The organism is Microbispora sp. H10830 (assembly GCF_014161375.1).
Lineage (GTDB): Bacteria > Actinomycetota > Actinomycetes > Streptosporangiales > Streptosporangiaceae > Microbispora > Microbispora catharanthi.
Genome location: NZ_JABBWX010000008.1, coordinates 227,563 through 395,308 on the forward strand (window position 1 = coordinate 227,563; position 167,746 = coordinate 395,308).

Consider the following 167,746-nt stretch of genomic DNA (forward strand, 5'->3'; position numbering starts at 1 on the left):
AGGGCGTGGTGAGCCTGGAGGTCCAGGGGCAGTTCGCCGGCATGGGTCACAGCGGGGCCACCCTACTCGACGCCGTCATGGACGCTCTCGCCGACAGCATGGGCCTGCCCGCCCCCCGGTGACACGCCTCCGGAGACGCGGCTCCGGAGACGCGGCTCCGGCCGGTCGGCGCCCCTCACCGGCCGGACCCCGGATCTGCCCGTTCAGGCCGTTTCCGCCTCGATTCTGTTGATCCACCGCGCGCAGTTCTTGCAGGCTCGCCGCGACTCCCAGTGCGGCGTATTCACGGCCGGCTTGCCGGTCTGCCTTTTTATGACGGTGCCACCGGAGTTGTATGTCTCCGAATGGAAGACCAGAGAGTTCTTCGGAATTTGGGACGCCGAGGTGAAATTGGACTTGTGCAGGTATTCGTTCATCACGTTGACCTCGCCGCACACATCCGTCGGCCACTGGGCGACGGGACCGCTCCCGCCGAGCAGCTCATACATGACGGGGTGCAGCGTGGGGGTGAGGCGATTCGCCGTGCCGCTCTGGCCGACGTAGACGTCTTCCGTCTCCAGGTCGACAAGCCCGGTGACCACCGTCCCCGAGGTGTGGGCATGTCGCTTGCGGTACTCGACGGCCACCGCCGCGGCTTTCTGCTTGAGCCGCTCCCGGCGCGCCTTCCGCTCCTGCTCCTCACGGGCCCGATCCAGCGCGGCCTGTTCCTGCAGGTAGTAGAGCCAGGCACTGTAGAGGGGTCCCTTCAACTGATCGACGAGGGTGGTCCTGACCTTGTCGGGGTCGTTCGCCCACTCCAGAGCGTTCAGCTTCTCTGCCAGGAGTCCGACTTCGTCCATGGACGGCCGGGAGTTCCGGATGGACATCTTGCCGTGTATGCCTTTGACCTCCAGCTTCCGCGCACGGGCCCACTCCCTGAGCTTCTGGGGGTCGCTCGCCGCCGGAACCCATGTCGCCGCTTCCGGGGGTTTCGGTTCGGTCATTCTTCGCCTCTCTCCAGAATCGCCGGTGATCTCTCCGCGGCCGGACAGGTGAACTGTACGTCCGGCCAGAAGGAAAGAAAACAGCGAAAATTGGGGCTCCAACTCCTGCCACCCATTGATTCCTCAACGAAATCCGAGAAACAGCCGGCACATAATGAGTCTTCCTTATTCCGACTCGAAGGATTAAAGGACGAGGACGGCCACACGACCACGAAGGCGAAATATTATGATTACTACCTCAATGGCACGTTCACGCGCGTGTTCCGCAGGTGGTGAGAGCGCCGGACCACCGCGCCGTCCCTACCCGGGCGGTACCCGCATGGAATTCCGATCAGACGCGAAGCGACGAGAAAGACCGATCCCGCCGGGACGCCGGGACGCCGGTTCATGGCACCCTTCAGGGATGAGTACGGAGACGATCAGCGCAGCGGCGGCGGGGACCTGGCGGCTCGGCGACCTCACGGTCAACCGGATGGGGTTCGGCGCGATGCGCCTGACGGGCAGCGCCGCCTTCGACCTCGGCACGCCGAGCGACCGCGAACGGTCGATCGCGGTGCTGCGGCGCGCCGTCGACCTCGGCGTGAACCACATCGACACGGCGGCGTTCTACTTCTCGCGGCTGCGCTCGGCCAACGAGCTGATCAACCGGGCGCTCGCGCCATACCCAGACGACCTGGTCATCGCGACCAAGGTGGGCCCGGGACGGGACCCGTCCGGCGAGTGGCTGCCGCTCGCCCGGCCCGACCAGCTGCGCGGCCAGGTCGAGGAGAACCTGCGCCAGCTCGGCCGTGACCACCTCGACCTGGTCTACCTGCGCCAGGCGGGGCTCGACTCGATCGCCGAACACTTCGGCGCGCTCGCCGAGCTGCGCGAGGCCGGTCTCATCCGGCACCTCGGGATCTCCAACGTCCGGCCGGAGCATCTCGCGCAGGCCCAGGCGATCGCGCCGGTGGTGAGCGTGCAGAACCGGTACGGCGTCGGCGCCACACGCAGCCGAGGGCTCCTGCGCACCTGCGGCGAGCAGGCAATCGCCTTCGTGCCGTTCTTCGCGATCGCCGGCGAGGGCCGCGAGTCGGGGGCGAGCGGCACGGACCAGGACGAGGTGCGCGCCGTGGCCCGCGCGTACGGAGCGACCCCCGCGCAGGTGCGGCTGGCCTGGACGCTCCAGCTGGGGCCGCATGTGCTGGCCATCCCGGGCACCGGCAACCCCGATCACCTGACCGAGAACGTCGCCGCCGCCGCGCTGCGCCTCACGGACGAGGAGTTGGCCCGCCTGGACGCGCTCTCCGACGCCGGCTGACCGGGGACTCACGGGAAGGCCGCCGGCTTCCTGGGGGAGCCGGCGGCCCCGGTCGTGCGGCGGTCACTGGTCGCTCTCGGCCTCCGCCTTGGCCGACTGCGTGTCCTCGCCCTTGCCCACCCTGGCCAGCGCCTCACGAAGCTGCTCGGCGGTCATCTTGGAGCTGCCCTCGACGCCCGCCTCATGGCCCTGACGGTGCGGGTCGTGGAGTTCCCGGTCCTCACTCATGACCCGTCCCCTCCTGCGTACCGGCATCAGAGCCGCTGGTCCCCGCGGACGCGCCGCCCACACGGCCACCGGTCGGAGTTGACGCGATTTTTCCGCGGCGGACGAGAAGATCAGCCGTTGCTTTGCAGAACGCCACGAGCGACGTCCGGAGATTCGGTCGAGAGGTAAATCCTCCGCACCGCCCTTTTCCCGGTCCCCGCGAGGTCGATGTTCACGGGGGGGTCGAGTTCGATGCGGACGTTGACTGTGCTCGCCACCGAGCACGCCATCGCATGGGGATCCCCCGCGACGGCACGAGGCCCACGTCCCTTGATCGTCTGCAGGACCGGGGACACGGAACGGACCGAATCCCGCGGGACCGCGAGCTCGCCCAGAAATCCCGTACGCAGGATCAGCTGCGAGGACGAGATGAGATGCGGATGGCGGGCGGTCGCCGCCGCCGCTCCCAGGGCGGCGAGCACCAGCAGCGTCTCGAACAACGCGTGCACCGCCTTGAATTCGGGCGGAATCATGCCGGAGACGAGGACGGCCGTGACGATTTCCACCACGACCAGGACGATGACGACCAGCCGCAACTCCGACGAGTGCGGCAGTCGCACTCCGCCGGGTGCGCCGGGAACGGGGCGTCGCGTCATCCAACCGGCGAGTGATCCCAGCAGAATTCCCGTAATGCGCGCTGCCGACGGTCTCCGCTTCACATAACCCTCGGACACACCCGGCACAGTCGAATTCCTTCCGACGACGCGGACAATTCACTGATCAGGGTACGATTCCATTTCCGGAATAGCCTCAAGCGGGGTTTTTGTCACTCCCTGAAATCGTCACGCGTCGATAGCGGACCGGCGGAGGTACGCGTTCAGGCGGCGGCCGAGGCGCTGTCCGGGGGCCTCCACGAGGCGGTACGCCACGTGACCGAGCGCCAGCAGGACGAGGAAGAACACCGGGAGGTTCGGGACGACCCGCAGCAGGAGGGGATGCAGCAGATACAGGGAGAAGCTGATCACCCCGAGGTGGGCGAGCCACCGGGGGAACGGCCGGTGCCGCAGCCGGAACGCGAGCGCGAAGAAGCCCGCCGCCAGCAGGACCGCCGCGGCCCAGGCGGGCTCGTCGGCCACCAGGACGCCGCAGACGAGGACCGTCAGCAGGGCGGCGACGGCCCGGACCGGCCGGAGCGTGCCCTGCTCGGCACGCCACACGGCGGTCCCGGCGAACATCACGGCCGCGATGACCAGGCCCTGCCCTGCTCCGATCCGACTGCCGAGGATCACCAGTGCCAGGCCGAGCAGGCCGCCGATCACCGCGGCCGCCGTCCTGAGGCGCCCGTTCGCGGTCACGGTCACGACGATGACCAGGACCACCGCGGCGCCCATGAGCGCGGCGACCACGTCCGCGCCGCCGTTGATCGTCGCGCCCGGCATGAGCAGCCCGAGCGGCACGGCCGCCACCGCGAGGACCACGGCGATCGGCGCCGACCTGTGCGCCTGCCGTACGGCGAACAGCCCCGCCGTCATCAGGTAGAACGCCATCTCGTAGGAGAGCGTCCACATCACGTTGATCACCGAGGGGACGCCGAGGAGTTCCTGCAGCATCGTGAGGTTCGCCAGCGCGACGAGCGGCGGCGGCCGGCGGTCGAGGTCCGGCGACGTCGCGAACACCCCGGCGTACGCGAGGAGCAGCGCGAGGGCGAGCGCGGCGAGCAGCAGCGGGAGGAGCCGGAAGGCACGGCCGGTCCAGAAGGCCCGCAGGTCGCCCCGCCGCTCCAGTGAGGCCGGGATGATGTACCCGCTGACCAGGAAGAACACGAAGACGCCCCACGTGCCGACGTCGACCCTGCGGTCGACCTCCGCCCAGACGGCCGGGAGGAAGGTCCAGGCCGAGTGGTGCAGCGCCACGGCCGGAGCGGCGATCCCGCGTAAGGCGTCCAACCATGCCAGCCGGGTGCGGTTTGCTGCCATTCAGGTGACTTTAGGCGAAAGATGCGGGTTCAACATCACCGCACCTTCCGTCACACCGCCTTGCGGACGCTGAAGTCGTCGAAGGAGACGGTGACCGTGCCGCCACCGGCCTCGGGCACGCGCGCGACGATCCCCGCCTGGCTGTGCGGCCCGGCCGGCAGGACCTGGGGGTCGACGACGTCGTGAACCTGCTCGCCGTCGATCCAGAACGTGAGACGGGAGCCCCGGCAGGCGGCCTGGAGACGCACCGCCCGTCCTGCCTCCGGGGGCGTCACCGTCACCGGCGGTGCGACGTCCAGACGGCTCCCCCGGTCGTTCCTGACCACCCGCGCCGTGCCGTCGAGGCCGAGCAGGAACGCGTACCCCGTCGGCGTGTCCTCGTCCCACCGGCACAGCAACCCGAAGCCGCCCTGCCCCGCCGACCCCGCGCGCGGGTCGGCCGTCACGCCGACCAGCACGTCACGCCCCTCGGCCGCCGCTGTCTTGGCCGGTACGGGCGACAGCGCTGGGTTGTACGGATCGGTGTGGTCGGCGCGGATCGTGTAGACCCCCCGGTCGATCTCGTATCCCCGCGTCGTGCGCCGGTCCCCCACCGCGTCGGGAACGAAGTCGTAGCCGTCCCAGTCGCCTCGGTCGCCGAAGTCGTCGCTGTAGAGGGGGGCGCCGCCCTCCGGGACTTCGCCGCCACCCGGTCCGTTCAGCAGGAGGACCCCGCCCGCGACAGCCGCCGCCGTCACACCCGCCGCGAGTCCCGCGATCCACCCCCGCCGCAGGCCGGAGGCGCGCGGCCGCCCCGCCGCACCTGCGGTCGTCGGAACCTCGTCCGCCGGTCCTGTGGTGGGCGGCGCGTCGTCGGGGACCGTCATGGGGAGCCCGGCGGCGGACGCGTCGCCTCCTGTCAGCGCGTGCAGCAGGCCGGCGGTGGTGGGCCGGGCCGTGGGATCCTTCGCCAGGCAGGCCTCCAGGAGCGGGCGGAGATCGGCGGGCACTCCGGACAGGTCGGGCTCGCGGGTCGAGATGGCCATCAGCACGGCCGGGACGCTCGGGCCGGCGAAGGCCAGCCGTCCCGTGGCGGCGTACGCCATCGTGACGGCCCAGCTGAAGACGTCGGAGGCGGGGCCGGGTTCGGCGCCGGCGAGCTGTTCCGGAGCGATGAAGGCCGGCGTGCCCGCCATGCCGGCCCCGCTGACGGTGTGGTCGTCCGCGCGGGCGATGCCGAAGTCGATGACCACCGGACCCTCGGGCCCGAGGATCACGTTGCCGGGTTTGAAGTCGCGGTGCACGATCCCGGCGCGGTGGATCGCGGCGAGGGACGTCAGCGTGGCCACGGCGAGGCGGTGGAGCCCGCTGCCCGTCCGTGGGCCGTCCTCGGCCACCGCCGCGGCCAGGGAGGGCCCCGGGATGTACTCGCTGACGATGTACGGCCGGCCGTGGTGGGATCCGGCGTCGAGCACGCGGGCCGTACAGAAGGGGGCGAGCCTGCGGGCCGTCTCCGCCTCACGGAGGAACCGGCGGCGGGCGCCGGCGTCCATCGCGGCCCTGGTGTGCAGCACCTTGACCGCGACCAGACCGCCCGCCCCGTCCTCTCCGAGGCGGACGGCGCCCTGCCCGAGGTAGACGGTGCCCTGGCCGCCCTCGCCGAGCACACCGGTCATCCGGTGGCCGCCGATCTCGCGAGGGTCACCGGGATCGAGGGGGCGCGCAGGCACGGCCGATCCCGTCACGAGCGGCGGTCGCGACCGGCCGGCTCCGACCTTTCCCGCATTCGTCGCGCTCCCCTGCGATGCCGAAGGTCCTCACCAGAACATGCCGGATCCTGCCATATCTGGAGATCACCCGAAGGCGAATCACGACGGCCGGCCGGCCGCTCAACCAGTGCGGAAGGACAGGCCGTGCTCCTCCATCGCCTGCCGCAGCACCGACATCGCCTTCGGGCCCATGCCGTGCAGCGCGAGCAGCTCGGCCTCGGTCGCCCGCGTGAGCTGTTCGAGACGCGTGTAGCCCGCGCCGGCCAGTGCCCGCGTCGCCGGGTTACCGATCTTGGGCAGGTTCGTCTCCATCAGGTCCTCTCCTCGGTGAACTCGCGGCCGGGCCCGTCCTGCCGGGGGCGTACGTCACAATTCGGCAGGCCCGCCAGTACGGCGGCGAGCTGCCGGGCGTTGACCTGCGCGTAGTCGCGGTAGCAGTTGTTCAGCAACACGTGGGTCGTGGACGCCTGGCCGCCGAGTTCGCGCAGCCTCGGCGCCCACCGCTCCAGCTCCTCGAGGGAGTAGCGGTAGCCGAAGCGCTCGTGGATGTCGTGACTGGTCCACTTGTCGCTGTGCCCGTGGAACCGCACGACCTCCAGGTCGGACGTGACCGCGACGACCGGCGGAATCGAGTCCGGATAGCCCTGCGGCATGTCCACGCACACGTACGGAATGGCGTACGAACGGAGGAAATCGAGGGTCTCGGCCTGGTTCTCCTCACTCATCCACGTGTGGTTGCGGAACTCAACGGAAATCCGCAGCGGCTCGCAGCGCCGCTTGCACTCCAGGATGTAGTGCTTGTTCGCCCGGCCGATAGGGAACCACCGGGGGAACTGGAAGAGCACCGCCCCGAGCTTGCCCGCCTCCCGCAGCGGCAGCAGGGCGGACAGGAACCGCTCCCAGACCTGGTCCACGACCTTCCGGTCGAGGTCGCGGGCGTACAGGTTCTTGCCGCCGCCGCTCGGCCTCAGGTCCTTCGGCAGCGCGGCCGGCCGGGTCGGATGCTGCGTGAGCAGCGAGAACGCCTTGACGTCGAAGACGAATTCCGCGGGCGTGCGCTCGGCCCACAGCCGTACGGTGGCCTCGGCGGGCGGCGCGTAGTAGGTCGAGTCGACCTCCACCAGCGGGAACCGGCTCGCGTAGTGGCGCAGGCGTTCCTCCGGCGTCGTGACGCCGGGCGGATACCACCCCGACTCCAGCAGCGTCTTGTCGGTCCACGACGCGGTGCCGACCAGGATCTCCCCCATACCTCACCATAAGGAGCCCGGTCGGCCCCAGCCGTCCCCGGGCGTCCCCGGCGGTCAAAGAGGTGTGACGTACGTGACGTGTGAAGTGTTCGCGGGACTATGATGTCGGAAAATAAAGTGCCCTCGGTGTCCGGTGGCCACTGGACGAAGTAGCACTGGAAACCAGCACTGCGCGGAGCACACCGGAGGTGGCGATGCTGTCGACCTGGGCGCTGGAGACGTTCGGCCCGCGCGCCGAGCAGATCCGCCAGGGGGTGGCCGAGGCACTGGCGCTCGCGCTGGAGAACGCCCAGGACGCCCAGAAGACGGCACAGACCGAGCTCCTCCACCCGTTCGGTTTCACGCTCATGTCCCGCAAGTTCGAGGCCCTGGCCAGCACGTTCGCGGACATGCCCGACGTCGAGACCGTCAAGCCGCCTGGCTCGCAGCACGAGCTCGTCGTGCTCGGCGGCAACCTGCTGTTCCCCTTCCGCTACGCCAAGGACCGCTCGGTCAGCGTGGTCAACGCCAGGATCGGCGACGGCAGGCCGTCCGGGCTGGTGCAGGCGCTGTTCACCAGGTTCGGCCCGCGACCCTGGGCCGAGCAGCTCACGCTCGGCGGCGTCGAGGCCGCCCTGCCGGAGCCCGCGACTCCGGCCGACCGCGCGCTCACCCGGCTGCCCGAGGGCACCCGCCTCGTGCTCATCGCGTACGCGTGCAACGCCAGGGCGGGTCTGCTCGACGTGTGGTGGGGCGAGGCCGAGCTGCTCGACCGCACCGGCAGCCTGCGCTGGCACCACTGCGAGCCGATCCCGCTCGCCGGGCAGGCACCCGCGGCGGAGCTGCCCGGGGTGGCGGCCCCCGTCGGCGAGGCGTCCGCGTTCGCCCGGGGCGCGATGCCGACTCCGGCTTTGAATCCGCGCCCGCCGTACGAGCGCGCGACCGCCCTGCCTCCGATGAGCGAGGCGCCGTACGCACCGGACGCCGCCGCCGATGAAGGACGATGACCGGCTGCGCCTGGTCGAGGAGACCGTCCCCCCCGAATCCGGCAACACGGCACCCAGCCCGCAGGCTGTGGCGGACGCCTTCGACGGAACCCGCCTCACCCAGGCGCGGCGGCTGGCGGCGCTGACGAAGAAGGAGGTGGCCGAGCGCATCGGCGTGTCACCCGCCGCCGTCGGCCAGTACGAGGCCGGGGTCACCCGGCCGCGTCCCGATCTGGTCCCGCTCCTCGCCGAGGTGCTCGCGGTGCCCGCGGCCTTCTTCCTGCCGGGCCGCCCGCACGGCAAGCTGGACGGCTCGATGGCGCACTTCCGCAGCCTGCGCTCCACCCGGGCCTACCAGCGCGCCAAGGCCGTGGCCTTCGTCGAACAGGTCTGGGAGCTGACGTACGCGCTGGAGAAGCGGGTGCGGCTCCCCTTCGTGGACCTGCCCGGCTTCGCCGGGGGCGAGGTGCACTCGGGCAGCGCCCTGCCCCGCGATCCCATGGACGCGGCCCGCGCGCTGCGGGCCCACTGGGGGCTCGGCACCGGGCCGATCAGCCACCTGGTGCGGCACATGGAGTCCCGCGGGATCGTCGTCGTCTTCCCCCAGGCCGACGAGGACGCGGTCACCGTGGACGCCTTCTCCACCGCCAGCCTGCCGCGGCCCATCGTCGTGCTGACGCCCAACCGCTTCGACGACGTCTACCGGCACCGCTTCACCGCCGCCCACGAGCTGGGGCACCTGGTGTTGCACGGGGACGCGGCGGCCGGGGACAGCCAGCAGGAGCGCGAGGCCGACTCCTTCGCCGCGGAGTTCCTCACGCCGCGCGACAGCATCCTGCCCGGCCTGCCCGCCCGTGCGGACCTGCGGCGGCTGGCGGAGCTGCGCCGCGTCTGGGGCGTGTCGGTCGACTCCCTGCTGTATCGGTGCCGGGAGGTCGGCCTGCTGTCCGACTCAGCGGCCGGGCGCGCCTATCAGCGACTCGCCGCGCTGCGCGGACAGCCGGGCTTCGCCACAGAGCCGGTGTCGGGCTACCCCGGCGAGCAGCCGGTCCTGCTCGCCCAGGCCTTCGAGATGGCGGCGGCCGAGACCGGGCTGACCGTGCCCGCGCTGGCCCGGGAGCTCGCCTGGCCCATGGCGCGCGTACGCGAGCTGATCGGCCTGCCCGCCCACCGCCCCCAACTCAGACTCGTCCCCTGAGAGCGCGCACGGCCGTGCTTCGCGAGGACTGGAGCGATCACGGGTCAGACGAGCGGGGTGGGGTCGGCGGGGGTGAGCAGGCGGCGGGTGGTCTCCAGCCCCCACTCGTCCAGGCCGCGCAGCCGGTCACTGGAGGCCCGCAGGCCGCCGTACCGCTCGACGGTGCGCGCCCAGTCCCCCCGCCGTTCGACCTCCGGCCGGAGCATGAGGCAGTCGGGGTCGTTGATCCAGAACCTGCCGTGCTGCCATGCCCGGGCGACGGTGTTCCTGGTGGCGTTGGCCTGGCTGGGCTCGGACGGGTGCCCGCTCGGGTTCTGCCAGTACGCCGCGATGTCCGGGCCCACCCGCATGGCGTCGACCATGCCGACCGAGGGCAGGATCGGCGCGCCGCAGCCCAGCAGGTACGCCTCGGGACCGATCGCCTCGCGGATGAGCCGCAGGCCGTGACGGTAGGCTTCCACGCCGGTCACGTCCTCGTGGCGGCGGCCCTCCAGCGCCCCCGCGTACACGAAGTCGATTTTGAAGTAGTCGACGCCCCAGCCGCGCATGGTCCGCAGCGTGTCCGCCAGGTAGTCGGCCGCGCCGGGGTGGGTGAGGTCGAGCGCGGCGCAGGAGTCGCCGAGGACGTCCCCCGCGAAGACCGGGTCGCCGCTCGCGGGATCGGTCACCAGCCACTCCGGGTGCGCGGCGAAGAGGGCGCTCTTGCCTGCCACGACCATGGGGGCGATCCAGATCCCGGCCCGCCGTCCGTGCTCACGGATGCGCCGGATCAGCCCGGGCAGGTCGTCGAAGCGGCCCGAGGACGTCAGCCAGTCGCCCGGCTCGGCCTGGTAGCCGTCGTCGATCTGCACGACGTCCACGGGGACCGCCAGGTCGTCCATGGTCGTGAGGTTCTCGGCGACGTCCTCCTGGGTGACCTCGGAGAAGTACTGGTACCACGAGCACCAGACCGTGGGTGACGGGCGCGGGCGTACGCCGGCCCCCTCCGCGAAGGCGGCGCCCCAGCGGGCCAGCGCATCCTCCAGCCCGCCCTGATGCCGCACGTGATGTACGGGTGCGTCCGACGCGATCACGACCTGGCCGCCGCGCGGCCGCGCCTCGATGACGGGCACGCGGGAGGCGGCCGTCTCGGCACTTGCGGCACCGAAGACGTGGACGGGGCCGCCGTCCCCGGGATCGACGGCCAGCAGCCCCTCGCCCCGGAACACGCCCTCGTCGGGGGCGGAGCCGTAGTGGCAGTCGATGACCAGCGAGTTCGGCAGGGTCACCCGATAGGGCGTCTCGGCCAGGGGAAGGGCGGCGGTGACGCTCCAGGACTGCCAGCCCTCCGCGTAGACCCGGGCCCTCGCCGGGTCCACGCCCAGGGCGGCGACGTCCTCAAATCGCGGTTCCATCACCGGCCAGTCCATCCGTGAACCGGTTAAGGGTCAAGGTCCGTCTCATCGGGTGGACGGACCGGGCACGCCCACCGGCGACCGCTCAGGCCGCGACGGCGCTCTGCACGATCTGCTCCTTCAGTGGCGCCAGGGCTCCGGCGATGGAGCCGATCGTCTCGGTGTCGACGCCGCACGACTCCAACGCCCCGACCAGGTGGGAGACCACATGCTCGAACTCCTCCGCCGTGATGCCGAGCCCGGCGTGCGCCTCGTCCATCGACTTGCCCCGGTATTCCTGGGGACCACCGAGCGCGGCGGCGACGAAGCTGCGCTGGTGTGCCTTGAGCTTGGCCATGTCGACGCCCGCGAAGTAGCCCCGCAGCATCGGATCGGCGACGACCCGCGTGTAGAACTCGTCGACCACGGCCGCGACCGCGTCCGAACCACCGACCTGATCGAAGATGGACGCCATAGCGCTTTCCTCCCGCGTGTGCATGACCTCATCGCCCACGATGATCGCCACTCTTCGTTACGGCCCGATTACCAGCCGGGAATACGTACGTAGCCGGGCACTCACGCGGTCGACACGATCGAAAAGGCCGCAGGCGGGGGCGGGTGCGGGTGCGGGTACCGGTTGTTGCTCCAAGTAGTTGATTCTTCCCACTGGCGACGTGAGCGAGGCGGGGATAAGTTCCCACGCGGGAGGACGTTTTCGCCTTGCGAGGCAGAAAAGCGTCAGTCAAATCCGGAAACGCTTCGCTCTCGAAATACCGAGCTATTTCGGGGTTGCCGCGCTTTAGGGCGATGTCTACCTTTGACATCGAACATGGCTCGGGGGCGGGCGGCAGCGGGGGGCGGCGTGGCGGAAGAGATGGTGCCCAACCCTCGCCACGCACAGCTGGTGGAACTTCTCAAAGAGGTGCACAACCGATCACAGGAGGTCGGGCAGGCATACCAGCGCGTCTACGCGTCGATGCAGTCGGGCAAGGTCTGGACGGGACCGACCGCCACGAAATGGACTACCGAGGTCGCGGACCGGCATCACCGCCTGGCGCAGCTCGTACGGCAGATGACCCACGCGATCGAGGAGGAACTGCACCGGCACCCGGCGATGGTGACCCGTTCCCAGGCCGAGCTCATCCGCCGTCAGCTGACCGGACGCCCCTGACCCCGGCGGCCACGGGAGGAAGAACACGATGACGACCCCCAGCGGCGACTTCTGCGGCATCGACCCGGCGGCGATGAACGCCATGGCGGCCGACCTGCGCCGGGCGTCCGACCGGCTCACCTCCTTCGCCGCCGACTTCGAGGGGCTCTTCCGGGCGAACGGAGTGAGCACCACACCACTCGCGCAGATCGCCGCCATCGCCGACTGGGGCAGAAGCCAGGCCCCCACATTGTCCGAGCGGGCCGAGCTGATCAAGGCGTTGAACGGGACCGGCGACCACACCTTCGCCCGGCTGCCCGACGCGCTGGACAGCTTCGCGGCCGGCCGCGGCCTGGGCCTCATGTACGGCGCCGACATCTTCACCAACCCCGCCACGAGCGTCGAGACCAAGGGTGAGCTCGCCCACCAGCACATCAAGGAGATCGCCGCGCTGGCCAAGGACCCCGCCGCGGCCGCGGCGTTCTTCGCCACGCTGCCGGCGAAGGTGCGCGACGCACTGCCCAACCTGCTCATGAACACCGGCAGCCCGACGGCCAAGCAGGATCTGTCCGCCTTCAGCGCCGCCCTCGGCGCCGCGCTACGCGCCCCCGGAGTCCCGGCGATGGAGAAGGTGAAGGCCGAGCTGGTGAGCAAACCGGCGAACCGGAGCGTGGCGTGGAACCGGCTCGCACTGCTTGTCGGAGCGAAAGCTCCGACGGACGTCCGCGTGGCCGCCGCCCGCGCACTCGCTCTGGACGACTTCGTGAAGAACCCCCGCCAGGACCGGACCGGCGCCGGACTCGACGAGACCAGGACGTACGGCTACTCCCCCGACACCGTCGCCCTCGCGCTGGAAGTCCTCGTGGGGGACGGCAAGGCCGCACGCGCCGCCTTCGCTCAAATGGGCGGTGACGGGGTCAAGCTCACCCAGCTCGAAAAGATGAAGCGGTTCCTGGACTACAGCACATCCGTCGCCTCGGGTGATCAGGTCGCTGATGCCTTCGGCAGGGTGATGGAGGCGGGCAGCGAGACCACGACGGAGAAGCCGGGCAAGCACTCGGGGGAGGCCGCCGCGTTCGCCCTGGACGCGATCCTGGCGGCCGGCTCCTTCGGCAAGGATCTCCCGAGCTCCGCCCGGGACTCCATGGCCTCGATCGCCACGTCGTACATCCACGAACTCGCCTCCGGCGCCCGCTTCGACAAGGCCGCCTACCGGACCTCCGGCAGGCCCCGGCCCGACGAGTGGCTGCCGATTCCCGGCGTCACCCCCGCGTTCTACTTGAGCCCGGGAGACACCTACCGCTTCCTCCAGACGTTCGCCGGAGAGGAGCGGCTCACCGACGACTTCGACAAGACCGCGGCCCTCTTCCGCTACGACATCCTGACGAACGCAGCTCGGCTGGAAGCCAATGGAAAGAGCGGTCATCTTGAACGTGCCTCGCAGATGTTCGGCGATCTCGGCGGGCTCGAGTTCAAGGCGGCGCTCGAGGTTCGCGGCGAGAAGGACGCCACGGACAGCCTGATTCGGGATCTCACCAAGAACACCATGGGTCTGGGCATCGACCAGATTCCGATAGCGGGCACTCTCATCGAGACAGGCTGGACGCTGACGAAAACTTACGGTGTGAGCAAATTGCTGGACAACTGGGCCGCCGGTTTCGAAACCCGCGTCCAGGCGCTGACCGAAGCTCGGGCGAATACCACTCTCCGGCAGAAGTACGACATGGCATACCTGCTGTATGACGCAGGTTACCCGGCAAGTAAGCCACCGGCCGAGCTGATCAGCACGAAAACCGGCCGCCTCAAAACATTCGACGAATTTATGATTGAGGCCAAGCAGGAGGCGATCCATACTGGAAAAAGCTGGGAGAGTGTCCTGCGCACGAAGCTGACCCCATACGAACGATGGATGGACAGCAACGAAGCCCTCGACAAACAGATCGAGAGGTCCTCACGCGCGCAGACCAGCGAGCTGGCCAAGGAACTCATCCGCACTTGGGGCTGACCCTAGGACTTTGGCAGGCAGTCGGTCTTGGCGACCAACCGCCAGGTTGGCGACTCGGGCACCACGATCACCTTGACAGTGATGCCGGGAACATCCTTCCTGCCTTCGATCAATCGCGCGTCCCTCCAGTCCAACTGCGACAAGTCATAGGTCATCTTGTACTGGAGAAATGAGGAGAGAGTGTTCTCCATCACCCGCTCAGCCTGGTCAAGGTGACTGTCCACGTCTGAGTCTTCACGTTCGTAGTCTGCGGTTACCCGTAGCACCCGCTGAAACTTGCCTTTGTCACAGGGAAGATCCCTGTCGGGGCGCTCCACGATCCGCAGCTTGCTGTACGGCTTCTTCAAAAGACTGTCGGTCTGCAGGCGTTGTAGGTCTTTCTGAAGCTCGGTGGAGGCGGCCTGGAGGGTGGGGCCGGTGCCGCAACCCGAAACGACCCAGCCGATCAGGAGAAACGCTACCGTCACTCGTGCAACGCGCACGCCTCTACCTCCATCAGCCGACCGACGGACAAAGCAATCTTGACCTAGATCCTCGCCCCTCGTCATCCCGTCAAATAAATCGGTCACGCATGTGGATTGCGGCTCGATGTGCCGACGCCTCGTCCCGGCGATCGCTCCCTCATGCCTTCTCGGAAAGGCGAGACGGTGCCCGGCCCCCGATGGGCGCGGGCACCGTCATGGGGAGGGTCAGTGCCTTCCGGCGCCGCGCAGGGCGTCGCGGATCGCGTTGTAGGCCGGCTTGGGCTGGAGGTTCTCGTCGTACGGCAGGGCCGCGCCCTCACCCTGGAAGACGGCGGGGATCCAGGAGTACTTGTCGGTGTAGTCCCAGATCGTGATGCCGACACAGCGGCGGACGGCGAGGCACGCCTTGGTCACCTTGGAGTACCAGTCGGCCTGGGTCGCGAGCTTGGCCTCGTCGGCCGGCACGTACATGCGGATGTCCAGCTCGGTGATGGCCACGTCCACGCCGAGGTCGGCGAAGCGCTGCAGGTTCTGCTGGAGCGTGTCCGGATAGCCGTACTGCAGCGCGAGGTGTCCCTGGAAACCGACGCCGTCGATCGGCACGCCCTGGGCCTTGAGCTGCTTCACGAGGTTGTAGTACGCGTCGCTCTTCGGCCCGATCGCCTCGAGGTTGTAGTCGTTCAGGTAGAGCTTGGCGTGTGGGTCGGCCTGGCGCGCCCAGCGCAGGGCGTCGGCGATGTAGCCGGGACCGAGTGTCCGGTAGAAGATCGTGTCGCGGTAGGTGCCGTCCTCGTTGAACGCCTCGTTGACGACGTCCCACGAGTAGACCTTGCCCCGGTAGTGGCGGGCCTCTGTGAGGATGTGGTTCTTGAGGATCGCGCGGAGCTGGTCGGCGGTGAAGGTGCCGTTGGTCAGCCAGTCGGGGAGCTGGTTGTGCCAGACCAGCGTGTGCGCCCGGAAGGACATGTGGTGCTTGCGGGCGAAGTCGAGCACCTGGTCACCCTGGGTGAAGTCGAACACCCCCTGCTGCGGCTCGGTGGCATACCACTTGAGCGCGTTGCCCGCGGTGGTGGAGTTGAACTCACTGCCGAGGATCTTGAGGTACGCCGCGTCGGAGAACTCGGGGTTGTCGGTGGCCGAGCCGAGGTAGCGGTGCGAGGCGGCGGCCAGCTCACCCAGGGTCTTGTCGTGGTGCCGGTCGGGGTGGGCGGAGGCGGGGGCCGCCGCGAGCGCGGTGACGAGCCCGGCCGCGGCGAGGGCCGCGGCGAATCTGTGCAGCATGAGGAAGGTCCTCCGGTCGGGGGTACGTGGTCGGACGTCCAGATGCACAAGCCGGGAGTGCTCCACAAGTCGAAACTTTTCGAAACAATCCCCTAACTTTCTGCTGACGTACCCTACGAATTGACCCGTCTCGGGTCAATACCGGATGACAAATACGAGAATTACCAGCAGAAAATGGAGCGCCGTATACAAAGACGGTGATGCCCGAAAGTTTCAGCGGAAGAGGCCGTCGAAGGACACTGGTCGCGGCGCGCGGGCAGGGCGGCGACGTACGTCGTCCACTCTCGTAGTGCCGGCGGGGCGCGCAGGCGCATCCGGTGAAGGGGAAGCCGGCGAGCGGCGGTCCCGGGACACCGGCTCGGACTCGAGGGCCGGGCTCGCCCACGAGCCCGGCCCTCTGGTCGTCATGGTTCCAGGCTCTCCGGAACGGAGTCGGAGTGCCCCTTCGGGCGTTCGGTGCGGCCGTGGGCGTCGTAGATCTTCACCCAGCGGATGCCGGGAAGCCGCTTGAGCGTGGGCGTGATCTCGTCGGCGACGGTGAACGCCGACCCCCCGCTGCCGAGGGAACCGGTGAGCCGCACATGGGCCACCCCGTCGCGGACGACGACAGAACGGACGCCGGTGGCGCCCGAGGCGACAAAGCGCAGCCCCTTGACGTACTCCGCCCGCGTGGGTCCGGCGAACAGCCGCTGGAGGGCGCCGCGCGCCGTGGACGGCGGCGCCACCGGCCGCGACACCGCCGCCGTGTACGGCCGCCGCCCCGCCGCGTACGCCCGGGAGTCGAGGAAGTACGTCCGCACCGGCACCGTCCGGTAGGGCGTCTTGATGTCCACGACCACCCGGCTCGGATGCGTGAGGGTGTAGACGCGGTAGGACGCCTTCCTGCTCAGGCCGACGCCGAACGTGAGCTGCGCCTCGAAGTCGCCCGCGTTGACGACCTGGATCACGCCGGGCAGCGCGAAGGTCTCGCGGGCGGGCCCGTAGGTGGGGCGCCCGTTGTCGTCGTGGCCGGTCGCGCCGCCGAAGCGCAGCCCGAGGATCGCGTCACCGGCCACCGGGACCGTGCGGCCCGAGCCGTCGGCGATCAGCCGGGACACGTAGCCGGCGCCCCGCCGTGCCGGGAGCGGCCCGCGGAACTCGAAGACGACCCGGTCGAGTCCGGGCTGGTGCGAGGCGCGCACGTCGACCAGGGTCGCCACGCGCGGGGCCGCGTGAACGGCCGCGTACGACGGGGCGGGTGTCGCGGCGGCCGGGGCCGCCAGCAGGCTCACCAGCGGCACGGCCAACGCCGCGAGCGAGCGCTTGGGGGGCAGAAACATGAGGGCTCCTCTGCCGGGTTCCTTTCGCGAGTTGGGGGACCCGCGGGCGGGCGCAGGACCGGTTCCTGACCGGCGCCCACTTGAAGTATCCCCAGGTGGGCCCGGCTTGGGGACGGGACAGACCTGTCACCTTCCACCCGGCTGTTCCGACCCATTGACGGCATGGTGGCCCCTATGTAACATCTGGGCAACGTAATGTAAGAAATTTGCAGCTCTAAATCGAGACTTTGCGGTTCTCCGCAAGTTCCGGCAGGAAGCACTGCGTCCGTGCGCCCCGCCACCGTCACCTTTCGCATGAAAGGACACGAGGTGATGTCGGCCACGGCAGTGGGCAACCGGTCGCCGCCGCGACCCCAGCGAGCCCCGATCTTCGAAATCCCCCCACGACCGCGGATCGGATGACCCGCCGGTCGGTTCCTGCCGGACAGAGGAACGCAAATGTCGAAAACGCATGTCCCGTTATTGCGCTTGATCGCTGTGGTGGCCGCGGCCTGCCTGCTCGCCGTGGCCGCGCCTCTCATCCCCGCCTCCGCCGCCGGCGGCCCCAACCTCGCCGCCGGCCGCACCGTGACCACGAGCAGCAGCAACAGCCCGTACGTCGCGGGCAACCTCAACGACGGCAACCAGGGCACCTACTGGGAGAGCTCGAACAACGCCTTCCCGCAGTGGGCACAGATCGACCTCGGCAGCGCGACGAGCATCGACCAGGTCGTGCTCAAGCTGCCGGCGACGTGGGAGGCCCGCACCCAGACGCTGTCGGTGCAGGGCAGCACCGACGGGTCCTCCTTCGGCACGATCGTGAGCTCGGCCGGCCGTTCCTTCGCCCCCGGCTCGGGCAACGCGGTGACGATCGGCTTCACCGCGACCACGACCCGGTACGTCCGGATCAACGTCACCGCCAACACGGGCTGGCCCGCGGCGCAGCTGTCCGAGATCGAGGTGTACGGCGCGGCCACCGCCTCCGGCAACCTCGCGCTCGGCAAGACCATGAAGGAGAGCGCGCACGCCGACGTGTACGGCGCGGGCAACGCCAACGACGGCAACCAGGCCACCTACTGGGAGAGCGCCAACAACGCCTTCCCCCAATGGCTCCAGGTGGACCTCGGCGCCTCGACCGCCGTGAACACGGTGGTGCTGAAGCTCCCGCCCACCTGGGAGGCCCGCACCGAGACGCTGGCCGTGCAGGGCGGCACCGACGGCACGAACTTCTCCACTCTCGCCGCCTCGGCGGGCCGCGCCTTCGACCCCGCCAGCGGCAACGCGGTCACGATCGGCTTCTCCACCGCCAACGTCCGGTACGTCCGGATCAACGTCACCGCCAACACCGCCTGGCCGGCCGCGCAGATCTCCGAGTTCGAGGTGTACGGCCCGGCGCCCACCGGTGACACCCAGGCCCCGACCGCGCCCTCGAACCTCGCCTACACCGAGCCCGGCGCCGGCCAGATCAGGCTCACCTGGTCGGCCTCCACCGACAACGTCGGCGTCACCGGCTACGACGTCTACGCCAACGGGGTGCTGCGCACCAGCGTCGCCGGAAACACCACGACCTACACCGACACCCAGCCCACCAGCGCCACCGTGTCCTACTACGTGCGGGCCAAGGACGCGGCCGGCAACGAGTCGGCCAACAGCGACACGGTCACCCGAAAGGGCTCGACCGGTGACACCCAGGCCCCGACCGCGCCCGGCGACCTCGCCTACACCGAGACCACGCCGGGGCAGGTCAAGCTCACCTGGACCGCCTCCACCGACAACGTCGGCGTCACCGGCTACGACGTCTACGCGAACAACGTGCTGCGCGGCAGCGTCGCAGGAAACACCACGACCTACACCGACACCCAGCCCACCAGCGCCACCGTGTCCTACTACGTGCGGGCCAAGGACGCGGCCGGCAACGAGTCGATCAACAGCAACACCGTCACGCGCAACGGGTCGGGCGGCGGCTCGAACATGGCCGTCGGCAAGCCGATCACCGCCTCCTCCTCCACGTTCACGTACGTCGCCGCGAACGCGAACGACAACGACGTGGCGACCTACTGGGAGGGCGTGGGCGGCTCCTACCCGCAGACGCTGACCGTCCAGCTCGGGGCCAACGCGGTCGTGAGCTCGGTCGTGCTCAAGCTCAACCCCGACGCCGCCTGGTCCACCCGTACGCAGACGATCCAGGTGCTGGGCCGTGAGCAGAGCGCGTCGGGATTCACCAACCTGACCAGCGCGGCGACCTACACCTTCAACCCGGCGACCGGCAACACGGTGACGATTCCGGTCTCCGGCACGGTCGCCGACGTGCAGCTCAGGTTCACCGCCAACTCCGGCGCCCCGGCCGGGCAGGTCGCCGAGTTCCAGGTGATCGGCTCACCGGCGCCCAACCCCGACCTGACCGTCACCGCGCTGTCGGCCTCCCCCGCGTCCCCGGTCGAGACCGACGCCGTCACGCTGTCGGCGACGGTGCGCAACGCGGGCAGCCTCGGCTCCGGCGCCACCACCGTGAACTTCTACCTGGGCGGGACCAAGGCAGGCACCGCCTCGGTCGGCGCGCTCGCGGCCGGCGCCTCGGCCACCGTGACGGCGAACATCGGCCAGCGCGACGCGGGCAGCTACCCGCTGAGCGCCAAGGTCGACGAGTCGAACGCGGTGATCGAGCAGAACGAGACCAACAACGCCTTCACCGCCTCCTCCCCGCTGGTCGTGAAGCCGGTGGACAGCTCCGACCTGGTGGCCTCCCCGGTGAGCTGGTCGCCCGGCAACCCGGCGGGCGGCAGCACGGTGACGTTCACCGTGGCGATCAAGAACCAGGGCACGGTCGCCTCGGCGGGCGGCGCCCACGGCATCACCCTCACGATCACCAACGACTCGGGCACCGTGGTCAAGACGCTGACCGGCTCCTACAGCGGCGCGATCGCGGCCGGGTCCACCACAGGCCCGGTCAACCTGGGCACGTGGACGGCCGCCAACGGCAGATACACGGTGAAGACCGTGCTCGCCGCCGACGCCGGCGAGCTGCCGGTCAAGCAGGCCAACAACACCTCCACGCTGCCGTTCTTCGTCGGACGCGGCGCGAACATGCCGTACGACATGTACGAGGCCGAGGACGGCGTGACCGGCGGCGGCGCGACGGTGGTCGGCCCGAACCGGGCCATCGGCGACCTGGCCGGCGAGGCGTCCGGCCGCAAGGCCGTCCGGCTCACCACCACCGGCAGCTACGTGGAGTGGACGACCAGGGCCGACACGAACACCCTGGTCACCCGCTTCTCCATCCCCGACGCGGCGGGCGGCGGCGGCACCGACGCCACGCTCAACGTCTACGTCAACGGCGGCTTCCTCAAGGCGGTCAACCTGACCTCGAAGTACGCGTGGCTGTACGGCCCGGAGGCGGGCCCGGGCAACTCGCCGGGCGCGGGCGCCCCGCGGCACATCTACGACGAGGCCAACATCCTGCTCGGGACGACCGTCCCGAAGGGCAGCAAGATCCGGCTGCAGAAGGACGCCGCCAACACCTCCACGTACGCGATCGACTTCGTGAACCTGGAGCAGGCGTCGGCGATCCCCAACCCCGACCCCGCGACGTACGCGGTCCCGGCCGGGTTCGCCCACCAGGACGTGCAGAACGCGCTCGACAAGGTGCGGATGGACACCACGGGCAAGCTCGTGGGCGTCTACCTGCCGCCGGGCGACTACCAGACGTCGGGCAAGTTCCAGATCTACGGCAAGGCGGTCAAGGTGGTCGGCGCCGGGCCGTGGTTCACCCGGTTCTACGCGCCCTCCAACCAGGAGAACACCGACGTCGGCTTCCGGGCGGAGTCGTCGGCCAACGGCTCGACGTTCTCCGGGTTCGCCTACTTCGGCAACTACACCAGCCGCATCGACGGGCCGGGCAAGGTGTTCGACTGGCAGAACGTCGCCAACATGACGATCGACAACGTCTGGGTCGAGCACCAGGTCTGCATGTACTGGGGTGCGAACACCGACAACATCACGATCAAGAACTCGCGGATCCGTGACACGTTCGCCGACGGCGTCAACATGACCAACGGCAGCACCGACAACCTGGTCTCGAACGACGAGGCGAGGACGACCGGCGACGACAGCTTCGCGCTGTTCTCGGCCATCGACGCGGGAGGCGCCGACGAGAAGAACAACGTCTACGAGAACCTGACCGCGATCCTGCCGTGGCGCGCGGCCGGCATCGCGGTGTACGGCGGGTACGCGAACACCTTCAGGAACATCTACATCGCGGACACGCTGACCTACTCCGGCATCACGATCAGCTCGCTCGACTTCGGCTACCCGATGAACGGCTTCGGCGCGAGCCCGCCCACGGTGTTCGACAACATCTCGATCGTCCGCGCGGGCGGCCACTTCTGGGGCCAGCAGACCTTCCCGGCGATCTGGCTGTTCTCCGCCTCGAAGGTGTTCCAGGGCATCCGGGTCAGCAACGTGGACATCGTCGATCCGACGTACTCGGGGATCATGTTCCAGACCCAGTACCTCGGCGGCCAGCCGGTCAACCCGATCAAGGACACCGTCTTCACCAACATCTCGATCTCCGGGGCGCACAGGAGCGGCGACGCGTTCGACGCGAAGTCGGGCTTCGGCCTCTGGGCGAACGAGCTGCCGGAGCCCGACCAGGGACCGGCGGTCGGGTCGGTGACCTTCAACAACCTGAAACTCAGCGACAACTACCAGGACATCAAGAACACGACGTCCACCTTCGCGATCAACATCAACCCCTGATGACATGACGGCGCCGCCGGAGGGACGTCCCTCCGGCGGCGCCTGTTTTTCTGGGGGGGTGTCAGGGCGTCAGGACGAACAGGGGGTGCCGTTCAGCGTGAAGCCCGTGGGGTTGCCGTTCGAGCCGCTCCAGGTGCCCTGGAAGCCGAACGAGACGTTGCCGCCGGCCGGGATCGACCCGTTGTACGACAGGTTCTTCGCGGTCACCGACGATCCGCTCTGGGTGATGTCGGCGCTCCAGTAACCGGTGATCTTCTGGCCGTTCGGGAAGGAGAAGCCGACGTTCCAGCCGTTCACGGCGCTGGAGGAGGTGTTGGTGACGGTGACGTTGCCGGTGAAGCCGCCCTGCCACTCGTTCTTGCTGTAGCTCACCCGGCAGGCGCCGCCGCCGTTGCCCTGGGTGGGGCTGGCGGTGGGCGTCGGCGAGGGGCTCTGGACCACGCCGCCGATGCTGTAGGAGAAGTTGTTCACCGCGAGGCCGGTGCCGCCGATCCAGGGCTCGAAGCCCGCCTGGACGCTGGTGAGGTACCACGACCGCTGGGCGTAGCCGCGGTTCACCGCGTCGTCGTAGAACGAGCGGACGGCGAAGCTGATCGAGTTCGTCGGCGAGGTGCGGACGTAGGAGATGACGTTCCAGCCGATGTTGCCCTCCCAGACGTCCCAGGTGCCTCCGGCGATGTTCGCCGTGCCCACCCGGGAGCCCACGGGCTGCACCGAGCCGGTGTGGTTGAGCCACACCATGATCTCGGCGCCGGTGTTCTGGCCGTCCTTGCGAGGCGTCGGGTCGAACCAGATGTCGTACGCCGCGTCGTAGACGCCCGAGCCGGGATAGCTCATGCTGACGCTGGTCTGGACCGTGTTGAACTGGCTGTTGCTCGCCTGGAGGGGCAGGCCGCTGCCGCTGGAGCAGTTGGCGTAGTGGCAGCCGGCGTAGATGGCCGGGTACGCCGCCGGGGTGCCGCCCGTGTTGTTGTGCCCCGCCTGCGTCACCGTGAAGCCGGTGTTCGTGACGTTGATGCACTGCGGGGCGCTGCTCCCCCACACGTTGTTCATGACGACGTACTTGCCGCCCTGAATGGTGGTGCTGCCGTACTTCTCGCAGATCGTCGTGTCCGCGTGCGCCGCCTGACCGACGACGAGCGACGCGGCGACCGAGCCGAGCATGGCGAGGCTCGCCGTGATCATTCGCATCCTCATGTCCCGGACCATAGACATGGGACGAGTACGGGCGACATGGGCGGATTTGATCGACAACTTGGACGAAACCCCGACCAGCGACAACGTCCTTACGGAAAGTGAAACTTTCAGTCACACGTGCTGTCCGGCTCCCGGACACCGGCGTGCGCCGCCGTCGGCCGGGGAGTATGCCTGGAGGAGGAGGTGGGGGCGATGTCCGTCACGGTCCGCCGCGTGTACGAGGATCCCGCGCCCGGGGACGGCACACGGGTGCTGGTCGACAGGGTGTGGCCGCGCGGCCTCACCAAGGAGGCCGCTCACCTGGACGAATGGGCCAAGGACGTCGCGCCGTCCGGCGCCCTGCGTTCCTGGTACGGCCACGTCCCCGAGAGGTTCGCCGAGTTCCGCAGCCGCTACCTCGCCGAGCTCGACGATCCCGAGCGGCAGGCCGTCCTCGACCGGCTGCGCCGGCTCATGGAGAGCGGCCCCCTGACCCTGCTCACCGCGACCAGGGACGTCGAGCACAGCCAGGCCGCCGTTCTCGCCGAGGTCCTGTCCGGCTGACCCGCCCTTGCAGTGATCCGCAAGTTGACTCCCATTCCGGCCGGAGATCATGAGCGCCTTCCGATCAGAAGGGATGTCATGTGAGACGCTCAGCGTTTCTCCGCAGGCTCGGAACGGCCGGTGTGCTGCTGGCGGGGCTGCTGCTCGCCGTGCCCGCGCAGCAGACGACCGCACAGGCGGCGGTCACGGCAACCCCAACGCCCAGCGCCGCCGCGACGGCGAACCCGTACGTCACCGCGTCGGACATGAAGGTCACTCCCTCCACCTACACCGGCTCGTGCCAAGTGGGGCCGTACGGCCTGGAGCACATCGTCTCGGCGACCATCACGGTCAGCAAGCCCATGACCGTCAACTATTCGTGGATGGCCGACTACGGTTTCTGGACCGCGGGTTCGGTGACCTTCGACGCGCCGGGCAGCAAGACGGTCATCAACGCCTTCTACCGCACGACCAGCCTCAAAGGCACGATGCGCCTGAAGCTCGCCGACGAGCTCGGCGGCGCGGAGACCGAGGCCGCGTCCTTCGACACCGTCTGCACCGAACCGGAGGTGATCGCGTCGCAGATGCAGGTCACCCCGGCCGCCTACACCGGCCCGTGCAACGAGACGCAGTCCGGCCTGGCGCACGAGGTTTCGGCGAAGATCACGGTCTCCGCGCCGACCACCGTGAAGTACGTCTGGATCAACCCGGAGAACCAGCCCTGGCCCGATCCCAACCCCGTCTCCGTGACGTTCGACGCGCCCGGCACCAAGACGGTCAGCAACGTCTTCTTCCGCACGACGAGCCTCAGGGGCACGATGCGCCTCAGGATCGTCGAGCCGGCCGGCGTCGCCGACACTCAGGCCGCCTCGTTCGACACGGTCTGCGTCAAGCCGACCGTGTCCGACATCAGCAAGCAGCGCACGGACGAGAATGAGGTGTGCGGGCCCGGCGCGCCCGCCGAGCTCACGCTCACCGCGAAGCTCGCCGTGGCCGACGGCCCCTCCACCGTCGACTACCGCTGGTATCGCAAGAGCAACCAGACCCGCAACCAGTGGGTCTACCTCGGCGCCGGGAGCGCCGTCTTCACCTCGACCGGGGCACAGGAGAAGACCATAACCACCCGATACAGCACGAGCGTGTCGGAGAACGGCTACTTCAAGGTGGAGCTCTCCTCCCCCTATCAGGGCCTGGGCCAAAGTGCCTTCCTCGTGAGCTGTAGCACCAAGAACGACCTGTGACGACCGCGGAGGGCGGCATACCAGGTGTGCCGCCCACCGCCGCGGGCTCGCTCAGTGGACCGCGCGGGTGCGGCGGCCTCCGGTGATGTCGAGCCGGACCATCGCCGGGAGGCGGTGCAGGCCGAGCGTGGTGCGCAGGTCGGGGACGGCCTCGTCGTGCAACCGGGTGACCAGTGCCCCGAGGTCGGCCGGTTCCACGGCGGAGACGCCGAGGTCGAGGTGCGGGTCGTCGGACGGGCCGCGCAGCACGGCGTGCGCCCTGCGCACGTCCGGATAAGCGCTGACCTGCTCGGCCAGGGCCTCGCTCGCGGGATGCGCGTCGACCTCGGTGACCCCGGACGTACCCGACTCCAGGCGCAGCCGCCGCGGCCGGTCGACCCGCAGCAGCGCCAGCAGCCAGGCCAGCCCGATGAGCCCGATCACGAATCCGATGGCGGCCACGACCGGCCAGAACCACGGCGCCGTCGCCGCGAGATTCCTTGCCCCGGCGTCCACCACCGGCTCCCGCACGGCGGCATCGCCGAAGGCGCCCAGCGCCCGCGCGAGCGCGAGGCCGCCCGCGGCCAGCAGAACCAGGCCGGACAGCGCCAGGCCCGCCCGGTTGCCCTTGCCCGATCTCGTCTTCACGGTGCTGCCTCCTTCGCCTAGGACGGGCCGTGGACGCGCAGGTGCAGCGAGACGTGGTGGGCGGGGGCGAGCCGGGCCAGTTCGTCCTCGACGGCCGCCCGCACGCGCTCCCCGAGCGCTGCCGTGTCGCGCAGGTCCGTCCGGACCGACACGTCCGCGTGCCAGCCGTACATCCGCGCTCCGGCCTCGCGCACGCCGTCCACCTCGTTCGCCCTGCTCCTCAGCGCCCGCGCCAGCGCGCGGCGCGGCAGGCCGACCATCAGGTCGGGGTCCCCGGTGCGCAGCGCGACCATCCGCCCCCGGCCGGGGACGGCCGCGATCAGGATCAGCACCAGGCCGATCAGGGCCAGCGCGGAAGCCACCGCGAGGACCCGGCCGTCGTCCCAGGCCGTGGTGCTCGCCCATCGGGCCCACTGGTCGTACGGCACGAGCTTGACGGGGAGTCCCAGCAGCGCGGAGACCACGTGGACGGCGGTGAGGCCTCCGATCCCCAGCAGCGCCAGCGCGGCGACCGCGGCCGGCAGCCCCCGGCTGGGCCGGAAGGCCCGGCGGGCTCCCCCGTCCCCGAACCCCCGCATCGGGACGAAGCGCGGCACCCTTTCAGACAGGCCTCGGCCTTCGCTCATCGCCACCCCTCCGCTCGGGCTTCCGCCCGGACCTCCGCTCGGGCACCAGCTCCACGACCTCGATGTCCACGTTCTCCACGGCGATGCCCGTCAGCTCACGCAGCCGCCGCCGGACGTGCTCGCGAATCTTCGCGGCCAGCCGCGGCACCGGCGCCGGATAACGCACGGCCAGATCGCAGTGGACCGCCGCGACCGCCCCGCACACCGACGCCGAGACGTGGGGCGGGCCGGTCACGTGCTCGTCCTCGCTCGCCAGTTGCTCGGCGATCTTCGCGAAGGCGCGGTCCGAGATCGTCGTCGTCCCGTGTGCCGCGGGCTCGCTCATTGTCGTCTCGGGTGCATCTGCGGCAGGTGTACGCCGCCTTCGAGCACCAGGCCGACGAGGAACCCGACGATGCCGAGGACCAGGACGATGATGAACGCGCTGAGGCCGCCGAAGGCCCCGACCACCCCCAGCACCGTGCCGAACAGCAGGCCCGCGAGACCCCAGAGCGGATAGCCTTGCATGATCATTCCTTCCTTCCGCCGTCGTCTGTGACCACGTCGGCGATCGTCACATCCACCTTGCGGCCGCCCGCCAGGCCGCCGATCGCGTCCCGGACCAGGTCGGCGATCTCCGGCAGCGGCCTGCCGTAGCGGGCGACGATGTCGACCTCGATCACGTCGTCCCGTATGGCGACGCCCGGGACGAGACCACCGGGCAGGTACGTCGCGACCACGCCGAACGGTCCCCGGGACAGATCGGCGACGTCCGGACACGACAGCACGCGGTCCGCGATCCGGCGGGCGGAAACCTCGCGCTCCTCGCCTTCTCGCCCCGTTCCGGCATCCCGCTCCGGCGGCGGGCCACCCGGGGAGCCGGGCCCCGCCCGCTCGGGCACCGCGACCCGCCGGCCGCCGCCTTCCGCCCCCGCGTTCTCCGGGACGGCGCTCATTGGACCCGCGGCTCCCCGTCCGCGGGCGTCTGCGGCTCCTGTTGCCTCGGCAGGTGGACGTCGTCGACCGCGATGTTGACCTCGGTGACCTCCAGCCCGCACATGCGTTCCACCGCGCGGATCACATGGCTCCGCACGGCCTGCGCGAGGTCGGGGATCGCGACGCCGTACTCGACGATGAGGTGGATGTCCACGGCGGCCTGCCGCTCGCCGACCTCCACCGACATGCCCCGGGTGACGCCGTCCTCCCCGCCGAGCGCGCCCCTGATCGCGCCGAACGCGCGGGCCGTGCCGGTGCCGAAGTCGTGGACACCGTCGATCTCGCGGGCCGCCATGCCGGCGATCTTGGCGACCACCTCGTCGGCGATCGTGGTGCGGCCTCGCTCCGTCACCAGGCCGGAGCCGCCCTGCGTCCCGAGGGACCGCCCGTGGGCCGGCTCGACGGTCGCGGTCGACGTTCTGGTCTCGGTCATGTGACTCCCCCGCTTCACGCGCGCGGTAGGTACCGCTTACCGCCGATACACGCCCGTGATACCCGGTTTGCACTCAGTAATCATCCGAGGTCGGACGAGTTTGGGTCATCGGAATCCCTCCAACACGCCAAGACCGGCGAGCCCGGCGGGGGTCAGAACGGACAGCCCTAAGAAAGGGATCAAGTCCGACCAAAACTGCCCGGTATGTACGAGATCGCGTTTTTCTGTGCCTGTCTAGGGCATTCATACCGTTCAGTCGGATCGCAGCGCCGTACGGCCAGACGGGCGGATGGCCGGAACGGCGCTTCGGGGGGCGGCCAGTAGGAGGCGCGATCATGAAAGACGGACTGAAGGTGGCCCTGGCTGTCATCGCGGGCTACTACCTCGGCCGGCACCACAAGCTGCGCCTGGCGCTGGTGCTCGCGCTGGCCATCCTCGCCGCCCGCCTCAAGGGAGAGGGAGCCGCGGGAGCCCTCCTCGAACAGGTCCCCAAGATCCTCGGCGGCGCCGCCCCCGACCTCGGCAAGATCACCGAGCGCGTACGCGGCGACCTGCTGGACATCGGCAAGGCGGCCGCCATGCGCGCCACCAGCCGCCAGATCGACAACCTGAGCGACAAGCTGCACGAACGCGCCGAGGCGCTCCGGCAACCCAAGGGCCGGGGCCGGGCCGCGGAGGAGGAGGAAGAAGAGGAAGAGGCGAAGGAGCGTCCGGAGGAGGGCCGCCGCCGGGTGCCCCGCCGCCGCCCGCAGCAGCGCGAGCCTGAGCGCGAAAAGGGCTACGAGGAGGAAGAGGAGTACGAGGAGGAGCCGTACGAGGAGGAGGCAGAGGAGCCTGAACCCGAGGAGCGGCGCCGACCCCGGATCCGTCCCACCCGTCCGGTGCTGCGGAGGAGGTGAGACCGATGACCGAACAGACGCGGGCCCAGACGGAGCGAGCACAGGGCGCACGGGCTCCGGACGAAGGGGCGCTGCCCACGCAACGGCTCGGGCAGGAGTTCCAGAACCTCGCCACGGCCGTGGCCGAGCGCGCGTTGTCCCGGGTCGCCGAGAGGATCGACGGTCTGGCCGGCCGTCTCACCGACTACGTGGAGCACGGCGGCTCCGGGCTGCTCAGCGCGCTCACGGGGAAAGAGGGCGGCGGACGCGAGGCGCTCGGCGGGCTGCTCGGCGGCCTCACCCGCGGCCGGAATGCCCGGGACCTGCTCAAGTCGGCGGCCGACCGGCTCGGCGCGACGGGCGGAGGCGGCCTGCTCGGCGCTCTCACCAGCGCTCTCACCGAGGACGGCGGAGGCGGCCACCCCGTACGCGCGGCCCTCATGGCGTACGGCAAGGAGAAGATCAAGGGCCTGTTCGGCGGGGGCGGCGGCGGAGGCAAGGGCCGCAAGGGCAAGAAGCTCAAGGTCACCAACATCGTCGAGTCGCTCGACGTCGGCGCGCCGCTCCGCCTGGTCTACAACCAGTGGACGCAGTTCGAAGACTTCCCGAGCTTCATGAAGAAGGTCGAGACCGTCGAACAGAAGTCCGACGAGAAGCTCGGGTGGAAGGCCCAGGTCTTCTGGTCCCACCGCACGTGGGAGTCGACGATCGTCGAGCAGGTCCCCGACAGCAGGATCATCTGGCGGTCGCAGGGGCCGAAGGGCTTCCCGGACGGCTCGGTGACCTTCCACGAGATCACTCCCGAACTGACCCGGGTCCTGCTCGTCGTCGAGTATCACCCGCAGGGGTTGTTCGAGCGTCTCGGCAACCTGTGGCGGGCCCAGGGCCGCCGGGTCCGGCTCGAGTTCAAGCACTTCAGACGGCACGTCATGACCAACGCCCTGCTGCGTCCCGACGAGATCGAGGGCTGGCGGGGCGAGATCCGCGACAGCGAGGTCGTCAAGGACCACGAGACGGCGCTGCGCGAGGAGCGCGAACGCGAGGGCCGCGAGCGGGGCGAGGAGGCCCCCGAGGAGGCCGAGGAAGAGGCTCCCGAGGAGCGCGAGGAAGCCGAGGAGGCCCAGGAGCCCGAGGAGTTCGAGGAGGAGCCGTACGAGGAGGAAGAGGAGGAGGAGGAAGAAGAAGAGGAGCCCGAGCGGGCGCGCAGGCCCGCCTACGCAGGCGCCCAGACGGGCGGACGCGCCAGGCCGCCGGTCACCCGCAGGCGCGGGGAAGAGTCCGAGGAGCGCGGCACGCGGGCGCCGGCCAGGCGGCGCGAGGCGGAGGCCGAGCGGGGCGAGGGCGAACAGCCCCGGAGGGGCGAGCAGGCCCGCAGGGGCGAGGAGACCGAGGAGGCGGGCGAGGCCGAGGAGCGGCCGACGCGCCGCCGTCCCCTGGTCCGGCGCCGCCGTCCCCCCGAATAGCAAGCACGGAATAGCAAGCACGGAATAGCGAACACGGCGTGGTGACGCCGGGGTGGCGCGGGCGGAGCGAGTGATCGGAAACACGACATGGAATCGAGGAGGGGAAGCGCATGACGGTAGCCGTTCCACCGGCGGGTGGCGGCGGATTGCCGGGCCGGTCGTCGGGATCGGGCCTGGCCGACGTCATTGACACGATCCTGGACAAGGGCCTCGTGATCGACGCCTACGTACGGGTCTCACTGGTCGGCATCGAAATCCTGACCATCGACGTGCGTGTGGTCGTCGCGAGCGTCGACACCTATCTCCGATTCGCCGAGGCGGTGAACCGGCTGGACCTGGCGTCCCAGCAGCAGGGGCTGCCCGACCTCCTGTCGAGCGCGCCCCAGAGCATCGCCCGCGGCAAGTCCAAGGGCGTGGCCCAGGGCGTCATCGAGGCGGCCGGAGAGAAGCTGCAGGACCTCTTGGCGAACTACGCGGAGGAGGAACCCGCCCCGCGTACCCGCAGGCGTCGAAGGGAGGAGGACTGAGATGACGGGCTCCACGAGGCAGTCCGGGGCGGGCGACCGGGCCGAGGCCCCGCAGCGCGACACGGCGTGCTACGTCTATGGCATCCTCCCCGAGGACGTCGAGATCAGCGAGGACGCCGTCGGGGTGGGCGATCCTCCCGGCCGGATCAAGATCATCAGGCACGGTGAGATCGCCGCTCTGGTGAGCGACGTCGACGTGGACCGCCCCCTCGGCCGCGCCCAGGACCTGGTCGCCCACGAGCAACTGCTCGACGAGGCCGCGGCCGAGGTCCCCGTGCTCCCCCTGCGGTTCGGCGCCGTGATGACCACGCCGGAGGCGGTCGTGGAGGAGCTGCTGGCCCCGCACCACGACTCGTTCGCGGCCGCGCTGAAGCAGATCGAAGGCCGGGCCCAGTTCGTCCTCAAGGCGCGGTACGCCGAGCAGCCGGTGCTGGTCGAGGTGCTGACAGAGAACGCCGAGGCCAGGCAGTTGCGCGACCGGATCAGGCAGTTGCCGGAAGAGGTGACACGCAACGAACGGATCCGTCTCGGCGAGCTGATCACGCAGATCATCGCGGCCAAGCGCGAGGCCGACACCCGGGCGGTCGTCGAACGCTTCGAGCCCTGCACCGCCGGCGCGGTGGTCCGGGACCCCAGCCACGAGCGGGACGCCGCGCACGTCGCGTTCCTCGTGGAGAACGACCGCCAGGCCGACTTCGAACGCGTCGTCGGAGAGCTGCGCTCCGAGTGGGGAGACCGGGTCGAGGTCCGGTTGCTCGGGCCGATGGCGCCGTACGACTTCGTCACCACCTGACTCGTGAGGGGAGGCTGCCGTGGGACTGATCAGCATGCTGTTCACCTGGCCGCTCGCCCCGGTCCACGGCGTCATCCGGCTGGGCGAGCTGATCCAGCAGCAGGTCGAGCATGAGCTGAGGGATCCGGCGGCGGTCCGGCGGCGGCTGGAGGCCATCGAGGAGGCCAGACGCTCGGGCCAGATCTCCGAAGAGGAGGAGGCCCAGGCCGTGGAGGAGATCCTGAGGCTCATGAGCGGCCCGCGGAGGGGGTGATCGTCCCATGCCTCCCCGGCGGAGAGCCCGTTACGACGAGGACGCCGCGCCGTACGGGCGGCGGGCCTCCTCGGGCATGCCCGTCGAGGAGGACGGGCCGTACGACGAGTCCGAGGGCGAAGACGAGGACGAGCGCAGGAGTGAGCGCCGGGATGACCGCGCCGCCGAGCCGCGCCGGCGGCGGGCCGCGCTGAACGCGGTGTCCGCCGGACGGCTCGGCCTGCGCTACATCGCGGATCTGACCTCCAAGGACACGGAGGGGGTCACGTCGGTGGAACCCGTGGAGAACGGCTGGCTGGTGGACGTCGAGGTCATCGAGGACCGCAGGATCCCGTCCACCGGCGACATGCTGTCGATCTACGAGTGCCAGATGGACGACGAGGGCAATCTCATGTCCTATCGGCGCACCCGGACCTACCGGCGCGGCACGGGCGCCTACGGCGGTGGGCTATGACCGATCCCCGCTCGCGTCCCATCCTGCGCGAGTCGTCGTACGCGCCGCCGGCCGTCATGGGCCGGGAGTCGACCAACCTGGGCGACATCCTGGAACGCGTGCTCGACCGGGGCATCGTGATCGCGGGCGACATCCGGGTGAACCTGCTGGAGATCGAGCTGCTGACCATCAAGCTGCGGCTGGTCATCGCCTCGGTCGACACCGCGCGGGAGATCGGCATCGACTGGTGGGAGCGCGACCCGTGGCTCAGCGGCAGGGATCGCGAACTGGTCGAGGAGAACCGCCGGCTCCGCGAGCGCCTGAGCGCGGTCGAGGAGCGCCTGCTCGCCTGGGAGGAACGGACGGAACTCGAACCGGGCGAGCGCGCGCACGAGCGACCGGGCGAGCGACCGGGCGAGCGCGCGGAAGAACGCACGGGCCGGCGCCAAGGTGAACGCATGGGTGAGCGGCGGGGCGACCGCCAAGCCGAGGCCCGCGCCCGGCGGCTCGGCCGCCTCGGCGGAACGGAGCCCGGCCGTGAGTGAGAACCACCCTGCCCTGAGCGAGAACCACCCTGCCCTGAGCGAGAACCACCCTGCCCTGAGCGAGAACCGGCCCGCCGTAGGCGAGAACCGCCCCGCCGCTCCCGCCGCCCCGCCGCAGCAGGCGCAGGAGCCCCACGCCCCTGACGCCCAGCGTGAGGCCCGTGAGACCGCCACCCCTGGCGGTTCCGGCCAGGGGGTCTACCTGTACGCGGTGACGTCCGGCGGAGAGCCCCCTCGTGACCTGCACGGCGTCATGGACGGCGTGGTGCGGACCGTGTCCTGCGGCGGGCTCGTGGCCCACATCGGCGACGTGCCCCTCGACCGGTTCGGCGAGGAACCGCTGCGCCGCTCGCTGGAGGACCTCGACTGGGTGGAGGGAGTCGCCCGCGCCCATCACCGGGTCGTCGAGGCGCTGGCGGCGGCCGGGCCGACCGCCCCTGTGCGTCTCGTGACCGTCTACACCGGAGAGGAGCAGGTCCGCGACCTCCTCGACCGGCGGCACGACGACTTCGCGGAGATCCTGTCGCATGTCGCGGGACGGCGGGAGTGGGGCGTCAAGGCCTACCTGCGCCGGGACACGCCACCCCCCTCTCCTTCGCCCGCGGCCGCCACCGCGGCCGGTGGCGACAGCCCCGGCATGGCGTACCTGCGCCGGAAGAAGGAGAGCCTGCGCGGCAGGGAGGACCTGTGGCGCGCGGCGGCCGAGCGGGCCGAGCACCTGCACGCCGAGCTGGGGCAAATCGCCGTGGCGAGCCGCCGCCACCGCCCGCAGGACCCCCAGTTGTCCGGGCGGAGCGAGTCGATGGTGCTCAACGGTGCCTACCTGGTGGATCCGGCCCGCGAGGAGGAGTTCGCCGCGGTGCTCGGCGGCTACCGCGACCGGTTCCTCGACGTCGAGCTCACCGGCCCGTGGGCGCCCTACTCCTTCACCTCGATCGACCTCGGGGCGGGCCGTGCCGGGGGCGTGCGATGACGCCCGGCGGGACCCCGGCGTACCTGCCGGAGCGGCCGCGGGGCGCCGCCCTCGCCGCCGAGGGCCGCCTGCCGCCCGAGCGCGTGGCGCTCGTCGACCTGCTCGACCGGCTGCTCGCGGGCGGTGTGGTGATCACCGGCGACATCGTGCTGTCGATCGCCGACATCGACCTCGTCCGTATCTCCCTGCGGGCGCTGCTCGGCTCCGTACGCGGCACCGAGCCGTTCGACCCGCTCGGCGAGCCGTACGCGAGGGGCGGGCCGGACGATCTCGCCCGCGGCAGGAGGGAGAGTGGGGATGACCGGTGGTGAGGCCAGGAGCGCTCCGTGGGACACCGCGGCAGGGCCCTGGCGGCTGGGCGTGGAGACCGAGGCGGGCGGCCCGGATCGGTGGGAGCAGGACCAGTGGGAGCGGGGCGCGGAAGCCGGGAGGGGCAGCCCCTGGCGGCTGAACACCGACCCGGAGGCGGTGCGGCGTGACCTGAGCCGTCTCGTGCTGACGCTCGTCGAGCTGGTGCGCCAGCTCGTGGAACGGCAGGCCATCCGGCGGATGGACCAGGGCGACCTGTCCGACGAGCAGGTCGAGACGCTCGGCCTGACGCTGATGCGCCTGGAGGAGGCCATGACCGAGTTGTGCGAGCGGTTCGACCTCTCACCGTCCGACCTCAACCTCGACCTGGGGCCCCTCGGCACGCTGCTGCCCACCGACGCGCCGTGAGCGCGAGCGTGTACGGCCAGGTCGCAGGGGTAGGCGGAGGGGGTCGATCGGGGCCGGAAGGAGATGTCATGAGTGTCGTCGGCCGGGACGAGGTCCGGGCGCTGCTGGAGTCGCCGTTGCCCGACGCGACGCTGGTGCTGGTGGGCGGGCGGTGCGAGGTCGTGCCGGAGTCGCGCGCCGAGGGCCTCGTGATCGCCGGCAGGCGCGACCTGGAGAGCCTGCTGGGAGACGGCCCGGTGGACGACCGGCGGCTCGGCGAGCTCGCGGACCGGCTCGACACGGTCGCCCGCGACCTGGGGGCGTGACGGGCCGACCGGCAGCCCCAGAGCGCGTGCCGGTCGTGTTGGGGGGAACGCATGGGGGAGTTCGATGCGTCCGCGTACGGGCGGACGATCGCCGACGTCTACGACGAGATGGTGGAGCACCTGCCCACCGGTCCGGCGATCGAGCGCGTCTCCCGGCTGGCCGAGGGAGGGCCCGTCCTGGAGTTCGGGATCGGCACCGGCAGGCTGGCGCTCCCTCTCGCCGCCCGCGGCCTGGCCGTGGCGGGTGTCGACGGGTCGCCCGACATGGTGGCGGTCCTTCGCGACAAGCCCGGCGGTGACCGCATTCCGGTCACGGTGGGCGACTTCTCCGAGGTCCGGGTCGAGGGGCGGTTCGCGCTCGTCCTGCTGGCCTTCAACACCGTCTTCGCGTTGCCCTCCCAGGACGCCCAGGTGCGGTGCTTCCACAATGCGGCGGCCCATCTGCGGCCCGGGAGGCGCTTCGTGATCGAGGCGTGGGTGCCGGATCCCGCGGCCTTCCGCGACCGGACGTCGCTGCGGCTGCTGTCGCTCGGCGAGGACGAGGTCGTCGTCGAGGCCGCCCGGCTGAGCCCGGCCGAGCAGTTCATGCACACCACGAAACTGCGGATGACCGCGGACGGCCTGCGGTTGCTGCCGGCCGACCACCGCTACGCCTGGCCGTGCGAGCTGGACCTCATGGCCCGCCTCGCGGGGATGGCGCGGGAGCACCGCTGGGCCGACTGGTCCGGCACCCCTTTCACGGACGACAGCCGCGCCCACGTGTCCGTCTACCGCCTGCTGGAGAGCTGATGCAGTTGCCCGCGCCCAGAGGCCCGCTCACCGACCGGCTCTTCGCGGAGCTGGCCCGGCCGCCTCACGCTTTCGGCCCGCCGCCCCCCGGCCCGTACGACGACCCATGCGGCGACCCGTACGGCGACGAGGAGGACGCCCAGCTCGCGCTGTTCGTCTGTTACGAGCTGCACTACCAGGGCTTCGACGGCGTCGACGACCGCTGGGAGTGGAACCCGTCGGTGCTGGCCCTGCGGGAGCGCCTGGAGACGTGGTTCGAGGGGTGGCTGGCCCGGCGCGTGTCCCGCCCGCCCGCTCCACCGCCGCGGGAGGTGCCCCGGGCCCTGGAGGCGCTGGTGGCGTCCGACGACGGCCCCTCCCTGTCGGCGTACCTGCGTGGGAGAGGCGACGCCGCGCAGTTCCGCGAGTTCGTGGTCCACCGGTCGATCTACCAGCTCAAGGAGGCCGACCCCCACACGTGGGGCATCCCGCGCCTGCTCGGGCGGCCGAAGGCCGCGCTGGTGGAGATCCAGTCCGACGAGTACGGCGGGGGCAGGCCGGAGCGCATGCACGCCGAGCTGTTCCGCGCGACCATGCGGGGGCTCGGGCTCGACGACTCCTACGGCGCCTACCTGGGCAGCGTCCCCGGCGTGACGTTCGCGATCAGCAACGTCATGTCGCTGTTCGGGCTGCACCGCCATCACCGGGGCGCGCTCCTCGGGCACCTCGCGGCGTTCGAGATGACCTCGTCGCTCCCCAACCGCCGCTACAGCCAGGGCCTGCGGCGGCTGGGCGGCGACGCCGGCGCGCGCCGCTACTACGACGAGCACGTGCAGGCCGACGCCGTACACGAGCAGATCGCCGCGCACGACATGTGCGGCGCGTTCGCCGCGGAACACCCCGGCCTGACCGGCGACATCCTGTACGGCGCCGCCTGCGCGCTGACCCTCGACCGGCTCTTCGCGGAGCATCTGCTGGGCCGCTGGCGGGAAGGGCGCACCTCCCTGTGGCGGGCCGACGCCGAGGTGTCGATGCGATGATCATGCACGGCCGCCGCCCACCCGAGTCAGGCCCTGTCACAGAGTCGGGCCCTGTCACAGAATCGAGCCCTGTCCCAGCGGAGATCGACTACGTGCTGCCGCTGCGCTGGCACGACGACGCCGGGCTTGCGGAGCTGACCGGCTACCTGCGCGGCCTGTCCCGGCACGCCCGGATCGTGGTGGTCGACGGCTCGCCGCCGCCCCTGTTCGAAGGGCACGCGCGCCTGTGGCGCGGCATCGCCGAGCACGTGCGGCCCGACGACGACCTGACCGTCGCGAACGGCAAGGTGGCGGGCGTGCTCACCGGCATGCGCCGCGCCCGGGGCGAGCACGTCGTCATCGCCGACGACGACGTACGTTACGACGCGGGCGCGCTCGCCCGGGTCCACGCCCTGCTCGACCACGCCGACCTCGTCCGCCCGCAGAACCACTTCCACCCGCTCCCCTGGCACGCCCGCTGGGACAGCGCCCGCACCCTGCTCAACCGCGGCCTCGGGGCGGACTATCCGGGGACCTTCGGCGTACGCCGCTCGACGTTCGAGAAGATGGGCGGCTACGACGGCGACGTGCTGTTCGAGAACCTGGAACTCATCCGCACGGTCCGTGCCCACGGCGGCCGGGAGGTCCGCCCGCTCGACCTGTACGTGCGGCGCCTGCCGCCCGGCACCCGCCGGTTCTGGTCCCAGCGGGTCCGGCAGGCGTACGACGACCTGGCGCAACCCGCGCGGATGGCGGTCTTCCTCGCCGTCCTCCCCTGCGTGGGCGCGGCTTTGCGGCGACGCCGGCCGGAGTTGATCGCGGCGGGCGCGGTGGCGGCGGTCGGCCTGGCGGAGATCGGACGCCGCCGCGCCGGAGGCCGCCGGATCTTCCCCGCCGCGGCCAGCCTGTTCGCGCCGGTCTGGGTGCTCGAGCGCGCCACCTGCAGTTGGGCGGCCCTGGCCGCCAGGTTCGCGCTCGGCGGCGTGCCGTACGCGGGGCGGCGCCTGCGGGTCGCCGCGCACTCGACGCGCCGGCTCCACCGCCGGGCACTTCAGGCGTCCGTCCCTTCCGGATCGGGCGTTGCCTGGCGGTGGTCGGGGCTTCGTCAGCCGGGCGGATCGGGCTCGCTCGTCGCGCGGAAGCCGACCGCCTTGTGAGAGCCGTCGCAGAACGGCTTGGTCGAGGACCGGCCGCAGCGGCACAGCGCCACCGTGGCCCTGCCCGGATCGATGCGCCGCCCGTCCTGCGTCATGAGCGTGAACGGCCCGCGCACCAGCAGCGGGCCGTCCTCGCAGGGCGTCACCGTGACCGCCGTCACCATGACCGGGTCCTCCGCCATGTGCTCCATGCGGTGCAGCCTGCCCGGGACGGTGACGGCATAACAGGTGGTCGGCGGCGCACGGTCAGTCCCATCTCGCGCAGTGGGCGGAGGGGCTGAAGGCCCAGCATCCGGCCCGGCCCGCGTCCGGTTCCTCCGCCGCGAGTGCGAACCCGGCGAACGGCGCGCGGAACGCGCCGGGGACGCCCGACGGGCTGGGCACGCCCGACTTCACGCTCGGCGGGGCGAAGGCCCACCGCGGCGTCGCCGTGCCGCCCGTCCGCCCGCCGCCCGAGAACTCGTGGGAGTGCCCGGCCGTACGGCTCCGCCAGGGCGCCAGGCTCCAGCAGCCGGCCGTGCCGTCGTCCCCGCATCGATCATGCGCCTGGGCGACCAGCGGCGGCAGCGGCAGATATCCCGGGATCGCGATCGGCGCGGTCGGCGGCTGTCCGGCCGCGGGAGGCGGCACCGCCGCGGACCGGCCGGTGAGCGACGGCGCGGGACTCTCCCACGCCGCGCTGCCCGGGGACGTCGGGAGGGCCGTGGGAACCCTGGGAACTGTGGGAGTGGTGGGAGCAGTGGGAGACGTGGGCGTCACGGGTGGAAGGGCCGTCCGCGTCGGCGTCGCCGTACCGCCCGCCTGCGGGACGGCGGGCGGAGTGGCGGCGGGAAGCGCGGTCGAGGTGACGGTCGCGCTCGGCTTGGGCTCCTGAGACTGCTGCTGCGTCGGCTTGTGCGTCGGTCTGTCGCTCGCCGTCGGCTTGGCGGTGGGTTTGTCTGTGGGCTTGCCCGTGGGCTTGGCCGTCGGCTTGCCCGAGGGCTTGGCGGTGGGTTTGTCTGTGGGCTTGCCCGTCGGCTTGGCGGTGGGCTTGTCCGTCGGCTTGTCTGTGGGCTTGCCCGTGGGCTTGTCCGTCGGCTTCCCTGTGGCCGTGGGGCTCGGTTGGGGGTTCGCCGTGGAGCCCGGGCCGGGCGAGACGCTCACCGACACGGTCGCGTGCGGGGTGGCCTGCGGCGTCGCCGTCGAGGCGGGCCCGTTGCCCGGTGTGGCCGCGGTCGCGCCGCTCGCGGCCGGTGCGGGAGTCGCCGTCGAGGCGGGCCCGCTGCTCGCGGTCGGCGCGGGCGCCCCCTTACCGGTCTGGCCGGAGGTGGCGGTGGCAGCGCCGCCGGCCGTCGGCTTCGGAGCCGACGCGGCGCCCTGCCCGCCGTTCGGCGCCGGCTTCCCCTGCCCGACCGGCGCGGCCAGGGCCTTCGTCATGGGGCCGCTGCTCGCGGTGGCGACGGGCCCCTGTGGAGCTGATGGCGAGGGAACCGGCGGCGTCGCCGTGCCACCGGGCGTGTCCGGCGACGGAGTGGCCGGTGGCGGCGGAGCGGAGCCCTCGGCGCGCCCGTCGCCGCCCGCGTGGCGCGACATGCCGATCCGCCGGTCGTCGCTGCTGCCGCCGGACCCGTGGCGGCCGTAAGCACGGGAGTCGCGAGCCGTCTGGTCGCCCGTGACGCGGTTCCGAGCATCACGGTCCTGATCACGCGACTCGTTGGCCGTCCGGTCTCCGGTGGGGGTGCCTTTCGATCCGGCGCCCACGGCGACGCCGGACGACCCGGAAGACGGTCCCGCGGACTCGTGTGACTTCCCTGACGGGCCATCGGGACTGCCGGACGAGCCGCCAGAGGCACCGGAACCGGCCTTGTCCGCCGCTTGCGGGTCAGGCGCGGCGTCGCCCGCTGCCTTCGCGGTGTCATCGGACTGGTTCGAGGCGCCGGGCGAGGAGTCGTCGTGCGTAGAACCGGACGAACCGCCTGGGCCGCCCGGCGAATCCTGCGCCGTACCCGACGCACCGCCGGAACCGCCGGAGGAGTCGTGGGCCGTGCCGGACGAGCCGCCAGAGGCACCGGAACCGGCCTTGTCTGCCGCTTGCGGGTCAGGCGCGGCGTCGCCGGCTGCCTTCGCGGGGCCGTCCTGCGGGCTGTTGCCCGCGTCGGCGCTCGCGCCGTCGGCCTCGCCGGCCGAGCCGCCGGAACCGTTCGAGCCGCCGGAACCGCCCGACGCCGAATCAGACGCCGAATCAGACGAGGACGACGAGGCGTTGCCGGGCTCGTCGGAGGTGGGCGCGGCCAGGGGGGCGGCGCCTTCTATCGGTTGGGGGGCGTCCAGGCCGGGCTCGGCCACGGCGGCCCAGGGCTGCGCGACGACGGCGCCGCCGGTCGCGGATACCGCGGCCAGGAGCAGGCCGGAGACCAGGGTGGCGCGCCGGGAGGACATTCGGGGGGTCATTGAGGGGCTCTTCCTCGATCTAGGGAGTGGGCCGGGGACCGATGAGGGACTTCCAGCCCGCCGCGGCGAACTCGGGCGTCCCTGGGAGAGCGGCTGCGGGCACGGACGGGGGCGTCGGGTCGGGGATGTTCACCCAGTCGCCCTTGTTCGCACCGCGCATATCGGGTTTCCACGCCATCAGCAGGCTCATGGCGTAGGGGCTGGAGTAGACGGGGCCGGTGGCACCGGCGCCCGTGGTCGCCGTCACCTGCACCAGGACGGAGACCTGCACCTGGTCCTCGGAGCGGACCTTCCACTGGACGCCGATCGTCTGCGTCCGCAGGGCCGCCCCGGCGGGGAGTTCGCCTTCGGGGGGAAGGCCGAGGGTCTCCCGCCAGCCGCGTACGGCGTCGCGAGCACCCTCGCGTGCCGCCTCACGCTGGTCCGGCGGGGCGTACAGCGCGGCCGCCTGTTCCGCCTGGCCGACGTCGAGCGTCCAGGCGGCCTCCAGGGCGGCGGCCGCGGCGGACGCCGCCCCGATCTCGCTGTGGGGGAAGCCGACGGGATAGCCTCCGTCGCCCTCGTGACCGGTCGGCGCCGCCAGCGCGACGGACGGCGCGACGACGCGCGCCGGCGTGGACGGCGCCTCGGCGTGCCGGGTCTGCAGCACGATCACCGCGACGGCGACGACGGTGACGACCCCCGCGATGGCGACGATCAGGTGCCGGGGATCCCACCGTCGCGGCGGTCCCAGGTCCCAGTCGAGCGCCGGATCGGGGATGACCGGTCCCACTACTTGCTCCGGTCCGGCCGCTGTGAGAACGCCTGCCCGGCAGCCGCGGCGAGGCGCAGGTACGCGCCGCGGGTGGTGGGCCGCAGCCGGGACAGGTCGACCTCCGCGCCCTCCTTGAGATGCGGGTCGAACGGCACCCGCACCACCGCGCGGCAGCGTCCGGCGAAGTGGCGTTCGAGCAGGTCGACGTCCACGTGCGACTTCGGCTCGACCGCGTTCAGCACGACGATGGCGTTCTTGACGAGGTGGCCGTGGCCGTGGGCGGTGAGCCAGTCGAGGGTCGCGGCGGCCGAGCTCGCGCCGTCCACGGCGACCATGGTGACCAGCACGATCTGGTCGGCGAGCTCCAGCGTGGCGCCCATGGCGCCGTGCAGGAGCCCGGTGCCGCAGTCGGTGATGCAGATCGAGTAGTAGCGCTCGATCAGATTGGCGACCGTACGGTAGTCCTCGGCGTTGAACGCCTCGCTTACGGCCGGGTCGGTGTCGGACGCGAGCACCTCCAGCCGGGCGGACGACTGCGAGGTGAACGCGCGGGCGTCGGCGTACCGGACGATGTGCGGCGCCTCGGCCAGCAGAGTCCGGATCGTCGCCGCGGTCTCCGACTTGACCTTGATGCCGAGCGTCCCCCTGTCGGGGTTGGCGTCGATGGCGATCACCCGGTCGCCGCGCAGCGAGGCCAGCGTGTTGCCCAGCGCCGCCGTCGTCGTGGTCTTCCCCACCCCGCCCTTCAGGCTCATGACCGCGATCCTGTGGTGACCGCTCGCGACGGGCGTCTGGGCCTGGGCGATCAGCGTGCGCCGTTCCAGCTCCGCCGCCGATTCCGAGGGGATGATCCGCCCGCCGGAGAGCTGGTAGACGAGCCGCCGCCATCCGCCGGTGGGCTCTATGCGGCGGTTGGTCAACAGGTGTTCTGCCGTGAGAGGCACGCTCTCCGGGAACTGCTCGGCGGGAGTGGGCACCGAAGTGTGAATCTCGGTCATGGGGGTCCTTTCACCGAGGACGGGAGGAAACGGGGCGGTCAGCAGGTGCTCCATCGCACGGTGGCGGTGCCTTTGCCCTTCGGGGCGTGCAGTTCGAGCGGTGCCGTCACGGGCGAGGGGACCCCGCACCAGTAGCGGACGCGCATCGCGCGCACGGTGAGCACGTCGGTGTGCCCGGGCTTGAGCGTTCCACTGGACGGCTCGACCACCAGGCCGGGAGCCGATATCCGCCATTTCACGGGTTTTCCGGAGGTCGTCGAGAGAGTGAGGGTTCCCCTCCCGAACGCGTCGAGTGTGACGACGGACGGCGCCTGAACGCCCCAGGCGCCCATCAGGAAGGCGCCGGGGGATGCGGGGGCGTCCGGAGCGGCGCCGCGTCCATCAGGCCGCGTGGCACCCCCGCCTGCGGCGCCCCCGGCCGCGGTGCCCTGTTGCCCGCCGGACTGCGCGGCGCCCCCGGCCGCGGTGCTCTGCCCGCCAGGCTGCGCGGCGCCCCCGGCCCCCGCGGCGGTCGCGGTCACCGTGGCCCGCGGCGTGCCCGAGGCCGTACTCGTGACGCGCTCGCCCACCGCCGCACCACCCGCCGTGGTTCCGCCGGTCGCCGCCCCCTCCGTCGCTGCGCCGCCCACCGCAGCGCCGTCCGTCTGGCCGGTCGCCAAGGGGTTCGCGCCCGTTCCCGCCGGATCGGCGGACGCCTGCGCGACGCTCGCCTCCAGCGACCCCTTCTGGGACTGGGGGGCAGGAGCGAAGAGGTTGATTCCCGTCACGGTCCCCGCCGCCCCCGCGACGACGACGATGACGATCCGTAAGGCCGTCGCCCGGAGCAGCGAGCCGACCCGGGCCAGGACCTCGACGATCCTGATCTGCGCACCGGCGAGCGGCCTGTGGGTGAGGTCCACCTCCCCCGCCGTGTCGGCGACATCGGTGACATCGGCGACGTGGGCGGGGGCGGGAACCGCCTCGGCGGCGTGCGCCAGGGCCTCCCTGGCCCTGATCTGCGAGAGCAGCGCGTTGTAGAGAGGCGTGTCCTGCCCCGGCGGGAGCGCGGCGCCCTCTCCGGAAGCCGGGTGCGCCCCCCGCGCCGGTCCGACCGGTCCGACCGGCCCTGGCGAGCCCGGCCCCCGCGACCCGGGTGAGCTGGGTGAGCCGGTCGCGCCCGACGGCCCGGGGAACGGGTTGGGCCGTTGCGCGCCGCGTGACTTCAACGTCCCCGGCGACCACGGCAGGCTCGGCTGGGTGTCCTCCTGCGAGATGGCCCGCACCGGGCGCTCCGGCGGTTCGGGCCCGGCACCGGCCGCAGTCTCAGTCTCAGCCCCAGTGTTGGCCACACTGTTGGCCGCTGTGTTCGTCACAGGGCCGGCAGGACGCGGCGCCTCCGGCTGCGCGGGCGGGATCAGGCGGCCGGGTCTCGTGTCCTCCCGGGACGGCGGGCGGGGCTCCTCACGGGACACGGCCGGTGACAGGCCGGAATCGGGCGGCACCGACGGCGGAGCGGCCGGAGACGACGCGGGGAACGCCGGTGCGGGGGCGGCAGGAGCGGGCGCGGTGTGCACGGGAGCGGTGCCCACGGGCGCGGACAGCGGCATGCCGAACGACGAGGGAGGCCGGTGCCCCGTCCGCTCCGCCGGAGCGGGCCGGTCCCTGTTCAGGGCGTCCAGGAGTCGTTGCCTGGTCTCAGGCGTGAGGTCGGCGACCGGGGGGCGGGAGAGGATCTGCGGAACGGTGTATCGGATGTTGATGGGCCGCTTGCACACCACGCACGTCACGATGTGGCGGAGCAGCGCCGTACGGGCGGCGCCGAAGTCGGCCGCCTCGCCGTGCTCGTCCGGGAAGACGGCGGCGGCCAGCGGCGCGATCTCCGGACAGATCGGCCGGCCCCGGGCGAGGCCGTCCAGTCCGCTCACGAGGATCTCCACCACGTCCTGGGTACGCGCGATGAGCCTGCCGGCCTCCTTCAGCGGCAGGGCGAGCACGTACACGAGATCCCGAAGCGGGAGTTCGTGGCGGTAGAGCAGGAGCAGCGTCTCCGCGCCCAGGGGGTCCGCCAGGCGCCACGCGCGCCGCACCGCGAGGTGGTCGGGCCCGCCGGGACCGGGACCGGGCAGGAACCCCCGCCCCGGGCCGGTGGCGACCTCACGGCGCAGCGCGGACAGCAGCCAGGCCCGGTCTGAAACGTTCCCGGGCCGTTCGCGGGCGGCACACGACTCCAGCGCGGCGATCACCGCCGCGAGCATGGGGCCGGACTCGAGATGACCGGAGGCGTAGTCGACGAGGTGGGCGCCGTGCTCGTCCACCCATGCCATCCCCCGGCCGGGGTCGAGCGTCAGATCCCCGGCGGGCGGGTTCATGCGCACCGGATCGGGGTGAGGATGACGACGGCGTCATGTTCGGCCAGAGCATCCCTGCGACTTAGGCATCGCACTTGCCTAACAGGAAATCTTGATGCATACCGATACATAGAACGAGATCTTAGACTGACTGCGATGTGTTGGGAAGGAAAAGAACCAGAGAAATCCTGAGTTGAGGATAAGCCGCAAATAACACCGATATGGTCATCCGAAAGGGGCCCAGTCGCAGCACCGTTATCGTCTCCCGACTTGTCTGGAGAAGTTGCGGATCATGCCCACTCTCGCCGCCTCGCAGGCTGGATGACCTGCTCTTTCATTCCGTTTTCGCGCACGTGACCCACCCGGAGATGGACGGGTTTCCCGGCCCGCCTTTCGCCCGTCATCCGTCAGCCACATCCGATGTGAATAGCCTTCATATTTCCGGGGAATAACCAGCATTCCATGCTTTTTCGGCATTACAGCATGCGCACGACCGGTCTCGGCGTGAAGCAGCCTCCGCCGTACGACGAAACGATCTCCCGATTTACTCGGGAGCCGCAACCACCGGCGTGATCGACGGCGAAGAGGTACGCGTGGAGACCGTCGTCGTGCTGTTCAACCGGGACCTGCGAATTCATGATCACCCGGCGCTGTCCGAGGCGTGCGCCGTGGCCCGGCACGTCGTTCCGTTGTTCGTGTTCGACCCCGCGATCGGGGCCAGGCACCGCCGCGACTTCCTCCACGCGTCCCTCCACGACCTGCGGTCGTCCCTGCGCGCGCTCGGCGGGGACCTCGTCGTACGGCACGGCGACCCGGTGGCCCACGCCGTACGGGTCGCCGGGGAGGCCGGCGCGTCGGCGATCTGGGCGAGCGAGGACGTCAGCCCGCTGGCGCAGCGGCGGGAGCGGCGCCTGGCGGAGGAGTGCCGGGCCCACCGGCTGGAGTTCCGCCTCTTCCCCGGCGTGACCGTGGTGCCCCCCGGCGCGCTGCGACCCGGTAGCGGGAGCCACTACCGGGTCTTCTCGCCCTACTGGCGGGCCTGGTCGGCCACCGCGAGACGGCCGGTCCTCGGCGCGCCCCACCGCCTGTGCCTGCCGCCCGGCATCGATGCGGGCCTCCTGTCCGAGACGTCCCCCGAGCCGTACGGGATCGTGCGGGGCGGGGAGAGCGAGGCGCGGCGGCGGCTGGAGCGGTGGGTGGGCGACGGCCTGGCCTCCTACGCCGAGACCCGCGACCGGATGGCGGGGCGCACCTCGATGCTCAGCGCCTACCTCCACTTCGGCTGCGTGTCGCCGTCGGAGGTGGTGGACCGCGCCTGCGAACGGCCGGGCGGCGAGGAGTACGTCAGGCAACTGTGCTGGCGCGACTTCCACTACCAGGTCGTCGACGCCTTCCCCGAGATGGGGCGGCGCGACTACCGGCCGAGGGACGTGGAATGGCGGCGCGACGAGGAGGCGGAGGCCGCCTGGCGGGAGGGCACGACCGGGGTTCCGATCGTGGACGCGGGCATGCGCCAGCTTCGCGCCGAGGGCTGGATGCACAACCGGGTGCGCCTGGTCACCGGCTCCTATCTGACCAAGCGGCTCGGGATCGACTGGCGGGCCGGGCTGGAGCACTTCGCCGAGTGGCTGCTCGACGGCGACATGCCGAACAACTGCGGCAACTGGCAGTGGGTCGCGGGGACGGGCAACGACACCCGGCCCTACCGCACGCTCAACCCCCTGCGCCAGGCGAAGAGATTCGATCCGGAGGGGGAGTACGTGCGGCGCTACGTCCCCGAACTCGCGTCGCTGCCCGGCGACCTGGTCCACGAGCCGTGGAGGGTCCGCGGCGGCGTGCCGGGCTACCCCTCCTCGCCCCTCGGTGGTGAGCTCAGGGCGTGACGGCCGCTGTGCCCGTCTCGCCAGCGGCTGGGCGGCATGCCGGTCTGGCGCTGGAAGAACGTGGTGAAGTTCGCCGGGTCGTCGAAGCCCAGCCGCTGCGCGCATCGCGCGACGGACAGGTCGGTGTGGGCGAGAAGCCGTTTGGCTTCCAACAGGATCCGCTGGTCGAGAAACTGTTTGGCGCCCACTCCGGCCGCCGCGCGGGTGGCCCGGGTGAGGGTGCGGGGCGTGTAGCCGAGCGTGCCCGCGTAGTCGGCCACGTGGTGCCGAGTGGCGAACGACTGTTCCACGGCGGCCCGGAACCGGCGGAACACCTCGTGCTCGGGGCCGTCGGAGCCCGGCGCGGAGCCCGTCTCGGCAACCACCCGCAGCACGAGCGCGGCGAGCAGATGGGCGAGGATCGGCGCCGACGACGGCCGGGGATCCGCCAGGGCGGCCGCGTGCTCCCGGCCCAGGTGGTCGGCGGCGGTCAGGCAGAGGGGCCAGGCGCCCTCGCCGGCCCGCCAGGCGGCGGGGGCGAAGACGTCGGCCGCGGCCTGCGCCGCGGGTCCCGACGCAGGAAGGACGCCCTGCTCGAACAGCACGAGAGACCCGTCGACCCGATCGACGTCGGTCCAGCGGTGCACCACGCCGGGACGGATCCACACGACGGTGCGTCCGCACAGCGGATGGTCCACGAAGTCCGCGGTGTGCCGGCCGCGCCCGGAGCGGATCAGGGCCAGGACGTGGAAGTCGGGACGCTGGGGGCCGGCCCGGCGGCGATCGGGGTCCATGCGCCGCAGCGCGTCGAAGCCGAGCACCTCGACGCCGAAGTCCGGTCCCGGCGCCGGGGCGTAGCGGAGCTGCCGGACACCGGGAAGCTGACCGTTTTCCACAAGCACCGAGCGCCTTTCGACCGGGATCTCCCCGGCCCGTCACCCTAGCGTTTTCTCCGTACCCCTGCACGACAGAGGCGTCGGAGGGCGGAACGCACCACTCGCGTACGCCTGCTCGTGCCATGCATCGGAGGACATGATGACGACGACTTTCACAACTCAGGACGTCCCGGTGAGGGGCGGCACGATCGAGGTGCGCCACCAGGGAGGCGGCACGCCGGCGGCGGTGTTCCTGCCCTACTGGGGCGGGTCGGCCGCGACCTGGGACGCGGTCGTGGAGCGGCTGCCGCGCGAACGCGGCACGGTCCGCTACGACCCGCGCGGGTGGGGCGCGTCACGGGGGCTACCCGGCCCGTACGGCCTTGAGCAGCTCGCCGACGACCTGGCCGCCGTGGTGCGGGAGCTGCGCCTGGAACGGTACGTGCTCGTCGGGCACTCCATGGGCGGCAAGATCGCCCAACTGGCCGCCGCCCGGCGTCCGGCCGGTCTGGCCGGTCTGGTGCTGGTCGCGCCCGCGCCCGCGGAGCCGCCCGCCACCGTCACGCCCGACTACAGGCGGTTCCTCGCCGGCGCCTACGAATCGGCGGAGACCGTCGAACAGGCCATCGACACCGCACTGACCGCTACCGCGATTCCCGGCGCGGTCCGCGAGGCGATCGTGCGCGACAGCCTGGCCGCCGACGACCCCGCGCGCCGGGAGTGGCCCCTCAACGGCATCGCCGCCGACATCACCGCCGCCGCGCGGGCGATCGAGGCTCCCGTGCTGGTGCTCGCCGGCGAACACGACCGGGTCGAGCCGCCGCAGGTGCTCCGCGACCACCTGCTGCCCCACATCCCCCACGCGCGGTTGGGCGTCGTCGCCGGGAGCGGGCACCTGCTGCCCGTGGAGGCGCCGGACGCGGTCGCCACAGCGGTGGACCGATTCATCGCCGCCGTCGCCGAGGGCTGACCGCTCAGAAGATCAGAACGAGCTTGCCGGTGGTGTGGCCGGTCTCGATCAGCCGATGTGCCCGCGCCACCTCCTCGACCGGGATCGCCTCCTGGATCCGCACCTTCAGGTCGCCCTTCTCGTACAGGGCGGTCAGCCGGGCGAGCCGCTCCGCCGAGCGCTCGGTGCCCAGTCGCTGGACCCCGAGCCGCTCGGCGGCGGGCTGGTAGGCGATCGTGCCGGTCCGGGTGCGGTCGGCCACGAGCGCCGCCGAGGCCTCCAGCGCCTCCACGGTCCCGGCCGCGTCGAGCGCGGCGTCCACGCCGTGTGGGGCGGCCGCCCGCACCCGCTCGGCCAGCCCGTCGCCGTACGCCACGGGAATCGCCCCGAGGTCGCGCAGGCAGGCGTGGTTGCGTTCGCTCGCGGTGCCGACGACCGTCGCCCCGAGCGCCCGGGCGATCTGCACGGCGAACGTGCCGACCCCGCCGGCCGCCGCGTGCACGAGCAGGGTGTCACCGGCGCCGACGCGCAGCTTCGCCAGCGCGGTGTCGGCGGTCTGCCCCGACGCCGACAGCACCCCGGCCTCCGGCCACGGCATCGACGCGGGCTTCGCGACCACCTGGCCGGCCGGGACGACGACGTGCTCGGCGTACGACGCGAGCATCGCCCAGCCGACGACCTCGTCGCCCGCGGCCACACCGGTGACGCCCTCCCCGACGGCGTCGACCACGCCCGCGAACTCGTTGCCCAGCCGCTGGGGGAACGTCGCGGGCACGTAGGCGTGGGCGCCCCCGCCGCGGAACAGCGCGTCGAACGGCTGCACGCCCGCCGCCCGCACCCGCACTCTGATCGCCCCCGGCCCCGGCTCGTCCGGCTCCGTCTCGACGACATCGAGCACCTCCGGGCCGCCGTAGGCGGAGAACACGACCGTCCTGCTCACGAGTCTCTCCTCGTCATCGCGGCGAGCTGTCCGACGACCCACTCGCGGTAGTCCTTCGACAGCGGATCGGCGCCGGCGATCCCCTCGACCATCCGGGGCAGCGCGATGGGCGCGAAGGCCAGCGCGTAGGCGACCAGCAGGACGAACTCGGCGTCCAGCTCGCCGGTGATCTCGCCTTCCTCCTGGCGCCGGCGGGTCCGCTCCACGGCCTGGCGCAGCCGGGCCCGCTGCGCCGCCGCCCATTCGTCGTCGCCCGCGGCGGCCGGGCTGTCCCCCAGCGCCTGCCAGACCACGAGCCGGGACCAGTCCGGGTTGTCCAGCGTCGCGTCGAGGTGGGCCGCCACGCTCTGCGCGTACGTCGCGCCGGGCGGCGTCACGCTCTCCTGCGCCCGCGCCCACCTGCGCCGCAGTTCCTCGACGAGCCCCTGCTTTCCGCCGAAGTAGTAGGAGATGAGCTGCTGGTTGACCCCCGCCCGCGCCGCGATGGCGGCCGTGCGGGCTCCTGCGTACCCCTTCGCGCCGAACTCCTCGACCGCCGCCTCCAGGATCCGCTCACGGGTCCGTTCGGCCGCCTTCCCGCGCTCCTGTGGCGCACGCCGTGCTGATGAAGCCATGCGCCGCACCTTAGCCAATCAAGTAGTTGAATGACAAATGTCAATCAACTACTTGATTAGGATGAGCGCATGATCTTCACAGAGCGCGAAATCGAGTACCTCGGCGGTCAGCGGATCGGGCGACTGGCCACGCTCCATCCGAACGGCACGCTCCAGGTCAGCCCGGTCGGGTTCCGCTACAACCATGAGCTGCAGACGATCGACATCGGCGGGCGCGACATGGCGGCCAGCCGCAAGTTCCGCAACGTGCTGGCCAACGGCAAGGTGGCGTTCGTCGTGGACGACCTCCCGTCCACTGATCCCTGGCAGGTGCGCTGCCTGGAGATACGCGGGCACGGCGAGGCGCTCACCGAACCCGCCGGCTCGAAGGCCCCACTGTCCGGCCCGATCATCCGCGTCCATCCGCAGCGGATCATCAGCTTCGGCGTCGATCCCGGCAACCCCGCCGCCGGCAAGCGCGACGTCGCCTCACGTTGACCGGCGGTGGACCTCGTCCACCCGCTCGGTGAGGCCCTCGCGGTCAAGGTGTTCCAGCAGCGGCACCGCGACCCTGCGGCTGGTGCCGAGCGCGCTCCTGGCCTGGCTGACCGTGAACGGCTGCGGCAGCCGGGCCAGCAGCGCCGCGGCCCGTGCGTCGGCGCCCGGCGCGAGCACGACGCCCTCGGCCACGCGCAGCAGCGCCCCGGCGCGTACGGCGGCGGCGAGCTCGCGCGGCCCGAGCCCCAGCGCGGCCAGCCGCCCGGCCTCCGGCGCCTGGAACGGGGCCTCGGCCAGGTCGTCCAGCAGGGCCCGCACCGCCCGGGCGACGGGAGCGGGCAGCCCGGCCGTCCCGGCCACGACGCGGCCCGTCGTGGTGATCCGCCCGTCGGCCACCGTCAGCGGCGGCCGTACGAGCGCCGTGACGAGCCGGCGGTCGGGCAGGCCCAGCTCGTGGCGGGCGGCCTCCACCGGCATGCCGGGCTCCAGGGGATGATCGGCGGCATACCGCCGTACGACCTCGGGGAGCCGGGTGGACAGATCCGACCAGTGATCGGGGTCGGCGTGCCAGCCCGCGGCCACCGGCCGTCCCCCGGGCGGACAGCCCATCGCGGCCAGCTCGCCGTCGCGCAGCAGCAGGTGCGTGCGCAGGAGGGAGGCCGCGTCCGCCGACGCGTCCGCCAGCGCCTTCGCCCGCTCCCTGGCCGCCCCCCGGCGGCGCAGCTCCGGGGGCCGCACGTCGAGCACGGTCGCCCGCGCGAGCACCCGCGGCTCGCCCTGTCCCCGGCCCGGGTCCCGCAGCAGCAGCGCGTCTCCCAGATGCAGGGGAAGCGGCCGGGCCAGGCGCAGCCGGGCCGCCGCCCCCTCGGCCTCGGCGCCGAGCGGGCGCACCTCGCACGGCACCGACGCCGAACCGATGTGAGCGGTGAGCCGGGCGGGCAGGGGCCCGCGGGCGCCTTCCGCCATCGTCACGCGCACGTCGGCCAGGCTCGTCGCCGTCCAGGCGCCGGGCGTGACGAGGGCGTGCCCGCGTTGCGGCGCGATCCGCCCGCGCAGGTTGAGCGCCACCCGCGCGACCCCGGTGACCGACTCGACGTGCTCCTTCAGCGACTCCAGGGCGCGCACCCGCACCGGCTCGCCGTCCAGTTCCAGCTCGTCGCCCACCTCGACGCGGCCGGCGGGCAGCGTGCCGGTCACGACGGTCCCGCTGCCGCGCACGCTGAACGCCCGGTCGATCCACAGCCGCACCGGGGCCCGCGGATCGGGCGCGGGCAGCGCCGCCACCAGCCGGTCGAGGGCGGCGCGCAGCCCCTCCAGGCCCTCGCCGGTGCGCCCGCTGACCGGCAGGGCCTCCACGTCGCCCAGTCCTGCCTCCGCCAGCCGGTCGCGCGCGTCCTCCAGCGCGGGCGCGGGGTCGGCCAGGTCCGCGCGGGTGACGGCGAGCAGGCCGTGCCGTACGCCGAGGGTGCGCAGCGCGACCAGATGCTCCTCCGACTGGGGCATCCATCCCTCGTCGGCCGCGACGACGAACATCACGGCGGGCACCGGGCCGACCCCGGCGAGCATCGTGCCGAGGAACCGCTCGTGCCCGGGCACGTCGACGAACGCCACCCGCTCCCCGGAGGGCAGCGTCGTCCAGGCGTAACCCAGCTCGATCGTGAGCCCGCGCCGCCGCTCCTCCGCCAGCCGGTCGGGCTCCATCCCGGTCAACGCCCGCACCAGCGTCGACTTGCCGTGGTCGACGTGTCCGGCCGTGGCCACGACGTGCGTTCCCGGGGCCATCAGGAGGTCGCCTTCAGGACGGCCGCGAGGACCTCGCCGTCCCGGTCCGGCGGCACGGCGCGCAGGTCGAGCAGCAGGCGGCCCCCCTCGACCCGGCCGACGACCGGCGGCTCGCCCCTCCGCAGCGGTGCGGCCAGCCGTTCCGGCAGGCTCACGGCCACGCTCGGCAGACGCACTCCGGGAGCTCCGCCCCCGCCCACGGTCGCCTCCGCGGGCACGGCCGCCGCGTCCACGCCCGCCTGGCACAGCGCCTTGGCCAGCGCCTCGGCCCGCTCGCCGAGAACGATCGGGTCGGCGTGGAGAGCCTGCCGTACGGGGGGCTCCGGGCCCCGCAGCGTCGCCTCGAGCGCGGCCAGCGTCAGCTTGTCCACGCGCAGCGCGCGGGCGAGCGGGTGCCGTCTGAGCCGTTCGACGAGGTCGCGGCGGCCGAGCAGCAGGCCCGCCTGCGGGCCGCCGAGCAGTTTGTCACCGCTCGAGGTGACCAGGTCGGCGCCGGCCCGCAGCACGCTCGCGGCGTCGGGCTCCCCGGGCAGGAGGGGATCGCGGTCGAGCAGCCCCGAGCCGATGTCGACGACCACGGGCACGCCCAGCCCGGTCAGTTCGGCCACCTCGACCGAGCCGGTGAAGCCCTCGACCCGGAAGTTCGACGGGTGGACCTTGAGCACGAACCCCGTCTGCGGCCCGATCACGTCCTGGAAGTCGGCCAGGGTGGTGCGGTTGGTCGTGCCCACCTCGCGCAGGCGCGCGCCGGTGGACACGAGCAGGTCGGGGATGCGGAAACCGTCGCCGATCTCGACCAGTTCACCCCTGCTGATCACGATTTCCCGCCCGGCGGCGAGCACGGTGGCGGCCAGCACGAGGGCGGCGGCGTTGTTGTTGACCACGTGGACGCCCTCGGCGTCGGGCACGGCCCGGGCGAGCGCCTCGACCGCACCGCGTCCCCGGCGCGCCCGCGCCCCCGTGGTCAGGTCGAACTCCACGTCGGTCGCCCCCGCCGCCACCGTCACCGCCTCGACGGCGGCCGGGGACAGCGGCGCACGACCCAGGTTCGTGTGGAGCAGCACGCCGGTCATGTTGATCACGGGACGGAGGCTCGTGGCGTGGCGCGGCAGCGCGGCCAGCGCGACGTCCGCGACGTCCTCCGGTTCGATCTCGCCCTGCCGCACCCGCTGCTGCGCCCGCACGACCGCGTCCTTGACCGCCGGACGGCCGAGCCGCTCGGTGGCGGCGACCAGCCGCGGATCGGCCAGCACGGCGTCGGTGCGCGGCACCCGCCTCCGTGGATCCACACTTCAAATTACAGCGGTGGCGCACGGCCCGGCCCATGAGGCCGGGCCGTGCGCGGAGGGCACGCCGGGCGGGGGACCAACGGCGTGCCCTGGTTCTTCGTCAGCTCTGGCAGTGGATGGGATAGGCGGCCTGCGCCGTCGGCTTGTTGTGGTTCAAGACCTCGATCTTGACCGTTCCGTCGGTCTTCTCGGCCCGCGTCCAGTACCAGGCCTGGATGCCCAGCACGCCGCTCTCCGGGATCGTGTGGGTAAAGGTCTGCTGGTTCACGCCGTCGACCACCCAGCGGTAGGTGACCTCCGTCCCGGCGGGCGCCTTGAACTCGCCGAAGGCCGTCACGTAGGGGGCGATGACGCAGTCGCCGTAGTAGCCGACGGACTCGATCTCGGTGATCTGCACGGTGCCCGGCGACGGGTCCGGCGCCACGCACGTCCAGGTGTACGGCACCTGCTTGACGGGCTTGTTGTGGTTCAGGATCTCCAGGCGGACGACGCCCGAACCACTGGACCTGGCGTTGCCATACCAGAAGTCGCCGATCGTGCTCCGCACCCCGGGCTTGAGCTGGGCCGTCCTGAGCACGCCCGGCTTGTCATCGACGACCAGGCGATACCTGACCTCCGCGTCGCGGTCCGTCAGGACCATCGCGCTGGCCCGCATGGGGAACGAGCCGTCGCACTCGCCGTTGAAGTGGGGCGTCAGCATGTACTCGACGGTCAGGTTGGCGTCGCCGCCCTCGGCCGCACACGTGAAGGTGAACGCGCGCTGGGCCGGCTGGGCGGGGCCGCCTTCGGCCCGCAGGGCGAGGGTGTGGGAGCCGCTCCGGGTGGAGTCGAGGCTCCAGGTCGCGGACACGTTCTGCACGCGGGGCTGGTCGGCGGCGGGGAAGTCGGCGAACTGTTCCTGCCACATGGAGCCGTCGAGGCTCCACCAGTATCCGACCCTCTGGGCCGCGCCCGCCGGGAGCGAGATCTGGCCGCTGGCCTGGTAGGCGACGGGCTCGATGCAGCTGCCCTCGTAGTCGCCCGGCGTGAGGTCGGCGATCTGCGGCACCGGCGTCTGCACGGGCGGCGGCGTCGGACTCGGGCTCGTGGACGGCCTCGGGCTCGTCGACGGTCTCGGGCTTGTGGGCGAGCTGGGCGAGGGTGACGGGCTCGGCGAGGTCGGCGGCGTGGTCGTGCAGGTCACCGTGTAGGCGGCCCGTCCGGAGTCGCGGCCGCCGGTGTTGACGATGCGGATGGCCTTCCAGCCCGCGGTCGAGCTGCCCACGGCCAGCGGGAGCGTGACCTGCCTGCTGCGCGGGCCCCCCGCCGCGAAGAGGAGCGACTCAAGCCGGCCCTCCCCGGTGCCGCTGTCGATCCAGCGGTAGTAGACCTTGGCGGGCGTACGCGACACCTGGACGGTGCCCGTGAACGTCACCGTCGTGGGGCAGGCGCCCCGATAGGTCGCCGGGCTCGCGCTGACCGCGGCCGCGGCGACCAGCGGTGCGCTCGGCCTGGCGGGCAGCGGGTGGGCGGTGTCCCAGACCACGACGGCGCCGGTGCACCCGACGTCGAAGCGGCCCTTGGCCGACAGCCCCTTCTTGCCGAGGATCTCCACGGCCTGCCAGCCGGAGGTGCTGCGGTCGAACGTCTGACGGTCCCGCACGACCACCTTGCGCGCGCCGTTCACGCGGAAGCTCCTGATGGCGCTCCTGCTCCCGTCACCGCGTACCCAGCGGTAGCGCACGGTTCCCTTCCCCTTCGCCGCCACCACGGCGGAGAAGCCCACAGTGGTGGGGCAGGCGCCGGATCTCGTGGCCGGGCTCGCCTTGACCCTGGCCACGGCCGTCTTGATGACAGGGGCCGGCCTGGGGGCGGCCGATTCGGCAGCGGGGGCTGCGAGCACCGGAGGGGCGGTCAGCAGGCCGCCGAGCAGCGTGGCGCTCAGCAGCGTCGCCGTCCATCTCATCGGGGGTCCTTTTCGTTGTTCACGGAAGTCGTCGCTCATGGGAGACGGGCCATGCTGTCCGGTCCGACTTGGAGATCACTTGACACCGCCTTGTAACTGTCGCCCCAGCCGTTTCCGGCCGTCGTTGACAGAGCCGGAGGCGGATCTTACGGTGCTTCTGTTCGCATTTGAGGAACTAGTTCACATATGTGACCATAGGAGCCGTCATGTCGTCCCTGACCCCCCTGATCGGCCGGCGGCAGGCGCTGGCCGGCGCGGCCGCCGCGATCCTCGGACTCGCGGTCGCGTCGCCCGCACGCGCCGCCCACGTGCTCCCCTTCGGCCGGTACGGCTCGCCCCGGCGCCGGCTGAACGACCGCACGCTGTACGTCGACGCTCAGGGACGGGGCGACCACGCCACCGTCCAGGCCGCCGTCGACGCGACACCGGACGCCCCTGCCGAGGGCTGGACCCTGGTGATCGCCGCCGGGACATACCGGGAGACCGTCCTCGTGCCGCAGGCCAAGACCGGCCTGTGCTTCCTGGGGGCGACCGGCGACGCGCGCGACGTAGTGATCGTCTACGACAACGCGGCCGGCACGCCCAAGCCCGAGGGCGGCACGTACGGCACCAGCCGCAGCGCCACCACCACGATCCAGGCCGACGGCTTCACCGCCGCGCACGTCACGTTCGCCAACGACTGGCTGCGGGCCGACCACCCGGACATCACCGGCACCCAGGCGGTGGCGGCGAAGGTCATGGGCGACCGGTCGTACTTCGAGAGGTGCCGCTTCCTCGGCCACCAGGACACGCTGTATGCCGACACCCGCGCCCTGGCCTCCTTCGCGCGGCAGTACTACCGCGAGTGCCACATCGAGGGGGACGTCGACTTCGTCTTCGGCCGCGCGACCGCCGTCTTCGAGCGGTGCGAGCTGAGCACCCTGGCCAGGGACGTGACGTTCCGTCCGTACGGCTTCGTGTTCGCACCGAGCACGGCCGCCGCCAACCCGCGCGGCTACCTGGCGATGCGGTGCGTGATCAACGGGACCGCGGCCGACGCGTCCTTCGGCCTGGCCCGGCCCTGGCGGCCCAGCAGCGACCCGACCGCCCTCCCGTCGCTCGTCGTACGCGAGACCTGGATGGGCCCCTCGATCGACGCGGCCGCGCCGTACGTGGACATGAGCTCCGGATATCACTGGCAGGACGCGCGGTTCGGCGAGTTCCACGACATCGGCCCGGGTGCCGCGATCCCCGTCCCCGAGAACCGGCCGCAGCTCACCCCCGAGCAGGCCGCCGAGCACACGCCCCGGAACTACCTCGGCGACTGGCGCCCCGGCCCCGCCCTGCTCCCCCGTCCCTCCGGCCGGTGACACCGTTCTGTCGGTCGCGGCGGTAACGGCGGGCTCCTCCTCCGCGAGTTCCTGATAACCGCCTCGGGAGGGGAGTCCCCATGGACGTGCGGGACCACGCCAGCGCCGGTCCCGGCCGGGAACCGGCGCTTCGGACCGGGACAGCCAACGGACGCGGCGTGCTCGAAGGGGCGTTCCACCTGCTCGACGTCCTGGCGGCGGCCGAGGACGGAGCCGGTCTGTCCGAGCTCGCCCGCGACGCCGGCATGCCGAAGGCGACCACCTATCGCCTGCTCCGGCAGCTCGCGAACCTCGGCGCGGTGCAACGGCACGGACAGCGCTACTTCGTGGGACGGCGGCTCGCCCGTCTGGGCGGCGCCTGGCAGCCCGACCCGCGGCTGCAGGCCGCCGCCCGCGAACCCGTACGCCTGCTGTCCGCGCTGACCACGACCGTCACGTTCCTCACCGTGCTGGAAGAGGACCGGGTCAGGGTGATCACGGCGACTCGGGGAGAGATCAGGGAGGTGCCGCCGGTCCTGCCGGGTTCCGAGCTGGCCGAGGCGACCGCCGCGGGCCGGGTGCTGCTGATGCAGAGACCGGACGGCGACGCCGTGCCGCCGGGGTTCACGCTCGCCGAATGGCGGCGGGCCCAGGCGGTCTTCCGCCGGTCGGGTTCGGTCGCCGCCGATCATCAGGAGGTCCTTCCCGGGGTCTGCTGCGTGGCCGTACCGGTCCGGCGCCCGGACGGCGAGATCGTCGCGTCGGTCAGCGCGCTCGCGGTGCGGCCGGCGGTGCCGGCGGGGCTCACCGAACTCGTGCTGCGGGCGTCGAGGGAGATCACGCGCAATCTCGGCCGCACCTGACACCGGTCCGCTGAGTGGACCGCGCTGTTTCCTCCCCTGGGCTGCCCGGCCGACACTGCATCGGCAGGGACCGGCCGTACGTGCGAGGGAGCCGCAATGGCCGCTGAGACGACCCGGCTGACCATCCAGATCGCAGAGGAGAACGCCGACCCCCACGAACTGGAGGACCTGACGGCCCGGCTCCGTACGGAGTTGCTGGAGATCGACGTGGTGACGGCGCAGGCCGAGCGGGGGGCGCCGCCACCGCCCGGCGCCAGGGCGGTGCTGTCGTTCTCCCTCGGCGGCCTGGTGGTCTCCCTCGCGGGCACGGAACTGCTCGCCGCGGTCGTGGGCGCGGTGACCGCCTGGCTGACCCGTGACCAGCGCCGGTCCGCGAAGCTCACGATCGACGGCGACGCGATCGAGCTGACCGGTGTGCCGTCCGGCGAGCAACGCCGGCTGACCGATCTCTGGGTGCGGCGGCACGAAACCGTTCACGCCCCCGCCCGGACGCGGAGCGCTCTCATCGTGGCCGGCGACGAGTACCGCGATCCGGGGCTACGCCGGCTGCGCGCTCCCGCACGCGACGCGGAGGCGCTGGCCCGCGTGCTCGGCGATCCGGCGATCGGCGGCTTCCACGTGCGGACGCTGCTCAACGAGCCCACGCACGTGGTCAGCGAGATGGTCGAAGAGTTCTTCACCGACCGTGCCCCGGACGACGTGCTGCTGCTGCACTTCTCCTGCCACGGCGTGAAGGACGACAACGGAGAGCTGTACTTCGCCACGCCCACCACCAAGCTGAACCGCTTGGGGGCGACCGCGGTCTCGGCCGAGTTCGTCAGCCGCAGGATGAGCCGCAGCCGGTCCAGGCGCATGATCCTGTTGCTCGACTGCTGTTACGCGGGAGCGTGGGCACGCGGGGCGCTGCCACGCGCCGGCATGGGCGTGCACGTGGAGGAGCAGTTCGGCGGGCACGGCCGAGTGGTGATCACCGCGTCGAACGCGATGGAGTACGCCTTCGACGGCACCGAGCTCGCCGACGCCCAGGAGCAGGCGCCGTCGGTGTTCACCCGCGCCCTCGTGGAAGGGCTGGAGTCCGGGGACGCCGACCGCGACCAGGACGGCTACGTCGGCATCGACGAGCTGTACGACTACGTCTACGACCAGGTCCGGCAGACGACACCGGGCCAGACCCCGGGCAAGTGGGCGTTCGACCTGCAGGGCGATCTCTACGTCGCGCGGCGCGCCCGCCCCGTCACCGTGCCCTCGCCCCTGCCGGCGGAGCTCCAGGCGGTGATCGAGAACTCCCTTCCCAGGGTCCGTGCCGGGGCGGTCGAGGAGCTGCGGCGCCTGCTGAGGAGCCGGCACGAGGGTCTCGCCCTGGCGGCACGGCTGGCACTGCAGGAGCTCGCCGACGACGACAGCCGCACCGTGTCCACGGCTGCCGCCGAGGCCCTCGCCACCGGCGGGACAGCCGCCGACCCCGGCACCGGCGCGCCAAGCGCGGCGGCGAGGACGCACACTCACCTAACGCCTCCGACCACACCTTCCCCGGTAGGACAGCAGGCGTCATCCATCTCCGAGACGGTGACGGCGGAATCGCCGGACCCGTCCGAGGGTGCGGCGGGGATCCGGAACCGCGTCCTCCGAGCGGTCCGGTCACGCGACCGAGCCCCGAGTCTCCGGGTCCCCGCCCTTCTGGCGGCCTTCCTGCTGGCGAGCGCGGCGCTCTCATGGTTGACCCCGGCCGCCGCGATCTGGCAGTGGCTGCTGGTGGCCGCCGCCCTCGGGGCGGGACTGCTTCCCCCTGAGGGACGGGCTCGGGAGATCACCCTCGGCTTCGCCGCCGGTCTGAGCGCGGTCATGCTGGGGTTGCTCGCGTTCTACGCGGAGGAGTACAGCAGCGGCTGGAGCGTGTGGATCGCAGCGACCGGGACCCTGCTCATCTTCGCGGTCGTCATGCTGGAGGGCGCACCACCCGGCACGACGCGGTGGTCATGGCTGGGGGAGCGTACCGCCGGCCTGATCGCGGTGGCGGTGATCGCGGCCCGCCTTGCCTCTCCTGAACGCATCACCGACGACCCGGGGAAGACGCTTCAGTGGTGGGGAGCGACGGTGGTGGCGGTCGCCTGCCTCTGCCTGTTCGTCGTCCGCGGCATCGAGCAGCGACACGACGCCCGAGCCCTCGTCGCGTTCGTCCTCGGCGCCGCCGCGACCGTGCTCGTGGTGCTCGACCTCGGCAGTGCCGTACGCACCGTCTACCTGCCCACTGTGCTCGTCATGCTGCTGCTCGGCGTCCGCCCGGCCCGCGGGCGGCCGGAGTTCCTCGCCGCCGCCCGGCTCTCCCTCATCGCGGGAGTTCTGCAGGGCGTCGCCGACCACGGTCTCGTGAACCGCGTGGATCCGCGGTTCGTCATCGGCGCCGTCGCGAAGGACCATCTGATCCTCCAGATCGTCGCGGCCCTCCTGGTCGCGATCGCCGCCTACACGGCCAGGAGCGGTTCTTCCCGCTCGTCCTATGCCGAGTCGCCGTCGTCAGCAGAGTCGATGGCGACGGGCCTAGGAGAGAAACGTCGATCCTGAGCAGGGTAAGCGCATGCCTGTCGCGCGGAGGGCGTCCACAAGGTTCTCCGCACCCACTTGTGTGAGCTTGCCCTCCCGGCAGGCGGTGCCGAGAAGCCAGATTGTCCCGTGCACCTCCAGGCCATAGGCCCTGCCCACTGCAGTGGCATCGCGATCGTCGGTGATGGCGATCCCGCCGAGCAGTTCAGCTGCGCAAAATACGCTTGCCTCACCCAGATCACGGCCGGACGAGCCGACACGCCGAACCCACCGCGCGAAGCATTCGAGTTCCTGCAGTGTGGACAGTTCCGCCATCCCCAACCATTCGGCGTCCAATGCCTGCCGCAATGCCGGGAACGTTCCAATGTCGACACGAAGCTCCTCGTGAACCACACGGGTAGTGAGGCATGGGCGTCCGGCGAGAAGGTCGCGCAAAACGTCCAGCCGTTCAGCCCGAGAGAAGTGACTGAGGCTTGTGGCATCGAAGATGAGCACCTGGTCGGCGGATGACGTCACGGCTCGATGTCCCAGTCGTCCCTCGCGGGGAGATCGCCCTCCTCGACCTGACCGCGCATCAGCTCGATCGCCCGGGATGTCGTTATCAAGTTCTTCTTCAGGGCCCGGAAAACGGCGTGCGCGTAGCTCGGAGGCACCCGAACGGACTCCAGGTCCGGTTGGGGGGTCCAGCCCACCGCCTCCATCAGCTCTGCTCGAGTAGGGTTCCGCCGTCGTAGCTCCTTCGCCGCCTCTCTGTCCACCGCCCCGGCCTCGAGCGCCTGCCGCACGGTCAGGGACCACGAGGTCCGATAGGTGGCGGCGAGCATCAGGAGAACGTCTCGGATGGGAGCGGCGGACTTCCCGGCGCGCTCCTTCACGACCCCCGCAGGCAGGAGGAGCTCAGCCGCGAAGGCGTCGATGACCTGCTCTCGCTCCGCCCGGGATGTGTGGACACCCAGGTCGGCCGAATACTCGTCACCTACGATCAGGTGGCCCAGTTCGTGGGCCGCGGTCGCCCGGCGACGCCCTGGATCGCCCTGACTGCTGACGACGGCCACCGCCACGTCGCCGTCCACGAGCGACGCGCCGTCCCCGCGAGTCGCGACCACGGCGACGAGTTGCCCCATACGCTCGCAGAGCGTCATGAGCGAATCAACCGGTCGCGCGCTCAGGTCGAGGCTGTCCCGCACCCATCTGGCCGCCGATCTCGCACTCTGCATGTCGTCCACAGTCCCCGGGTAGCGGCGCACGGGAGGTGTGACCAGGTCCCCGAGCCCCGCGAGCTGCCGCACGTCGGCCAGCCAGGCGGACAATGCCAGCTCCAGCCGATAGGACTGGCGAGTCACATCGGCAATGGTGTCGTCGGTCAGCTCGGCCCGCCGGGAGATGATCGGCTGAGCCGGCCTGAGGAGGAAATCCAGGGGCACGCGGAGCGCTTCGGACAATCTGACCAGTTCCAACGCGTCGATCCGTCGGACACCTGCCTCGATCTTAGCGATCATCGTACGGTCGAGACCGACCGCCGCGGCCAGTTGGTCCTGCGACAGGTCGGCCGCAAGCCTGCATTCGCGGACGCGGTCGCCCATGTCCGCCCACTCTCCGCCGATCCCCATGGTGCGATTTTCGCACATGGTCGGGTCAACAGAGCCTGCGGAAGGAATGAGAATTCGGCCTCTGGCAGGAAGCGCCTCTCCTGTCCGGCAGATCTACCACGAACCTTGCGGCAGATCTGCCACTGCCATGACCGCTCACCCGGATTGAGCTGGTCGAACGCGGACTGTCGACGGGACCGGAGGCTGACCTGCCAAGGCGGGGGTGAGCGGAGGCGGACGGGAATCGAACCCGCCAGGCCGAGGACCTCGGCCTCGTCGGTTTTGAAGACCGCGGGGGCCACCAGGCGCCCACACACCTCCAGGGAGAAACCTAGCCGGAACGGGGTAGGGAAGGCGGCGGCGCCCCCATGGTGGCTGCGTGGCGGACGAAGGACTCGAAACGAGGGCGGTATGACCAAGGCGGCGGAGCGGGCCGGAATCCGGCTGACCCAGCAGGCGCACGGGGGCGGCTGCGCCTGCAAGATTCCCCCGGGTGAGCTGGAGAGCATCGTGGCCGGACTCGTGGCCCCGAACACGTCGGCGTACGCGAACGAGCTGATCATCGGGCTCGACGACGGCGACGACGCGGCCGTGGTCAGGATCGAGGGCGGCCGGGCGGTCGTCGCCACCGCGGACTTCTTCACCCCTGTCGTGGACGACCCGTACGACTGGGGGCGGATCGCGGCCACCAATGCGCTGTCCGACGTGTACGCGGTGGGCGGCGAGCCGGTCGTGGCGGTGAACCTGCTGGGCTGGCCCAGGGAGACGCTGTCCATGGACCTCGCCAGGGAGGTGCTGCGCGGGGGCCTTGACGCGGCGCGGGCGGCGGGCTGCCACGTCGCGGGCGGTCACAGCGTGGACGATCCCGAGCCGAAGTACGGCATGGCGGTCACCGGCCTGGCCGACCCGGACCGGCTGCTGCGCATCGACGCGGGCCGGGCGGGAATGCCGATCTCCCTCACCAAACCGCTCGGCGTGGGCGTGCTCAACACGAGGCACAAGGCGACCGGCGAGGTGTTCCCACAGGCGATCGAGGTCATGACGACGCTCAACCGGGACGCCTCGCGGGCGGCGCTGGCGGCCGGGGCGGTGTGCGCGACCGATGTGACCGGATTCGGCCTGCTCGGCCACCTGTACAAGCTGGTCAGGGCGAGCGGCGTCACGGCGGTGGTCGACGTGGCGTCCGTGCCCTACGTGGAGGGGGCGCGGCAGGCGGTGCGCGACGGCTACGTCAGCGGCGGCACCCGCCGCAACCTGGATTGGGTGCGCCCCCACCTCGCCCCGGGCCGGTACGCGGAGGAGGACCTGCTCCTGCTGGCCGACGCCCAGACCTCGGGCGGCCTGCTGGTCGCCGGTGAGGTCCCCGGCGCGCCGATCGTCGGCGAACTCGTCCCGGCCGAGGCCGCCGCGATCCGGCTCGCCTGAGACCTCGATATCGGCCGCGGTCGCGACGAGGTGGTAGACCCGGGACATGCGACCTGAGCCCGGCGAGGTGCTGCATTTCTCCGAAGACCCCAATATCGCCCGATTCATCCTGCATGTGGCGGCCACCGCGCGGCAGCCGGAGGCGTACGTCTGGGCGGTGACGGCCGAGCGCTGCGCCGACTACTGGTTCCCTCGTCAGTGCCCGCGGGCCATGGCGTGGACGACGCCGGACTCCACGGACGCCGATCGCGACCGGATCATCGGGCCGGGCTGCGGAGAGCGGGTCCACGCCATCGAGTACGGCTGGCTGGAGGCGTTCCTGACCGTCCGCCTGTACGCCTACCGCTTCCCGGCGGAGAAGTTCGTCCCGTTCGGAGAGCCGGTGCCCAACGCGGTGGTCGCGACCGAGCCCGTCGAACCCCTCGGGCCGCCCGAGCCCGTCGGCGACCTGCTGCGACTGCACGAGGAAGCCGGCATCCAGCTCAGGCTGCTGGACGACCTCTGGCCGTTCTGGGACGCGGTGACCGCGAGCTCTCTGGGCTGGAGCGGCATCCGCCTCCGCAACGCCCGCCCCCGGCGCTCACAGCCATTCGCTGATCGCGGTGACGAGGATCGCGGCTCCGTAACGCGTCACAAGTGACCGTACGGAGTCAGCGAGGTTTCCCGAGCGACCATAGGGAGACCGCCATGAGGAGAGCGGTCAGCCCGCCGCAGATCATCACGGTGGAGACCGAGAAGGCGTCCACGACGCGTCCGCCGAGGAACGCGCCGAGGGCGAAGGTCGCCTGGAAGGAGGAGGTGAAAACGACCGTCGCGGCTTCGGGCGTGTGAGGGGCGGCGGCGATGAACGATGCCTGCGAACAGACGGGTACGCCTCCGTAGGCCAAGCCCCAGACCACGAGTGACATCACGGCGCCGATGGTTGTGCCGCCGACCGAGGGCAGCAGCAGGGTGGTGAGCGCGATCAGGAAGCCGCAGGTCACGAAGGCGGTTCGCGGCCGTGTCACAGTGCCCTTGCCGGCCAGGAAGTTGCCGACGATTCCGGCGACGCCGTACGCCAGCAGGATGGCGCTGATCGCTGCGGGAGGCAGGCCGGCGACGTCCTGGAGGAAGGGCGTGACGTAGGTGTAGGTGCCGAAATGGGCCAAGACGATGAGGAAAGTGGCCGGCAGGGCGATGGCGGCGCCCCGGGTGCGCAGCAGGTCGAGCAGGACGCGAGGGCTGGTGACCTGATGGGCGGGCAGCGGCGGCAGCAGGAGTATCAGGGCCGCCAGAACCAGGAGTGCCGGCACGGCCAGGACCAAGAAGGCGGTCCGCCACCCGGCGAGGTCGCCGATGAAGGTGCCGGCCGGTACGCCGAGCACGGAGCCCAGCGGCACGGCCGAGAAGATCACAGCGGTGGCGGTGCCGACGGCGTGCGGCGGCATCAGGCGGGCGGCCAGTCCGGCCCCGATGGACCAGAAGCCGCCGATCGTGAGGCCGACGAGCGCCCTGGAGATCAGCATGATCCAGTAGGAGGTCGCCACCGCGGCCAGCACGTCGGCTACGGCGAGCACCGCCATAAGGATGCACAGCATCACACGGCGGTCCAGGCGCGCGGTGGTGAGTGTGACGGTGGGCGCGGCGACCGCGGCGACGATGCCGGGCAGGGTCATGGTCAGCCCTGTGGTGCCGTCGGAGATGCCGAAGTCTGCGCCTATGGCGGTCAGCAGGCCGATGGGCAGGATTTCGCTGGTGACGATGGCGAAGATGCCCAGCATGAGCGAGGTGACGGCGAGCCAGCCGATGAGGGGCGAGCGGGGCCGGGCGAGCGTGGTGGTCGGCATGGGGTCCGTTCGGCCAGGTGCGGGTGGAGGGCGGGCACCCAGCGAAGCAGTGAGGTGGCAGCGGGCACTGGCACGTTTCGGACGCGACCACACCCCTTGCGCGAGCCCGGACAGCGCGGTGAGGACCCGGCTACGCCCGCCCGGCAGTGGCGAGCAGGCCGACCTGAACGAGCACGTCAGGGTTTGTTCAGGTAGGTGAGGACGGCGAGGACCCGGCGGTTGCTGTTGCCGTCGTCGGTGATGCCGAGCTTGCCGAAGATGGAGGTCGTGTATTTGCTGATGGCGCTCTCACTGAGGAAGAGCCGCTGGCCGACGGCCTGATTGGACAGCCCTTCGGCCATGAGGCCGAGCACCTCGTGTTCGCGTTCCGTGAGCCGTTCGAGTCGCCGGTTCGACGACCCGCTGGACAGCAGTTTGGCGATGACGGCCGGGTCCATGGCCGTCCCGCCACCGGCCACCCGCTCCAGAGCGTCGATGAACTGATCGGCGTCGAACACGCTCTCTTTGAGGAAATAGCCGATGCCGCCGGTGCCGCCGGCGAGGAGCTCACGGGCGTACAGCTGTTCGACGTGCTGGGAAAGGATCAGGATCGGCAGTCCGGGCAGCCGGCGGCGGGCGTCGAGAGCCGCCCGCAGGCCCTCGTCCGACTGGGTCGGCGGCATGCGGACGTCGACGACCGCGACGTCCGGCCGCTGTGTCAGCAGCGCGTCGAGCGTCTCGGGCCCGGTGGTCGCCGTCGCCACCACCTGGTGTCCGTACGCCTCCAGGAGGCGGACCATCCCGTCACGCAGGAGGTAGAGGTCTTCGGCTACGACGATTCGCATGGCACAACCATTCTCACGCGGGTCGGACCGCCTGCCGGACTGGTGATCTCCAGGGTGCCGTCGAAGACCGCGAGGCGGCGGCGCAGCCCGTCGATCCCACCGCCGGCTCGTACGCCGGCCCCGCCCTCGCCGTCGTCCTCGACCTCGACGACGACGTCGGTGCCGTGGCCGGCGATGGAAATCCATGCCCGGGTCGCACGGGCGTGCTTGGCCGCGTTGGTGAGCAGCTCGGCGACTCCGAAATACAGTGCGGACTCGATCGGCGGGTCCAGGCGCAGCCGGAGGTCGGCGCTGACGGCGGCTTCGAGGGCACTGTCCAGGGCGAGGGCGCGAACGGCGTCGACGAGCCCTCGCTCGGTCAGCACCGGCGGGCTGATGCCCCTCACCAGGTCGCGGAGCTCGGTCAGGGAAGTGGCGGCCCCGGCTCGCGCCTCCCGCAGCAGCGCCTTGGCCCGGTCGGGGTCGGTCTGCATCAGCCTCTCCACGGTCGCCAACGACATGCCGAGCGCGACCAGGCGCGCCTGCGCTCCGTCATGCAGGTCCCGTTCGATGCGGCGGATCTCGGCGGCCTGCGCGACCGTCGTGTCCGCGCGCTGGGCCGTCAGCTCGGCCACCCGGTCAGCCAGCGCCATCGCGGGCGACGGCCCCAGGAAACGGACGGCCACCGGCCCGACCGCCCGCCAGGCGTACGGGGCGGCGCCGATCGCCACGGCCACGCCGAGCACCCCGATCAGACGCATGGAGGCCGCCGGGTGGCCGAACCCGACGACCGCCGCCACGACTCCGGCCGGCGGAACGGCCGCGATCACCCCCATGGTGACGGGTGCGATCACCGCGAAGCGCAGGTCGCGCCAGGTGGCGGGATCGCTCCACCAGAGCCGCATCCTCTGGTCCCGGCGAGCGTCCCGGCTGGTGCGCTCGTAGGAGAATCCGTTCCACCAGTAGCCGGTCGACATACGCACCACCGGCGCGGCCTTCCGATATCCGGGGGGAATGACGGTGCCCGTCCATCTGGCGACGACAGAGCGGACCATCCGGCAGATCGGGCGGGACAGGGCGAGCGTGCCGATGCACGCCCATATGAACGGCGCTATCGCCGGCCACGGGTTGCCGCCCCACCACCAGATCCACAGCCCCACGGCGGCGGCCCACACGGCCGGGACCAGCATGCTGACGACCATCACGACACACGCTCGTACGAACCCCACGGCGGCACTCGCCACCCACGACACCAGCTGTCGCATGAGCCTTCCTTCGTACTCCACGACCCCGGTTTCCGAGGTGTTCGGCGATGCGCCGGTCCGGGCCGGTACGGCGTGATGTCTCCACTGTGTACCGCACAGAGCCCGGCGCCCAGCCGATCGCCCCCGGAGTGGGTCTGGCCCCACCCCCGCGTGCGTCCAGACGCATACCGCGCCGCCCGTCCGCTCCCTAGCGTCGAGACCACGACGAGAAGGAGAAATGACATGACCACCATCACCGGCGCCACGGCACACCTCGACGACGGCCGCACCCGAGAGGCCTTCGACCTGGCGAAGAAGTGCGTCACGCTCTCCGGCATGATCTGCGGCATCACACTCGCGACGGTTGCCGTGCTGTCGATCGTCGATCACCCGGGAACCACGTTCATGTGGGCCCGGGCCGTCATACTGCTCGCCATCGCCTCGGTGCTCCGCCGGATGATCGTGCGTGCTTCGCAGGGATCGCGGCGCAGCTTCGAGCGTATGCGCACCATCAGCGTCACCATGCCGATCGCGATCATCGGCGTCGACCTGATCCCCGGTATCTGCCCGGCGTGGTACGCCGTGATGCAGGCCATAAGCGTCCTGCCCCTGATCGCGGTCGCCTTCATCCTCAGCGGATCCGGACCCCGCGCCGCTTTCCCCAAGACGCGCTGAGCACCCGCTGCCGCGGCGCCCGGCCGGCGAGCCGGACGCCGCGACCGCGCACGTCAGGACGGCGGGGTGACCGCTCGGCCGAGGTGCCGGGCGAAGAACCGCACCGCGCTGTCGGCCTCGAACCTGGGCAGCTCCTTGTGCCTGCCCGCGTTGGCGTGCAACGTCTTCTCCTTCGAGGCGAAGGCGTCGAACAGCGCGAGACCGGCTTCGCGCGGGATGTGCTCGTCGCCCCACTGCATGTCGAACTCGATCGGAATGGTGATCTGCTTCGCCTTCTCGGCCAGGACGTCGGGCCAGTGCTGGCCGAAGACCGCGGCCGTGATCCTGGGTTCGATCGCCACGAGCGGTATTCCGATCGCGGTGCCCATGTTGATGCCGAAGTAGCCGACCGGCCCGTCGGCGCCGATCTCCGGAAGTTCCTGGAGCGCGTCCAGGGTCGCCTGCCACTCGGGCACGGCGAGCTCCGCCAGGTGGGCGTTGTAGCGGACGACGATCGGTCCTTCCGGTTCGCCCGCCGCCCTCGCCCGGTACAGCTCGGCGATCTCCTGCTCGTCGTGCGCGGTGCGCGGCCGGTCGCCGTGACCGGGCGCGTCGATGACGGCGACGTGGAAGCCGCAGCCGGTCACGAGAAGGCGGGCGCGGCCCGCCATCGCCGGATGCTTCTTGTGGTTTCCGCCGCCGTGGCCCATCAGGACCAGGGGCGCACGATCGGCGCCGGGAGCCGGCGACCAGAGAACGCCGGGGACGTCGCCCACGGTGAAGTCGCGTTCGACCATGCCGTTGGACGACGACTCGGCAGTGAACCGCAGAGAGTGCACAGGTGTTGCCTTTCGGGAGTGCCTTGGTGTCGAGGCGCTCCCGGGCGACACCTACGTCGATCGCCCGGCCGTGATGGGAAGGGGGAGCACCCACGTCGATACTGCGTTCACGGGTCTCACCTCCTCGGCCGGTGTCACGGTCGACTGCAAGCTACCAGTCTGATCATCACCCCTTCCACCCCTTTTCCCGACCTAGCGGCCGGGGACGGAGGCGGGGCGGCCGGCGTCGAGGCGGTCGCGCTGCGGCACGACGGTGTACTTCGGGTCCTTGGCCGAGGCCCGGCCCGCCTCAAGCACGCCGAAACGGGTGCACAGGGCTCCCGCCGTGATCGCGAGCCCGGACAGCGCGGTGAGGGCCCGGCTGCGACCGGCGACCGTGGCGATCAGGCCGCCGCCGAGGGTGAGCACGCGGGAGGCCCGCATGAGCCTGCCCGCCCTGCCCGTGCGGTACGGCTCGCCGACGAGACCGAGGCGACGCTCCATCAGCCCGCCGGCGACGACCTCGGCCACGGCGCCCGCCGCCGCGGCGGCGCGGGCGGGCCCGGCCTGCGCCCGTGGCGTGGTCAGCATGACGGCCGCGCCCGCCGAGGCGAGGGCGCTCCCGGAGAACAGGAACGGCAGCTCGCGCATCCCCTCGTGCCAGGCGGGGACGGCGGTGTCGGCCAGCAGGACGGCCGTGTAGGTGGCCATCGCCACGCCGCTCAGGCCGCTCGCGACCGACGCGGCATCGCCCGCGAGGGGCAGCAGGCCGGTCACCGCGGAGCCCGCCGCGACGCCGGTCAGCCCGCTGTGGGCGGCCAGCGTCCAGGAGCCGACGCTCATCGGCGAGGTGAGCTTGAACACCCGCAGCATGTTGAGGAAGCGCATCGGCCGGCCCAGCTCGGCCACGAGGAAGGCCGCACCGGCGCTCGCCCCGGCGAAGGCGGTCATCCGGGCTGCCAGTTCCAGCCGATCCCGCCCGGTGAGGCGGGCGGCCGCCGCCATCGCGCCCGCCGCGCCGGACAGCCCGCCCAGATAGAGGTACGTCGGCATGTGGGGTTCGTGCCAGATGGGCTGCTTGATGACCGGCTGGCCGTAGTAGGACCGGAACTCGGCGTCCGGCACCATCTCGTCCCGGCGCCTCGGCATCAGTGCCTCCCCACACACGGTGTCGCCATCACACTCGCCCATCCCACTGACCGGGCGGCGCGTACCGGCCCCGGCTCGTCGCGGTCCTCCGCCACCCCCGTCAGCTCCTCTTTCCGAGGAAACAGGCGGCCACACCGGCGGCCAGGGCGAGCGCCGCGCCGCCCGCCCAGCGCCACATCGCGGGCAGGTCGCGGGTGGTCACCACGGGATCCGGGGGCAGGCCGTACGTCTCCGGCTCGTCGAGCAGGAGGAAGAACGCGCCCGTGCCGCCCACCCCGTCGTCCGGGTTCGCGCCGTACAGCCGGGCCTCGGTCCTGCCGTCGGCGTGCAGCCGCTCGACCCGTTCCGCGGCCCGCTGCCGCAGCTCGTCGAGCGGCCCGAACTGGATGGACTCGGTCGGGCACGCCTTCGCGCAGGCCGGCTCCATGCCGCCGCGCAGCCGGTCGTAGCAGAGCGTGCACTTCCACGCCCGGCCGTCGTCCTCCCTGCGGTCGATCACGCCGTACGGGCAGGCGGGGACGCAGTAGCCGCAGCCGTTGCAGACGTCGGCCTGGACGACGACGGTGTCGAACTCGGTGCGGAACAGCGCCCCGGTGGGGCAGACGTCGAGGCAGGCGGCGTGGGTGCAGTGCTTGCACACGTCCGACGACATCAGCCACCGGCCGTCCTGCTCGACGAACGCCACGTGGCGCCAGGTGCTCGCGCCGAGCGCGCCGGTGTTGTCGTAGGAGGTGGCCCGGAACACGAACCCGTCGTCGGGCACCTGGTTCCACTCCTTGCAGGCCACCTCGCAGGCTTTGCAGCCGATGCAGACGGACGTGTCGGTGAAGAACCCCATCTGCTCAGCCATGGCGATACCTCTCGATCAGGTCGAGCAGGGCCGTGCCCCTCGGCCGGCGCCCCGGCAGGACGTCGCAGGTGCCGGCCTTGCTCTCCTGGATGTAGACGTTCGGGTCGAGCACGATCGGCGGCAGGTCGTTCACGACGTCTCCGGTGATCACCCCGCCGCTGCTGTAGCCCCAGTGGTACGGCATGATCACCTGGTGGACGGTCCGGCCGTTCAGCCGCAGCGGGCGCACCCGGCCGGTCACGAGCACGCGCAGCTCGATCGCGGTCCGCGCGGTGACGATCGTCGCCCAGCCCCCGTTCTCCAGCCCGAGCTCCTCCGCCATCCGCGGGGACACCTCACAGAACGCCTCCGGCTGGAGCTCGGCGAGGTAGGGCAGGGGTCTGCTCATGGCGCCCGTCGTGTGGTGCTCGGTGAGCCTGCTCGTCGTGTAGACGTACGGGAACCGGGGCGACAGCGCCGGGTTGTACGGGTTCTCCGGGCGGTCGATGGTCCGGCGGGCCGGGTTGGCCTGCTGTGCGTACAGCGCGTTGCGCACCGGCGACTCGTGCGGCTCGTAGTGGGCGGGCAGCGGCCCGTCGGACAGTCCTGACGGGACGTACAGCCAGCCCCTGCCGTCCGACTGCATGATGAACGGGTCGGTGCCGGCCAGCGCGTCCTGCGCCTTGGCCCCCTCGGGCGGCACGTAGTCCGGCGCCTTGTCCTCCTCGAAGTCCGGCACGTCGGGGCCGACCCACCGGCCCTTGCCCGCGTCCCAGTAGACGTACTTCTTCCGTTCGCTCCACGGGCGGCCCTGCGGGTCGGCGGAGGCGCGGTTGTAGAGGATGCGCCGGTTCGCCGGCCAGGCCCAGCCCCATTCGAGCGCGACAGGACCCTGCTCGGTGTGCGGCTTGCGCCGGGCCGCCATGTTGACCCCGTCGGCGTACACGCCGCAGTAGATCCAGCAGCCGCAGCTCGTCGACCCGTCGGGCTTCAGCTCGCGCAGCGACGCCAGCAGGCGGCCGCCCGGGCCGGTGCCGTTGATCTCGCGCAGGACGGCCTCTGCGTCGGGATCGCGCTGCTCGCCGATCTCCGGGTAGTCCCAGGTCAGCTCCTTCACCGGCCGGTCGATCTCGTCGTCGCCGAGCCGCCGCCTGATCCGCTTGCCGAGGTGGTAGAAGAACCACAGGTCGCTGCGGCAGTCGTGCGGCGGGTCGAGCGCCTTCTCCCGCCACTGCAGCAGCCGCTGGGTGTTGGTGAAGGTGCCCTCCTTCTCCACGTGGCTCGCGGCCGGCATGAAGAAGACCTCGGTGCCGATGGCCTCGGTCCGCAGCTCGCCCGTCTCGATCTCCGGCGCGTCCTTCCAGAACGTCGCGGTCTCGACCAGCATGAGGTCGCGGACCACCAGCCAGTCGAGGTTCGCCAGGCCGAGCCGCTGCGCCTTGCCGTTGGCCGAGCCGACCGCCGGGTTCTCGCCCACGACGAAGTAGCCCTTGACCGTCCCGTCGATCTGGCCCATCACGGTCGCGTAGTGGCCGTGGTCGCCGGTCAGGCGCGGCAGGTAGTCGAAGCGGTAGTCGTTGTCCTCCGTCGCCGCGTCGCCCCACCACGCCTTGAGCAGGCTGACGACGTACGCCCGCCGGTTGCCCCACCAGCCGGTGTCGGCGCCCTCCCGCTCCAGATAGTGGTCGAGGCCGTCGTGCCGGTGGGCGTGCGGCATCGCGATGTATCCCGGCAGCAGGTTGAACAGCGTCGGGATGTCGGTGGAGCCCTGGATGCTCGCGTGCCCGCGCAGCGCCATGATCCCGCCGCCCGGCCTGCCCATGTTGCCCAGCAACAGCTGCAGGATCGAGGCGGCCCTGATGTACTGCACGCCGACCGAGTGCTGCGTCCAGCCCACCGAGTACACCCACGCCGTGGTCCGCTCCCGGCCCGAGTTGGCCGTGATCGCCTCGGCCAGCTCGTGGAACCGCTCCGGCGGGATGCCGCACAGCTCCTCGACCATCTCGGGCGTGTAGCGCGAGTAGTGGCGCTTGAGTATCCGGTAGACGCACCGCGGGTTCGTCAGCGTCGGGTCGGCGGGCGGCGTCGCGCCGGCGCCCGCGCCGCGCGCGCCGTAGGAGTCGGACCCCGCCGCCTCCGCGTGGTGCCCGCCGCCCTCGACCGGCTCCTCCTCCTCGGGCACGTCGCCCTCGTACGCCCAGCTCGACGGGTCATACCTGCCGGTCTCCTCGTCGTAGCCGGAGAACAGGCCGTCGAGGTCCTCGGTGTCGCGGAAGTCCTTGTTCACCAGGGTCGCGGCGTTCGTGTACGCGAGGACGTACTCGCGGAAGTCGAGCCCGTTCGACAGCACGTAGTTGATCAGCGCGCCGAGCAGCACGATGTCGGTGCCGGCGCGGATCGCGAGATACCTATCCACGGTCGCACTCGTGCGGCTGAAGCGCGGGTCGATGTGGAAGACCTTCGCGCCGCGCGCACGCGCCTCCATCACCCACTGGTAGCCCACCGGATGGCACTCGGCCATGTTGGAGCCCTGGATGACGATGCAGTCAGCGTTGGCCAGGTCCTGCTGATACTGGGTCGCGCCGCCACGCCCGAAGCTGGTCCCCAGACCGGGGACGGTGGAGGAGTGTCATATGCGCGCCTGGTTCTCGACCTGGATCGCGCCGAGGGCGGTGTAGAGCTTCTTCATCAGGTAGTTCTCTTCGTTGTCGAGCGTCGCCCCGCCCAGGCCGGCGATGCCCAGAGTCCTCCTGACCTCCTGCCCCTCGTGCGTCTGCTGCCAGGTCTCGCGCCGGGTCCGCACCACGCGGTCGGCGATCATGTCCATCGCGGTCTCGAGGTCGAGCGGCTCCCACTCGGTGCCGTACGGCCTGCGGTAGAGGACCTTCGTCTGGCGGCCGGGGTGGGTGACGAGCTGCTTGCTGGCCGATCCCTTCGGGCAGAGCCGTCCACGGGAGATCGGCGAGTCGGGGTCGCCCTCGATCTGGGTGACCTCGCCGTCCTTGACGTAGACGAGCTGGCCGCAGCCCACGGCGCAGTAGGGACAGACGGAACGCGCGACCGTCTCGGCCCCCTCGACCCGGGGCCGCAGGGCGTCCGTACGCGCCGAGCGCGCCGCCTGCCCTCTGCCGTCCTCTCCCTTGAGCTGCCGGATCACCGGCCACCGGGGGAGCCATCCACCACCCACGACGCCTCTGATGCCCCGGCCGTGACGGTCTAATCATGAGAAATCGCCGTGTCGTCCACCACCCGCCGGGACGTGACCGCGTGGAGGTAGCCCCGGGCGAGCGCGCGACGCCCGGACGAGCGGTGCAGCTCGCCGAGCAGCCGCCGGGTGGCCGCCTCCCCGCTCCGGTCGCCGAGCTGCCGAAAGATCGCCAGTGAGCTCTCCAGCCGGGCCGAGCCGTGCCGCCAGTCGCCCCTGGCCGCCTGGAGTCCGCCCAGGCCCTGCATCGCGTACGCCGCGCAGTGGCGGTCGCCGAAGCCCTCGAATATCGTCAGCGCCCGGCCCTGGGCGCGCATCGCCCGCCCGGTCTCCCCCGCGAGGTCGTGCAGGCGGCCGATCTGCAGCGACACGCAGCCCTCCCTGTGTGCGTCGCCGAGCTCCCGCGCCATGCGCAGCGCGTCGCCGAGCCAGTCGGCGGCGCCGTTCAGGTCGCCCGCGCTCAGGCAGGTGCGCCCGAGCGCCTGCCGCGCGTACGCCTCGCCCGACCGGTCGTCCAGCGACACGAACATCCCGAGGGCCCTGCGGAAGTATCGGGAGGCGGCGGCCTGATCGCCCCGGAACTGGCCGACCGCGCCCAGCCCGCAGACCGAGACCGCCTCGCCCCTGACGTCCCCGAGCGTACGGAAGATCACCCGGGAGCGGCGGAACATGCCGGCCGCCTGGACGTACCTGTCCCGATAGAGGGCCACCTGGCCGAGCCCCCGCAGCATGGCGGCCTCGCCCGCCCGGTCTCCGGCGGCGCGGGCGGCCTCCAGGGCGACGCGGTGGGTCTCCTCCCAGGGGCCGAGGTGACAGCGCAGGTCGAAGTACGGCACGAGCGCCGCCGCCAGGCCCCAGGCGGCGCCGGCCAGCCCCGCCTCCGCGGCCAGCCGCACGGCCTCGACCAGGGTCTCGTGCTCGGCGCCGAACCAGGAGACCGGGTCGGCGGCGACCCGGCGCAGGGCGTCCTCCGGCAGCCGCCAGCGCCGGGCGGCGGGCGAGGTCAGGCGGAAGACCGTGGTGGGCAGCAGAGCCGTCGCGTGTTCCGCGGCGGCCGTCCAGCCCGCGACCACGCGGGCAAGCGCCGGCATGTCCACCTCCCCCGCCTTGTCCCTGGCGTCGACGCGCAGCAGGTCGGGCAGCCGGTAGCGGGGCTGGCCGAGGGGGTCGGTCCCCACCGGGCGCAGCAGGTTCGCGTCGACCAGCACGTCGGTCACGTCGTCGCTGCGGTGCCGGTCGAGCACGGCGTCGACCACCCAGCCGGGCAGCGGCCGGGTGCCGAGCAGGCCGAGCGCGCGGAACGTGCGCGCGGCGTCGTCCGGCAGCAGGCGATAGCTGCGGTCGAACGACTCCCGCACCTCCAGGTCGCCGGCGCGCAGCTCGGCGAGCCTGACCGTCTCGTCGTCGAGCCGCCGTCGCAGCACGGCCGGCGACCAGCCGGGGCGGGCGGCCAGCCGGGCCCCGGCCACCCGGATCGCGAGCGGCAACCGGCCACAGGCCCGCACGATGGCGGCGGCCTCCTCCGGCTCCCGCTCCAGCCGCTCCGCACCGGCGATCGCCGTCAGCAGCCCCAGCGCCTCCGCCTGGGGCAGGACGTCCAGGTCGATCCGCGCGGCGCCGGGCAGTTCGGTGATGCGGCGCCTGCCGGTCACGACGACGGCGCTGCCGCCGCCCGGCAGCAGCGGCCGCACCTGCGCGGCGCCCGCCGCGTCGTCGAGCACGACCAGCATCGGCCGTTCGGCGAGCAGCGTGCGGTAGAGCGCGGCCCGCTCGTGAACCGTGGGCGGCAACGGCTCCGCCGCGCCCAGCGCGCGCAGCGCCTCGGCCAGCAGCTCTCCCGGCTCGACCGGCGACCAGGCGCCGCCGCCCGGCGAGACGGCGTCATCGGGCTGTGCCGTGTCACCGGGCCGTGTGGTGCCGCCGGGCTGCGCGGTGCCGCCCAGTGACAGGAAGAGCTGGCCGTGGGGGTACGCCTCGCGGACGGCGTGCGCGCAGCGCACCGCGAGCGCGGTCTTGCCGACGCCCGGCGGCCCGGTGACGACGGCGACCCCGCCGGGGGCGAGCGCCCGGGTCAGCGCCGCCACCTCTACGGCCCGCCCGGTGAAGTCCACCAGGTCGGACGGCAGCTGACGCGGCACGACCCGTGAGGGCGGCTCACCGGCGAGCACGGCCTCGTGCGCCCGGCGCAGCTCGGGGCCGGGCTCGACGCCGAGTTCGGTCACGAGGTGCTCGCGGACCGTGCCGAAGGCCTGCAGGGCCTCGCCCTGCCGCCCCGACCAGTGCAGGGCCAGTATGAGCCTGCGCCACAGGTCCTCGCGGAAGGGATGGTCGGCGAGCAGGGCCCGCAGCTCCCCGGCCGCCTCGCCGTACTGCCCGGCCGCCATGAGCAGCTCGACCAGGTCCTCCGCGGCGCGCAGCCGCGCCTGGGCGAGCCGTTCGAGCCGGCGGTCCCACAGCGGGCTGCCGGGCAGGTCGGACAGCGGGACGCCCTGCCACAGCGCCAGCGCCCGTGCCAGCAGGCCGGCCGCCTCGTCCGGCCGGCCCCGCGCCCGGCACTCCCGCGCGGCGGTCACCCGCTCGTCGAACAGCAGCAGGTCGAGCTCCTGCGGCGGCAGCTCGATCGCGTACCCCGCCCCGAGAGCCCGGATGCGGGCCGGGGCCTGCCCGAGCTCCGCGCGCAGGGCGCTCGCGTACGTGCGGAGGTTGGCCGCGGTCGAGCGCGGCCGGTGCTCCGGCCACAGCACCTCGGCGAGCTCGTCGCCGCCGACCGTGTGGTTGGCGTGGAGGAGGAGGGTGGCCAGGAGCATGCGGGGTTTGGGGCCGCCGAGCCGTGGTGCCGCGCCCGGCAGGCGGACCTCCAGGGGACCGAGCACCCTGAACGTGGGCTTATCGACTGTCATGACCGCGTTGCTCCCCCTGTCGAAGGACCGGTTCGCCATGACTCGCCCACCCTTTGTACCGAGTCTTGATGTTTTTTGTGCAGTAGATTCCGACTCTTTTTGGTCATGAGACTCAAATCGCTTGTCACGGCGGGCCTCGCGGTGGTCCTCGGCCTCGCGTTCGGCGCCGCGACCGCCCCTGCGGCCTCCGCGGCGGGTCCGCGCCCGGACTTCCAGATGCCGTTCCCCTGCGGCCAGGTCTGGACCGGCAACTCCAACGCCAGCAGCGCCCACCAGTCGTACGAGATCGACTTCAACCGCGGCAGCACGGCCGACGCGGACCTCGGCGACCCGGTCGTGGCGGCGGCGGCCGGCACGGTGGTCATCGCCGCCAACCAGGGGTCGACCAACGGCTTCGGCAACCTCGTCAAGATCGACCACGGCGGCGGCTGGTTCACCTACTATGCCCACCTGCGGGTCATGTCGGTGAGCCAGGGCGCGCAGGTCAGCCAGGGTCAGAAGATCGGCGAGGTCGGCAACACCAGCAAGCCGGGCAACAACATCGCCCCGCACCTGCACTACGAGGTGCGCACCAGCGACACGTCCTACCCCGCCAACATCCAGAAGGCGGTGTTCAACGGGGTCACCTTCGGCTACCCCGTGCAGACCGTGACCTCGCACAACTGCGGCGGCGGCGGATCGGCCAACCCGTACACCCCGCAGGAGGTCTGCGGCAGCGGCTACTCGGTGATCGACTCGGCCGCCCTCGGCACGGCGGGCACCGTCTATCTGCTCTACAACTCCGGCAACGGCAACAACTGCGTCGTCACGATGAAGAAGACGTCGCTGGGCACGGCCACCGCGACCACCGCCTACCTGGAGGTCCAGGGCAGGAGCCGGGTGACCGACTCGGGCAACTACGGCTACTACGCCGGACCGGTGCGCGCCTCGGCCGCCGACACCTGCGTCAAGTGGGGCGGCAAGGCGGGCTCGTCCAGCTACGACAGCCCCTTCGAGCACTGCGGCTGACCCCCATGACCGAACCCCTGATCGTCCGCGGGTCCCGGCGTACGGCCCTGACCGCCGTCGGCGTCGTGACGCTCCTGCTGTGCCTGGCCGGGCTCGTCCCGGCCGGGCCGGCCTCGGCCGCCGAGGGCCCGCTCGCCACCGCCTTCACGCGGGCGGCGGCGGCCCACGGCGTTCCCCGCGACCTGCTCGTCGCGCTCGCCTACGCCGAGACCCACCTCGACGGCCACGGCGGCAAGCCGAGCGCGAGCGGCGGGTATGGCGTGGCGCACCTGGTCAGCAATCCCACGGTGCACACCCTGGAGGAGGCGGCGCGGCTCACCGGAGCGCCGGTCGCCTCGCTCAAGGCCGACGACGCGGCCAACGTGGCGGGCGCGGCGGCCGTCCTGCGGGCCAGGGCCGACGCCCTGGGCCTGGACGCCGCCGCTCGCGCCGACGCCGGTCGCTGGTACACCGCCGTCGCGCGCTACGGCGGGGCGAGCGCGCCCGAGGTCGCCCGGCTGTACGCGGACACCGTCTACGACCTGCTGTCGGCCGGGTTCACCGCGCGGACGCCTGCGGGCGAGACGATCACGGTGGCCGCCCGCCCGGTGAATCCGGACCGAGGAGCCCTCGCGAACGCCCGCGACCTCGACCAGCCGGAGAACCGCACGCTCGCCGCGGCGGCCGTCGACTACCCGGGCGCGACGTGGGTGGCGGCCAGCACCGCCAACTACGCGGTGTCCGACCGGCCGGCGAGCGACACGATCGACCGCATCGTCATCCACGTCACCCAGGGCTCGTACGCCGGGACGATCTCCTGGTTCCAGAACCCCGCCGCCCAGGTCTCCGCGCACTACGTCGTACGGTCCTCCGACGGCGCGATCACCCAGATGGTGCGGGAGAAGGACCGGGCCTGGCACGCGGGCAACTCCGACTACAACCACCACTCCATCGGCATCGAGCACGAGGGATACGTGGACGACGCGTCCTGGTTCACCGACGCGATGTACCGCTCCTCGGCCGCCCTCGTCCGCTCCATCGCCGCGCGGTACGGCATCCCGAAGGACCGGTCCCACATCGTGGGGCACTACCAGGTCCCCGGGAGCGACCACACCGACCCCGGGCCTTACTGGGACTGGAACACGTACATGCAGTACGTCACCGGCGGCAGCGGGACCGGGAACCCGTACACGCCGGAGCAGGTGTGTGGCACCGGCTACTCGGTGATCGACTCGGCCGCCCTCGGCACGGCGGGCACCGTCTACCTGCTCTACAACTCCGGCAACGGCAACAACTGCGTCGTCACGATGAAGAAGACGTCCCTGGGAACGGCCACCGCGACCAGCGCCTACCTGGAGGTCCAGGGCAGGAGCCGGGTGACCGACTCGGGCAGCTACGGCTACTACGCCGGGCCGGTCAGTGCGTCCGCGGCGGACAAATGCGTGAAATGGGGCGGCAAGGCGGGCTCGTCCAGCTACGACAGCCCCTTCGAGCACTGCGGCTGACCTCTTCCGGCATCGGTCCGAGCATGGCCCGAAGCATTGTTCGAAGCACGGCCCGAAGCATGATCCGGGGCCCCCGCGCGCCGCACCGCGCGGGGGCCCTCGCGCTGTCTCTGAGAGATTGATGAGAGCTTGCGCCCCGCGACGTGTAGAGCCCGCTGGGAGGGCAATAAGGGCCTGATTCGGCACTCTTCGTGGGCGACTCATGCCCGCGGGACCACCCTCACGCAGAGGACATCGATGAGCGACCAGCCGCCCGAGTGGGCGAGAAATCTTGAGAAGGCGGCGATCGAGGCGGCCAGGGCCGTCGAACGCGCCGGCCGGGCACTCGGCAAGGCGGTGGAGCAGGCAGGGCGCACCGCCAAGGCCCAGGCGGCCATGGCAGCCGCCTACCAGGCCGACCTGGAGGCGCTGGAGACGGTGCTGCGGGCCCTTCCCGCGGAGCAGGTCAGGGACATCTCGGCGGCCGCGGCGGTGGTGACGGCGACCGCCGACCAGGTGCTGGCCCAGACGCCGAAGGACGACCTCTGAGCCGGTGGCGGCGGATGCGGCCGGATCCTTCCCCAGAGCGGCGGGCAGGAGCGACGTGCCGATGTCCACAGCCTGTGGACGACCACACGACCCTGTGGTTCTCCGCACCCCTGAGATGCGGCGCACCGGGGGGAGCGCGGCGGCGCCCCTCATGGTGACCGCATCGCCCGGCTTCTAGCGTCACCCGCATGGACACCGCGGAAATCGGAGGGATCGCCGGGTGGGCGATGGAGCTCACCGAACGCCTGGGCGCGCCGGGCGCCGGCGTCGCGATCGCCCTGGAGAACCTGTTCCCCCCGCTGCCCAGCGAGGTCATCCTGCCGCTCGCCGGGTTCACCGCCGCGCGCGGGGACATGAGCCTGGTCGCCGCCCTCCTGTGGACGACCGCGGGTTCCGTCGTGGGGGCGCTCGCGCTCTGCTGTGTGGGCGCGCTGCTCGGCCGGGAGCGTACGGTGGCCGTCGCGGCACGTCTGCCGCTTGTCAAGATCTCCGACATCGAGAAGGCGGAGGCGTGGTTCGCCCGGCATGGTGTGAAGACGGTGTTCTTCGGACGCGGCCGGGGACCTCATGCCCGTTGACCGGGCGCTCCCCGGGCAGGTCCGCCTGCCGCCCCGAGCGGCGCGAACCGCCGCGAAGGAGCCGATGAACGTCGCACGCGCCCTCAGGATCCTCGCGGCGCTGGTCATCGGCACGCTGACGGCGGTCGTCGAGCTGGCCTGCCTGCTGGTGGCCGCGCCGGTCGCCCTGCTCTGCCTGCCGCACCCCGGCGCGCGACGGGCCGGGGAACGGGTGCTGCGGGCCGTGGCCGTACGGCTGGCCCAGGTCGAGATCCGCAGGCTCGGCCTGCTCGGCGGGTTCGACCTCGCCGCCGGGACCGGGCGGCTGACCGGGTATCTCGCGGCCCGGTGGCCGGTCGGCCTGCTCGGCGGCCTCGTGCTCTTCCTGCTGTGGCTGGGGGTGAGCGAGGGGGTGCAACTGGTGTGGGGCTGGGCCCACGGGGAGAACCTCGACGGCATCCCGCCCACCCCCGGCGTGCTCGCCTACATCGGAGTCGCCGGGGTGGTGCTGCTCTTCCTCGACATCATGGGCATCCAGGGCGTCGCCGCCCTGGAACTGCGGATCGCCCGCCGCTTCCTCGGCCCCAGCCCCACCGAGTTGCTGGAGCGCCGCATCGACGAACTGGCCAGGACCCGTGCCGGCATCGTGAGCGCGGTGGACCAGGAGCGACGCAGGATCGAGCGCGACCTGCACGACGGCGTGCAGCAGCGGCTGGTGGCCCTCGCCGTGCTGATCGGGCGGGCCCGGCGCGGGCGCACCCCGCAGCTACTCGACGACCTGCTTCACCAGGCCCACGAGGAGGCCCAGGAGGCCCTGCGCGAGCTGCGCGAGGTCGCCTGGCGGGTCTACCCGGCCGAGCTCGACACGCTCGGGCTGCGCGAGTCCCTGGCCGCCGTCGCCGAGCGGGCCGGGATACCCGTCACGGTCGCGTACGACCTGACCGCGCGCCCGCCCACCGAGGTGGAGACGGCGGTCTACTTCGTCGTACGGGAGGCCGTGACGAACGCCGCCAAGCACGCGGCGGCGGGGCAGGTCCGGGTGGAGATCCTGCAGGACGAGGACACGATCGTCGTACGGGTGCGCGACGACGGGCGGGGCGGCGCCGACCCCGGCGGGGGCGGCCTGTCCGGACTGGCCCGCAGGGTCGCCGCACTGGACGGCCGGTTCCGGGTGGACAGCCCTCCCGGCGGTCCGACCACCGTGAGCGCGGAGCTGCCCTGCGGGTGACCCTGGCCGAAGGCCGGATCCTCCTGCCGGAGGGCTCGCCCGTTGTGCGGACCGGTGACTGCTCGCCGTGCGGCGCTATCGTCGGCGACATGGCCCATCAATCGCGCGTTTGGGAGAACGTAGTCGTTCTAAGGAACCTCTAAAGGTGGCTGAAACCACGCCAGAGGCCGCGATGTTTCTGTTGTCCCCAAGACGCCGGTTCTCGTCCGGCGCGCTCAGTGGACGGAAGGCATCATGATGACGAAACGCACGCGGCTGGTCGTGGCCACGGTCACGCTCGCCGCCCTGGCCGCGACCGGCACGGCCGCGGCGGCCGCGGCGGCCGATCCGGCCCCGACACCCGGCGCTGCGAAATCCGATTCCGCGCCGGTCAAGGTAGACGGGAAGTCCAGGGCGGGCGCGGATGCCGATTTCGCCGCGATCGCGGCGAAACTCGGAGTGACGACCGAGCGGCTCGACGCCGCGCTGGTCGCGGCCAAGACGTCGTTGGCCGACTCGGCCGACGTCACGCCGGAGGCCTTCGTCTCGGCGGTCGCGGCCAACCTGGGGCTGCCGGTCTCGCAGGTTCAGGAGGCTCTGGGGCCGATGGTCGCCGAGCCCGCGCCACGTGGTGACGACCAGGGCAAGCTGCACAGCATGGACAAGAAGGCCCCGGACGGCCCGCAGGACTCGCCGTTCACCACCGACGCCGCGGCGGCGTCTGTGGCCGCGGCGCTCGGTGTCGATCAGGCCAAGGCCAAGGCCGCCCTGGCCACTGTGGTGGCGTGGGGCAGAGTCGATCCGACGTCCAAGGCCTTCGGTGACATCGCCGCCTCACTCGGGGTCAGCTCCGACCAGCTCAATGCCGCGCTGAGCGATCTGAAGCGGTCACTGATCAAGGGCTGACAGCCACCGCGTCTCACGCAGCTTCAGGATCGAGGGCGAGGATGGGCGACCATGCGAATACTTGTGGTGGACGACGACCCGGCGGTGCGGCGGTCCTTGGAGCATGCGTTGCGCCGGGACGGCTACGACGTGTCGTCCGCCGCTGATGGGGCGTCCGCCCTCGCCGAGCACGGCGTGTTCCGCCCGGACGCGGTGGTTCTCGACGTCCTCATGCCCGAACCGAACGGGCTGGAGGTGTGCCGGACGCTACGTTCGGGCGGGCACGACACGCCGATCCTGATGCTCACGGCCCGGGACCTGGTCACCGACCGGGTCGCCGGGCTCGACGCGGGGGCCGACGATTACCTGGCCAAGCCCTTTTCCTTGGATGAGCTGCGGGCCCGGCTCAGAGCCCTGCTCCGGCGCAGCGGTGCCAGGGCCGAGGTGCTGCGCTTCGCCGACGTCGACCTGGACTTGAGCGGCTGCAGGGCCGAGCGTGCCGGCCGGCGCCTGGATCTGACCAAGACGGAGCTGTCCCTGCTGGAGCTGTTCCTGCGCAATCCCGGCCGGGTGCTGAGCCGGACCCAGATCTTCGAGTCCGTCTGGGGCTACGACTTCGGCCCGGAGTCGAACGCACTGTGGGTGTACATCAGCTACCTGCGAAGCAAGCTCGAGGCGGACCGCGGCAGCAGATTGATCCAGACGGTGCGCGGCCTGGGGTATGTCCTGCGCGAGGAGCCGTGAACCTGCGCACCCGGCTGGCCATCGCCGGCGGTTCCGTGGTCGCGGGCGCCCTGGTGCTCGTGTCGGTGGTCCTGTATCCGGCCGTGAACGCCAACCTCCGCGGCCAGATCGACAGCTCGCTGGTCGTGGCCGCCGACCAGGCACCGAGCGTGGCCGCGGCCATCAAGGCCAAGTTCAGGGACGTCAACGGGGAGCCGGGCTTCCCGACTGTTCCGCTGGGGATCGGAAGCACCCAGCTGCAGATCGTGCCGGGCCCGGTCCAGGTCGGGCCGTCGACGGAGTTCGTCGACCTCACCGCCCGCGACGTCGCCGTCGCGAACGGCACCGCCGAGGCCTATTTCCGTGACGCGGTCTACAACGGCGTCGCCTACCGCGTCTTCACAGCCCAACTGCCCGAAGCTCCGGGGACGCTCGTACGCACAGCCATCCCGGAGTCCGATCCCGCACCCACGCTACGCGAACTCGCCTGGCTGCTCGCCGGCTCGACGGTGGCCGCCGGACTTCTGGCAGCACTGGCCTCACGCCTGGCGGCACGCCGCGTCCTACGCCCGGTGCACCAGCTCACCGAGACCGTCGAACTGATCCGCACGACCGGCGACCTGTCCATCCCGATCCCCGCCGACAGCCGGGACGAGATCGGCCGGCTCGGCTCGGCGTTCGCGGCGATGACCGCCGCCCTCGACGAATCGGTCGGCGCCCAGCGCCGTCTGGTGGCCGACGCCTCGCACGAACTGCGCACACCACTGACGAGCCTGACGGTGAACCTCGAGCTGCTGGCGGAAAACCCGGCCGACGCGCAGGCCCCGCTCCTCGCCGCCGAAGCGCTCGGCCAGGCCGGCGAACTCACGACATTGGTCAACGACCTGATCGACCTGGCCCGCTACGGCCAGGCCCCGTTCCACACGGAAGACGTCCGCCTCGACCTCGTCGCCGAGCGCGTCGCGGCCCGCGCGGCGCGTCGGGCGCCGCAGATCGAATTCGAGCTGACCTGCGCGCCCACTCTCATCCATGGAGACCCCGACGCCCTGGAACGCGCCGTCGCGAACCTCGTCGACAACGCCGTGAAATGGAGCCCGCCCGACGGCCGGGTCAGGATCAGCGTCAAGGCGGGCACCCTCGAGGTCGCGGACGCCGGCCCGGGGATCCCCGACAGCGACCTCGAATTCGTCTTCGACCGCTTCTACCGATCACCCGCGGCCCGCGCGCACCCTGGCTCCGGACTGGGCCTGGCCATCGTCCGACAGGTCGCCGAGGCTCATGGCGGGACGGCCGAGGCCGTGCCGTGTCGAAGCGGCGCGTTATTGCGGCTGATACTGCCGACGTCTATCGAACACGCGGAGCCCTAGGCACACCCCCCGCTGATGTGCCTAGGGCTCCGTGGAGTCGGCTTGGTGCTCGATGACGGCGTTGTCGAAGCAGTCGCCGATCGTCACCGCGTCGCGCCCGACCGCGGCGCAGCCTCCGGCCCGCCTGAAGATCCGGCCGCCGTACAGGCCCTAAGCGAGGTGCCGGGCGAAGAACCGCAGCGAGCTGTCGATCTCGAACTCGGGGATCTCCCCGTGGTCGCCGGGATTGGCGTGCAGCGTCTTGTCGGCCGACCCCAGAGCGTCGAACAGCGCCAGGCCCTGGGCCCGCGGCACCTTGTCGTCGTCCCACTGGAGCAGGAACCGCACCGGGACGGTGACCCGGGCGGCGGTCTCGGCCAGCCCGTCCACGCCGAGCAGGCCCAGCACCGCCGCGCGGACCCGGGGTTCCGCGGCGACGAAGGGCACACCGAGCCCGCAGCCCATCGACATGCCGCAGTAGCCCACAGGGCCGGCGCCGACGACGTCGAGTTCCCGCACCGCTGTCAGGACCGCCTGCCATTCCGGGACGGCGTGGTCGGCCAGGAACGTATGCATGGTGACGAGATGCGGGGCGATGTCCCCGCCTGCGGCCATGCCGGCCCGCAACCCGGCAACGACCCGGGCGAACTCCTCGGTCTTCGGCCGATCGCCATGGTTGGGCGCATCGACCGCGACCACCGCGTAACCGCCCTCGGTGACGAAGCGGCGCGCGCGGGCCACGATGTCGGGGGCCTTCTTGTGCTGCCCGCCGCCGTGGCCCATCAGGATCAGGGGGCGAGCCCCGACGGCGTCTTCCGGCGTCCACAACACACCGGGAACCTCGCCGAGGGTGAACAGTTGTTCGGTGACGCCGTCCGACGACGTCCGAGAGATGAAGCGCAAAGCGTTTCACGCCTTTCGGGATGCCTTCTGCGGGCGCTCCCTAGACCATGCAACGGAGGGAGCCCCGACCTGTCACAGCGTTGATCGGTCTCACCTCCTCGGGTCGCGGCGATATGCACGGCGGCGCCGAACATATCACCACACCTCGCAGAGCTCCTAGCGGTTTACCCGGCACCAGGAGCGCTGCGCGGCTTCCCCATCGAGCGCGTCAGCGTCGCGCAGTGCCGAGTGCGTCAGCGTCGAGTGCGTCAGCGCCACCCGTGAGTTCCGCGCGCTTGGCGGCGGCGACCACCGAGACCCAGGACATGGCGACCAGCACACCGACGCAGAGAGTGAGGGAGCCGGCCCGCCCGCCGGACATGGCCCATCCGTTGCCCAGCAGAAGGGCCAGGCCGCCGAGACGGGAGGCGACCGCGTGCCCGGCCCGCCCCGCGCGGGCGAAGTGACGGCCGAGGACGAAGCAGGCCGCGATGAGCGCGGTGAAGGCCACCGAGCCGGCCGCCATGTGCAGCATCGCGTGCCAGCTCATCCCGGCCGGGGCCCCCAGCGGGGTGCCCGCGGGGAAGCCGTCCCCCGGGTCCATGCTGAAGGCTCCGGCCGCCGCGAGTCCGGCGCCCTCGACGAGCAGCAGCCTGGGCGCCCACGTCCCTCCGGGCGTGCCGCGCATGACACTGCGCAGTCCGATCGCCCCGGCGACCGTCAGCACGGCGGTGATCCAGAAGGTGCCGATCTGCAGCCACCCGAGGTCGCCGGTGCTGAGCATGCTGAGCGGGTGGCGGAGCAGGTCGAACCCCTCGCGGGTGAACGCCTGCGTCAGCGAGACGATCCCGAAGACGGGGGTGGAGAGCACGGCGCAGGTGAGCAGCGCACGCGTCGACCCCGTGAAGCCCGTCGAACCCGGCGTGGCGCGCCGCGCGGCCGGCCGCACGGTAATCCCCGTGGTGGGCTCGGTGGTGATCCCGGTGGTGAGCTCGGTGGTGAGCTGGGGCGTGTCCTGCGTGGCGGTCATGGCGGTTCCCTTCTTCGGCGTCCCGGTCTTCCCTGTCCCGGGCTTCAGCGCTCTCGGGGCCCCGAGGTCCCGGGCTTCGTGTTCCGGTCCTCGGTGGTCCCGGCCGGTGCGGTGTCCGGCCTCGCTCACGCGTCGAACGGCGGCCGCGCGATTCGACCACCCGTGCCCAACCGCACCGTCCGCCTGCCGCTTACCCCGCCCACCTGCGACGTCAGCCACCGCTGCGCATTCCCTGTCACATGCGCGTTCCCTGTCACATCCCGATAGATGACCAGGTCACGACGTGTCAGGATCGGAGCCCGTCGATTCCGGCTCGTCCCTCACGACGTGTAGGTGACGGCGGGGACCGGCGAACGGCCCGGCCGGCCACTGGACCGAAGAAGAAGGAGAACGACGATGCGGTTTCTGATGACCACCAAGGGCGGCTCGCGGACGCCGGACGCGGCGATGATGGCCGAGATGGGCGCCTTCATCGAGGAGATGACCAGGGCGGGCGTGCTGCTGGCCACCGGCGGGCTGGAGCCCGGCGGCTTGCGGATGATCTCCTCCGGCGGCGAGATCACCGTGACCGACGGCCCCTTCACGGAGGCCAAGGAGGCGATCGTCAGCTTCGCCCTGATCGAGGCGCGGTCCCGCGAGGAGGCCGTGGAGCTGGCCCGCCGCTTCTGGAAGATCGTCGGTGACGGTGAGAGCGCGATCCAGCAGGTGTTCGGCCCCGAAGACGGCCCCGGGGCCGGCCCCCGCTGACACCGGAGATCGTCGGCGTGATCAAGCAGGTGACGTACGCGCCGGGTTGCGCGGCGGGCGGGCCGATGCTGTCATCGGTCGGGTGACGTCGCTGGACGCCCATCGCGTCGTGGACGCGGTCTGGAAGATGGAGTCCGCGAGGATCGTCGCCGGCCTCGTGCGGATGGCCGGCGACGTCGGCCTGGCGGAGGAACTGGCGCAGGATGCCGTCCTCGCCGCGCTGGAGCAGTGGCCCGAGGCGGGCGTCCCGGACAACCCGGGCGCCTGGCTCATGGCCGTCGCCAAGCGCCGCGCCGTCGATCACCTGCGCCGGGAGGAGCGGCGGGACCGCGGGCAGGAACGGCTCGCCCACGATCTCGCCACCCGTCCCGACGACGGCGAACGTGACGTGGACGACGTGGTGGACGCGCTCGACGGGGAGGTCGGCGACGACGTCCTCCGGCTGATGTTCGTCTCCTGTCACCCGGTGCTGTCCACCGAGGCCCGGGTCGCGCTCACACTGCGGCTCATCGGCGGCCTGCGGACCGACGAGATCGCTCGGGCCTTCCTCGTCTCCGAGAGCGCCGTCGCCCAGCGGATCGTGCGGGCGAAGCGGGCGCTCGCCGACGCGAACGTCCCCTTCGAGGTCCCGTCGGGGCCGGAACGGGCGGCCCGGCTGTCGTCGGTGCTCGAAGTGATCTATCTCGTGTTCAACGAGGGGTACGCGGCGACGGCGGGCGACGACCTGATGCGCCCGTCCCTCTGCCTGGAGGCGCTGCGCCTGGGCCGCGTCCTGGCCGAGCTGACCCCGGACGAGGCCGAGGTGCACGGCCTGGTCGCACTCATGGAACTGCAGCAGTCGCGCTCGGCCGCGCGCACCGGCCCGTCGGGGGAGCCCGTCGTGCTGCACGAGCAGAACCGGGGGCGCTGGGACCCGCTGCTCATCCGGCGCGGCTTCGCGGCGCTGCTGCGGGCGCGGCAGGCCGGCGGCCCTCTCGGCCCGTACGTGCTGCAGGCGGCCATCGCGGCCTGCCACGCGCGGGCCGCCACGCCGGAGGAGACCGACTGGCCGCAGATCGCGGCGCTCTACGAGGCCCTCGTCAGGGTGCTGCCCACGCCGGTCGTCCAGCTCAACCGCGCGGTCGCGCTCGCCATGGCCTACGGGCCGCGCGCCGGTCTCACCCTGGTGGACACGCTGACCGGCGAGCCGGCGCTCAAGGGCTACCACCTGCTGCCCGCCGTACGCGGGGATCTGCTGGCCCGGCTGGGCCGGCACGACGAGGCCCTGACGGAGTTCGAACGCGCCGCGTCCCTCACCCGTAACAGCGCGGAACGGGCAGTGCTGCTGCGGCGCGCCGCGACCTGCGCGGAGAAAGCCGGGGAAGCGGAGAAAGCCGGGGAAGCGGAGAAAGCCGGGGAAGCGGAGAAAGCCGGGGAAGCGGAGAAAGCCGAAGAAGCCGGGGAAGAGGCCACGGAGGCCGGCCCGGCGGACGGGGACGTCACGCTCGGCAGGGCGACGGGGCTCTTCCTCGCCCGGCCCGACCTGAGCGCCGACACGGTCCGCTCCTACAACCAGACCCTGACGCGGCTGTGCCGGCACCTCGGCGAGGACGCCCCGCTGCGGGACATGACGTCCCACCGGGTCGCCGAGGTCTTCGCCGCGGCGTGGGGCACGACGGCGGCCGCGACCTGGAACCGGCACCGCGCGGCGCTGCGGTCGTTCGCCACGTGGGCGGCCGAGCGCGGCTGGGCCGCCGCCGGCCTCGCCGCCCCGCTCGACCGGCGGCCCGAACCCCGCCCTCGCACCCGCCCCATCGACCGGTCGCGGCTGGAGAGCCTGTGGAAGCGGCCGGACATCCCGCTGCGCGAGCGCACGCTGTGGCTGCTGCTGTACGAGAGCGCGGCCCCGGCAGAGTGGGCGCTCTCGCTCAACGTGGAGGACCTCGACCTGCCCGGCATGCGCGGCGAGGTGAAGGCCAGAGGGCACTGGCTGCGCTGGCAGTCCGGCACGGCCGCGCTCCTGCCCCTCCTCGTCGGAGACCGCCGCCGGGGCCCGCTGTTCCTCGCCGACCGCAGGCCGGGGCCGGGTCGCATGCCCGCGGCGGCCGACCTGTGCCCGCACACGGGCCGGGGCCGCCTGTCGTACGAGCGGGCGGAGTACCTGTTCAAACGGGCCACCGGGGACCTCGACCCGGAGGGCGGCGGCTCCACCCTGCACCGCCTGCGACACTCGCGCCTGGCCCACCTCGGCGAGGAGGGCTGGTCGGCGCCGATGCTCATGTCCCTGTCCGGCCACACCAGCGCGCGGACCCTGCACGGATTCGTCAGGGCCCCGCGGCCTGCGGATACCGTTGCCTGAGTGGGGAGGAAAGCGGCATACCTCAAGGACGTCCTGCTCTGGGCCGTCCTCGGCCTGCCGGCGCTGTGGGCGGGCCTCACGAACATCCTGGCCGACAGGTACACCTGGCCCGAGGTGATCGCAGGCCTGGCGACGATCGGCGTCGCCGTCGCGCTCGCCCGGCCCCGGCCGCTGGGGGCGATGCTCGTGACGGCCGCGCTGTGGGCGGGTTCGGTGGCCGTGCGGAGCGACCCCACCGTCTTCTTCCCGGCCCTGGCGGTGACGAGCTACCTGGCCGGGGTGCGCATGGCCCGGGCCCGGCCCGCCCTGCTCGGCCTGTCGGCCGCCGCCGTGGTCGCCGCCGCCGCCGTCCCGTTCGTACGGTGGCTCCTCGCGGCGCAGTGGGATCTGGGCGCGTGGTTCTTCGCCGTCACGGGCATCGCGCTGTTCGGACTCGTCCCGTGGCTCGCGGGCCACGCGAGGCACCAGAGCCTGGCCCTGACCAGGGCGGGCTGGGAACGCGCCGGGCACCTGGAGCGCGAGCGGCGCATGGTCGCCGAGCAGGCGAGGCTGCGGGAGCGGACCACCATCGCGAGGGAGATGCACGACCTGCTCGGTCACGACCTGAGCCTGGTCGCGCTGCGGATCGGGGCCCTGGAGGTCGACGCCGGCCTTCCCGAGAGCCGGCGCCGGGCCGCGAGCGAGGCCCGCGAGGCGGTCACGGCCGCGGCGGAGCGCCTGCGCGACATCGTCGCCGTGCTGAGGGACGGCGACGACCCCGGCCAGGAACACGAGGGCCTGGAAAATGAAGACACGGTGCATGAAGACACGACGCACCCGCCCGGGGAGAGCGTGGGCGAACTGGTCCGGCGCGCCACAGCCGCCGGAATGCCGGTGACGCTGTACGGCGCGCAGGAGGAGGCGCGGATCCCCGCGCCCGCGCTCGCCACCGTGCGGCGGGTCGTCCGTGAGGGGCTGACCAACGCCGCCAAGCACGCGCCCGGCGCCCCGGTCACCGTACGGCTCGCGCACGCACAGGGCGAGACCGTGGTCACCGTCGCCAACGCCGCGCCGCACCGGCCCGGGCGCGGCGTGACCGGCGGACACGGACTGCGGGCGCTGGCGGAGCGGGTCCGTCTGCGGGGCGGGTCCCTGGAGAGCGGCCCCGCCGACGGGGGGTTCACTCTGACCGTACGGCTCCCGCACTCCGTTCCCCCGCCTGTTCCCCCGCCTGTTCCCCCGCGAACGGCGTCGCGGCCCGTGGAGCTGGATCTGGCGCTGGCCCGGCGGCGGGTGCGCCGTACACGGCTGGCCGCGGCACTGGTCTGCCTGGGCGCGGCGGGCGGAGTGGCGGCGTTCGTGCTGGGGTTCACGGTCTACGAGGCGGTCACCTCGGTCCTGCCGCCGGCCGAGTTCGCGAAGCTGCGGATCGGGCAGGCCGAGTCGGAGGTGGCGGCGGTGCTGCCGGCCAGGACCAGGATCGACGATCCGTCGTGGCCCGAGCCGCCGATCCCGCCGGGCGCCCGGTGCCGCTACTACAGCACCAGCCCCGAGCCGTTCGGCGACTTGACGCTCTACCGGCTGTGCTTCGCCGGGGGGCGCCTGGTCGCCAAGGCTTTCCTGCCCTCCTGAGCAGCACCCGGAGACTCTCCACGCTTCCGTACCATCAAGGCATGCACGCGATCCGGGTGGTCCTGGCCGACGACGAGCCGGTGATCCGGGCCGGGGTGCGGGCGATCCTGGCCGTGGACCCGGGCATCGACGTGGTCGCCGAGGCCGCCGACGGGCGTGAGTTGGTGGACGCCGTCCTGGCGCACCGGCCCGACGTCGCGCTCGTCGACATCCGGATGCCCGGTCTGGACGGGCTGGCCGCCGCGGCCGAGGTGCGCAGGACCGCCCCCGGCACCGCCGTACTGATCATGACGTCCTTCGGCGAGGACGCCTACGTCGCGCGGGCGCTGGGCGACGGCGCGGCGGGGTTCCTGCTGAAGACCGGGGATCCGCGCGAGTTCCCCCTCGGGGTGCGGGCGGCGGCCGAGGGCGGGGCGTACCTGTCGCCGCCGGTGGCCGCACGGGTCATCCGGGGACTCGCCGGCGACCGGCTGTCGCGCTCGGCCGCGGCCCGGGAGCAGATCGCGGCGCTGACCGACCGGGAGCGCGAGGTGCTCGCCCTGGTCGGCGAGGGCATGTCGAACGCGGGCATCGGCGCCCGTCTGCACCTCGCCGAGGGCAGCGTCAAGACCTACGTGAGCACGATCATGGGAAAGCTCGGCGTGCCCAACAGGGTGCGGGCGGCGGTCATCGCCCATGAGGCGGGACTGGCGGGCGGGCGGTAGTCAGCACCGCCGCCAGCGCCGGGCGCCGCCGCATCGCGGAGACCAGGGCGGCCGCGGGATTCCGTAGGGCCAGCAGGACCAGCGGGGCGATCAGCGCGCCGAACAGCAGCCCCGCCGCCACGTCGTGGGGGTAGTGGACGCCCACGAAGACCCTGGAGAACGCCTCCAGCAGCGCGAGCGCCGGCGCCACCACCGCCATGCCGCGCCACAGGGCGACCAGCGCGACGGACGCCGCCGCGGCGAAGGTCGCGTGGTTGCTCGGCAGCGACCAGTCGCCGTACGGCGGGCAGTGCGCCACGGTGACCACGTCGGCCAGGTCCCAGCAGGGGCGCCGCAGCCGCAGGACGCTCTTGACGCCCTCGCTCGCGAGGTAGGCCGTCACCACCGCGACCGGTGCGAGCAGGGCGAGCGCCATCCTGCGGTCGTCCCCCCGCCGCGCCCGCCACCAGCCGAAGACGAGTAACGCGAAGAGGATCGCGGGGACGGCGTCCGTCGCGATCCCCGCCGCGTCGCGCACCCATGCGGGGGTGTGCAGGGCGAACGCGGTGACCTCCCGATACCACTCGGCGCTGATGTCCGGGACGTCCTCGATCTCGTTGCCCACCGGTGCCCCTCCGTGCTGCTTCCCGCCGGTCCGTCCGGCCCCTCGACCCTAGGAACCGGACGCACTGCGGGCACTCGCGGAAAGTCGCCGGTGACCCTTCACTTTCGTCAATGTTCCGCCGGGACGGCCGCCCCCCTGCGGGTGAACCGCGCGTACGCCAGGGCGGCGCCGCCGACCAGCAGCGGCCAGAGGAGGTAGACGCCCGACGCGGCGACCAGCAGGGCGACCGCCACGAGTGCGAGCAGGGCGGCGGCCCTGGCCCGGCCGCGCGGCAGCAGCCGGATGGCGGCCGCCACGCCGATCGCGTAGACCACCACGAACGACCCGTTGGTCATCAGCACCAGGGGACGGATGCCCGTCCCCGCCGTGTACACGACGGCGAGCGCCAGGAAGGACAGCACGGCGACGACCGCGAGGCTGCGCCGGGGCACCTCCCCGGCGACGCTGCCGCGGGAGAGCCAGCCGGGCAGGGCGCCGTCGCGGCCGAGGGCCGCGCCGAGCTTGGCCGCCCCGGCCCAGTACGCGTTCATCGCGCCGAGCGTCAGCAGCAGCGCGGCCACGGCGGCGAGCAGCCGGGCGTTGCCGCCGAGACCGAGGGCCAGCAGGTCGCCGAGGGGCGCCCGCGCGCCTCCGGCGGCCGGGCCGAGGACGGCGACGGTGGCGAAGGCGACCGACAGGTACAGCACGCCGACCAGCACGACGGCGGCCGCGGCGGCCCTGGGCAGGTCCCTGGACGGCCTGCGGAAGTCGGCGGCGAGGTGCGTGATCGCCTCCCAGCCGGCGAAGCTCCACACGAGCAGGGCCGCCGCCGGGGCGATGGCCGTCCAGCCGTGCGGGGCGAACGGCCGCAGGTTGGCCACGTCGGCGTGCGGGAGCGACAGCGCGACGGCGACGACGAGCAACGCGACGAGCAGCCCGGCCAGCCCGAGCTGGACCCGGCCGGTCACCCGCAGACCGGAGGCGTTCGACACGGTCACGATCGCCATCAGCCCCGCCGCCGTCAACGTCGCGGTGCCGGTCCCGCCGCCCACCGCCGCGGCGACGTACTCGCCGCCGAACAGCGCCGCGGCGGCGGCGCTGGGCGGGATCGCGAAGTAGAAGCACCAGCCGACGACGACCGCGGCCCGGTCCCCGAAGGCGAGGCGGGCGTAGGTCGACACTCCGCCGGAGTCGGGGTGGCGCGCGCCGAGCGCGGCGAACGCCGCGGCCAGCGGGGCCGACAGCACGACCAGGCCGAGCCAGGCCAGCAGCGACGCCGGCCCGGCCGCCTGGGCCGCGAGCGCGGGCAGGGCGATGACGCCCGTGCCGAGCACCGCGCCGACGTACATGGCGGTGCCCTGGGCCGCCGTGAGGCGGCCCGCCGATGCGGTGGCGGGTGTGGCGGTCGGTGGTGGGGCGGCAGGGGTGACGCTCGTCTGAGTCATGCGCGTTCACCTTCCAGTCAGGGAAGTGGCCGGCCGGGAACACCCGGCCGGCCCAGGTCGTGGAGCTGTGCTGTCTCAGGCGGAGGTGCTGAACTCGAGGCTGGCGGGCAGGTCGGAACGGCGGGTGACGTTGAGCTTGCGATAGATGCGGGTCAGGTGCTGCTCGACCGTGCTGACCGTGATGTACAGCTTGTCGGCGATCTCGCGGTTGGTGTATCCGACCGCGGCGAGCGAGGCCACCCGGCGCTCGGCTTCGCTCAGCGTCCCCGGGCCGCTCTCCGTGCGGGGCGGTTCGGCCGGCTGCCCGGGACCGCCCTGGGTGAGCGCGTTGACCAGCGGAACGGCCTCGCACTCCTCCGCGATCCGCTGGGCCTGCCTGGCGACCGTACGGGCGCGGCGCAGCTCTCCCACCGCCTGGTAGGCGTCGGCCAGGTCGACCAGGGCCCGGGCCAGCTCGTACTGGTCGCCGCTCGCCTGGAGCATGTCGGCGGCGCGGCGCAGCAGCGGGGGACGCTGCCTGGGCTCGCTCGCGGCGGCCGTCAGCCGCAGGCCGGTCCCGCGGGCGCGGACCGGGCCGGGGGCGCAGCGCGCCACGTGCTCGTCCAGCAGCGGCCGGGCCCGCTCCGTGCGGCCCATGCCGATCAGCGCCTCGGCCGCGCCCGTCCGCCAGGAGACGAGCCCCGGCGAGTCGAGGCTCCAGGAGCCCATCAGCTCGCCGCACGTCTGGAAGTCGCGCAGCGCCATGCCGAGGTCGCCCGTCGCCAGGTGGTAGCGGCCCCGCGCGTTCAGGTAGTGCAGGCCATAGCGGGTCTGGAGCATGGCCTCGGGCACCGGCTGGTTCACCAGCTGCACGGCCTCGTCCAACCGGCCCATCGCGGTCACCGCCGTCAGCAGCACCGACAGCGGGCCGCCGACCGCGACCCCCCAGCTCGTCGGCGGGATGAGCCGTACGGCCATCTGGGCGAGGCCCTCCGCGCCCTCCAGGTCGCCCTGCCGCAGGCTGATCTCGGCGCGCAGCGCCGCGAGGCGGGCCTGCCTGCTGGGGGCACGCCGGCTGGCGGCCTCCTCGAAGAACAGGTCGCACCAGGGGGCCGCCAGGTCGGACCGCTCGCCGTAGATCAGCGCGAGCAGCGCGCACTCGACGGCGTCCATCGACATGTCGTCGAGGCGGGAGCCGCGCAGGATGCGCTCCACGTCGGCCAGCGTCTGCGGGTGCGGGCCCTTGGTCAGCACCGCCGCGAGCGCGGTGGCGGCCTCCAGCCGGCCGATGACCGGCGCGGACGGCGGCGCCTGCGTGCTCATGTCGGTGACCCGCGGGATGTGCGCCAGGAACGGCGTGTAGGAGCAGCGCAGCCACGGCCGGACGGCGCGGATCTCGGCCACGGTCTCCGCGTCCATGATCGAGCCGATCCTGCCCAGGTGGTCGAGCACGTCACGCGCGTCGTCGAAGCGGCCGTGCCACAGCAGCGCCTTGGCCAGCACGACGGCGTCGGAGCCACGCAGGTGGCCGCGGTGCATGGCGTCGGTGAGCTCGTCGAGGTGGGCCGCGGGGGCGCTCGGGTTGAGCCGCCACTCCGCCCGCACCAGCGTCGTCTTGATGGTGGCCCGGCGCTGGTCGTCGGTGCACGCGCCGTCGGCCAGCCGCAGGTAGTCGACGGCGGGCTCGACGCGTCCCTCGCTGAGCGCCTGCCGGGCCGCCTCCTCCAGGATCGGTACGGCCCACGAGCCCCCGTTGTGCGAGGCGGCCAGCAGGTGCTCGGCGATCACGGCGGCCGGGGCGCCCTGGCCGTACGCCAGCTCGGCGGCCCTGCGGTGCAGGTCCGTCCGCTCGTGCCGGTCGAGGTCGGCGAGCACGGCGGCGCGCGCCTGGGGGTGGCGCAGGTGCAGGTCGGCGCCGACCAGCCCGGCGTTGTGCAGCGCGTTGAGCGCCTGGACGACGACGCCGGCGTCGAGGTCGAGCAGCCGGTCGAGGTGGCCGGGGTCGCCGGCGACGGCCAGGCCCCGCGCGACGCGGGCCGCGAGCGGGTGCCCGCGGCGCAGGCACGACTGCACCGCCTGGCGGTAGGCGTCGCCCGCGACGATCTCGTCCGGCTCCGCCGCCGCTTCGCTCTCGGCCGGGGCGCCTCCGGCGTCGGTCGCGGCGAGGTGGTCCTCGATGAGCGCGCCCACGAGCAGCGGGTTGCCGCCGCTGACCGCGTGCCAGTCCGCGGCGAACCGCCGGGCGACGTCGTCACCCACGATGTCGGCGGCCATGATCTCGACGCCCTCGCGGGACAGGGCCGACAGCGGGAGGCGGCGGCAGTGCGGCTGGCGCAGCAGCTCGGTCTGGAACAGCGACGGGGCGTTCCACGACTCCTCCGACTGGCTGAAGATCGCCAGGATGTGGGCGAAGCGCAGCCTGCGGGCGAGGTAGGCCAGGCAGAGCTGCGAGGCGCGGTCGGCGTGCTGGATGTCGTCCACCACGATCATGAGGGGGTGCCGCTCGGCGAGTTCGAGCAGCACCATGCACAGGGCGTGCACGATGTGGGCGTCCACCTGGTCGACGTAGTCGGCCAGCGGGTCGGCCGACATAGCGCAGCGGGCGCCCTCGTGCAGCAGGTTGCGGGTGCGCTCCTCCTCGTCGGGGGTGAGCGGCGCGTTGTGCAGGATCTGCGACAGCACGGCCAGCGCCAGTCCCGACTCCGACTGCGAGCAGGTCGCGGTCAGCGGCAGGGCGCCGTGCTCCAGCGCGTCCTCGACCAGCGTGTTGAGCAGTGCGGTCTTCCCCGTCGCGACGGGCCCGCCGACGATCGCGATCTTTCCTCTGCCGGTGACGGCGTCGGCCAGCATGTCCTCAAGGGAGGCCAACACCTCTTCCCGCTCCACCAGGGCCATAATGAGCCTCCCGAATTTCGTTCGATTCTCGGCCGCGCCGGCCGGTTTCACAATTGCCGTGACTTCTGTAAAGGTTCTGTGTTGAGCCGCGTTCAGCCGACCAGCGTCATTCGCGCCGAAACGCTCTCGCCGGCCCGCTCTCCCGCGCCTTCCGCGTCCGTTTCGCCGGCACGGGCCAGCGCCGAGCGGACGGCCGCGAAGGACGCGGCGACCACGTCGTGGTCGAGGCCCACCCCCCAGACCTGCCGCCCGTCGATCACACACTCGGCGTAGACCGCGACCTCCCGGTCCTCCGCGCTCCCGGCCGCGGCCTCCACGCCGGTGCGGTGGACCATCTGTACGTCCACGTTCCAGACCGCAAGCCGGGCGCCCAGAGTGCGGATGGCGTCGGCCCGCGGCCCGGCGACGTCGAAGCGCGCGCCGTCGACGTACAACGTGGTCTGCAGCGGCCGGCCGCCGAGCCCGAGCGGGACGGTGATCTCGGTCCGCGACAGGTACTCCTCGTCGAACAGGTCGCGGACGACGGCCGGGGTGATCTCCCCGCCCGAGCCGTCCGCATGGGCCTGCACGACGCGGGCGAACTCCACCTGCAGGTTCTTGGGCAGGTTGAGCCCGTGCCAGGCGCTCAGGATGTAGGCCACGCCACCCTTGCCCGACTGGCTGTTGATGCGCACCACCGCCTCGTACGTGCGGCCGACGTCCTTGGGGTCGATCGGCAGGTACGGCATGCGCCACGGCAGGTCGTCCACGCTGACGCCGGCCTCGCCGGCCTCCACGACCAGCGCGTCGAAGCCCTTCTTGATGGCGTCCTGGTGGGAGCCGGAGAAGGCCGTGTAAACGAGGTCGCCGCCGTACGGGTGGCGGGGGCTGACCTGCATCTCGTTGCAGTACTCGACAGTGCGCCGGATCTCGGTGATGTCGGAGAAGTCGATGCCGGGGTCGACACCGTGGGTGTACATGTTCAGGCCGAGCGTGACCAGGCAGACGTTGCCGGCCCGCTCGCCGTTGCCGAACAGGCAGCCCTCGATCCGCTGGGCGCCGGCCAGCAGCGCCAGCTCGGAGGCTGCCACGCCGGTGCCACGGTCGTTGTGCGGGTGGATCGACAGGCAGACGTGCTCGCGGTGCGACAGATTGCGGTCGAGCCACTCGATCTGGTCGGCGAAGACGTGCGGGAGCGACCGCTCCACCGTGGTCGGGAAGTTGAGGATGATCTCCCGGCCCTCCTCCGGCTGCCACACGTCCATGACCGCCTCGCAGACCTCGAGCGCGAACTCGGGCTCGGTCTCGTTGAACAGCTCGGGCGAATACTGGAATCCAAGGTCGCAGTCGCCCAGGGTCGCCTCGGCGTACTTCATCATCAGGCGGGTGCCCTCGACGGCGAGGTCCCTGCACTCGTCGCGGGTCATGCCGAAGACCACCCGGCGGAAGAGCGGGGCGGTCGCGTTGTAGAGGTGGATGTTGGCCCGGGGAGCGCCGGCCAGGCTCTCCACGGTCCGCCGGATCAGCTCGTCCCGCGCCTGCACCAGAACCGAGATCCGCACGTCGTCGGGGATCCGGTCCTGCTCGATGAGCATGCGCACGAAGTCGTGGTCGTCCTGGCTCGCCACCGGGAACCCGACCTCGATCTCCTTGTATCCCATCCGTACGAGCAGGTCGAACATCGCGAGCTTGCGCTCCGGGCTCATCGGGTTGACGAGCGACTGGTTGCCGTCGCGCAGGTCGGTGGACAGCCATCGCGGGGCGGCCTCGATCGTCCGATCCGGCCAGCGCCGGTCCGCCAGGCGGACGGGGGTGAAGGCCGAGTAACGGGAAGGAGAGCTGCTCATGAGGAATTCCTTTCTCATCGGCGACCTTGCCACCGAATTCGCGACCGACCGTTTTCCGAAAAGCTGTCCGCGAATCGCGCCGACTCCCATCCGGAAGGCCGTCCAAATTGCTGGTGATTCGCTGACCGGTACGTTGCCGAAGCTACAAGCGCCCTGGTCAAGGGGCAAGGGAGAAGCAACTAGAGTGCGCCCCGTGTCACCCGTACGATCGGTAGGGGTATCGAAAGTTGTAGACCCGGTACAACCTCCCGGGCGGCCCTCTTAACGCACCCCTGAACCGGACACATACTCCGAGTCATGTCGATCAGCAGAGCAGCATTCCCGGCCATTTCGATTTCGCCTTTCCGAATCCTCGGAATGTGCGTGACCGAGGCGCGCCCGTCCGTTCTGGCCATCTTCTTCCTGCGGTTCGCCGCCGGCGCGGCCCTGGACGCCGGACTCGCCCCCGCCGACCCGTTCCGCCTGGTGGCGGGGGCTCTGGTGTGGCAGTGCGCGATCTTCTTCGTCTACCTGTTCAACGGCGTGATGGACGTGCGGGAGGACCGCGTGAACGGCTCGCGCCGGCCGATCGCCCGCGGCGACCTCGACCCCGGCCTGGCCCGGGTCATCGCCTGGGCCGCCGCGGCGGCCGCCCTGCTCGGCGCGCTGCTGCTCGGCGGCGCGATGATCTGGCTGGTGACGGCCGTGCTCGCGCTGGGCTACCTCTACTCGGCCCCGCCCTTCCAGCTGAAGAAGTGGTCCAGCGCCACGGTGGTGGTCGGCGGCCTGTCCGGCCTTCTCTCCTACTGCGCGGGCTACACCTCGTGCGGGACCGGCCCCACCGGGCAGGCGGTGATCGCGCTGCCCGCGTTCGCCGTCGCGGCCTCGCTGTGGATGGGCCTGGTCGGCACACCGGCGAAGGACCTGCCCGACATCGCGGGCGACCGCTCCGCCGGGCGGGTGACGTTCGCGGTCAGCCGCGGAGAATGGCCGGTCAGGCTGCTGCTGTCGGCCGTCGCCGCCTCCGTCGCGCTCGCATTCTGCGCGGTCGCGCTGCTATTGCGGGCGCCGCTCGGCTTGGCGCCCGCCGCGATGCTCACCGGCGCGTCGCTGCTCGTCGTCGTCACTCTTACTCCGCTTTCCCGGGGGTCCCGGGTGCGCCGCCGCCTGCCCTACCGGGCGTTCATGACGACGCAATACGCTGTGCATTTGGCTGTTCTTCTCCCGCTGGTGTCACAATTCTTATTGTCTGGGCGTGCGGCTTAGTCCAGGATGGAGGCACTCGTCCGCTTCCTCTCGGAGGGTCCATTGGCGGGAGATGAAGAACTGGGACCGGCGGTCCCGGACTTCGAGGGTTTCCTCGAAGCACATCGCTCCGAGATTCTGGAAGCGTACGCACGGAACCTGGCGGCCCTGGACAGCCCGATCAGCCGCGACCCGATCGCCCTGCGACAGGCGATGGCGAACGCGGAGCAGATCCTCGACGACGTCGCGGAGACGCTGCGGGCCGGCACCATCAAGGTGGGCGACTCCCACAAGATGATCGCGTGGGAAGTGGGGGTGACCAGGGCGGCGAGCGGGGTCCACCCGGACGAATCGCTCCGCGCGGCGTCGGTGTGGTTCCAGGCGGTCGTGACCTGCCTGCTGGAGCGCATGCCCGGCGACGCCGAGTCCATGCAGCTGCTCACGCTGGTCGTGCTGGGGCTGGAGCGCAGCATCACGACACGGATCAGGGAGGCCTCGGCCAGCTACTCCAGCTTCCTGCTGGACAAGGTCCACGAGGCCCAGGTCGAGGAGCGCCGCCGGATCGCCCGCGAACTGCACGACCGGCTCGGGCACGGCCTCAGCGTCGCCCACCGGCAACTGGAGCTGTACGACCTGCACCGGGCGAGCAAGCCCGCGACGGCGACCGCCAAGGTGGAGACCGCCCAGCAGGCCATCCTGGAGACCATGCAGAACCTGCGCGCGGTCACCAGCGACCTGCACCCGCAGGAGCCGCTCAACAGCCTGGAGAAGGCCCTGCTGTACTACCTCGAGACCGTGGACATGGAGGAGGTGGACATCCGGCTGCGGGTCAGCGGGGACGAGACGTGGGCCTCTCCCACCGTGCGCGACGAGTCCTTCCTCATCCTGCGTGAGGCGACCAGGAACGCGCTCAAGCACGGCAACCCCACCAAGGTGCTGATCCGGGTCGACTTCGCCCCCCACGAGCTGCGAGCGTCGGTGGAAGACGACGGCCTGGGCTTCGCGGAAGGGGGCAGGCGGTCGGACGGGGTGGGCCTGCTGTCGATGCAGGAACGCGCTGCGATCATCGGAGGGACGACCACCATCACGAGCAGGCCAGGCAACGGCACGCACGTCGAACTGTACGTGCCCTTCTCGGGGCTCACCGCATGAGCGAGCGAATCAAGCAACACAGCGCGATTCGCTCATGCGACCCCGAACCGTCAGGCGAGGGGGCAAGATGAGCGAATCGGACAAAATGATCAGTATTGCCGTCGTCGACGACCACGCGCTGTTCCGGGAGGGCCTGCGCGAGATCCTAGAGGCCCAGGACGACTTCGAGGTCGTCGGCGAGGCGGGCGACTCCGACGGGGCGGTGGCCCTGGTCGAGCGGGAGCGGCCCGACGTGGTCCTCCTCGACGTCGAGATCCCCGGCGACGACGCCACGCAGACCGTGGCCCGCATGCGCACGATCTCGCCCGAGTCGCAGATCATCATCCTCAGCATGTACGACGGCCCGCAACTGCTGAGCCGCCTGCTGGCGGCGGGCATCCGCGGTTACCTGCTCAAGAGCGTGCACCGCCAGGAGCTGATCTCGGCCGTCAGGAGCGTCAGAACCGAGCCCGACCGGCTCGTGCTCGCCGTCTCGCGCGACTCCTTCGCCCAGGTGCAGGGGGGCGGGTCGAAGGTGGTGCTGACCGACAGGGAGCGGGAGATCCTCGAACTCGCCGCCCAGGCGCTGAGCAACTACCAGATCGCCACCCGGCTCACGCTCACCGAGGCGACGATCAAGCGGCACCTGCACAACATCTTCACCAAGCTCGGCGCGGTCTCCCGGATCGACGCGGTCAACAAGGCGCTGGCCGCCTCGCTCATCTCACCGCGCCGCGACCAGCCCGCGCCCCGTCCCCGGCCGAACCCCCCCGGCCTGCGGGGGCAGCGCTCGTTCCCCTGAGCCTCAGCCCTCCTCCAGGGGAAACTCAGTCCTCCTCCTCCAAAGGCAGGCAGTCAGTCCTCCTCCAGAGGCGGGCAGTCAGTCCTCCTCCAGAGGAAATGCCCTGGCGAGGCGGGCCTTGATCGGCTCGGGCAGCAGGATGCCGGTCGCGGTGAGGTTCATCTCCAGGTGAACCAGGTCGCGCGTGCTCGGCACCGGCACGATGTCGCCGCCCCGCCCCAGCAGCCAGGCGATGGCCAGCCGGCCCATGCCGACGTCCATGTCGGCCGCCACCCGCTGGGCGTCGCGCAGCCGCAGCAGCTCGGCTTCCAGGCTCTCCGGGGAGAAACGCGGGTCCAGACGGCGCACGTCCCCAGGGCCGAGCTGGACCGGCGAGGTGATCCGGCCGGTCAGGAAGCCCCGGCCGAGCGGCCTGCCGGCGACGACGCCCATCCCCAGCTCGCGCGCCAACGGCAGCAGCTCCCGCTCCGCCCGGCGCTGCCACAGGGAGTACTCCACCGCGACGGCGGCGACGGGCCGTGCCGCGTGGGCGCGCCGCAACCGGTGCCCGTCCAGCCCGCGGACGCCGATGTGCGCGATCTTCCCGGCGTCCTGGAGACGGCCGGCCACGCCCATCGTCTCCTCGATCGGCGCGCCGGCGGCGCCGGGGTCCACCACGAAGAGGTCGATCCGCTCAATCCCCAGGCGGGCCAGCGAGGCGTCGCAGGCGCGGCCGAGATCCTCGGGACGGGACACGCAGTCTCGCCCCTCCCATCGGGCCGCACCGGCCGATCGAACCGCACCAGGGCCGGCCGCGATCAGGGCCTCGTCGCGCCGGTGGGCGACGGCCTTGCCGACCAGGCGCTCGGCCTCGCCGTCGGCGTCGATCAGGTCGATCAGCGACACGCCGCCGTCGAGCGCGCGCAGGACGACCCGCATCGCCTCATCGGGGTCGGCCGGGCCGTACGCGCCGGTCAGCGCGGTGCAGCCGAGCCCGAGGCTCGTGGAGACCAGGCCCTGCCCGCCGAGGCTCACGCGCCGCATGACGCCACCCGCGACCCGCGTGGCCGTGACCGTCTGAACGGTTTCGATATCGCTTTGTCATTCACGTGGACACCGCTGGAAGTAATGGAGGTACGAGAAACGCTAGGATGCACCCGATACCACTCAGATTGCACGAGGCGGATTTTCCACCCCTATTTTTCCCTACCGCTGCGGCCGTACGCGCTACAAATCTGGCAAACCATCGGCCAGATATGACGGCATTTCGGCCACGGAGCCGCCGAACAGGACGAAGCGGCTGGCCAGGTGGCCCGCGTGGGGGTTGCGGGCGCCGTGCCGGACGCCCGGCGGCGCGAAGACGCCGTCGCCCGGCCCCAGGTCCACCCACCGGTCGTGCAGGTAGAACTGTCCCTCGCCCTCGAAGACGAAGTACACCGCCTCGCTCTCCTCGCGCGGGCGGACGCCGAGCGTCTCCCCCGGCAGCATGATCCCGCAGCGCAGGCAGAGCCCCGCGTGGCCGGCCTCCGGCCGGAACAGGACGTTCGCGACGGGCGGGGTCAGCCAGGTCTCGCCGTTCCACAGCGAGCGGAACCGGGCCGGGCCGGTGCCGGGCCGGGTGGTGCGGGCCGTGCCGCCCTTGGACGGCACGGCGCTCCAGATGTAGACGGTCATCTCCCGGTCGCCGGCCGACAGGGAGTACGTACTGCCCATGGGCGAGTACAGCGCCGAGGCGGCGCGCATCCGGCTGATCTCGTAGCCGACGGTGCCGACGCCCGCGCCGGCCAGCACGACCGCGATCTGCTCGGCCGCCGCCGCGCCGGGCGGCGACCACTGGCGGCCCGCGGGTATGCGGACCGCGTCGACGGCGGAGTGCCGCGCACCGATGTGCGGGCCGGCCACCGGGCTCACCCAGCAGTCGCCGTGCCGCCGATACTCCAGCTCCGCGCCCCGCAACACCGCGCCGGTCTCTTGCCTGGTGCCGATCTCTTGCGTGGTCAGGTTCATCGGGTCTCTCCCTGATCACGCCCGCGCGAGTTCTGCGCGGGCGGCGGAGGGGGTGAGGATCGCGTGGTACTGCCAGATGATCACAAGGCCGAAGACGCCGTACAGCGCGGCCATGCCCCACGGCGGAAGGACCGAGCCGATCGTGATGCACAGCGACGCGACGACCAGGGCCACCCGGATGTTGAGGTTGTAGACGGCCATGTAGCGGGTGCGGGACGCGGCCGGGACCATGTCGGCGAGCAGGGCCTGCCGCACGGGCACGTCCATCAGCTCGCCCACGGTGAGCACCAGCGCGGCCACGAGCAGGAGCCAGCCGGTGTCGCTGACGGCCAGCACCATGTATCCGGCGGTGAACAGCCCCGCCCCGGCGTACATCCGGACCCGGTCGGGCACCCGGCGCAGCACCACGTGGGCGACGAGCGCGAGCGCCACGACCAGCACGGTGTTCTCCGCGCGGAGGATGCCGAGCATCTCCACGCCGTCCACGCGGACCGACCACGAGCCGATCGACAGCAGGTCCTGCGCCGGCAGGTCCCTGGCCAGCCGTACGCCGATGTAGTTGATCAGTTGCAGCTCGATGGACATGAACAGCGTGGCGGCCACCAGCAGCCGGCCGAAGGCGCGGTCCTGGAGCACCAGCCGGTAGCCGTTGGCGAAGTCCCGCAGGATCGACCCGCGCGGCTCGGCCGCCGCACCGGTCTCCCCCTGCTCGGTCTCCTCCGGCTTGGTCTCCGCGATGAGGAAGTACGTGGCCGCGGCGATCGCGACCGTGCCCGCGGCGGCCAGGGTCAGCAGCAGCGTGAAGTGGCCGTTGTAGAGGAAGCCGCCGAGCAGCGCGCCGAAGGCCAGCGCGAGGTTGATCGACCAGTAGTTGATCGTGTAGACGAGCTTGCGGCTCTCGGGGGTCGTGACGTCGAGGATCATCGCGTCGTTCGCCGGCATCGCGAAGCTCGCGGCGAACTTGTTGACGAGGTAGCCGCAGTAGACGATCGCCGGGCTGTGCCAGGCGGACGAGTCGGCGGCCGCCATGAGCGCGAACGTCAGGCAGACGCCGGTCTCGCCGAGCAGCAGCGTGCGCCGCCGCCCGCGCGCGTCGGACATGTGCCCGCCCGCCAGCGTGCCCACGACGCCGAGCACCATGACGGTCACGACCAGCACGCCCGCGACCGCCACGCCGTACTCGAAGGCGAGGTAGATGGCCATGAACGACATGACCATCGAGTCGAGCAGGCGCTGCAGGAAGCCGACCGCGATGCGGACGCGCAGATTCGGATGGAGGGCGGCCAGGTTCATGACGCCACGCCCGCCCCGGCCGCGACGGGCTCGCCCACCTCGGCTCGTACGAGCGAGTGGACGTGCCGCGCCCGCGCGACGGCCTGCTCCTCGGTCTCCCCGGTCACGACGACGAAGCCGTGCCGGGTGCGCCAGTCCACCGTCTCCGGGATCCGGTCGCCCGGCCGGAACGGGAACTCCAGCATGTCCACGAAGTCGAGAGCCCTGGCCTCCTCCACACCGGAGACGGCGCGGACCTCGCCGGGGGTGAGGCTGAAGTACGAGATGTGGGCGACCGCCCGGCGCTCCACCGTGCCCGGCGCCCTGCCGTCGAGGACCCGGAAGACGGCCCGCTCGATGTCGAGCCCGGTGGCGAGCTGCACCAGGCGCGGGATCTGGTCGCCACCGAGCCGCGCCTGCGACTCGACGATCCGGGGACCGGCGGCGGTCCAGATGATCTCGGTGTGGGCCGGGCCGGTCTGGTAGCCGGTCAGCCTCAGCATCTCGACCGTCAGCTCGGCCATCGCGGCCGTGTCGGGCCCGGCCTGCGCGGGGTGCACGTGCCCGGCCTCGACGAACAGCGGCGGCGGGCCGAGCACCTTGCGGGTCACGCCGACCACCTGGTGGCGGCCGTGGTCGCTGAGCGACTCCACGCTGTATTCGGGGCCGCGCAGGTACTCCTCCACGAGGACCGGGCCGCCGTAGCCGTACGAGTCGAGCAGCGCGCCCCATTCGGCGACCTGGCCGGGCTCGCGCAGCAGGTACACACCCCGGCTGCCGGCCAGCTCGGTCGGCTTGACGACCACGGGCAGCTCGAAGCCGCCGAGCAGGGCGGGCACGTCCTGCCAGCGCGCCGCGTGGGCGAACCGCACGGGCGAGAGATCGTGCTCGGCGAGCAGCCGCCGCAGCTGGAGCTTGTCGTTGAGCAGTTCGATCGAGCGTGCGGGGTTGACCGCCTTGCCGAGGTCCTCCGCGATGCGGTAGGTCGCGAGCATGCTCTCCTCGGCCCCGATGTGGTAGACGAGGTCGGCGCCGAAGTCGCGCACGGCCTGCCGTACGGTCCGGTCGAACGCGACGGGGTCGGCGAAGTCGGTGAGCACGAAGGCGTCGGCCAGGTCGGCGATGCCGGCCAGGTAGTCCGGCGTCTGCAGGGTGGGATCCCAGACCGCGCAGATCCGGTGCCCCTCTTCTCGGGCCTTGATGACGAACGCCCGGTAGGGCATGACCATGACGAGATTGCTCACCGGGATCCTCCCCTCTTGCTGCTGGAAGCGGCTGTGTGCTGTGAGTGGATGCTTTGAGTGGGTTCTGTGAAATGGGCCGGTCAGTAGGGCAGCTCACGGCCGGACGGCGTGCGGAGGTCGGGCGAGTTCGACTGGGGCTTCCTGGTCGGCTTGCTCACGCGGATGCGACGTGCCATCGAAATCCCTCCAAGTCCCGTACGAGCCGTTTCACGGGCCCTCTGACCAGCACGCTGGCACGCGCGTATGGCCGCCACAACGGCCGCGCACCCTAATGACCAGGCCGGATGACGGAAGAGGCAGTCGGCCTACAACTTTGGTTACGCCGGAGTACTACGAAAATTCACACTCGGGCGTAGGCGAAGCTCGGCGCACGGCTCGGCCCGCGCCGCAGGTAGGTCCACCAGGTGAGCCCGGCGAGCAGCACATAGGAACCGACGAAGATCCACAGGGCGGGCAGCGACCACCCCGCGTGCTCCTGGGCGACGCGGGCCGCGGCGGCGCCGGTCATGCCCTTCATCGCGCTCGCCGCGTCGAGGCTCGCCAGGCGGAACACCTGCTGGATCAGGAACCCGCCGAACGCGCCGATCGCCCCGGCGATGCCGATCACGGCCGCGGCCCTGCGCTTGTAGTCCGTCGCGGTCAGCGCCGGGTCGAGGCCGCGTTTGGCCGCCTCCCTGCGTCCCAGCTCGCCGAAGATCACCGGAATCATCCGGTACGTCGAGCCGTTGCCCACGCCGGAGCAGGCGAAGACGACCAGGTAGGCGCAGAAGAACAGGCCGAAGTCGTGGCGGATCACCCCGGCCGCCGCCGCGACGGTCGCCACGACCATCCCGGCGAAGACGGCCAGCGTGACCCGGGCTCCGCCGTACCGGTCGGACAGCCTGCCTCCGAGCGGCCGGGCGACCGACCCGGCCAGCGCCCCCACGAAGCCGAGCCCGGCGAGATAGTCGCGCACGAACGGATGCTGGGCGAGGAACTCGGGGAACGTCGTCCTGGTCACCAGCGGCAGCGCGAAGGAGAACCCGATGAACGAGCCGAACGTGCCGACGTAGAGCAGCGACACGATCCAGGTCTGCCCGTGCCGCAGCGCCGCCGCGTACGACCGGGGGTCGGCCTTGGCCTCGGCGAGGCTGTCCATGAACAGCCAGGCGCCGAACCCGGCCACCACGATGAAGGGCATCCAGACCAGGCCGGCGTACGCGAGGTGGACCCGCGTGCCCGACGCCGCCACGGGCACGCCGGCGACGACCACCAGCGGCACCAGGAGCTGGACGACCGCGACGCCGAGATTGCCGCCGGCCGCGTTGAGGCCGAGCGCGAAGCCCTTGCGCCGCTCGGGATAGAAGAACGAGATGTTGGCCATGGAGGAGGAGAAGTTGCCGCCGCCGACGCCGGCCACGGCGGCGCAGGCGAGCAGGACCCAGAACCTCGTGTCGTGGTCCTGCGCGGCCAGCCAGCCGCTCGGCACGACGAACGCCAGCAGCGAGGACGGGACCAGCAGCAGTGCCGCCGAGATCGTCGTCCACACCCGGCCGCCGAAGCGCGGCACCGCGAACGTGTACGGGATCCGGATCGCCGCGCCCACCAGGTTGGGCGCGGAGACGAGCCAGAACGACTCCGACACGCTCATCGGCAGCCCGGCGGCGGGCAGGCTCAGCACCACCACCGACCACAGCACCCAGATCGCGAAGCCCAGGTGCTCGGTGAAGACCGAAAGGATCAGGTTGCGCCGGGCCACCCGGCGGCCTGTGGTCTCCCAGAACTCCTCGTCCTCCGGATTCCAGTGCTCGATCCATCCGCGGCCGCGCCGGGCGGCCGCCCTCGTTCCGCTCATGGGCAACTCCTCGTCAGCGTGGTCGGGTCGGGATCTCAGGACTGGGCATGCGCGGTCCCCGCGGCTTCCGCCTTCTCCGATTGGGCGAGCCAGCGGGCGATGCCGCACACCGTGTCGGTGCAGGTGCCGCAGCCCGTGGTCGCCCGGGTCGCCGAGGCGAGGGCGGTCAGGTCGCGGGCTCCGGACCGCCACGCGGCGACCAGCTTGTCCTTGCTGACCGCGTTGCAGCGGCACACCACGCTCGCTCCGGGCAGCCCCGCCGCGTTCCCGCCGCCGGGGGCCGCGCCCTCGCCGTACGGCATGGCCCGGCCGAGCAGCAGCGCGAGGCGGTCGGGCGGCACGGGCAGGCCGCGGTCGTAGAACTGGGTGATCGCGGCGGCGGCGTCGGGCACGCCGAGCGCGATGGCCCCCGCGACCCGCTCGTCGCGGACGACGAGCTTGGCGTAGCGGCCCCGGGCCGGCTCGCTCAGCCACAGCACCTCGGCGCGCGGGTCGTCCGGCGCGGCGTGCACGTCACCGAGCGCGGCCAGGTCCACCCCGCTCGCCTTGAGCCGGGTCACCACCTTCGTGCCGCGGTAGGGCGACCGCGTGCCGGTGAGCAGCGCGGCCAGCGCGGCGGCCTGCTCCCAGGCGGGCTGCACCAGTCCGGGGACCGTGCCGGGATGCCGGGCACAGTCGCCGATCGCGTGGATCAGCGGGTCGCTCGTGCGCAGGTCGTCGTCCACCAGCACGCCGCCCTCGACGTCGAGCCCGGCCGCCCACGCCTGCGCGGTCTGCGGGCGCACCCCCGCCGCCACGACGACGAGGTCGGCCTCGACCAGCCGGCCGTCGTCCAGCTTCAGCCCGTCGCCGGGCAGGTAGCGGGCCGCCCGCGAGTTCAGCAGCACCCGCACGCCGAGGCCGCGCAGGACCTGGGCGAGCACCTGGCCCGCGCCGTCGTCGAGCTGGCGCTCCATCAGGTGGCCTCTCGGATGGACGACGGTGACCTCGTTGCCGCGCGCCGCCAGGCCCCTGGCCGCCTCCAGCCCGAGCAGGCCGCCGCCGAGCACGGCCACCCGCACGCCGCCGCGCGCTCCTGCCGCGATCGCGGCGCAGTCGTCCAGCGTGCGGAACGTCGTCACACCGGGGGCGAGCTCGCCGTCGTCGCCGATCAGCCCCTCGACGGGCGGCACCCACGCGCGGGCGCCGGTGGCCAGCACGAGCACGTCGTAGTCGACCAGCGTGCCGTCGTCGAGCGTGACGCGGCGCCCGTCGCGGTCGATCGAGACGACCTCGCGGCCCCGCCGCACCTCCACGCCGTGCGCGACGGCCCAGCCCTCCTCCTGCAGCCGCACCGACTCGGCGGACATCGCGCCCGCCAGCACGTTGGACAGCAGGACCCGGTTGTACGGCGGGTGCGGCTCGTCCCCGATCGCGACGATCGCGACGCGCTCTCCCGCCGGGTCCCGGCGGCGGATCTCCTCCGCCAGCCGGGCGCCGGCCATGCCGTAGCCGGCGATCACGACCCTGGTTTTCACTGCGCCTCCCGTTCACCCGCCGGCGACAGCCGTACGGCGCAGACCTTGAATTCGGGCATCCGGCTGACGGGATCGAGCGCCGGATTCGTCACGAGGTTGGCGCGCTGGGCGCCCGGGAAGTGGAACGGCAGGAAGACCACGTCGGGCCGCATCGACGGCACGTAGCGCACCGTCGCGAGGACCCGTCCGCGCCTGCCGACGACCGCCGCCGCCGCGCCGTCGCGCAGCCCGGCCCGGTGGGCGGTGTCCGGGTGCACCTCGACGTACGCCTCGGGCACGGCCGCGCGCAGTTCCTCCACTCGCCGGGTCTGCGCGCCCGACTGGTAGTGCTGGAGCACCCGCCCGCTGATCGCGTACAGGGGGAACTCCTCGTCCGGCGGCTCGGCCGGCCCTTTGTGGTCCACGGCGGCGAACCTGGCCCGCCCGTCGGGATGGGCGAACCGGTCCAGGAACAGCCGCGGCGTCCCCCGATGTCCCGGCGTTCGCGGCACCGGCCAGTGGAGTCGTTCCCCGGCCCGCAGCCGGTCCCAGGTCACGCCCGAGTAGTCGGCGGGGCCGCCCTCCGACGCGGCCCGCAGCTCGGTGAAGACCGTCTCGGGGTCGGTGGGGAAGCGCTCGGGCGGCTGCCCGAGGCGTACGGCCAGGTCGTGCAGGACCTCCAGGTCGGTGCGCACCCCGGGCGGCGGGGCCAGCGCGCGGCGGCGCAGCAGCACACGTCCTTCGAGGTTGGTCAGCGTGCCGTCCTCCTCGGCCCACTGGGTGATCGGCAGCACCACGTCGGCGGCCCTGGCGGTCTCCGACAGCACGATGTCGGCGACCACGAGAAGGTCGAGCGTGGCCAGCCGGCCGGCCACCCGGGCCGAATGCGGCGCCGACACGACCGGGTTGCTGCCGAAGACCAGCAGCGCGGACGGGCCGCCGGCGGTGCCGAGCGCGTCGAGCAGTTCGAACGCCGACCGTCCCGGGCCGGGCAGCGCGGACGGCTCGACCCCCCACACCCGTGCCACGTGCGCGCGGGCCGCCGGGTCGTCGATCCGCCGGTAGCCGGGCAGCTGGTCGGCCTTCTGCCCGTGCTCGCGCCCGCCCTGCCCGTTGCCCTGGCCGGTCAGGCAGCCCCAGCCCGAGCCCAGGCGTCCGGGCAGGCCCAGCGCGAGCGCCAGGTTGATCCAGGCCCCGACCGTGTCCACGCCGGTGGCGTGCTGCTCCGTCCCCCGAGCGGTCAGCACGTAGGCGCTCGCGGCCTCGGCCAGGATCGCGGCGGCCCTGCGCTGGTCGGCGGCGGCGACGCCGGTCACCCGCTCCACCCGCTCGGGCCACCAGGCGGCGGCCACCCGCCAGGCCTCCTCGAAGCCCGTCGTCCGGCCGTCGACGTACGTCTGGTCGAGACGGCCGTCGGCCACGGCGGCGTGGAGGATGCCGAGCGCCAGCGCGAGGTCGGTGCCCGGGGCCGGCGCGAGGTGCAGCGCGGCACGCTCGGCCGTGGGGGTGCGCCGGGGATCGACCACGATCAGCCCCCCGGCGTCCATAGCACGGCGCAGGTGGGACAGGAACGGCGGCATCGTCTCGGCCGGGTTGGCCCCGGCGAGCAGCACCGCGTCCGCGCCCTCCAGGTCGGCCAGGGGGAACGGCAGCCCCCGGTCGAGGCCGAAGGCGCGGTGCGCCGCGGCCGCCGCGGACGACATGCAGAACCTGCCGTTGTAGTCCACCTGGGAGGTGCCGAGCGCCACCCGGGCGAACTTGCCGAGCAGATACGCCTTCTCGTTGGTGAGCCCGCCGCCGCCGAAGACCGCGACGGCGTCCGGCCCGCGCTCCGCGACGATCTCCTTGATCCTGCGGGAGACCAGGCCGAGGGCCTCGTCCCAGCTCGCCGGGCGCAGGGTCCCGCCGTCCCGGACGAGCGGTGTGGTGAGCCGGGCCGGCGAGCCGAGCAGGGCCGCGGCGGTCCAGCCCTTCTGGCACAGTCCGCCCGCGGACGGGTCGCGGGGCCGCACCCGCACCGAGGCGCGGCCCGCCGGGCTGAGGGTCATGCCGCACTGCAAGGCGCAGTACGGGCAGTGTGTGTCGGCGGCGGTGCCGTCGGCACCGACAGCGGCGTCCGCCGGGCGCGTGCTCGTCGCCGCGCGCATCGCTCCACCTCCTCGACCGGCACTCGTACGCAGCCGGGCCGGTCTAGACGACGTCGGGGGTGAGGGCGTCGTGGATCTCGGAGTAGTCGGCGGCCGGGGCCGGGGCCAGCCGGCGGCCGACGCCGAGCGAGAGCATCTCCAGCCGGCTCATCAGCCGGGCGAAGTCCTCGGGGAGCAGCGCCTGCTTGCCGTCGCACAGCGCCTGCTCGGGCTGGACGTGCACGTCGATCAGCAGGGCGTCCGCGCCCGCCGCCACGGCGGCCAGCGTGAGCGGCTCGATGAGCTCGGGGATGCCGAGGGAGTGGCTGGGGTCGACCATCACCGGCAGGTGGGTGCGCCGCTTGAGCAGCGCCACGGCCGACAGGTCGAGCGTGAAGCGGGTGGCCCCCTCGAACGTCCTGATCCCCCGCTCGCACAGCACGAGCTGGTCGTTGCCCTCGGCGAGGATGTACTCGGCGGCGGTGAGCAGCTCGTCGACCGTGCAGCCGAAGCCGCGCTTGAGCACGGCCGGCATGCCGCTGCGGCCCACCTCGGTCAGCAGCTCGAAGTTCTGCATGTTGCGGGTGCCGATCTGGAAGCCGTCGACCACCTCGGCCATCCGGTCGACGTGCCGGGGGTCGACCACCTCGGTGAGGATCGGCAGGCCGGTCTCCTCCCTGGCCTGCGCCAGCAGGTCCAGGCCCGCCCACTTGAGGCCCTGGAAGGAGTACGGCGTGGTGCGCGGCTTGAACGCGCCGCCGCGCAGGCCGACCGCGCCGTGCCGGGCGACGGCCCTGGCCGTGGACATCATCTGCCCGGGGTTCTCGACCGCGCAGGGTCCGGCGAAGACGGCGATGTCCCCGTCCCCGACCACGGCGGAGCCGATGGTCACGGCCGTGCCCGAGGGGAACAGCTCGCGCCGGCCGAGCCGGAAGCCGCCGCTCGCCCGTGCCGTCTGCCGGGGCCGGGGCAGGTCGGCCGGGAGGGGCAGCAGGGTGCCGGGGCCCTGGGCCACCATCACGTCCGCCCCGCCCAGCCGGTACGTCGTGACCGTGGTGCCGGTGGAGTCGAAGTGCTGGGCCCACCCTTCGATGCCGGACGGGTCGATCGTCGAGTCGAACACCAGCAACAGCTCGGCGTCAGTCATGGGAATTCTCCACATCCGTGTGGTCGGGTCTTCGTGGCGTCGGGGCGGCAGTGTCGTCTGCGTGTGCGCCGCCGGGCCGGGCCTGGGGGGGAACTTCCGGCCCGGCGGCGCGGATCGGGTGCGGATCGCCGTTGATCCGCGTGCGGATCGCGGGATTCGGGCGCGTCGGCCGGGCGGGATCAGACGAAGACGTCGGTGAGGATCGTGCCGAGCTGCCTGCCGCTGTTCTCCCGGATGTAGGTGGACAGCGAGCTGTACTTCTCCCGCAGCCGGCGCTTGAGGACCTTGCCGGTGACGCCGACCGGGAAGTCCTCTTCGTTGCGCGCGACCTCCAGCATGGTCAGCTCGGGGTGACCGGCGGCCTTCAGCTTCTCGTTGGCCTCGTTGAGCAGCCTCTGCGCGTCCGGCCTGGCGGCGCTGGACGTCACGACCGCCACCGGGACCGTGCGGCCGCGGTGGATGCCCGCCACCACGGCGCAGTCGAGGACCTCGGGCAGGTCGTTGAGCAGCAGCTCCTCCATGAAGACCGAGTAGCCGGTGCCGCTCGGGGTCTCGATCGCGTCCACCGCCCGGTCGACCTGGAAGTAGTTGCCCGCCTCGTCGCGGTAGGCCATGTCGCCGGTCAGCCAGTAGCCCGACAGCTTGCTGCGGTAGGTGGTGTCGGAGTCGCTCCAGTATCCGGCGGTGATCGCCGGGCCCTTCGCGCCGAGCAGCCCGACCTCGTTGACGTCGGCGATCGTGCCGTCCCTGCGCAGCACGGCGACCTCGGCGACGCCGACCGGCTTGCCCACGCACCGGTCGTTGCGCTCGTCGGCCAGCGTGCGGACCTTCAGCAGCACGCCCCAGCCCAGCTCGGTGGTGCCGAGGCGGTCGAAGAACGCGGCCGGCGGCAGCGACGGGTCGCGCTTGGCCAGAATTCCCTTGATGTGCTTCTCGTGGACCGCGTCGCCGATGGAGATCCAGACGTTGACGGAGTCGATCGCCCCGGCCGGCAGGTCCGCGCCCGCCAGCTCGGCGTACGCGTGGCCGAAGGCCATGACGGTCGTCGGGCGGTACTTCTCGACGGCCTGGGCCAGCTCGGGGCCGCTGGTGTCGAACCAGGGCACGATGGGCGTGCCGCCCAGCACGGCGTACGTCGTGTAGGCGATGCAGCCGAGGTGCGACTGCGGCAGCGCGGTCATCATCACGGCGCCCGGCTGCTCGTGGTGGTCCACGAGGCGGAAGCGCGGCCCGGCCACGCACGAGCGGTGGGTCTGGATGACCGGCTTGGGCCGCCCGGTGGTGCCGGAGGAGTGCAGGATCGAGACCGGGTCCTCGCCGACGTGGCGGAAGCGGGCCTCCTGCGGCAGCACGGCCGGCGGGGGCGCGGGCAGCTCCTCGGCCACCTGCGTCCACCGCAGGCCGGGCAGCAGGTGGAACTCCTCGCCGAGGATCTCCAGGTGGGCGAGGTCGGTGTACATGCCGACCGGGTTGGTCTGGCGGCACAGCTCGGTGGCGATGTAGCGCGACGCCTTGCTGTTGACCAGCACCGCCACCGCGCCGATCTGGGACAGCGCGTAGAAGTGCAGGGAGTAGGCGAAGGAGTCCTCCAGGTAGATGGCCACGCGGTCGCGGGGCCGCACACCCTGGCGCAGGTACCACACCGACCAGCTCTGGGCCAGCTCGTCCAGATCGAGCAGGCTGAACTCGGTCTGCTGCTCACCCTTGGTGTTGGTGAGCGGCCGGCCCAGGTGGATGAACGGCAGCTCCGGGTGCGGGTTGGCCTCGATGGCCTTCGTCAGCAGGTTGCCGCCGCCGAGGTCCGGGTCCGCGGCGAACCTGGCGCGCTGCTCCGGAGTGAGGACGGTCTCGTGGGAGATGGAGATGGTCATCGATCTCACCTTTCAGTCGTGACGGGAGGTGAAGTGCTCGTGGTGGGGCTGGGCTCGTACGGGGACAGGGGGTGCTCGTAGGGGCGCAGCGCGCCGAACATCTCGGCGCAGGTGTCGCGGTAGAAGCCGAGGTCGGGGCCGAGGAGGTCGCGCAGCCCGCCCAGGGCCGCCGCGAACTCCGCCTCCCCGTCCGCCCGGCCGTCGAGGAGGCCGGCGAGTGTGCGTACGCCTTCGGCGAGCGCCTCGCGGGCGGCGGCGGCCTGCGGGTTGGCCGACTGGACGTCCCAGTAGACCTCCGGGGTGCCCGAGGCGATCCGGGCCAGCAGTGCGAGCATCGTGGCGTGCGGCGGCGGGGCGACCGCGGCCAGTTCGGCGACGCCGACGCCGAGGCGGGCCAGGGCGAGCCCGAACGACAGCACCGCCGCGTGGGTGAGCGCCTGGGTCGCCGCGGCCAGCCGGTCGTGCTCGTGCGCGCCGAGCCGTACGGCACGGCCGCCCCAGCTTTCGACCAGCCGCAGCAGCGCCCTCGTGCGGGGACCGTCGTGGATCACGACGGCGGCGACCGGCCGTCCCGCGAAGCCGAGCGACGGGGCGAACATCGGGTTGAGACCGGCCGCCTCGACGTCCCCGGCGTGCGCCAGGATCTCGTCGGCGATCGGGCCCTTGACCGAAAGCGTGTCGGCGAGCAGCGCGCCCGGCCGCATCGCCGCGGCCACCTGCTTCACCGCCGCCAGCGCCACCTGCTCGGGCACCGCGAGCAGGACGAGGTCGGCCCGCCCGATCTCCTCGCGGAGATCGGGCCCGATGTCCGTGATGTCGCCGCGCAGGAACCTCGCCTCGCCGGACCCTGTCCTCTCGGCCGGCCCGCCGGACAGTGCCTCTCCGGCGGCCTCGCCCGCGCCGGGATCGACGACGAGCACTTCGGCGCCGGACCGCAGCAGGTGCTCGGCGAACAGGCCGCCCACGGCGCCCGCGCCGCCGACGACGACGCAGCGCCGCAGCAGGTCCGTCGTGTGGTCCCCGCGGGTCATCGTCAGGCCCCCACGGTCTGGGCCGCGGTGGCCAGCACCGCGGTGATCATGGCGCGGGACTTGACGACGGTCTCCTCGAACTCCTCCTCGGGGTCCGACAGAGCCACGATCGCGCCGCCGACGCCGAAGCTGACCCGGTCCCCGGTGGCGACGAGGGTGCGGATGATGATGCTGAGGTCGGTGGCCCCGCCCAGGGAGAACCAGCCGAGCGCGCCGGAGTAGGCGCCGCGCGGGCCCTCCTCCAGGCGGTCGATGATCTCCATCGTGCGGATCTTGGGAGCGCCCGTCATCGACCCGCCGGGGAAGGCGGCCCGCACACAGCTCACCACCGACTCCTCCGGGCGCAGCGTGCCGCGGATCGTGGAGACGAGCTGGTGCACCGGCGCGTACGTCTCGACGTGGAAGAGCCGGGGCACGTGCACCGACCCGACCTCGCAGACCGTGTTCAGGTCGTTGCGGATCAAGTCGACGATCATGAGGTTCTCGGCGCGGTCCTTCTCCCGGCTGAGCAGGTCGTGGCGGAGCGCCTCGTCCTCCTCCGGGGTCGCGCCGCGCGGCCGGGTGCCCTTGATCGGCTTGGACTCGGCGACCCGGTCGGGGCCGATCGTCATGAACCGCTCGGGCGAGGCGCTGAGCACCGCGACGTCGGGGAAGTCGAGCAGCGCGCCGTACGGCACCGGGCTGATGCTCCGCAGGTGGCTGTAGGTCCGCAGCGGGTCGATCTCGGCGCGGACGGTGACGGCGTTGGTGAGGCAGATCTCGTAGGACTCGCCGTGGTAGATCTCCTCCAGGCACTCGCCGATCCGGCTGAGGTAGCCCTGCTTGTCGTGCCGCATCTCCACCGCGCCGGCGATCGCCGGGTCGGTCATGCCGACTCCCGCGAACGCGACCGGCTCGGCCGGCTCGTGCCTGGGCAGGGAGAACAGCCGCGCCGCGGTCTCGTCCAGCCAGGCGAGCGTGCCGCCGTCCGTGTCCCCGTCCGCGCTCGTCGTCAGCGCGAGCAGGTAGCAGACGCCCTCCACGTCGTCGAGGACGAGCATCCGGTCGGCGAACAGCAGCGCCGCGTCGGGCTCCTCGGCCTGGTGCGCGGCCTGGCCGCCCGCCTCGGCCTTGAGCTCGTAGCCCAGGTAGCCGACGTACCCGAGGTTGAAGTCGAACGGCAGGCCCTCGGGCGTCGGCACGGCACGCTCACGCAGCTGCTCGTCCAGGTACTCGAAGAACGGCTGCTCGATGCGCTGCCGCGACCCGTCGGCCCGGCCTACGGTGACCGTTCCCTCCGCCACCCGGTAGGTGACGTACTCGGCGAGCGGACCGGAGCCGTCGCCCATGAACGAGAACCGCGACAGGCCCTCGATCACCGAGCTGCTGTCGAGCCAGAAGCCGTGCTCCTTGCCCGCGAACAGCTCCCGGTAGGCGGTCTCCGCGTCCGGCAGCAGCGGCAGCCTGCGCACGTGCACCCGATAGGGCGAGCGGGCGGCGGCGGCGCGCTCCTCCCTGGCCCGGCGGTGGGCCAGCGCGAGGTCGCGGAAGTTGGCCAGCAGCTCGCGGCCGTGCTCGCTGCTGATCGACTCGGGGTGGAACTGGACGCCCCAGATGGGCTCGGTGCGGTGCCGGACCCCCATGACGACGCCGTCGTCGGTCCAGGCCACGGCCTCCAGCTCGTCCGGCAGGTCGGTGGCGGCCAGCGAGTGGTAGCGCACGACCGAGAACGGCGAGGGCAGACCGGCGAAGATGTCGGCGCCGGTGTGGCGCACCTGCGAGACGCGGCCGTGCATCGGCTGCGGCGCGTGGGTGACGGTCCCGCCGAAAAGGTGGCAGATGCCCTGGTGGCCGAGGCAGACGCCGAGAACGGGCAGCCCGCTCTCACGGATGGCCCGCGCACTCACGCCGAAGTCGCGGGCCCGCTCGGGCCGGCCAGGACCAGGGGAGATCACGACGCTGTCGAACTCGTGGATCGGCACCTGGGACCAGTCGGCGTCGTTGCGCACCACGACCGGCGGCTGCCCGTTCACCTCACCCAGGAGCTGGTAGAGGTTGTAGGTGAACGAGTCGTAATTGTCGATCAGGATCGTTCTCATTCCGGGGTTCCTCCAAGCCGTGTCGGAATAACCGGGTGAGCCGCCGGCGCCGCGTTCACCGAGCGGCGACATCGCCGATCACCAGGTCCTCGACCCTGCAGGTCTCCGCGATGACGAGTTCGTAGAGGCGGCGCAGGAAGTCGGGGTCGATTCCGTGGTCCTGCGCGTATCGGGCGGCCCGCCGCTGCACGATGCCGATGCGGTGGGGCTGCATCATCGGGACGTTGTGCTCACGCTTGAAATGCGCGATTTCCACGCAGCACTCGATGCGCCTGCGCAGTGTGTCGAGCAGCGACTCGTCGATACGGTCGAGCGAGGCCCGCAGCGTCTCCAGACCGTCTTCTCCGGCGCCGTTGCCAGCCATGTGAACAGCCCTCCAATCGGGGGTGCACGGGTGTTCCGGCCCTGTCGGGCTAATTCAGGATTCGATCCGGCGCACATTTCTCACAACCCCTAACGGCCCCACAGCACAGCCGGACAATCCGGGATGACCTCGGACTTCTCGGCACCCCCGAGGCCGCGCGGGCGAAGGGCGGCCGGCGACCCCGATCCACCCCTATCGGGTAACGGCTCATCCCGAATGATCGGGAAATATGGTTGACCGTCCGAAAATGGCGGAACTAATCTCCGTTCGTGCGAAGTGCCTGTGAGCACGTGCGAGAAACGGCGGTGACGAAAGTGAAACCTCGAGCATTCGTACTTACCGGATCATTCCTGGTGATCTGCCGGGCCCCTCTTTATCTGCGCGAACTGTCCCGCCGGGGGCTGCGGATCCTCGTGGTCACGCCGGCCTCCTGGCGGGAGCAGGCCCTGGCCCAGATGCGCGACCCCGCGCACCCCGCCTCGGTCATCGAGGAGATCGCCTTCACCGACGGCGACGTCAACACGGACAACTCGTTCACCGCCGGCGTGATCTCCGGCGTACGGGCGTGGCGGGACCGCTACGACATCGCCGGCGTCTACGCGGTCGGCGAGACACTGGTCGAGCCGACCGGCCTGCTCGCCGACGCCCTGGGGCTGCCCTCCCCCGGCCTGCGGGCCACCCGCGCCTGCCGCAGCAAATATCTCCAGCGGTGGTATCTGCCGGAGTTCAGCCCGGCCTCGGTGGTCGTCCCCCCGGCCGCGCGCGCGACGTTCACCGCCGCCGACGTGTCGTTCCCCGCCGTTGTCAAGCCCGCGAGCCGCCACTCCAGCTCGGGCGTGGAGACCGTGCGCGACCCGGCCGAGCTGCGCGCCCAGCTCGACGCGTACCTGCCGCACGAGACGGTGCTGGTGGAGGAGAAGGTGGCGGGCCAGGAGTACTCCGTGGAGAGCCTGGTGCAGGACGGCCAGGTCGTCTTCGCCTCGGTGACCCGCAAGGAGACGACCGAGTCGGGCACCCGCACCTTCGTCGAGCTGTCCCACTCGGTCCCGAACGAGCTCGACGGCGTGAACGAGATCATCCTCGACGCCAACCGGCGCATGCTCGAACGGCTGGCCTTCGGATGCGGCATCGCGCACGCCGAATGGCGCGTGGACGACACGGGCCGGGCCTACCTGATGGAGGTGGCCGCGCGCACCCCCGGCGACGGCCTGTCGATCCTCTACTCGCTCGCGACCGGTGCCCCGATGGAGCCGGAGCTCATCCGCATCGCCCTCGGGGAGCCCGCGGCCTACCCCGCGCCGCGCCGGTACGCCCGGCAGGTCTACCTGGAGCACGAGCCCGGACTGCTCGGGGACGTGACGGTGGACTGGCCGGGGATCTCACCGGCCTGGGTGGGCGAGGGCGGCCTGTGGCCCGAGATCGCGCCCGGCGCCCCGGACGACCCGCCCACCCTGCGCGCCGTGCTCGTGCTCAAGGACCGGGGTGCCGAGCTCGGGCCGCTGCACAGCTCGGACGACCGCGCCGTGACGTTCCTCATCGACGCGCCCACCCCGGCCGAGCTGGACGAACTCGAGATGCGCGTACGGCACGCCGTGCGGATCCACACGCTCGAGCCCGCCGGCGCCCGGATGTAGTGAATCCCCATGGACGTGCGAGGCGCGGCGGGAGGCGATGAGCCTCCCGCCGCGCCCCTATTTGCGGGTCAGGGGTAGCTGACGACGTTGACCGGGACGGTGGCCGTGCCCTGGGCCGCGCCGCCCGTGTCGTTGATGACGTGGGCGATCGTGCCCACGCCGCCCAGTGACACCGTGAGCAGGTCGTGGAACTTCACGCCCGACCTGTTCGGAGCCTCGAAGCCGCGCTCGGCCACGATCGAGGGGTCGGTGCTGAAGTTGCAGTAGCTGCCCATGCCCCAGGCCTCGTGGCTGGTCACGCCGTCGGCCACCTTGTAGGCGGCGTAGCCCCGGGTCGAGCCGTTCATCCAGGACGCCTGGTTGGGCGGGTCGTAGGGCAGCTCGTTCTGGAAGAAGATCGTCTTGCCGCCCTGGCCGTTCCAGATCACCTCGTACTTCTTGTAGTGCTCGATGAACAGGCCGTACGCCGTGACGTTGTCGCCGTTGACGATCAGGCCGGTGTCGGCGGGGTTGGTGTTCCAGCCGACACCCGCGCCGTGGTCGGCCCGCCATGCCCAGATGTGGTCGATGATCGTGTTGTCGCTGTTCACCACCAGGCTGGTCGTGGCCGAGCCTGGTCCCGCGCCGCCGATCCGGAAGAACACGTCCTGGATCGAGGTGGGGTTGCCGGCGTGGCTCGCCGAGGCGCCGTCGGGGCCGACCCGCAGCAGCACCGGCGAGTTGACCGCGCCGGCGTCGAGCAGCAGACCCGCGATCTTCACACCGTCGACGTCCGCGACGCTCATCGCGACGACCCCGTTGTCCGGGATCAGCGTGGCGTAGCCGAGCCCGAGGACCACCGTGTCCGCCCGGGTGACGTTGAGCGTCTGGCTGAGGTGGTAGACGCCCGGCGTGAACAGCAGGTTGAGGCCCTGGCTCAGCGCCTGGTTGAGCGTGGCGGCGCTGTCGGACGGCTTGGCGACGTAGAACTGCGTCAGCGGGATCGACGTGCCGGGAGTCGCGCCGTTCGCCCAGCTCACGCCGCTGGAGTTCGTCCGCAGCGACGGGACGAAGACGCGGTACGCGCCGCCCGAGTCCACGTACAGGTACGGCTTCTCCCGGGTGACCGGGCTGGTCGCGAGCGTCGTGTACGGCGGGTTCGGGAAGCTCTGCGCCGGGGCGCCGACGACGCCGGAGAACACCATGTTCCAGACGCCGTTGGTCCAGCCGCCGATGGTGCTGTCGCGGGTGAACCACTGCTGCTGCGAGTACGGGCCGACCGTGCCGTCGATCTTGCTGTCGGCGATGTAGCCGCCGCTTGCCCAGCCGTACCCGTTGGGGGCGAGGTTCAGCCCGCCGCGCACGTGGATCCGCCGGAACGGCGCGGCCTGGGCCACGGCCCACCTGTCGGTGCCGTTGACCGGGACGACGGCCAGGTTCTCCGCCGACCGCCAGAAGTTCTGGGTGGCGTTGCCGTTAAACCACCCGGCGTCGACGGTGATGTCCCCGTTGATCGTCACGTTGTCGGGCGACTGGCCGAGGCCGGCAATCGAGGTGTAGAAGCCGATCTGGGCGTTGAGGCCGCTGTAGCTGCCCGGCTTGAACAGCAGCGCGTATCGCTGGCTGCCGAACTGGTTCGACTCCTGCTGCGTGAAGATGGTGTCGAGCGTGCTCTGGATGCTCGCGCTCGACATCGACGGGTCGAAGACCTTCACGTTCGGCCCGAGGTCTCCGCCGCCCGGGAGATCAGGGCCGCCGTCACCGCCGCCGGTGGTGTTGACGGCGAACTCCCAGAGCGAGTAGCCGTACGCCGTGGCCCTGGTCAGGCCGTACATTCGGACGTACCGGCCGGTGGCCGACAGGTCGAGGGACTGCGTCCCGCTCACGCCGTTCACCGTGGCGGTCGCGTCCGACCACGACGAACCGTCCGGCGACACCTGGATCTTGAACGTCTTGGCGTAGGCGGCCTCCCAGTTCAGGACCACCTTGCAGACCTGCTGCGAGCTGCCCAGATCCACCTGGACCCACTGCGGGTCGCTGAACGCGCTCGACCACCGGGTGCCGGCGTCGCCGTCAAAGGCGGCCGACGCCGGCGACGCGGCGTTCTCCGTGGACGAGGCCGACGACGGCCTGCCCTGCGCGACGTTCGCGGTGCCACAGGTGGTCCCGCCGCCCGAGGCGACGTTGACGGCGAACTCCCAGAGCGAGTACCCGTACGCCGTGGCGCGGGTGAGCCCGTACATCCGGACGTACCGGCCGGTGGCCGACAGGTCGAGGGACTGCGTCCCGCTCACGCCGTTCACCGTGGCGGTCGCGTCCGACCACGACGAACCGTCCGGCGACACCTGGATCTTGAACGTCTTGGCGTAGGCGGCCTCCCAGTTCAGGACCACCTTGCAGATCTGCTGCGAGCTACCCAGATCCACCTGGACCCACTGCGGGTCGCTGAACGCGCTCGACCACCGGGTGCCGGCGTCGCCGTCGAACGCGGCCGACGCCGGCGATCCGGCGTTCTCTGTCGAGGAGGCCGACGACGGCCTGCCCTGCGCGACGTTGGTCGTGCCGCAGGCCGCCGCCGCGGCGCTGTAGGTGGCGGGGACGACGCCGGTCACGGCCGCGAAGGTCGACAGCGCGACGAGCCCGGCGGCGACAAGGCCCGACCGTCTGCGCCGCCTGCGCGGCCGTCCGGGCGCGGGGTGAGGCGGGGAGGAGGGAGGCATACGCGTCTCCTTGATGCGGAGCCCCTCGGGCGAGGGTTCGGGGGATGAGAGAGGTCCAGCGGCATGAGCGTGCGCTCCCCGCTCCGCTTATGTCAAGGCTTAGTTCACGATCAGAAATATCTATTGACTCCTGCGCCCCGGTGGGTGTTAATCTCCGGGAGAGCGCTCTCCAATCAGCGTAGGGCAGGTAGTGGCCGCGCGGTGGGCGCTCGACGACAGCACGATCACGCGGGCGCCGTCCGCTCTGAGCAGGCTCGGCACCAGTCCGGTCACGAAGGCGAAGTGGCCCAGGTGGTTCGTGCCGAACTGCAGCTCGAAGCCGTCCTCCGTGCGGGCCGGCGGCGGTGCCATGACCGCCGCGTTGGCCACGAGGATGTGGCACGGTTTGCCGGTCGCGTTGTGCCGGTCGGCCCAGCCCCTGACCGAGGCCAGGGACGCCAGGTCGAGGTGGCGGAAGACCACGGGACCGCCGCCCGCGAGAGCGGTCAGCTCCATGGCCGCGGCCTCGCCGCGCTCCCGGTTCCGGCCCGCGATGACCACTCGCGCCCCGGCGGCGGCCAGTGCCCGCGCCGTCTCGAACCCGATCCCGCCGCTGCCACCGGTGACGACGGCCTCCCGGCCCGACAGGTCGACGCCGGCGACGACCTCAAGCGCGGTCCGATCCCGCCCGCCCGTCACCGGACCAGCCACGCGCCGAAGCCATCTGCACACGCTCACGCATCACGCGGCCGGCCGTCGTCTCGGCTCACCGGCGACGTCCCCGGTCACGCCCCCCACGGCGGCCGCCCTGCTCGACCGGCTGCGCCCCTGGCCCGCGCTGGTGCTCGCCCGCAACGGTGACGTGCTGGCCGCCAACCCCGAGGGCCTGGCCCTCTACGCCGGTCTCGGTTCGTGGCCTGCCCGCAGACGCAACACCCTGCGCTACGTCTTCACCCACTCCGCCGCCCGTTCGGTCCTGGGCGACTGGTCCGAGGCCGCCGCGACGAGCGTCGCGAACCTGCGTTACCGGACGGCCGCGGACCCGGACGCACCGGACCTGTGCTCCATCCGCGACGAACTCGCGGCGGCGAGCGCGGACTTCCGTCTCCTCTGGGACCGGCACGACGTGCGCCCCCGGCGCAGCGGCGCCAAGACCTTCCGCCATCCCGCCGTCGGCGACCTCGTGCTGGCGCACCAGAGCTGGCACCTCGACGACTCCTCCGTACGGCTGAGCCTCTACCAACCGGAACCGGGCTACGAGGACCGGCTCCACCTGCTCACACTGGGCACCGGCGTGGCCGGCTCCCCCGGATGACCGCAAGCGGCCGGCGGCATCAGCCGGCGGCGGTGATCCTGGCCACCTGCGGCGCGTTCAGGAACTCCTCAAGGACGAGCGTGGCGGCCCCCAGCGCGACCGCGTCGGGACCGAGGCGGCCCAGGACGATCGACGTCGCGGCGTACGGCTCGGCCAGCGAGTTGGCCGCGGTGGCGCGGCGGATGTCCGGCAGCAGGCTCTCGCCGAGCTGGACCCCCACCCAGCCGCCGATCACGATCTTCTCGGGGTTGATCAGGTTGACCAGGTTGGCCAGGCCGACGCCCAGGTAGGTGACGGTCTCCTCGACCACCGGGGACTTCGAGGCCAGCACGCCCGCGAGGTCCTCCTCCCAGTCGCCCCGCGAGGTGACGCCCGCCCGGTCGAGGATGGCCTCGATCCCGACGTACGCCTCCAGGCAGCCGCGTCCGCCGCAGCGGCAGGGCCGCCCGTTCGCCACGATCTTCGTGTGGCCCCACTCCCCGGCGCTGCTGCTGACCCCGCGGAACGTGGTGCCGTCGGCCACGATGGTCGCGCCCACTCCCACGCCGAGCAGCACGATGACCGCTTCCGAGGCGCCCCGGCCCGAGCCGAACCACAGCTCGGCCTGGCCCATCGTCTTTGCGCCGTTGTCCACGAACAGCGGGAGCGAGGTCCCGCGGCGCAGGAGCGCTCCAAGCGGAACGCCGTCCCAGCCGAAGGTCTTGGCGTGGATGACGCCGTCCGCGCCCGGTTCGACGATGCCGGGAACCCCCACGCCGATGCCGAGCACCTGCTCGGGGGACACCCCCGCGTCCGACAGCACGACCTCGACCCCCGCGAGGATGTGCCGGGCGATCAGTTCGGGGTCGTGGCGGGCCGGCCGCAGCATGTAGTCCACCTTGGCCCGCTCGGTCATCTCCAGGTCGAACAACCCGACCCGGACGTGCGTCTCCGCCACGTCGACGCCCACGGCGAAGCCGTACTCGGGGTTGACGCGCAGCAGCACGCGGGGCCGGCCGCCGTCGGACTCCACCTGGCCCGCCTCGACGACGATGTTCTCGCCCAGCAGGTCGGCGGTCATCGTGCTGACCGTGGCGGCGCTCAGGCCGGTGCGCGCGGTGAGGTCGTTGCGGCTGGTGGGGCCGGAGAAGTAGAGCGTGCGCAGCAACACGGCCCGGTTGCCTCTGCGGATGTCCCGTACCGTCCTGCGCTGAGGCCTCGCCATGACCACCCTCCCCGTCGCGACACGGTCATCTTAGTTCAGAGGCGAAAACAAGCACCTCCGCCCTCTTCGGCCGCTACACGGTCGCAGCTCCCGGTTACCCGCCCGTTAAGCCCGCGTGTCGTCCCCGCCCTTCTTCCGACCTTGAACCAACGCGTCGCGGCTTGTTCTCAGATAATCCGATCGCATGAAGGTGATGACCGCCACCGAGGCCTCGCGCAACTTCGCGGCCGTGCTGGACGAGGCCGAACATGGGATCACCATCGCCGAGTTACACGTCGGCGTGGAACTGGCCGATGAGGCACGACGTCCGGCTCGGCAGGCGTTCGTGGACCAAGTCCTCGCGCTGATCCCCATCGAGGAGTACACAACCGACGTCGCCCGAGTCCACGCGCGTCTGATGGCGCGCGTGCGGCGTGAGGGCAAGACGCCCTACAGGGCCTACGACCTGCTGATCGCGGCGACGGCGGCGGCCGCCGCACGGACCCTGGTCACGATGGACTCGTCCGCGGCCTTCGACGATCTGCCGGGCGTGCGGGCGCAGGTCGTGCCCCGCTGAGCACGAGCGGCGCGCGGGTGACCATCAGGTGCGGGCGGTCGCGAGCTCCTTCATGAGGGCCTCGACGAGGGCGGCGGCGGGGAGGTCGCGGCAGCGGCGGTATCCCCGGCCGCACCACAGGGCCATCGCCTCGGGGTCGCCGTGCTCCGCCGCCGCCCGGCGCAGTCCCTTCGTCAGGTGGTGCACCTGCGGGTAGCACGCGGGCGCCGACGCCTCGTGCTCCGCCATGAACCGGTTGGCCAGGCCGCGCGCCGTACGTCCGGAGAAGGCCCGGGTGAACGCGGTGCGGGTGAACCGGGGATCGGCGAGGGCGGCCTTGTGCACGGGATGCACCCCGCTCTCCGGGGTGCGCAGGAACGCGGTGCCGAGTTGCGCGGCGACCGCGCCCGCGGCGAGGACGGCGGCCACGTCCGCGCCGTCCATGATCCCCCCGGCGGCCACGAGCGGCACCCGGGTCGCCTCCCGCACGAGGGCCACCAGCTCCGGCAGGTCGTCGGGAGCCTCCCAGGAGGGTGGCGGGGGTAGGAAGGCCGCCTGGTGCCCGCCTGCTCCGGGGCCCTGGACGATCACCGCGTCGGCGCCGGCCTCGGCCGCCGCGACCGCCTCCCACGGGGTGTTCACCATGATCATGATCACGGTCCCGGCGTCGTGGAGGCGGGCCGCCACCTCGGGCGGCGGGCAGCCGAAGGTGAAACCGGCCACCGGCACCCGTTCGTCCACCAGCAGGTCGATCTTCGCGTCCCACTCGTCGTCGTCCCACGCGGGGGCCTCCGGCAGCGTCGCGCCGTACCGCTCGGCCTCGGGGGCGAGCTCGTCGCGATAGCGGGCCACCGCCGCGGCGTCACCCGGTTCCTCCCGGACGACCTCGAAATCCAGGGCGGCCTCGAAAGCGGGGACGAAGACGCTCACACCGAACGGCCGGTCCGTCCGCTCACGCACCGCCGCGATCTCCCGGCGCACGTCCTGCGCCGTGCGGTAGCCCGCCGCGAGGAACCCGAGGCCCCCCGCCCCGGATACCGCCGCCGCCAGGGCCGGGGTGGATCCGCCGCCCGCCATGGGCGCCTGGATGATCGGGCTCGACGGCCCGAAGGGAAGGACGCGACCGGTCACGGGACCTCCTCACTCGTCTGGACAGCAGCGTAGAACGCGGTCGACGAGCGCTCCGGCGGCCCCCGTGTAATCGGCGGGGTCGAACAACCGGGCCAGGTCCAGCCCCTCGGGCACGGGCAGGAGTTCCTCCAGCACCTCGGCCACGGGGCGCCCGGACGCGGCGGCGGCCGCGGACGCCTCCCCGAGCAGCCGCTTGGCGGTGCCCTTCCCCAGGACGGGCGCGAGCACGGCCGCCGCCCGTTCCGTGACGGTCAGGCTGCCGGTGAGCGCGAGGTTGGCCCGCATGCGCTCGGGAAACGCGACCAGTCCCTCGGCCAGTTCGGCCGTGACGGCGGCGGCCCCGCCGACCAGCCGCAGGCACTCGCGCAGCGGCTGCCACTCGGCGTGCCAGGCGCCCGCGGGCCGTTCGTCCTCGGCGAGCAGGCAGTGGCCGAGGCTCACGGCGAGCGTGGGCACCTGGATCGCCGCCGACCGGACGAGGGTGGCGAGGACCGGGTTGCGCTTGTGCGGCATCGCCGACGACACGCCCCGGCCGGGAGCGGCCGGCTCCACGACCTCGGCCACCTCGGTGCGCGACAGCGACTGCACGTCCACCGCGATCTTCCCGAGCACTCCCGAGGTGAGGGCCAGCGCCCCGGCGAGGTCGGCGATCGGGATCCGCAGGACGTGCCAGGGGACCACCGGCTCGGCCAGCCCCGCCTCGGCGGCGAACGCGGCGATCAGCCGCTCAGGGTACGCCTCGAGGTCGGGCACCCCGGCGATCCGCGCGTACTCCACGTAGCCCGCCAGCGTGCCGGCGGCGCCGCCGAGCTCGGCCGGCAACTCCGCGCGGACCCGGCGCAGCCGCGTCAGGGCGGCCCGTACGGCGTGCAGCCACCCGGCCGCCTTCAGGCCGAACGTGGTGGGCACCGCCTGCTGGGTCAGCGTGCGGCCCGGCATCAGCGTGTCGCGATGCCGCGCCGCGAGCCCCGCGAGCGCGGTCGCGGCCCGGTCCAGGTCTGCGGTGATCAGGTCGAGGGTCCGGGCGGCCACCAGCATGGCGGCCGTGTCCATGATGTCCTGGCTCGTGGAGCCGCGGTGCACGTACTCCGCCGCGGCCGGGTCCACCACCGCCACGGCGGCCGTAAGGTCCTCGACCAGCGCCACGACGGGGTTGGCCGCCTCGCGGGCGCGCAGGGCCAGGGCCGCCAGGTCGCGGCCGCCCGCCTCCGCCACCTTGCCGATCGTCTCCGCGGCCTCCATCGGGACGACCCCCAGCCGGGCCTGCGCGCGGACCAGGGCGGCCTCCGCGTCGAGCATCGCGCGCAGCCACGCGCCGTCGCCGGTCGCCCGCTCCGCCGCCGAACCCACCCGGACCGGGGACAGCAGGCCCAGATCGAGGTCACTGCCGAGGTCGCTCATCGGACGCCCGTCCGCGTCGGGCCGCAGGCGAGAGCCGTACGCGGGCCGGCGGGCACGCGGGCGACACGGCGGCGCGGAAGGGCCCGCGCGGGCGTCAGCGCGAGCACGCTGCGGGCGATGGCGTCGGAGTCGCCCAGGATCACGGAGTTCACCCCCGGCCGCACTCCCGCGGCCGTCACCCAGTGGACCGACTCGGTGGGCACGCCGTACGCGAACCGCCGCGGGTGGGCCCGTCCGTCCGCGTCCAGGAGCCGGTAGGGCCGGCGGGTGACCGCGAGGCCGCCCGTCTCGTGCCCGTCCTCCCCACGCCGCCCGCCGATCACGTACGCCCGGCACTGGCCGGTGCCGAGCAGGTGGCGCAGCAGGGGGTCGGCCGTGCGCCGCAGGTCGATCTCGGGCAGGCGCGCCTCGACGAGCACCCTGGCCCGTACGGCGGAGCCCGGCACGGCGGCCGACTCGGCCTCGAAGGCGCCGTCACGGGCGCGCACCCGCATGTCGGGACCGACGACGGTCAGCACACCCGCCTCGATGAGCGCGATCATCTGCTCGACCCGCTCGGCCGGCGGCCCGATGGACAGGAACGCGTTGAGCGGCGTGTACCACCGGTCGAGGTCGTCGCGGTGCGAGCGCCCGGTGAGTCCGCCGTGGTCGACCACTTGCCTGACCTCGTTGCGCAGGTCGCGCAGCACGTCGAGGGCGGCCTTCAACGGCCCGCTCACATTGCCCTCGCGGGCCTGCGCCAGGTCGGTGCGCAGATAGGCGGTCAGCCACTCGCGGAAGTCGTCCGGGCCGCCGAAGCCGATCCCCCGGTAGGGCTCGGCCACGCGCTCCCAGTCCCACCGCACCGCCGGGCCGATGCCGAAGGCGTCCAGCACCATGGCCTCCCCGGCGTCGCCCCACGCGTGGGCGAGGTAGGCGGTGCGGAAACGGCCGGCCATGCACTCGCAGTCCCGCCGCGCCAGGAGGGTCGCGTAGTAGACGGTCTCCACCTCCTTCGCGATCAGCGGCCACAGGTCGGCGCGGAAGTCGAGCCCGCCGCGGGCGGCCGAGCGCGCGGCCAGCGACGCGATCCTGCTCGGCGTGAGCACCAGCGGCTCGTGCCTGCCCTCGACGCCCTTCTGGTTCTCCCCGCGCGACTGATAGGGGATGCCCCGGCGCGATCCGGCGTACAGGCGGGGCTCGCGGCCGGAGGGCCGATAGACGAGACGGCCCGCCTCACCGCGCTCGAACCGGCCGCCGCGTCCGAGCGTCAGCAGGGCCATGTGGTCGAAGAAGTTGAGCCCGAGCCCGCGCAGCAGCACCGCCTCCCCCGGCCGCACTCCACTGAGATCGGCGTCGGCGGGGTTGGCGGGCGGCACGTGGAACAGTCCGTGGGCGGCGGCGTACGCGGCCGCCTCCCGCTCGGCGGCCGAGAGCTCGACCGGCAGGTGCCCCTGGGCCAGGACCACCGCGTCGAGCGAGCCGAGCACGGTGCCGTCCTCGAGCACCACCCGCTGCGCGCCGGTGCCTGGCACGTCGTCGAGCGCGGTCGCCCGCGTGGCGTGCACCCGCACCTCCACCTGCCGGGGCGCCCGCGCGATCACCCGCTCGAACACCCAGCGCAGGTAGCGCCCGTAGAAGGCGCGGGTGGGGTAGGTGTCGGGCCCGAGCCGGCGCGCCTCGGCGAGCACGTCCTCCGCGACGCCCTCCGCCGAGAGCCCGCTGTCGGCGAAGAGCACCAGGTGCCGCGCCCACTCGTACAGGCTGGGGCCCGTCTCCAGCGGCCCCCGGATGTCGACGCTGGGGTCGGTGAAGAGCGTGACCTGCGAGGCGACGGTGTTCATGAGCAGCTGGCCCGGCTGGTCGGTGCGCCACACCTGGCCCGCCCCCGGCGGGTACGGATCCACGACGTGCAGCAGGACGCGTGCTCGCGGCGGCAGCCGCCGCGCGTTGGCGCACAGCCGCTCGATCACCGACATCCCGCGCGGCCCCGCGCCGATCACACACACCTCGAACGGCCGGGTCGATCGTGTTTCGGTCATCCGCTCCTCCAGTTCCCATCGGGTCGTGAGTCGAGGATGCGGGAGCGAAGCCTTCGTGAGGTATGTCACATTTGGCGAGGCGGTGTTAAGCATTGCTTCATGCACGACGTGACACGCCTCGCGGCGCTGGTCTCGGTCGCCGAGGCCGGCTCGATCACCCGGGCCGCCGCCCGCCTCGGCTACACACCGCCCGCGCTGTCGCAGCAGATCGCCAAGCTGGAACGGGAGGCGGGAGCCGTACTCGTGATCCGGCACCGCCGGGGCGCCACGCTCACGGCGGCGGGCGAGCTGCTGGTGGAGCACGCCCGGCGGGTGCTCGACGAGCTGGAACGGGCCCGGCACGGCCTGGCCGCGCTCGCCGGCCTGTCCGGCGGCCACATCACGATCGGCACGTTCACGACCGCCGGCATCCACCTGCTGCCGCCGGTCCTCGCGGCGTTCCGGCGGGCTCACCCCGCCGTGGAGGTGAATGTGAGGGAGTACGAACCGCCGTCAGGGCTGCCCGCGCTGGCCGCGGGCGAGGCGGATCTCGTGCTCACGCACACCTACGAACATCAGCCCGCCCCCGCGCTGCCCTCCGGGGTCGTCGTCGAGGCGCTGCTGGTGGAGGAGCTGGTGCTGGTGGCCGCCCCCGGGCACGCTCTCACCGATCCGGCCGAGCCGCTGCCGTGGCCCGAGCTCGCCGGCCGGCCGCTGATCAGCGGCTCGCGTGGGCTGGCCAACCGGGAGGCGCTCGAGGCGCTGTTCCGCCGCGAGGGGCTCGCGCCGCCCGTCGTGGCGTACGAGACGGGCAACTACGGCATGTCGTGCGCCCTCGCCAGCGGGGGCATGGGCCTCGCTCTCGTGCCGAGGACCGTGGCCGAGCTGGCGGAAAACCCCCTCAGCGTACGGCGGCTCGCCCCGCCGGGCCTGCACCGGACGATCAGCCTGGCCAGGCGGTCCGACGACAGGGCTCCCGCGCTGGCGACCATGCGTTCGCTGTTCAGGAGCACGCGCAAGGCGGCGCCCCGGCGGCCCCCGGAGGAGCCGCCGAGGTGAGGGGCACCGGTCAGTCGAATTCGGGGTCGGTGTTACGGCTGCGCTTGATCTCGTAGAAGTACGGGAACTTCGCCATGGCGACGGCGCCGTCGAAGATGCGGGCCGCCTCCTCACCCCGTGGGATGCGGGTCATCACCGGGCCGAAGAACGCCACGCCGTCGATGTGGATCGTCGGCGTGCCCACCTCGTCGCCGACCGGATCCATACCCTCGTGGTGCATCCGGCGCAGGGCCTCGTCGTACTCGTCCGTGCCGGCGGCGTCGGCCAGTTCGACCGGCAGCCCGACCTCGGCGAGCGCCTCCTTGGCCACGACCCCGTAGTCCTTGTTGTCCTGGTTGTGGATGCGGGTGCCCATCGCGGTGTACAGGTCACGCAGCACGCCCTCACCGTGGTGCTGCGCGGCGGCGATGCACACCCGGACCGGGCCCCGCCACCTGGGCACCGCCTCGCGGTAGAAGTCGGACAGGTCCTCCTTGCCCTCGTTGAGCACGGAAAGACTCATCACCCGGAACCGCAGGTCGATGTCGCGCTGCTTCTCGACCTCCAGAATCCACCGCGACGTGACCCACGCGAACGGGCAGACGGGGTCGAAGTAGAAGTCCACTCGGGGACGGCTGCCCGCTCCGGCCTGGTCGGCGGCGCTGTCGATGTCGCTCATGAAACTCTCCTGACGAATGGGGTCGGGGGATCGGGGGCCGGTTTCGCGAGCGTATCCAATGGCAGAAGGGCCACGACACCAGACTCGACCCCTCAAATCAGGACCGGTTTCCCCTCATTCCGGCCACCGGTGGCGTTTCTACCGGCCGGGCTCTCTAGGGTGTCCTCGTGACTGAGATTCGCGAGAAGGCCGTGGCCCTACGGGCGCTCCACGTGCCCGGCGACCCCGTCGTGCTGCCCAACGCCTGGGACGCCGCGTCGGCGCGCGCCGTCGAGGCCGCCGGCTTCCCCGCCGTCGCCACCGGCAGCGCGTCCGTCGCGGCCGCCCTGGGCTACGAGGACGGGCAGGACACGCCGGTGGACGAGATGTTCGCGGCCGTGGCCCGCATCGCCCGGGCCGTCGCGGTCCCCGTGACCGCCGACGTCGAGCGCGGCTACGGCCTGGAGCCCGCCGAACTCGTCGAACGGCTCGCCGCCGCGGGCGCCGTGGGCTGCAACCTGGAGGACTCCGACCCGGCGACCGGAGCGATGATCGACCCCGGTGAGCAGGCGGACTTCGTGGCCGCCGTACGGGCGGCGGCGGCCGAGGCCGGGAGCGACCTCGTGATCAACGCCCGCGTGGACACCTTCATCCACGGCTCGGGAACCCCCGGCGAGAGGCTCGCGGAGGCGCTCGACCGGGGCGGCCGCTACCTCACGGCCGGCGCCGACTGCGTCTACCCGATCCTCGCGAGCGACCCCGAGGTGATCGGCACCCTCGCCCGGGAGATCGGCGGCCCGATCAACGTGCTGTTCCGGCCCGGCGTGCCGGCCATCCGCGATCTCGCGGCCCTCGGCGTGGCCAGGGTCAGCTTCGGGCCCGGCATCCACCGCGCGGCCCAGGCGTTCACGGCCCGCATGCTCGACGCGATCGCCCGGGGAGACGACCCCTTCCCGCCCGCCTGACCACGCCGGCCGGCCTACATCTCGCCGTACGACCAGCCCGACCAGCGCTCGACCCGGACGAGGATCGCGGGCCCGGCCGGGGGACGCCCGCGATACTGGGCGTACTTGCGCACCAGCCACGCCACGGCCCGCTCGCGCTCGTCGCCGCCCTCCACGACGCGGGCGTGCCCGTCGGCGCGCACCCACCACAGCCGTTCCCAGTCGTCCTCGTAGTGGTCGGCCAGCAGGCAGACGCGGGGATCGTCGCGGATGTCGCGCAGCCGTCGCAGGTCGGTCGTGGCCTTCGGCTTGTGGTCCACCGCCGTCACCACGGTGCCCTTCTCACCGTCCCGCAGCAGGGCGAACGTGACCGGGACGAGCCGCGGCGCACCCCCGGCTGCGGCGGTGGCGAGGCGGGCCACCGGGGCCGCCGCGAACAGCTCGCGCGCCCGCCCCTCGGGCATTCTCACCGGCCCAGCCTACGCAGAGTGAGCCTCCGGTCGCGCCCCAGGCGCGCTTGATCGTCTTTGTACGGCGGCCTATGGTGTCCGCCATGGAGGCATCTGAGTTACTCGAGCGGGCCCGCTCGCGCGCATCCGACCCCGAAGACCCCCTGGAAGTCCTGTCCGCCACGATCGCCCTGTGCCGGGACCTGTCCGGCGAACCGGGCGGCGAGGTGGACGCCCTGCTCGATCTCGCGGTGCGCCGGGCCCGCGAGGCCGGCGTGTCCTGGACCGCCATCGGTGAGCGGTTCGGGTACATCAGGCGGAGCTCGCGTAGACGCTTCACGCCCGCCTTCGCCCACCGGCACCTGGTCAACCGCCGCATGAAGCGCGACGCCGCCTGCTCCTTCTGCCGCAGGCCGCCGGGCCCGCGCGTCCACATGGTCCACGGCGAGGGCGGGCGCATCTGCGACCGCTGCGTGGCACTGGCCGGCGACATCGTCGCCGGGCTGGCGCGCCGCGGCCGCTGACGCACGTCAGGTGACGGTGAGCCGCCGCGCGTAGCGCTCGTCCCGCCACAGCTCCTCGCGGAGCACCTCGGCCAGCGCAGTCGCCGCGTCGTGCACGTCGACATGGCGCAGGTACAGCGGGGCGAAGCCGAAACGGACGAAGTCCGGCTCGCGGTAGTCGCCCACCACCCCCCGGTCCGCGAGCGCGCGCACCACGGGGTAGCCCTGCGGGTGAAGGTAGCTGACCTGGCTTCCCCGCCGCTCCGGGTCGCGCGGGGTGGCCAGGGTCAGCCCGAGCCCCGGGTCGACGAGATCGTCGAGCAGGTCGATGAACAGCGAGGTCAGGGCCACGCTCTTGGCTCTGACCTCGTCCAGGTCCACCCGCTCCCAGATGTCGAGAGACGCGTTCAGCGCGGCGTACGACAGGATCGGCGGGCTGCCCGTGGCGAAGCGGCGCACACCGGGGGCGGGGCGGTAGTGCGGTTCGAAGTCGAAGGGCGCGGCGTGGCCGTGCCAGCCCGACAGCACGTTGTGGACGGCGTCCTGGTGGCGCGGCGCGACGTACAGGTAGGCGGGGGCCCCGGGCCCGCCGTTCAGGTACTTGTAGGTGCAGCCGACGGCGAAGTCCGCCTCGCCCACCCGCACGGGCAGCGCCCCGGCGCTGTGGCACAGGTCCCAGACCATGAGCGCCCCGGCCGCCCGGACCAGTCGCGTCACCGCCGGCATGTCCCTGGCCGCGCCGGTCCGGTAGTCCACGTGCGACAGCAGCACGAGCGCGACGTCCTCGCCGAGGGCGTCCTCCAGCGAAGGGCCGGTCTCGCCGATGTCCCGGATCTCGTACGCGCCGAGCGCCCGGGCGGCGCCCTCCACGACGTACCGGTCGGTGGGGAAGTTGTCGAGGTCGGAGACGATCACGCGGCGGCCGGGCCGCAGCGGGAGGGCGGCCGTGACCACCTTGAAGATGTTCACCGAGGTGGAGTCGCCCGCCAGCACGTCGCCGGGACGCGCGCCGATGAGGGGCGCGATGCGGTCGCCGGTGCTCTGCGGCATGTCCCACCAGCCGGCCGTGTTCCAGCTCGCCCCGAGATGCACCCCCCACTCGGTCTCGACCGTGTGGGCCACGCGTTCCGGCGTACGCCTCGGTAGCGCGCCGAGCGAGTTGCCCAGCAGGTAGACGACCCCGGAAGGCAGCGAGAACTCGTCCCTGAACTCCCCGAGCGGGTCCTTGGCGTCGAGGTCCTGGCATTCGGCACGGCTGAGAACCATCGGCAACTCCTTCGTCACCGCATTATGTACCGAAATATCCGATCTTGTCGTGGTCGTGATGACAGAGCGTTCCCGGTGTCGGCAATACCGGAAGGGACCGTTCCACGGATGCGGACGGCTATAACCCCCATAGATCGCCACACCGGCACGATCAGCCAAAAGTAAGCACAAGACGCACCCAAGACTCTGTGCGATCGTGGACAAGACGGGGCAAGTTCTCTGGAGACGCCAAACCCCCGTTGGTGACAGAGGGTGATCAAACGTGACGGAATCCCCGTCGGTGCATCACGAGTCCCCGATCTATCGCCGCATCGCCGACAGGCTGCGCGATCAGATCCTGTCCGGAGCACTCGGTGACGGCGACCGGCTACCGGGCGAGAACGCGCTCATGAAGGAGCACGGCGTCGCACGGGCCACCGCACGGCAGGCGCTCGCCGTGCTGATCAACGAAGGGCTCGCCGTGCCGAAGCGGGGATCGGGCGTCTATGTGCGGCTGTTCCGCCCCATCCGCCGCCACGGGTCCCGCCGGCTCTCCCGGGAGCAGTGGGCCCAGGGCCTGGCCATCTGGGACTCCGACACCCGGGGCCGGTCGTACGTCGTGGACGAGGTGACCATCCTGCGCGAGCCGGCGAGCGAGCAGGTCGCCCGCGTGCTCGGCACCGGCGAGGTGTGGGTGCGCCGCCGCCGCTACTCGGTGGACGGCCGTCCGGTGCAGCTCGCGGCCTCCCACTTTCCCGCCGATCTCGTGGAGGGCACGGCGGTCGTCCTGCCCGACACCGGTCCGGGCGGGGTGTACGCCCGGCTGGGCGAGCTCGGCCGGGCTCCCGTCCACTTCAGCGAGGAGGTGCGGGCGCGGATGCCGCTGCCCGGGGAGGCCGAGTCGCTGAGCCTTCCGGCCGGCACGCCGGTGATCTCCGTCACCCGGGTGGCCTTCGCCGAAGGGGGCGTGCCGGTCGAGGTCAACGAGATGATCCTGGACGCGGCGTCGTATGTACTCCAGTACGACTTCGACGCCTAGGTCAAGAGGCAACGTTGACCTGACCATCCCGATCATTGATTTCTCTAGAGATGTCCCGCACCTTGAGGAGGAGACGTCAAGAACACCCGGGCATGCGGCGAGGGAAGGTGTACGGATGTCCTTGGACCGACGCCTCGCCGAGATCGCCCGGGAGTTTCCGGAGTGGACGATCTGGCGGAGTGACGCGGGCCGGTGGTGGGCGACCCGGCACCACCCGCTCACCTCGGCGCAGCGGGCGGCGGGATGCGCGATGACCATCGACGCCGACGAGCCCGACGGACTGCGTGAGCTGTTGCGCGAGCAGGAGGCCGGCGCCGCCGATCCATGAGCGCGGAAGCCCCCGACCCGATCGGGGGCGGGGGCTTCCGCTACCAGTCCTCACACGCTCCGTCACACAACCACGCGGTCACACAACCAGGCGGTCACCGGCACGGACGGGCTCGCCTCCCGCTCACTTGTTGGCGACCGACTCCCCGTCCGGCAGGGCACGCCGCACACGGCCGAGGTTGACGTCGGTGTCCTCGGGCGACGGCCTCACGTCGTGACCGTTCTCGTGGCGTCCGTCGTCCACGATCAGGACCGCGTCCTCCTCGTCGCCGTCCGTCGGCCCCTGACCGGTGGCGGCGTCATTCGCCTCGTGCCCGGACGGCGCGGCCTCCAGGGCCTGCCGCGGGTCCTCGACCAGCTCGTGCCGCTGCTCGTACGAGTGGTCGTGCCCCTGGTCCGGCGCGCCCGCGGCGATGGCGTGCACCTGCGGCGCGGGCGGCAGCACGGCGGCCTCGTCGATCAGCGGGCCGGCCGCGGTCTCGCGGTGCATGAGGTCGCCGAGCACCGAGCCGATCTCGTTGAGCCGGCGCACGACCTCCGTGTGGGTGTCGGTGAGGTAGGCCACCCGGCGGCCGGTGTGCTCGTCCAGCGCGTTCACCCGCTGCTGCGCCGCCGCCAGCATGGCCTCGGCCTGCCCGCGCGCCTCGACGAGCAGCCGCTCCGCCTCCATCCGGGCGGCCGTGAGCTGCCGCTCCCCCTCCGCGCGGGCGGAGCGCAGGGTCTCATCCGCCTCCGCGCGGGCCGCGCCCAGCGTCCCCTCCGCGTCCGCGCCCGCCTGCGCAAGCAGCCGCTCCGACGTGGCGGTGGCGTCGGCGACGCGGCGCTCGGCCTCCTCCTGGGCGGCGGCCCTGATCGCGTCGGCCTGCTCACGCGCCGACGTCACCAGCCGTTCGGCCTCGGCCGCCGAGGTCTCGCGCAGCCTCCTGGCCTCCGCCTCGGACGCCTCCTTGTTGGCCGCCGCCTCCTCCTGCGCCAGCTTGAGTATCTGGCTGAGCCGCTCCCCCAGCTCGTCGGGGTTCTGCGGCGACTCCGTCATCCTCCGCCGCGCCTCGGCCAGCTCCAGGCGGCTCTGCTCCGCCTGGTCGATCGTGCGAGCGAGCCGTTCCTCCAGGTCCCGGATCTGGTTGCGGGTCCGGACCATGTAGTCGTGGACCTGCCTGCGGCTGTACCCACGCATCACGACTTCGAAGGAGTCGTCACTCATCAGGTCGGGGAAGTTGTCGGTCTGATTCGTCATGAGAAACCCTGGGGTTGGAGATAACGACGGTAACGCAGCCAGGACACGACTTTCCTGCTATCCGTCGCACATCGCAACCTGAACGCCTCGAGCGGCCGGCGGAACGGACGCCGCATCGGGCCCCGGCGCGGGGCTCGTGGGATCATGGCCCCATGCCGTACATCGCCGACCTGGACGACGACGCCACACCGATCATCCATCCCGAGGCATGGGTGGCCCCAGGGGCGGTGGTCGTCGGGAGGGTGCGGCTCGGACGCGGCGCGAACGTCTGGTACGGCTCTGTGCTGCGCGGCGACGACGAGCGCATCGAGGTCGGCGCCGAGGTCAACATCCAGGACCTGTGCTGCCTGCACGCCGATCCCCGTGAGCCCGCGATCCTGGAGGACCGGGTGAGTCTCGGTCACCGGGCGATGGTGCACGGCGCGCACATCGAGACCGGCGCCCTCGTGGGCATCGGGGCGGTCGTGCTCGGCGGGGCGGTCGTCGGGGCCGGGTCCCTGATCGCGGCCGGGGCCGTCGTGCCGCCCGGCCGCCGCATCCCGGCGGGCGTGCTGGTCGCGGGCGTGCCGGGGAAGGTCGTCCGCGAGCTCACCGACGACGACCGCGCCTCCTTCGCGCGCACGCCGGACAACTACCTCGCCAAGGCCCGCCGTCACGCCGCGGCCTCGGTTCGGTCCCGATGAGCGTGCCGGCCAGTGCCATGTGGTCGGACAGCTCCGGGTCGGTCCTGACGACCTCGGCTCCGCCCGGACGGTAGTCGGCCTCGGTCGCGAAGATGTAGTCGATCTTCCGGCCGCCGCGCGTGGTGGGCTCGCCGCCCCGGCGCGCGACCCCGCACGACGTGGCGTCGACCTCGGTGTAGCCGCCCTCGCCCAGGCCCATGCCGTACACGTCGGTCAGCTGGTCGTGACCGGGTTCGCGGTTGAAGTCGCCGGTGAGGATCACCGGGGCGTTCCCGGCGTACGTCGACACCAGTCCGGTGACCTGCCGCGGGGTCTCGGTGTCGGAGATGTGGGTCACGCAGCAGACCGAGCGGCGCGGGCCGACCCGGCCGGTGGCGCACAGCAGGCCGCGCGGGTGGATCGTCTCACCCGGCACGGCCGGGGCGTGGTCGGTGCGCAGCAGCCTCCGCAGCGGCGGGCCGTCCGCACCGTTCTTCAGCGCCAGCGCCATGCCGAAGGTCTTGCCGTCGGGCGGGGCCGTGTCCGGGGTGAGGTCGCTCCACAACGTGCGGCACCGGTCCTCCCGGCCCGGCCCGCCGCCCTTGGCGTAGCCGTACCAGACCAGGCGGTAGCCGGGCAGCTCACGCCGGAGCAGGCCCACCTGGGCATAGCACATCTCGGTGAACGAGGCGACGTCCACGTCCCTCGACCGGATCAGCGCGGAGACCTGACCGGCCCAGGTCCTGCGGTGCTCGGGAGTGAGGTCGCGTACGCAGGTGCCGGCGCTGTTGCCCGCCGCGCAGACGTTGTAGGTGAGGACGTTCACCCGGTAGGTGTCGGCCGCCGGTGGAAGACCGGCCACCACAACCGCAACAACCGCCACTCCCGTGACAAATGCCCCCATACGTGGAGAAGCTAGTCAGAGGTGGATCAACCGATCCAGGCGCCTGTGGTGAAATTTCCGACATTGATTGCCCACACCGGCGCGGCGACCGCGAGGTAAGCCATCATGACCCAGGGCCTTCGGCTGCCGACGACGCCGACCGAGATGTAGAGCGGCCACCACAGCAGCGACGCCCGGCCCACCGACATGTAGAACGACGACATCGCCAGCAGCGCCACCGCCTGCGGCGCCAGGTAGGCGACGTCGGGCCAGTTGCGCCGGACCAGCCGTGCGATGATCAGCAGGACCAGCACGAGCGCCGACAGGATCTCCTCGCGGTACGACGTCGCCAGGACGGGCTCGTTGAGCGACCTGTGCCAGGTGTCGATGAACACGTTCCAGGGCGCCTCGGGATAGCGGCCCCAGTACTGCGCCTCCGCCGCCTTCCAGGCCATCAGGTCGCCGGTGCGATGCCAGAGGTAGATCATGTAGGCCAGCACCGGCACGCCCGGCAGCACCAGCCACGGCGCGTTCCGCCATCCCTTCGGGGCACGCAGCCCGTCGCGCGAGACGAGGAACTGCACGACCAGACCGAGGGCGAGGAAGAGCCCGGAGACGCGGATGGACGACGCGAAGGCGGCGCAGACGGCGGCGTACTCCCACCGGCCCCGGCGGGCCAGCAGCCAGGCGGGGATGGCCAGCGCGAGGAACAGCCCCTCCGTGTAACCGGCGAGCAGGAACACCGCGAACGGGCTGAGGAAGAACGCCAGCACGGCCCAGGGGCCGCTGCCCTCCCGGTACGACTCGCTCAGCCGCGACAGCGCCACCGCCACGACGGCGCTCGCGACGAGCGAGATCAGGACGAGGGCGAGCCTCAGGTCCGGGATGAACACGTGCAGGGAGCGCAGCAGCAGCGGCAGACCCGGGAAGAACGCGACGAGCCGCGGCGCGTCCGGATCGTCCGGCCGGCCGTCGTAGCCGTACTTCGCGATGTCCATGAAGTTGTAGGAGTCATACCGGTTGAACCGGTCGAGGATCGCGTCCTCCGTACGGCCCGGCGCCGCGAGGATCAGGTAGATGTAGGAAGCGACCTGCCAGAAGAACCAGATGAGCAGGGCCGTGCGGTCGGGCGAGTGGACGAGCCACCACGTCGCCCAGCGTCTCCGGCCCGAGTGCGGCCCCGTCTGCTCACCGGTCGCCGTCCCGCCAGAGCTGTCCACGGGCGCCATCTTCTCCGATGCCTCGTCCGCGCCCCGCTCGCGGGCGGTCCCGGCCTGCTGGATCTCCGTCACGAGCACCTATGGAATACGCCACGGCAGCACATGCCAAGTGGCCGGCACCCCCCGGGATACCCACCAACCCGAAGAAATACGCATATGTGCTGCTCAATGCCTCCCGACGCGTGAAACTTTCACAGACGGCTTCCGCCGCGCCGGGCGCTCCCGCCGCCTCCGGGACCGGCGAGCTACCATCGGATCCAGCGAGGGGACCGCCGGAGTTCGTCCCGGCATTCGTGTGCCCCGGAGGGGCATCGGCCTGCTCCGGCTGCGTCAACCGGGATAAGCGAGAAGCCGTCCTCTCCGGAGGACGGAGGTCACTGCCGCGTGTACTGGGACGGGTTCACCACGATGGAGCGCGACGTGCGCGCCGTCGTCGGCGACCCTCGGTGGACGTTGCTTCCCCCCGTCACCCGGGCGCACACCCTGGCTCAGCGGGCGCTGGTCACTCCGGACGGCGCCCGGTGGCTGTTCGGCGCGCACGCCCGCTGGTATCGCCTCGACCGCGTCGACGGCCGCTGGCACCTGTCGGCTCCCCCGCTGCATCCGGCCGTCCGCTCCGGCGCACGGCCGAGCCCGCCGGGCGCGGTGATCCCGCCCGCCCTGATCCCCGCGGGCCCCGACTTCGCGTACGACCGCGGGTCCACCCAGGGGTTCGTCGGCCCGGACGTCCCGCACGAGATCACCGAACGGCTCCGCGCGCTGCTGCTCGCCCACCGCGGGCTGCGCCGGGAGGACTTCCCCCTCGGCGGCAGCGTCTACCAGCAGATCTTCGCCCGCGACGTGGCCGCGACGGTGGCCGCGGTGTGGGGCACGATCATGTGGTGCGCCTACGCGCCCGCCTTCGACGGCAACGAGGTCATGCTGTCGATGTTCGGCGAGTTCCTGGCCCGGCCGCTGCCCGGGGACGACTGGGTGCGCTGGCTGCCCATGGGCTCGCTCGACGCGCTCGTGGCCCTCTACGCCGAGCGGATGCGCTCCGGCGCGCGGGAGGCGGGGCTGCGCCTGGCCGGGCTGATGGCCGAGACCGCCACCGTGCTGCGCGCCGACCCCCGGTTCCGGCCGCGCGCCGACGCGCTGATCGCGATGGCCGAGCCGCTGCTCGGCAGCCCCTGGCTGGACCAGCACGCCATGCCCGGCGGCGCCGTACGGCAGGCCTGGCTGTCGCGCTGCCCGCCGCACCTCGTCCCGGCCACGCTCCCCGAATGGGCGCCGGGCGAGCACTTCCGGCACACCCTGTACGACCTGATCGAGGCCCTGGGCTACACGGCCGCACGCGGGATGGATCCGCGGGCCGTGGCGGCCGCGCTGCTCGCCGCCGACGTGTCGAGCGTGTGCGGCGTGTCCGAGCCCGCCTGGGCGGCGCCGGGCAGCTCGCGCACCGCGCAGGTGGTCACCGCGCTCTATCCGTGGATGGACGACGAACTCCGGCAGGCCCTCTATCTCGCGCTCGCCGAGCCCACCCACCCGCTGCGGGGCTGCTGGCCGGCCGGCGGCGAGCTGCCGCCGGGGCTGGTCCCGCCCGACCGGGAGACGGCCGCCGCCCTGCTCGGCTCCGCGTACGCGACCGGCCTGGCCTGGTGCGCCCTGACCGGCACGCCCGCGCCGCCCGAGGGCTTCGCGGTATGCTCCGCGGTCGTGAAGTGCCTGATCCACCAGCGGGACGACCCGCGCCCGCAGGAGGCGGCGGAGCGGCGCAAGCCTGACCTGGACGAGTCCGGCGGTTGGCTGTTCGAAACATCCAATTCGGATATTTCGTCCTTACCTCCGCTTTAGCAATCCCTTCCCCGCATCACCGTCTTTTTCATCGAATTGTGATCTCGGTATCGGGGAAATGGTCCCGGAGGGACGAGGGGTGCGGGTCGGAATGGTCACGATGGGCCATGTCGCGGCAGGGTACCCGGACGTAACCTCGTGATGGGTGTGGGCTGCGGAAGGAAGGACGACGCGGTGGGGCACGACGACCTGGACTCTCGGGTCCACGACCGTGTCGCGTTGGACGAAATCGCGCTCTACGCCGAGGTGCTGGAGGCCGTGAACATCACGGAGAACCGACTGACCTTGGAAGAGCTCGACAACGCGCTCGGATTGCGGACTTCGGCGAGCCGCTGAAGGCACTGAGAGCACGGACCGTCCCGGGCATATGGTGGGCCCGGGACGGTTGCTCAACCGCGATGATCCGTCCGGCCGCCCGGACGGGTGATCATCGGCAGGCCGTCACGAACAGGTGATGGCGAACAGGCGTCACGACCTGACGAGCCGGGCGATGGCCGCCGAGGCCTCCTTCACCTTCTCGCCGGCCTCCGGGCCTCCGCTCTTGACGGCGTCGGCGACGCAGTGGGCGATGTGGTCCTCCAGCAGGCCGAGCGCCACCGCCTGGAGGGCGCGGGTGGCCGCCGAGACCTGCGTGAGGATGTCGATGCAGTAGGCCTCCTCGTCCACCATCCGCTGCAGCCCCCGGATCTGTCCCTCGATCCGGCGCAGACGGGTGAGGTAGGCCTGCTTGTCCGCGCTGTAGCCGTGCATCCTTCAACGATACCCGTAACCGGTATCCAGCGTCGCGGTCCCGATACGGCGGGTAGGGCGGGCGATGCCGGGAATGCATCCATGAACCGGTTCGTAGCGGCGCTGGAGTCGCGGATGGGAACCCAGGCTGTCCTCCGCACGCTGCCGTTCGCCGCCATGGCGACGGTAGTCGTGCTCGACCTGCTCGCCGGGCCGTCCCTGGGCCTGCTGCCGTTGCTGACCCTCGGACCCGCGCTGGCCGCCGTGACGGGCGGCGTGCGCCACACGGCGCTGGCCGGGCTGGTCGCGCTCGTCCTGTCCGTGCCGCTGGCCTATCACGACGAACTGCTCGGCCGTCCGCAGATCACCATCACGCTGGTCGCGATCGTCGGGGTCACCACGGCCGCCATGCTGGCGTGCCGGCTCCGGGCCGAGGGCGAGCGCAAGCTCGCGGACGTCCGTCTCGTCGCCGAGACGGTCCAGCGCGTGCTGCTGCCCCCGCTGCCCCGCCGCGCGGGCGACCTGCGCATCGCCCTGTCCTACACCTCCGCCGCCGTGGAGGCACGCATCGGCGGGGACCTGTACGACATCGCCAGGGGGCCGGACGGCGTCCGGCTGATCGTCGGCGACGTGCAGGGCAAGGGCCTGGACGCGGTGGAGACGGCGGCCTCGGTGGTCGGCGCCTTCCGGGAGGCCGCCTACGACGAGCCGGCGCTCGCCGATGTCGGCCGGCGTCTGGAGGACCATCTCGCGCGGCGGCTCGGCGGGGAGAAGTTCGTCACCGCCGTGCTCGCGGAGGTGCGCGAGGGCGAGATCTCGCTGCTCAACTACGGCCACCCGCCGCCTCTGCTGCTCACGTGCGACGGCCGTGTCCAGCGGCTCGAACCACGTGAGGAGGCGCCGCCGCTCGGCCTGGTCGCGCTCGCCCCCACCGGCCCCGAGCCGTACGGATGCGCGTTCCGCGAGGGCGACCAGATCCTCTTCTACACCGACGGCGTGTGCGAGGCACGCGACCGGGGTGGATCCTTCTATCCCCTGGAGGACCGGGCGCCCCGCCTGCTGCGGGCGGGCGACCCGCAGGACGCCCTCGACCTGCTGGAACGCGACCTGGTCCTGCACGTCGGCGGGCCCGTCCCGGACGACGCCGCCATGCTGCTCGTCCGCAGGGAACGGCCCTGACGGTCTGGCCCGGGCATCATTTGCCATGTGCAATCATTGACGGACAGCAGCTCCGGCGGGTCGTGAGGCGACGGCCGGACGGCAGGGCCAGGTGAGCAGGGGCGAGCGCGAGTGGAACCGGGAAGGCACGGACAGCCCGACACCTTCTCCATGCTCACCGTCCTGGACGAGGACGTCGTCGTCATCCGGATGTTCGGCGACCTGGACCTGGGCTCCGCCCACTCGCTGCGCGCCTGTCTGGCCGAGGCCGTCGGGCTGCGCACGCCGCCCCGGATCGTGATCGACGCCGACGGGCTCAAGTTCTGCGACTCGACCGGGCTGAGCGTCCTCATGGGAGCCCTGACCGCCGTCAGGGCGGCCGGCGGGCGCCTGGCGCTCAGCGGCGCCCACGGACGCTTCGCCCGGATGCTCAGGATCACCGGCCTCGACACGGAGCTGCCGATCCACGACTCCGTCGCCGCCGCCGCCGCGTACCTCGGCAAGCCCGGCGACTGATTCAGCCCGGCGAGCGCCCACTGCACCAGCCCCGCATGGCGTCTCCATGGTGGCGATGAGACCGCCTCTCGGAGGCCTGTGGCCTGTGGGGAACCGGCGCTACGGTATCGGCGGGCCGAGAACTGACGCTTACGGGGTTCGGAGACGCCAGATCTGGTTGGAGCTGCCCCGGCAGTTCGCCTGCAGGACGTTGGCGCCGTGGGCGCGGCTGGCGTCCTGTACGTCCAGGCACTTGCCGCTGTGCCGGGCGATCAGCTCGAAGGGGGTGCCGGTGCCGCGCCATTTCGGTCCGGGCATCGTCCGCATCTTCCACTGCTGGTTGTAACCCGGGGACCAGCAGGTCGCCTGCAGGACGTTGGCGCCGTGGAAGCGGCTGGCGTCCTGTACGTCCAGGCACTTGCCGCTGTGCCGGGCGACGAGCTTGAAGTAGCCGCTGTCGGCTGGCACGAGGCGCCACTGCTGGTTCTTTCCGTTCACGCAGTACGCCTGCAGGACGTTGGCGCCGTGGGCGCGACTGGCGTCCTGAACGTCCAAGCACCTGCCACTGTGGTCGGCGACGATCTCGTAGTAGGTGGTTTCGGCGTGGGCGACACCCGTTCCGGTGAGGGCGAGGCCGGCGATCGCGGTCGAGGCGACGGCAAGGGCACGGCGGATTTCCGCGAAGGACATGATCTTTTCCTCTTTCATGTGATCCAGAGTGGGTGTGACGAGCGGATTCCTCATGAGTAGGGCCTACTCATTTCCGGGATCTCGGTTTCTTGGCGGCCCCGGGGCCCGTTCGGGCCTGAGCCCGCCCTGGTGGTCAGCATCCGCCGCAGAGGCGAGACGACCGCCCCAGGTCGACGATGAATCGGGCGAGTGCGACCCGTTTGCGGAACAGGTCGTACAGCTCGGGGGTGGGCTCATGGTCAAGGAACTCGAGGGGGATCGCGGTCCACGCGCTGCGCAGCACGAGCGCGGCGACGTAGCCGAAGGAGACCTCGCAGGGGTCCGCGATCCCGGCCGTCGCGGCGGCGTACGCGGCCTCGATCGCCTCGTGGACGGCGGGCAGGTCGGCGGGGTCGAGTTCGCCGGTGTGCGCCCGGCCGACCAGGAGCTGGCCGAGGTCGAAGCCCACGGCCGCCGGGTACGGCCAGCTCCAGTCGACGGCCACGAACTCGGCCGAGCCGTCGGAGGGGATCAGCAGGTTCATGGGGCCGGCGTCGCCGTGGACGAGGGTGTGCGGGAGGCGGTCGAGCGCGTCGAGCAGCGGGCCGATCCGGTCGGCGAGGGCGAGCAGGTCGGCCTGGAGCAGGGGGTCGGCGTACCGGGCGACGAGAGGGTGGCGCCACGTCGCCGGGTCCCGCAGGATCGGCAGGAACAGGTTGGCGACCGGACCCGCGCAGAACCAGTGGAGTCCACGGTTCAGCGGATCGCGCGGCGTCGAGGACCGGCCTGCCACGGGCCGTGCGGCGGCCAGATCGCCGAGCAGGCGGGCGGCGGCGCGGTAGCGGTCCAGATCCCACGTGGCGGGTGCGACCGGTACGTCCTCCAGCCACATGACGAGCCGGTCGTCCCCCAGGTCGTCCAACCGGTATATGCGGGGCAGCCGCAGCCCGTCGGGAAGCGGGCGACGGGCGAGGTAGGCGTCCGCGTCGGCCCGCCAGGGGAACTGCGCCAGCGCGTCGGCCCGCATCTCCTCGGGCATTTTCTCGAACCAGGCCGAGTGCTTGATCGCATGGATCGACTTGACGAAGAACGACCAGTTCACGCCGCTGGTCGTCGTGCCGCGCACGCGATGGAGCGAGGCCGTCGACAGCGCCCCGGAACCGGCGTGGAAGGGCTCGACGTGCTGCTCCGCGATCTCCGCCAGAGGATCGCCGAGGCTCTCGCGGACCAGGTCCGTCAGATCGGTGGCCGGTGTCAGGATCATGGGCCCAGCCTGGCGCACGGAATTCGCCCTCGCATGAGCACGGCCTACTCAAATACGCTTTCGCCGTGGCAGCCTCCTGGCCGTTCATCGGGCGTACAGCGCACCTGGCGGCGATCAGGTCGGCCGGGCAGGGCATGGTCGTCGCCGGCCCGCCGGGGACGGGCAAGAGCCGCCTGGTGGCGCAGGCCGTCCACGATCTCGAACGGGTCGCGTGGGTGCGGGCCACCGCGGCCGCGAGAGAACTCCCCCTCGGCGCCTTCGCCCCGCTGCTGCCCGCCACACCGCCCACCGGCAACCCGCTGGGCTGGGCCGCCGTCGCGCTGCGCGCGCCGGTGCTGGTGGTGGACGACGCCCACCTGCTCGACCCCGCCTCGGCCGCGCTCGTCCACCACCTCGTGACGAGCGGCGGCACCCGCGTGATCGCGACGCTGCGCAGCCGGACACCGGCGCCGGACGCGGTGCACGCGTTGTGGAAGGACGGCCTGGTGCCGCGGCTGGAGCTGGAGCCGTTCTCCCTGGAGGAGACCGCGGCCGTCCTGGAGGCCGCCATGGGCGGCCGGGTGGAGGCCGCGACCGTGGCCAGGCTGTGGCGCGCCAGCCAGGGCAACGCGCTCTACCTGCACGAGCTCGTACTGTCCGGGATCCTCACCGAGGATGGGGACGTGTGGCGCTGGCGCGGACCGCTGACGATCACGCCTACGCTGCGCGAGACCATCGCCGGCCGCATCGGCGAACTGACCGCGCATGAGCGGGAGGCGCTGGAGCTCCTGGCCTACGGCGAGCCGCTCGGCGCCGACCTGCTGGCCGTCCTCGGGTCCCTCGACGCCGTCCAACACCTGGAGGACCGGCAGCTCGTCACCGTGCAGCGGGACGGCCGACGGCTCCAGGTACGGCTCGCGCACCCCCTCTACGGCGAGGTCATCAGGGACGGTTGTGGCGTGCTGCGCGCCCGCACGGTGACGCGCCGGCTGGCTCAGGCGGTCACCGAGGCCGGGCTACGACGGCGCGAGGACGTGCTCAGGGTGGCGGTCTGGCGGCTGGACGGCGGCATGACCGGCGATCCCGGGCTACTGCTGGCCGGTTGCGAGCGCGCCAGGGTCATCCGCGACCTGGAGCTGGCCGTACGGCTTGGACGCGCGGCCGTGGCAGCCGGCGGCGGAAGGCCCGCGCTGGCCGCGCTCGGCACCGTGCTGTTCTACACCGACCGGCACGCCGAGGCCGAGGAGATGTACGCCACCGCCTGGGCGGTGGAGATGAGCGAGACGGCCCGGATCGACCTCGGCGTGCAGCGCGCACTGAACCTGACCGTCGGGCTCGGGGACGTTCCGCGGGCACGAGCCGTCCTGGAAGAGACCACCCGGCTGGCCCGCAGTGTCGACGGACGGCAGGGCACCTTCATCATGCGGGCCGTCCTGGCCACCCTCACCGGCGACATCGCCGCCGCGGAGGACCTGCTGGCGCGCACGCGGGACATGGGCCCGCTCAGCCCGCACGGCGAACGCATGATCGACGGGGCCGAGGTGGCCGTCCTGCTGGCGCGGGGCCGGGCCACGGAATGCCTGGCCCGCGTGAAGGAGGCCGGCGCCCGGCTCGCGAAGGAACCCGACGCCATGCGCAGCCTGTCCGCCGCTCTGACCGGGCACGCCACGAACGCCGCGCTGCTGCTCGGTGACCTGGACGCCGCCGAGCGGCTCGCCGACGAGGGATACGGCCTGGGGGGCCAGTTCGGCAGCTGGACGCGGGCGATCCTGGAGTTCGGCGCAGCGAAGGCCCGCGTGCTGCGGCTGCGCGGCCGGCTCACCGACGCCCTCGCCTGGGCCCGCGACACCGTCGTGCGGCTGCCCGCCCGCAGCGTGCTGGCCGGAGCCTGCCTGGGCGAGCTCGCGCACGCGTACGCGCTGCTCGGTGACGCCGCCGCGGCCGAGGAGGCCCTGGCGCGCGCGGAGGCCACGGGTATGCCGATCGGCCCGTACGTCGTCCTGCCCCTCCGCTTCGCCAAGGCATGGACCCTGGCCGGGCGCGGCGACGTCGCCGGGGCTGTCGAGATCTGCCTGGAGGCCGCCGAGAGCGCGTTGCCGTGCGACGCGCCGTTCGCGCTGCACGACGTCGTCAGGCTGGGCCGTCCTGACCTCGTTTCCGCACGGCTCGCCGCGCTCGACGTGGAGAGTCCGTTGGTCGCCCTTTTCGCGCGGCATGCCGCCGCCCGCGACGGCGGGGAGCTCGACGCGGTCTCGGAAGGCTTCGAACGGCTCGGCCTGCTGCTCTACGCGGCCGAGGCGGCGGCGCAGGCAGCCGCCCGCCACCGCGAGTCCGGGCTGTGGCGCGGCACGCGGACGGCGGAAACGCGGGCCTGGCGGCTCTCCCAGCGCTGCCAGGGCGCCCGTACGCTCGCGCTGATGGACCTCGACGTCCCCGGTCTGACGCCGAGGCAGCGCGAGATCGCCGTGCTGGCCGCCCAAGGGCTGACGAACCGCGAGATCGCCGAGCGGCTCGTCGTGTCCGTCCGCACCGTCGCCAACACGCTGTACGCCGTCTACGACAAGACAGGCGTCAACGATCGCACCGCCCTCGCCGCCCTCCTGGACGGGCCGGAGGGATAGCACCGACTCATCCGTAGTCGCTGATTGCCGCCCTGACAGAGGAAAAGCCGGCGACCACCGTCACGGCAAGGACCGCGAGCGGCAGGTCGGCGAGGATCCGCGTGACGGTCCAGGCCGGCTCGCGCCAGATGGTGGGCTCGGTGATCACCCGCCGCAACCGGGCGCCGATGCCTCCGCGCAGGAGCGGCGCGCAACACGGCCGGCAGTCCACACGGGCCGGGAATTGTGAGCATCGTCCGCGCGCCCAGAGCCCTGATCACACCAGTCCGCAGGACCGCCAGGCGATCGGCACGCGTGGCGACCACTGCCCGCCGTCACCGCGCACCATCACATACGCGGTGAGCGGCGGCGCGAACGAGCTGCCACCGCACAGCACCCGCCCTGTGTCGACCGAGTAACTGCCCGCCGGTCCGTTGCCCCCCGCCTGCGCCGTAGTACGGCCCTGCCACAGCACCCGGTCATCCGAGGCGCGCTTGACCTGGACGGTGACCTGGATACCCGGCGTCAGGTAGTAGCCGCGGACGGCCACGGTCTGGTATGGCCCCTCGTTGGTGGTGGAGCAGCTTTCACCGTCGCAGGAGGGCCCGCTGCCGGCGTGGGTGCGCTTCACCATGATGACCCAGGCCAGCCTGCGGACCGCACTGTCGTTGTCGCGCCGCGCCTGGGTGCGGGAGCTGGGGACCACGCACCGGTAGTCACCGGCGTATGCCTCCCGCCAGACGAACCCGGTCGTGCACGCGTGCCAGATGCCGGAGGCGTTCTCCGACCGCGTACGGTCGCGTACGGACGGGTCCACGCAGACGTGGTCGCTGGGCCCTGCGCCGCGCCAGACGTACCCGCTGGCGCAGGTGTCAGGGGCGAACGCCGTCTCGGCGGCGGCCCCCGTGACCCCGAGCACCGACATCGCCAGGCACCCCGATGCGGTTATCGCCACGAGCCTGCCGGAATGTGTGAGCATGTCTTCCTCCAGGAGAGAGTGAGGGACGGATCGCGGGCGGGGGCACTCCCGGCTCCCGTGATCGCATCCTGTCTCGCACCTCACCGTCGGTACATGAGTAACCCCTACTCACATTCCGGCTCTCCGGAGCGCGGCTCGTGCTCTGGTCTCGGCCGCATCCGATTGAGGGCCGGAACCGATCCAGCACGGGGCATTCGTCCGCCGACGCTCGTCAGGAGCGGGAGCGCAGGCCGTACATGAGCTCCTCCCAGCGGACCGCGACGGCCGGCGCGGCGTGGGCGGACGCGGTCTCCAGCGCCCCGGCCGCCAGCTTCATGCGGCGGCGTTCGTCGTCGACGAGGGTGAGCAGCGCGCAGGCGAGCGACTCGGCGTCGCCGCCCTCCCCCTCCTGGACCAGCACGCTGTCGCGGCCCGGACGGAGGAACTCGGCGGGCCCGCGGGATCCGGCGAAGCCCACGACCGGCACCCCGCAGCTCAGCGCCTCGATGACGGTCATGCCCAGCACCTCGTGCCGCGACGGCACCGCGACGATGGACGCCTTGGCGAACTCGCCGGGCAGGTCGGGCGTGGTGCCCATGAAATACACGTGGTTGTGCAGGTCGAGGTCGCGGACGAGGGCGCGCAGCCGCCGCTCCTCCGGGCCCCCGCCGTACAACCGCAGCCGCCAGTCGGGCCGCTTGTCGGCGACGATCGCGAAGGCCCGCACGAGCCGATCGTACGACTTGCCGGACACCAGCCTGCCCCCGGCGCTGACGATCCGGTTGTCCATGCGGGAGCGCGGCCAGGGCGTCCCGGGCAGGGCGTCGGGGATGACGTGGACCGACAGGTCGTCGTCGAGCAGCCGCACCCACTCGTCCCGGCGGCCGGCGGTGCTCGCCACCACGGCGTCGAGGCGGGGATAGAACCGGCGCACCGGGCCGGGCACCGACGGCCTGCCCCACTCCCTGGCGATGCGGACGACGTCTCGCGGGGCATACCTGGCGGCCTGCACGCTCAGCGACGGCCGGGTGGTGATCAGCACGTCGGCGTGCAGACCGCGCAGCATCCGCCAGAGCGCCACCTCGGTGCGCACCTGTCCCCGGGGCAGCAGGTGATGGACACCCGGCCGGGCGTCCACGAGCCAGCGCAGCGTCACCTGGCGGTCGACCGGGAAGAACGGCGTCTCCCTGGTGCGCCGGACGCTCACCACCTCCACCTCGTGCCGTGCGGCCAGCCCTCCTGCGAGGTTCAGCATCGCCCGCACGTCACCGCGCATGCCGTACGCCGAGGGGAGCAGGAACGCGATCCTCACGCTCCCACCTCCAGGAGCAGCTCGTCGCCTTGAGTGAAGCTGGGCCGGATCGGCACGCCGTCCACGAGCGCGTGGGGATAGTGGACGCGGCGGCGTTTGCCCTCGACGTCGTCGAGCCTGGCGCCCAGCGGCAGCGCGCGGTCGACGCCGTCCACCTCCAGGTAGGGCTCCCAGGAGCCCTGCGAGTCGGGGGTGGCGGCCAGCACGTCGCACAGCGAGAGCGCGGCGTGGAACCGGACGCCCTGGACGGTGGCGGCGACCCGCACGGTCGCGGCCGAATCGTCGTGGTCCGAATCGTCGTGGTCCGGATCGTTGTGGCCCGAATCGCTGTGGCCCGGATCGCTGTGGCCCGGATCGCTGTGGCCCGAATCGCTGTGGCCCGAATCGCTGTGACCCGGATCGCTGTGACGCAGCGCGAGCGTGGCGTGGCGGTGCTGGTCGTCGTCGTCCAGGCCGGTGTAGGCCAGCAACCCGGTCACCTCGAACCGCCCCTCGCGGAACCACACCGCGCGGACGTCGGCGACCGGCTCCGCCGGATCTATCTTCAGGGCCAGGAATCCGTTGCGCGTGCGGTAGGCCCGGTAGGCCAGCGTCCGGCGGCCCAGCGCGTACGCGTCGAGGCGGTCGAGCGAGAACCCGGGATCGGCGCTCTGGATGCGGGCGCGGACGCCGTCCTGTTCGAGGTAGGTGTCCCAGCGCCCGGGATCGAGGTCGAGGGGCGCGAGGGAGACCGCGATGCTGGCGTCCCTCGTACGCCCGCCGGAGGCGCCGAGCGCCACCCGCCGTTCCTCACCCGTGCCCCGTCGCCGCAGCACCAGGTGGGTGCCGTCCCCCAGCGGCTCGGCGATGGACAGACGCAGGGAGAGGACGTCCGCCAGGGTGACCTCCGCGTCGATGACGACCACACCCACCGTCCAGCCCCCTCCCCGTCGATTGAGCCAACGTTGAGGTTACCGTGATTTTCCTGTTATGTGGAGAAAGCCTTTGTCACTCTTCTGTGAAACACGGTTCATTCCATCGCCTTGACTAGTGATTTCCACAAATAGTTCACGATCGCGGCAAAGATTGCTTTACCCCTGCTTGATGACTCCTCCGCTCCCTGAAGGGAGCGGCTTCTCGCTAAGCCGCTTCCGCAGCGTCGCGAAGGGCAAGCCCTGCCCTGAGAATGTTCTTGGCCGCGTTCACGTCGGCGTGCGCCTCGTGGCCGCACGCCTGACATCGGAACTGGGCTTGGGTGAGGCGGTTCTCCTTCGCGCAGTGCCCGCAACGCGAGCAGGTGCGGGATGTGTTGGCGGGGTTCACCGCGATCACCTCACGACCGGCACTTTCAGCCTTGTGCGCGAGCACACGCAGGAACACCCCCCAACCCGCGTCCAGGATGCTCCGGTTCAGCCCCGACTTGGCCGCGACGTTCCGCCCAGGTTGTTCGATCGTGCCCGAAGCCGAGCGGGTCATGTTCACGATCCGCAGGTCCTCATGCACGATCACGTCATAGCCGCGGACCAGCGTGAGCGCCTGCTTGTGCGCGTAGTCCAGGCGCTGCCTGCGCACCTTCGCGTGCAGCGCCGCCACCCGCGCCACCGCCTTACGACGCCGATTAGACCCCCGCTTCTTCCGGGTGAGAGCCCGCTGGGCCGCCGCCATACGGCCGGCGGAGGAGGCTAGGTGGCGCGGGTTGTCCAGGTGATCGCCGTCACTGGTCGTGGCCAGCGACGCCACTCCCATGTCCAGGCCCACGGCCGCACCCGTCCGCGGAAGCGGCTCGGCGAGCACATCGTCACAGGACAGCACCACATACCAGCGGGAACCCACCCGCGTGACGCTGATCGTCTTCACCCGGCCCTGGACTTGGCGGTGCCGATGCACCCACACATGCCCGATGCCCTGCAACCGCACGTAGGTCGCGGCCGGGCGCTCGGGCTGGGAATCCCACCGGCACCCATCGCCGTCCTTGGGCCACTCGACCGTGTCGAACCACCCGCGCCCCTTAAACCGCGGGAACCCCGGCCTACGCCCCTCACGGACCCGCGTGAAGAACGCCGCGAACGCCTTGTCCAACCGCCGCAGCGTGGCCTGCTGAGAGGAGAACGACCACCGGCCCTGACCCTCGGCGTCATCGGCGCGGACCGACCCGCGGCCGGGACGGCCGCCCGCGGTCCCCGCACCACGTTGCACCCGAGGTCACACGCCCCACTGGGGGGCGCGCACCTGGCCAGTCACACGATCATGAAAGCACGTCCATCCAATCCACCAGCGAAAAGGCATCCGCGATGAACCCAGAGGAAACACCAGACAGGGACGGCATTCCCCGGTCGCCTAAAGGCGACGGTCCCCTGCCGAGGTTCTAACGGATTTGATGAGGAGCTGGGCGACGTCCACGACCTCCAGCGACTCCTTGGCCTGACCGGCGTTCTTCTTCTCGTTGATCGCGTCGCCGAGCATCACGAGGCAGAACGGGCAGGCGGTGGAGACGGTATCGGGATCGGTGGTCAGCGCCTCGTCCACGCGCTCGGTGTTGATGCGCTTTCCGATGCGCTCCTCCATCCACATGCGCGCGCCACCGGCGCCGCAGCAGAATCCGCGTTCCTTGCAGCGGTGCATCTCCTGGGCCTGGACGCCCGGCACCTTGGCCATGATGTCGCGCGGCTGGGCGTACACCTTGTTGTGCCGCCCGAGGAAGCACGGGTCGTGGTAGGTGATCTTCTCCTCGATCGGAGTGATCGGGGTGAGCCTGCCCTCCTCGACCAGATGCGCCAGCAGCTGCGTGTGGTGCACGACCTCATAGGTGCCGCCGAGCTGCGGATACTCGTTGGCGAGGGTGTTGAAGCAGTGGGGGCAGGTGGCCACGATCTTCTTGACCCCGGCCTCGTTGAGCGTCTCGATGTTCTGCTGGGCGAGCATGTTGAACAGGAACTCCATGCCCAGGCGGCGGGCCGGGTCGCCGGTGCACGCCTCCATCGGGCCGAGCACGCCGAACTTGACCCCGGCGATGTGCAGCAGTTCCGCGACGGCCTTGGTGGTCTTCTTGGCCCGGTCCTCCAGCGCGCCGGCGCAGCCGACCCAGAACAGGTACTCGACGTCCTCGGGCATCTTCTCGTCGACGATCGGGACCTCGAAGTCCAGTTCCTCGATCCACTCGGCGCGCTTCATCTCGGACATGCCCCACGGGTTGCCCTTGTTCTCCAGGTTCTTGAGCATCACGCCCGCCTCGGACGGGAACGACGACTCGATCATCACCTGGTAGCGGCGCATGTCGAGAATGTGGTCGATGTGCTCGATGTCGACCGGGCACTGCTCGACGCAGGCGCCGCAGTTGGTGCACGACCACAGGACGTCGGGGTGGATGACCCCGTCCTCGCCGACGAGCGGCTTGTCGAGCAGGGCCAGCACGTCCTCGGAGAAGCTCTCCTTCTCCTTCTCCCCGGCCAGCAGGTACGGCGCGACTGCGAAGGCGTGGTCGCGCTGGTCGAGGATGAGCATCTTGGGCGACAGCGGCTTGTCGGTGTTCCAGGCCGGGCACTGCGACTGGCAGCGGCCGCACTCGGTGCAGGTGTAGAAGTCGAGGAAGCCCTTCCAGGTCGTGTCGGTGATCTTGCCGCGGCCGAACACGTCGACCTCGGGGTCGGCCTCCTCGAAGTCGAGCACCTTGCCGTCGCTGCGCATCGGCTGGGCCGGGCCCAGCCCGTCGGGGCGGCGGGAGAACAGCACGTTCAGCGGCGCGGTGAAGATGTGCAGGTGCTTGCTGTTCACCACGATGACCAGGAACACCAGCATGAGGCCGATGTGCAGCAGGAGGGCGATCTGCTCGAGCAGCTCGCTGTGCGGCAGGATCTTCCCGATGGCCAGGCTGGCGAAGGCACCCGAGTCATAGGGGAAGTTGCCGTTGGCGGCCGCGGAGCCCCGGGCGAGGAACAGCGTCCAGATGATGTTGAAGATCATGAACAGGACCAGCCAGGCCCCGCCCAGGTGAGAACCGGAGAAACGGGAGCCGCGCCCGAGCTTCTTCGGCGAGTTCTTGATCCGGATGGCGGTGAACGCGACCAGCCCGAGCAGACAGGCGACCGCGATGAAGTCCTGCAGGAAGCCCAGCACCGGCCAGGTCCCGATGAGCGGGATGTGGAAGTCCGAGTGCCCGGTGATCGCACCCTGGATGATCGCGCCGTACGCCTCGATGTAGACGGTCAGCAGGATGAAGAACGCCCACATGACGAAGAAGTGGGCGGTGCCGGACGGGGTCCACTTCAGCAGCTTGCGCTGGCCGAAGACCTCGACCAGCTGGGCCTTGATCTCGGCGCCGGCGTGTTCCTTGGCGTACTCGATCCGCTCCGGGGCCGGCTGGCCGCTGGTGGCGAGCCGGTAGAGGAACAGCACGCGACGGCCCGCCAGTGCGACCGCCACGGCGGTCGCGACGAGGCCCACAATCGCTACCCAGAGCACGAGTCCCTCCCATATCGAACGTCGGCGGCCAGCGTAGGAGCGCGGCGCCCTCGCGGGGGCGGTGGAGTCCCGCCCTGTGGATAACGCCTACGCTTCCCGAATGGTACCGGTGAGTAACTTATCCTGGGTCACGCTCGGCGAGTGGCACTTGTCACTGCGTTTCCCGCCGTCGGCACGATACTAGAACAAAGCTCTACAAGAGGGTATGAGAGGGGCGCTCGTAATCTATCCGGCCAGGTAACGCTGCATGGTGGGGCCCAGCAGCGCGACGATCTCCTCGACGTCGGCGGAGGCCATCGGTTCGAACCTGAGGATGTAGCGCGTCATCACCACGCCGAACAACTGCGCGAAGGCCGCCTCCATCCGCAGCGGCGGAACGTCCAGCGCCTCGGCCACCCGGCCGAGGACGGCCGTCGTGAAGAACTCCCGGACCATGCCGACGGCCTGCTCGTTCACCATCGCCGTCCGCACCAGCCCCAGCAGCGGCTCCCTGGCCGCCGGGTCCGCCGTCATCGTCAGGATGAAGCGGACGAGGCGCTCGCCGACCTCCTCACGCGGCCCGGACAGGATGAGGGGAAGCACCGACGAGGGTTCCATCGGCAGCCGCATGGCCGCGACGAACATCCCCTCCTTGCTGTCGAAGTAGTGATGGACGAGAGCCGGATCGACACCGGCCTCCCGGGCGATGCCGCGGATCGTCGCCTTGTCGAACCCCTTCTCCGCGAAGACCCGGCGCGCCGCGGCCAGGATCTCCCCGCGGGTGTCGGCCGCGCCCGGACGGCGGCCGGGCCGCCGCCCCGGTCGCCGCCTGCCGCCCGAGACCTCCGGCACCTCCGTCGTCACGTCGCTCCCCGCTCCAGCTCAGCCCCTGCGGCCCACCGCAAGATACACGCGCATGGGGACGGTCAGCCGCCCGTCGGGAAAGACGCGGCCGAGCTCGGCGCGCTCCCGGGCGAGCAGCTCCGTCACCACGTCGCCCTCCATCCTCGCCATGTACGAGTGGGAGCGCAGGTCGGTCAGGAAGTCCTCCAGCCGCACCGACCTGGTCCAGTCGACCCAGGTCTTCGCCACAACGAGGCCGGCGTCGGACATGGCCGCGGCGATCGGCGGCATGCTCCACCCGGGCAGCACGGGCCCGATGTAGCCGGGGCACGACTCGGCGAGCCGCACCTGGTTGGCCGCCAGCCAGTCCGCCTTGCCGGGGTCCACGCTGTTCCACCAGCCCGCGACCGCGCCGCCGTCCCCGGTCACGCGTACGGCCTCGGCCACCGACAGCGCCGGGTCGAGCCAGTGCCACGACTGGGCGTACGTCACGAGGTCGGCCGCGCCCGTGCGAAAGGGCAGATCGTTCCCGTCGGCCAGCAGGGCCGGGCACTCCGTACGGGCGCGCAGGCGGGCCAGCATCCGCTCGCCGCGGTCCACGGCGACGACCCGGGCGCCGCGGTCGAGCAGGCCCCGGGTCGAGATGCCCGTGCCCGCTCCGACGTCGATCACGGTCGCCCCGGCGAGCCGGACCCCCGACAGGGTCTCCAGCGCGACGTAGAGGGCCTCCGGGTAGTGCGGCCTCGCCGCGTCGTACTCCTGGGAGACGCGGTCGAAGACCCGGTGGCTGTCCGCGAGCCGCTCGTTCATGAGGCCGTCGACGAGGCGGCGTAGTGGAGCCTCGCGAAGGCGAGCGCCTCGGTCAGGTCCTCGATCCGCTCGCTGCGGCTGGTGGCCTTGCGCGTGTTGATCTCCAGGACGATCAGGCCCCGGTAGCCGTTGCCGGCCAGGCGTTCCAGGATCGGCCCGCAGGGCTGCGACCCCCGGCCGGGCACCAGGTGCTCGTCCTTGTTGGTGGTGCCCACCCCGTCCGCCAGGTGCAGGTGGGCCAGCCGCTCGCCCAGTTTGGTCGCCATCTCCATCGCGTCGGACCCGGACACCGCCGTATGGGACAGGTCGAGCGTCACGTCGGGGAAGTCGTAGTCGACGGGGTTCCAGTCCGGCGCGTACGGCACGACCTCATTGCCCCTGGCCCGCAGCGGGAACATGTTCTCCACCGCGAAGACGACGTCGGTCTCCTCGCGCATCCGGGCCAGGCCCTTCTCGAACTCCTTGGCGTAGTCGCGCTGCCAGCGGAAGGGCGGGTGGACGACGACGGTCTGCGCGCCCAGCCGCTCGGCCGCCTCGCGGGCCCTGCGCAGCTTCAGCCACGGGTCGCGGCCCCATACCCGCTGGGTCACCAGCAGGCAGGGCGCGTGCACGGCCAAGATCGGGATCTGGTAGTGGTCGCGCAGCCGTTGGAGGACCTCGATGTCCTGACTGACCGGGTCCTGTCCCACCATGATCTCTACGCCGTCGTACCCGAGCCGGGCGGCCAGTTCGAAGGCGTCCGGCGTACGCTCCGGGTACACCGACGCCGTCGACAGCGCCACCGTGCCGTTGGGCACGCGGATGTCACTCATGAGGCCAGCCTCCCCTGGCGGCCCCCGGGCACGTTCCAGTCCCGTGGCCGTGGCCGTCCGTTCGCTCCCTGCGCCCGTTCACGGATCCAGCCTAAGCCGCACCCGCGCCGTGCGCCGCTTCGCCACAATCAACTACCCAAGGTCGCGAACTAATGTGGGGCGCATGGCACGGATCGTGAGCGGGGCCGTACCCAGTCCGAACATCTGGAACACTCCCCAGATCTACGAGCTGGAGAACCTCGCCGTGGGGCCCGCGGGCGCGGCCGAGTCGGCGATGCGGGCCGTACGGCCCTGGGACGGCGCGACCGTGGTCGAGATCGGCTGCGGCAGCGGCTTCCACCTGTCCGCGCTCGCCGCGTCCGCCGGGCGGGTCGTGGGCGTCGAGCCGCACGGCGGCCTGGCCGCCCAGGCCGCCGCCCGCTGCGCGTCGCTGCCCAACGTCTCGGTGCGTACGGGCACCGCGCAGGCGCTGCCCCTCGCCGACGCGTCGGCCGACGTGGCGATCGCGCGGTGGGCGTACTTCTTCGGGCCCGGCTGCGAGCCCGGCCTGCGCGAGCTGGGGCGGGTGCTGCGCCGGGGCGGCGCGGCCTTCGTGGTGGACGTGGACGCCTCACGCGGGGCGTTCGGCCGCTGGTTCCGCCGATCGCTGCCGTCCTACTCTCCCGAGGCCGTGGAACGCTTCTGGTCCCGGCAGGGCTGGCGGCGCGAGGAACTGGACCTGCGGATGACGTTCCGTTCCAGGGCCGACCTGGAGGCGGTGCTGCGTATCGAGTTCACGCCCGAGGTGGCCGGCGAGGCGCTGCGGGAAGTCGCGGGCCTGGAGATCGACTACCCGAACGTCCTGAGGTGGCGGGAATTCTGAATCCGGGCTTGACCTTGTCACCGACGTCAAGCTTTACCGTCGTGCCCAGGACAGCCGAGGAGGGCCGATGCGGATCGGCGAGCTGGCCCGGCGTGCGGGAGTGAGCCCCCGAGCGCTGCGCTACTACGAGCAGCGGGGGCTCATCCGGTCGCGCCGCTCGGCGAACGGATATCGCGAGTACGACGAGTCGGACGTCCGGATCGTCACCGAGATCCGCGAGCTGATGTCGGTCGGCTTCACGCTGGACGACGCCCGCCCGTTCGTGGACTGCCTGCGGTCCGGACACCCGTCCGGGGGCTCCTGCCCCGAGTCTGTCGCCGTCTACCGGCGCAAGCTCGCCGAGATCGACCGGCAGATCCGCGACCTGCTGGCCCGCCGCTCGGAGGTGGCCGCCCAGTTCGCCGACGCCTGCCCCGGCTGCCTGCTGACACGACGAGGAGAGTCATGATCACGCTGACCGCGGAGAACTTCGACGAGCAGGTGCTGCACAGCGACAAGCCCGTGCTGGTGGACTTCTGGACCGACTGGTGCCCGCCCTGCAAGATGATCGCCCCGATCCTGGAGGAGATCGCCGCCGAGTACGGCGACCGCCTCACCGTGGCCAAGATCAATGCCGACGACCACCCCGAGATCGCCCAGCGCTACAACGTCCTGGGCTTTCCCACGCTGAACCTCTACCGGGACGGCGAGATCGTCCAGCAGATCAGGGGCGCCAAGCCCAAGCGCCTGCTGCTCGCCGACCTCGCCGGCCACTTCTAGTCACACCCGTCTGCCGAGAGCCGCTTATATAAGCGTTGACTTTTATAAGCGGCTCTCGGCATAGTGGGCGCGTGCACGCATTCGACGCGCTGGGGGATCCGGTGCGACGCCGGATCCTGGAGCTGCTCTCCCAAGGCGAGCAGACGTCTGGGGCGCTCACCTCCGCCATCCGCGCCGAGTTCGGGATCTCACAGCCGGCCATCTCCCAGCACCTGCGAGTGCTCCGCGAGTCAGGACTGGCGTCCGTACGGGCCGAGGGCACGCGGCGGCTGTACGCCGTGGAGCCCGAGCCTCTGCGGGAGGTCGACGTCTGGCTGGAGCGGTTCCGCGGCTTGGGGGAACAGCGGCTCGACGCGCTCGGCACCGAATTGGCGCGGGGCAGACGGAAGCGGCGACTCGGACGGCGGCACGGCGGCGGCGATGCCCATCACGCTGCCCATCACGCAGCCCACGACGGACGAACCGACGAGGAAGAGCGGCAATGAGCGACTTCATCGACCAGATCAACCGAGTACACCGCGCGGTCGGCACGCGCGACCTGCAGGAAGGCGAGGCCCGTACGGTGCTGCTGCGGCGCACCTACGACGCCGGGATCGAGGACGTGTGGGACGCCTGCACCGATTCCGAGCGGATCAGCCGCTGGTTCCTTCCGGTGAGCGGCGAGCTGAAGCTCGGCGGGCACTACCAGCTCCAGGGCAACGCGGGCGGGGAGATCCTGCGGTGCGAGCCGCCCCGGCTGCTGCGGGTGAGCTGGCTGTTCGGCGAGAACCCCGGCTTCAGCGAGGTCGAGGTGCGGCTGAACGCGGAGGGCGACGGCCGCACCGTGTTCGAACTGGAGCACGTCGCCGTGGTGCCGCCGGAGTTCTGGGACCGGTTCGGACCGGGGGCCACGGGCGTCGGCTGGGACCTGGCGGTGCTCGGGCTCGGGCTGCACCTGCGCGGCGAGATGCTCGACGACCCCTCGGCGTGGGAGCAGTCGGAGGAGGCACGCGAGCTCATGAGGCTCAGCAGCGACCTGTGGGGCGAGGCATACCGGGCCTCCGGCGCGCCGGACGACGTGGTGACCGCCGCGGTCGCCGGCACCACCGCCTTCTACGTGCCGGAGAAGCCGGCGAACTAGTTCTCGGCCCTTGCCGCCGCTTTCCTGAAGGGATTGTCAGCGGCGGCCGGTAACCTCCCGCACGTGAGCAAGGCAGCGAAACCGGCGTACCGGTGCGGCGAGTGCGGCTGGACCACGGTCAAGTGGGTCGGCAGGTGCGGGGAGTGCCAGGCGTGGGGCACGGTCGAGGAGGCCGGCGCCCGGCAGGGCGTCCACGTGGTCAAGCCGGGCGCGGTCTCCGCCCCCGCCGTCCCGATCGGCCAGGTGAAGACCGAGGTCGTCAGCTCGCGGACGACCGGAGTCCCCGAGCTCGACCGCGTGCTCGGCGGCGGCCTCGTCCCAGGCGCTGTGGTGCTCCTGGCGGGAGAGCCCGGCATCGGGAAGTCGACGCTGCTGCTGGAGGCCGCCGCCCGCACCGCCAGCGGCGAGACCGTCCTCTACGTGACCGGCGAGGAGTCGGCCGCCCAGGTGCGCATGCGCGCCGATCGCATCGGCGCGATCGAGGACAGGCTCTACCTGGCCGCGGAGACCGACCTGTCGGCCCTGGTGGCGCACGTCGACAAGGTGCAGCCGACCCTGCTCATCGTCGACTCGGTCCAGACGATCGGCTCGGCCGACGCGACCGGGGTGCCCGGCGGCGTGACCCAGGTCAGGGAGGTCGCCGGCAACCTGGTCCGCCTCGCCAAGGAGCGGGCCATGTCCACGGTGCTCGTCGGCCACGTCACCAAGGACGGCACGATCGCCGGGCCCCGGGTGCTGGAGCACCTGGTGGACGTCGTGCTCCACTTCGAGGGCGACCGCAACTCGCGGCTGCGCCTGGTGCGCGCGGTGAAGAACCGGTTCGGCCCGATCGACGAGGTGGGCTGCTTCGACCTGCACGAGCGCGGCATCACCGGGATCACCGACCCCAGCGGGCTGTTCGTCTCCCGCCATCCCGAGCCGGTGCCGGGCACCTGCGTCACCGTCACCATCGAGGGCACCCGGCCGATCCCGGCCGAGTTGCAGGCCCTGGTCGGCCCGACCGAGGCTCCCCAGCCCCGCCGCACGTCCTCCGGCCTCGACTCCTACCGGGTGGCGATGGTGCTCGCCGTCATGGAGCGGCGGCTCAACGCCAAGATCGGCAAGTGCGACGTCTTCACGGCCACCGTGGGCGGGATCCGCCTGACCGACCCCGCCGTCGACCTCGCGCTGATGCTGTCGGTCGTCAGCGCGGCCGGCGACCAGGCCCTGCCCGCCGGGCTCGTCGCGCTGGGCGAGGTCGGCCTGGCCGGTGAACTGCGGCCGGTGCGGGAGGTCCGGCGGCGGCTGGCCGAGGCGGCCCGGCTCGGCTTCACCAGGGCGCTGGTGCCCACCGGCTCGCTGGAGGAGGAAGGCCCACGTCTGGAGGCGTCGGCGAGCCGCGGCCGACTCGTGGCGCTGCGCTCGCCGACCGGCCGCACGACGCCGTTCGCGCCGGGCTTCGAGGTTACGGAGGTGGAGAACGTGTGGGACGCGCTCAACCTCATGAGGTCGTCGGGGTGATCGGTCGTCACACCTGTGAGCAAGGCGTCACGCCGGTAAACTCTGTTGCCTGCCCCGTCGGCCGTGGCCTCGCCCCCGCGCCCCCGAGGGGCTTCACAGGGCGTCCGCGGAGCGCCTCGCGGATCTCGCCGCGACAAGGGATCGGTAGGAAGACGATCTGACGGATAACGACCGGGCGAGCCCACTGGGGTGCATGTGCTGGACAACGACAAGGCGATCGACGACCGCAGAAGGGCCGTGCTCGCCGCGCTCGCTCCGGGGACGGCGCTGCGTGACGGCCTGGAGCGCATCCTGCGCGGCCACACCGGCGGCCTGATCGTCCTCGGGTACGACCGCACGGTCGAGGACATCTGCACCGGCGGGTTCACGCTCGACGTCGAGTTCTCCGCGACCCGCCTGCGCGAGCTGGCCAAGATGGACGGCGCGATCGTGCTCGACACGGCCCACCTCAGGATCGTGCGGGCCGCCGTGCATCTCGTGCCCGACCCGGCCATCCCCACCGACGAGTCCGGCACCCGGCACCGCACCGCGCAGCGGGTGGCCAGGCAGACCTCGCTCCCGGTCATCGCGATCAGCAAGTCGATGCGGATCATCGCGCTCTACCTCGACGGCATCCGCCACGTGCTGGAGGAGTCGGCCGCGATCCTGTCCAAGGCCAACCAGGCCCTGGCGACGCTCGAACGCTACAAGAAGCGGCTCGACGAGGTCTCCGGCAACCTGTCGGCCCTGGAGATCGAGGACCTCGTGACGGTCCGCGACGTGGCCGTCGTCGTCCAGCGCCTGGAGATGGTCCGCCGCATCGCCCGCGAGATCGAGGGATACGTCGTCGAGCTCGGCACCGACGGGCGGCTGCTGTCGCTCCAGCTCGACGAGCTGTTCGCGGGCGTGGAGACCGACCGCGTGCAGATCATCCGCGACTACGCGCCCGGCTCGCTCGGCGCGCGGCCGTACGGGGACGCCGACGCCATGCGCGAACTGGACGAGCTGTCCTCCGGCGACCTGCTCGACCTGTCGAAGGTGGCGCAGATTCTGGGTCACCATGGCGGCGACGCGCTCGACACGCCGGTCAGCCCACGCGGCTTCCGGCTGCTCACCAAGGTCCCCCGCCTGCCCGGGGCGATCGTCGACCGGCTCGTGAGCCACTTCGGCGGCCTGCAGAAGCTGCTCGCGGCCAGCACCGACGACCTCCAGGCCGTCGGCGGCGTGGGCGAGACCCGGGCGCGCAGCGTCCGCGAGGGCCTGTCCCGGCTCGCCGAGTCGTCCATCCTGGAGCGCTACCTGTAGGTCTCGGTCAGCGCAGGTGGAAGACGATCTTCGGACTCTTCAGCCGGCCCGAATGCGCGGTCGCGACGTACGTGCCGGGGTCGGCGGGCGACCGCTTGCCGGCGCACGTGCTCCCCGACCGGTGGCGGTCCCACCGGATCGAGCGGACGTAGGGGATGCCGCGCTCCAGCAACTGCCTGTCCACGCCGTCGCCCGCCACGCAGTCGGCCGTCGACCACACGCGCTCGCCGCCCGACAGCACCCGCATCTCCAGCGTGCGCGGCCCGACGTCCACCGTGCACTCGACCTTGCCCGTGCTCACGACCGTCAGCAGGAAGGTCGGCGTGACATCCTTGCCGTACACCTCCTGACCGGACTGCAGCGCGAGCACGAGGTCCTTCTCGTCGCAGGGGTCGCCCGGGCGCCGCGGCTTGCCGGGCGAGGGCGATACGCCCGCGGAAGCGGACGGCGACGGCTGCCCCGGGACGGCGGCGCCGGAGACGGCGGGCGTCTTCGGAGCCAGCCCGGCGGGCAGCGAGACGACCAGCCGGTCGGAGGGCGTCGCCTTGACGGCGGCGGCGGTCTCGTCCGGCCGTCCGGAGGCGCTGCTGCACGCCCATGCCACGACCGCCACCACGACGAGCATCCCCGTGAGCACCGACACCCGGCGGCGCCAGTAGACGTCCGCCCCCTCGACGCCCACGTCACCACGGAAAGTGTCCGGATCCATACGCACAGTATGGAGAGCCCTGGCGGGCCAGAGGTAACGGCTCGCTGAACCTTGTCCTTCTCCAGATCACAGCCTCGCCGGGTCTTTGCGCAATCGGGCGCCGTACGCTCCGCAGCGCGGCTCTCGGTACAGTCGGGGCGTGTCCGCCTCCTTGCGTGAGCCCATCCTCGACTGGTACGCCGAGCACAACCGCGACCTGCCCTGGCGGCGTCCCGACGCGACCCCGTGGGGCATCCTGGTGAGCGAGATCATGCTCCAGCAGACGCCCGTCGCCCGGGTGCTGCCCGTCTGGACCGAGTGGATGGAGCGCTGGCCCACCCCGGAAGCGCTCGCGAAGGAGTCCCCCGGCGAGGCCGTACGCCACTGGGGGCGGCTCGGCTACCCGCGCAGGGCGCTCAACCTCCACGCGTGCGCCCGGGCCGTCACGGCCGACCACGGCGGGCGCGTGCCGTCCACCTACGACGAACTGCGGGCCCTGCCCGGGATCGGCGACTACACGGCGGCGGCCGTGGCCAGCTTCGCGTACGGCGGCAGCCACGCGGTGCTGGACACGAACGTGCGGCGGGTGCTGGCCAGAGCGGTGCGCGGCGAGGAGTACCCGCCGAAGGCGCCCACGGCGGCCGAGCGGCGGCTCGCGGAGTCACTGGTGCCCCCGGTCGGCGCGCCTCGCTGGGCCGTGGCCGTGATGGAGCTGGGCGCATTGGTCTGCACGGCCAGGGCGCCCCGCTGCGAGCGCTGCCCGGTCACCGCGCAGTGCGCGTGGCGGCTGGCCGGGCGTCCGGCCCACGACGGCCCGGCGCGGCAGGGCCAGACGTACGCGGGGACCGACCGGCAGTGCCGCGGCCGGCTGCTCGCCGTGCTCCGCGAGGCGCACGGGCCGGTCCCCAAGGAGGCGCTGGACGCCGTCTGGGCCGACCACGTGCAGCGCGAGCGCGCACTGGACGGTCTCCTGGACGACGGCCTGGCCGAGGTCCTCCCCGACGGCACCTACCAGTTGCCCTCCTGACGCCTTTGGGCGCTGTCAGGCGGCGAGCTTGAGGCCGAGCGCGGTGAGGTTGCGGCGGGTCCAGTCGAGCTCGTCGGCGAGCTTCGCCACCAGGGCGGCGGGCCCCTTCGCCTTGGGGGAGGTCAGGTCGTGGGCCTCCACCTCGACGTGCGCGGTGCCGTTCACCGCCCCGGACAGGATCGCGGTGAGCGTGTCGGCGATCACCGGCTGGGTGCTGGGGATCTCCTGGCTGTGGTTGTGCACGTGGCTCAGCTTGACCACGGGAGCCCCGGCGAGAGCGAGCCCGCGCAGCGCCGCGTCGGGCTCCTCGGCGCCGCAGGACAGGTGGCAGGCGTCCAGGCAGACGCCGAGGTGATCGGAGTCGATGTCGCAGACCCGCTCAAGGGCCTGCTCGGTGGTCTCCAGCACGCAGCCCGGCCAGGGCTCGAAGCCGACCCTGACGATCTTGCCGGTGACGCTGTAGAGGCCGCGCAGCTCACGCGACAGCCGTTCGAGCCGGCGGGAGGCGATGGTGTGCAGGTCGGCGGGCCAGTCGCGGCGCCAGCCGATCGGGATCGTGGAGATGCTGCCCGACTGGACGTCGTCAGGCAGCAGGAACGCGAGGATCTTCGCCAGCGCCATGGTGTAGCGGTAGCGCTCGGGCTTGGCCCAGTCGGGTCCGGGAACCTCCTGGTTGCGCCCGCCGGTGCCGTTCAGGCTGACGCACTCCAGGCCGCGCTCCTCCAGCGACCGGCGCAGCCGTACGAGCTCGATGCGATCGGCGATGAGGTGGTCCGCCACGGCGGGAGCGAGCCACAGGCCGACGCCCAGCCGGTCGACTCCCAGCTTCCTGCGCACCGGCACGGCGTAGCGCGTGAGGTGGGCGATCAGGTTCTCCAGATCCTCGGCGGGATGTACGCCCGCGTTGTAGGCCAGGTGAACCAGCGTCCCGTCGTCGTGCAACAGGCGCATCAGGTGCCTCCAAGGGCTTGTGCACTTCCGGACCGCCAATTCGCCCACAGGGCGTGTCCCGACCGCATGGGACTCCGGTCCTCCTACCGCCGGGATCTCTCCCGGGCGGACCGAGCTTCCCCCGTGCGCCCGGTCCTACGCGTCCGCCCCGCAGCGGATTGTCCTGTACGCCGCAGGGATGACATGCCGTCCACTCGCACTCATGGCATACCGCGAGCGGACTCTACAAAGTGTAGTACTACGTCCGGTGGCGTGATACCGGTTCTCGCCTTCTCGGCGCGAAGGTGACCGCACCGTGACCGAGGTACGGCCGAAAACGCCGAGGGGCGCTCCTCACGGAGCGCCCCTCGGGTGGAACGGGTTATCGCAGGCGGATCAGCGCTGGACCGCCTCGGCGATGGAGGCCGCAGAGTCCGGGACCGCCGGGCTCTTCGCCTCACCGGTGAAGGTGAACTTCGCGGCGTCGCCTTCGCCCTCGATGTCGATCTTGACGACCTGGCCCGGCCGCAGCTCGCCGTAGAGGATCTTCTCCGACAGCGTGTCCTCCAGCTCCCGCTGGATGGTCCGCCGCAGCGGGCGGGCGCCCATCACCGGGTCGTACCCGCGGTCGGCCAGCAGCTGCTTGGCGGCCGGGGTCAGCTCCAGGCCCATGTCGCGGTCCTTGAGCCGCTCGGCCACCTGGGCGAGCATCAGGTCCACGATCTGGATGATCTCCTTGGGCGTCAGCTGGTGGAAGACCACGATGTCGTCGACGCGGTTGAGGAACTCCGGCCGGAAGTGCTGCTTGAGCTCCTCCTGCACCTTGGCCTTCATCCGGTCGTAGTTCGACTCGGTGTCGTTGGAGCGGGCGAACCCGACCCCGATGCCCTTGGAGATGTCCCGGGTGCCGAGGTTGGTCGTCATGATGATGACGGTGTTCTTGAAGTCCACCACCCGGCCCTGGGCGTCGGTCAGCCGGCCGTCCTCCAGGATCTGCAGCAGCGAGTTGAAGATGTCGGGGTGGGCCTTCTCGATCTCGTCGAACAGGACCACCGAGAACGGCTTGCGCCGCACCTTCTCGGTCAGCTGGCCGCCCTCTTCGTACCCGACGTAACCGGGCGGGGAGCCGAACAGCCGCGAGACGGTGTGCTTCTCCATGAACTCCGACATGTCGAGCATGATCAGCGCGTCTTCGTCGCCGAACAGGAACTCCGCCAGCGCCTTGGACAGCTCGGTCTTACCGACACCCGACGGACCGGCGAAGATGAACGACCCACCCGGACGGCGCGGGTCCTTCAGACCGGCGCGGGTGCGGCGGATCGACCGCGACAGCCCCTTGATCGCGTCGTCCTGACCGATGATCCGCTTGTGCAGCTCGTCTTCCATCCGGAGCAGCCGCTGGGACTCCTCCTCGGTCAGCTTGAACACCGGGATGCCGGTGGCGGTGGCCAGGACCTCGGCGATGAGCTCCTCGGTCACCTCGGCCACGACGTCCATGTCGCCGGCCTTCCACTCCTTCTCCCGCCGCTCCCGCTTGAGCTGCAGCTGCTTTTCCTGATCCCGCAGCGCCGCGGCCTTCTCGAAGTCCTGCGCGTCGATCGCGGACTCCTTCTCCCGCCGCACGTTCGCGATCTTCTCGTCGTACTCGCGCAGGTCCGGCGGCGCCGTCATCCGGCGAATGCGCATCCGCGAGCCGGCCTCGTCGATCAGGTCGATCGCCTTGTCCGGCAGGAAGCGGTCGCTGATGTACCGGTCGGCCAGCGTCGCCGCGGCCACCAGCGCGCCGTCGGTGATCGACACCCGGTGGTGCGCCTCGTAACGGTCCCGCAGACCCTTGAGGATCTCGATCGTGTGCGACAGCGACGGCTCGGCCACCTGGATCGGCTGGAACCGCCGCTCGAGCGCGGCGTCCTTCTCCAGGTGCTTGCGGTACTCGTCGAGCGTGGTGGCACCGATGGTCTGCAGCTCACCGCGGGCCAGCATCGGCTTGAGGATGCTGGCGGCGTCGATGGCGCCCTCGGCGGCGCCCGCGCCGACCAGTGTGTGCAGCTCGTCGATGAACAAAATGATGTCGCCGCGGGTGCGGATCTCCTTGAGCACCTTCTTCAGGCGCTCTTCGAAGTCACCGCGATAACGGGAACCGGCCACCAGCGCACCCAGGTCGAGGGTGTAGAGCTGCTTGTCCTTCAGCGTCTCGGGCACCTCACCCTTGACGATCTTCTGCGACAGGCCCTCCACCACGGCGGTCTTGCCCACACCGGGCTCGCCCACCAAAACCGGGTTGTTCTTCGTCCGGCGGGACAGCACCTGCATGACCCGCTCGATCTCCTTGTCCCGGCCGATCACCGGGTCGAGCTTGCCCTCCCGCGCGGCCTGCGTCAGGTTGCGCCCGA

Annotated in this window: 154 protein-coding genes, 1 tRNA gene and 2 pseudogenes (1 of these 157 cut by a window edge); 71 read left to right on the forward strand and 86 right to left on the reverse strand. The window is 71.9% G+C overall.

Annotation, left to right across the window (positions count from 1 at the left end; genetic code table 11):
- On the forward strand, positions 1–122 hold the final stretch of the coding sequence (locus HHX35_RS21695) for a TetR/AcrR family transcriptional regulator (protein WP_220505715.1). 571 nt of this gene lie to the left of the window's left edge; the window shows 122 of its 693 coding nt (coding positions 572–693); the start codon falls outside the window, past its left edge; its stop codon occupies positions 120–122.
- An 81-nt stretch (positions 123–203) separates the two neighbouring features.
- Here HHX35_RS21695 and HHX35_RS21700 read toward each other — a convergent pair whose 3' ends face one another.
- Positions 204–983 (reverse strand): hypothetical protein, encoded by a 780-nt coding sequence (locus HHX35_RS21700; RefSeq protein ID WP_182900565.1) that lies wholly within the window; start codon positions 981–983, stop codon positions 204–206.
- A 403-nt stretch (positions 984–1,386) separates the two neighbouring features.
- Between HHX35_RS21700 and HHX35_RS21705 the strand changes: the two genes are divergently transcribed.
- Positions 1,387–2,283 (forward strand): oxidoreductase, encoded by an 897-nt coding sequence (locus HHX35_RS21705; RefSeq protein WP_182900566.1) that lies wholly within the window; start codon positions 1,387–1,389, stop codon positions 2,281–2,283.
- Positions 2,284–2,346: 63 nt separating this feature from the next.
- Here the strand turns inward: HHX35_RS21705 and HHX35_RS21710 are convergent, their stop codons facing one another.
- The 6 genes from HHX35_RS21710 to HHX35_RS21735 form a co-directional block, all read right to left on the reverse strand.
- Positions 2,347–2,511, reverse strand: coding sequence for a hypothetical protein (locus HHX35_RS21710; protein WP_182900567.1), 165 nt, complete (start codon positions 2,509–2,511; stop codon positions 2,347–2,349).
- Between the two features lie 110 nt (positions 2,512–2,621).
- Positions 2,622–3,086, reverse strand: a complete 465-nt coding sequence (locus HHX35_RS21715) for a hypothetical protein (RefSeq protein ID WP_182900568.1) — start codon at positions 3,084–3,086, stop codon at positions 2,622–2,624.
- 246 nt (positions 3,087–3,332) lie between these two features.
- Positions 3,333–4,466 carry an acyltransferase gene (locus HHX35_RS21720; protein WP_182900569.1) on the reverse strand — a complete coding sequence of 378 codons (1,134 nt, stop codon included), beginning with the start codon at positions 4,464–4,466 and terminating at the stop codon, positions 3,333–3,335.
- A 50-nt stretch (positions 4,467–4,516) separates the two neighbouring features.
- On the reverse strand, positions 4,517–6,175 hold the full coding sequence (locus HHX35_RS21725) for a serine/threonine-protein kinase (protein ID WP_182900570.1): 1,659 nt from the start codon (positions 6,173–6,175) through the stop codon (positions 4,517–4,519).
- A 159-nt stretch (positions 6,176–6,334) separates the two neighbouring features.
- Positions 6,335–6,526: a DNA-binding protein gene (locus HHX35_RS21730; RefSeq protein ID WP_182900571.1), complete on the reverse strand. Its 192-nt coding sequence runs from the start codon at positions 6,524–6,526 to the stop codon at positions 6,335–6,337.
- Positions 6,526–7,461 (reverse strand): DUF72 domain-containing protein, encoded by a 936-nt coding sequence (locus tag HHX35_RS21735; RefSeq protein WP_182900572.1) that lies wholly within the window; start codon positions 7,459–7,461, stop codon positions 6,526–6,528. The genes HHX35_RS21730 and HHX35_RS21735 overlap by 1 nt, the downstream gene beginning before the upstream one ends.
- A gap of 194 nt (positions 7,462–7,655) precedes the next feature.
- Between HHX35_RS21735 and HHX35_RS21740 the strand changes: the two genes are divergently transcribed.
- Together HHX35_RS21740 and HHX35_RS21745 are read left to right on the forward strand one after the other, a co-directional pair.
- A complete protein-coding gene (locus HHX35_RS21740; protein ID WP_182900573.1) occupies positions 7,656–8,447 on the forward strand; it encodes a hypothetical protein in 792 nt (263 codons plus the stop codon).
- Entirely contained in the window at positions 8,434–9,624 is a 1,191-nt protein-coding gene (locus HHX35_RS21745) for an ImmA/IrrE family metallo-endopeptidase (protein WP_182900574.1), read from the forward strand. Before HHX35_RS21740 ends, HHX35_RS21745 begins: the two co-directional genes overlap by 14 nt.
- 44 nt (positions 9,625–9,668) lie before the next feature.
- On the opposite strand, the gene HHX35_RS21750 is transcribed toward HHX35_RS21745, so the two are convergent.
- Positions 9,669–11,018, reverse strand: a complete 1,350-nt coding sequence (locus HHX35_RS21750; protein ID WP_182900575.1) for a glycoside hydrolase family 36 protein — start codon at positions 11,016–11,018, stop codon at positions 9,669–9,671.
- An 85-nt stretch (positions 11,019–11,103) separates the two neighbouring features.
- Positions 11,104–11,472 carry a group 1 truncated hemoglobin gene (locus HHX35_RS21755; protein ID WP_182900576.1) on the reverse strand — a complete coding sequence of 123 codons (369 nt, stop codon included), beginning with the start codon at positions 11,470–11,472 and terminating at the stop codon, positions 11,104–11,106.
- A gap of 429 nt (positions 11,473–11,901) precedes the next feature.
- Between HHX35_RS21755 and HHX35_RS21760 the strand changes: the two genes are divergently transcribed.
- The gene (locus tag HHX35_RS21760) at positions 11,902–12,168 is read left to right on the forward strand and encodes a hypothetical protein (RefSeq protein ID WP_182900577.1); all 267 of its coding nucleotides are present in this window, start codon (positions 11,902–11,904) and stop codon (positions 12,166–12,168) included.
- Positions 12,169–12,196: 28 nt separating this feature from the next.
- Entirely contained in the window at positions 12,197–14,152 is a 1,956-nt protein-coding gene (locus HHX35_RS21765) for a hypothetical protein (RefSeq protein ID WP_182900578.1), read from the forward strand.
- 2 nt (positions 14,153–14,154) lie between these two features.
- Here HHX35_RS21765 and HHX35_RS21770 read toward each other — a convergent pair whose 3' ends face one another.
- The 3 genes from HHX35_RS21770 to HHX35_RS21780 form a co-directional block, all read right to left on the reverse strand.
- The gene (locus HHX35_RS21770; RefSeq protein ID WP_182900579.1) at positions 14,155–14,634 is read right to left on the reverse strand and encodes a hypothetical protein; all 480 of its coding nucleotides are present in this window, start codon (positions 14,632–14,634) and stop codon (positions 14,155–14,157) included.
- A gap of 207 nt (positions 14,635–14,841) precedes the next feature.
- A complete protein-coding gene (locus HHX35_RS21775; RefSeq protein ID WP_182900580.1) occupies positions 14,842–15,897 on the reverse strand; it encodes an endo-1,4-beta-xylanase in 1,056 nt (351 codons plus the stop codon).
- Positions 15,898–16,301: 404 nt separating this feature from the next.
- Complete coding sequence (locus tag HHX35_RS21780; protein ID WP_182900581.1) at positions 16,302–17,216, reverse strand: GerMN domain-containing protein; 915 nt, start codon at positions 17,214–17,216, stop codon at positions 16,302–16,304.
- Positions 17,217–17,693: 477 nt separating this feature from the next.
- Between HHX35_RS21780 and HHX35_RS21785 the strand changes: the two genes are divergently transcribed.
- Entirely contained in the window at positions 17,694–21,950 is a 4,257-nt protein-coding gene (locus HHX35_RS21785) for a discoidin domain-containing protein (RefSeq protein ID WP_310739228.1), read from the forward strand.
- A gap of 69 nt (positions 21,951–22,019) precedes the next feature.
- Here the strand turns inward: HHX35_RS21785 and HHX35_RS21790 are convergent, their stop codons facing one another.
- A complete protein-coding gene (locus HHX35_RS21790) occupies positions 22,020–23,147 on the reverse strand; it encodes a GH12 family glycosyl hydrolase domain-containing protein (RefSeq protein ID WP_220505716.1) in 1,128 nt (375 codons plus the stop codon).
- 192 nt (positions 23,148–23,339) lie between these two features.
- On the opposite strand from HHX35_RS21790, the gene HHX35_RS21795 reads away from it, so the two are divergent.
- Together HHX35_RS21795 and HHX35_RS21800 are read left to right on the forward strand one after the other, a co-directional pair.
- Entirely contained in the window at positions 23,340–23,690 is a 351-nt protein-coding gene (locus HHX35_RS21795) for a DUF488 domain-containing protein (protein WP_182900583.1), read from the forward strand.
- 80 nt (positions 23,691–23,770) lie between these two features.
- Entirely contained in the window at positions 23,771–24,910 is a 1,140-nt protein-coding gene (locus HHX35_RS21800; protein WP_182900584.1) for a hypothetical protein, read from the forward strand.
- A 51-nt stretch (positions 24,911–24,961) separates the two neighbouring features.
- On the opposite strand, the gene HHX35_RS21805 is transcribed toward HHX35_RS21800, so the two are convergent.
- Genes HHX35_RS21805 through HHX35_RS21830 form a run of 6 tightly spaced genes read right to left on the reverse strand, consistent with a single transcriptional unit; the run spans position 24,962 to position 27,571 of the window.
- On the reverse strand, positions 24,962–25,537 hold the full coding sequence (locus HHX35_RS21805) for an alkaline shock response membrane anchor protein AmaP (RefSeq protein ID WP_182900585.1): 576 nt from the start codon (positions 25,535–25,537) through the stop codon (positions 24,962–24,964).
- Positions 25,538–25,554: 17 nt separating this feature from the next.
- Positions 25,555–26,163, reverse strand: coding sequence for a DUF6286 domain-containing protein (locus HHX35_RS21810; protein ID WP_182900586.1), 609 nt, complete (start codon positions 26,161–26,163; stop codon positions 25,555–25,557).
- Positions 26,138–26,488: an Asp23/Gls24 family envelope stress response protein gene (locus HHX35_RS21815; protein ID WP_182900587.1), complete on the reverse strand. Its 351-nt coding sequence runs from the start codon at positions 26,486–26,488 to the stop codon at positions 26,138–26,140. Before HHX35_RS21815 ends, HHX35_RS21810 begins: the two co-directional genes overlap by 26 nt.
- Entirely contained in the window at positions 26,485–26,670 is a 186-nt protein-coding gene (locus tag HHX35_RS21820; protein ID WP_182900588.1) for a hypothetical protein, read from the reverse strand. The genes HHX35_RS21815 and HHX35_RS21820 overlap by 4 nt, the downstream gene beginning before the upstream one ends.
- Before the next feature lie 2 nt (positions 26,671–26,672).
- Complete coding sequence (locus HHX35_RS43640) at positions 26,673–27,098, reverse strand: hypothetical protein (RefSeq protein WP_259405263.1); 426 nt, start codon at positions 27,096–27,098, stop codon at positions 26,673–26,675.
- Positions 27,095–27,571, reverse strand: coding sequence for an Asp23/Gls24 family envelope stress response protein (locus HHX35_RS21830; protein WP_182900589.1), 477 nt, complete (start codon positions 27,569–27,571; stop codon positions 27,095–27,097). The genes HHX35_RS43640 and HHX35_RS21830 overlap by 4 nt, the downstream gene beginning before the upstream one ends.
- A gap of 335 nt (positions 27,572–27,906) precedes the next feature.
- Between HHX35_RS21830 and HHX35_RS21835 the strand changes: the two genes are divergently transcribed.
- From HHX35_RS21835 to HHX35_RS21900, 14 genes are all read left to right on the forward strand, one after another.
- The gene (locus HHX35_RS21835) at positions 27,907–28,470 is read left to right on the forward strand and encodes a hypothetical protein (protein WP_182900590.1); all 564 of its coding nucleotides are present in this window, start codon (positions 27,907–27,909) and stop codon (positions 28,468–28,470) included.
- A gap of 5 nt (positions 28,471–28,475) precedes the next feature.
- Positions 28,476–29,912 carry an SRPBCC family protein gene (locus HHX35_RS21840; protein WP_220505717.1) on the forward strand — a complete coding sequence of 479 codons (1,437 nt, stop codon included), beginning with the start codon at positions 28,476–28,478 and terminating at the stop codon, positions 29,910–29,912.
- A gap of 110 nt (positions 29,913–30,022) precedes the next feature.
- On the forward strand, positions 30,023–30,439 hold the full coding sequence (gene gvpJ, locus HHX35_RS21845) for a gas vesicle protein GvpJ (RefSeq protein ID WP_139577517.1): 417 nt from the start codon (positions 30,023–30,025) through the stop codon (positions 30,437–30,439).
- 1 nt (position 30,440) lies between these two features.
- Entirely contained in the window at positions 30,441–31,232 is a 792-nt protein-coding gene (locus tag HHX35_RS21850; RefSeq protein WP_182900591.1) for a GvpL/GvpF family gas vesicle protein, read from the forward strand.
- Positions 31,233–31,251: 19 nt separating this feature from the next.
- On the forward strand, positions 31,252–31,485 hold the full coding sequence (locus tag HHX35_RS21855; protein WP_142560895.1) for a gas vesicle protein GvpG: 234 nt from the start codon (positions 31,252–31,254) through the stop codon (positions 31,483–31,485).
- A gap of 7 nt (positions 31,486–31,492) precedes the next feature.
- Positions 31,493–31,939, forward strand: coding sequence for a gas vesicle protein GvpO (gvpO, locus tag HHX35_RS21860; RefSeq protein WP_182900592.1), 447 nt, complete (start codon positions 31,493–31,495; stop codon positions 31,937–31,939).
- The gene (locus tag HHX35_RS43645; RefSeq protein ID WP_259405264.1) at positions 31,936–32,463 is read left to right on the forward strand and encodes a gas vesicle protein; all 528 of its coding nucleotides are present in this window, start codon (positions 31,936–31,938) and stop codon (positions 32,461–32,463) included. Before gvpO ends, HHX35_RS43645 begins: the two co-directional genes overlap by 4 nt.
- Positions 32,456–33,436, forward strand: coding sequence for a GvpL/GvpF family gas vesicle protein (locus HHX35_RS21870; protein ID WP_310739211.1), 981 nt, complete (start codon positions 32,456–32,458; stop codon positions 33,434–33,436). Before HHX35_RS43645 ends, HHX35_RS21870 begins: the two co-directional genes overlap by 8 nt.
- Complete coding sequence (locus tag HHX35_RS21875) at positions 33,433–33,747, forward strand: gas vesicle protein (protein WP_182900593.1); 315 nt, start codon at positions 33,433–33,435, stop codon at positions 33,745–33,747. The genes HHX35_RS21870 and HHX35_RS21875 overlap by 4 nt, the downstream gene beginning before the upstream one ends.
- Positions 33,734–34,153, forward strand: a complete 420-nt coding sequence (locus tag HHX35_RS21880; protein WP_182900594.1) for a gas vesicle protein K — start codon at positions 33,734–33,736, stop codon at positions 34,151–34,153. The genes HHX35_RS21875 and HHX35_RS21880 overlap by 14 nt, the downstream gene beginning before the upstream one ends.
- 68 nt (positions 34,154–34,221) lie before the next feature.
- A complete protein-coding gene (locus tag HHX35_RS21885; protein WP_139577522.1) occupies positions 34,222–34,458 on the forward strand; it encodes a hypothetical protein in 237 nt (78 codons plus the stop codon).
- A 51-nt stretch (positions 34,459–34,509) separates the two neighbouring features.
- Positions 34,510–35,247, forward strand: coding sequence for a class I SAM-dependent methyltransferase (locus tag HHX35_RS21890; protein ID WP_182900595.1), 738 nt, complete (start codon positions 34,510–34,512; stop codon positions 35,245–35,247).
- Positions 35,247–36,266, forward strand: a complete 1,020-nt coding sequence (locus HHX35_RS21895; protein ID WP_182900596.1) for an iron-containing redox enzyme family protein — start codon at positions 35,247–35,249, stop codon at positions 36,264–36,266. The genes HHX35_RS21890 and HHX35_RS21895 overlap by 1 nt, the downstream gene beginning before the upstream one ends.
- A gap of 92 nt (positions 36,267–36,358) precedes the next feature.
- Entirely contained in the window at positions 36,359–37,402 is a 1,044-nt protein-coding gene (locus HHX35_RS21900; RefSeq protein WP_182900597.1) for a glycosyltransferase family 2 protein, read from the forward strand.
- Here HHX35_RS21900 and HHX35_RS21905 read toward each other — a convergent pair.
- Both HHX35_RS21905 and HHX35_RS21910 read right to left on the reverse strand, forming a co-directional pair.
- Entirely contained in the window at positions 37,351–37,593 is a 243-nt protein-coding gene (locus HHX35_RS21905; protein WP_310739212.1) for a CDGSH iron-sulfur domain-containing protein, read from the reverse strand. The two genes, HHX35_RS21900 and HHX35_RS21905, sit on opposite strands and share 52 nt — an antisense overlap.
- 55 nt (positions 37,594–37,648) lie before the next feature.
- Entirely contained in the window at positions 37,649–38,545 is an 897-nt protein-coding gene (locus HHX35_RS21910; protein ID WP_182900598.1) for a PT domain-containing protein, read from the reverse strand.
- Between HHX35_RS21910 and HHX35_RS21915 the strand changes: the two genes are divergently transcribed.
- A complete protein-coding gene (locus HHX35_RS21915) occupies positions 38,517–39,023 on the forward strand; it encodes a hypothetical protein (protein ID WP_182900599.1) in 507 nt (168 codons plus the stop codon). The genes HHX35_RS21910 and HHX35_RS21915 overlap by 29 nt on opposite strands.
- A gap of 828 nt (positions 39,024–39,851) precedes the next feature.
- Here HHX35_RS21915 and HHX35_RS21920 read toward each other — a convergent pair.
- From HHX35_RS21920 to HHX35_RS21930, 3 genes are read right to left on the reverse strand one after another with little or no spacing between them, the layout of a single operon-like run.
- Positions 39,852–40,604, reverse strand: a complete 753-nt coding sequence (locus HHX35_RS21920) for a hypothetical protein (protein ID WP_182900600.1) — start codon at positions 40,602–40,604, stop codon at positions 39,852–39,854.
- The gene (locus tag HHX35_RS21925; protein ID WP_139577529.1) at positions 40,604–41,584 is read right to left on the reverse strand and encodes a MinD/ParA family protein; all 981 of its coding nucleotides are present in this window, start codon (positions 41,582–41,584) and stop codon (positions 40,604–40,606) included. Before HHX35_RS21925 ends, HHX35_RS21920 begins: the two co-directional genes overlap by 1 nt.
- 38 nt (positions 41,585–41,622) lie before the next feature.
- Positions 41,623–43,938, reverse strand: a complete 2,316-nt coding sequence (locus HHX35_RS21930) for a hypothetical protein (RefSeq protein WP_182900601.1) — start codon at positions 43,936–43,938, stop codon at positions 41,623–41,625.
- A 542-nt stretch (positions 43,939–44,480) separates the two neighbouring features.
- Between HHX35_RS21930 and HHX35_RS21935 the strand changes: the two genes are divergently transcribed.
- Complete coding sequence (locus tag HHX35_RS21935; protein WP_310739213.1) at positions 44,481–45,794, forward strand: deoxyribodipyrimidine photo-lyase; 1,314 nt, start codon at positions 44,481–44,483, stop codon at positions 45,792–45,794.
- On the opposite strand, the gene HHX35_RS43650 is transcribed toward HHX35_RS21935, so the two are convergent.
- Complete coding sequence (locus HHX35_RS43650) at positions 45,755–46,675, reverse strand: AraC family transcriptional regulator (RefSeq protein ID WP_310739214.1); 921 nt, start codon at positions 46,673–46,675, stop codon at positions 45,755–45,757. The genes HHX35_RS21935 and HHX35_RS43650 overlap by 40 nt on opposite strands.
- A 166-nt stretch (positions 46,676–46,841) precedes the next feature.
- On the opposite strand from HHX35_RS43650, the gene HHX35_RS21945 reads away from it, so the two are divergent.
- Positions 46,842–47,618: an alpha/beta fold hydrolase gene (locus HHX35_RS21945; RefSeq protein WP_220505718.1), complete on the forward strand. Its 777-nt coding sequence runs from the start codon at positions 46,842–46,844 to the stop codon at positions 47,616–47,618.
- Between the two features lie 4 nt (positions 47,619–47,622).
- Here HHX35_RS21945 and HHX35_RS21950 read toward each other — a convergent pair whose 3' ends face one another.
- Positions 47,623–48,537, reverse strand: coding sequence for an NADP-dependent oxidoreductase (locus HHX35_RS21950; RefSeq protein WP_182900603.1), 915 nt, complete (start codon positions 48,535–48,537; stop codon positions 47,623–47,625).
- Positions 48,534–49,151 carry a TetR/AcrR family transcriptional regulator gene (locus tag HHX35_RS21955; protein ID WP_182900604.1) on the reverse strand — a complete coding sequence of 206 codons (618 nt, stop codon included), beginning with the start codon at positions 49,149–49,151 and terminating at the stop codon, positions 48,534–48,536. Before HHX35_RS21955 ends, HHX35_RS21950 begins: the two co-directional genes overlap by 4 nt.
- A gap of 69 nt (positions 49,152–49,220) precedes the next feature.
- On the opposite strand from HHX35_RS21955, the gene HHX35_RS21960 reads away from it, so the two are divergent.
- Complete coding sequence (locus HHX35_RS21960; protein ID WP_182900605.1) at positions 49,221–49,628, forward strand: PPOX class F420-dependent oxidoreductase; 408 nt, start codon at positions 49,221–49,223, stop codon at positions 49,626–49,628.
- Here HHX35_RS21960 and selB read toward each other — a convergent pair.
- From selB to HHX35_RS21975, 3 genes are all read right to left on the reverse strand, one after another.
- Positions 49,620–51,410 (reverse strand): selenocysteine-specific translation elongation factor, encoded by a 1,791-nt coding sequence (gene selB / locus HHX35_RS21965; RefSeq protein ID WP_182900606.1) that lies wholly within the window; start codon positions 51,408–51,410, stop codon positions 49,620–49,622. The genes HHX35_RS21960 and selB overlap by 9 nt on opposite strands.
- Positions 51,410–52,699: an L-seryl-tRNA(Sec) selenium transferase gene (gene selA, locus HHX35_RS21970; RefSeq protein ID WP_182900607.1), complete on the reverse strand. Its 1,290-nt coding sequence runs from the start codon at positions 52,697–52,699 to the stop codon at positions 51,410–51,412. The genes selB and selA overlap by 1 nt, the downstream gene beginning before the upstream one ends.
- A 100-nt stretch (positions 52,700–52,799) precedes the next feature.
- A complete protein-coding gene (locus HHX35_RS21975; protein WP_182900608.1) occupies positions 52,800–54,644 on the reverse strand; it encodes a hypothetical protein in 1,845 nt (614 codons plus the stop codon).
- A 206-nt stretch (positions 54,645–54,850) separates the two neighbouring features.
- Here HHX35_RS21975 and HHX35_RS21980 point away from each other — a divergent pair, with 206 nt between their 5' ends.
- From HHX35_RS21980 to HHX35_RS21990, 3 genes are all read left to right on the forward strand, one after another.
- Positions 54,851–55,993, forward strand: coding sequence for a pectinesterase family protein (locus HHX35_RS21980; RefSeq protein ID WP_182900609.1), 1,143 nt, complete (start codon positions 54,851–54,853; stop codon positions 55,991–55,993).
- Positions 55,994–56,073: 80 nt separating this feature from the next.
- Entirely contained in the window at positions 56,074–56,835 is a 762-nt protein-coding gene (locus HHX35_RS21985) for an IclR family transcriptional regulator (RefSeq protein ID WP_182900610.1), read from the forward strand.
- Between the two features lie 96 nt (positions 56,836–56,931).
- Positions 56,932–59,397, forward strand: coding sequence for a caspase, EACC1-associated type (locus HHX35_RS21990; protein WP_182900611.1), 2,466 nt, complete (start codon positions 56,932–56,934; stop codon positions 59,395–59,397).
- Here HHX35_RS21990 and HHX35_RS21995 read toward each other — a convergent pair.
- The 3 genes from HHX35_RS21995 to HHX35_RS22005 all read right to left on the reverse strand — a co-directional run bounded on the left by HHX35_RS21995 (position 59,374) and on the right by HHX35_RS22005 (position 61,286).
- Positions 59,374–59,892 (reverse strand): DUF3368 domain-containing protein, encoded by a 519-nt coding sequence (locus HHX35_RS21995; protein WP_182900612.1) that lies wholly within the window; start codon positions 59,890–59,892, stop codon positions 59,374–59,376. The two genes, HHX35_RS21990 and HHX35_RS21995, sit on opposite strands and share 24 nt — an antisense overlap.
- Positions 59,889–60,959, reverse strand: coding sequence for an XRE family transcriptional regulator (locus HHX35_RS22000; RefSeq protein ID WP_259405265.1), 1,071 nt, complete (start codon positions 60,957–60,959; stop codon positions 59,889–59,891). The genes HHX35_RS21995 and HHX35_RS22000 overlap by 4 nt, the downstream gene beginning before the upstream one ends.
- A 233-nt stretch (positions 60,960–61,192) precedes the next feature.
- Positions 61,193–61,286 (reverse strand) — tRNA-Sec (locus tag HHX35_RS22005).
- Positions 61,287–61,376: 90 nt separating this feature from the next.
- Here HHX35_RS22005 and selD point away from each other — a divergent pair.
- Together selD and HHX35_RS22015 are read left to right on the forward strand one after the other, a co-directional pair.
- Positions 61,377–62,390 carry a selenide, water dikinase SelD gene (gene selD / locus HHX35_RS22010; protein WP_182900614.1) on the forward strand — a complete coding sequence of 338 codons (1,014 nt, stop codon included), beginning with the start codon at positions 61,377–61,379 and terminating at the stop codon, positions 62,388–62,390.
- Between the two features lie 46 nt (positions 62,391–62,436).
- Positions 62,437–63,030 carry a DUF6886 family protein gene (locus HHX35_RS22015; protein WP_182900615.1) on the forward strand — a complete coding sequence of 198 codons (594 nt, stop codon included), beginning with the start codon at positions 62,437–62,439 and terminating at the stop codon, positions 63,028–63,030.
- A gap of 10 nt (positions 63,031–63,040) precedes the next feature.
- Here HHX35_RS22015 and HHX35_RS22020 read toward each other — a convergent pair whose 3' ends face one another.
- From HHX35_RS22020 to HHX35_RS22030, 3 genes are all read right to left on the reverse strand, one after another.
- On the reverse strand, positions 63,041–64,216 hold the full coding sequence (locus HHX35_RS22020) for an MFS transporter (RefSeq protein ID WP_182900616.1): 1,176 nt from the start codon (positions 64,214–64,216) through the stop codon (positions 63,041–63,043).
- Positions 64,217–64,392: 176 nt separating this feature from the next.
- Complete coding sequence (locus HHX35_RS22025; RefSeq protein ID WP_182900617.1) at positions 64,393–65,040, reverse strand: response regulator transcription factor; 648 nt, start codon at positions 65,038–65,040, stop codon at positions 64,393–64,395.
- Positions 65,025–66,284 carry a sensor histidine kinase gene (locus tag HHX35_RS22030; RefSeq protein WP_182900618.1) on the reverse strand — a complete coding sequence of 420 codons (1,260 nt, stop codon included), beginning with the start codon at positions 66,282–66,284 and terminating at the stop codon, positions 65,025–65,027. The genes HHX35_RS22025 and HHX35_RS22030 overlap by 16 nt, the downstream gene beginning before the upstream one ends.
- 222 nt (positions 66,285–66,506) lie before the next feature.
- On the opposite strand from HHX35_RS22030, the gene HHX35_RS22035 reads away from it, so the two are divergent.
- The gene (locus HHX35_RS22035; protein ID WP_220505719.1) at positions 66,507–66,938 is read left to right on the forward strand and encodes a hypothetical protein; all 432 of its coding nucleotides are present in this window, start codon (positions 66,507–66,509) and stop codon (positions 66,936–66,938) included.
- 53 nt (positions 66,939–66,991) lie between these two features.
- Here HHX35_RS22035 and HHX35_RS22040 read toward each other — a convergent pair whose 3' ends face one another.
- The 5 genes from HHX35_RS22040 to HHX35_RS22060 all read right to left on the reverse strand — a co-directional run bounded on the left by HHX35_RS22040 (position 66,992) and on the right by HHX35_RS22060 (position 75,818).
- A complete protein-coding gene (locus HHX35_RS22040; RefSeq protein ID WP_182900619.1) occupies positions 66,992–67,756 on the reverse strand; it encodes an alpha/beta hydrolase in 765 nt (254 codons plus the stop codon).
- A gap of 192 nt (positions 67,757–67,948) precedes the next feature.
- On the reverse strand, positions 67,949–68,884 hold the full coding sequence (gene nrfD / locus HHX35_RS22045; protein WP_259405266.1) for an NrfD/PsrC family molybdoenzyme membrane anchor subunit: 936 nt from the start codon (positions 68,882–68,884) through the stop codon (positions 67,949–67,951).
- Between the two features lie 100 nt (positions 68,885–68,984).
- A complete protein-coding gene (locus HHX35_RS22050) occupies positions 68,985–69,734 on the reverse strand; it encodes a 4Fe-4S dicluster domain-containing protein (RefSeq protein WP_182900620.1) in 750 nt (249 codons plus the stop codon).
- A complete protein-coding gene (gene fdh / locus HHX35_RS22055; RefSeq protein ID WP_182900621.1) occupies positions 69,727–72,900 on the reverse strand; it encodes a formate dehydrogenase in 3,174 nt (1,057 codons plus the stop codon). The genes HHX35_RS22050 and fdh overlap by 8 nt, the downstream gene beginning before the upstream one ends.
- A gap of 29 nt (positions 72,901–72,929) precedes the next feature.
- On the reverse strand, positions 72,930–75,818 hold the full coding sequence (locus tag HHX35_RS22060) for a BTAD domain-containing putative transcriptional regulator (protein ID WP_182900622.1): 2,889 nt from the start codon (positions 75,816–75,818) through the stop codon (positions 72,930–72,932).
- Positions 75,819–75,923: 105 nt separating this feature from the next.
- Here HHX35_RS22060 and HHX35_RS22065 point away from each other — a divergent pair, with 105 nt between their 5' ends.
- The 8 genes from HHX35_RS22065 (at position 75,924) to HHX35_RS22100 (ending at position 83,577) form a co-directional block, all read left to right on the forward strand.
- Complete coding sequence (locus HHX35_RS22065; RefSeq protein WP_182900623.1) at positions 75,924–76,826, forward strand: M23 family metallopeptidase; 903 nt, start codon at positions 75,924–75,926, stop codon at positions 76,824–76,826.
- 5 nt (positions 76,827–76,831) lie between these two features.
- A complete protein-coding gene (locus HHX35_RS22070) occupies positions 76,832–78,310 on the forward strand; it encodes an N-acetylmuramoyl-L-alanine amidase (protein WP_182900624.1) in 1,479 nt (492 codons plus the stop codon).
- A 237-nt stretch (positions 78,311–78,547) separates the two neighbouring features.
- Positions 78,548–78,838, forward strand: a complete 291-nt coding sequence (locus HHX35_RS22075) for a hypothetical protein (RefSeq protein ID WP_139577553.1) — start codon at positions 78,548–78,550, stop codon at positions 78,836–78,838.
- 188 nt (positions 78,839–79,026) lie between these two features.
- Complete coding sequence (locus tag HHX35_RS22080) at positions 79,027–79,416, forward strand: hypothetical protein (protein WP_310739216.1); 390 nt, start codon at positions 79,027–79,029, stop codon at positions 79,414–79,416.
- A 64-nt stretch (positions 79,417–79,480) separates the two neighbouring features.
- Complete coding sequence (locus HHX35_RS22085) at positions 79,481–80,623, forward strand: sensor histidine kinase (RefSeq protein ID WP_182900720.1); 1,143 nt, start codon at positions 79,481–79,483, stop codon at positions 80,621–80,623.
- Between the two features lie 234 nt (positions 80,624–80,857).
- Positions 80,858–81,508 carry a hypothetical protein gene (locus HHX35_RS22090; RefSeq protein WP_182900625.1) on the forward strand — a complete coding sequence of 217 codons (651 nt, stop codon included), beginning with the start codon at positions 80,858–80,860 and terminating at the stop codon, positions 81,506–81,508.
- Positions 81,509–81,559: 51 nt separating this feature from the next.
- Positions 81,560–82,231 carry a response regulator transcription factor gene (locus tag HHX35_RS22095; RefSeq protein WP_182900626.1) on the forward strand — a complete coding sequence of 224 codons (672 nt, stop codon included), beginning with the start codon at positions 81,560–81,562 and terminating at the stop codon, positions 82,229–82,231.
- The gene (locus tag HHX35_RS22100) at positions 82,228–83,577 is read left to right on the forward strand and encodes a cell wall metabolism sensor histidine kinase WalK (protein WP_182900627.1); all 1,350 of its coding nucleotides are present in this window, start codon (positions 82,228–82,230) and stop codon (positions 83,575–83,577) included. Before HHX35_RS22095 ends, HHX35_RS22100 begins: the two co-directional genes overlap by 4 nt.
- 150 nt (positions 83,578–83,727) lie before the next feature.
- On the opposite strand, the gene HHX35_RS22105 is transcribed toward HHX35_RS22100, so the two are convergent.
- Both HHX35_RS22105 and HHX35_RS22110 read right to left on the reverse strand, forming a co-directional pair.
- Complete coding sequence (locus tag HHX35_RS22105; protein ID WP_182900628.1) at positions 83,728–84,459, reverse strand: dienelactone hydrolase family protein; 732 nt, start codon at positions 84,457–84,459, stop codon at positions 83,728–83,730.
- Positions 84,460–84,667: 208 nt separating this feature from the next.
- Complete coding sequence (locus tag HHX35_RS22110) at positions 84,668–85,468, reverse strand: DUF998 domain-containing protein (protein WP_182900629.1); 801 nt, start codon at positions 85,466–85,468, stop codon at positions 84,668–84,670.
- A 396-nt stretch (positions 85,469–85,864) separates the two neighbouring features.
- On the opposite strand from HHX35_RS22110, the gene HHX35_RS22115 reads away from it, so the two are divergent.
- The 5 genes and pseudogenes from HHX35_RS22115 (at position 85,865) to HHX35_RS22130 (ending at position 90,868) form a co-directional block, all read left to right on the forward strand.
- On the forward strand, positions 85,865–86,215 hold the full coding sequence (locus tag HHX35_RS22115) for a YciI family protein (RefSeq protein ID WP_182900630.1): 351 nt from the start codon (positions 85,865–85,867) through the stop codon (positions 86,213–86,215).
- A gap of 82 nt (positions 86,216–86,297) precedes the next feature.
- Positions 86,298–87,566 (forward strand): annotated as a pseudogene (locus HHX35_RS45165) (RNA polymerase sigma factor); the annotation flags it as partial.
- Positions 87,567–87,746: 180 nt separating this feature from the next.
- Positions 87,747–88,553, forward strand: a pseudogene (locus HHX35_RS45170) (site-specific integrase); the annotation flags it as partial.
- Entirely contained in the window at positions 88,554–90,164 is a 1,611-nt protein-coding gene (locus HHX35_RS44705; RefSeq protein ID WP_182900631.1) for a histidine kinase, read from the forward strand.
- A gap of 41 nt (positions 90,165–90,205) precedes the next feature.
- Entirely contained in the window at positions 90,206–90,868 is a 663-nt protein-coding gene (locus HHX35_RS22130) for a response regulator transcription factor (protein ID WP_182900632.1), read from the forward strand.
- On the opposite strand, the gene HHX35_RS22135 is transcribed toward HHX35_RS22130, so the two are convergent.
- The 4 genes from HHX35_RS22135 to leuA all read right to left on the reverse strand — a co-directional run bounded on the left by HHX35_RS22135 (position 90,831) and on the right by leuA (position 97,596).
- Entirely contained in the window at positions 90,831–91,472 is a 642-nt protein-coding gene (locus HHX35_RS22135) for a phosphatase PAP2 family protein (protein ID WP_182900633.1), read from the reverse strand. The two genes, HHX35_RS22130 and HHX35_RS22135, sit on opposite strands and share 38 nt — an antisense overlap.
- A 107-nt stretch (positions 91,473–91,579) precedes the next feature.
- On the reverse strand, positions 91,580–92,896 hold the full coding sequence (locus tag HHX35_RS22140) for an APC family permease (RefSeq protein WP_182900634.1): 1,317 nt from the start codon (positions 92,894–92,896) through the stop codon (positions 91,580–91,582).
- A gap of 75 nt (positions 92,897–92,971) precedes the next feature.
- On the reverse strand, positions 92,972–95,770 hold the full coding sequence (locus tag HHX35_RS22145; protein WP_182900635.1) for an AAA family ATPase: 2,799 nt from the start codon (positions 95,768–95,770) through the stop codon (positions 92,972–92,974).
- Positions 95,771–95,862: 92 nt separating this feature from the next.
- A complete protein-coding gene (leuA, locus tag HHX35_RS22150; RefSeq protein ID WP_182900636.1) occupies positions 95,863–97,596 on the reverse strand; it encodes a 2-isopropylmalate synthase in 1,734 nt (577 codons plus the stop codon).
- Positions 97,597–97,959: 363 nt separating this feature from the next.
- On the opposite strand from leuA, the gene HHX35_RS22155 reads away from it, so the two are divergent.
- The 3 genes from HHX35_RS22155 (at position 97,960) to HHX35_RS22165 (ending at position 100,753) form a co-directional block, all read left to right on the forward strand.
- The gene (locus HHX35_RS22155; protein ID WP_182900637.1) at positions 97,960–98,841 is read left to right on the forward strand and encodes a UbiA family prenyltransferase; all 882 of its coding nucleotides are present in this window, start codon (positions 97,960–97,962) and stop codon (positions 98,839–98,841) included.
- Between the two features lie 42 nt (positions 98,842–98,883).
- The gene (locus HHX35_RS22160) at positions 98,884–99,972 is read left to right on the forward strand and encodes a sensor histidine kinase (protein WP_182900638.1); all 1,089 of its coding nucleotides are present in this window, start codon (positions 98,884–98,886) and stop codon (positions 99,970–99,972) included.
- A 67-nt stretch (positions 99,973–100,039) separates the two neighbouring features.
- On the forward strand, positions 100,040–100,753 hold the full coding sequence (locus HHX35_RS22165) for a response regulator transcription factor (RefSeq protein WP_182900639.1): 714 nt from the start codon (positions 100,040–100,042) through the stop codon (positions 100,751–100,753).
- Between the two features lie 78 nt (positions 100,754–100,831).
- Here the strand turns inward: HHX35_RS22165 and HHX35_RS22170 are convergent, their stop codons facing one another.
- The 12 genes from HHX35_RS22170 to HHX35_RS22225 form a co-directional block, all read right to left on the reverse strand.
- Positions 100,832–101,776: an aldo/keto reductase gene (locus tag HHX35_RS22170; protein ID WP_182900640.1), complete on the reverse strand. Its 945-nt coding sequence runs from the start codon at positions 101,774–101,776 to the stop codon at positions 100,832–100,834.
- A 183-nt stretch (positions 101,777–101,959) separates the two neighbouring features.
- Positions 101,960–102,739, reverse strand: coding sequence for a cupin domain-containing protein (locus HHX35_RS42680; RefSeq protein ID WP_220505720.1), 780 nt, complete (start codon positions 102,737–102,739; stop codon positions 101,960–101,962).
- Between the two features lie 15 nt (positions 102,740–102,754).
- Positions 102,755–104,032 carry an MFS transporter gene (locus HHX35_RS22180; protein ID WP_182900641.1) on the reverse strand — a complete coding sequence of 426 codons (1,278 nt, stop codon included), beginning with the start codon at positions 104,030–104,032 and terminating at the stop codon, positions 102,755–102,757.
- Positions 104,029–105,255 (reverse strand): ATP-grasp domain-containing protein, encoded by a 1,227-nt coding sequence (locus HHX35_RS22185; RefSeq protein ID WP_182900642.1) that lies wholly within the window; start codon positions 105,253–105,255, stop codon positions 104,029–104,031. The genes HHX35_RS22180 and HHX35_RS22185 overlap by 4 nt, the downstream gene beginning before the upstream one ends.
- 340 nt (positions 105,256–105,595) lie before the next feature.
- Positions 105,596–107,089 carry an MFS transporter gene (locus HHX35_RS22190; RefSeq protein WP_182900643.1) on the reverse strand — a complete coding sequence of 498 codons (1,494 nt, stop codon included), beginning with the start codon at positions 107,087–107,089 and terminating at the stop codon, positions 105,596–105,598.
- A gap of 35 nt (positions 107,090–107,124) precedes the next feature.
- Entirely contained in the window at positions 107,125–108,606 is a 1,482-nt protein-coding gene (locus HHX35_RS22195; protein ID WP_182900644.1) for an FAD-dependent oxidoreductase, read from the reverse strand.
- Positions 108,603–110,732: a molybdopterin oxidoreductase family protein gene (locus HHX35_RS22200; RefSeq protein WP_182900645.1), complete on the reverse strand. Its 2,130-nt coding sequence runs from the start codon at positions 110,730–110,732 to the stop codon at positions 108,603–108,605. The genes HHX35_RS22195 and HHX35_RS22200 overlap by 4 nt, the downstream gene beginning before the upstream one ends.
- Positions 110,733–110,775: 43 nt before the next feature.
- Positions 110,776–111,858, reverse strand: a complete 1,083-nt coding sequence (gene aroF, locus HHX35_RS22205; protein ID WP_139577576.1) for a 3-deoxy-7-phosphoheptulonate synthase — start codon at positions 111,856–111,858, stop codon at positions 110,776–110,778.
- A gap of 179 nt (positions 111,859–112,037) precedes the next feature.
- On the reverse strand, positions 112,038–113,729 hold the full coding sequence (locus HHX35_RS22210; protein ID WP_182900646.1) for a class I adenylate-forming enzyme family protein: 1,692 nt from the start codon (positions 113,727–113,729) through the stop codon (positions 112,038–112,040).
- Positions 113,730–113,734: 5 nt separating this feature from the next.
- Positions 113,735–114,760, reverse strand: coding sequence for a prephenate dehydrogenase/arogenate dehydrogenase family protein (locus tag HHX35_RS22215; RefSeq protein WP_182900647.1), 1,026 nt, complete (start codon positions 114,758–114,760; stop codon positions 113,735–113,737).
- Positions 114,761–114,762: 2 nt separating this feature from the next.
- Positions 114,763–116,838, reverse strand: coding sequence for an aminodeoxychorismate synthase component I (gene pabB / locus HHX35_RS22220; RefSeq protein WP_182900648.1), 2,076 nt, complete (start codon positions 116,836–116,838; stop codon positions 114,763–114,765).
- Between the two features lie 55 nt (positions 116,839–116,893).
- Positions 116,894–117,202, reverse strand: a complete 309-nt coding sequence (locus tag HHX35_RS22225) for a chorismate mutase family protein (protein ID WP_030509683.1) — start codon at positions 117,200–117,202, stop codon at positions 116,894–116,896.
- Positions 117,203–117,516: 314 nt separating this feature from the next.
- Here HHX35_RS22225 and HHX35_RS22230 point away from each other — a divergent pair, with 314 nt between their 5' ends.
- Positions 117,517–118,836, forward strand: coding sequence for an ATP-grasp domain-containing protein (locus HHX35_RS22230; protein ID WP_182900649.1), 1,320 nt, complete (start codon positions 117,517–117,519; stop codon positions 118,834–118,836).
- Positions 118,837–118,904: 68 nt separating this feature from the next.
- On the opposite strand, the gene HHX35_RS22235 is transcribed toward HHX35_RS22230, so the two are convergent.
- Both HHX35_RS22235 and HHX35_RS22240 read right to left on the reverse strand, forming a co-directional pair.
- Positions 118,905–121,535, reverse strand: a complete 2,631-nt coding sequence (locus tag HHX35_RS22235) for a discoidin domain-containing protein (protein WP_182900650.1) — start codon at positions 121,533–121,535, stop codon at positions 118,905–118,907.
- 147 nt (positions 121,536–121,682) lie between these two features.
- Positions 121,683–122,225 carry an SDR family NAD(P)-dependent oxidoreductase gene (locus tag HHX35_RS22240; RefSeq protein ID WP_310739218.1) on the reverse strand — a complete coding sequence of 181 codons (543 nt, stop codon included), beginning with the start codon at positions 122,223–122,225 and terminating at the stop codon, positions 121,683–121,685.
- Between HHX35_RS22240 and HHX35_RS22245 the strand changes: the two genes are divergently transcribed.
- Entirely contained in the window at positions 122,137–122,829 is a 693-nt protein-coding gene (locus HHX35_RS22245) for a transcriptional regulator (RefSeq protein ID WP_182900652.1), read from the forward strand. The two genes, HHX35_RS22240 and HHX35_RS22245, sit on opposite strands and share 89 nt — an antisense overlap.
- A 19-nt stretch (positions 122,830–122,848) precedes the next feature.
- On the opposite strand, the gene HHX35_RS22250 is transcribed toward HHX35_RS22245, so the two are convergent.
- Positions 122,849–124,033, reverse strand: coding sequence for an ROK family protein (locus tag HHX35_RS22250; RefSeq protein WP_139577583.1), 1,185 nt, complete (start codon positions 124,031–124,033; stop codon positions 122,849–122,851).
- Between the two features lie 184 nt (positions 124,034–124,217).
- On the opposite strand from HHX35_RS22250, the gene HHX35_RS22255 reads away from it, so the two are divergent.
- Complete coding sequence (locus HHX35_RS22255; RefSeq protein WP_182900653.1) at positions 124,218–124,589, forward strand: PIN domain-containing protein; 372 nt, start codon at positions 124,218–124,220, stop codon at positions 124,587–124,589.
- Between the two features lie 24 nt (positions 124,590–124,613).
- On the opposite strand, the gene HHX35_RS22260 is transcribed toward HHX35_RS22255, so the two are convergent.
- Genes HHX35_RS22260 through HHX35_RS22270 form a run of 3 tightly spaced genes read right to left on the reverse strand, consistent with a single transcriptional unit; the run spans position 124,614 to position 129,121 of the window.
- Complete coding sequence (locus tag HHX35_RS22260) at positions 124,614–125,699, reverse strand: nitronate monooxygenase (protein WP_310739220.1); 1,086 nt, start codon at positions 125,697–125,699, stop codon at positions 124,614–124,616.
- A 9-nt stretch (positions 125,700–125,708) separates the two neighbouring features.
- Positions 125,709–127,100 carry a lyase family protein gene (locus tag HHX35_RS22265; protein WP_182900654.1) on the reverse strand — a complete coding sequence of 464 codons (1,392 nt, stop codon included), beginning with the start codon at positions 127,098–127,100 and terminating at the stop codon, positions 125,709–125,711.
- Positions 127,097–129,121: an FAD/NAD(P)-binding domain-containing protein gene (locus HHX35_RS22270; RefSeq protein WP_182900655.1), complete on the reverse strand. Its 2,025-nt coding sequence runs from the start codon at positions 129,119–129,121 to the stop codon at positions 127,097–127,099. Before HHX35_RS22270 ends, HHX35_RS22265 begins: the two co-directional genes overlap by 4 nt.
- 99 nt (positions 129,122–129,220) lie before the next feature.
- Between HHX35_RS22270 and HHX35_RS22275 the strand changes: the two genes are divergently transcribed.
- Positions 129,221–130,159, forward strand: coding sequence for a LysR family transcriptional regulator (locus HHX35_RS22275; RefSeq protein WP_182900656.1), 939 nt, complete (start codon positions 129,221–129,223; stop codon positions 130,157–130,159).
- 10 nt (positions 130,160–130,169) lie between these two features.
- Here HHX35_RS22275 and HHX35_RS22280 read toward each other — a convergent pair whose 3' ends face one another.
- Entirely contained in the window at positions 130,170–130,817 is a 648-nt protein-coding gene (locus tag HHX35_RS22280; protein ID WP_142565260.1) for a disulfide bond formation protein DsbA, read from the reverse strand.
- Between the two features lie 167 nt (positions 130,818–130,984).
- Here HHX35_RS22280 and HHX35_RS22285 point away from each other — a divergent pair, with 167 nt between their 5' ends.
- Positions 130,985–131,761, forward strand: a complete 777-nt coding sequence (locus HHX35_RS22285; RefSeq protein WP_182900657.1) for an isocitrate lyase/phosphoenolpyruvate mutase family protein — start codon at positions 130,985–130,987, stop codon at positions 131,759–131,761.
- A gap of 14 nt (positions 131,762–131,775) precedes the next feature.
- On the opposite strand, the gene HHX35_RS22290 is transcribed toward HHX35_RS22285, so the two are convergent.
- A complete protein-coding gene (locus tag HHX35_RS22290) occupies positions 131,776–132,204 on the reverse strand; it encodes a TIGR03668 family PPOX class F420-dependent oxidoreductase (protein ID WP_182900724.1) in 429 nt (142 codons plus the stop codon).
- Positions 132,205–132,293: 89 nt separating this feature from the next.
- On the opposite strand from HHX35_RS22290, the gene HHX35_RS22295 reads away from it, so the two are divergent.
- Entirely contained in the window at positions 132,294–132,713 is a 420-nt protein-coding gene (locus HHX35_RS22295; protein WP_182900658.1) for a ClpX C4-type zinc finger protein, read from the forward strand.
- A 6-nt stretch (positions 132,714–132,719) separates the two neighbouring features.
- Here the strand turns inward: HHX35_RS22295 and kynU are convergent, their stop codons facing one another.
- Positions 132,720–133,958 carry a kynureninase gene (kynU, locus tag HHX35_RS22300; protein WP_182900659.1) on the reverse strand — a complete coding sequence of 413 codons (1,239 nt, stop codon included), beginning with the start codon at positions 133,956–133,958 and terminating at the stop codon, positions 132,720–132,722.
- Between the two features lie 262 nt (positions 133,959–134,220).
- Here kynU and HHX35_RS22305 point away from each other — a divergent pair, with 262 nt between their 5' ends.
- A complete protein-coding gene (locus tag HHX35_RS22305) occupies positions 134,221–134,976 on the forward strand; it encodes a GntR family transcriptional regulator (RefSeq protein ID WP_182900660.1) in 756 nt (251 codons plus the stop codon).
- Between the two features lie 115 nt (positions 134,977–135,091).
- Positions 135,092–135,304 carry a hypothetical protein gene (locus tag HHX35_RS22310; RefSeq protein ID WP_182900661.1) on the forward strand — a complete coding sequence of 71 codons (213 nt, stop codon included), beginning with the start codon at positions 135,092–135,094 and terminating at the stop codon, positions 135,302–135,304.
- A 123-nt stretch (positions 135,305–135,427) separates the two neighbouring features.
- On the opposite strand, the gene HHX35_RS22315 is transcribed toward HHX35_RS22310, so the two are convergent.
- Positions 135,428–136,540, reverse strand: coding sequence for a hypothetical protein (locus HHX35_RS22315; protein ID WP_182900662.1), 1,113 nt, complete (start codon positions 136,538–136,540; stop codon positions 135,428–135,430).
- Positions 136,541–136,692: 152 nt separating this feature from the next.
- Between HHX35_RS22315 and HHX35_RS22320 the strand changes: the two genes are divergently transcribed.
- Positions 136,693–137,223: a gamma carbonic anhydrase family protein gene (locus HHX35_RS22320; protein ID WP_142565268.1), complete on the forward strand. Its 531-nt coding sequence runs from the start codon at positions 136,693–136,695 to the stop codon at positions 137,221–137,223.
- Here the strand turns inward: HHX35_RS22320 and HHX35_RS22325 are convergent.
- Positions 137,129–138,106: an endonuclease/exonuclease/phosphatase family protein gene (locus HHX35_RS22325; RefSeq protein WP_182900663.1), complete on the reverse strand. Its 978-nt coding sequence runs from the start codon at positions 138,104–138,106 to the stop codon at positions 137,129–137,131. The genes HHX35_RS22320 and HHX35_RS22325 overlap by 95 nt on opposite strands.
- Before the next feature lie 26 nt (positions 138,107–138,132).
- Positions 138,133–139,377 carry a mannosyltransferase family protein gene (locus HHX35_RS22330; RefSeq protein ID WP_182900664.1) on the reverse strand — a complete coding sequence of 415 codons (1,245 nt, stop codon included), beginning with the start codon at positions 139,375–139,377 and terminating at the stop codon, positions 138,133–138,135.
- 312 nt (positions 139,378–139,689) lie between these two features.
- Here HHX35_RS22330 and HHX35_RS22335 point away from each other — a divergent pair, with 312 nt between their 5' ends.
- Both HHX35_RS22335 and HHX35_RS22340 read left to right on the forward strand, forming a co-directional pair.
- Positions 139,690–141,138, forward strand: a complete 1,449-nt coding sequence (locus HHX35_RS22335; protein WP_182900665.1) for a hypothetical protein — start codon at positions 139,690–139,692, stop codon at positions 141,136–141,138.
- Between the two features lie 174 nt (positions 141,139–141,312).
- Positions 141,313–141,474 carry a hypothetical protein gene (locus HHX35_RS22340; RefSeq protein WP_167538777.1) on the forward strand — a complete coding sequence of 54 codons (162 nt, stop codon included), beginning with the start codon at positions 141,313–141,315 and terminating at the stop codon, positions 141,472–141,474.
- Positions 141,475–141,606: 132 nt separating this feature from the next.
- On the opposite strand, the gene HHX35_RS22345 is transcribed toward HHX35_RS22340, so the two are convergent.
- Positions 141,607–141,888: a metal-sensitive transcriptional regulator gene (locus HHX35_RS22345; protein WP_182900666.1), complete on the reverse strand. Its 282-nt coding sequence runs from the start codon at positions 141,886–141,888 to the stop codon at positions 141,607–141,609.
- Between the two features lie 81 nt (positions 141,889–141,969).
- On the opposite strand from HHX35_RS22345, the gene HHX35_RS22350 reads away from it, so the two are divergent.
- Together HHX35_RS22350 and HHX35_RS22355 are read left to right on the forward strand one after the other, a co-directional pair.
- Positions 141,970–143,046, forward strand: a complete 1,077-nt coding sequence (locus HHX35_RS22350) for a PP2C family protein-serine/threonine phosphatase (RefSeq protein WP_220505721.1) — start codon at positions 141,970–141,972, stop codon at positions 143,044–143,046.
- Between the two features lie 111 nt (positions 143,047–143,157).
- Positions 143,158–143,541, forward strand: coding sequence for an STAS domain-containing protein (locus HHX35_RS22355; protein ID WP_182900667.1), 384 nt, complete (start codon positions 143,158–143,160; stop codon positions 143,539–143,541).
- A 129-nt stretch (positions 143,542–143,670) separates the two neighbouring features.
- Here HHX35_RS22355 and HHX35_RS22360 read toward each other — a convergent pair whose 3' ends face one another.
- The gene (locus HHX35_RS22360) at positions 143,671–144,210 is read right to left on the reverse strand and encodes an RICIN domain-containing protein (protein WP_182900668.1); all 540 of its coding nucleotides are present in this window, start codon (positions 144,208–144,210) and stop codon (positions 143,671–143,673) included.
- A 133-nt stretch (positions 144,211–144,343) separates the two neighbouring features.
- The gene (locus tag HHX35_RS22365; RefSeq protein WP_182900669.1) at positions 144,344–145,453 is read right to left on the reverse strand and encodes a phosphotransferase; all 1,110 of its coding nucleotides are present in this window, start codon (positions 145,451–145,453) and stop codon (positions 144,344–144,346) included.
- Between the two features lie 65 nt (positions 145,454–145,518).
- On the opposite strand from HHX35_RS22365, the gene HHX35_RS44710 reads away from it, so the two are divergent.
- Positions 145,519–148,053 (forward strand): LuxR C-terminal-related transcriptional regulator, encoded by a 2,535-nt coding sequence (locus HHX35_RS44710; protein ID WP_182900670.1) that lies wholly within the window; start codon positions 145,519–145,521, stop codon positions 148,051–148,053.
- Between the two features lie 7 nt (positions 148,054–148,060).
- Here the strand turns inward: HHX35_RS44710 and HHX35_RS22375 are convergent, their stop codons facing one another.
- From HHX35_RS22375 to HHX35_RS22420, 9 genes are all read right to left on the reverse strand, one after another.
- Positions 148,061–148,201, reverse strand: coding sequence for a hypothetical protein (locus HHX35_RS22375; protein WP_182900671.1), 141 nt, complete (start codon positions 148,199–148,201; stop codon positions 148,061–148,063).
- Positions 148,202–148,309: 108 nt separating this feature from the next.
- Entirely contained in the window at positions 148,310–149,011 is a 702-nt protein-coding gene (locus HHX35_RS22380; RefSeq protein WP_182900672.1) for a hypothetical protein, read from the reverse strand.
- Between the two features lie 211 nt (positions 149,012–149,222).
- Positions 149,223–150,302: a glycosyltransferase gene (locus HHX35_RS22385; RefSeq protein ID WP_182900673.1), complete on the reverse strand. Its 1,080-nt coding sequence runs from the start codon at positions 150,300–150,302 to the stop codon at positions 149,223–149,225.
- The gene (locus HHX35_RS43665) at positions 150,299–151,213 is read right to left on the reverse strand and encodes a hypothetical protein (protein WP_310739222.1); all 915 of its coding nucleotides are present in this window, start codon (positions 151,211–151,213) and stop codon (positions 150,299–150,301) included. Before HHX35_RS43665 ends, HHX35_RS22385 begins: the two co-directional genes overlap by 4 nt.
- Before the next feature lie 208 nt (positions 151,214–151,421).
- Positions 151,422–152,477, reverse strand: coding sequence for a transposase (locus HHX35_RS22400; protein WP_310739223.1), 1,056 nt, complete (start codon positions 152,475–152,477; stop codon positions 151,422–151,424).
- A 141-nt stretch (positions 152,478–152,618) separates the two neighbouring features.
- Complete coding sequence (locus tag HHX35_RS22405; protein WP_182900674.1) at positions 152,619–154,739, reverse strand: (Fe-S)-binding protein; 2,121 nt, start codon at positions 154,737–154,739, stop codon at positions 152,619–152,621.
- A gap of 225 nt (positions 154,740–154,964) precedes the next feature.
- The gene (locus tag HHX35_RS22410; protein WP_310739225.1) at positions 154,965–155,582 is read right to left on the reverse strand and encodes a TetR family transcriptional regulator; all 618 of its coding nucleotides are present in this window, start codon (positions 155,580–155,582) and stop codon (positions 154,965–154,967) included.
- Between the two features lie 18 nt (positions 155,583–155,600).
- Positions 155,601–156,371 (reverse strand): class I SAM-dependent methyltransferase, encoded by a 771-nt coding sequence (locus HHX35_RS22415; protein ID WP_182900675.1) that lies wholly within the window; start codon positions 156,369–156,371, stop codon positions 155,601–155,603.
- Positions 156,368–157,183 carry a sugar phosphate isomerase/epimerase gene (locus HHX35_RS22420; protein WP_182900676.1) on the reverse strand — a complete coding sequence of 272 codons (816 nt, stop codon included), beginning with the start codon at positions 157,181–157,183 and terminating at the stop codon, positions 156,368–156,370. The genes HHX35_RS22415 and HHX35_RS22420 overlap by 4 nt, the downstream gene beginning before the upstream one ends.
- A gap of 163 nt (positions 157,184–157,346) precedes the next feature.
- On the opposite strand from HHX35_RS22420, the gene HHX35_RS22425 reads away from it, so the two are divergent.
- The 7 genes from HHX35_RS22425 (at position 157,347) to disA (ending at position 162,708) form a co-directional block, all read left to right on the forward strand.
- A complete protein-coding gene (locus HHX35_RS22425) occupies positions 157,347–158,045 on the forward strand; it encodes a class I SAM-dependent methyltransferase (RefSeq protein ID WP_182900677.1) in 699 nt (232 codons plus the stop codon).
- 67 nt (positions 158,046–158,112) lie between these two features.
- Positions 158,113–158,493 (forward strand): MerR family transcriptional regulator, encoded by a 381-nt coding sequence (locus tag HHX35_RS22430; RefSeq protein ID WP_182900678.1) that lies wholly within the window; start codon positions 158,113–158,115, stop codon positions 158,491–158,493.
- Positions 158,490–158,804, forward strand: a complete 315-nt coding sequence (trxA, locus tag HHX35_RS22435) for a thioredoxin (RefSeq protein WP_030512307.1) — start codon at positions 158,490–158,492, stop codon at positions 158,802–158,804. Before HHX35_RS22430 ends, trxA begins: the two co-directional genes overlap by 4 nt.
- Before the next feature lie 71 nt (positions 158,805–158,875).
- Positions 158,876–159,289, forward strand: coding sequence for a helix-turn-helix transcriptional regulator (locus tag HHX35_RS22440; protein ID WP_182900679.1), 414 nt, complete (start codon positions 158,876–158,878; stop codon positions 159,287–159,289).
- The gene (locus HHX35_RS22445; RefSeq protein ID WP_182900680.1) at positions 159,286–159,924 is read left to right on the forward strand and encodes an SRPBCC family protein; all 639 of its coding nucleotides are present in this window, start codon (positions 159,286–159,288) and stop codon (positions 159,922–159,924) included. Before HHX35_RS22440 ends, HHX35_RS22445 begins: the two co-directional genes overlap by 4 nt.
- A 63-nt stretch (positions 159,925–159,987) precedes the next feature.
- Positions 159,988–161,424 (forward strand): DNA repair protein RadA, encoded by a 1,437-nt coding sequence (gene radA / locus HHX35_RS22450; protein WP_182900681.1) that lies wholly within the window; start codon positions 159,988–159,990, stop codon positions 161,422–161,424.
- Positions 161,425–161,619: 195 nt separating this feature from the next.
- Entirely contained in the window at positions 161,620–162,708 is a 1,089-nt protein-coding gene (gene disA, locus HHX35_RS22455) for a DNA integrity scanning diadenylate cyclase DisA (RefSeq protein ID WP_182900682.1), read from the forward strand.
- 7 nt (positions 162,709–162,715) lie between these two features.
- Here disA and HHX35_RS22460 read toward each other — a convergent pair whose 3' ends face one another.
- A complete protein-coding gene (locus HHX35_RS22460) occupies positions 162,716–163,417 on the reverse strand; it encodes a hypothetical protein (protein ID WP_182900683.1) in 702 nt (233 codons plus the stop codon).
- 139 nt (positions 163,418–163,556) lie between these two features.
- On the opposite strand from HHX35_RS22460, the gene HHX35_RS22465 reads away from it, so the two are divergent.
- Positions 163,557–164,423, forward strand: coding sequence for an A/G-specific adenine glycosylase (locus tag HHX35_RS22465; protein WP_139577616.1), 867 nt, complete (start codon positions 163,557–163,559; stop codon positions 164,421–164,423).
- A gap of 15 nt (positions 164,424–164,438) precedes the next feature.
- On the opposite strand, the gene HHX35_RS22470 is transcribed toward HHX35_RS22465, so the two are convergent.
- Both HHX35_RS22470 and HHX35_RS22475 read right to left on the reverse strand, forming a co-directional pair.
- Complete coding sequence (locus HHX35_RS22470) at positions 164,439–165,374, reverse strand: TIM barrel protein (RefSeq protein ID WP_182900684.1); 936 nt, start codon at positions 165,372–165,374, stop codon at positions 164,439–164,441.
- Between the two features lie 375 nt (positions 165,375–165,749).
- Positions 165,750–167,746: ATP-dependent Clp protease ATP-binding subunit (locus HHX35_RS22475; RefSeq protein ID WP_182900685.1), on the reverse strand; the 1,997-nt coding region annotated here is incomplete at its 5' end.

What these genes read in the sequence shown, in the direction of transcription:
- HHX35_RS22215 (WP_182900647.1), bottom strand. Translation starts at nt 114,760, where the DNA reads ATGACCCGCGGGGACCACACGACGGACCTGCTGCGGCGCTGCGTCGTC.
- HHX35_RS22085 (WP_182900720.1), top strand. Translation starts at nt 79,481, where the DNA reads ATGAACGTCGCACGCGCCCTCAGGATCCTCGCGGCGCTGGTCATCGGC.
- HHX35_RS21815 (WP_182900587.1), bottom strand. Translation starts at nt 26,488, where the DNA reads ATGAGCGAGCCCGCGGCACACGGGACGACGACGATCTCGGACCGCGCC.
- HHX35_RS22080 (WP_310739216.1), top strand. Translation starts at nt 79,027, where the DNA reads ATGGACACCGCGGAAATCGGAGGGATCGCCGGGTGGGCGATGGAGCTC.
- trxA (WP_030512307.1), top strand. Translation starts at nt 158,490, where the DNA reads ATGATCACGCTGACCGCGGAGAACTTCGACGAGCAGGTGCTGCACAGC.
- HHX35_RS22035 (WP_220505719.1), top strand. Translation starts at nt 66,507, where the DNA reads ATGACCACCATCACCGGCGCCACGGCACACCTCGACGACGGCCGCACC.
- HHX35_RS21990 (WP_182900611.1), top strand. Translation starts at nt 56,932, where the DNA reads ATGGCCGCTGAGACGACCCGGCTGACCATCCAGATCGCAGAGGAGAAC.
- HHX35_RS22345 (WP_182900666.1), bottom strand. Translation starts at nt 141,888, where the DNA reads ATGCACGGCTACAGCGCGGACAAGCAGGCCTACCTCACCCGTCTGCGC.
- HHX35_RS21745 (WP_182900574.1), top strand. Translation starts at nt 8,434, where the DNA reads ATGAAGGACGATGACCGGCTGCGCCTGGTCGAGGAGACCGTCCCCCCC.
- nrfD (WP_259405266.1), bottom strand. Translation starts at nt 68,884, where the DNA reads ATGCCGAGGCGCCGGGACGAGATGGTGCCGGACGCCGAGTTCCGGTCC.
- HHX35_RS22015 (WP_182900615.1), top strand. Translation starts at nt 62,437, where the DNA reads ATGCGACCTGAGCCCGGCGAGGTGCTGCATTTCTCCGAAGACCCCAAT.
- HHX35_RS22270 (WP_182900655.1), bottom strand. Translation starts at nt 129,121, where the DNA reads ATGACCGAAACACGATCGACCCGGCCGTTCGAGGTGTGTGTGATCGGC.
- HHX35_RS22140 (WP_182900634.1), bottom strand. Translation starts at nt 92,896, where the DNA reads ATGACTCAGACGAGCGTCACCCCTGCCGCCCCACCACCGACCGCCACA.
- HHX35_RS22320 (WP_142565268.1), top strand. Translation starts at nt 136,693, where the DNA reads ATGCCGTACATCGCCGACCTGGACGACGACGCCACACCGATCATCCAT.
- HHX35_RS21975 (WP_182900608.1), bottom strand. Translation starts at nt 54,644, where the DNA reads ATGAGATGGACGGCGACGCTGCTGAGCGCCACGCTGCTCGGCGGCCTG.
- HHX35_RS22130 (WP_182900632.1), top strand. Translation starts at nt 90,206, where the DNA reads ATGCACGCGATCCGGGTGGTCCTGGCCGACGACGAGCCGGTGATCCGG.
- HHX35_RS21830 (WP_182900589.1), bottom strand. Translation starts at nt 27,571, where the DNA reads ATGACCGAGACCAGAACGTCGACCGCGACCGTCGAGCCGGCCCACGGG.
- HHX35_RS21700 (WP_182900565.1), bottom strand. Translation starts at nt 983, where the DNA reads ATGACCGAACCGAAACCCCCGGAAGCGGCGACATGGGTTCCGGCGGCG.
- HHX35_RS22110 (WP_182900629.1), bottom strand. Translation starts at nt 85,468, where the DNA reads ATGACCGCCACGCAGGACACGCCCCAGCTCACCACCGAGCTCACCACC.
- HHX35_RS22020 (WP_182900616.1), bottom strand. Translation starts at nt 64,216, where the DNA reads ATGCCGACCACCACGCTCGCCCGGCCCCGCTCGCCCCTCATCGGCTGG.
- HHX35_RS22360 (WP_182900668.1), bottom strand. Translation starts at nt 144,210, where the DNA reads ATGTCCTTCGCGGAAATCCGCCGTGCCCTTGCCGTCGCCTCGACCGCG.
- HHX35_RS21820 (WP_182900588.1), bottom strand. Translation starts at nt 26,670, where the DNA reads ATGCAAGGCTATCCGCTCTGGGGTCTCGCGGGCCTGCTGTTCGGCACG.
- HHX35_RS22180 (WP_182900641.1), bottom strand. Translation starts at nt 104,032, where the DNA reads ATGAACCTGGCCGCCCTCCATCCGAATCTGCGCGTCCGCATCGCGGTC.
- HHX35_RS22095 (WP_182900626.1), top strand. Translation starts at nt 81,560, where the DNA reads ATGCGAATACTTGTGGTGGACGACGACCCGGCGGTGCGGCGGTCCTTG.
- HHX35_RS21780 (WP_182900581.1), bottom strand. Translation starts at nt 17,216, where the DNA reads ATGTTTCTGCCCCCCAAGCGCTCGCTCGCGGCGTTGGCCGTGCCGCTG.
- HHX35_RS22145 (WP_182900635.1), bottom strand. Translation starts at nt 95,770, where the DNA reads ATGGCCCTGGTGGAGCGGGAAGAGGTGTTGGCCTCCCTTGAGGACATG.
- HHX35_RS42680 (WP_220505720.1), bottom strand. Translation starts at nt 102,739, where the DNA reads ATGAACCTGACCACGCAAGAGATCGGCACCAGGCAAGAGACCGGCGCG.
- HHX35_RS22170 (WP_182900640.1), bottom strand. Translation starts at nt 101,776, where the DNA reads ATGCGGCGCGTGAGCCTCGGCGGGCAGGGCCTGGTCTCCACGAGCCTC.
- HHX35_RS22075 (WP_139577553.1), top strand. Translation starts at nt 78,548, where the DNA reads ATGAGCGACCAGCCGCCCGAGTGGGCGAGAAATCTTGAGAAGGCGGCG.
- HHX35_RS21795 (WP_182900583.1), top strand. Translation starts at nt 23,340, where the DNA reads ATGTCCGTCACGGTCCGCCGCGTGTACGAGGATCCCGCGCCCGGGGAC.
- HHX35_RS21740 (WP_182900573.1), top strand. Translation starts at nt 7,656, where the DNA reads ATGCTGTCGACCTGGGCGCTGGAGACGTTCGGCCCGCGCGCCGAGCAG.
- HHX35_RS43645 (WP_259405264.1), top strand. Translation starts at nt 31,936, where the DNA reads ATGACCGATCCCCGCTCGCGTCCCATCCTGCGCGAGTCGTCGTACGCG.
- HHX35_RS21735 (WP_182900572.1), bottom strand. Translation starts at nt 7,461, where the DNA reads ATGGGGGAGATCCTGGTCGGCACCGCGTCGTGGACCGACAAGACGCTG.
- HHX35_RS22430 (WP_182900678.1), top strand. Translation starts at nt 158,113, where the DNA reads ATGCGGATCGGCGAGCTGGCCCGGCGTGCGGGAGTGAGCCCCCGAGCG.
- HHX35_RS22060 (WP_182900622.1), bottom strand. Translation starts at nt 75,818, where the DNA reads ATGACAGTCGATAAGCCCACGTTCAGGGTGCTCGGTCCCCTGGAGGTC.
- HHX35_RS22365 (WP_182900669.1), bottom strand. Translation starts at nt 145,453, where the DNA reads ATGATCCTGACACCGGCCACCGATCTGACGGACCTGGTCCGCGAGAGC.
- HHX35_RS21710 (WP_182900567.1), bottom strand. Translation starts at nt 2,511, where the DNA reads ATGAGTGAGGACCGGGAACTCCACGACCCGCACCGTCAGGGCCATGAG.
- HHX35_RS21985 (WP_182900610.1), top strand. Translation starts at nt 56,074, where the DNA reads ATGGACGTGCGGGACCACGCCAGCGCCGGTCCCGGCCGGGAACCGGCG.
- HHX35_RS22070 (WP_182900624.1), top strand. Translation starts at nt 76,832, where the DNA reads ATGACCGAACCCCTGATCGTCCGCGGGTCCCGGCGTACGGCCCTGACC.
- HHX35_RS22425 (WP_182900677.1), top strand. Translation starts at nt 157,347, where the DNA reads ATGGCACGGATCGTGAGCGGGGCCGTACCCAGTCCGAACATCTGGAAC.
- HHX35_RS21755 (WP_182900576.1), bottom strand. Translation starts at nt 11,472, where the DNA reads ATGGCGTCCATCTTCGATCAGGTCGGTGGTTCGGACGCGGTCGCGGCC.
- HHX35_RS43640 (WP_259405263.1), bottom strand. Translation starts at nt 27,098, where the DNA reads ATGAGCGCCGTCCCGGAGAACGCGGGGGCGGAAGGCGGCGGCCGGCGG.
- HHX35_RS21890 (WP_182900595.1), top strand. Translation starts at nt 34,510, where the DNA reads ATGGGGGAGTTCGATGCGTCCGCGTACGGGCGGACGATCGCCGACGTC.
- HHX35_RS21850 (WP_182900591.1), top strand. Translation starts at nt 30,441, where the DNA reads ATGACGGGCTCCACGAGGCAGTCCGGGGCGGGCGACCGGGCCGAGGCC.
- HHX35_RS22315 (WP_182900662.1), bottom strand. Translation starts at nt 136,540, where the DNA reads ATGACGAATCAGACCGACAACTTCCCCGACCTGATGAGTGACGACTCC.
- HHX35_RS22460 (WP_182900683.1), bottom strand. Translation starts at nt 163,417, where the DNA reads ATGGATCCGGACACTTTCCGTGGTGACGTGGGCGTCGAGGGGGCGGAC.
- HHX35_RS22115 (WP_182900630.1), top strand. Translation starts at nt 85,865, where the DNA reads ATGCGGTTTCTGATGACCACCAAGGGCGGCTCGCGGACGCCGGACGCG.
- HHX35_RS21730 (WP_182900571.1), bottom strand. Translation starts at nt 6,526, where the DNA reads ATGGAGACGAACCTGCCCAAGATCGGTAACCCGGCGACGCGGGCACTG.
- HHX35_RS22310 (WP_182900661.1), top strand. Translation starts at nt 135,092, where the DNA reads ATGTCCTTGGACCGACGCCTCGCCGAGATCGCCCGGGAGTTTCCGGAG.
- HHX35_RS22415 (WP_182900675.1), bottom strand. Translation starts at nt 156,371, where the DNA reads ATGAACGAGCGGCTCGCGGACAGCCACCGGGTCTTCGACCGCGTCTCC.
- kynU (WP_182900659.1), bottom strand. Translation starts at nt 133,958, where the DNA reads ATGGTTCTCAGCCGTGCCGAATGCCAGGACCTCGACGCCAAGGACCCG.
- HHX35_RS21885 (WP_139577522.1), top strand. Translation starts at nt 34,222, where the DNA reads ATGAGTGTCGTCGGCCGGGACGAGGTCCGGGCGCTGCTGGAGTCGCCG.
- HHX35_RS22025 (WP_182900617.1), bottom strand. Translation starts at nt 65,040, where the DNA reads ATGCGAATCGTCGTAGCCGAAGACCTCTACCTCCTGCGTGACGGGATG.
- HHX35_RS22325 (WP_182900663.1), bottom strand. Translation starts at nt 138,106, where the DNA reads ATGGGGGCATTTGTCACGGGAGTGGCGGTTGTTGCGGTTGTGGTGGCC.
- HHX35_RS21925 (WP_139577529.1), bottom strand. Translation starts at nt 41,584, where the DNA reads ATGACCGAGATTCACACTTCGGTGCCCACTCCCGCCGAGCAGTTCCCG.
- HHX35_RS22090 (WP_182900625.1), top strand. Translation starts at nt 80,858, where the DNA reads ATGATGACGAAACGCACGCGGCTGGTCGTGGCCACGGTCACGCTCGCC.
- HHX35_RS22380 (WP_182900672.1), bottom strand. Translation starts at nt 149,011, where the DNA reads ATGCTCACACATTCCGGCAGGCTCGTGGCGATAACCGCATCGGGGTGC.
- HHX35_RS22445 (WP_182900680.1), top strand. Translation starts at nt 159,286, where the DNA reads ATGAGCGACTTCATCGACCAGATCAACCGAGTACACCGCGCGGTCGGC.
- HHX35_RS21765 (WP_182900578.1), top strand. Translation starts at nt 12,197, where the DNA reads ATGACGACCCCCAGCGGCGACTTCTGCGGCATCGACCCGGCGGCGATG.
- HHX35_RS21835 (WP_182900590.1), top strand. Translation starts at nt 27,907, where the DNA reads ATGAAAGACGGACTGAAGGTGGCCCTGGCTGTCATCGCGGGCTACTAC.
- selD (WP_182900614.1), top strand. Translation starts at nt 61,377, where the DNA reads ATGACCAAGGCGGCGGAGCGGGCCGGAATCCGGCTGACCCAGCAGGCG.
- selB (WP_182900606.1), bottom strand. Translation starts at nt 51,410, where the DNA reads ATGGCCCCGGGAACGCACGTCGTGGCCACGGCCGGACACGTCGACCAC.
- leuA (WP_182900636.1), bottom strand. Translation starts at nt 97,596, where the DNA reads ATGAGCAGCTCTCCTTCCCGTTACTCGGCCTTCACCCCCGTCCGCCTG.
- HHX35_RS21895 (WP_182900596.1), top strand. Translation starts at nt 35,247, where the DNA reads ATGCAGTTGCCCGCGCCCAGAGGCCCGCTCACCGACCGGCTCTTCGCG.
- HHX35_RS21955 (WP_182900604.1), bottom strand. Translation starts at nt 49,151, where the DNA reads ATGGCTTCATCAGCACGGCGTGCGCCACAGGAGCGCGGGAAGGCGGCC.
- HHX35_RS21960 (WP_182900605.1), top strand. Translation starts at nt 49,221, where the DNA reads ATGATCTTCACAGAGCGCGAAATCGAGTACCTCGGCGGTCAGCGGATC.
- HHX35_RS22190 (WP_182900643.1), bottom strand. Translation starts at nt 107,089, where the DNA reads ATGAGCGGAACGAGGGCGGCCGCCCGGCGCGGCCGCGGATGGATCGAG.
- HHX35_RS21875 (WP_182900593.1), top strand. Translation starts at nt 33,433, where the DNA reads ATGACGCCCGGCGGGACCCCGGCGTACCTGCCGGAGCGGCCGCGGGGC.
- HHX35_RS22295 (WP_182900658.1), top strand. Translation starts at nt 132,294, where the DNA reads ATGGAGGCATCTGAGTTACTCGAGCGGGCCCGCTCGCGCGCATCCGAC.
- HHX35_RS22255 (WP_182900653.1), top strand. Translation starts at nt 124,218, where the DNA reads ATGAAGGTGATGACCGCCACCGAGGCCTCGCGCAACTTCGCGGCCGTG.
- HHX35_RS22165 (WP_182900639.1), top strand. Translation starts at nt 100,040, where the DNA reads ATGAGCGAATCGGACAAAATGATCAGTATTGCCGTCGTCGACGACCAC.
- HHX35_RS22280 (WP_142565260.1), bottom strand. Translation starts at nt 130,817, where the DNA reads ATGAGCGACATCGACAGCGCCGCCGACCAGGCCGGAGCGGGCAGCCGT.
- HHX35_RS21980 (WP_182900609.1), top strand. Translation starts at nt 54,851, where the DNA reads ATGTCGTCCCTGACCCCCCTGATCGGCCGGCGGCAGGCGCTGGCCGGC.
- HHX35_RS21750 (WP_182900575.1), bottom strand. Translation starts at nt 11,018, where the DNA reads ATGGAACCGCGATTTGAGGACGTCGCCGCCCTGGGCGTGGACCCGGCG.
- HHX35_RS22235 (WP_182900650.1), bottom strand. Translation starts at nt 121,535, where the DNA reads ATGCCTCCCTCCTCCCCGCCTCACCCCGCGCCCGGACGGCCGCGCAGG.
- pabB (WP_182900648.1), bottom strand. Translation starts at nt 116,838, where the DNA reads ATGAGAACGATCCTGATCGACAATTACGACTCGTTCACCTACAACCTC.
- gvpO (WP_182900592.1), top strand. Translation starts at nt 31,493, where the DNA reads ATGCCTCCCCGGCGGAGAGCCCGTTACGACGAGGACGCCGCGCCGTAC.
- HHX35_RS22210 (WP_182900646.1), bottom strand. Translation starts at nt 113,729, where the DNA reads ATGACCATCTCCATCTCCCACGAGACCGTCCTCACTCCGGAGCAGCGC.
- HHX35_RS21790 (WP_220505716.1), bottom strand. Translation starts at nt 23,147, where the DNA reads ATGAGGATGCGAATGATCACGGCGAGCCTCGCCATGCTCGGCTCGGTC.
- HHX35_RS22065 (WP_182900623.1), top strand. Translation starts at nt 75,924, where the DNA reads ATGAGACTCAAATCGCTTGTCACGGCGGGCCTCGCGGTGGTCCTCGGC.
- HHX35_RS21905 (WP_310739212.1), bottom strand. Translation starts at nt 37,593, where the DNA reads ATGGAGCACATGGCGGAGGACCCGGTCATGGTGACGGCGGTCACGGTG.
- HHX35_RS22275 (WP_182900656.1), top strand. Translation starts at nt 129,221, where the DNA reads ATGCACGACGTGACACGCCTCGCGGCGCTGGTCTCGGTCGCCGAGGCC.
- HHX35_RS22350 (WP_220505721.1), top strand. Translation starts at nt 141,970, where the DNA reads ATGAACCGGTTCGTAGCGGCGCTGGAGTCGCGGATGGGAACCCAGGCT.
- HHX35_RS22200 (WP_182900645.1), bottom strand. Translation starts at nt 110,732, where the DNA reads ATGCGCGCGGCGACGAGCACGCGCCCGGCGGACGCCGCTGTCGGTGCC.
- HHX35_RS21720 (WP_182900569.1), bottom strand. Translation starts at nt 4,466, where the DNA reads ATGGCAGCAAACCGCACCCGGCTGGCATGGTTGGACGCCTTACGCGGG.
- HHX35_RS22470 (WP_182900684.1), bottom strand. Translation starts at nt 165,374, where the DNA reads ATGCGCCTGTTGCACGACGACGGGACGCTGGTTCACCTGGCCTACAAC.
- HHX35_RS22265 (WP_182900654.1), bottom strand. Translation starts at nt 127,100, where the DNA reads ATGAGCGACCTCGGCAGTGACCTCGATCTGGGCCTGCTGTCCCCGGTC.
- aroF (WP_139577576.1), bottom strand. Translation starts at nt 111,858, where the DNA reads ATGACTGACGCCGAGCTGTTGCTGGTGTTCGACTCGACGATCGACCCG.
- HHX35_RS22000 (WP_259405265.1), bottom strand. Translation starts at nt 60,959, where the DNA reads ATGGGCGACCGCGTCCGCGAATGCAGGCTTGCGGCCGACCTGTCGCAG.
- HHX35_RS22420 (WP_182900676.1), bottom strand. Translation starts at nt 157,183, where the DNA reads ATGAGTGACATCCGCGTGCCCAACGGCACGGTGGCGCTGTCGACGGCG.
- HHX35_RS21810 (WP_182900586.1), bottom strand. Translation starts at nt 26,163, where the DNA reads ATGAGCGAAGGCCGAGGCCTGTCTGAAAGGGTGCCGCGCTTCGTCCCG.
- HHX35_RS22290 (WP_182900724.1), bottom strand. Translation starts at nt 132,204, where the DNA reads ATGCCCGAGGGGCGGGCGCGCGAGCTGTTCGCGGCGGCCCCGGTGGCC.
- HHX35_RS22030 (WP_182900618.1), bottom strand. Translation starts at nt 66,284, where the DNA reads ATGCGACAGCTGGTGTCGTGGGTGGCGAGTGCCGCCGTGGGGTTCGTA.
- HHX35_RS21705 (WP_182900566.1), top strand. Translation starts at nt 1,387, where the DNA reads ATGAGTACGGAGACGATCAGCGCAGCGGCGGCGGGGACCTGGCGGCTC.
- HHX35_RS22225 (WP_030509683.1), bottom strand. Translation starts at nt 117,202, where the DNA reads ATGGCTGGCAACGGCGCCGGAGAAGACGGTCTGGAGACGCTGCGGGCC.
- HHX35_RS22050 (WP_182900620.1), bottom strand. Translation starts at nt 69,734, where the DNA reads ATGGCTGAGCAGATGGGGTTCTTCACCGACACGTCCGTCTGCATCGGC.
- HHX35_RS21840 (WP_220505717.1), top strand. Translation starts at nt 28,476, where the DNA reads ATGACCGAACAGACGCGGGCCCAGACGGAGCGAGCACAGGGCGCACGG.
- gvpJ (WP_139577517.1), top strand. Translation starts at nt 30,023, where the DNA reads ATGACGGTAGCCGTTCCACCGGCGGGTGGCGGCGGATTGCCGGGCCGG.
- HHX35_RS21775 (WP_182900580.1), bottom strand. Translation starts at nt 15,897, where the DNA reads ATGCTGCACAGATTCGCCGCGGCCCTCGCCGCGGCCGGGCTCGTCACC.
- HHX35_RS21880 (WP_182900594.1), top strand. Translation starts at nt 33,734, where the DNA reads ATGACCGGTGGTGAGGCCAGGAGCGCTCCGTGGGACACCGCGGCAGGG.
- HHX35_RS22250 (WP_139577583.1), bottom strand. Translation starts at nt 124,033, where the DNA reads ATGGCGAGGCCTCAGCGCAGGACGGTACGGGACATCCGCAGAGGCAAC.